This window comes from Cyclobacteriaceae bacterium, assembly GCA_025808415.1.
Lineage (GTDB): Bacteria > Bacteroidota > Bacteroidia > Cytophagales > Cyclobacteriaceae > UBA2336.
The window spans coordinates 2,649,672-2,880,357 of the sequence record CP075525.1 but is presented as its reverse complement, the minus strand read 5'-3'; the positions used below and the strand labels follow the sequence as shown (position 1 = coordinate 2,880,357).

Here is a 230,686-nt window from a genome sequence, read left to right as displayed (position 1 = left end):
TGTTGGTTCAACCGGCTGCTCATGGAATGAATTTCCGTTGGCGGTTGCTCCGATATTCTTTAATAATTTGCCAAGAAACGGACCCGCAATAATTACGATAGGGATTACCAGGATTAAGCCATAAACCAGTGTTAGACCTAAATCGGCATTAAAAGCATTAACTAAAACAACCGGGCCCGGGTGAGGAGGAAGAAAGCAATGTGTTGCGGAAAGCGAAGCGGCTGTTGGTATGGCAATATACAATAAGGGTAAGCCCGTTCTTCGCGCTACCGAAAAAACAAGAGGCACAAGAATGATAAAACCCGCATTGTAATAAAGCGGAAGACCTACCAGAAAACCTGTTAGCAATACAGCCCATTGCACATGACGTTCACCAAAATTTCTGATAAGGTTGGATGTGATTTGATTAATGGCTCCGCTGGCTTCCAGAATTTTTCCCAACACAGCACCAAGGCAAATGATCAGCGCCAATCCGCTAAGTGTACTCCCCACGCCCTTTTCAATAGAAACGACCAAGTCAGAAGGATGCATGCCTAACAGAAGGCCAACGACAATGGCAACAATCAGCAACGATAAAAACGGGCTGATTTTCTTATAAGTAAGATAAACTTGCAGGGCAACACCAAACGCAATAATGAGTAGCGGCATCAGCTGACAAAATTTATTAACGTACCTATACTACCGATTTTTATCCTGATTTCATCACCTGATTTTAACGTAAAGTCGTTTGGAGGAACAATACCGGTCCCCGTCATGATCAGGCATCCATAAGGAAAGGAACATTCGCGGTAAACGAATGATGCCAACTCTTCAAGAGACCGTTTCATTTGGTTAATGGCGATGGAATCCGTGTATACAGTGTCACCATTACGAAGAATATCCAGATGAATTACTGTTTCAGGCTTGATGGGTGTGTCGGTAACGTACACACACGGGCCAATGGCGGCACAGCCATCATACGTTTTGGCTTGTGGAAGATAGAGCGGATTTTCGCCTTCAATACTTCTGCTGCTCATATCATTGCCTATTGTATAGCCAATAATTTTTCCGGAGGAAGTAACCACCAGGGTCAGTTCAGGTTCAGGTACATCCCAGGTGGAGTCTTTTCTGATTCTTACCTTGCCTCCATGCCCGACAACACGGTGAGCAGTTGATTTGAAAAACACTTCAGGTCTTTCCGCTTCGTAAACCCGAGCGTAAAAGTCGCCACCACCAGAAGTTTTTGATTCTTCCTGTCTTCCAACTTTACTGCGCATGTAGGTTACACCGCATGCCCACAATTCCTGATTGGCAATGGGGGCAAGAACTGAATTCTTGATAAGCTCCGTTGCCTGATGTGTGGGGGAACTTACAGATATGATTTGCTGAAGTTTATCAAACAAATGATCATTGTTAATGAATTTATCCCAGTCTTCCTGGTATAGGAAAAAATTGTCTTTATTTTCAATCAATATACCCGAAATGGTTTTATAAACTCTCATAGCTATTTTCCATTTAATGTAAATCCCCTTTAACCACACTTCCTGATCCGCCCCGTAAAATATCTAAGTCACATCCTAAGTCAGCTTGCTGAACATGATCAAGGAAAAATTTAACATACCCTCGTTCGGTATGCGGAGGGGGAGGCGTCCAATTGGCTTTTCGTTTTTTTAGTTCTTCATCACTTACATCGAGGTGAAGTTTTCGGTTTTCAATGTCCAGTTCAATTATATCACCATTTTTAACGAGTGCAAGTGTACCACCAATGGCCGATTCTGGCGATACGTGCAGCACTACTGTTCCACCAGCCGTTCCGCTCATGCGCCCGTCAGAAATCCGGATCATATCGCGCACGCCTTTTTGAAGAAGCTTCTCGGGAAGATCAACATTTCCAACTTCAGGCATACCTGGATAACCGACCGGCCCAACGTTTTTCAGTACAATCACGCAGCTTTCATCAATATCAAGATCCGGGTCATCAATGCGCGCATGGTAATCGTCCATGGTTTCAAATACTACCGCGCGGCCACGGTGCTTCATTAATTCTTTTGAAGCAGCAGAGGGTTTGATTACCGCCCCGTTTTCACACAAGTTTCCTTTTAACACCACTATACCGGATTCTGGTTGCAGGGGTTGATCCAATGAAGCGATTACTTCGCGGTTGTAGCAAGGCGGATTGACATTGTTTTCACCGATTGTTTTTCCGTTAACGGTGATGGAACTGGTATGGAGATATCTTTTGAGCTCATTTATCACTACAGGAAGGCCCCCGGCATAGTAAAAATCTTCCATCAGGTATTTACCTGACGGTTTAAGGTTTACGAGCAACGGAATTTTGCTTCCAATCGTGTCAAAGTCTTCAAGCTTAAGGTCAACACCCATTCTTCCGGCAATAGCCAAAAGGTGGATAATGAAGTTGGTAGATCCGCCCACACCGGCATTTACCACAATGGCATTTTCAAAAGCTTGCCGTGTTAAGATTTTGGAAAGTTTTAAATCTTCTTTCACCATCTCCACAATCCTTCTTCCGGAAAGATGTGCCATTACTTTTTTACGGGCATCAACTGCAGGGATAGCGGCCGCTCCAGGTAGGGTTAAACCCAGGGCTTCTACCATACAGGCCATAGTTGATGCAGTGCCCATAGTCATACAATGTCCCTGGCTTCGGGCAGCACCAACTTCAGCTTCATGAATGTCTTCATCAGAATATTTTTCAACAGATCGTTTTTCCTTGATCATCCAGTTGAAGGATCCTGAGCCGATGCATTCTCCGCGGAAGCGGCCGTTTAACATCGGCCCACCGGGCACTACAATGGTGGGTAAGTCCACGCTGCAGGCACCCATTACGGTTGAGGGAGTTGTTTTGTCGCAACCCGTCAGTAAGACAACACCATCGATTGGGTTAGCACGAATGGATTCCTCCACATCCATGCTGGCAAGATTGCGGAAGAGCATGGTGGTGGGCCGCATGATGGTTTCGCCAAGCGAAGTGACAGGAAACTCCAGCGGAAATCCACCGGCTTCGCGCACGCCACGTTTTACAATTTCAGCAAAATCGCGCAGGTGGCCGTTACAAGGTGTAAGCTCCGACCAGGTGTTACAAATACCGATGACGGGTTTATCTTTGAAGTAATCATCCGGATAGCCTTGGTTGCGCAGCCACGAGCGATGAACAAATCCCATCTTATCAGATTTCCCAAACCAGTCGTAGCTTCTTAATTTTTTGTCCATGTTTGTTTACTGTTTTGCATATTTACCATTAACCAACCTCCAGAGTTGATCAGGGTTATCAGTTTTCAATTCGTTTGGCAGTAATACTTCCGGAAAGTTTTGGTAGCATACCGGCCGGGTAAAGCGGGTGATTGCCAGCGTGCCAACAGAAGTTGTACGGCTATCGGTAGTTGCGGGAAAAGGACCACCATGGACCATAGCATCACAAACCTCCACTCCGGTTGGGTAACCATTGATTATCAGCCTGCCTACTTTTTGTTCCAGTATTTGAATCAGGTCGGCATATTCTCGGAGGTCATCAGGTGTTCCGTGTATTGTTGCGGTAAGATGACCGTGTAGTTTTTGAGCAGCAAGAAGTATTTCGTTTCTGTCGTTAGCCGAGATCAGCAGGGTTGATGGGCCGAATATTTCTTCTTGCAGCGTTGGATTGGTTAGAAAACTTTTGACATCGCTTTCAAATACGTGAGCTGAGGCTGTAAAACCAGAATCAGAACTTTTACCAGCAGCAAGTACATCAACCCCGGTAATGGTTTGCAATAGATTTGTACCGTGCTGAAAGTTGGTGCGGATTTCCTCAGTGAGCATCGTGCCTGCAGGAGTATCAGCAATATGCTTTGATAGCGTGGCGGTTAGTTCGTTGGCATTTTCAGATTTCTCTATAAAAACCAATCCCGGGTTAGTGCAGAACTGGCCTACTCCAAGCGTTACGGAGGCGGCAAGATCGCGCGCAATGTCGTTTCTCTTTTCCTGTACTATACCCGGGAGAATAAACACCGGGTTTGTACTTCCCATTTCTGCATACACGGGTATGGGCTCAGGTCGCGCGCCAGCTTCATCGAACAACGCTTTTCCTCCACGGAACGAACCTGTGAAACCAATTGCTTTTATTAATGGGTGGCGGACAAGACCTAATCCAACCTCATGTGATTGACCCTGGAGCAGGGAGAAGGTTCCATGCGGCATATTGCATTTTTTTATAGCCTGAAGAATGGCATGGCCAACCAGTTCGCTTGTTCCGGGATGTGCAGGGTGTGCCTTAACGACAACCGTGCATCCGGCTGCCAGTGCGGAAGCGGTGTCACCACCGGCAACGGAAAATGCAAAGGGGAAATTGCTGGATCCGAAAATGCCCACAGGGCCTAATGCTTTTTGCATGCTTCGGATATCCGGTTTAGGTAGGGGCTTCCGTTCGGGGTCACCATAGTCTATTCGGGCATCAACCCATGAACCTTCTTTAATATGGGAAGCAAACATGTTAAGCTGATTGACCGTGCGTTGACGCTCATTCAACAACCGCGTCTCGGGCAGCCCGGTTTCTTCCATGCAACGTTCGATCAGCGCTTTGTCAAGCGCTATTATTTCTTCGGTAATGCGAACCAGAAATTCGGCTCGTTTCTTACCACTAATGTTTCGGTAAACCTGAAATGCTTCACTTGCTTTTTTTACCGCCCTGTCAATTTCATGGAAAGTGGCTTCGAAGAAGGGCGGTTCTATTTTTTTTGTTGTAGCCGGATTAACAGCATAAAACGAGGTGTGGCTCTCGCCTGAAATCAGATTGCCGATTATATTTTTTCCTTCAGGTTTCATGCAACAAAATTCATAGTTGTTCAATGCTTGTAAAATGCACCAAAAGGTAATACTTTCAATTCCATCTTTTGTTCAAAAGATTTCGGAGCAGAATTTTGTACTCTGCTGTATAATTATCGATTCGAGGGCTGATACTTTGCGGTTAGGTTTGACATGAAGAAGGTACCGGGAGGTAATTGAAATGAAGCTGAAATGGTCAGATCTTGAAACCAAATCCATTCTTAACCTTCTGCTGGTACTTCTGCTGATTAAATTTGTATAAAAACGATCCCTTCTTAGATGACTTTTTGTTTTTTTCTTTCAATTTTTCAAGAATATTGAATGAGTTGATCTTTTTTGTAAAGTTGCGCTTATCAAGTTTTTCATCCATTATCTCTTCGTAGAGTTTCTGCAGCTGCCGCATGGTAAATTTCGCGGGCAGTAATTCGAAGCCAATTGGTTGGGTGGTGGCCCGGTAACGCAGGCGTTCAATGGCATCGTTAACCATTTCGTTATGGTCGAAGATCAATTTTGGGCAATTCGACATTTTAAACCAGCGGGCAGAGTATTTCTTAATCAACTCCACATCATGTTGCTCAATATTAATAAGTGCATAATATGTAACGGAAATAGTACGTTCAACCGGGTCGCGATCAATTTCACTATAGGCCTTCAACTGTTCAAGGTATACATTGTGCAATCCCGTGAGGGAGTGTAGGATACGTGTAGCGGCATCCTTCAGTGTCTCATCAGCATGAAGAAAGCCGCCCATTAAAGACCACTTGCCCTTTTCAGGGGCAAAATTTCTTTTTATCAGCAGTATTTTTAATTCTTCATCTTGTTGATCAAACCCGAAGATGATACAGTCCACCGCAACAAGTACCTTCTCCTCATTTTTATACTTCTGGATCATAATTATTGACCGCCTTGGCAACAGTATGCCCGCCAAATTGTAAAAAGCTGTGGCGAAAATATAGGTTAATGGTCATATGTTGTTCATGCCGTTAAAATAAATTATGTGGATTTTAATAAATGTATTAAGTACATTTATTTTATATTTAATACCACGTTAACCGGTAAGGCTATGCTAAAGTATTTTATCCAACGAAGAATGAGGTTGCTAACTGTGACTATGATCTGGTTGTGCAACACAATTTTGCTTGCACAAACTGCTGAAGTAACGGCAATCATAAATGCCGATCAGGGCAAGCAACAAATCAGTAAACATATTTACGGCCATTTTTCCGAGCACCTGGGCCGATGTATTTATGGAGGCTTCTACGTAGGGCCGGATAACACAAAGATTCCAAATGTTGATGGTGTGCGAAAGGACGTCATTGCAGCGCTGAAACATATGAAGATACCCAACCTGCGATGGCCGGGTGGTTGTTTTGCTGACACCTATCATTGGAAGGACGGTATTGGACCTAAATCAGAAAGACCAACGCTTGTTAACCGATGGTGGGGTGGGGTTATAGAAGATAATAGCTTTGGTACGCACGATTTCTTAAACCTTTGCGAAGAGCTAAATACCGAACCCTATCTGGCAGCTAATGTGGCAACAGGTACGGTGCAAGAGTTTATCGATTGGATTCAGTATACCACCCATGAGAGCCAAAGTCCTATGGCCGAGTTGAGAAAAAAGAATGGCCGTGAAAAACCCTGGAAAGTAAAATACTGGGGTATTGGAAATGAAGCGTGGGGCTGTGGTGGTAATATGACACCCGAATACTACGCCAATATTTATAAGCAGTTTGCCACCTTTATGGATGGTAAAGAGTTTTACCGTATTGCGTCCGGTGCAAACGTGGCCGATTATCATTGGACGGAAGTGTTGATGCGTGATATCCCAAAAAACCTGGTTGAAGGCGTAGCCCTACATCACTATTCGGTAATTGATTGGAATAATAAAGGATCGGCTACCGAATTTTCGGAAGAAGAGTACATGACTACCATGCAACGGGCCCTTCGCATGGACGAACTGGTAACCCGCCACGCTACTATAATGGATAAATACGATCCGCAAAAGAAAGTTGGGTTAATAGTTGACGAGTGGGGTGGATGGTACAATGTAGAACCCGGAACAAACCCGGGCTTTCTGTACCAACAAAATACCATGCGTGACGCCATGATAGCAGGCGTTACGCTAAACATCTTTAACAATCATTCTGATCGAGTACGCATGGCCAACCTTGCACAAACAATTAATGTGCTGCAGGCTGTTATCCTTACAGACGAGGAGAAAATGCTCCTGACGCCAACATACCATGTGCTTACCATGTACAATGTCCATCAGGATGCCACCTGGTTACCGGTGAATTATAACAATGTTGACTATACCCACAAAGACAAAAAAGTGCCGGCTATTTCAATTTCAGCCTCAAAAGATGCAACTGGTGCAATACATGTTTCGCTGGTGAATATTGATTATGCTAAGAAACACTCGGTGAATGTTGACCTACGCGGCTACGACTTTAAAAAAGTTACAGGAACTATTCTAAGCTCAACCAAGGCACAGGATCACAATACCTTTGATAATCCGGAAAAAATTAAACAAAAGGAATTTAAAGGATTCAAGGCATCAAAATCCAGCGTGCTGGTTGATATGCCTCCGTTCTCTGTTGTCGTGTTGGAGATCAAGTAAGATCAGTTATGCGTGGGCTTTTTTTTTACCTCAAGTCAACAAACGATTGCGCTTTTTATAAAGTTGCTTTATGAAAACGAATTACGTAATAGGATTGGACTTTGGTACAGATTCGGTAAGGGCTGTTCTGGTAGACGCTGGCAATGGAACAACATTGGCCACGCACGTCCATTGGTACAAGCGTTGGCGTGAAGGAAAGTATTGCGATGCGGCTCAATCCATGTTTCGGCAACACATTCTGGATCACCTTGAAGGGATTGAATCAACCATTACGGCAGTGGTGAAGACTTCCGGTATTGATCGGAGTTCGATAAGGGGAATATGCATCGACACTACTGGTTCTTCTCCTGTGCCGGTTGATGAACATGGCGTTGCTTTGTGCCTGAAGCCGGAATTCGAACATAACCCCAATGCCATGATGGTGTTATGGAAAGATCACACCGCCATTAAGGAAGCAGAAGAAATAAATCAACTGGCAAGAAGTTGGGGTGGAATTGACTACACGAGATTTGAAGGTGGCATTTATTCATCGGAATGGTTCTGGGCGAAAATTCTTCACATTATCCGGGAAGATGAAAAGGTGAAAAATGCCGCAGTCTCCTGGATGGAGCATTGCGATTTGATGACCTACATCCTTACAGGAAGTACCGATTTGAAATCTTTTAAGCGAAGCAGGTGTGCAGCCGGACACAAAGCCATGTGGCATGAAAGCTGGATCGGCTTACCTGATGAAAAATTTCTGGAACAACTTGATCCAACATTTAAAGCGTTACGAAAAAATCTTTATGAAGATACCTATACTTCCGATCAGGTTGCAGGAAAACTTTCAGATGAGTGGGCGAAGAAACTTGGGCTTACAACGGATACAATTTTAGCTGTCGGAACATTTGATGCGCATGCCGGTGCGGTTGGTGCAGAAGTGGAAGAATATACCTTGGTACGTGTGATGGGTACTTCAACTTGCGACATTATTGTTTCACCCGAAGGAAAAGTGAGTGATACGGTAAAGGGAATCTGTGGCCAGGTAAATGGTTCAGTCATTCCTGGTATGATTGGTCTGGAAGCTGGGCAATCGGCCTTTGGCGATATGCTGGCGTGGTTCCGTGATATCGTTGCATGGCCAATTGACAATCTTTCTTCGGTGTCGGTTACCGACAGAGAAAAACTCAATGACGAAATCATTACTGCGCTATCACTTCAAGCTGAAAAGCTTCCGATCAGTGAATCAGCACCATTAGCACTGGATTGGATCAATGGCCGAAGAACGCCCGATGCCAACCAGGCATTGAAAACGGCAATCATCAATCTTAGTTTAGGTACGAACGCGCCTGCAATATTTCGTGCACTTATTGAAGCCATTTGTTTCGGTTCCAGGAAAATTGTAGACCGTTTTAAGGAAGAAGGTGTTGAAATAAAATCGGTAGTAGGAGTGGGGGGAGTTGCCAAAAAATCTCCCTTCATCATGCAGACGTTAGCCGATGTATTAAACATGCCCATTAAAGTAGCTTCTTCTGATCAAGCCCCTGCATTGGGTGCAGCCATGTATGCGGCAACAGCTGCCGGATTGTATGGTAGTGTTACACAAGCGAGCAAAGCCATGAGCAATGGTTTTGAAAAAATTTATCAGCCCAATGCTAAAAATGTTTCTGTATATACGAAGATGTACAAAACCTATTGCCAGCTTGGGGATTACATTGAGGGAAGTATTAACCATTGAATATGTCAGATTTTCGCGACCTTAAGGAAAAGTGCTATGAAGCAAACATGAAATTGCCGGAGTTGCAACTGGTAATCTATACGTTTGGTAACGTGAGCGCTACCGACCGTAGGAAAGGTGTGTTTGCCATTAAGCCGAGTGGCGTTGCATATGATGTACTTAAGGCGGATGATATGGTTATTGTTGATTTTGATAACAACATTATCGAAGGCTCTATGCGCCCATCATCCGATACCAAAACACATGCGTTTTTGTATAAGCATTGGAAAGAAATCGGTGGGATTTGTCATACACATTCAACGTATTCCGTTTCGTGGGCACAGGCTCAGCGCGATATCCCCATTATGGGTACAACCCATGCCGATTATCTTACTCATGATATTCCTTGTGCTGCCCCGATGAGTGATGAACTGATCAAAGGCGATTACGAGTACAACACCGGTCAGCAAATACTGGATTGCTTTGCTGAGAAGAAACTGGATTACAAGGAAGTGGAGATGATCTTGATCGGTAATCATGGTCCGTTTACCTGGGGCAAAGATGCCGAAAAGGCTGTATTCAATTCAAAGCTACTCGAAGAACTCGCGCGCATGGCATACATCACCTTATCCATTAACCCGGACGCCCCTCGTTTGAAGGACGCCCTGATCGAAAAACACTATCAACGAAAACACGGTAAAGACGCCTACTATGGGCAAAAGTAAAATGATATCTCTATTATATATATGAATACCTTGAAACACTATGAGGTTTGGTTTATCACCGGCAGCCAGCATTTGTATGGCGACCAGGTGCTGCGCAATGTTGCTACGCATGCTGAAGAGATCGCCAAATCGTTCGACTGCAATTCTACAGTTCCGGTAAGTATAAAGTACAAGGCTGTTGTTAAAACACCTGACGAAATTTTAAAGGTTTTCCGACAAGCGAACAACGAAGCGAAGTGCATCGGGCTTGTGCTTTGGATGCATACCTTCTCACCCGCCAAAATGTGGATCAACAGCTTGAAAATTTTAAACAAGCCGTTTGTTCACCTGCACACCCAATACAATGCTGAAATTCCGTGGAGTGAAATCGACATGGATTTTATGAATGAAAACCAATCCGCCCATGGCGACCGTGAATTTGGTTTTATGGTGAGCCGCATGCGCAAAAGAAGAAAGGTAATTGTTGGGCATTGGAAAGATCCGCAAACCATTTTACAACTTGCCAACTGGACACGCGTTGCTGCGGGCTGGCATGCCTTTCAACATACACGCGTGGCGCGCATTGGCGACAACATGCGCGAAGTTGCTGTTACAGAAGGCGATAAAGTAGAAGCACAGATCCAATGGGGTCTTTCGGTGAATGGTTATGGTGTGGGTGATCTTGTAAAATTTGTAGACGAAGTTTCTGATCAGGATACAGCAAAGCTTGTAAAAGAATACATCGATACCTATGAAGTTTCAGCATCGGTAAAATCAAGCCAGTCATTGAAAGATGCCGCGCGTATTGAGTTGGGGCTTCGTGCATTTATGAACAATGGAAACTTCCATGCCTTTACCGATACGTTCGAAAATCTTCACGGCCTTAAACAACTTCCGGGAATTTCATCACAACGTTTAATGCAGAATGGATTTGGTTTTGGCGCTGAGGGCGATTGGAAAACCGCTGCATTGTTGCGTGCTGTCAAAGTAATGGATCAGGGACTTGCAGGTGGAAGTTCGTTTATGGAGGACTACACTTATAATTTCCAAAACGGAAGCTCCACAGTTTTAGGTGCACACATGCTTGAAATTTGCCCTTCCATAGCAAATGGAAAACCGCGTTGCGAAGTTCATCCATTAAGTATTGGGGGAAAAGAAGATCCCGCAAGGTTAGTGTTCGATGTGGATTCAGGTCCGGCTATAAATGTGTCGCTCATTGATCTTGGCAACAGGTTCAGGTTATTGGTGAATGAGGTGGAGGCTGTGCGGCCCGAACATGATCTTCCTAAACTTCCTGTGGCAAGAGTATTGTGGAAACCCTATCCCGACCTTAATCGTGCGGCACAAGCGTGGATACTGGCAGGAGGTGCGCATCATACGGTATTCAGTAAAGCCATTACAACTCAATTTATTGAAGACTTCGCTGACATGGCTGGTATTGAGCTGGTGATTATTGATAAGGACACCAATATGCGCGAGTTCAATGAAAAGCTAAAGTGGAATGAAGTCTACTACCACATCTTTCAACATCACTGTTAAAATATTCTTGATATGAGAAAAAGTACAAAAAGTACACTGGTATTTGCTCTGCTTTTTGTTTTCGTGCTTGCCTGCGATACGAAAAAGAAATCAGCACAATCTGTTCAACGCGGTTCCTTTGGAGTAATGCCTGATGGCACGGCAATAGAGCAATACACGCTGACCAATGCCAATGGTATTGAAATGAAAGTGATTACCTATGGCGGAATTATCACCTCGCTGAAATTACCAGACCGTGATGGAAAGTTTGCTGATGTGGTATTGGGGTATGATAATCTCGAAGGTTACCTGGAGCAAAATCCATACTTCGGTGCGATCATTGGTCGCTATGGAAATCGTATCGCAAAGGGAACGTTCACGCTTGATTCCGTTCAATATGAATTGGCACAAAACAATATCGGCAACCACCTGCACGGAGGTAATGTTGGATATGATAAAGTAGTCTGGAATGCCGAATCAATTTCTACAGAAAATACAGTTGGATTAAAGCTAACGTACAGAAGCAAGGATATGGAGGAAGGCTATCCGGGAAACCTTGATATTACCGTTAACTACATATTGGGTGATGACAACACATTAACATTTGAATATTTTGCTACAACGGATAAGAAGACCATTGTAAACCTGACCAATCATGCTTACTATAACTTAACCGGAATGCCTGGGGATATACTAGGGCATGAGTTGGTTATCAATGCCAGTGAATACTTGCCCGTTGACAGTACGTTAATTCCCTTACAGCCGGAAAGTGTGCAAGGAACTCCTTTTGATTTTACTAAATCAAAAACTATTGGCAGGGACATTGAAGCAGACCATGTTCAATTAAAAAATGGTGGTGGCTATGATCATTGCTGGATTATTAATAAATCTGGTGATGCTCTAAACTTTGCTGCTTCATTGTTTGATCCGGGTAGTGGCCGCTTCATGGAAATATTCACTACCGAGCCGGGTATCCAGTTTTATTCAGGAAATTTTCTTGATGGAACAATAACCGGAAAAGGTGGTGTGGTTTACAATTACAGAACAGGGCTCTGCCTGGAAACGCAACATTATCCCGATTCACCGAATCGTCCTGACTTCCCTACCACTACACTGAATCCTGGCGAAGAATACAGAACTAAGACGGTCACGAAATTTTCCATTAAGTAACGCTGCTTTATGGTAGACTAAAATGAAAGCGTTGAAGCAAGTCATATTTTCAGGATTAATCTTTGTGTTGATTGCATGTTCATCACAAAAGAAAAAATCAGACGAAAGTATTGAGCTGTTCTCACTCGATAAAGTAAAATTGCTTGATGGTCCATTCAAGGAAGCTCAACAAACCGATCTCAAGTATATTCTTGAACTGGATGCCGACAAGTTATTGGCACCATTTCTAATTGATGCTGGGCTCGAACCTATAAAACCCGGCTATGGCAATTGGGAGGGTACAGGACTGAACGGACATATCGGAGGGCATTATCTGTCGGCATTGGCTATGATGTACAGTGCTACAAGAAATGATTCAATCAAAAAGCGACTTGACTACGCCATCGACTGGCTGGAGAAATGCCAGCAAGCCAATGGCAACGGTTATGTAGGTGGTATTCCAAATGGGAAAAGGATATGGGAAGAAATTTCTGCAGGAGAAATCCAGGCTGAATCCTTTTCGCTTAATGGCGGATGGGTTCCGTTGTATAACATTCATAAAATTTTTGCAGGACTCAAGGATGCTTATGTATACACAAGCAATGAGAAAGCGTTATTGATGTGGAAGAATCTTTCTGATTGGTGGATCAATACGACAAAACAGCTTACTGAAGAACAGTTTCAATTGATGCTTAAGAGTGAGCATGGTGGCATAAACGAAGTATTTGCCGACCTGTTCAGTATTGAAGGCGATTCCATCTACCTGGAAATGGCGAGGAAAATGTCGCATAGTCTTATTCTTGATCCATTACTTAACGAGCACGATTCCCTTACCGGCCTTCATGCCAATACACAAATTCCTAAAGTGGTTGGTTTTTTGAAAGCTGGTATGTTTTCCGGAGATACTTCATGGACGAGTGCATCTGATTTTTTCTGGAAGACCGTTGCACAAAACCGATCTATTGCCTTTGGTGGCAACAGTGTACGGGAGCATTTTAATCCCATTGATAATTTTTCATCCATGCTGGAATCGGAACAAGGCCCAGAAACCTGCAATACCTACAACATGCTTCGTCTTACAAAGGGACTCTGGGAAATTTCAGGCCTTTCATCCTACATCGATTTTTACGAACGGGCCCTGTACAATCATATTTTATCCTCACAACATCCAGGTGGGGGCTTTGTATACTTTACCCCAATCCGACCGAATCATTATCGTGTGTATTCACAGCCGCATCAGGGCATGTGGTGTTGTGTGGGGTCAGGAATGGAAAACCACGCCAAGTATGGTGAAATAATCTATGCCCATCGTGGTGATGATGTTTTGGTAAACCTTTTTATAGCTTCTGAACTCGACTGGAGTGAAAATGAAATTCATATTAAACAGTCAACCCGTTTTCCTTTTGAAGAAGAGAGCACGCTGTTGTTGAAAATCAGCAAACCGAAAAAGTTTAACGTATTGATCCGTGTACCGAATTGGATTGCTGGCGGTAAGTTGTTGGTAAGCATTAATGATGAGGAACCAACAGAGTTTCCTTCTGAGAATGGGTACGCTGTTGTTAACAGAACCTGGTATGATGGTGATAAGGTAGCTGTGAAACTTCCAATGAAGATTACTACAGAGCAGCTCCCTGACAAGTCATCGTGGGTATCATTTCTCTATGGTCCGGTTGTTCTCGTGGCTAAAACAGATACAACAGCGCTTGATGGCTTATTCGCTGACGATAGTCGGATGGGTCATGTGGCCGGTGGTAGAAAGTATCCTTTGGAGAATACACCAGTGTTGATTGGTTCACCGGAAAACCTTTCGCAAAAACTTACTGCACAGATTGGCGAAGAATCACTTGTTGTTTCAATGACAGGCTTGGCTTTACCTGAATCGTATCGAAACTTAAAACTTACTCCTTTTTATCAAATACATGGTGCCCGGTACATCATGTATTGGCCCTATTCGGATTCGACACAATAGACCAATAGTTGACAAAATGAAAATATTCGAAACCATTTCAAAAATGCAACCGTCCTTGCGAGCGGCAGCGAAGCAGTCCCCATTTCAAAGTAAAAAGCGGGATTGCTTCGGTCGTTCCCTGCCTGACCGGCAGGCAGGCTTCCTCGCAATGACGCACTTTCTTTTTTTGAGATGGCTTCTAGCCAGGTTTGTTTACAACACATTACTTGCCATCGCATTAGTATTTGGTTCAGGTGCAGTGATTGCTCAAAGGTTTCCTTTTCAGGATCCAGCATTAACTTCTGAGCAACGAGCAAAAGATTTGATCACTCGACTAACGTTGGAAGAAAAGGCAGCATTGATGTGTGATGTATCAGACGCCATTCCGCGCCTGGGAATTAAAAAATTCAACTGGTGGAGTGAAGCCCTGCATGGTCTTGCAAACAACAATGATGTTACTGTTTTTCCGGAGCCGATAGGCATGGCTGCTTCTTTTAACGATGAATTGGTCTACAAAATATTTAACGCCACATCCGATGAAGTCCGTGCGCGCTACCAGGAAGCGAGGCGCAAAGGCGAAGAGAACAGACGTTTTCTCAGCCTTTCGGTTTGGACACCTAATATTAACATTTTCAGAGACCCGCGATGGGGCAGAGGTCAGGAGACCTATGGTGAAGATCCATACCTGACTTCGCGCATGGGTGTTTCCGTGGTACGGGGCTTGCAAGGCCCTGAAGATTCGAAGTATAAAAAGTTGCTGGCCTGTGCGAAACACTATGCTGTACACTCGGGTCCGGAGTGGAGCCGTCATGAACTCAATCTTAACAATATTGATCCGAGGGACTTGTGGGAAACCTATCTTCCTGCTTTTAAGTCGCTGGTGCAAGAAGCTGATGTGCGCCAGGTGATGTGCGCTTATCAGCGGTTAGAGGATGAGCCGTGTTGTGGAAGCACGCGATTGTTGCAGAACATTCTCCGTGACCAATGGGGATTTAAGCATCTTGTTGTGTCTGATTGCGGAGCGATTGGGGATTTTTATTCCAGTCATCATGTTTCATCTACACCGGTTCATGCTGCGGCTAAAGGTGTGTTGGCAGGAACCGATGTTGAATGCCAATGGAATAACCATAATTATAAAGAGCTACCTGCGGCTGTTGAAAGAGGTTTAATCACCGAAGAGGAAATTGATATTCGCCTGATGCGTGTTTTAATCGGTCGGTTTGATTTGGGTGAAATGGATGATGACGAGCTGGTACCCTGGACCAAAATTCCCGCTTCCATTATTAATAATGACGAGCACCGAAAATTCGCCCTGGATATGGCACGGGAGTCCATGACACTTCTTCAAAATAAGAATGACATCCTGCCCTTAAAAAAATCCAATAAGCGAATTGCGGTAATCGGACCGAATGCAAATGATGCCCCTATGCTGTGGGGTAATTATAATGGACGCCCGGTGCGTACCATAACCATTCTGGATGGTATCGTTTCAAAATTATCGCCCGATAAAATAGTGTATGATAAGGCGTGCGACCTGGTAGAGGATAAAGTAACAGAGAGCTACTTTTCGAAATCATCGCTTGAGGGTAAGAAAGGAATCAAGGCTACTTACTGGAATAATGGTGATCGAACGGGTGATATCGTAGCCACTCAACAGATCACTGATCCGATTAAATTAACTACCGCAGGCCAGCATGAATTTGCATCAGGTGTTAAGCTACTTGGTTTTTCGGGAAAATATGAAACGGAGTTTGAAGCAACTCAGGATGAAGAGATCGTTTTCAAGTTTGGCGCCACCGGGTATTTCGCTTTGCTGGTTAATGGTGAAAAGCTGGTAGAGTATAGCAATTGGCGAACACTGCCATCACGCCATCCTTACAAAGTTGAGAAAGGAAAGAAATATAAGATAGAGGTTCACTATGCTCAGTTAAACAACTGGCAGGCTAACATTGAATTTAATTTTGGCAGAGAGGTAGATGTTGATTTCACCGATCTCATTAATAAACTGCAAGGTATTGATGTGGTTGTGTTTGTGGGGGGGCTATCAACCCAACTGGAGGGAGAAGAGATGCCGGTATCCTTTCCGGGATTTAAAGGTGGCGATCGCACCGATATAGAACTGCCACTTGTGCAACGCAATTGCCTGAATGAATTGAAGAAAGCAGGGAAGAAAGTGATTTTTGTAAACTGTTCCGGTTCGGCTATCGGGTTAGTGCCTGAAACGCAGAGTTCTGATGCAATACTTCAAGCATGGTACGGAGGTGAATCGGGAGGACAAGCTGTAGCCGATGTTTTGTTTGGTGACTATAATCCATCAGGAAAACTTCCTATAACATTTTATAGAGACACTACACAATTGGCAGATTTTGAAGACTATTCCATGAAGGGACGTACCTATCGCTTCATGTCCGATGCACTCTTTCCGTTCGGTTTTGGATTAAGCTATACAAAATTCAACATTGGTAAGGGTAGGCTTACATCGAATGTGATTCCAACGAACGGGTCTACACGATTGATTGTACCTGTATCGAATACAGGCAAAATGAACGGAACAGAAATCGTACAGGTGTATGTGCGTAAGGTAAACGATGTTGATGGTCCGCTAAAAACATTACGGGCATTTCAACGTGTTACGGTTGCTGCCGGCAAAACTGTAGAAGCCTCACTAGAACTTCCTGCTTCTTCCTTTGAGTTCTTTGACCGGGCAAGTGGTAAGATGAGGATAGTTCCTGGAGAGTACGAGGTGTTGTATGGGAACAGTTCAGATAAAATGGATCTGAAAGTTGAAAAGATTAAAATGCAATAGAGCGGTTTTGAATTAGATATATAGTATAACTATAGTTTAATGAAGTTAGTGTTACCATTTGCTTTGGTTTTTCTGGTTATGCTTGGCTGTTCGGAAAGCAGAAGCCCTTTAAAGCTATGGTACAATAAACCTGCTGGTGATGTATGGGAAAACGCGTTACCCATAGGTAATGGCCGATTGGGTGCTATGGTTTATGGAAACGTTGAGAAAGAAACAATCCAGTTGAATGAGCATACCGTGTGGAGCGGGAGTCCGAACCGGAATGATAATCCTGTGGCACTGGCTGCTCTTCCTGAAATCCGTAAACTAATTTTTGAAGGTCGCCAAAAGGAAGCTGAACAACTTGCCAACAAAGTAATCATCTCAAAAAAATCACATGGGCAGATGTTTCAGCCTGTGGGTAGCCTTCACCTTTCATTTCCTGATCACGAACAATACAAGAATTATTATCGAGAACTCGACATTGAGCAGGCAGTTGCAAAAACGGAATACACCGTAGGCGATATCACGTATAAGCGTGAAGCATTTGCTTCATTACCGGATCGTGTGGTAGTGCTACGCTTAACAGCAAGTAAACCAAAAAGTATTTCGTTCACTGCTTCATTCAGCACACCACAACCAAGAGCGACAACACAAACATCACCGGATAATGAATTAATCATATCCGGTACAACAACTGATCATGAAGGTGTGGAAGGCAAGGTCCGGTTTAAAGGATTATCACGCATCAAACCTGAAGGTGGAGCACTAACTGCCAATGATACGGCAATTATAGTTAACGAGGCAAATTCAGTAACTATTTACATTTCCATTGCTACGAACTTTAGTAACTATCAGGATATTAGTGGTGATGAGCATAGTCGTGCTAGTGAGCAGATGAATACTGCTTTCTTAAAATCTTTTGACAACCTTGCAAAGGCTCATATCAAAGCATACCAGCATTATTTCAATCGCGTAAAGCTTGATCTTGGTGTTACAGATGCGGCTAAACTACCTACTGATGAACGCCTGAAGAATTTTGCTTCAGCGAATGATCCACAGTTTGTTACACTTTACTTTCAATATGGCCGGTACTTATTGATCTCATCTTCACAACCCGGGGGACAACCTGCTAACCTGCAAGGCATCTGGAATAACAAAATGAAGCCCCCGTGGGACAGTAAGTACACCATCAACATCAATGCAGAGATGAATTACTGGCCAGCGGAGAAAACAAATCTTTCGGAATTGCATGAACCGTTTCTCCAGATGGTTAAAGATCTGTCTGAAACCGGAAAGGAAACCACGCGGGTGATGTACGGTGCACGTGGCTGGATGGCGCATCACAACACTGACCTTTGGCGTGCCACCGGTGCGGTTGACGCGGCCTTCTGGGGTGCATGGGTTTGTGGAGGTGCATGGTTGAGTCAACATTTGTGGGAACATTACCTGTACAATGGCGACAAGGAATATCTCGCATCGGCTTACCCAGCAATAAAGGGTGCGGCAACTTTCTTTGTCGATTTTTTGATTGAGCATCCAGCCTATGGTTGGCTGGTTGTTAATCCTGACATGTCACCCGAGAATGCACCCAAGGCTCACCAGGGTTCTTCATTAGATGTTGGCACTACCATGACCAATCAGCTTGTGTTCGATGTATTCAGTTCAACCATTCGTGCCGCAGAAATTTTGAAGAAAGATGAAGCCTTTGTTGATACACTGAAGCAAATGCGTAGCCGCTTGGCACCCATGCATATCGGCCAGCATGGGCAATTGCAGGAGTGGCTGGACGATATTGATGATCCTGATGATCACCATAGACATATTTCGCACTTATATGGATTGTATCCTTCCAACCAGATTTCGCCTTACACAACACCGGAGTTATGCAGCGCGGCAAAAACAACATTGCTTCATCGCGGAGATGTTTCTACCGGATGGAGCATGGGTTGGAAAGTAAACTGGTGGGCAAAATTGCTGGATGGTAACCATGCTTTCAAACTCATTCAAAATCAACTCACCCCTGCCGGCACTATGCCTGAAGGAGGTGGAACCTACAACAACTTGTTTGATGCTCACCCGCCTTTCCAGATTGATGGAAACTTTGGATGCACTTCCGGTATTGCTGAAATGCTGATGCAAAGTGCCAATGATGCGATTGACCTTATCCCGGCCCTTCCGGATGGCTGGCCAACGGGCAGCATTTTCGGTTTGCGTGCCCGCGGTGGTTTTGAGGTGGTGGAATTGCAATGGAAAGATGCAAAGGTGGTGAAGGTTGTTATCAAGTCAACGTTAGGCGGTAATCTTCGGCTGAGAGTTTCCAATGAAATGAAGTGGAATGGTGGAGTATTGGCGAAAGCTATTGGCAAAAATCCGAATGAATTTTTTCAAGCTGACGAAATAGCTGCACCTGTTGTATCACCGCGGGCGGCCCTAACGCCACCACAACCACGCAATACGTTTTTGTATGATTTACCAACGCAAAAAGGAAAACTATATACGCTAACAGCCAACTAACACCATAAGTAATGAATATCATAAATCAGCAGAATATGAATAGAAAGACCATCGCAGGCGTTTTGTTTATCTGGACGATGCTCTGCATTTCAGTTGTTTCATGGGCTCAGCCGCGAGGGCCTTTTGTCATATCTCCGCAAGTGAATACAGATAAAACCGTTACGTTCAGGTATCTGGCGCCTTTGGCGAAAGTCGTAAAGCTTAGCGGGCAGTTTCTGAAATCACCGGTAGAGATGACGCGTGACTCCCTTGGAATCTGGAGCACCACCGTTGGCCCAATTACTCCTGATATTTATCCATATTCTTTTCAGGTGGATGGCGTAACGGTGATGGATCCGGCTAACGTAGCCTACTTTCCGAATGAGCGCTTCAAGGCAAGTTTGGTAGATGTTCCGGGAGAAACTCCATTGATTCATGCCATGAGGAATGTTCCGCATGGCACTGTTTCGTATGAATATTATCCTTCTGTGGAAGGCAGCACAGGTTCAGTTGTGGTTTACACACCACCGGGATACAATAAAGCATCGTCAACCAAGTACCCGGTATTTTATTTAATCAGCGGCACAACCGATACCGAAGAAACATTTTTCAAAGTTGGTCGAACCAATTTGATTCTGGATAATCTCATTGCCGAAGGAAAAGCCAAACCCATGATTGTGGTGATGCCTTATGGAAATCCACTTGCCAGAATCGCTGAGCAACAAGGCAAACCTAAACCAGCCGACCAGATGGGCAGGGATAGTGAAGATGCAATTAAGCGTGCTAAACTTTTTGAGACAGATTTGGTCAATAATATTATCCCATATATCGAAAAAAACTATCGCGCTATTCCAAACAAAGACAGCCGTGCTATCGGGGGCTTTTCTCGTGGTGGTGGGCAAACGTTACGCACTGCTTTCGGCAACATGGATAAGTTCTCGTGGATCTGTTGTTACAGCGCTTACCTGTCAACACCTGAAATGGAGAACACATTTAAGCACATTGGTGAAAATTCAGACGTTACCAACAAACAGTTGAAATTGCTTTGGGTGAGCGTGGGCGATGAAGACTTTCTTTATAAACCAACTGTTGAATTTTTGGATTATCTGAAATTGAAAAACGTGAACCACAAAAGCCTGATAACACCTGGCGGGCACACGTGGATGAACGTGAAAACGTATGTGGCTGAAACAGCTCAGCTGCTTTTTAAGTAATTCCATCATAACTCAATCCAATGACATTAATTGTTAAACTATGAAATCAATACATATACTTACGTTAACCCTGCTTTCCTTAACCCTTGTAGCTCAACCCCCGAGGCCACCAGCCATCAGCTCACCAGAGGTGAATGCAGACAAGAGTATCACATTCAAATACTACAACCGCACTGCGCAGCGCGTGTACGTGAGTGGCGAGTTTTTGAAATCGCCAGTGGCGATGAAGAGAGATACTTCAGGTGTGTGGAGTGTAACCGTGTCGCCTGTAACGCCTGATATTTATCCCTATAGTTTCTGGGTGGATAGTGTACAGATGGCAGATCCGAACAATTCCTACATTTTTGCCAATGAGCGCTTCAAGCGCAGCATTGTGGATGTTCCGGGCGATAAACCACTCATCCATTCTTTGCAGAATGTTCCCCACGGCAAAGTCTCGTATTGCTATTATGATTCGAAGACATTAGGCACAACCCGACAGCTACTTGTTTATACACCACCCGGCTTTGATGCGAATGGTAAGAAAAAATATCCAGTTGCAATTCTCAGGTATTATTTTATAATTGTATAATTAACACTTAATCGAAGATGAGATCAAGCGTTATTTTAGGTTTTCTCTGGGTCGCTTTTCTTCTAAAAGCAAACCATTCCAATGGTCAGCAGGCTAAAAATCCCATCATCTTTTCCGATGTTCCCGATATGTCCATCGTGCGTGTGGGTGATTCCTATTACATGAGTAGCACCACCATGCACATGAATCCGGGTGTGCCCATTATGAAATCAAATGACTTGGTGAACTGGAACTTGATCAATTATGCTTATGATACACTAAGTAGTATTGATGCAGTGAATCTCGACAATGGCAAAAGCATGTATGGAAGAGGTTCATGGGCAAGTTGTATACGGTATCACAACAACACGTATTATGTAAGTACATTTTCCAGCACTACGGGCAAGACTTACATCTTCACAACAAAGGACATTGAAAAGGGTCCATGGAAAGTTTCATCTTTTAGTCCGTCTTATCATGATCACACCTTGTTCTTTGAAGATGGTCGTGTGTATTTGATTTATGGTGTTTCAAAACTTAAGATGGTGGAGCTCACGGCTGATGCATCAGCTGTAAAGCCAGGAACAGAAGAGCGGGTACTTATTGAAAATGCAAGTGCTCCTGCCGGGGACAATATTATGCTTGGCGCGGAAGGATCGCAGTTGTTTAAAGTGAATGGAAAATATTATCTATTTAACATCACTTGGCCGAGAGGTGGTATGCGTACGGTTATTATTCACCGGGCCGATAATATAACAGGTCCGTGGGAGGGCCGTTTGGCTTTGCAAGATCTCGGTGTAGCACAAGGTGGTTTGATTGATACACCTGACGGCACCTGGTATTCATACTTGTTTCGCGACTACGGAGCGGTTGGTCGCATACCTTACCTGGTACCTATGAAGTGGGAGGATGGCTGGCCAGTTCTCGGGATTGATGGAAAAGTTCCTGAAGAGCTTGATCTGCCTGCGAACAAGAGTATAATTCTTGGCATAGTTGCTTCGGATGAATTTACGCGCAAAAAAGGTGATCGTGAGTTGCCATTGGTATGGCAGTGGAACCACAACCCTGACAAAAAAAATTGGTCGCTGAGTGAAAGAAAAGGTTTCTTCCGACTTACAACTGGTCGAGTTGATACTTCATTTTACATGGTAAAAAATATGCTTACCCAACGCACCATCGGGCCTGAGTGCACAGCATATACTCGTGTTGATGTATCTAAAATGAAAGACGGAGATTTTGCAGGCTTGACACTGTTCCAAAAAAGATATGGCCAAGTAGGTGTCAGGTTCGAGAACGGTTTGAAATCTATCGTGATGATCAGTGCCGAATCGGAAAAACCGGTGGAGATGGAACGCGTTCCGCTTTCGCAGAATATAATTTACCTGAAAGCTGAATGCAATTTCAACGATAAAGCCGACACAGCAGAGTTCTTTTATAGTCTTGACGGGAAATCATGGAAGCACATCGGCCAACAACTTAAAATGTCCTACACCTTACCGCATTTTATGGGCTACCGTTTTGGATTGTTCAACTATGCAGCCAAAGAAGTGGGAGGATTTGTTGATTTTGACTACTTCCGGATTGAAGACCGAAGATCAAACCAAATGAAGTGATGAAAGCAATCAGTACACTTTTAAGGGAATACAAACTGGTGCTCATTCTTTTGGCAATGGTTGTGTTTGCATGTAACCGGAAAGTGGATGAACACTTGACAATTACCAGTCCAGACAAAAATATTGTGGTTACTGTCGATTCTGAAAAACTGGTTTACAGTATTGTGTATAAAGGTGAATCGGGTTTGCGGGAATCGAAGTTGGGTCTGATTCGAGATGACGAAGATTTTTCAACAAATCTGACAGTAACAAAGGCTTCTTCACCCGTGGTGGTGAGCGACAGTTACAGCATGCTTACCGCCAAGAAGAAAAGCATCACATACACGGCCACCGAAAGAATCATTGAAACAAAATCGTCATCCGGAAAGAAAATGAACATCACTTTTCGGGTATTCGATGATGGTGTTGCGTTTCGTTATGAATTTCCTGAGACATCGTCAGATGTACGAAAAATTATTTCTGAAGAAACAAGCTTTCGTTTCTTTGAAGGAACAAGAGCCTGGCTTCAACCAAAAGCCGAAGCACAAACCGGGTGGGAGCATACCAATCCATCCTATGAAGCACATTATATGATGGAGATAGAAACAGGCACACCATCTACCACAAAAAATGGCTGGGTGTATCCTGCTTTGTTTAAATACAATAACACGTGGATGCTGATTACGGAAGCTGCGTTAGACCGAACTTATTGCGGCACAGCGCTTCAACAATATTCACCTGATCATGAATACAAGATTAATTTTCCACAAGCGCCCGAAGTGTTTACCAATGGTGCGTTGAATCCTGAATCAACACTTCCGTGGAAAATGCCCTGGAGAATTATCGTAATCGGAGATTTGAAAACAATAGCAGAATCAACGCTGGGCACCGATCTGGCTTTGCCCGCTTTAAAGATGGATACAGATTTTATAAAGCCCGGAAAGGCATCATGGAGTTGGATATTGAAGAAAGACGATTCAACGGTATTTAAAGTTCAAAAAAAATATGTTGACTTCGCAGCTGATATGAACTGGCAATATTGTCTGCTGGATGCAACGTGGGATAAGTTAATGGGCTACGATTCAGTGAGGATACTTGCCGAATATGCCAAAAGTAAAAATGTTGGGTTACTGCTTTGGTATAATTCCGCTGGTGACTGGAACACAGTTAAGTTTACGCCCAAGGATAAATTGCTCACGCATGAAGACCGGATGAACGAATTTGGTCGTTTACGCGAAATGGGTATCAAGGGAGTTAAGATAGACTTCTTCTCAGGCGATGGACAATCTATGATCAACTATTATCAGGATATCCTCGAAGATGCTGCCGCGAATCATCTGCTCGTAAATTTTCACGGGGCCACATTACCCAGAGGCCTGCACCGTACCTATCCCAACTTGATGACGGTTGAAGCGGTGTTTGGCTATGAAATGATAACGTTTGGACAAAATTCTGCGGATAAAGCCCCTGAACATTCTGTAATGTCAGCGCTTGTCAGGAATGCTTTTGATCCGATGGATTTTACACCGATGAACCTGTATGAAATTCCCCGTATAAGGCGTATAACTACTGCGGCTTTTGAATTGGCTACTTCAGTAATCTTCCTATCGGGAATACAGCATTATGCTGAAAGTCCTGAAGGAATGGCGCATGTTCCAGATAACGTCAAAGACTTTTTGAGAGAACTACCCGACTACTGGGAGGATGTAAAATTTGTTGACGGTTATCCGGGAAAGTTATTTGTGGTTGCCAGAAAGGCGGGAGATAGCTGGTATGTAGCCGGAATTAACGGAGAAAATACAGAGAAGTCACTCACACTTGATTTGTCTTTTCTCAAGAACAGAACCGCACGACTAATAGCAAACGGAAGCAATAGTAGTGACGAACCATCATTTGCAGAAACATTCGTGAACCTGTCTGCTACAGGAGAACTGAATATTGTGTTAAAAGGAAATGATGGTTTTGTGGCAGTGGTCAATGATTAAAGCCTAATTGGAAATTATAGCATGAAAAAATAGATATTTTAATAAGTGTTTCTTGTCCGATCAATGTACTTAAACCCGTGTGTATGAAAGGAATAATTTTTCTCCTACTGCTTCTAATGTGTTGGTCTCCGCTTTGTGCCCAGGTAGCAAAACAAGCTCCGGAGGGTTTTGATATTTTCAGGGCTGATGTTCCTCACGGTAAGATTGATACCGTTTCTTATCCGTCTAAAACAGTTGGTGTAAATCGAAAAGCTTTGATGTACACACCACCCGGATATTCAAAGAAGAAAAAATACCCGGTTCTTTATCTGTTGCATGGTATTGGTGGAGATGAGAAGGAATGGTTGAAGCATGGCCAGCCGCAGGTGATCTTCGACAATCTTTATGCTGACAAAAAACTGGAGCCTATGATTGTGGTGTTGCCTAATGGCAGGGCTATGAAGGATGATCGTGCTGGAGGGAATGTGTTTGAGCCTGAGCGGGTACAGGCCTTTGCGACTTTCGAGAAGGACCTGCTCAATGATCTGATTCCCTTTATTGAAAAAAATTATCCGGTCCATAAAGATCGGGAACATCGTGCCATCGCTGGCTTGTCGATGGGTGGGGGACAGTCGCTAAATTTTGGTTTAGGTAACCTTGATAAGTTTGCCTGGGTTGGTGGTTTCTCATCTGCCCCAAATACAAAGTTACCTGAAGAGCTCGTTCCCAACCCCGCAGAGGCGAAGCCAAAATTAAAATTGCTGTGGATTTCGTGTGGTGATGCGGATGGATTGATTTCCTTTAGCAGCCGTACACATGATTACCTGTATGCGAAAGATGTTCCTCATATTTTTTATGTTGAGCCGGGTGGTCATGACTTTAAAGTATGGAAAAATGACCTTTATCTGTTTTCACAATTTCTATTCAAGCCTGTGGATCCTTCTGTATTTCCTTCGTTCACCGTGTTGGGTATGCCGGCATCTTCTAATGTACGGTCAGCACGGTACCCACAGATTTTACCCGACAATCGGGTGATGTTCAAGATCAAAGCACCCGATGCGCAGACGGTGCAAGTTGATCTTGGAAAGAAATATGATATGGTAAAAGATGCTGAAGGATTCTGGACAGTAACTACCGATACCATCAGCGAAGGATTTCATTACTATTCATTATTGATTGAAGGTGTAGCATTGGCTGATCCGGCCAGCGAAACATTTTACGGAATGGGAAGGATGGCTTCCGGTATCGAAATCCCTTCGAAAAATGGGGCATTTTATGCAGTGAAAGATGTGCCGCATGGTGAAGTAAGAATGAGAAGGTATTATTCAACCGTGTTCAATGCCTGGAAGCGATTTTACATTTACACACCGCCCGGTTATGATGATGATGCTAATACAAAATACCCTGTCCTGTATTTACTGCATGGCGGTGGTGAAGATGAGCGGGGTTGGTCAACACAGGGTAAAACGGATTTAATCCTCGATAATCTGATTGCCGAACAAAAGGCAAAACCAATGTTAGTGGTGATGATGGATGGCAATGTAGGTGGTGGTGGAATAGCAAATTTTGGTGAACGTACCTTGCAGCTTTTTGAAAATGAATTGAAGCAAGTGGTTATTCCTTTTGTTGAAAAGAATTATCGTGCCAAATCAGATCCTAAAAGCCGCGCCCTGGCCGGCTTGTCTATGGGTGGCTTACAAACCCTGCATGCCGGTGTACAGAACAATCAAATGTTTTCATATCTAGGTGTTTTTAGTTCGGGATGGTTTGCAAATAACCCTACATTGTCTGATCCCCAGTATGCTTTCATGAAGGAAAATGCCTCAGCCATCAATACTAACCTGGAACAATTTTGGATTGCCATGGGTGGAAAAGAAGATATAGCCTATAACAATTGCAAGGCTATGTTATCAAAATTTGATGAGATGAATATCAGGTATACTTACAATGAATATCCCGGAGGGCACACCTGGCCGGTATGGCGAAATAACCTGTACAGGTTTGCGCCCTTATTGTTTGTTGATTAACAGTGCAATCAACCAGTATGCAGTAACATTTACACATGCAACAAAACCAGTTTATACTTCGTCAAGGTACGTCAGATGTACTGGATTTGTTTCCACATGTAAGAGAGTTTTGCCTCCGAAAAAACAATACCATTCAGTTAGAATCATTTATTCCTGAAAAAACTACCACGCTGAATTTATATTTTATTGTAGAAGGAAGATTTGAATGGACAATTGACCAGGAGTACTACTCACTTTTTCCGGGCGATGTAGCGGTAGTACTTCCCGGACAAGAAGTGGGGGGTGCCAAAGGCCATCAGGATATAGGCACCTATTTTTTTCTGGAATTAATGGTGGAAAAAAAATCCCCGGATGGAAGAATGGCTATCGGAAGATGGAGCCACCTTTCTGATGCTGAAAAGCATACTATTGGAAAAATCTTACTGCTGAACAATCTACCCGTGCTAAAAATAAAAGAGGTAGGCGATTTACTGCAGGAGATACGGTCTGAGATTTTTGGCCAGGAAATTGGTTATGTTACACGGGTAAACCATCTGTTGGATTCTTTACTGATTATCATCGCGAGGCAATCTACCCGTCAATCAGGTTCGCGCAGGGATTTCCCTCAAACTTTTCTGAAACTTGAGCAAGCCTTGCGTCAGAACCTGGCCCGTCAATGGACGGTGGAGGAAATGGCAGCTTTGGTAGGGTTAGGCACAACAGCCTTTACAGAAAGAGTTAAGCGTTATACAGGGTTCACACCACTTCATTACCTGATCAACATAAGGATATCTGAGGCTATACGATTACTGAAACGACCAACAGTAAATTTTACCGACATCGCACTGGACACAGGTTTTTATTCATCACAACACTTTTCAACAACATTTAAAAAACTTACCGGCCATACCCCGGGTGAGTTCAGGAAAAGGAACTATTCAAATAATCAACAAAACAAATGAACAACAAGGAATGTGTTATTACGGTTGAGATAGGTACAAATGCTGTGCGTGTAATGGCATTTGATTTAGGCGGAAAGGTCATCGGTTCGATGAAAGGTTCCTATCCTACCTTTCATGCTGAACCTGACCACAGTGAACAAGATCCTGATCAGATGTTTATTACGATGTTGTATGTATTGAAAAACCTGCTTAACGAGGAAATTCATGCCCGAAATTACAAGGTAATATCCATTTGTTTTTGTGCGTCCATGCATAGTGTTTTACCCATTGATAAGCATGGTGCCCCGTTGGGTTATGCTATTACCTGGGCAGATAACCGGGGTAAAAGAGAAGCAGCTGAATTAAGGAAATCCCAGCTTGGAAATGAGATATACGATACAACTGGAACACCCATCCACCCCATGTCTCCACTTATCAAAATCACCTGGTTAAGCCGGCATGATAAAGAACGTTTTAAAAAAACCTATAAGTTTTTGTCAATTAAGAGTTATATACTCCAACAACTTACAAATGGCTATGTGCTTGATTATAGCCTGGCTTCAGCAACTGGCTTAATGAATATCCATAACCTTTCGTGGGAAAGCAAGTCACTTGATTTTGCCGGTATAACATCCGATAAGCTGCCCGACCTGGTGCCTGTTTTTCATTCTCCCGGAAAAATCAGAAGAGAGTATCAGAAATCCTTAGGGTTATCGGCCGATGTTAAAATAATAACAGGCTCAAGTGATGGATGCCTGGCAACCCTTGGTGGTGGCGTGTGGGAAGAAGGAAAAGCAACGATTACAGTAGAGGATAGTGGAGCTGTGCGCATCGTTGGGAAGAAAGTTTTGCAAGATGACAAACAGCGTTTTTTCAATTATTTATTGACTGAGAAGGATTATGTTTCCGGTGGCCCAACAAATAATGGCGGGGTAATATTTGAATGGTTTGCAAAACAATTTGGTGTATTCAAAGGGCCGTTTGATATTGAGTATACCATGGTAAACCTGATTCATGAAGCCATGGAAGTTGCTGCCGGATCTGAAGGGCTGCTTTTCCTACCTTATCTTTTAGGCGAGCGCGCTCCGATCTGGAATCCAAATGCCCGCGGTAGTTACTTCGGCATCAACATAAAGCATGAAAAACAACATTTTGTAAGGGCAACCATTGAAGGAATACTATACGAAATCTACAGCATTGGTAAAACCCTTGAAGAGCACCGGAATATAAACAGCCTGACGGCCAGCGGAAGTTTTGCCTCAATACCATTCTGTTCGCAAATGATTGCTGATATTTTTAATAAACCGGTATCGGTTGGTGAAAATCCGGACAATATTGCACGGGGAGCATTTTTGCTATACGCCACTGACATAGGGCTGTTTAAAAGCCTCGATGAAGCTGCGCGTTCAGTTGTATTAGCCAATGCATACACCCCCCACAAGCAAAATCATAAAGTTTACGAAAAGTACTTTTCGATTTTCGAACGCCTGAGCACAAAACTCTACGATGAGTTTGAGGCCATTTCAAACTACCAGAACGAACAATAATTAATCATTTACTTTTTTCACAACTGAACCGGTAACAAGCCGGAAAGTGCTTTAATCACCTTTCCGTAGCGCTTTTAGGTTAGTTGCGGTGCCATGTTCAAAATTCTTCAGCGGGTTTTATTGGAAGAAGTTAACGTTTGCAATTGAAATCTTTAACAAACGATTTAAATGTCTTTTTGACACTTAAAAATGAACTCCTCTAACCTAAACCCCTTAATTATGAAGCATTACTATCTACTGTGTGGAATGATTTTGCTGCTGCAGGGTGCTGCTATGGCTGGTGAGTACCGGCACAACCCATCACCTTCCCGCATCACAGATCCAAAATCAAACGAGGTTCTGGCGACCAATCACCTCGCTATCAATGTCAGTGGCCAGGTTACTGATGAAAACGGAATGCCTTTCCCGGGTGTCAACATCATTGTAAAGGGAACGGCCACCGGTACCAACACCGACACCAATGGCCGGTACACTATTGATGTTCCGGATGCAAACAGCATACTTGTTTTCACCTTTGTAGGTTACCAGGTGCAGGAAATTACGGTGGGTAGTCGTACCGTAATAAATGTAACCATGAACCCGGATGTGAGGCAGTTGGAAGAGGTTTTAGTAACAGCATTAGGTGTAAAGAAAGATGCAAAAAAACTGGGCTACTCAGCTTCATCGGTTAAAACCGATGAATTGATTACAAACAGGACTACCAACGTAATGGAATCGCTCGTTGGAAAAGTTGCAGGATTAAACATTACACCTCCTGCAGCCGGTGCTGGTTCCAGTATGCAAATACGGTTACGTGGACAATCTGGTTTTGCGGGAACGAATAACGCCCCACTCATTGTAGTAAATGGTTTACCCTTAGAGCAGGAAGCACGTGGCACGAATGGAAACGGACAAGTTAATCAACGAGACCGTGGCGATAATTTGCAGGTTATCAATCCGGATGACATTGAAAGTATGACCGTTCTCAAAGGGGCAACGGCCGCAGCTCTTTATGGTCAACGAGCAGCCAACGGTGCAATAATTATTACCACTAAATCAGGTCAAAAGGAGAGAGGAATGGGCGTTGATGTTACATCCAGTTTTACAACCTTTCATGCACTGAATTTTCTGGATGAGATCACACAGACAGAATACGGCCTTGGAACAGGAGGGGTAAGGCCCGCCACGCAGGGACAGGCCCAGGGAAATGGACAGTTTGGCTTTGGTGAAAGGCTTGATGGGGTTCCGACAATCAATTTTGATGGAGTAATGAGGCCTTACTCTGCATATCCTAACCGGCTATTCGACTTTTTGCGAACAGGAACAAACTGGACGAATACGGTTGCACTTTCTGGAGGTGGTTCGAATGGAAGTTTCAGGGTTTCGTTCTCTAATACTGACTCCAAGGGAATTGTTCCAAACAATGATTACATAAAGAGAATCTTCAATACAGGTATTAATCATAACATCACGGAGAAACTTAAACTGCAATTAAATATCAACTATAGTGAAGAGGAAAATATAAACCCTCCGCAGATTGGAACACAAGGTAATGGAGCGGTAAACTTCTTCACACGCGTAGCTATCTCAACCCCATTGGAGGCATTCAGGGAAAGTGCTGTTAACCCTGTTTCCGGTGCAGAATTTCAGACCAATGGATTTTTGGGCACAATCAATAACCCTTACTACCAGATACAAAAGGGACAGTACTTTAATGATAACAGAAACCGGTTAATGGGAACAACTACATTACGGTATGATTTCACTGACTGGTTGTATGTGCAGGGCAGGTATAACTTCAATCGTGGTTCGAGTTTTGTCGAGTGGAATGAATTGAATGGACAGGGTGCTACCACACTTTTTAATGGCGATGGTACTTACCGCGGTAATTATAATATTCGACAAGGTGAATCACTGGATGTAAATGCTGACTTTCTGGTTGGTGGCAGTAAAGAATTTGGAAAATTCTCGGTTGATGCAAGTTTTGGTGGAAATACCTGGAGGGTACAGGATCAGTCAAATGATCAAACCGTGAGCAACTTTACAGTGCCCAATCTTTACTCGGTTGCAAATGGTACAGTACGGGCTCCGGCCTTTGACTACCGCCAGTTTCGGGTTAATTCACTTTATGGTTGGGCTGAGTTTGGTTATAACGGAATGTTGTACCTGAATTTCACAGGCAGGAAAGACTGGTTCTCAACACTAAATCCATCCAATAACAATATTTTCTATCCTTCAGTATCCGGTAGTTTTATTTTCTCTGAGTTGTTGCCCGACCTTGGATGGTTAAACTATGGTAAACTTAGATCTTCCTGGGCCAAGGCAGGGCGCGATACAGGTGTTAGCCCTTATGAAGGCATATTGATGTATGCCATCAATGCAAATCAATTTAATGGTCAGACATTAGCGGGTGTTAATGGTAACAGAGCTCCTAACCCGCTAATTCAACCCTTTATTGTAACAGAAAAAGAGATTGGTTTGGAGATGCGTTTGTTTAACAAGGTGCACCTGGATATTGCAGCATACGATAAAGTTACAACAGACCAGATATTGGATGTTCTTGTTTCCAATGCTTCAGGATATAATGACACCAGGCGGAATGAAGGTTCACTAAAGAACAGCGGGTTGGAAACGTATATTGAAGTAACACCTTTTCAAACCGGTAATTTCAAGTGGACAACCTCCTGGAATAATGCCTTTCTAAAAACAAAAGTGCTTGATGTAGGTAATGAAAGCGGAACTATGGTTGTCGTTTACTTTAACCAAACCGGTAACGAGTTTTTAGGCCAATTAAGGTACACGGAAGGTATGGCCATGAACCAGATGTATGTACGGAGCTATAGAAGAAATGATCAAGGCCAGATTTTGGTTGCTCCGGATGGCCGATTGCTCGCAACCAACAACCAAACGCCCGGTGCAGAACTAACGGATGGTTTTCTTCCGGTAGGTAGCTCCATACCTAAACATACAGGTGGTTGGAACAACACGTTTACGTATAAGAACTTGACTGTGGGGGTGTTCATTGATTATAAAATCGGAGGTACAGTATTGTCTTCAACACACTTGAACATGTTAAGGCAAGGACACTCTGTAATGTCGCTGGAAGGCAGGCGTCAAGGTGAGACTGGGGTACTCGTACCTGGTGTGTATGCAAGTGGCCCCAATGCCGGGCAACCCAACACTACTCCTTTTCCTAATCTTCAGGCATTCTATGCCGATTACAGAAACCTTCAGATCGGAGATCCCTTTACATTCAAGTCTGATTTTGTTAAGCTGAGAAATATATCCGTGGCTTACAATTTCACCAGCGCCATACGCAGTGTGCCGGCACTTGATTTTGTGAAGGGCTTGACATTGTCAGCATCGTGCCGCAACGTGGCAATCCTTCATCGGAATTTCCCTGGCCTGGATCCTGAATCGATGCAGTCTTCCGGAGATTTCAGGGCGGGTTATGAGAACTCGGCACTTCCTACCACCCGTAACTACAACTTCACGTTAAATATTAAATTCTGATATTATGAAGTCGAAAAAGCATTACATACTTTTCATCGCGGTTCTCCTGTTTTCATGGGGATGCGATAAAGATTTTGTTGAAATAAATACAAATCGTTACGCCATCACAGCAATTGATCCGGCTCTTCTTTTTGCCGGTGCACAGCGCACCCATCTCGGAAATTGGGAAGGTGAACATACGATTGTTCAGCATTTTGTAAACCCCTACAACCAAGGTGCTACTTTAGGATTTAATTTTAATGCGCGGGTGGATCTTATGAACATTCCTAAATGGGATCAATCGTACACCGGAGAGGTCAGAAATTTGGTTCAGGCTTTATTGACGTTAGGCGAAACTACCGATCGCGTTAACTTACGGAGCATGATTCGGATATGGAAAGCCCAGGCTTTTATGGGTTTAGTTGATACCTATGGCCACGTGCCTTATTTTGAAGCCGGCAGGGCGGTTTCAAATGGTATCTTTTACCCGAAATATGACAATGATGCAGCCATCTATGATGACCTCTATAACGAAATCAAGGATGCACTGGGTGCCCTTAGCCCCACTGCCGATTATGTTTCTGCCGACCTTTTCTATGGAAGAAATGGCACCAATTCAACCACTACAGCCGCTGATCAGGTGGCGAAGTGGAAGAAATTAGGTAACTCATTATTGTTGCGTTTGGGAATGAGGTATTCTAAGGTTAATCCTACAAAAGCTCAATCCATCGTAGCCGAAGCTGTTGCGGGTGGAGTGATGACATCAAATGCTGATAATGCCTATGTTAAGTATAATGGCGCCTCATTTGTACACGCTCAAAATAATAACCTGCGAAACTTCTCCCATTTTTACTACGCAGCCGAGCCTTTTGTTGATCAAATGAAATCAACCAACGATCCCCGGGCCAAGTTTATCCTGGCAAATTTTGCTAATCCAGGTGCTGTGGACAGTGATCCTAATCCTGATACTGATTTGGCTAACATGTTTGGTGTGCCCATAGGAGTTCTCAATACCGATCTTGCAAATGTGGGCTTAGGTTACAGGGGCGTAAGAGGAACCGGGCTTAACTATTCTCAAATGAACATTTGGAAAATAGCATCTCCTGCTGCCCCTGATTTTTGGGTGACGTATGCACAAACTTCCTTGTTGTTGGCCGAAGCTGCACATAGAGGTTGGACAGCAGGTTCAGCCCAGACCTTTTACGAAAACGCAATCAGGGCTGATATGCAAGTGTATACTCTTTATCCGGGAACGACCGCCATTCCTACTTCGGATGTTGATGCCTACCTGGCTGAAACAGGGGTAGCATTCAACGCAACAGATGCGTTGAAGTTAATTAACACTCAATATTGGGTTGTAAACCTTAGAAATGGTACGGAGGCATTTGCTAACTTCAGGAGGTCCGGCTTTCCAACTTTAAGCCCTAATCTTTATAATAACGACCTTAACGGTGGATTTGTGAGAAGAATGGGATATCCTGAGCGCGAAGCTTCTACTAATCCCCAAAACTATCTGCAAGCATCAACTGCAATAGGTGGTGATAATTTGATTTCGCGGGTGTTTTGGGATATACCATAATTTCACTTTCGGTAAATGTTAAAAAAGTGGCCGTGTAAACAACGGCCACTTTTTTAAAGTATTCATCATGAATAGTGCTTTCTGGAAGTAAGCCGACCTGGTGTTAATGAGTATAAGTAAATCAATTCAGTATAGTTCAACTTACAATCGTTTTTATAATTCTTTGATCGGCTATATGGCATTTCGTGCGGGGTATTTTTCTTTACGCTATTCAATACCTTCAAGATAAATCAGCCAGACTAGAGAAAATTTTTGAATGGAGATAAATGCACCCGTAGATAGCCCATGAAGCCTAGTACTCTTTTCAAAATATTTACTGTATTGTCGGTTGCACTTTTACTTTGGTCAGCGATTATTACAGTTACTTCGGGCATATCATATGCCGGGCCATTTCTTATTCTCTCTTTGTTGTTGCTGGGGATTTCCTCACGAGGATATGAGCACTTCAAGGGTTTTACCTATTCAATTATGATTTTTACGGGTGTAGCCTGTGCGCTTTACTATCCTCAATATCTGGTTGAAGTAAATGGATTCAAGCTTTCCGCTTTAATAACTCCACTCATTCAAGTAATCATGTTTGGGATGGGTACACGAATGAGCGTTAATGATTTTGTTGGTGTAATTAAAATGCCGAAAGGCGTTGCCATAGGAATTGTTGCTCAATTTTCGATTATGCCCTTAGTAGGTTTTGCGCTGGCTGCGATCAGTTCTTTTCCAGCTGAAATCGCGGCCGGAATAATTTTGATTGGTTGTTCACCCAGTGGACTGGCTTCAAATGTGATGAGCTATTTGGCTAAAGCAAATCTTGCATTGTCCATAACGTTAACAACGGTAAGCACATTGCTTGCTCCGTTTGCCACCCCTATACTGATGAAATTGCTGGGCGGTACCTATGTTGAAATTGACATCGTTAAAATGATGTGGGATATCTTCAAAATGATTGTAATTCCAATCTGTGCCGGGCTGTTGTTCAACAAGCTTCTTCATGGTAAGTCAAAATGGCTTGACCTTGCTATGCCGCTTATCTCTATGATTGGCATAGGTGTAATCATCACCATCATTACAGCAGCGGGTAGGGATAGCCTGCTTGATATTGGGTTGATACTGATGGTCCTAGTCCTCATTCATAATATGGCTGGGTATTATATCGGCTATTGGTTTGCACGATTATTAAAAATGGATGAAAGAGACTCCAGAACAATTGCACTCGAAGTAGGTATGCAAAATGCAGGTATGGCTGCCGGTCTTGCCAGAGAAATGGGACGAATCGCCACCGTGGGTCTGGCACCTGCTGTGTTCGGCCCACTCATGAATATTACCGGAAGTATTCTCGCTACCTACTGGCACCGAAAACCTCCAAAAGAAAATTGATTAACACTAAACTTATTTGATATGAAATTAACACGCGCATTATTCTTTACGCTGCTGTCTGTTGCTTACAGTCAACTGGCAGCACAACAACTCTCAAAGGAGGAACTTATTTTCCTGACACCTGAGTGGAGAGGTGAACGCTTTCCGGATGGACGGCCAAAAGTTTCGGACGACATATTGAAGCGTATGAAATTGGTTACGCTTGAAGAAGCATGGGCTACTTGCCGCGGGGTAGGGTACAACTATCAGTATGAGGGGAATTGGATACAAATACATCCTGACGGAGTTTTAGTGGGCAGGGCGTTAACGGCAACTTTTTTCCCAGGAAGGCCGGACATTCATAAAGTTATTCAAGACAAAGGACATAAAGACGGACGTGTATTGGCCCCCAATGCATGGGCCATTGATATGTTGCAACCTGGAGACGTTTATGTGGTTGATCATCACGATGCATTGATAGATGGGCCAACCATTGGTGACAACCTTGGCAACTCGATTTTCGCACGATCAGGCAATGGAATAGTTTATGATGGCCCTGTGCGCGACATCAACGGTCTCAAGGAAATAAAAGGGTTTACATCTTATATCCGAACGTATCATCCATCACACCACTTTGGTTACATAGGAAGCGGAGATGGCTCCATGCGATTAAATACCACATTGGTCGGTATAAATACCATAACGCGTATTGGCAGCGCGACCGTAATGCCGGGCGATGTTGTATTGGGCAGAGATGGGGGTGTAATATTTATTCCGCCACACCTTGCGCAACGCGTGGTAGAAACATCCGAGATAGTTCGGTTGCGGGACATGTTTGGTCATCAGCGATTACGGGAGAAGAAATACACTGCCGGTCAGATAGACAGCCGCTGGACTGATGAAATTGAAAAGGATTTCTCACAATGGTTAAAAGACAATAAAACCAAACTTCCGGTACCCCCCGAGCGCGTAGAAGAACTGCTTAAAACGAGAACATGGTAATCGAAAATAGTAAATAAGTAACCCATAAAATCATGAGAAATTCACTATCAACAAGACGTTCATTCATGACCAAGAGTGCCTTGATTAGTGCCTTCGGGCTTTCTGGTTTAGCCAATACTTTTGGTAAAGGATATACCACAGCCATTGATAACGCCCCCAAACTGTCGGCCCCATCTGATTTGAAGATCACCGATATAAAAGTAGGTTTCTTACGGGGGGGCGGCAGGATGTTTGTTAAAATACTAACCAACCAGGACATCTACGGTTGTGGCGAAGGCGTGGATGCAGTAGGTGGTGCTTACCATTTGGCCAAGCGATTTGCATTTCCGCTGCGGGATCAAAGCCCATTGAACGTGCATCGGTTGTTTGAACAAATCAGAAAGGGGGGAGTTTTTGGCGGAGCCCAGGCAGGTGTTTATGTGGCCGTACTATCGGCTATTGAAACAGCCCTTTGGGACCTGGCCGGAAAAGCTTTAAATGTACCGGTTTATCAATTGCTTGGCGGAAAATTTCGCGACCGGGTAAGATTATATATGGATACAGCATTGTATCAAAATGACTTGCCGAAACCTGAAGATTTTGCAAAAGCTGCTAAAGAGGCGGTGGCCATGGGTTTTAATGCAGTAAAATTTGATCTTGATCAGGCGAATGATCCAAACCGATACGATCGGTGGAACTGGACTGCCAGCCCGGGCGAAATACAACGCATGTACGATCAAATGGCAGCAGCTCGACAGGCTGTTGGTCCTAAGATTGACATCTGTGCCGACATGCATGGACGATATGATTTCCCAACGGCAAAGCGGGCAGCAAAAATTCTTGAACCACTTAAACTAATGTGGTTGGAAGAGCCAATACCGGCTGAGAATGCTGATGCCTATGCTGAGATTACCAGGTCTACCAGTACCCCAATTTGTGCCGGAGAAAATCATTACCTGGCCTATGGCTTCAGGCCCCTGCTGGAAAAGGGTGCAGTCAATATCATAATGCCCGACCTGCAAAAAGCCGGTGGCCTGGGCGAAGGTCAGCGAATTGCTAACCTGGCTAATCTTTACTATGTGCCGTTTGCACCACATATGGTGGCTTCCTATTTAGGTGCCATGGCATCAGCCCACGTTTGTGCGTCTGTTCCTAATTTTATGATACTAGAGTGGCAGATTTACTATCACACCGATCCGATGTGGAAGGAGATTGTAAAATTTGATGGGACTGAATTTGTTGATAAGGGGTTTATCAAAGTTTCTGATAAACCTGGCATTGGTGTAGATATAAACGAAGAAGGCATGAAGAAATATGCCGCGCAAGGAATGCCATTCTTTGAGTAGTGAGCGAACCACAAAGCTGAGCGAAATGCTTAAAGATTTTATTTATGCAATCGGTTGCATAATAGAAGATATTTTCGTCTATTAATGACTTAAACGCCCTTAAAACCAACAATGATGATCAGAAATTATACTACGATAAGATTTCACCTGCTGAACAAGAAATGGATCATTTCCATGATCTTACTTCTATATTCTTTTGGGTTACATGCCCAACAAACAGCGCCATACCTTGATCCTAAACAACCCATGGAGGCCCGCATTCAAGACCTGATTGGCCGCCTGACACTTGAGGAAAAAGTTTCACAGATGATGCATGCCAGCCCGGCTATTGAGCGGTTAAAAATACCCGCGTATAACTGGTGGAATGAGGCCCTACACGGGGTAGGACGCGGTGGTATAGCCACAGTATTTCCCCAAGCTATCGGTATGGGAGCTACTTTTGATGAAGACCTAATATATAGAGTGTCATCGGCCATTTCAGATGAGGCGCGCGCCATGTATAACGCAGCTGTCGCTAAGGGATACCATCAGCAATATGGGGGCCTTACCTTCTGGACACCTAACATTAACATCTTCAGGGATCCACGATGGGGCCGCGGACAGGAAACGTATGGAGAAGATCCATTCTTAATGTCGCGTTTGGGTGTTTCATTTGTTCGTGGCCTTCAAGGAGATAATCCAAGTTACCTGAAAACCGCTGCCTGCGCAAAGCACTTTGCAGTGCACAGTGGCCCGGAAAAACTCAGGCATGAATTCAACGCTATCTCATCTCAAAAAGATTTGCGGGAGACTTATTTACCTGCCTTTAAGGCATTGGTAGAGGCTGGGGTTGAATCAGTAATGTGTGCTTACAACCGGACCAACGATGAACCTTGTTGTGCCAGTAACTTTTTACTAAATGATGTCCTCCGCAAGGAATGGAATTTCAAAGGTCATGTAGTAAGTGATTGTTGGGCTGTTGTCGATTTTTATCACAATGGACACAATGTTGTTAAAACTCAAGCAGAGGCTGCCGCCCTTGCTGTTAAACATGGAGTGAACTTGAATTGCGGAAACGAATACGGTGCATTGATTGAAGCCGTTGAAAAGAAACTGATCACAGAGAAGGAAATTGATGATGCACTTGCAGGTTTATTGCGCACTCGTTTTAAGCTTGGCTTATTCGATCCGAAAGAACAAAATCCGTATAATTCAATTTCCACTGATGTAATAAACAGCCCGAAGCATCGTGCCCTTGCACGGGAAACCGCCCAGAAGTCGGTTGTATTGCTAAAGAACAATGGCGTGCTGCCGTTGCGCAATGATTTGAATAAATATTTTATCACCGGGCCAAACGCAGCAAACGTTGAAGTGTTGCTGGGTAATTACTATGGTGTTAACCCAGAGATGGTAACGGTGGTAGAGGGTATTGCTGCTGCTATTAAACCCGGCAGCCAACTCCAATATCGTCAAGGCATAATGCTCGATCGGCCCAATGCCAATCCACAGGATTGGTCGACTGGTAATGCAAAAAATAGTAATGCAACATTTTTTGTAATGGGTATTAGTGGGCTGCTGGAAGGTGAAGAAGGTGAATCGATTGCATCGCCTACTTTTGGCGATCGGTTAGACTATAATATTCCAAAGCACCAGATTGAATTCCTAAAGAAATTAAAAGAAGGGCATACGAACCCTGTAATTGCTATTGTAACGGGGGGTAGTCCGATGAACCTCACGGAAGTTCATGAATTGGCAGATGCGGTTTTATTGATTTGGTATCCCGGGCAGGAGGGAGGAAATGCTGTGGCTGATATTATTTTCGGTAAGACTTCACCTTCCGGAAGATTACCAATTACATTCCCAAAATCGTTGGATCAATTACCAGCGTATGAAGACTATACGATGAAAGGAAGGACCTATCGGTTTATGGAGGCTGAACCCATGTACCCTTTTGGTTATGGGTTAAGCTATACCACATTTTCTTACAGTGATCTAAAACTGTCGTCAACAACGATAAAGAAAAATCAACTGGTTGAAGTTGAGGTTACCGTTACCAACACCGGCAAGGTTACAGGTGAGGAAGTTGTTCAACTCTACCTTACGCATGTTGATTCCAAAATTCCCGCACCGTTGTTTTCGCTGAACGGAATAAAGCGTGTTAAACTTGCCCCGGGAACCTCCGAAAGAGTAAAATTCACCGTAACCCCTCAAATGTACTCTGTTATTAACGACAAGGGTGTTTCCATTATTCAGCCCGGCAAAGTACGGGTTTCTATTGGTGGCTCTTTGCCCGGCAGCAGAAGTGAAGTACTTGGTTCAGCCAAAGCAGCCCAAACTATTTTTACTGTAAAATAAAGTCATATCCTTAACCGAAAAACCTGAACTCTACACATGGAAATGTTTTCTACAATTGACTGGATAGTCGTAATCGTATACTTCCTGGCCATTGCTGGCATAGCGGCCTGGTCCATGAGGAAAAAAAAGGATACCGCACAGGAGTATTTTCTTGCCGGCCGTAACGTTGGTTGGTTTGTTGTTGGTGCATCAATATTAGCCTCTAATGTTGGTAGTGAACATGTTGTTGGATTATCCGGAACAGCTGCAGAGAGCGGCTTGGTTATGGGGCATTATGAACTGCACTCGTGGATCGTATTATTGTTGGGTTGGGTGTTTATCCCATTTTATATAAGAAGCGGTGTGTTTACGATGCCGGAATTTCTGGAGCGCAGGTATAATTCTTCTGCACGCTGGTTTTTGTCGGTGGTGTCATTGCTAAGTTATGTACTTACAAAAGTTTCGGTAACGGTTTACGCAGGTGCTGTTGTTATTGCCACATTCATGGGTTTTGATTTCTGGACCAGTGCATTTGTATTGGTAATACTTACCGGGGTTTATACCGTGTTGGGGGGTATGCGCGCGGTTGTTTACACGGAAGCCCTTCAGGCAGTATTATTGATAATAGGATCTCTGATACTGACGTTGATTGGATTATCGGAATTAGGCGGTTGGGATGCCATGATCGCGTCAGCACCTAAAGAAAAGCTCAACATGTTTCCACCCCTCAGCCACCCCGATTTTCCCTGGGCTGGTATTTTGTTTGCCTCACCTATTGTAGGGGTGTGGTACTGGTGTACTGATCAGTATATTGTTCAGCGTTGCCTTACTGCAAAGAATGAAACCGAGGCAAGGCGCGGAACTATTTTCGCGGCCTACCTTAAATTGTTTCCATTTTTCATCTTCTTGATTCCGGGTTTGATCGCTACCGCCCTGGCAGCACAAGGAAAAATTGAACTAACCAGTGCTGATAGTGCATTTCCTACACTGGTTAAAACACTTTTGCCAACCGGATTGAAAGGTTTAATTGCCGGGGGGTTATTGGCCGCGTTGATGAGTTCGCTGGCATCTGTATTCAACTCTTGTTCTACATTATTTACTATGGACATCTACAAAAAAATTAAACCTGAAACTTCTGAAAAGAATCTTGTTTTAGTAGGCAGGGTTGCAACTGGTGTTGTGGTAGCACTTGGAATTTTGTGGATTCCGGTAATGAGTGGAATTTCAGGTGTGCTGTACCAGTATTTACAAAGTGTGCAATCGTACCTCGCTCCTCCAATTGCTTCGGTATTTATACTGGGCTTATTCTATAAACGCATTAACGCAAAGGGTGCAATGACTGTATTGGTTAGTGGTGCCATTATTGGGGCGCTGCGGATATTCCTTGAACTGAACAAGAGCTCGTTAACAGGATTTTTGTACGAATTTGCAAATCTTAATTTCCTGTATTTCTGCATCTCACTATTTGTCTTTTCTGTTGTGGTAATGGTGGGCGTAAGTTTGTTAACTGAAAAACCATCAGAAGAACAGATTAAAGGGTTAACTTTTGCCACAACCGTGGCTGAAGACCGTGCCATTTCAAAATCGAGCTACAACAAAACCGATATTTTACTGTCTTTTGTTGTTGTTGTGCTTATTATCATGATTTTCGTTTATTTCTCACCGCTTGGTGTAGCCGGATAATGTTTGTTTGATTAAAGTGTGGCTGTGGTCCGGCTTTAAAACTTAGCACACAGTTTTATTTTTCGGTTGAGAAGGGTGAAGCCGGTAGCCCTTCTTTATTGTAAAGGTTTACATCAGGATTATCAGCCCAGGCATAGTGTACGTATGCTGGATTTGAAATGGAGTCGCTCCAGATAATTATTTTGTCTCCGTCAATTTTTGCATTGGCCCAAACAAATTTTTTATCTGCACCGGCAATCGCAAACTCGCGGAGCGTTTCACCATCGTTTGTAATCAAACCACTTCCTATATGGTTAAAGGATATGGTGATTTGATTACCCTCAATAGTTGCTTCCTTATAAATGGGGCCTGAATGGACAATATTTTCGCGGTAAGCAATTTTTAATGCGGCAAGTGCCATTCGCTCGCCAACATCTTTCTTATTGTCGGGGTGAATATCATTCCACTCACCAAGGTCGATGTTTACCGTCATGGCTGTGTTGGGGACGGATAAAGCTTTACGTTGCGACTCTCGCAGTTTAGCCCAGTTGCTTTCTGATGGCAGGTAGTTGTATTCCATAAACCCAGGAAGTTGTGCATAGATAAAAGGTGTGTTGGGTTGTTTCCATTTGTCTCTCCAGTCAGTAATTAAAGCCGGTAACAGCTTTGCATATTCTTCCGGTCGTCCGGCATTGCTCTCGCCCTGGTACCAAAGTATACCTTTAACAGCATACTGGATAATTGGTGATACCATGGCATTGTATAGTGCTGTAGGTTGATTTTGTGCAGCAATGGAAGGAGGGCTAGGGGGGCGTGGTGCAAACACATCGCCCACTTTATATTGCCAGTATCCTTTTAAGTCAATGGTGTCCTTATCGGTAAACAGGCAATAAGGTTTATCGGGTACGAATCCACCTTTGCCGGCTTGATTGGTTACCCGAATGACAAAAATATTTTTACCCGGCTTCAATACATCGGCTGGTACCGTATACCGTCTTTGTGGATATTGATAAGTAGTATTACCAACCTGCTTGCCGTTGATGTACAGTACATCGGAATCAACAATTCTTCCCAGAAAAATTTTAGCCATTTTTCCTGTCATGGATACTGGTACGTCAATTTCCTTCCGGTACCACACTACGCCATTCAGGTCTTTTAGCCCCTGATCTTCCCAATACCCTGGTATATTAATATTACGCCAACTTTTTGGTTGGTAGGTAACATCGTACCATTTAGGATTGGCCAACAGTCCTAAATCTGTTTCTTGTTTTGGCCTGTTGGCAGCCGCGGCAGCAGTTCTGTTAACTGTATTCACATAAGCTGTGTCTTTGTTTTGCTGGATAGTCTTGATTATTTCCGTAAAATCTTTCAGTCCTTCTTCACTTGTCCATGCTTCAATGGGTGTACCACCAATACTGGCATTGATTAGCCCAATGGGCACTTTGTATTTCGCATAGATTTTTCGTGCAAAGAAAAATGCTACTGCTGAAAATGGTCGCACGTTTTCTCCAACAGCTTCTTGCCATGAACCACCGGGTAAATCCGTTTCAGGTCCTTGCAGGTTATTGCGTGCAGGAACAAGAAACTGTCTTATTTCAGGGTAGTTAGCTTCTGCAATATCTTTGGCGTAGGTCACATCATGGATGTTCATCTGGTGCACCATATTGCTCTGCCCGCTGCAGAACCAAACATCACCGAAGAGTATATTCTTTACGGTAATTTCGTTTTTGCCTTTGAAAGTCATATCAAAGGGGCCACCGGCAGGTTGTTTAGGAAGTTTGATAATCCAGTTCCCGGAGGCATCGGCTTGTGTTCTGAATTTTTTGGTACGGAAGGTCAACTCAATCTTTTCACCAGCAGAAGCCCAACCCCATATTTTTAGTTCGGTATCGCGTTGCAAAATTGCGCCATCGCTTATTATGCGTGGTAGTTTTACCTGTGCCGATAATACGAAGGAATGTAAAACAATAAATAAAACGAAATAAGTTGATCGGTTCATGTTACTTTAAGGTGTAGTGGTATGGAAAAATTTCCCGAATGGTCCCGTCATCATTATGATGCAATTCTGTAACCTTAATGCTGCGTAAGTGAGTAACGCCTTTCGATAGACTGGAGTCGTGATAGAACAGGTACCACTTATCGTTAAACTTTACAATGGAGTGGTGGGAGGTCCAGCCAACTACCGGATGAAGAATTCTGCCTGCATATTTGAAGGGGCCATAGGGGTTATCGCCAATGGCATAACATATAAAATGCGTATCGCCTGTGGAGTAGGAGAAATAATATTTTCCGTTGTGCTTGTGCATCCAGCTGGCTTCGAAAAACCTTCGGGCATTATCTCCTGATAAAAGGGGTTCACCATTTACATCGGTAATGACAACATATTTGGGTGTTTCGGCAAACTCCAATAAATCATCGGAAAGCCTGGCCACTTTTGCGCATAAGGCAGGCTCATTATCCTTGGGTAAGTGTGCCAATGGCCCTTCACCTTCGGCTTTAAAAGTCCCGGTTCGCCAACGTTGCAATTGCCCACCCCAGATGCCGCCAAAATACATGTAGTATTTACCATTATCGTCTTTAAATACAGCAGGGTCAATTGAAAAGCTATTTTTGATGGGTTGTGTTTGGGGGATGAACGGACCCACAGGTGATTTACTGGTTGCGACACCTATTCTAAAAATTCCTTCGTAGTCTTTTGCCGGAAAATATAAATAATAGGTGCCATCTTTTTCGGTTGCATCCGGTGCCCACATTTGTTTTTCGGCCCAGGGCACATCTTTTATATGTAATGCACATCCGTGATCGATTGCCTTACCATCAGGGGTGTCCATGGAAATAACATGGTAGTCTTCCATTGCGAAGTGACTACCCAGATCATCAAAGGGAATGTTTGACTCTATATCGTGCGAAGGATAAATGTAAATTCTCCCGCCAAATACATGGGCAGATGGATCGGCTGTATAGATGTGGGTTATCAAAGGTGGTGAAACAGCCTTGCGGTTCAGCTCGTTAAAATCCATATGGTCTATACTATCTTCGGGCATAGCGGTTAATGTTATGTTATTTTATTGATGACAAAATTTTTCTTCGCGCGTTAAGCTCACTTTCAATCTGCACTTCCATTTTTTTATTGATTTCATAGAAGAACAACAGTCCGGCACCAATTAAAAACGGAATGGAAGGAAAGATGCTTACCAGTAACTTTATTCCTTGTATGGCTGTTGCAGGCTGTACTGCATCGTCTCCGGCTACATAATTGAACACTCCTAATAGCCAGGCAAGTATTGCGCCACCTAAGGTCAATCCTATTTTTAAGCCCACCATCATGGCAGAAAAAATTATGGCTGTAGCCCTGCGGTTGTTTTTCCATTCGCTGTAGTCGGCAACATCGGCTATCATAGCCCACAGCAGCGGTATCGTTACCCCGTAAGCGAAACCGTGTAGTATTTGTGAAATAAACATAAGGCTTACGGATTGTGGAGGAAAAAAGTAAAAGAACATAATGAACAGCGTGGAGATCACCAGCCAGATACCGAATACGTTTCTTTTACCGTATTTGTCTGCCAGTGGCTTGGATAGCCCAATGCCAACGATCATAAAAATAATGCCCCCGGCATTGAATAAACCAAAGCCTGCTGCCACAGGGTCTTCACCAAAGAAGTTAACTCCAATTGCAGAAAGACTTATTAGTATAGGGTTGACAAAATCCGTTAGTGTCTGTTTGTCAACGTAATTATTGAAGTAGTAAACATAGGAGCCTCCTTTCATGGCGAGTGTTACAAATACAAGCGTTGTCAACACCAGCATAATCAACCAGGGTTTGTTTTTTGATAAATCGGCAAGGTCTTCTTTAAGGGTAGATTTTTGTTCTGGCTTGGGCACTATACGTTCTTTAGTGGTGAAAAACGTAATTAGCAACATGGCCATGCCGATAACGGCCAGCCACGTCATTACCTTTTCAATGCCGATGGCTTTATCGCCATCACCGGCTGAAATGATGATGGGCAGCATAAATACCTGTACAAAAAACTGTGCGAACATTACAGCAACAAACCGGTAAGCCGACATGCTGTTGCGTTCCTTCATATCACCTGTAATTACTCCGCTTAAGGCAGAGTAGGGTAGGTTGTTGGCAGCGTATAATAGTAAAAGCAACGTGTAAGTGATTGTTGCATAAATTACTTTTCCGGTATAGGAAAAATTGGGTGTGCTGAAGGCTAATAGGGCGGTTACGCCAAGTGGAATGGCCGTCCATAAAATCCACGGACGAAATTTTCCCCAGCGGGAATGAGTTCTGTCGGCCAAGGCACCTATAATTGGATTAAAAGCAAAGCCAGCTACTAAACCAACACCAAGCATTATGGCTGATGCATGTTGAGGCTCCAGTTTGTAAATATCGGTATAGAAGTAAGCGAGGTAGGTGATGAGCGTTTGAAATACCAGGTTAGCGGCCAGATCGCCCAGGCTGTAACCGACCTTTTCAAGAACTGATAATTTTTGTGGATTTGTGGTCATATAAATCTTCCTTGGTATTTTTTACTTGTTAAGTAACAGTTGGCACACTCATTAAAATTAGTGTTTTAGTGCTTTGTGTTGTGTTGGTTTTACCGCTAAAACCCTAAAGCACCTAATGCACACAAGTGACTAAGTACCGTTACTTAAGAGTTTCTTTGGTTCCTATCACTTTATAAAATGCTGGCTTCGGTTTAAATTCTCTATCGAACAGTAGGGGGTAGTTTGTTCTGCCAGGTGCGGGCCAGCCGTTAAGCCAACTTTGCCCATCGTTTACCCCCCAAAAGGTTATGCGTGTTATGCTGTCTTTGTGCTTGAGAAATAACTTAAACAAGGCTTCATAATCGTTGGCCAATTGCTGTTGAACACTATCGGGCAAGCCTGAAACATAAGGATTCAATGTGGGGTCATCTTTCATTTTCATGCGTTCGCTAATATCAGCACCTGTGAAATTCCTGGGCAATAACTCTACATCGAGTTCGGTAATCATAACTTTTAAACCGAGCGAAGCATATTCCACGATACTTTCTTCAATTTCCTGTAGTGGAATCCTGCGTGCGTGCCAGTGGCCTTGTATGCCAACCCCATCGATGCGAACACCTGCCTCTTGTATTTTTTTAATGAGTGAGATGGCTCCTGCACGTTTTTTGGGCTGTTCAATGTTATAATCATTGTAATATAATTCTGTATTGGGAGCAGCCTGCTGTGCTAGCCGAAAGGCTTCTGTAACATAATCTTCACCTAAGAGTTTATAGAAGATAGATCCGCGCATGGTTCCATCTTCATTCAGGGCCTCGTTTACAACATCCCATCCCAGTATTTTTCCATCGTAGCGTGAGGCAACTGTTGTGATGTGGTTGGTAAAGAAATCCTTTAATGAATCTTTGTCGGTAATGCGGTAAACATAGCGAGGTAACTGACTGTGCCAAATCAGTGTATGCCCCACTACAGCCATGTTATTTTTTTTACTGTATTCAACCAATTTATCGGCAAGTGTAAAATCAAACTTCCCCCAGGCTGGCTGAAGAAACATGCTTTTCATAATATTTTCTGCCGTAAGTACATTAAACTGTTCGCGGATAAGCGCATCGGCCACAGAATCTTTTTCTTCAATCTGGTTGGCGCTTAATGCTGTTCCTATGAGGAAGTCATTTGTAAAGACACTTTTTAATGATGGTCTGGTTATTATTGTTTTATTCTGGTTACAGAAAGTTAATAGTAGTCCTAATAAAATTGGGGCAAAAAAGTGATTTAATGTTTTCATTTTTTATTTAATTAGTTAACCATTATGGTTGTCTGTCAATAATATTTGATACTTGAAAAGAATTAGCGTAAGTAAGCTTTCAATTAAACTGTTGAACGTTTGCTTCATCGTTTTCACAAAATCTCTACCACAACGGTGGTTATGCTCTTAGGGCTTAGTGATAGCACCAGGTTTCCATCTTGGGGCTGAATAGTAGTTTTAATTATGTTTTGTGTAACTGAACTTAAATACTGCGTTGCTGATGCCGGAGTTTCTGCAGCAACTTTCAGACTGATGTTGGTAACGGGAGTGACACCCGGATTTATTAAGACTACAACAATTTTCCCATCACCTTTATAGGCAGAGATAAGTGCATTGGATTGTTGGAAATCCGTCTTTATACGGATATAGCCCGGGCGAACAAATTTTGAAAAATGTGAAAAGGCATAACCTCTTTTCAGGATATCACCGGAAATGGTTCCATTGGTACCATCGCCAATAAAAGAATAGTAGCGCTTTAAATACCACCAAATGTAAGCGTTCCAGTTATGCATCATGGACTGGTGAATTGTGTTAAGCATTTGGAGCGTCTCGTCCCAGATAGCTTCTTCGCTGTAAGAGTCCCATGCCGGGCCCCCGGCATTTCCGGTGTTCAGGTTCATCAAATATTCGGTCATCCAGATTTCCTTCCCCTTTGCTTCTGCGAGCGGGAAAGGGGCCATGCCCCCACCATAGATATGACCAGCCACAATATCGATATTTGCGGCAGCATCATCATCGTTTATAATGTCATTGGTAAACGATTGATTGAAGTTGAATGATTCAGGGGCGGCAAGCCTGGTATTTATAAGATGCCCGTAATTTTTAAGGAAGTTTCTTATTTGAGCAGAGGTCCAATCGCATGACTCGTAACTCACCTGAATGTCAGGTTCATTCTGAATCGAAATGACATCTATGCTAGCATTTTGAGAGGCCATGTAGGCAATAAATTCGTTAAGGTGATTGGCATACGCTTCATAATTTTGTTCACGAAGATACCCGCTAATGTCGCTGTTGTTACTTTTTAATGCAGCCGGGGGCGACCAGGGAGAAGCCTGAATTTTAGCACCATACTTTTTTGCTTCCTTAATTACATTTATAATCAAAGGCCATTCATTCGGGTTGGATGCAACACGCACCCGGAATATACTTAACCCAAGATCAGACTCATCTGTCCCGAAAGCTTTTTTGATATCGCTTGCTGTGGGGAATTGTGTGCCCCACATTTGATTGGCTCCGCCAAAACCGGCAATGGTTTGGTAGTTAGTGTTTGGATCAATCGAAAGTATTTTAAAGGGAATGGAAGGAGAGGGTTCAGGTTCTTTGGTATGGCTACAGGCTATCAGGCAGGCAAGAAATAAATAAATACCGACAATTATTTTGCTTGTATAATCAATTGAACTCATGGGTATTATATTTTCTAGGGCTGTACAATCAACTTTTTATATACTGTTTTTTTTCCATCAAAAACTTCCAACAGGTACAGGCCGGGTGTATCAGATATATATATGGTTGTTGCGTTATTGGTGGCTACAGTTTGTTGGGTAACAATTTTACCGTGCATATCACGTAAGGTTATCGATAATTCAAACCCGCTGCTGGATTCCAGGATAAATTTTCCGGTACTGGAGGGATTTGGAAAAACACTTAGATTATCAATTTCTTCGTCAAGACTTGTAGTTAAACAAAAGGAACCTCCCGGAACAGTTGGTACGTATGATTTAAGCCATGTTAAAGCCGGTCGTTCTGTTCCGTCATTTCGCAAAAGGTATGCAGTGGCTTGCCAGGTTTGCCCCTGAAGGTAACCCCATAGTGTAATTCCTTCAACAGCAGGGTGTGTCCACAGCACAGGAAAAACACGTTGATAAATTTCCAGTTGAACATTATCATCGGTAGTAGGGTTACCGGTACTGGTATTATTCAGGTTTCCAATATCAAATTCACTTATAAAAATCGGAAGACCAGAAGTAGCCAGTTTGTCGAGATTACTTTTAAGTTGGGTAACAGGCGCATTTTCGATCTCAAACCGATGGCATTGTATTCCAATGCCATCTATAAGGTTATATCCTTTCAGTATATTGATCAGGGCCAGGTAGTTGTTGGTGGCGCCATCGCTATTGAGGATGTTGTATTCATTTAAATGAAGTTTGGCATTCGGGCAATATTCACGGGCTTTTTGAAAGGCCCAGACCACCCAGTTCCAGCCCGTACCTAACGCAAGATCGTAAGAAGGAGTGGCATGAAAGGGTTCATTTACAACGTCAATGAAGTCTGTATCTGGGTATCGTTCGCAGTATAGCCGTATCCATTGTTCTACTTCGGCCCGTACTTCTGCGTAGCGCGCTTCCTGTGGTATAGCGGTATTGTTCATAAGTTGTGTGATCCATGCAGGTTGTTGCTGTCCCCATACCAAGGTATGTTGCTTAAAGGGGAAACCATTGGTTTTGGCATGGTTGTAGGCAAGATCAAGTGCACCCCAATTCATTACATTTCGTGTGCCCTCCACCGATCCCCACTTTCCCGAATTCTCCGGGGTTACCTGGTTCCAATACGTGTTAAAAGAAGACGGGATGTTGTTGCTGATAATGTTGCCAAGGAATTTACATTTGTTGTTGGCAATCTGACCATCGGAGTGAATACTAAAGAAAATCAACAAGGCCACACAACCAGACAAGATTAAAGTTGAATTCATTTGTATTGGTTTCTTCATTGGTTTGAAGTTAGAAATTAATATGCTTTTGTTATCGGTTTTAATTAACAGACCCCATATTTAAAAGCCAATCGCGCCCGTAAAGGCGCGATTGAGAGAAAACTTAACCTAACAGAAACTCTAATTCTTAATCACTTTTATGTCATCGATATAAAATGTGGTAACAGCCGTGTTGGTTCCGTTGAGGTCAAGTACAAAACGCGTGGAAGCATTTTGTATTCGTTCGCCAGGAACAACAAAACTGAATTGCTGCCATTGTGGAGTTACCGCTACATCGCTGGGATAAAATCCAGTATCCGGGTTAAGTGAAACTCTAAATCCGGCACCGGCAACGGCTGCGCGTGCCCATACATATACCGTGTACGATGATCCGATATCGGTAGCAACAGGATCGGAAACAAATTGAATGCGCCACTGACCACTTGCTAAGGATCCGTCACGAATTACCTTAAGGGCTCTTGATCCTCGGTAGTATTCACCTGGTACTGTAGTGGCAACCTGGAATGAACCTCCATTCCATTTACCCCAGTTGGTGAAGTCATCACCAGTGCCTAATTCTAGGCCACTGTTTAAGTTAAGTGGTGTGGCGCAATCAGGAGAATTCGGAGATCCGGAACATGCAACCAGGTTGTTAGCACTTCTGGAACTTCCCGCTTCGCCTACTAAGGTAATGCGGTTTGTTACCGCGCCAGCGGGCATCGTGAACTTTAACAGGGTAGGCGATTGAGATGTAATGGTTGCGCTCACATCACCTAGTTTTACCCCCGTCACTAAATTAAAATTTACGCCCATTATAGTTACGGTTTCACCGGGCGCAGCTGCGTAAGGAGTGAAGCTGCTGATGGCTTGCAAAGGCACTACTTCAATTTTAGTAAAGGCGCGTTCAGGGCCATTAAAAACCACTAGCACATCAGTTAGTGTACCATCGGTATGGGTTCCAACAGTAGTCGGAACATTGAATGTGATAGCTGATTCAGTTTGACTTACAAAGTCTTTTTTTAATATCCGCTCGGTTCCTATAAATATACGTTGCACCGTTTCAAGTTGCGATCCGGTAATCGTAAGTTCTGCTCCGGGTCCGGTTTTCGGATTGCTGAACCCGGTAACGCGAGCACTTACGTCTTTCATTGAAAAGGTAATCCCTTCATCATTGTTGCATCGGGTGGTAGAAAGCGCTGCCATGCAAACGAACAGGATAAAAATTATTTTTTTTGGTTTCATGGTGATTCGTTTAAATTATTAATACCCTGGGTTTTGATATTTCTGTTTATCAGTATCATTAATCGCATCTAATTGCGATTGTGGTATCGGCCGAAGCCGGTGTTTAGGCTGAACTTTTCCATTGGCATCCTGATTCAAATTAACGCGATTAATAAAAACGTCTGTTCCGCGCAAGGCCAGGTCAGTCCAGCGCATGCCTTCACCAGCCAGCTCACGTGCGCGTTCATCCAAAATAAAATCCAGGGTAACGTCACCAGCTGTAATTTCCATATTAGTTCTTCGGGTATTCAATTCTGCTGGTGATAATCCTGGCCTGTAGGCGGCACGTCTGCGAATAACATTAATCAGGTTGGCAGCTTCTGTAGTATTTCCTGTCTTGAATGCAGCCTCAGCTGCGATCAGGTAAGTTTCGGCCAGACGGAATATGGGCATAGGTCTACCTGAAGATCCATTGGGACTGGCACGTTGTACATCAACAAATTTTTTCAGTGAAGGATAAACTAAAATAGTGTTAGATGGAGCGGGGGGGCCCGGGTAAAGCTGGTTACTGTACCAGTTATCGGAAGAGTATACCCGGTAATACTTGGTGCCAAATGGATTAGTTCCGCTTACGCCCATAGCAGCGGCTTGTGCAGGTGTATCAGCAAGGTAAAATGCGGTATCACCAAGCGCAAACCCATTATTGGTTAGCATGGTAATAAAATTATTATAGGCAGTACTTCCGGATGCATTTTGCGTAGCGGCAGTCCACAACGTGCGGAAGGAGTTGTGGTAGCGGCTATCGTTTGTTTTATCAGCAAACGCCACGTTGGTTAGCCAGCGGGTAGGTGCCAGTTTTCTGAGCGGCCGCTGGAAAGCAAAAGGTCTTCCATCAATAATATCCAGCCCTGCAGGTGTTTGTAAAACAGGTTGTTCGTAGTTGCAGGTAAAGCAATTGGAGGCCATATTTTCTCCATCTCCTATTCCATCGGCATTTGCATTCAGGTATCCATTGTTTACATATTCCTGTGGAATGCGTTCTGCAGCAAACAATATTTCATTATTATAATCATTACCTTGTCTGAAAACTTCAGCAAAATCTGTTTGAAGCGCTACACCATATTTGCCAAGGTTAGTAATTACTTCATTGGCTGCCAGGTATGCATTTTGAGCATCATTAGTTTGCGCTATTGTAGAATAAGATCTTGCCAGATAAACTTTCGCCAGCAAATGAAAAGCAACAGCTTTATGTAGTCTGAATTCATTTGAATTTCTTTTGTCAGGGAGATTCAGAGTTGCGAAGGTCAAATCCTCGATCATTACCTGATAATTTTTGGCCAGTAACTGCTCGCGATCTTCTGCGCTTCCACGGTTAAAACCAAGGAACGGCAACGTATTCAAAGCCAATTCGCCACTACCTAAGTCTAAGGGAACAGCTCCAAACTGACCAACCAGCAAATAATAATAGTGTGCTCTCAGGTAGCGCGCCTGGGCAAGTGATTCATTACGTTGTAATTCTGTAAATGTTGGTACCTGTGAAGCAAATGCCACTAACCCGTTTAGCGTATTGATAACCGGAAAAGTACGATTGAACGTAATACCCAGATAGCCCGCTTGGGGGGTAACATCATATGTACCCAATAATTTGTGCGGCTGATTGTCTCCCGAGGGATTGTAGTTGGGTTCCGGACCAAAAGTAAACTCATCTGTACCGGTAATATTAAGGCCAAGTGCAGGGTTTGATCCGTATTGAAAACGTAGATATGAATATGCGGCATTAAGTCCATCCTGATAACCCTGGGCCGTTTTAAAATAATCGGTTGTAAAGGTTGTCTTAGGATTTTCATTGAGCAAATCATTACACCCCGGTGAAATTATCAGCAGGGTTACCATTACTAAAATATATAGGTTATGCTTTTTCATAACGATCATTGGTTATCAGTTAAAAAGTAAGGTTTAAGCCAACAATGAAAGATCTTGTTGGTGGCGTTGAAGCTGAAATAACCAGGGCTGGATTGTTTCCTCCTGTCCGGAAGTTACCACCAGTAGCTACAATTCCTGTAGCTCCCTGGCCGGTTGGTTCGGGGTCTACACCGTTGTGCTTGAACACATACGGACTCCATAGTAAGAAGGGGTTTTGTGCAGTGAGGTAGACCCTTGCATTTTGAGCCTTTATTCTTGATGCGAGGGACTTAGGAATATTATACCCCAGATTAATAGCTCTTACACGTGCAAAAGAAGCATCATAGTACGCCAAGGTTGTCCATCCTGTTGAAGCACCACCAGGCAGTGCTGCTCCAGGCGCTGGAAATTCATTGGTAGGATTATCTGGTGTCCAGTAATCAACCTTTAGGCCGCTTCGCTGACCGGTAAGATTAGTTAAGTATGCCCCGTTTGGCGCATGCAGGTAACTCAGTAGCGTTCCTCCTTGTCTGATATAGACCACAAAGGACAAATCAAACCCTTTCCAGGTAAAACGGTTTGTAATACCGCCTTGCCAGTCTGCCTGTTGGCTACCAATTATTTTTCTGTCTTCGGCATCTATTACCCCGTTGTTATCAACATCTCTAAACTTGATCTGCCCGGGTTGTTGACCGTACGCAGCAGCATCTTCCCCCAGTTGCCAGATGCCAATTTTTTCATAATCGTAAATGGCGGTAATCGGTTGGCCGACAAATAGACCATCACCAATATTTTGAGTTACTCCAGGAAGATACTTTAAAAGTTTGTTTCGGTTGAGATACCAATTCAGGTCGATGTCCCAGGTAAATCCATTTGTCAACTTCAGCGGTTTTCCACTAAGCACAATTTCAACGCCCTTGTTTTCCATTCCTCCAATATTGGTTTGGAACTCTTGCTCGTAACCTGATGAAATGGGTAATCTTAAATTAAATAGCAGATTTGTGGTTTGGGCATCATACCAATCTATACTACCGGTAAGTCTATTTTCAAACAAACCAAAATCAAGGCCAATATTAAGTGTGTTGGTATATTCCCAATCCAATGTTTTATCAGGAATGCGGGCAGCTATATAACCCGATACTTGGGTTGGTCCATAGTTGTAGCGCAAGGGTACCGTGCCTCCGGCAATTCCCACGGTATTAACAACGCCACCTAAGGTAGTATAGGGTGCAACAGACTGATTGGATGTTTGACCATAACCAACACGTACTTTCAGGTTGCTTAAAAAGTTTACATCCTGAATGAACGGTTCATTGATGGCATTCCATGCCACTGCAAAGGCCGGGTAATTATTCCATTTTGTTGCCAGTCTTGACGAACCATCTCTGCGGAAAGTTGCAGTAAAAAGATATCTATCCTTGAATGCATAATTTACACGCCCCATGTATGATAAAAGCCCCCAGGTTTGTTCCCCTCCTCCAAGTATCGGAGCTATTGCAGGGTTTGCTTGTGACATATCGTAGAATTCAATAAAGTTTGCAGTAATGGCATCTTTGGTTGCCTGTGTGGCAAAACTTCGGCTTTGCTGAGCACTGTAAAGCCCTGTAAAGGTTAAGCGATGATCTTCCGCAAACGTCTTTTCATAGGTTAGTATATTTTCGGCCGTCCATGAATAGTTTTCAGTATTCCGAACACTGGCCCGATTCTCTACAAGCTTTCTAAAATAGGTGCCTTTACCCTGGAATTGAGCTGAGTTTGTTTGTCCATATTCAAGTCCCAAGTTAAACCGGTAGGTTAGACCTTCCAATATTTTAACTTCAGCATATAAACTGTTGAATGTGCGAAGTCTTCTTACCCGATCTACCCAGTCGCTGTTATTTCTTTTAATATATAATGGACTGAGATTGGCAGAGGCATCATCAAGATTACCAAAAGGCTCGGGAAAGATTTCGCCATTATTTGAATAGGGAGGCATAAGCGGGCTGGTGGCCAGAATATTATACATAATACCACCACCAAACGCACCTGGATTGCCGGGTTGCGGATTAACAAATTGTGTTCCATTGGCATAGTTAACCGAGTTCAAACTGGTCACACCGATTTTTACGCGCTCACCAATTTTTGAATCAGTAGAAACACGCAACGTAAAGCGTTCGAAATCCTGTTCGGGTAGAATCGTAGTTTCTTTAAAATACCCACCACTTACCGAGTATGAACCTTTTTCTGTACCGCCTGTAACTGTCAGATTATGATTGGTAATGTATCCATTCTCATACATGAGTTCTTGCCAATCCACATCCCTTCCCAAAGCGATACCCTCAACTTCTTCGGGTCTGTAAGGCCACACCCCGGTATAATCGCGCATCGCCTGATACTCCTCTGCGTTGAACAGTGGATATTTTCGTGCAACAGTAGTTACGCCAATGTAACTGCTAAAGGATAAGCTGGTTTCTCCTGCCTGACCTCTTTTAGTTGTAATCAGCATAACACCATTGGCACCACGAGAGCCATAGATAGCAGTAGCTGAAGCGTCTTTCAATACGTTAATGGAGGCTATTTCATCTGGGTTTATATCATTAAGATTCCCTTCAAAAGGGATACCGTCTAAGACAATTAACGGATCATTTGAACCCAACACAGACCGCTCTCCTCTTACCCTGATTCTTGCAGTTGCTCCGGGTGCAGTTCCAATCCGTTGTACCTCAACACCGGCCATTCTTCCCTGAAGGGCCTGTTGCAGATTTGCTACCGGTACTTCCCGAAGGGCATCACTACTAAGTGAAACCAGTGAACCAGTTACGTCTGCTTTTCGTTGCGTACCATAACCAACAACTACAACTTCTCCTAGGGTAAACGCGCTCACCGCCATGTTTACATTGATAACAGAGCGTCCGTTAACGGCTTGCTCTTGAGTTTCATATCCGATAAAGGAGAAAATGAGAATTGCTTGCTGTGCATTTGAAGGAATTTCCACCACGTAATCACCATTAGCATCTGAGGTAGTTCCGGTGGTAGTTCCTTTAATCAGAATGTTTACTCCAGGTAGTCCTGAACCTGATTCGTCTGTCACCTTGCCTCTTACACTAACCTGGGCAAAAAGTCCGGAATAGATAACGAGGAACAAGAATAAGAACGGCATTGGCCTGATAAAATTTGGAAAGTTTCCAGTCTCGGGCAGCAATCGAAGTAGCTTTTGCTTCATAAGCATTTTTGTTTTTGGTGGATAGAATATTTCAGTGCGTTTAGGATTGTCCATTTCGGCTTCACCGAAGGGCTTCACTAAGGTCAAGGATTAAAACTAATTATGCAACCGATTGCATAAATATTTTTTGTATAAACGTTATTTATGCCAAATAATCGTTTGATTTATATGCAACCGATTTATAAAAATTGGCTTATTTTGGGCTTTTCAAATGTCCGCTTTTTCGGTGGGCTCGTGTATTTTAGAGGAATTTTAGTTTTCAATTCAATGTCAAAATATCTGTTGGGAATTGACTTGGGGAGTTCATCGGTAAAGGCATGCCTTATTGATGCCAATACGGGTTTGCTTAAGGCTTCGTCTACTTATCCCGAAACCGAAATGGCAATATCCAGCCCAAATTACGGATGGGCCGAACAACATCCTGACGAGTGGTGGGATAATGCTACCCATGCCGTTCGGTCTGCATTAAATTCATCAGGGTCGAAGGCAGAGGATGTACTTGCTGTGGGAATCGCCTACCAAATGCACGGTTTGGTAGTTGTGAACAAAAACCACACAGTATTGCGTCCTTCTATAATATGGTGCGATAGCCGTGCGGTATCGATAGGAGAGGATGCCTACAACCAATTGGGTGAGTTGTATTGTATGGACAGGTTGATGAATTCACCGGGAAACTTTACAGCTTCAAAACTAAAGTGGGTAAAAGATTTTGAACCGCATGTATATAAGGACATCCATAAGGCTATGTTGCCTGGGGATTACCTGGCTATGCGTCTTACCGGAGAGATATACACAACGGTTTCGGGGTTGTCAGAAGGGATTATGTGGGATTACCAGAAGAGCACCATACCTGAACGACTCTTTAATTATTATGGGTTGGATGCAGGACTTGTTGCGGATGTACTTCCCACATTTTCTGAACAAGGCAGGCTTACAGTTCAGGCTGCCAATTCACTTGGCCTTAAACCAGGCACACCAGTTACCTATCGCGCTGGCGATCAACCCAATAATGCATTTTCGTTGAATGCCTTAAATCCCGGTGAAATTGCTGCTACTGCCGGAACCTCAGGTGTAATTTATGGTATTGTAGATAAACCAACGGCTGATAAACTTTCGCGGGTTAACACTTTTGTTCATGTTAACCATACAGTTGGCAATCCAAGGTATGGTGTGCTGTTGTGCGTGAATGGAACAGGTATTATGAATAGTTGGCTTAGAAAGTTGCTATCCTCTAAGGCCACAGTTTCATATGAAAGATTAAATCAACTTGCCAGTGAAGCGCCAGTAGGGGCTGATAATTTGTTCGTTCTGCCTTTTGGTAATGGTGCTGAACGCGTGCTTCAAAATGAAAACCTCGGTGCCAGCATTCATGGGCTTGATTTAAACCGCCACAATGTTTCGCATATTTGCCGGGCATCGCAAGAAGGTATTGTTTATGCGTTAGGTTACGGCTTTGGAGTGATGAATGAATTGGGTATCCAATCAACTGTTATCAGGGCTGGCCATGCCAATATGTTTTTAAGCGACCTATTTTGCCAGACTTTTGTAAACACAACTGGTGCCAGGCTTGAATTGTACAATACTGATGGCGCACAGGGTGCTGCCCGTGGTGCGGGAGTTGGAATCGGTTACTATAAAAATTATAATGAAGCGTTTCGTACGCTCAGCTGCATAAAAAGTTTTGAACCGGATAAACAACTCACAATAGTCCAGGATACCTTTAGTCAGTGGAAGACAATTTTAAATAAACAATTAAACGCCCATCATTAAACGATATGAAAGACACAACAACGAAATTTTTTAAGGGAATACCCGTCATTAAATACGAAGGCCCCCAATCGAAAAACCCCTTTGCCTTCAGGTATTACGATGCCAAAAGAAAAGTAGGAAAGAAAACCATGGCCGAATACCTTCGGTTTGCTGTGGCTTATTGGCACACCTTCTGCGGAACAGGTGGTGACCCGTTTGGTGGAGGAACAAAAAAATTTCCATGGTCACAAAATCCTGATCCTATTCAGCGTGCAAAAGATAAAATGGACGCTGCATTTGAGTTTGCCACCAAAATGGGAATCAATTTTTATTGCTTTCACGATTATGATTTGGTTGATGAAGCACCAACCCTAAAGGAATCGGAAACCCGTTTGCAGACAATTGTAAAATATGCTAAGCAAAAACAAAAGGAGACCGGTATTAAGTTGCTTTGGGGAACGGCAAATTTATTTTCCAATCCACGTTATATGAATGGTGCCGCTACTAATCCGGACTATAAGGTTGTTACGTGGGCAGGGGCACAGGTTAAAAGCGCAATTGATGCTACCATTGAATTGGGCGGGAGCAATTATGTATTTTGGGGTGGCCGCGAAGGTTATATGTCGTTGTTGAACACGGACATGAAACGCGAGCAAGAGCACCTTGCACGTTTTCTGCACATGGCCCGCGATTATGGCAGGAAGAATGGATTCAAAGGTACATTCCTGATTGAACCGAAACCCATGGAGCCCTCCAAGCATCAATATGATTTCGATGCGGCTACCGTGATTTCTTTTCTTCGTCAGTATGATTTAATGGATGATTTTAAGCTTAACCTTGAAGTTAACCATGCAACATTGGCATTGCATACATTCCAGCATGAGTTGCAGGTAGCGGCTGATGCCGGGATGTTGGGCAGTATTGATGCGAACCGTGGTGATTACCAAAATGGCTGGGATACGGATCAGTTTCCGAATAACATCAATGAACTTACAGAGGCTATGCTCGTGATACTTGAAGCCGGTGGCTTCAAAAGCGGTGGTATAAACTTCGATGCAAAAACAAGGAGAAACTCAACCGACCTGGAAGATATCGTGTATGCACACATTGGTGGTATGGACACGTTTGCGCGTGCCTTGCTTACGGCACAAGCTATTCTCGATGATGGTGAATATAAAGCTATCCGTAAGCAGCGTTATTCGAGTTTTGATTCAGGTAAAGGAAAGCAGTTTGAACAAGGAAAACTTTCGTTGGAGAATCTTCATGCCGATGCATTGAAGAATGGTGAACCTGAAATCATCAGTGGTAAGCAGGAGTACCTGGAGAATCTGATTAACCGATTTATCTAATCAGCGATACGTTAAGTAGTTTAAAAAATTCCATGTTCACTCAGGCGTGGGATTTTTTTATTGCCTGATGATCCGCAAACATATCTGAAGTCATGCCGGCCCGCGAGCCGGCATCTCAATAATGGTTTTGGATCGCGGGACAATGCCCGCGATGACCATTTTTATTATGGATAAAATTAAAGTGAAATACCACGTTTCCACGGAATGAAATCATCCTGATGGAGTTGTTGTGCTTTGGTTTGTTGATTACCGCTGGCGACCTGAATGATAAACTCAAGTATCTCTTCGCCAACTTCTTCAATAGTTTTACTTCCTTCAATTACGGTGCCTGCATTAACATCAATGATGTCGCGCATTTTTTCAGATAGCTTGGTGTTGGAGGAAATTTTCACTACCGGGGCGACTGGATTACCGGTAGGGGTTCCCAAGCCTGTAGTAAACAATATTATAGAAGCACCTGCACCCGCCATAGCTGTTGTACTTTCCACATCATTGCCGGGTGTGCAAAGTAAATTCAATCCGGGTTTGGTTACGTATTCGCCATAGTCCAAAACATCGGCAACCGGTGATGTACCACCTTTCTTGGCCGCACCTGCCGATTTCATTGCATCGGTAATCAATCCATCTTTAATATTGCCAGGGGAGGGGTTCATATCAAAACCAGAACCCACGGCTTCAGCGGAACTCGAATACGCGCGCATCAGGTAAACAAACTTGTTGGCGATGGACTCATCAGCACAACGATTAATAAGTTCCTGTTCAACACCACAAAGCTCAGGAAATTCAGAAAGAATAGATGACCCTCCAAGGGCTGCCAGTAAATCTGAAACATGACCTACCGCAGGGTTAGCCGATATACCTGAAAAACCATCGGAGCCACCACACTCCAATCCAATTTTAAGTTTACTAAGCGGAGCAGGTTTTCGTTCCTGTTTATCAACTTCGATTAATTGGAGAAACGTTTTTTGAATGGCTTGCACCAACAACTCTTGTTCAGTTCCTTCCTTTTGTTGTTCAAGAATAATAAGTGGTTTTGAAAACGCGGAGTTAAGCTTGTGAAGTTTTTCTTTTAGGATATCAATCTGTGCATTTTGGCAGCCCAGACTAAGTACAGTTGCCCCGGCTACATTTGGATTATGGATATAGCCTGCAAGCAAGGCACACAACGCTTCCGAATCCTGACGAATGCCCCCGCAACCACCTTCATGCGTGAGAAATTTTATGCCGTCTACATTTTTGAAAATCTTAGATTTTCCATTGGCGGTACTTTGTTGAAAGGTAACGGAAGTAATGTCGGTATTGCCTTCTTTATAGCGTTGTACCAGCTCGTGTACATAATCTTTATACGCATCCCGCTTGGAGAACCCCAGCTCTTCTTCAAAGGCATGACGAATAACATTTACGTTTCGGTTTTCACAAAAGACCAAGGGTATAACCAACCAATAATTGGCAACACCTACTTGTCCATCTTCCCGATGATAACCATTGAATGTTTTAGTTTTCCATTTTGAAACATCTGGTGCAGACCACGACACATCAGTTGATTTGCCAGCAAAAGAGGAGGCCAGGTGTTTTACATTGTTGGTGGCGATAACACCGCCTGCGGGTATGAGCTTAAGCGCTTTACCAACAAGAATCCCATACATTTTCACCTCATCATTTACGCCAAGTTCCGTCAACGTAAATTTATGCTTCGCGGGAACGTCATTGGGCAATGTAATGGATGTTCTATTATAGGCGATGGTTTCACCCATTTTCAAATCAGACAGTGCTACCAACACATTATCTGAAGGATGTATTTTCAAGAACTTGTTTGACATTTCTATAAAACTATTAAATTGCGCAATCGATTGCACAAGGTAGGGAAAAACAATCATAAAAATCAACTGAAATCTATTAAAATAGCTTTAAAAGCCTAATTTCAGCAGATTTTAAGAAGGTGTAAGTATCGTGCCAATCAACAGACAGCAAAATTTCAGAAAATCAAATAACTAAAAATCCCATGAGTAGAGTAGTAACCTTTGGTGAGATCATGCTTAGGCTTGCCACGCCTGGCTATCTCCGGTTTTCACAAGCCACTGAATTTGAGGCCACCTATGGCGGAGGCGAAGCTAACGTTGCTGTTTCATTAGCCAATTATGGAATGGAAGCAAGCTTTGTGTCAAGCCTGCCGAATAATGACATCGGTGACGCAGCGATTGCTTCGTTGAGGGCACGTCAGGTAGACACATCCTTTGTCAATAGAAGTGGTGATCGCATTGGAATTTACTTTTTGGAATCTGGTGTGGTGAGCCGTGGTAGTAAAGTTATTTACGACAGGGCTAACAGTTCATTTGCTAAACTAAAGAAGGGAACAATTGATTGGGAGAAAGCTTTCAAGGGTGCTACCTGGTTTCACTGGACAGGCATTACACCGGCAGTATCTGAAGGCGCAGCAGAAGTTTGTATGGAAGCCTGTGAAGTTGCTTCAAAAATGGGAATCACTATTTCTACTGATCTTAACTACAGAAATAAATTGTGGAAGTGGGGTAAAAGTGCCAGTGAAGTAATGGAAGCGTTAGTTAGTCATTGTGATATTATCTTGGGTAATGAAGAAGATGCGGACATGGTTTTTGGAATTAAACCAGAAGGTGTAGATGTAACCTCAGGCCATGTGGAGGGTGCTGCTTATGAATCAGTAGGTAAGCAATTGATGAAAAAGTTTCCGAAAGCAAAGAAAGTAATTATTACCCTTCGCGGATCAATCAGTGCCAGCCATAATTCATGGTCGGGTGTGTTGTGGGATGGAAAGAAATTGTTTGAGGCGCCAACGTACCAGATTACCCATATTGTTGATCGTGTTGGTGGTGGTGATTCTTTTATGGGCGGACTTATTTACGGATTGATTAAGTACCCCACAGACGACCAAAAAGCCTTGAACTTTGCTGTGGCAGCATCATGCCTCAAGCATACCATTAAAGGTGATTTTAATTTAGTGACTGTGGAAGAGGTAGAGAAACTAATGAAAGGTGACGCTTCTGGAAGAGTATCACGTTAATTATTTAATATGTCAAGCTATACACCTGATTCTATTGTAACGGTTATGCGATCATCCGGTATGATTCCGGTTTTTTATCATGCCGATATTGAAGTTGCAAAAAATGTGTTGGATGCCTGTTATCGTGGCGGTGTTCGTGTTTTTGAATTCACAAACCGAGGCGGCAATGCGTTTGATGTATTTAAAGCATTACTCAAGCACGTTGAACAATATCCTGATTTATTGCTGGGTACCGGTACCATTATGGACGGAGCAACAGCAAAGAAATTTATCGATGTCGGGGCACACTTTATTGTGTCACCCATTCTTAAAGCGGAGATGGCATCGGTTTGCCAGTCGCACAACATGCTTTGGATTCCAGGGTGTGCTACACTAACTGAAATTGTTACGGCAAAGGATTTAGGTGCACAGGTAATAAAATTATTTCCCGGCTCTGTACTGGGGCCTGATTTTGTTTCCTCCGTACTGCCTGTAGTGCCCGGTTTGCAACTGATGCCTACCGGTGGCGTTGAACCTACTGAAGAAAGTTTATCGGCATGGTTTAAGGCAGGCGTAGTGTGTGTAGGCATGGGCTCAAAACTTATGGTTAAAAAGGCAGATGGAAGTTTTGATCTGGAAGGCATTGAAACGCAATCGCGTAACGCACTTAGTTTGATTTCGAAATTCAGGAAATAAGGAATAACAAATTCGTATTTTGTTGAGTCAATTTTGTAACGAATAGGTTTTTGATGAGATCCAAATGGTATCGGTACGTAATGTTAAGTCTTGCCATTTGGTTGTTGACTACCTGTGCCTCAAAAGAGCATACCGTATTAAAGCTTGCACATGGTCTTGATCCCAGTCACCCGGTTCATCGGGCCATGGTGTTTATGGCCGAACGTGTACATGAAAATTCGGGAGGCAAGCTGGAAGTAGAGATTTACCCGAGTGAACAACTTGGTTCTGAACAACAATGTGTTGAGTTGCTGCAAATCGGCAGCCTGGCCATGACCAAAGTTTCGGCTGCCATACTGGAAGGCTTTACCGATAACTATAAAGTTTTAGGCTTGCCTTATATTTTTAGATCAAAGGAACATTCCTTTAATGTTTTGGATGGTGAAATAGGGCAGGAGTTTTTGAACAGCACAGAAAAATTCTGGATTAAAGGATTGTGTTTTTACGATGCCGGAAGCAGAAGTTTTTATACGCTGAAAAAGCCGGTTGAAACGCCTGCTGATCTTTCAGGTTTGAAGATCCGGGTAATGAAAAGTCAAACGGCCATGCAACTGGTTTCTGCCATGGGTGGATCTCCCACACCGGTATCGTGGGGTGAGTTGTATACGGCATTACAGAGTGGTGTTGTAGATGGTGCAGAAAATAATCCTCCCAGTTTTTACACTTCACGACATTATGAAGTGTGTAAGTTTTATTCCATCAACGAACATACCATGGTTCCGGATGTATTGATCATCAGTACGAAAGTTTGGAATCGATTGACAAATGAAGAACAACAATGGCTTAGCGAGGCGATAAGAGAATCGGTTGAAGTGGAGCGGAGATACTGGGCCGAATCAGAAGCGGAGGCGCTTGAAAAAGTGATTGAAGCAGGGGTAGAAATTAACTATCCGGATAAGGGCCCCTTTGAAGAACGCGTGCAACAACTGTATGAATCGTACAAAACGCAACCGGAAATTTATTCCTTAATCCAACGGATAAAGGCCGTTCAATAAAAGCAAGCCTATGAGTTTCAGAGAACGATTAGATAAATATCTGGAATGGACACTTGTGGTCTTGATGAGTCTGCTGGTGGTGGACGTATTATGGCAGGTGATAAGTCGCTATGTACTTACAGCCCCCAGTTCTTTTACCGATGAACTTGCCGGATTTTTGTTGATCTGGGTTGGGTTATTGGGTTCGGCCTATGTTACCGGGAAGAATGAACACCTCGCTATCGATATGTTGCTACAGCGCTCTGGCGAAAAAAGACAACGAATCCTCCGGCTCATCATCCATATCCTGATTGCAGTATTTGCACTATTTGTTTTGATCATTGGTGGAGCCTGGCTGGTGTACACACGTTTTTATCTGAACGTGAATTCGGCAGCATTGCGCATACCGTTAGGGTATGTGTACCTGATCCTTCCTCTTTCAGGATTAATTGTTTTGTACTACACCCTTGATAATACGAAGAAGATTTTTCTAAACAGAAGTTTAGCCTGATTGCTATGGATTACACTGGTATACTTGTACTTGTAATAAGTTTCCTGATCTTACTGATCATTGGTGTACCCATCGCGTACAGCATTGGTATTTCTGGTATTCTAACGATGCTGGTTTCTATTGAATCGATTGCAGCGTTCACCACGTTTGCTCATCGTATGGCAACAGGCCTTGATAGTTTTACGCTGCTGGCTATTCCGTTTTTTATTCTCGCGGGTAACATCATGAATAGTGGTGGCATTGCCCGAAGGCTTATTGATTTTGCGCGGGTATTGGTCGGTGGATTGCCTGGCGGACTAGCCTTTGTTAATGTAGTAGCCAACATGTTGTTTGGAGCCATTTCAGGATCTGCAGCTGCTTCAGCATCTGCCATCGGCAGTATTATGGGGCCGGCCATGAAGAAGGAGGGTTATGATGAAAATTACAGTGCTGCGGTTAACATCACATCAGCTACAACCGGATTGAGTATTCCGCCCAGCAATATTCTTATTGTTTACAGTCTGGCCAGTGGGGGAGTTTCCATTACAGCATTGTTTCTGGCAGGTTATATTCCAGGTATACTCACTGGCTTTGGTATTATGCTCATGGCTGTTTCCATGCTGATCTATAAAACAAAAGGTATTATTGGGGTAAGCCGTATGTTGTTTGTGCTCATGCTGGTAGTACTGGGCTTAGGATTGATTGGAATGGGAGTGCGGTACGCTATGGTTACCTTCAATCCGGTAGTGAATTACAGCTTAGCAGGTTTACTGATTGCCGGTACTTTGTTTTATATGGGTAGTAAATTCCGTAATAAAGATTCGCGGGTACGAGCAGGTGTACTTACGTTTATGGATGCACTGCCCAGCCTGTTTATGCTCATTATTGTTATTGGCGGAATTGTAGTAGGTTTCTTCACCGCAACGGAAGCATCTGCCATAGCTGTTTTATATTCATTGATCCTGGCGTTTCTCTATCGGGAAATAAAAATTCACCATCTTCCATCCATCATTTTGAGCTCGGTTAAGACAACCGCTGTGGTGATGCTCCTCATCGCCACCAGTATTGCGTTGTCGTGGATTATGTCGTATGAAAATATTCCACAAAATGTAAGTGCAGGTTTAATGGATGTAAGCAATAATCCTTTTGTTATCCTGCTGATCATCAACCTTATTCTTTTATTTGTCGGCATTTTTATGGACATGACCCCAGCGGTGCTGATTTTTACACCCATATTTATGCCGGTAGTGACTACACAACTGGGCTTAAGTCCTATTCATTTTGGGATTATTATGGTGTTAAACCTGAGTATTGGCCTTTGTACGCCACCCGTTGGTTCAGTTCTTTTTATTGGTTGCAGCGTAGCAAAAATACCAATCGCCAATGTAATCAGACCATTGATTCCCTTGTTTATAGCGATGGTGATTGTTTTACTATTGGTAACTTATATCCCTCAATTAAGTTTATGGTTGCCAGGACTTTTTGATTACTAGACCGGCTCGACTTTTTAAACTTTAAGGGCGCAATGGTTGTTAATTAACCATGCTGCTAAAATTATTCGCCATCGCCCTCCCGGTACTCTTCGCTATCGACTTATCCTGGATTGGCTTCATTGCCCGTGATTTTTACAAAAACCAGATTGGCTTCTTAATGAAGCCTGATGTAAACTGGGTGGCCGCCATTATTTTCTATTTCTTGTTTCTTGTTGGCCTGGTAGTATTTGTCATCGAGCCTGCCGTTGAAAAGAAGGAATGGACGCGTGCACTTTGGATGGGTGCTTTTTTCGGATTGATTACGTACGCCACCTATGATCTCACCAACCTGGCTACCCTTAAAGACTGGCCGGTAAAAATGGTAGTGGTAGATATGCTGTGGGGCACCGTACTTTCAGCCAGTGTGGCAACCGCTACCTACTTTATTGCCGTTAAACTCGGACTATGAACCATTACCTGATTCTTGCGCTGGCATTGTTCAGCTACATGCTGGTGTGGTTTGTTGTTGCCATACTCATTAAACGTAATGATGTAGCCGATGTGGCTTGGGGCTTGGGCTTTGTAGTGGTGGCATGGTTCTCTTATTTTCTTTCTGAACCATCACAGAAAGCGTTTCTGGTTAACATAATGGTTACTGTTTGGGGACTTCGATTGTCGTGGCATATCTACCTTCGGAATAAGGGTAAGTCGGAAGATTTTCGCTACCATCAATGGCGCAGGGAGTGGAAGCACTTTTACCTGCGCAGTTTTCTTCAGGTATTCATGCTCCAGGGATTATTTCTTTTTATAACTGTGTTACCGGTAATCTATATTAATATTCATTCAGCTGTTAGCTTCCATTTTCTTGATGGCGTTGGTATTTTAATTTGGCTGACTGGTTTTTATTTTGAGAGCGTTGGGGATTATCAATTAAAGCAATTCAAATCCGTTCCTGAAAACAAAGGAAAAATTATCACTACCGGGTTGTGGCGTTACACACGTCACCCAAATTATTTTGGTGAAGTGGTACAGTGGTGGGGGATTTTTCTCATGGCTGTTACTTTCCCCGGAGGTTGGATGACCATGGTCGGGCCGTTAACCATTACTTACCTGGTGCGCTATGTTTCCGGGGTGCCGATGCTCGAGTGTAAGTATGCGGGGAATCCGGAGTTCGAAGCCTATCAGAAAGCCACGCCCGTATTTTTTCCCATGCCTGTAAAATAAAATTCCTGATATCCTATAGAAAAAAGTGAAGGCCTTTTGGTGTTGGACATTACTTATAAAAAACAATACGCAAAAAAATATAGTGAAATCTTTGATAAGAAATCGCAACCTCAATATTGTTTTTTGTGGTATTTTTGAAAATCAAAGTTTTATAACCTAAAGCACTTTAATGAGGTGGAGAATTTACTTTTTCCTTATCGGGATTTTTTTTTCATGCTCTAATGATCTAGAGATATTAAACGTCCAACGCGAGGGGGTGCTGGTTGCATCAATCGAAGGAGAAGCGATTACATGGAGAAGTCGTGAGTACCGGGTTTCCGCTGGCCCCTCTGTTATCAAAAACTTTAATGAACCCGAAGAGGTCTCTAAAAAATTCAGGCGATATTATTTTATGTTTAATGGTCTTGCGTCTGCTGAACGTACATTTGAATTGACAGTGGCGTTAGATATGGCAGACGTAACCGATTTTCGTCATAACTATACTGTACAATACGATTTGTTAAAGGGTGGACTTCACGAAATTAGTCTCATTCTTAAAAATCCGGGTACCCCTACAACGTATGACACATATGAATTATGTGCAATCTCTAATGCTGAGGCTTTTTTTGAAATCAAACGGCAAAATCAAGCTGAGCGATTGATAACGGGATCGCTTAAAGGCAGGCTTTGTTCTTCTGGTTCTTTATCAGGTTTAAATATTACAATTGCTGAGTTTAAGGATATTGCTTATTAAATCAAGAAGCCAATGGTAAATAAATATACATTACTTTTATTTGGTTTGATTGTTTTTGCTAATTCACAGTCGGTAGTTGCCCAGCATACCGATGTTCCTCCTGCCCAGTTTGATGTAATCGTAAAAAACAATGGCGAAATAATTACGGCTAAAGTTATGGAAGTCGGCCTTCAATCCATACGCTATAAACGAACCGACATTCCGGATGGGCCTGTTTATGAAATCAAACGTGAAGAAGTTTTTGCCATCAGTTACAGGAATCAATTGAAGGAATATATTTCACCAGTTGATTCAACAAGGTTTGCTGGCGCCTCCAAAAAGGATAATAAGCAAAAAGGTAATGCGGCAGAGGAAGGAGAGAGATGGCATTCAAATATTCGTTTTGGTGAATTTAGAATTGGGGCGGGGTTTATAAGAAATTTTTCCAAAATAAAAGATGCCGGTAAGCTAACCAATGAGCAAAGCGGGCCCGGGGTTTTCGTTGCTTATGTATTTCCGTTTCGTAAAAATGTGACTTTAGGTTTGCTTTCTGGTTTAGCTACCTATAAATACAGCGAGGTGTTATTCAGTGAATTCGATCAATTGCAGACAGAACGTGACATAAAGGAGAATTTATTCTCATTATCTATCATCGGAAAATATTCCACCGGTTGGAATTTCATCGATCCTTACATTTTGGGTGGTTTATCATTTACCACCTCCAATGTGCGGTCCGATGGCAGCCTGACATTCCTGGACGATGAACGTGTTATCAAAATACAAAATTCAGCGCGTGGCAGCAGCCTGGGCATACTTTTTAGGGTAGGGTTCCAGGTAAACCTGAGTAGTAAAATTGGTATTTATTCCGATATCGGTAATGGCCTTTCTTTGGTGCAAATTGGTGGAACATTAAAGCTTAATGAGCGATGAGAAAATTTGTTGTCCTCACCTTTCTATTTACTGGACTGGCTTTTTCCCATTCATTGTATGGTCAAAAGTCAGAAGGTAATTTAACGGCTAAGCGCGAACCATCAGCAGGGTTAGCACTTTTACTGGGTCCATCAGCATATTATTTCCAGGGATCTGCCTCTGATCAATTCACTGATTTTTCTACGTCCCGCATAAGCTATCAGTTGAATGGTTTTGTCGGGTACACATCCGGAAAAGGTGGAAATTCAATTGGTGTTTTCGGCACCTTGGGCTATACCAATGAATCTATTTTCAATGAAATGCTTGTGGTTCAGGGTTTGCAAACCGATGAATTGAACATCAATAAGTTTTTTACTTTTTATCAGGTAGAGGCTGGTATGATCATTGCCAATACACTCCGCTTTAGCACGGGTTTAGGAAAGCACGATTTTACTACCGTTAATGGAGATGACCATTTCCGTTACCTGTCCACCACAGTAGGTCTACTAATTAGCCTGGGACCTGTTTATTGGAATATTGATGCTAATTTTAATTACGGACGCGACTGGCCAAACACCGCCATGAAATTATCTACAGGATTGTTAGTGAAATTTTAATTCTCAGAGGCAATTACATTTTGACAGATTTAAAAATGCAACAACGGCTTCCCGTTTAGTGCAATCAAATGTAATGCAACGCAGAGTAATGAATACAAGGAGAATGTTATCAACGCAAAGGGTAGCTCAAATTTAGTCCGATCACGAAAAGCAAATATAATAAGCGGTACAAGTTGTAATCCGTGTAGGGTTATGAAGTGTGCTGCCCGGATGTCACCGGCCACCGTACTCCAGTTAACAAAGGGTAGGCCAGGCCCGCCATCAGGTGCACCAACAGTATGGGCAAGGTTGGTTACCATAAGCCCACCTGAAATACCACCAAGAAAAAATAAAAGTAAACCTGCACGCCAGGCAATAAGTGTTGTATGATCTTGGATTTCTACTGCTTTTGTAAAAAACAATATGACTGTGTAGAGTACTAAAAAAGTATTGATCCCTATAAAAGTTCCCATCGTGCTAAACATAATGGCGTTAGGAACAGAGGTTATGTTAAAGTGTGAAGGAACACCGCGCGCTGCCTGTACAGTTATAATAACCATTTCTACAATCATACAGCTAACTATTCCCCAACTGATGAATTTTACATTTTTGACAGATTTTACATACTGCAATAGCCACGCGAATGTCCACAGGTAGATAGTAATCGATAATGCAAACTTCATGGGTTTTATCCACGCATTAATGCCGGTTATTAACCTATCATCCAGTATGAAAAGAGGAATAAAAATGATGAAGAGTACCGCATGCCCCAGCCCGGTATAGTACAGCAGTGGGTTCAACTTTTTAATACCTGGAATGAATTCAGAAATTTTCATGCAGGATTTTTTTAGTGTGGATGGCCCGCACAATGAAGTATAATATCAACCCGATGGGTCCCAACATGAAGGTGAAAAACAGGCACGGAATAACCCACCAATGCTTAATGCCAAGCTTTTGACTATTGCTTACTATCCAGGTGCCAACAAACATATCGAACGCCAGGTAATGTACCCATCCGGCTAAAACGGCCTCACGATTTTCAAATAATTTCATCACACCATCCAGGGAACTAAAATTACCCTCGCCTTCACCGAAATAAAGCACAATCAAAGTCAGGTAAATGGCACTGAGCAAGAGTATTACTGCACCGGAAACAACGATGTTGAACGTCCATTTCCAGCGTGGTGCAACAACCATCAGAAGCCAGCCAACTAATGCCAGGTTGTTGCAGATGAGAAATAATTTGTCGGGGTTCATAGGCGATAAATTTATATCACAAAGCTTACAACTATATCAGAAGTTTACATTGATCATGATCAATAAAGAAAAGATAAAGAGTATCTAAGCACCTTGAGCTACCTGAAGTTTTCGGGCTAACCACAGCGATACCAGGCTAAAGAAAACGGCAATTAATCCTACATAACCATAATTCACCAGTGCTTTCGCATCCGGCCCAAATACAGAGGCTTTTTCGCTAATGATAGTTCCTGCAATAAAGGAAGCCAGACCTGAGGTTAGCTGTTGTACCGATGACCGGATACTCATGTAACTTCCACGACTTTCCGGGCTAATGATTGCCGTTTCCATAGTGGTGGAAGGAACCATGCGTCCGTTACTGAAAATAAAAAATATACCGGCTACAATCAGTGCAGCCCACAATGGGGTGGGTGGCATGTTGGTGATGATTACAATCGGAATGATCACCAGGCTGCCGAAGATGGTAAAGATTTTTAACCGTCCATGTTTATCGGCCATTTTACCAACCCAGGGTGAAAAGAAAATAGTGAGCGCTCCGCCAACGAGGTAGATGTAGGCGAGTTCATCGTTTGAGAAGCCCACATTGCCTACCATGTAGGCAGCGATAAAGGGAACAATAGTAAAGTGACCCAGGGTTAGAACTGAAGCGAAAGTCAATCCAAGCCGTGTGCTCCGCTGACCAAATATATTTTTCAGTATCTCCATTGGCTTCTTGATTCCGTTACCTATATCCAGATGTGCCCGAAGCGGAGGAATAAACCAAAACATTAATACAAAGATGAGGACAGCCAATATCCCTAAAAAGAGAAAGGGTGCATGCCAGCTAAATTTGCTGGCCAGAAATAACCCAAAGGGTACACCAAATACAGAAGCCACTGAAAATGAAGCCATCACAATGCCCAAGGCACTTGCTCTTCGCTCAAGCGGAATGGCATCGCTAACAATAGAGAGAATCAAGGCGCCCAGAACGCCACCAAAAGCTCCTGCCACTGAACGGGCCATGAGCAGGAAAAAGTAAGAAGGGGCAATTGCACAAGCCAATGTGCCTAAGGTGAATCCAAAATACATCACCAGCATCATGCTTTTTCGGTCATACCGGTCGATGCGAAAAGCAGCCAGAAAGCCGGTTACCCCAGCTGTTATGGTGTATGAAGACACGAGTAAACTGAACTCCTGTGCGTTGATATCAAAAATGCTCATCAACGAAGGACTCAAGGGCATCATGATCATAAAATCCATAATATGGGTGAACATGGCGGCAGCCAGAATGAGCAGGAGAAGTCTTTCATTTTTCATCAGGGGGCGAAAATAGGGGTATGGGGTGGTTTGATAATTATTTTTTTGGCCAAATAATTGATATTTTAACTGCGAATAAGGAGACAATGTTTACCATTATTTACACGTATGCAGGTTAAGCGTTTATTAATTTTTTGCGCTTTATTATGTTCTATGTCCTTATGGGGTCAGCGTAAAGGTGATACCGGACCTTACTTTAAAGTGCTTGATCTTCAGTATGCCAAACTGGCCAAAGATCCGCGACTTAATGCTTTGGATATTTATATGCCCAAGAAGGGAAGTAAATCCCCGGTTATTATTTGGGTGCATGGTGGCCTGTGGGCATTTGGAGATAAGAGTGACGTTGGCGTAAAACCCGAGTACTTCACATCCAAGGGCTATATTTTTGTTAGCATCAATCACCGGCTTTCGCCCGATGTGAAACATCCTGGTCATATGCAGGATGTTGCCAACGCCCTCGTATGGGTCTACAATAACATAGTTCATTACAGTGGCGATAAGGATAAGATTTTTTTGATGGGTTATGCTTCCGGTGCACAAATGTCGGTGATGATTACGGTGAACGAAGATTACATGAAACAAGCCGAAGGTTCGCTTGACATGATTAAAGGTGTTGTATCCATTGATGGCCTCGGGTTTGATGTCGCTAAGATTATTCCGGATAACAACAATAAAGTAAAGGATTGGTGCCTGGATACGTTCGGTCTAACCCAGAAAGAATGGGAGGAGGCGTCACCGGTAAGTCACATCCGGCCGGGTATGGTGGTGCCGCCCATTTTCGTAGCATACTCCGGCAGCAAAACGCCAACCGAAAACGATGCCATAAACCTGGCGAAGAAATTTAAAGAATCCGATATCAATATCCAGGTGAAGGGTTACCCAAAGAAGAACAGCCTGTCCATGCACCGTGAATTTGGACGAGACGATGACCCTGTGAGCATGGATGTGATCAACTTCTTGTTTGAATGCCAGAAGAAGCTATAGCAGGCTTTATGTAGCCAAATGCATGTCTCAAACTTATTTTTGAGAATTTCGTGCCTTAGTGCTTTTGTGGCAAATTTATCCAAGCCAATAAAACTCGAAAACACAAAAATTCACTAAAGTCCAGGTAGCGAATTATAGCAATGGGCCTATAAAGTTCACCAGGTTAGTTGCAATAATTTTATGCCCCTCTACATTCGGGTGAATACCATCTGGTAAATTAAGTTTTTCATTTCCGCCTACACCTTCCAGTAAAAAAGGGATTAGCGTTGCTTTATTTTTTTTGGCCAGTTCAGGGAACACGTCTTTAAATTGAGTGGTGTAATCTTTGCCCATATTAGGGGGTACCATCATACCGGCCACAACAATTTTAACAGCAGGGTTTTTGGCTTTCACTTTATCAATAATGGCCTGCAGGTTGGCCTTGGTTTGTTCAAGCGGCAGACCACGCAAACCATCATTGCCGCCTAATTCCAGCACAAAAATGTCAACCGGTTGACGTAACACCCAGTCGATACGGGATAATCCGCCAGCCGATGTCTCACCGCTCAACCCGGCATTAATCACCTTACATCGGGTCGATTGGGTATTCAGCTTTTTTTCAAGCAGGGCAGGAAAAGCTTCTTCTGTCGATAGGCCGTATCCGGCCGTAAGACTGTCGCCATAAAACATAATGGTTTTCACCGTAGTTGAACCTTGGAGAAATAGGAGAGATACAATAATCCAGCTAAACTTTCCGACCATGGAATTAGTTTAAGGGTTAAACGTTAAAGGGTTAAAGTTAGTTTATCTTGCAACATCGTCAATCGAATTCTGTACTCTGAAAATCATTCTATGTCCCAGCTTGTTCTCCTCGCAGAAGAATTAACCAAATCGTACCCCTCAGGAGCTACCCAGCTTACCGTATTGGATAAGGTGAGTTTTGCTGTCCATCAGGGCAATACACTAGCGATAATCGGGCCATCCGGTAGCGGTAAAACAACTTTGTTAGGGTTATGTGCCGGACTGGATGTGGCCAGCAGCGGATCTATTTCGCTAATGGGTTTTAAACTCAATGCCATGAGTGAGGACGACCGGGCTTATATCCGAAATCAATATGTAGGGTTTGTTTTTCAGAATTTCCAGTTGCTGGCTACACTCACAGCATTGGAAAATGTAATGGTGCCGTTGGAATTGCGTGGTGTGAAAAATGTCTCTGCGAAGGCAAAAGAATTATTATCACGGGTCGGGCTTGAAGGCAGGATGCACCATTACCCATCTCAACTATCAGGAGGGGAACAGCAACGTGTCGCCATGGCTCGCGCTTTTATCACTGACCCCAAGATTCTTTTTGCCGATGAACCAACCGGCAATCTGGACGAAGAAAATTCACATCACATTACCGATTTGCTGTTTACCCTGAATAAAGAACAAGGCACCACACTGGTATTGGTTACGCATAACCTGGAACTGGCCCGAAAAACCGAGCGTATTTTGCGCATGAAGGGTGGAAAATTGGTGGAAGAAGAAATCGTTGCTGCTTTATGATCGAGTATATCATAAAGCTTAAGCGTAAAACCCGCAATATTTTTCAGGACCGATGGGTGTGGACGATGGCATGGCGCGATGCCCGTCAAAATTTCTCACGGTTATTTCTATTTGCTGCTTCGTTGATTACCGGAATTGCCGCGGTAGTTTCATTGGATTCACTGAATGAATCATTGCAACAGGATATAGACCGTAATGCGAAGGAGTTACTGGGTGCCGATCTGGTTGTTAACGGAAATAAAAAATTTGAACCTGAGTTGCTCGCCCTCTTCGATTCCACCAAATTTCCGCAAGCACGTGAAGCCGACATGGCTTCGATGGTATTGTTTGTAAACTCCGGGCAATCACGCCTGATCAGGCTGGTATCACTGGAAGGTGATTTTCCTTTTTATGGAAGCATTGAAACGTTGCCACCGGATGCTTACCAAAAAATGCGGCATGAAGGTTTTGCCTTGCTGGATGAAACCCTGGCCAGTCAGTATGAAGTCAGCTCAGGCGATTCGATCCGTATTGGCAACTCATATTTTGAAGTAGCCGGAGTGGTTACAAAGATTCCTGGGGGTGGCGGTATTTTATCCACGTTTACACCTTCGGTTTACATTGCCATGGCACAACTGGATTCAACCGGGCTGGTTCAGTATGGCAGTCGCATAAATTATAGAAACTACTTTAAAACAGAGAGTGAGGCACAAACGGAGTTGTTGGTGACCACACTTAAAACAGAAGTACGAAAATATGGACATGGTTATGATACTGTTCAGGAGCGAAAGGAAGAGTTAGGGGAGGCGTTTCAATCGGTATACCGCTTCTTTTCCTTGCTGGCCTTTGTAGCGCTTATTCTGGGTTGCATTGGAGTGGCCAGTTCCGTACATATTTATGCGCGCGAAAAACGCGATGAAGTGGCCGTGCTTCGTTGTGTGGGATCGTCCGGATGGCAAGCGTTTAATATTTATTTCATTCAGATTTTTTTATTGGGCATTATCGGTAGTCTGATAGGTGCGTCTTTGGGGTTAACCATTCAACAGATTATTCCGGTTGCGTTTAAGGGATTGCTTCCGGTAGAAGTCACCTTCTCGGTATCATGGCTATCCTTCTGGAAGGGGATTATGGTGGGTACAGTTGTATCGCTTTTGTTTTCTATGCTTCCGCTGATGGCGGTGAGGTTTGTTCCACCATTAGCCGTTCTACGTGCAGACTTTGAACCCACTAAAATTTTTTCAAAGGCTCGTTTGTTCATTATCATACTCATCGCCTTATTCCCCTTAGTGTTCGCAGCGCTGCAGACACGCAACCTTCTTATAGGGCTTTCATTTTTTGCAGGACTTGCTGTGGCTTTAGGTGCGTTGACACTAATGGCCATTCTGTTGCTATACCTCGTCCGTAGATTTTTTCCGTCAAATTCTTCTTTTATCTGGCGACATGCATTGTCTAATCTTTACCGCCCCAATAATCAAACACGGGTTTTGATGGTGGCCATCGGGTTGGGTGCTTTTATTATCACCACCTTAAATATTGTAGAAAAGAGTTTATTAGGTCAGGTCGAGTTTAGCGGGCAAAAGAATCAATCCAACACCATACTATTTGACATTCAGCCATCACAGAAAGACGGTGTGGTAAAATTGATGGAAGAGAATAACCTTACCGTTAATCAGGTTGTGCCTATTGTAACCTGTCGCTTAAAGGAACTGAAGAATAAAACCGTGGAAGAAGTTCAGCAAGACACCACCGATCGGGTTCCGAATTGGGCGTTGACACGTGAGTATCGCGTAACGTATCGTGACAGCCTGCATCTTTCTGAAGAACTTATCAGAGGTGACCTTCAACATAAAACCCTTGGCCGTGATTCGGTGTGGGTTACCATATCCGAGGGATTACATGAAGAGCTGGGTGTTAGGGAGGGTGATTCATTGGTATTTGATGTTCAGGGAATACCGGTTAAAGTTTTTATCAGTGGTATACGTAAAGTAAACTGGCCAAAGGATCCGCCTAATTTTATTTTTGTATTTCCAACCGGTGTGTTGGAAGAGGCTCCACAGGTTTATGTTACCGCAACCCGCATTGACGACCAACAGGCGGCCAACCGTTTTCAACAGCAACTCATTATGCAGTACCCCAATGTGTCACTTATTGATTTGAGGTTGATACTGAGTACAGTAAATGATTTGTTTAACAAACTTGGTGCGGTAATCAGGTTTCTTGCGCTGTTCAGTATCGTTACGGGATTGGTGGTATTAACCGGTGCGGTCATCAATAGTAAATATGTTCGCATGAAGGAAAATGTGTTATTGCGAACCATAGGTGCACGCACTAAACAGATCATAAAAATTACACTTATCGAATATGCCTACCTGGGTTTATTTTCAGCGCTTACCGGCATGTTGCTTTCCCTTGGTGGTGGCTACCTGTTAACCACCTTTTTCTTTAAAATAACCTTTGCCTTTAACGGGCTGGAAGTGGTTACTATTACGGGCGGGGTAGTATTGCTAACCATGGTCATCGGGTGGTGGAATTCGCGCGAAGTGATCGCCACTCCGCCACTTCAGGTGCTTCGAAAAGAGGGGTAATCAATTAGAAGTCAACTCAAAATTTTTAAACCTGTCAGGTTGAACTTGTCGAAACCTCGTGATAACACTAAAATAGCCTTCGACAGGCTCAGGCTGCCAACTAAGACAATTTTTTTTGAGAAGGCTTCTTGTAAGTTTTAGTATTTTGCCCAGTTGTTAGGTAGTGATGAAACAGGTTTACTTCAGGTTAGTACTAGCATTTCTTTTCAGTGCTCCGTTGGCCGGATCAGCACAAACACCTGCTTTAAAATTTATCAAGAATAAAGGTCAGTGGCCTGAGTCAATAGATTTTGCAGCACGTACACCGGCTGGAAGATTGATGCTTTCACCGGGTCATTTCTCCCTGTATTTGTTTGATCAGCAAAAAGCTAATGAAGCGCATTTACGATTGCACGATCATATAAATGAATCAGATGGAACAGAGGAGATGGACGACAAGATGGATGGACATCATGTGCAAATACGGTTTTCTGGTGCGCTTGCCTTAAAGTCACCGGTAGCATCCCTGCCATCAAAGGAATATTATAATTTTTTTCTGGGCAATGATACATCCCAATGGGCTTCGCGGGCGAGTGCGTTTGGTGAAATTGTTTATCCTGATTTATATACTGGAATTGATCTTCGGATTAGTTCTGTCAATCAAAATCTCAAGTATGATTTTATCGTAAAGCCTGATGCCTATGCAGGGCAGGTGCAAATTGAAATAAATGGCGCAGATCAACTTTACCTTGATCATGGAAATGTTATCGTGGGTACTTCAGTTGGCTATCTGATCGAAAAGAAACCCTTTACGTACCAGGTCATCAACGGAGAGAAGTGTGAGGTAAAAAGTGAATACACTCTAACCAATAACACACTGAGCTTTCGTTTTCCGGAAGGATATGATGCCTGTTATGAATTGGTGATTGACCCGTTGCTTATTTTCTCTACCTTTTCTGGTTCAACGGCTGATAATTGGGGAAGTACCGCCACACCGGGTGAGCGTGGCACCTTATATTCATCGGGCATTGCCAACAATATTAATTTTGGAGGCACTTTTCCGGCAACGCCCGGTGCTTTTCAAACGACCTATGGTGGTAATTACGACATCGCCATCCTCAAATATGATTCCACCGGTAGCCAGTTATTGTATGCCAGTTACATTGGCGGATCGGGCAATGAAACACCGCATAGTCTGGTGATGGACGAAAAATCTCAGGATTTAATAGTATTGGGCACAACCAGTTCCTTTAACTTTCCCACCACCACATCTGCACTCAGCACTATGTTTAACGGGGGAATTCCTTTAGGGACAAATGTTATACCTTATCCCTTTGGGTCAGATATTGTTTTGTCGCGGATCAGTAAAGAGGGTGATCAATTAATAGCTTCAACTTATCTGGGCGGTTCCCAAAACGATGGACTGAACCAGCCCGGTAGTCCGCTGGTGCGAAACTATGGAGATGAAATGCGGGGCGATGTGATTACCGATACCCTGGGAAACATCTACATCAGCTCCGTTACAAACTCACCAGACTTTCCGGGTGTGAATAGTTTCAGTACAACCTATCGGGGTGGAGGAAGTGATGCGGTTGTGGTGAAAATGGATGCTATGCTTACGCAGATTATCTGGTCTGCTTTTGTAGGCGGAAATAATTTTGATGCATCACATACGATCAAGTTCGATAGTGCCTTCGCGATTTACCTGGGTGGCGGAACGTCTAGCGCTGATTTCCCGACCACGACTAATTCGTATCAATCATTAATAGCAGGAGGCGTGGATGGCTGGATCATGAAAATTTCTTCTGAGGGTGATTCCATTGCATATTCCACCTTCACGGGCACATCGGATTTTGACCAGGTTTATTTTATTGATCTTGACAGGAATGGTGATGTATATACATACGGACAAACCAACGGAAATTTTCCGGTAACGCCAGGTGTGTACAGCAATGCTAACAGTGGTCAGTTTGTGCAGAAGTTTAATGGCGAATTAAATACATTGATATTTTCTACAAGGTTCGGATCCGGTATAGGCATACCGAATATTTCACCTACAGCATTTTTGGTCAATGATTGTAACAACCTGTATATGTCGGGCTGGGGTGGTTTAATCAATAGCGGGTTGGGGTATTGGAATTCCAATACTTCAGGAATGCCGGTTACCAACGATGCCTTGCAAAAAACAACCAGCGGTTCTGATTTCTATTTTATAGTGCTTACGGCTGACGCCTCAGAACTTTTGTATGCCACGTACCTCGGAGGAAACATATCGCGTACCCATGTTGATGGTGGCACCAGCCGGTTTGATAAAAGCGGGATTGTTTACCATGCGGTGTGTTCCGGTTGCCGTTCGCTTAGTGCTACCGGGTTACCAAGTTCAGATTTTCCGACTACAGATGAAGCGTGGTCGCGTACCAATAACAGTGCGAACTGTAACAACGCTGCTTTTAAATTTGATCTTTCTTCATTGCGGGCACGCCTCCAAACCAACTCAGTAGCGTTTGATGCGCCCGGCCTGGATGTGTTGTGTTATCCGGATACGATCAGGTTTCAGAACTTCAGTACAGGCGGAGAATTTTATGAATGGGATTTGGGTGATGGTACTAAACTGGTAAAGACCGACACAACTTCATTTTTGCATCAGTACCAAAATGAAGGAACGTACCTGGTTAAGTTGCGTGCTGTTGATCTGAACACTTGCGTTGGGGTTGATTCAGCTTTTAAAACCGTACGCGTTTTCAGGAATTTATTAAAAGCCCAGGAGGATGATGTTATTTGCTACGGAACATCCTATCAGCTTACTGGGAATGGGGGCGTAGGTTACCAATGGAGCACAGAGGATGGGCCTTTAAATACTACGTTGGTTAAACCTGAAGAAAGTATACGATACTTTGTGGTCATAACTGATAGCAATGGTTGCTTTAATAAAGATACTGTTGATATAGAAGTTGTGCCCTTTATTGATGTTCAGTTCGATTATAAGCTTGTGCCTGATTGCATTAGCCGGTCCCAGGTTTACGTAGTAAATAAAACCGAACAAAAAGCTGATGAGAATTACCTGATTGATTTTGGTGATGGCAACACCACCGATTTACCGGAAGCTATCCATGCTTATAATCAGGATGGAGCTTACACCCTTAAGGTGACAGGCATAAAAGAGTTTTGTGTTTATGAAAAGCAAGTCACGCTTCCAATCTACACGATTTTGGCGCCCAATGTAATTACGCCCGAATCAACCCCCGGCCAAAACGATAGGTTTGTAATCCAATACGGGGCGGGAGGCAAAACGCCTGCTGATGCAGGGCTTACCGTAGGCCTTACCATTCACAATCGCTGGGGCGGCAAAGTATTTGAGTCAGCCAATTACCAGTATGATTGGTCGGCCAAGGATTTGGATGCCGGTATTTATTACTATACTGTTACCATTGGCGATCAGGCCTTATGCAAAAGCTGGCTGCATGTGGTGAAGTAGTAATTCTTTCCGATCCATGATTTTCATTGTTAATGTTCGGGGTAATCTTTATCATTGCACCTCTTTTCAAGGCGTTCTTAAAAATCGGGGCCCATAGCTCAGCTGGTTAGAGCACCTGACTCATAATCAGGGGGTCGCAGGATCGTGCCCTGCTGGGCCCACTTTATTTCACCCTCATCCAAGCCATTGATTCCCAGAAATCTGATTTTCGATCTCGGTGGTGTAATCATCGATTTATCCGTTGAGCGAACCATCCAGTCGATTTGTGATTTATCGGGCGTTAGACCCGACCAGGTTCGGCATGCTTACCGTACGCATACTGAGTTTTATGCCTATGAACGGGGCGAAATTACTGATGCGGAATTTCGACAGGTTTTACAGCGGATTTTCTCATTCTCGGCCCCTGATGAACAAATCGATAGCGCATGGAATGCCATGCTTGTTCAATTACCTGTTGCCAAACTTCAGTTGCTGGACAGGCTAAAAAAAAGGTTTTCAGTGGCCGTGCTGAGTAATACCAATAACATCCACCTCAGCTTTGTGAACCAATCAATGCTGCCGCAGGTTGACGCATTTTCCTCGCTTAACGATTACTTTCATGTTCACTATTACTCGCACCTGGTAGGCAAACGTAAACCTGAATCCCAAATATTTACGCAGGTGCTGGACGAAAATAATTATGTTCCGGAACAAACTTTATTCCTGGACGATAACAAAGAGAACATCGAAGCCGCTGCTGCGTTAGGCATACAAACATTTTTGGTGGAACATCCCGATCGCGTGTTGGATTATTTCAGGAATTATGAGTAAGGAAGCCAAACGTATTATCCTCCAGGTTTTTCTGTTTATTGCCACTTTTATAACCACTACAATAGCCGGTGCAGAATGGACATACGGGAAGTCTGTTTATGGCCCTTTTACCTGGGCCGATTTTTTCTCGGGCATGCATTTCTCTGTTCCGTTTTTGCTTATTCTTACCGTGCATGAGTTTGGCCATTACTTCACAGCCCGGTATTACCGGGTAAATTCAAGTTTGCCCTATTATATCCCCATGCCACCGTTTCCATTTTCTATAGGCACCATGGGCGCTGTTATCCGTTTACGTGAGCGCATAACATCAAAAAAGATAAACTTTGATATTGGAATTGCCGGGCCGTTGGCAGGATTCGTAATGGCTATGATTGTATTGATTTATGGATTTACAAATCTGCCTCCTGCCGAATACATTTTTCAGATTCATCCGGAGTATGAACAGTACGGATTAGAGTATGCCGATAAAGTTTATGGACAGCAAGAGGGTATTGTTGATGTGGTTATTGGTAAAAACTTGTTGTTTTTATTTTTTGAAAAATTTGTGGCAGATCCGGAACGTATGCCTAACCCGCATGAGATCATGCACTATCCCTATCTTTTTGCGGGTTTCCTTGCCTTGATCTTTACGGCTTTAAATCTTTTGCCCATAGGCCAGTTAGATGGTGGGCATGTACTTTATGGGCTGATCGGATTCCGGCTTCATAAACTGGTGGCTTCTATCATCTTCATCAGTTTTGTTTTTTATGCCGGGTTAGGGTTGGTCCATCCACTCATGCCGTTCGAAGATTTGATTATTTACATTCCGGCATACGTTATTTTTCTTACCCTCTGCTTTCGCGGACTGAAGTTACCGATGCGCGATACAGTAATGTACGCACTTCTTGTTTTTGCCGGGCAGTTTATGCTAAGTTGGTTCGATCCTTCTTTACAAGGTTATACGGGATGGTTGCTGTTTGCCTTTATCATTGGAAGATTAGCAGGTGTGGAACATCCGCCTTCAGAAATTGAAGAGCCTTTGGATAGCAATCGCCAGGTTTTAGGTTGGATCGCCCTGATCATTTTTGCAATTTGCTTTAGCCCAAACCCGATTGAGCTTACTTCGTACTGAAAGTATGCTGATTTGAAAACAGTTAGTCCTGGACAACGATCTTTTTTGTTTGCCAGGCAGTGCCGTTGAAATAACGAACCAGGTATAGGCCACGGATTGGATACGTAATCGTAATACGCATTCGGTTGTCGAGCTGTTCGGTTTCAAACACCACCGGATGCCCCCCGGCATTGAGTATAGTTAACCCCTGGGGTTCACCTTCCATAAAAAACTCCCCAAAATTGGGATTGGGGTAGATTGAGACTTCTGGTTGTTGCCGTCCTTCTGATGAGGTTACTACATTACCCTTTCCAAACCTGGGGCGTAACATCAGGCTTCCTTTTACATCGGTATTGGGTATCCAACTACCTGTTGTGTTTACAAAAATCTGGTTGCCGGTATCGTTGCCGGTATCAAGCCCAACCTGCACGCGTCCTGTTGCCGGTTGGCGCCAACCGATGTAAAATACACCTTGTACGCGGGCCGATTGGATGAACTCGCGAAGAATAAACTCGTTATTCGTTTTGCGCTCCACAGGAACCAACTCTTCCAACAAAAGAGGACCAGGTTCACCGTTGGTATCACCCCAGATGTAAAAGGTAGTGTTGGATGCCGAAACACCTGACGTAACGGGGTAGTGAACATACACGCCATTAATGGTATCTGGTTCGGAGGTTTGCATGGTAAAACGGTAGGCCACAATATTTCCGGGTTGTGTCAACCCTGCTGAATATTCAGCAACACCATCATCGTAAGCATAGTAATTGTGCAAGGTGTAATGCTGCCGTATGGTATCGTTAGCCCTGAAATCAATGGGTTCATAAATGGGTAAATAGCCGGGGGAAGGATTGCCGGTTTTCAGGTCAATAACATCACCGGTAAAAACCCTGATCTTTAACGAAACTTCAACACGTTTTGCCTGGGGATCGAAATGATCATGGTTGTCGGGATCAGGAATGTACTCCACATCAACCGGAATATTCACGAAAGGAGGAACACCAAACCCAAGGCTGATGGATGATGTATCGGTTCCGTTGAGGTTTTCTTCAAACACAGATTCGCTGTCATCATCAAAGTAATTTACGAATGTTCCATACGTTAAGTAAGACAGTGTTGTGAGGATGTTACTTAAATTGTAAACCGCATAGGCAGGAGGTGTAATTGTTTTTTCTTGTTTGAAATGTTTGTAAGGAACAGCATAGTATTTTTCAAATAAAGGTGAGAGTGTTTTGCGTATCGCCCTGTCCGGGTAGGTGAGATCGGTTTCCGTTCTTCCCCGGTTCAGGTAAACATAGTCGAGGTGCCAGGTATCAAAACGTCCGGACCTGCGGCCGAACGAACGAAACCGGAATTGAAAATCATCATGGTAAAAGCGATCTTCATTTATGCGAATGATCACACTGTAAAATTCATCGAACCGTTCGGTAGCCCGGTTAGGCCGTAGGGTCCGGATGATTTCCCATGCGCCTTGCTGGTTCCTGAATTCAAGTTGTAAATAATCATTGGCATCGGGTGTTTCGCCATGGCCACCCCACTGATAGTAAAAACTGAGAAAAACGGAGTTGCGCTGAAAAAGCCCAACCTCGGTCATTTTAATTCTTCTTGACTCTAGGCTATCGGTTAACCCTACCTCCAGTGTCTGGTCGGGGTTTGGGCTATAGGGTGTGCCATTTTCATTCAATCCATCGAAGGTGGCCACACCAATAGTAGGTGGGTCAATGGCCATGCTGGTATTAATCCATACGGTTGCTTTGTTGCTCCACAGGGTGTCGCTGCTGGCGGGTGCAGAAAAATCATCCCAAAAGGGAAGCGACATGGGTTCCAGGCTTTTGGTTTTTGCAAACGCTGCTTCCGGGTTAGCAGGTTGCTGAATGGGGTAGCGTTTCAGTTGCGCCAGGGCAACCAAAGGGAAAGAGCAGAGAATTAAAAAAAGAAATTGCTTTCCGATAGTCATTAAAAATTATCCTGGTCATCCGTTCCATCTTCCTCATCGTCAGGCACGGGTGTTCCTTTTTTGCCTACCCATAGCTCAACGACATCGCCCACCTTAATATTTTGGTTTGCCGGTGGCTTTTGTTTCAGCACCACAATGGCCTCGCGGCCAGTGGTATCGCCTACCACATGAATTTGGCCCAGGTTAAGGTTTGAGCCGAAGATGGGGATTTTGGCATCCTCCAACGTATAGCCGCGCACATCCGGTGCCGGCACCGTATTGCTGCCACCATCTTCCACCACCAGGTCAATTACTGAGCCTTTTGGTATACGCGTACCGGGCAATATTTTCTCGCCTTCATAGCGCATTTCTTTCACCAGGTTTAAAAAGGGGCCACGCACAAGCTGGATGCGTCCGCGTTTTAATTCATTGCCCCGTAAAACAGCCTCCGCATTGATCAATGAGCCATCCACCAAATTGGGCATGGGCACCGTGGGTGGGGTAACACGATTTACCGAAATATAGATCACCCGGTTTTCTTTTACCTTGGCGCCAGCTGCCGGAAACTGGCGAAGCACCGTAAGCGGTGGGTAATCATCGGTATATGACGAGTCGTTTACTTCGTAGCGCAGATTTCGTTTTACTAAAAAGTTTTCGAGCTCAGTAATATTCAAACCTTCCACGCTGGGTACGGTAATGGTTTCGCCATGGTTGGTAGAAGCCGGAAGGTACACATAAAAATAAAAGAGCAACAGGATTAACCCGATTGCCGAAGTTAAGCCAATGCTCAGCAGGACCCCGCCTAAGGTTGAAGAATGGTTTTTTATGATGTCTTTCATTTTCAGATGATCGCAGGTGGTGTGTTAAAATTTTAACGATGATTCATACCCGCGTTCAATGCGTTTGTTTTCATTGAAACGCTCTATGGCAAGGGTAATAAGTTTGCTGATAAGTTCTGTAAAACTGATGCCGCGTTCTTTCCACATCATGGGGAACATGCTTGAATTGGTAAACCCGGGAATGGTATTGATTTCGTTCACGTAAACCTTTCCTTTTTTTGTAAGGAATAAATCTACCCTGGCGAAGTCTTCGCACCGTAGTATTTCATAAGCTTTTAAAGAAACTTCCCGGATGGTTTTTATGGATGCCTTGTCCAACCTGGCAGGCACTTCAATTTTTACGGCATCCGGATCAACATATTTCGCATCAAATGTATAGAAGTCGTAATTTTTTTGGATAATAATTTCACCGGGGTTGGAGGCCACGGCCGGATTGTTGCCCATAATGGCGCACTCGATTTCGCGCCCGCTGATAAACTCCTCTAAAATAATTTCATGGTCATAACGAAAGGCTTCATCCAATGCTTTTTTGAACTCAGGCTTTTTTGAAACCTTCGAGACCCCAACGGATGAACCCAGGCTGGCCGATTTTACCATGAAAGGGAGTCTCAGTTTTTTTTCAATTTCCTCAAAGCTGATTTTCTTTTTGTCGCGGTAGCTAAAGGTTAAAAACTTTGTAACCGGAACCCCCGCCTCCTTCAGCATTTTCTTGGCGATGATTTTGTTCATGGAAATGGATGACCCTAATACCCCTGTGCCTACCATGGGCAAGTCAAGTGCCTTTATAAGGCCTTGTATGCTGCCATCTTCGCCATCGGTGCCGTGCAGTACAGGAAACACCAGGTCAACTTTTATCCGGTCGCCACTAGCCAGTAAAATCAGCCCGGCATTTTTAGGATCAAGGATTAACCCTAATGCTTTTCCCTGCTCCACCTCTTTGGTAACCCCTTGGGTTAAAAACCATTGCCCGGTTTGGCTTATGCCGATAGGAACGACTTCGAAGTGTTCCTTGTCGATATACTCGAAAATGTTTCGCCCTGAATTAACCGAAACACCATGCTCAACCGAGCGACCACCATACAATAAGGCAACTTTCTTTTTAACGGTCATTCACTGATTTTTAACAGTTTCAAAGATAATCAATTCCCGTGCAAGGCTTGGGATTGTTTATCGGGAAAGAAAAAACTTGGACGAGTAGAATTGGTTCCCTATCCTGATCTTCATTATGTAAATTCCGGCAGCGGCCTGGTTTAGGGTGATGGGAAATGTTTGGTTAAGTATGTCGGGTGCAACAACGTTTAGATACTCCCGCCCCATGGCATCAGTAACGTATACGCCTACCGGCATGCGTTCGGGCAAATCGAACGTGATAGTGGCCTCAAAATTATTTTTCCAGTAAATCGAATAAAGATCACTGCCAATATCCACCGGGTTAGGATTATCCGAAACAAAAAACTCGATGTTATCCAGGTAAATGTTATTGCCGGTGGCGTTGGTAAATACAAAAGCAATCCGCACGTGCTGTTGTCCGGCCAACTCATTCAAGTTAACATAGTGTCGCAATTGCCATTGCGATGGACTGGCAGGTACCCAAGGGGTTGATGCGAGTGTATTGGCAAGTGCCGAACCTTGCCGGTCGAAGGGAAGCGCCAGGTAGCTTACCCCGCAATCAGTAGAAGCCAATACCCGAAGCCTGTCGTTGTTGGTTTGGTTCCATGCATACGACAAGTCAAAAAACATACTTGCTTTAGTGGTTTTGCTAAAATCCAAAACAGGTGTGGCTAACCAGGCCTCTGTACCGATCGCAGTGCTGTTATGGGCTTGTACCGAAGCCGAGTTACCAAAGTTAGTAGCCGCTGCCTGCCAGGTAAGCCCTGCTTGTGGGCTAACAGTTGTCCAGTTTAAGGCAGTAAAATTTTCACGAAGCGGAATCCGGTCCTGCGAATGATCAATGGTAATAGTAAATGCCAGGGAGGAGTTAGCCGGGTCTTCATCGGGTTTATTGTCTGCTTCTGTTACTTGTAGTGCAATGGCATTATTGCCTTCGTTGAAAGCGACATTGGTTATGGTAATGATCCGTTGTTCGTTAATGGCCAAAGGTGTGCTTAACAGGATGGTATTGATAACCGGGGTGCCACCCTCAATAGTATGCGTTGTTTTTATCGAGGAAATGGTTGAGCAACTAACATTCCTGATGTTGATTTTAAATTCAGCCTGGGTGTTGCAATTGATTATTCCCGGACTTACCAGTGCCAGTATGGCCACATCGATTTTTGTGCAGGATGGATCGAGCAAGCCGGGCGATGTGAGCAGGCTCTTACGTCTGGGTACGGCATCATCGTTTAAAATAGTTTCCATCCGCCCAATCTGCCCTTGCGTAAAAATGTTCATGCAGGCATCGTTGGTGTAGTCCATGTAGTTTTGGAACATTTTTACTATAGAAACGCCACAGATGGTTGATTGAGGGTGACTTGGGCAGTTGTTGGTTTGTGTTCGTTGCGTAGGTGTATCTTCTACATAATCTGTTCCACAGGTGGCATCGCCCCAGATGTGACGAAGACCGAAAAAATGCCCGATTTCATGTGTGGCTGTTCTTCCTTTATTGAAGCGTGGGTCTAAATCATAAGGCCCAGCATCAACGGTTCCAAAGGCTGTGTAATCGATCACCACACCATCCGTTGCCGCCAAACCGTCACGATAATTTTCAAGCCCTTCAAGATCTGAAACCGGAAATTGTGCATAACCAACAGTGGCCCCTGAAAACTTCACTACCCATATATTCAGGTAGTCGTTGGCGTTCCAGTAACTCAACGATTTTAACATGGCATTGTCACCCATGGTCCATGATGTTTTGGTTCCCTGCACACGGTTTATGCCGGTAGTTGGCTGGCCGGCTGGATCGCGCCTCGCCAATATGAATTCAATATCCATACTTCCGGCCACGGGCTGAAATTCTGCCGGTGTGTTAGCCGCATCGGCATTTAACCGCTTAAAATCTTTATTGATTACTTCGATCTGTGATAAAACCTGTGCATCAGACAGGTTGGTGCCAATGCCTATAGGTTCGCCATTATGGATAATGTGTACGACAACCGGTATTTGGTAAGTATCTCCTTTGGTCCGTTGTGTCTCTTCTTGTCGTTTTTGCAGGTTGAGCATGCGCCTGCTCATCTCCCTTCGCGCTAACCATTGTTCAAACTGTTCATCGGTCTGGCGCAGTTTACCTTCGTTACGGAGTTGCTGCATGTAGGGAACGGTGCCGCATTTATCCTGTGCAGAAACATGCAAAAAGCATAGTTGCAGGATTAGGGCCAAATAAACCGAGGGATACCGCACGCTTTCAACAGTTGATTGCCAAACAACAAGGTTATATTAGCCAAATATACAATTCGTAACCCAATTGGGCTTGGTCACTGGTCAATAGAAATTGCTCAGGATTTTAGTTTATGACTAAACAGTGAGGTTTACCACCTCAATGCCCTTAATTTCAGGGACGGCTCTTTTAATAGCTTCTTCAACGCCAGCCTTAAACGTCATGGTTGACATGGGGCAGCTGCCGCAGGCACCCAAAAATTCAAGTTTAACAATGTTGGCGGATGTTATTTCCTGTATCCTCACGTTGCCACCATCGGCTTCCAGGTAGGGGCGTATGGAATCCAGTGATTCTTCAATGCGCTGGGTAAGATCAGTAAGCGTATTCATCACACATTCAGTTCAACTCGCTTTGTTTCGGCTAAGTTAGCATTTCTTATGGCAATCTGCCGGGCCAATGATTCAGCCAGGGTTTTAAATGCATCCGCTGTGAGGCCTTCCTTCATTACGGCAGGCAAACCAGAGTCGCCACTTTCGCGGATACCTTGCACCAGCGGTATCTGACCGAGAAAAGGAACATGGTATTTTTCCGATAAGTTCTTGCCGCCATCTTTTCCAAAAATGTAGTATTTGTTTTCGGGTAATTCTTCCGGGGTAAAATACGCCATGTTTTCAATGATGCCCAGTATGGGCACATTGATTTGAGGTTGACGGAACATGGCCAGCCCTTTGTTGGCATCAGCCAAGGCAACCTTTTGTGGTGTGGTAACAATTACTGCTCCCGTTACCGGAACGGTTTGTACCATGGTTAAATGGATATCGCTTGTTCCGGGAGGCAGGTCGATCAACAGGTAGTCAAGTTCACCCCAAAGTGTTTCACTGAAAAACTGTTTTAAGGCTGCGCTGGCCATTGGCCCACGCCAAACCACGGCACTGTCGGGTGGTGTAAGAAATCCAATCGACATCAGTTTAACACCATATTGTTCCAGCGGTAAAATCATCGACTTGCCGTTTATTTCCTGAACGGCTGGCTGCTCATGTTCGCAATTAAACATGGTAGGGATGGAGGGGCCGTAAATATCCGCATCGATCAACCCAACTTTTGCACCGCTTTGCGAAAGGGCCACGGCCAGGTTGCTGGTTACGGTTGATTTACCAACGCCACCTTTACCGGAAGCGATGGCCACAATATTTTTTACTTTTGGTAATAGCGGGGCAGCGTTGCGACTGGTAGTAACCGATGAGGTAATGTGAATATTTACCGGAAAATTTTCGCCTGCAATCGCTTCTATGGCATCCTGGCAATCCTGCCTTATTTTTTCTTTCAATGGGCAGGCCGGTGTGGTTAACACAACACTAAACGATATTTCTTTTTCGGAAACCATGATGTCACGGATCATCCCCAGGCTTACCAGGTCACGTTTCAGGTCGGGGTCTTCTACCGTGGAAAGGGCTTTTAAAATATCGGTTTCTGTTAGCTTCATGGCTTGAATTTGCGCGAATTTAGGGCTGTCGACTGCTAAAACAAAACTTATTAGCCGATGGTTTTCCCGCTGATTTCGGGGCGGAAAGAGTATCTTTGGAGCCCGATTTAAGCCGCGTGATCTCCCGCCAAACCATAGACGAAATCCGTAACCGCATCGATATAGTGGATGTGGTAAGCGACTTCGTTTCTCTTAAACGGTCAGGTCAGAATTACAAGGCCTTGAGCCCGTTTACCAATGAGAAAACACCTTCGTTTTACGTAGTTCCTTCAAAGGGTATTTTCAAGGATTTTAGTAGTGGAAAAGGTGGCGATGGCATAACCTTCGTGATGGAGCATGAGGGCATGAGCTACGTAGAAGCGTTAAAGTTCCTCGCTAAAAAATATGGTGTTGAAATCAAGGAAGATGCCCGTACACCCGAGGATGTTGCCGCCCAAAGCGAGCGGGACAGTCTGTATATCGTCATGAATTTTGCGAAGGATTATTATAAAAACCTGCTGCACAAACATGATGAAGGAAAGGGCATTGGGTTAAGCTATTTCCGCGAGCGCGGTTTTAACGATCGGATACTGGAAAAGTTTGAGTTGGGTTATAGCCTCAGGGACTGGAATCACCTGGAGCATGCAGCCTTAAAGGCCGGCTTCAGCGAAAGCATACTGGAGAAGGCCGGACTTATAGTAAAGAAGCCCGCCCATGACGGGAAAGATGGGGATGATAAAGTTTACGATCGCTTCCGCGGACGCGTAATTTTTCCCGTGCACAACTTGTCGGGCAAAGTAGTTGCCTTTGGCGCACGCATCCTCACCAAAGAAAAAGACCAGCCCAAATACATCAATTCACCCGAAACTGACATCTATCACAAAAGCCAGGTGCTGTATGGGCTGTACCAGGCCAAAAATGAAATACGTAAATACGATTTCTGTTATTTGGTTGAAGGATACACCGATGTCATCTCCCTTCATCTTTCAGGAATTGAAAATGTAGTGGCTTCTTCCGGCACGGCCTTAACAGAAGAACAAATCCGGCTGATGCGCAGGTTCACCGAAAATGTAACGGTTCTGTTTGATGGTGATGCAGCCGGTATTAAAGCTGCACTACGCGGGATAGACCTGGTTCTAAAAGGCGGCTTAAATGTGCGCGTGGTGTTGTTGCCCGATGGGGAAGACCCGGACAGCTACTCAAAAAAAATGGGCAGCACGGACTTTCAGCAATACCTGAAAAACCGAACGCGCGATTTCATTTCCTTTAAAATTGATTTGCTTTCCGGTGATGCTTCACGCGACCCGATTAAACGGGCAGAAGCCATCCGTGAAATCGTGACCAGCATCGCTTTAATACCTGACCCGATAAAACGTTCGGTTTACATTAAAGAAACCAGCGATTTACTGAAGATACAGGAATCCGTATTGCTTACGGAACTAAACAAGATCATCATCCAGGAGCGAAGGAAACGCGACCAGGAACGCGACCGCGAAGCAGGGCAGGAGCCTCTTCCGGACATCCTTGAAGAGGTTGCTCAAGCTTCAAAAACCGATCCGCTCGCCATGGTGCAGATGCAGGAACGCGAAACGATAAGGTTGTTGTTGAACTATGCCGAAAATGGTGTTGGCGATGACCAGAAGGTGATTGATTTTTTGTTGGGTGAGTTGGACGATATAGAATTTACCAACCCGGTGTACAAGGAAATTTTTGAGGCCTTCCGGAACGGTGCTGATGCAGCAACGCGTATCGACAATTTTTATTTTTTGGAAAATGGCTCCGATAGCGTAAAACGGGCTGTGGCAGACCTCATGACCTCACGTTATGAAACCTCACCACACTGGAGCGAGAAATTTCATATCTATTTTCCGCATGAAAAGGAAGTGATGCATGATGTGGCCATGTCGAATGTGTTGCGCTTGAAGTTTCGCCTGATCCAGAAAATGATGGAAGACAACCTGAAGGAAATGAAAGGGATAAAAGATGATGCTGTGCTGGATAAGCACCTGGCGGTGCATGCCCAATTGAAAGGTGCAGAGAAAGAGTTGGCCGGTATTTTAGGGATTGTGGTATCAAAAGGATAGGAACATAAGTGCTGTAATAGTTGTTTCAAATACTTGTTATAAAGTTTAACGCGAGAACGGATAATGGAAGCGCCAATTAAATTAGATTCGATAGAACAGGCCATTGACGATATTAAGAATGGCAAAGTTATCATAGTGGTAGATGACGAGGACCGTGAAAATGAAGGGGATTTTATTTGTGCGGCCGAATGTGTAACCCCCGAGATCGTAAATTTTATGGCCACGCATGGCCGTGGTTTAATATGCGCCTCGTTGATTGAAGACCGGTGCGATGAACTGCAGCTTGATTTGATGGTTGGAAAAAACACTGCCACTTACGAAACGCCCTTTACGGTTTCAGTTGATCTTATTGGCCACGGGTGCACCACCGGTATTTCAGCGCACGACCGTTTTAAAACCATACGTGCCTTGGTTGACCCTGAAACCCGACCCGAGGATTTGGGCAGACCGGGACATATTTTCCCGCTTCGCGCCAAGCGGGGCGGTGTGTTACGCAGGGCTGGGCATACCGAAGCTGCGATTGACTTTGCGCGGCTGGCCGGCTTTAAACCAGGCGGAGTGCTGGTGGAGATAATGAACGAAGACGGTTCCATGGCCCGTCTGCCTGATCTTAAAAAAGTTGCTGAACGCTTTAACTTAAAGTTGGTATCTATCAAAGACTTGATCGAATACAGGATACGGAAAGAATCACTGATCAGCCGCGAAGTTGAAGTGGATATGCCTACAGCTTATGGCGATTTCAAATTGATTGCCTTTCAGCAAACGAATACGCAAGAGACACACATGGCGTTGGTTAAAGGTACCTGGGCAACCGATGAGCCCGTATTAGTACGTGTGCACTCATCGTGTGTTACGGGTGATATTTTTGGGTCGTGCCGGTGCGATTGCGGCCCACAATTACACCATGCCATGCAAATGGTTGAGCGTGAAGGAAAGGGCGTTGTATTATACATGAAGCAGGAGGGCAGGGGAATAGGGCTGTTGAATAAACTAAAGGCCTACAAACTGCAGGAAGAAGGCATGGATACCGTGGAGGCCAATCTGCAATTGGGGTTTGACATGGACGAGCGCGATTACGGAGTAGGTGCACAGATTTTGCGCGATTTGGATGTAACCAAGATCAGGCTGATTACGAATAACCCTAAGAAGCGTGTTGGTTTGATGGGGTACGGGCTGGAGATTGTGGACAATGTCCCGATCGAGATTTCACCCAATCCGCACAATGCGAAGTACCTGGCTACCAAGCGCGATAAGTTGGGGCATTCTATCTTAAAGCAGTAATGAAACGATCAGTAAGCATACTTTTTTTTATTCTTTCATACCAATGGGTTGCCGCGCAGCAATGGCCTTTCGAGTTGTGGCACGAAGGAAAAATTGTGCTGGAAACTGGCGATACACTAAAGGGTTTAGTGAAATATGATCTGCAGCAGGACCTGGTCCAGTTTAACGACCAACGCACACAAGTTGAGGCATACACGGCACGCAAAGTTTTGTTTTTTGAAATTTTTGACAACACCGAAAAGCGTTACCGTAATTTTTTTGCATTGCCGTATGCCGCAACCGGAAATTATAAAACCCCGGTTTTTTTTGAGTTGCTGGAAGACGGTAAAATGACCCTGCTCGTGCGCGAGGCATTGGAGTACCGAACGTACAATTCGCCTTACTTTTACGGCTCGTATACACGGTTGGTGTTGGTGTACAAATATTTTTTGATGGATGAGCGGGGAAATATCAACGAGTTTCTGGGCAAACGTGGCGACCTGCTAAGGCTTATGGGCAACAAAGCCGACAATGTTGACCGCTACATGAAAGCAAACCGGTTGAAGATCGAAGACCGTTATGATTTTGCCAAAACTGTTTCGTATTACAACTCCCTATTCTGATTTCAGAATAACAAAGCAAGTATTAGCTTGCACCCTTCTTATTTAAGCTATTTTTAGTTTTACTTGCAGCTATGAAAAAGCCCCTTATTCTGGTTACGAATGATGATGGCATTACCTCCAAAGGAATCCGCACGCTGATTAACGTGATGAAAGATATAGGTGAGGTATTGGTGGTGGCTCCGGATGGCCCGCAATCAGGTATGGGCCATGCCATTACCGTGGGGGAAACTTTACGCCTCGAAAAGAACCGGATTTTTGAGGGCATCACAGCCTTTGAGTGTTCGGGCACGCCAGCGGATTGCGTGAAAATGGCCCGTCACTTTGTCCTTAAGGACAAACGCCAGCCCGATGTTGTGGTGAGTGGTATCAACCACGGCAGCAATACCTCCATTAGCGTTTTATATTCCGGTACAATGTCGGCTGCCATAGAAGGCGCCATAGAAGGAACGCCTTCCATTGGTTTTTCATTGTGCGATTACTCACACGATGCCGATTTTTCGCACACAGAAGCCTATGTAAAATCCATAACCCAACAAGTGTTGACCAAAGGCTTGCCAAAAGGTGTTGCGCTAAACGTTAATTTTCCTCCTAAGCGGAATGAATCCATTAAAGGTGTGCGCATCTGCCGCCAGGCAAATGCCAAATGGGTGGAGGAATTTTTGCAACGGCATGATCCGAACGGCAGGAGTTATTACTGGATGACCGGCAACTTTGTGAACTTTGACAAGGGTGAAGACAATGATGAATGGGCTATTGCGAACAACTACATCTCTGTTGTTCCTTGCCAGTTTGATTTAACGGCACATCAGGCCATTCCTGTACTTAATGAGGATTGGGATATACTCCAGTAATCATTATTTTAGTTTTCTAAACTTAAACACCATGATCAGGGCCCTCTTTATTATTGGTTTACTGCTATTGATTTTTTCATGCTCAACGAAAAATGAATCATCCCAAAATGACCTGAATTCCGCGTATGATAATGAGGTCATGTACAAAATCTCCAGTGATGGTATTGGAAATATAAGCCTGGGCGGCTCGCTCGATCTGGTGGAAGCCAACTTGCCGGTGGCCGAAATGCAAACGGTTTATGATGAAGAAGATGAGGGTGGTCAATACCTTATCCGTTTGGCCGAGTACAGTGAGTATAGCCTGGGTGTTCAGGTTGGCTATGGTAACATTATTGCCATTACCGTATTCACGCCTCCCTTTGCAACCGAAAAAGGGATCAGCCCGCAAACCAGCAACCTGGCCGACCTGAAGCGGTATTATACTGTTGAAGATATTTGGGTGCCTGATGCGGGCGTACTTCATATTGGTGTGAAAGAACTTCCCAACATAACTTTTGTTTTTGAAGAAAAGCACTTGTTAACACTTACCGAAGGCGCAGATATTGCACTGGCGGATTTGCCCGGTGGCCTTGTGCTGACCCGCATTGAGCTTTATAAACCTTTGGAATAGTTTTTTAAACAGGATCTACATCGATAATCACGCGTGTATTGCGGAAGGGTTTATCGTGAAGGGCATTACCGATGACAGAAGCCAGGAGTTGTTTGATTTGAGCGAGGTTTCCTGAGTCGCGTGGTATTTTAACCAACAGGTTCATCAGGTACTGATTCCTGATCCTTGAAATCATCGGTTCGCCTGGCCCCAGCACTTTTATTCCTTTAATATTTTGTGTGATCTGTTCCCACAATACACGGGCCGCTTCTACGGTAATTTTTTTATCGATGTGCTTGACTGTAATTTCGATTAGGCGGCTGAAAGGTGGGTATAGGTGGTTCTGTCTGTCGGTTAATTCCTGGGCATAAAATTCTCGCATGCGCTGGTTCAGTACATAGTTCAGTACAGGATGATCGGGTGAAGATGTTTGAATGACTACTTTGCCGGGCTTTTCCCGCCTGCCTGCCCGTCCACTCACCTGGGTAATGAGTTGGAATGCGCGTTCATACGATCGAAAATCCGGGAAGTGCATCATTCGATCGGCATTAAAAACACCAACTAAACTTACTTTATCAAAGTCAAGCCCCTTGGTTACCATTTGTGTACCTACTAAAATATCCGTATCACCCTTTTCAAATTGCTCAATAATAGTTTCGTAACTGGTTTTGGAACGCGTGGTATCCAAATCCATCCGTTGAATGTGTGCTTCCGGAAAATACAGTTTCAACTCTTCTTCCAACTTCTCAGTTCCATAGCCCATGGTTCGCAATCGTTTTGATGAACAGGAAGGGCAAGAAGAGGGGAGTGGCTCTTTATAACCACAATAATGACATATGAGCGAATGCTTGAATTGATGGTAGGTTAAGCTGACAGCACAGTTAATACACTTAGGCACCCAACCGCAATCCTCGCAATCGAGTATGGGGGAGTAGCCTCTGCGGTTCTGAAAAATAATCACTTGTTCTTTTTCTGCGAGCGAGGCACCAATGGCCCTAAGCACGGTGCCTGAAAAATCACCACGCGTTGTTTTTTGCTTTCGTTCGGCCATCATGTTTGCCAGGATCACCTCAGGAAGCCTGGCATCTCCATAGCGCTTATGCAATTCGACCAAGCCGTATTTACCGGTATGCGCCAGGTGGTAAGATTCCATGGAAGGAGTTGCCGATCCCAGGATAATTTTTGAATGGTGGTTGTGGGCCATCATCAACGCTGCATCGCGTGCATGGTAGCGAGGTGCAGGCTCCTGTTGTTTGTAGGAGGTATCGTGTTCTTCATCCACGATGATAAGCCCGAGATTATCGAACGGAAGAAAGATAGAAGAGCGAACGCCTACCACAAATTTAAACCGCCCGTTCAGCACACCGTTCCATACTTCAACGCGCTCGTTATCGGAAAAGCGCGAATGATAAACACCCATGGATTCACCGAACATTTTCCGAAGACGCTGAACGATTTGTGTGGTGAGTGCGATTTCAGGTAACAGGTACAGCACCTGTGAGCCGCTTTCGAGTGCACGTTTAATCAGGTTTATGTACACTTCGGTTTTTCCGCTGCCGGTAATACCATGAAACAATACCGTATTGTGCTTTTCAAATTGTTGAAAGATGGATTGTTGCGCAACAAGCTGTTCATCGCTCAGGTTTACATCAGGAAGTTCTTCCTCCGTACCCAGGTTAAACCTGGAAACGATAACTTCAAACTCTTCCAGTATGTTGTTTTTAATAAGGGTGTTTAAGGCCGATGCTGAGAACTCCGGCAACATCAACTGATTTTTACGGATGCCCTTTCTGTTTGTGACAGGGTCATGAAGCACGGGAATATCCTGCAAGTATTTCAGTAAAATAGCTTCTTGTTTCGGTTTACTGACAAGTTCTGAAAACACTTGCTCCAGGGCTTTGTGATCCAGCAGTCTGGTTGTTAGTCGTAGGTATTTTTCTTTTTTCGGTTTGAACTTTTCTTTAACCTCTTCGAACAGGATGATGGATTCCTTACCGGTTAAGGATTTCAGAATACTGTAAATGCTTTTTATGCCCAACAAAGAGGCTACTTCTGTATACGACATTGGTTTTGAAGCCAAATGCTTTAGCAGCATGGTTTCTTTTTCAGAAAATTCAAACAACGTTGTTTCCCAATCGAAGGCAGGATGAAGTTGTACCATCGACTCACTGGAGAGCTTTAGCCCCGATGGCAAGGCCGCATTCAATACTTCGCCCGTGGTGCACATGTAATAATCGGCCATCCATTCATAAAAGCGTAACTGATGGGCATGGATGATTGGTTCTTCATCAAGCAGGTCAAGCAGGTATTTGGCTTCGTATTCGGTTGGGGGCGTTTCATACAGGGAGGCAATAATACCGGTCAAAATTCTCCGGTCACCAAACTGTACAATGGTGCGTTGCCCTACCAGTACTTTATCATTCCAGTCGAAGGGTACGCGATAGGTAAACCGTTTTGCAATAGGTACCGGAAGCAGGACTTCTGCGAACAGGGTTGTGCGGGAGTCAGGAAAAAGCTCATCCATTGTATCATGAAAGTGCTTTACCCGGATTTGCAGGATTAATTATTTTAAGGCCTGCAATTTTTGAGAAGTCTGTGTGATTGCTTGTTAATAGTTTGCATCCATACGAAATTGCAGATGCCGCAATAATACTGTCAGGAAGTTTTATAGCATACTTTTTTCGTAATTCAATTGTTTTATTGGCTATAAGTTCATCCAGATGAATTATTGATGCAGAATCAACAATAACTTTAAATATTTTTTCTTCTTTAGGAGTTATATTCTTAAAGCCAAGTAGTTCTATTTTATTTATGATTGAAATGTAGAATTGCACATCCAGAACTTGATCAATAAAATTTAAGGACTCAACTGGAAGCTTAGCGGCCAGATAATCTATGAAAACATTAGTATCTATAAGGTATTTCTGTTCCATCCTGACCTCATTAATTCAAGCTGATTTCTTAATTCATTTGATTTTTTTATCGATATAGTGCCTCTTAAGGATTTCGATAGACTACTTTTCTTCCTAGTTTGATCAGAAACCAATTTTATAAGATCTGCATCTTCCAAATCCTTCAATATTTTTAATGCTTTGCTATGCCGTAATTGAATGGTGATAGTTTTCATACAGAAATATAAGTTGAAAAGGTATAAAAAAATCAGAGCAAATTTAAATTAATTTCAATGCCTCAGGAAGGGTAAAAACAGGTTGCTTACACGACTTATCCCGGCAAACGTAAAAGGTGGTTTGGTTTCCTATGGCCTTTTTATCTTTCACTAACGGAAGGTTGCTGTGGCCTACTGCGCCCATAAATAGGGCGAATGGTAAAAAATGTTTTTGGAGTTCATTTTTATGGATGATGGCATCTGGTCCTACGAGTACAACTTCTGCGTAGCCCGAAATACTTTCCATCAGGGCAATCCCCCAATGCGACATGTAGTTAGGTTCTTTCTGAATAAGTTCAGCAACGTTATTCACCATACGTTCCGCCAATTGCTTCCATTCCGTAGTGTCGAGAAAAGTACACAGTTGTAGAAGATTGATGGTCATCACGCTGTTGGACGAAGGGATTACATTATCGAAAATTTCTTTCTTTCGGGTGATCAGTTTTTCGGCTTTCAGACTGGAATAAAAGAATAGCCCATCGGTTTCGTCATAGAAATTTTTAATGACGTATTCCACTATGGCCGATGCCTTTTGTAGCCATTGTTCATTGAAATCGGCCTGATAAAGTTTGATGTATGCTTGTATGAGAAAAGCATAGTCTTCCAGAAACCCTTCCGTGGGTGCTCGTTTACCTTTAAAGGAGCGGTAACAAACAGAACCATCCATCAGGTTTCGTTCAAGGAAATCTATGTTGGTTTGGGCACTATGAAGAAAACGCTCCTCAGTAAAAGCATGATAAGCATCAATCAGCCCCGCAATCATCATCGCATTCCAACCCGTGAGAATTTTATCATCTAATCCAGGTCGTATACGCGATTCACGAGCTTGCAGTAACGTTACTTTTGCTTTGTAAAGTAAGTGATGCCAGTTTTCTTTGTCCAGATTATTCCTGCTCAAGAAATTTTCTTCTTCCACGCGTTGATGAAGAATGTTCATGCCATGCTCCCAATTACCCGATTCGGTTACACCATAAAATTCGCAGAGCAACGCTGCATCAACTCCCAGAAGCCCGGTAAGTTCTGATTTTGTAAAACAATAAAATTTCCCTTCAACCCCTTCACTGTCGGCATCTATGGCTGAATAAAATCCACCCTCCGGATGTCTCATTTCGCGTTGAAGCCAGTTGAAGGTTTCGTACGCAACACGTTTGTAAGCTTCATTTCGGGTAAGCTTAAAGGCCTCTGAATACAAACTCAATAGTTGTGCATTGTCGTAAAGCATCTTTTCGAAATGGGGGGCAAACCACTCATTATCTACAGAGTATCGCGCAAAGCCACCGCCTACCTGGTCGTAAATTCCACCCTGAATGATTTTGGTTAAGGTAAGATTGATGTGTGAGAGTGCCTGTTCGTGTTTAGTGACCTGATGGTAACGCAAAAGCCATAACCATAGGGAGGGCATAATGAACTTTGGCGCCTTCTCCATTCCGCCCCAGGCCGTGTCAAATCTGCTCTCAAAGTTTTGGTAAATGGTGGATAAGATTTTCTCAGAATTTGGTTTTGGGTTGGTTGTAATGAATTTGGTAATATCACTTTTTGAAATGTGTCTGGTTAAATCTTCAGAAGAAGCAATTATCTCCTCTTTTCGGTTACGCCATGCCTGGTGAATGTTTTGAAGTATTTGCGCCCAGGCTTTGGGCGGAAAATAGGTGCCGCCATAAAATGGTTTTTGGTCAGGCGTTAAAAAAACATTGAGTGGCCACCCGCCATTGATGCCCATGGCTTGTACCGCATCCATATAAATCTGATCAATGTCCGGACGTTCTTCGCGATCTACTTTTATGCAAATGAAATAGTCGTTCATCAGGGCAGCGAGGTCTTCGTTCTCGAAACATTCTCGCTCCATAACGTGGCACCAATGGCACGAGGAATAACCAATGCTCACCAAAATAGGCTTATCTTCCACTTTCGCCTTTTGCAAAGCCAGGTTTCCCCATTCGTGCCAGTCTACCGGGTTGTAGGCATGCTGGAGCAGATAAGGCGAGGTGGCATGAATAAGCTGGTTTGGGGGGTTGGGTTTAGAAGTACTGTCCATTACTTGGGGTATGAATAGTGCCCGATGATTTTGTAACTAAAAAGACAGTCGGAAATCTCCTGGCCATTTCCGATATTATGAACAATCAGATTGCGAAGGCCGTCATTAGATTTCTGATGGATAACAATTCCGATATGGGTTAGGTTTCCTCTCAGATTCCAGGCAACGATATCACCGGGTAAATAATCAGAGGGGTTCTTAGTAATGGGTTTTGTTATACCGTGCCGTGCAAAAAATACCATCAGGTTGGGCACTCTTCGGTGATCAATATTTTTATCAGGTTTGGTTAAACTCCAGTTTTTAGGATAATGGTTGAAATGAGCCGCCATGTCACGGTGAACTTCAACCTGAAGATCAATACCCAATTTGCGGTATGCGCGGATGATGACATCGGTACACACCCCGCGATCGGCCGGCACATCGCCTCCCGGATAATCAATTTTAAAATAGGAGGGATCGTAAATAACCCGGTCGTTTGTTAAAGCAACGGCAGCATTAGCCAATGTATGTTCTGTAGCTTGAGCATATGCGCCTACACCATACAATAGCAGCAAGGCTCTGAGCAGTTGGTTCATACAAGTTGGTTTTTTACCCAGGCAAGTTCTTCGTCAACGGATACTGTAGATTTGACTTCATTTAATTGGGACATCAGCTCTTTCAGGAATGCCTGGTGTGCCGGAGAAGTCACATGAAACGGTTTGTGCTTTAAACCGGATTGTATTTTTTTCCATTTTTCCAGGAAGGTGAGGGTTTCCGCATCGAAATAAGCCTGAGTGAATTTTTCCCAGATATACGCCTCAGCATCGGAAGAGGGGTGGATCATGTCGGATTTGTAAAAGCGGTAATCACGTAAGTCATCCAGCATAATTTCATAAGAAGGGAAGTAGTGCACGTCAGCATGCTGTTCGGTGAGTGTATTACACGCGATGCGCAAGGTGGATTTGCTTACGCTATTTAATTCCAGGGTGTCTTTTACATGCCGTACAGGGCTAACCGTGAGTATGATTTGAAGATTGGGGTTAACGGATTTCAGTTGTTCATACGTTTCTTCAAATGAATCGAGTATTCGTTTTTGCGTGATTAACTTTTTTTCGAAGAGGTGGGAAGGGAGCTTATGACAATTCGATACGGGTTCACCGGAATCTTTTCTTGTATAAATCCATGCGGTGCCGTAGGTAATCATTAACCATTTTGCAGATTTCAAAAAGTTGTGTGTTTGTACAATTCTTTCCTTAAGCATGTCTTTTAATTCGTGTTGAGATAAAGCCGACAAGCCTGAATGGAAATCGTAATTTAAAAAGATGCCATTGTTTTCAATGAATGAATTAGGTTCAGGTTGAGCATGGGTACTTGAAAAGTTGAGTAACTTATGTAGTGATATTGGGTTGTAAACAGTTCCAAATGGATTTTTCAAAACACGGAACTTTGAACTTATCAATTGCTCACCCATAGTATCGGCAAAGCAGGACCCAAGGGTTAGTACAGGATCATGAATCGATAGTTGTTTTTTCGATTTCTCAACCTCAACTTCTGTACGAAAATTTTGCATAACTATGGCGGTGATGCCTTCAAGATACATTTTCAATGAAGGATTTGCACATCAGCTACAAAAAATCTATAAAACAAAAAAGCCCCGTGGTGGCGGGGCTTTTTAAAAGATTGCATAGCTTATTCAGCTACTACATTTATTTTGAGTTCGTGCTTCACTTCTTTGTGTAGATCAAGTGTAGCGGTATAAGAACCCAGTTGCTTGGGCTGTTCCTTGAAATGAACTTTTTTACGGTCCACTTCAAAACCTTTGGCCTTTAAAATATCGGCAACCTGAACGGCTGTAACCGCTCCAAAAATTTTACCGCTTTCACCGGCTTTGGTTTTCAGTTCAATGGTTAAGTCACCAATTTTCGCGGCAAGTGCTTCAGCATCTTGCTTAAGTTTGGCAGCCTTATGGGCCATCTGGCGGATGTTCTCCGCTACCTGGCGCTTGTTGGAGTCGTTGGCAATTAATGCAAGTCCGTTAGGTATAAGGAAGTTACGACCGTAACCTGCTTTTACCTTAACAGTGTCATTCTTATAGCCAAGACCTTGTACATCTTGTTTTAATATTACTTCCATCTTCGGATCAGTTTATCAGTTCGACAATTACTTTAAAGAATCACCGGTGTACGGAAGAATAGCCATGTGGCGTGCGCGCTTTACAGCTTGCGAAACTTTCTTCTGGAATTTCCAGCTGGTACCGGTAAGCCTGCGGGGTAAAATTTTACCCTGCTCGTTAATAAACTTCAACAGGAAGTCAGGATCTTTATAGTCGATGTACTTGATGCCGTTTTTCTTAAAGCGGCAGTACTTGGGTTTTAATTCAACCCGCTTGATAGGTTCGTTCTGTAATGTCATTTGGCAAGCTCCTCCTCAGTTTTACGTACCGGTTTACGGTTGTTTTTGTTGAATTCTCCTTTGCGTCTTCTTTCGTTGTACGTAAGGGCATTTTTGTCAAGGGTGATGGTCAAAAAGCGCATCACCGATTCATCGCGTCTGTACTCCGTTTCGAGCGTGTTGATCAGTTCGGGAGATGCCGAAAATTCGATGAGGTTATAGAAGCCGGTCGACTTTTTCTGGATGGGATATGCCAGTTTGCGAAGACCCCAATGCTCGATGTTTAAAATCTGGGCATTGCCTTTCTTTAACACGTTCACGAACTTTTCGACAGTATCCTTCATCTGTTCTTCAGACAAAACGGGATTCAAAATGAATACTGTCTCGTAATTGTTCATAATTGTTTAGTTGTGTTTAAAATGAGGGTGCAAAGATAGAAAATGGCCCCGAAATGAAAAAATCGGGTTTTAAAGTTCTTTTGTCTTAAAATACTCTGTTTTTGGGCCATTTTGAGCTAAAACGGTGATCAACCATGGTGTTAAGGACGCTATTTTTTTCGGCATGCTTGTTTTCGGCTGTATGGGTATATGCGAATACCGAGGTAAAACATTTTTCAATAGAACTGGCGGGACTTAAAATAGGGGAACTGACGGCAACCCGAAAGACCATTGACACCCTAACTCATTACTACATTGAAAGCAAGGTGAGCTTTTGGTTATTTATGAAGGTCAATGTACATCATGTCCAAACAGCAGTTTACCACCGTAACAAGCTGCTGTCTTCCACCGTAAAAACCCGCTCCAATCGGGGCGATTTCAGTTCTTCGGTGATCTGGGATAACAGGCAATATGTTGTAAAGGTTGATATGTATAAGTATAAGCATGATGGTGTTATAGGATCGCCTATCAACTTTAATGTAATGCGTTTTTTCTTTGATGAACCCACTCATGTCAGCTCCGTTTTGGCCGATGGTAATGGTTTGATGGCACCTGTGGCCTTTGTAAAAAAATCGTATTACGAAGTAAATGTGCGTGGTGAGCGCAACAAGTATTTTTTTAAGGAAGGTAAATTGCAGCGTGCGGTTATGGATAACAGCATTAAGAACTACGAAATAGTTTTGCGCACGGATTAGTAAAATCGCTGGCTTCTGCAGAGAAGCCAATATTGAAAAAAAACAAACACGAGCTGATTTAAAAAAATTTTTATCTTGCCTCATGGATTATATTGTTAGTGGAATTCAACAGGTTGGAATTGGTGTTAAAGATGCTGAGGAGGCATGGGCCTGGTACCGTAAACATTTTGGGTTTGACGTGCCTATTTTCAAAGATTCGGCACAAGCATCACTGATGACACGTTATACCTCAGGCATTGCCGAGAGCCGTTATGCCATATTGGCTATGAACCTGCAGGGCGGGGGAGGTTTCGAGATATGGCAGTATACATCAAAAGAGCCCCAGGCGGCTTCTTTTATTCCACAACTGGGCGATACCGGTGTTTATGCCGTAAAACTTAAATCCAGTAATGTTGTAAAGGCTTATGATTTTTTAAAAAGCAAGAACGCAAACGTACTTACAGGGCCAGCACAATGCCCGGATGGCCGTATGCATTTTTATGTTGCCGATCCTTACAACAATATTTTTGAAATCATCGAGAGTGACAGTTGGTTTAAACGGAAGTCGTTTCCGAATGGAGGTGTGTCTGGCGTAACCATTGGGGTGTCGGACATTAATCAGTCGGTTGGGCTGTATAAAAATATTTTAGGCCACAACTCCGTTGCGTACGATGTTACCGGGAACTTTGCCGATTTAAAAGGTGTGGCTGGTGGCCAATCGTCATTCCGGAGGGTATTACTCAAAGCCCATGCACCATGTAAGGGAGCATTCGGAAACCTCCTGGGTTCAACCGAGATTGAATTGGTAGAAGTGAAAGACCGGAAGCCCAGTAAAATTTATGAAAGCCGCAACTGGGGCGACTTGGGCTTTATCCATGTGTGCTTTGATATACGGGGCATGAAAAACCTGGGGAAGCGTTGTACCGAAGTTGGCAATTCATTTACGGTTGATAGCAGCAACTCATTCGATATGGGTAAGGCTGCAGGACACTTTTCATACATTGAGGACCGTGACGGTACATTAATTGAGTTTGTTGAAACACATAAGATACCCATTGTTGAAAAGTTAGGCTGGTTTCTGGATATCAAAAACAGGCCCATGGAAAAACCCCTTCCGAATTGGATGCTGGGCATGTTGGCTGTTAACCGCGTTAAGGATTAATACCTGTTTTTTATTTTACTGAAAACTGCCCGCTCCCCATTTTATAATCATCGCAATACACTTCAAGCGTATAGGTGCCCGGTGCATAATCTGAACCCTTGTCATAGAGGTAGGTGAGTTTCTGGCGTGTATTGTCAAACAATATTTCCTGGGCGGCTGTGTAAAACTCTTCCTTGTTATTGTAGATGAAAGTGCCCGAACCGCGGGCCACATCAAATAGTACCTGCCCATTTTGGTCAACAATACGAATCATGATTTTCTTGCCTTCAATAGGGGCCACGTTATTTTCGGCCAGGTTAAATTCAATTTTAATATTCCCTACCTGACGGTTCCGGAAAGGTGATTCCCGTTCTTTGCCCCTGTCATTTACGGCTACAATTCGGATGTTCTCTGCCTTAAGCTGAGAAGCCAGGTTTACTTTGCCGGCCAGTTCTTCTTTGGTTTGTGTAAGGCGGTTAATAGAATCGCCCAGTATATTTTTTTGAACTTTTAAGGTAGTGTTTTCAGTGAGCAATTGCTTGTTTACGTTTTTAAGGCGTTCAATCTCCTCATCTTTATTTTTCAGCAGGAGTTCATAGCCTTCAACCTTATCTTTAAGTTCTTTTATTACCTGTCCGTTTGCCCTGCGTGTTCTTTTCAATTCATTCTCAATCTCTTCCTTGGCCTTGGTTAGTTCACTGATGTCGCCACCGAGGCGTTTTATCTCGGCTATACGTTGGTCTAATTCGGTGCTGATTTCATCCAGGCGCTGCATGGTGGTGGCTAGTTGTTCTTCGGTAGAAGATTTCTCTACGCGCAACTGGTCGCGTTCCTGCTTATTGAAATAGCTGCTTACAAACTGAACGACAATGATCACGGAAAGGATAGCGATGATAATCGCATACTTTTGATTTGATTTTTTTGAAGCTTCCGGTTGCTCGTTTTTTACAGGTTCAGCCATACGAAGGTTTTATAAGATGATGCAAAAATAAACCTATTTAAGGCTATTCCAACGCTTAAAACTGTAATACAACGTGTTGTTTGTTTAGTGAGGGGTCCAAAAATACTATTCCGCACCTGAACAGATCGGCACTGGTATATACGAGCGGATGCCTTTTTATTTCGTTCCAGGCCTTTTCCATTTCGGGTGTATCGTGAATGTCATCCAGGATGATAATGCTTTTGTGATGGGTACGGGTAAGTATCGATTCGAAATAATGCAGTGTAGGTTCATACCGGTGATTGGCATCCATAAAGGCCAGGTCGATTTTCGGGATACGTGAAAGGGTAGCGTATAAAGTGTTGTCGAGATTGCCGGTAATGAGTTCAATGTTCCGGGCTCCTCCAAATTCAAAACTTATGGAGGCAATCTCTGCAATGGTGGCCGATCCTTCGAAGGAGTAAACTTTTGATTGCGGCCGTGCGGCCAGGTAAAGTGTATTAATGCCTAGTGATGTTCCTAACTCCAAAATCGTTTTTGCGTGGCAATAACCTGCAATCCGGTTATAAAGTGTAGAAAATTTTGCATCACTAAGGCTTAACCTGGCTATATCACTGATTTTTCGTTTCGTGCCCGCTATGTGTTTTGAACCGGCACCAAAATCTTCTACGTCAATTTCACGGTGGTCGTTTGATAGTTGTTTCCGCAACGATTCAATAATGGTAATGGCGATAACTTCACGCTTGACAACCTTCGTGTAAAAATCGAACAGGAAGGGCGAGTGCAGGGAGTGCTCATCAACGGCATCAAGCCAATAGTTGAAAAATGTTTTTATCTTAAAAAAGGCAGACAATCAATTTAATCGGATTGGGGCAATCATCACAAATTCAGGGATGATTATATTCAATTGGGTTCCGTCAACTATACGTTCCATCAGGTATGTTCCGGTCATTTTACCAATGCCCGATTTTAAATTACAGCCTGAAACATATTGGTGCGACTGGCCCGGTTCTAGTATGGGTTGCTGTCCAACAACACCTTCGCCTTCTACTTCACGCGGGGCATAACCTGCATCAACAATATACCAGTGCCTGCGCAATAACTGAATGGTATTTTCACTTTGATTTTCGATGGTAATCTTGTAGGTAAAAACATAGTGGTACTGACTGGGACTGGAGTAGGCCGGTTGGTATTCCGTTTCCACGGTTACGCGTATTCCTTGGGTTATTTCAGTTACCATGCGTTTCAAAAATATTAATTTTTTGGAATTAAAAATGTTTAACGAAAATTCGGATTTATTTTCCACCAGAATACCACAATGGACGTCAAAATAGCACATTCCTGGAAGCTGAGATTAACCGGGGAATTTGATAAACCGTACTTTCAGCACCTGATTGCGTTTGTGAAGTCTGAGTACCAATCGGCTGTTGTTTATCCCCCCGGCCGTGAAATATTTAAAGCTTTTGATGCCTGTGATTTTGATGATGTAAAGGTGGTGATCATTGGCCAGGATCCCTATCACGGCCCCGGGCAGGCCAATGGATTATGTTTTTCGGTGCATGATGGTGTGCGTGTGCCGCCCTCGCTGGTGAACATCTTTAAAGAAATTCATGCTGATTTAGGTAAGCCCATTCCTTCCTCGGGTGATCTTGAACGTTGGGCGAGGCAAGGCGTGTTACTGCTTAATGCAACCCTTACCGTTCGGGCTTCTTCACCGGGTTCGCACCAGAATAAAGGGTGGGAAACATTTACTGATGCAGTGATAAAAAAAATATCCGATGAAAAATCCAATGTCGTTTTTCTTTTATGGGGCGCTTATGCGCAGAAGAAAGGAGAAATAATAGATCGATCCAGGCACCTTGTGCTCATGTCGGCACACCCTTCTCCCTTTTCAGCCGACAGGGGATTTTTTGGTTGTAGGCATTTCAGTAAGGCCAATGAATATTTAAAAAGTAAAGGATTGAAGGAAATAGATTGGTGAGAACGGGGTTTGCGGTTTCGGTTTCGCGTTATCATCGGTTAACCTGTAAACTTCAAACTCGTACCTCGTACTTTGTACCTTGCAACCCGTTCGGTTACTCGATCATCTTAAAGAATCTTTTCCACCGAATTTTATTCAGGAATTTCTGGTTAGGGTCAATTGACAACCAAATGAAAAACCCTTTCCCAACAATGTGATCTTCCGGAACAAAGCCCCAATAACGCGAGTCGAGTGAGTTGTGACGGTTATCACCCATCATGAAATAATAGTTTTGGTTAAATGTGTAAGAGGTTACCGCTTGTCCGTTAATCAGTAATTTTTTGTTCTCGATTTTAGCATCGCTTTGGTGGTCATAGGCGGTAATGATGTACCCATACAACGCTAATGTTGAGTCGTTAATGGAAATTGTTTCTCCACGTTTCGGGATCCACAGTGGGCCAAAGTTATCAAGGCTCCATTTCAATTTGTTCTCGAAGCCTGCTCCATAACCATAGTATTCGGAGAAAGGGAATATTCCAATTGTTGACTCATTCTCTTCCCTTATCACCGACTTGATGTACGACAGGCCTTTCATTTCTTCGGCTGTTGTTGGGTTAAGCCACATAATGTATTCAACGGTACTGTCATCGGGTCGTCCAAGCACCTGGTAGTCTTCAGCACCAATGCCCAATTTATCCAGGTTACGCTCGTTAATAATTCCGGTAGCTTTAACCTTGTAGCTCCACTGCACCAGGGGGTGGTCTTTGAATTCCTTACCGTTAACCAAAATCTTACTGTCAACAATCTGTAAGGTTTCACCGGCCGCGGCTACGCATCGTTTAATGTAGTTTGTTTTCAGGTCAACAGGGTAGTCCTTGTTTTCATTTAACCGTTTAGGCGGAATGTTGAACACTACCACATCTCCACTTTTAACTTCGCTTATACCGGGTAGCCGGTATTGGGGCAATTGGATCCAATCGACATAGGAAGGAAGTTCAGTAAACCAAATTTTTTGATGCGTTAGCGGAAGTTGCAACGGTGTTTTTGGGGTTCGGGTGCCATAATGGAATTTGCTAACGAACAAAAAGTCGCCAACCAATAATGAATTTTCCATGGAAGGTGTTGGTATGGTGTAGGCTTCCATGATCAACCACCGAATGAGGGTTGCGGCAATCACGGCAAAGGTTATGGCTTCAGTCCATTCGGTAAGTACCGATTTCTTTTCTTCAGGGGGCAATTGATCGAATTTGCCCAGGTATTTTGCCGAGGGGCTTAAGCCCAGGTAGATCAGGTAAAAGAATCCGGTGAAAATGATCAGGATCTGGCTCCATAGTGAATTTCGGCCATAGCACCGTAAAACTTCAAAAATCAGCACATAGTAGGCAAAGAAATTTACTACTGGTATAACCAGGTAGATAAACCACCAGGTGGGTTTGCCCACTACATCTTTCATTAGTACAAATTCAGAGTAAAAGGGGATAAGGGATTTCCAGCCTTCAAGGCCGGCTTTCTCAAATAGTTTCCAGTACCCAACAGTAACACCAAGCCTGATTATTAAAAAGGTAAGAAGTATTGTGTTCACGTTATCGTTAATTTAAAGCCTGCAAATAAAAGTATTATCCATCAGAATTGTAAAAAATCGTCCATCGACAACACGCCTTTTTTACCGGGCAGCCATTCCGCCACCAGCACGGCACCTTTTGCAAAGCCTTCACGCGAATGGGCCGTGTGGCGTATTTCAATGTCATCGATAGGGGATGAGTATTTAATAAGATGAGTGCCCGGTATGTCATCGATCCGGAAAGAACTTATGGGTAATTCACCCGGGCTGGTGGATTTTTCTTTCACCCATCTTTTTAATGCGGGTATGTGATTCATTATGCCTTCTGCCAACGTAATAGCCGTTCCGCTTGGGGCATCCATTTTTGCCGTATGGTGTATTTCGTCAATGTGCACAGCGTATTCTTTCTGATCGCGCATCATGGAAGCCAGGTATTGGTTGAGCCTGAAAAAGATATTGACCCCAACGCTGAAGTTAGACGCATAAAAAAAGCTGCCATTACATTGAAGGGTAAGTTTTTCGATCTCTTGTTTTCGGTCCATCCAACCTGTTGTGCCGCACGCTACCGGAATGTTGTTTTCGATACAGAATTTAACGTTTTCAAAGGCTGCTTCGGGTTGCGAAAATTCAATGGCCACATCTGCCGAAGCAGAATGCAGTTCATGGCGATTCGAGGAGGTTATCTTGCCTGCAATAACATGCCCGCGCTCCAACGCAATACGTTCAATAATTTTCCCCATTTTTCCATAACCCAACAACAGGATTTTCATAGGCTTACGTATAAAATTTTATCCGAGTAATTAATTACCAAACCAAAACTCAGGGATGCAAGTATACAGGTTATGAAGGAAAAGACGCGCCTAAAAACGTAGCTTTAAGGATATTCCGCCCATGCGGCCGGTAAGTAATTCATTGCTGAACGTTGGCTCTACGCGAACTTGCAAATTTGGATTGAGGTCAAATTCCTTAAGGTGGGCATCTACATGGGCATCCACCATTTGAAGCACATACACACCCATCATGATGATGATCATAAAATCACGTTCTCGCCTGAACCGATCCGTTATGGTACGTAATTGTGCAGTGGTGAAACGGACATTTGGGTTGATGGCACTGGGGCTTGAAAGGCCGTTTTCAAGATTGTAAAATAATTCCCCTCGGTATTTCCGGTACCCTTCCTGGTAAAAATTAATCGCGTATGCGGTAGCCCCTATGCCGCCATACACCAATGGAAGTTTCCAGTATTTTTTTGTATACACTTGCCCCAGGCCGGGCAGTACGGCAGCAAAAAGAATTGCTTTTCGAGGGTCGTACCGAGTGGCGTAAGAGGTAAGTTTAACCGTGTCGCGGCCTGCGGGCGAAAGCAAAACTGTATCACGTTGTGCGGTTGCGCTTACGCAATAGGTTATGAAGAGTACTGCAACTAGTTTTTTCATTCCGGTTTTTTCGCCTGTGCAAAGGTACCGGAATTAATGCATCCTCAGGATGTCCAATATCCGGTTTAAATCTTCTACCGACAGGAAAGGGATTTTTATCTCGCCCTTTTTGCCATCACTTTTCACAACAACACGGGTGCCAAAGTGTGATGAAAGTTGGGATTGGAGATTGGAAATTTCGCGGTTTGCTGTTGACGGGGCACCGGGCGTCTCTTTGGTTTGCGCTTGTGCACCAAGCGACCTTACCAATTCTTCAACTTTCCGTACAGATAAATCCTCGGCCAGTGTCTTTTTAAAGATAAATAACTGTTGGTCGGGGTTTTCAACATTAATGATGGCACGGGCATGCCCCATGGTGATTTTATTATCACGAACAGCAATCTGAACATCGGGCGGAAGCTTAAGCAGTCGAAGGTAATTGGTTACGGTAGCCCTGTTTTTGCCCACACGTTCCCCGAGTTGCTCCTGATTAAGGTTACACTCTGAAATCAGCCGCTGATAACTCAACGCAATTTCTATAGCGTTCAAGTTTTCACGTTGTATGTTTTCAATCAGGGCCATCTCCAGCATTTGCTGGTCATCGGCCGATCGCACATAGGCGGGAATGGTTTTTAAACCGGCCAGTTGAGAGGCCTGGAACCTGCGCTCACCAGAGATGAGTTGATACTGATCGCGGGCTAATCTCCGAACCGTAATCGGCTGGATGATGCCGTGCACTTTGATGGACTCGGCAAGTTCCTGCAACGACTCCTTATCGAAATGAGTACGCGGCTGAAACGGGTTTACTTCAATCTGACCAATTGGAATTTCGGAAATGCTTCCGGAAGGGGAGGGATGGACAACCGGAAGGTCTGATTCCAGGCGTTCTTCGTTTTCGCTGTCGCTAAGCAGGGCATTAAGCCCTCTTCCCAATGCTTTTTTCTTACTCATTTCGTAGAATTTTTATCAATTACTTCGTGCGCCAAATTCAGGTAGCTAATGGCACCCTTGCTTTCGGCATCATGCACAATGGCCGGCAAACCAAAACTTGGTGATTCACTAAGTTTTACATTGCGGGGAATGATAGTCTGAAAGGTCATTTTACTGAAGTGTGTACGCACTTCTTCCACCACCTGGTTACCCAGGCTGGTTCGCGAATCGTAAAGTGTCAATAAGATGCCTTCAATCTCCAACCTCGGGTTAAGCCGGGTTTGTATAATTTTTATGGTGTTGAGCAATTTGCCTAAACCTTCCAGCGCAAAGTACTCACATTGTACCGGTATTATCACCGAATCGGCTGCGGTAAGGGCGTTAATGGTAATGAGCCCCAGCGAGGGTGAACAATCGATGATAATGTAATCGTACTGGCCTTTTACTTTTTCAAGGGCATTGCGCATTTTTTCTTCCCGGCTTTCAATGCTAACCATTTCCACTTCGGCACCTACCAGGTCGATGTGGGAGGGAAGGATGTCAAGAAATTTGATCTGGTCGTTTTTGATAATGGCTTCTCGCGGATCAATGCCATCGATCATGCATTCGTACAAACCAGTCTCAACTTCTTTGGGATTAATACCCAGGCCTGAAGTTGAGTTGGCTTGCGGATCGGCATCAACCAGTAGTGTGCGTTTTTCCAAAACTGCTAAGCTGGCAGCCAGGTTTATGGCTGATGTGGTTTTACCTACGCCACCTTTTTGATTCGCAATCGCTATGATCTTTCCCATTCGTTGGTTCACTAGATGTTAATCGCTAAAAAAAATAAGTCCTGACGGGTTGGCGTCAGGACTGCAAATATAGATGAATGGATTAGGCGCGTGGAACCCTGTGGAACGTATTTGTCCACATTCCATTCACACCCAAATGTTGATTAGTTTTGAAAGCTGCCTAATTCTTTTTCTTCTTTTTCCGGGCTTCCTCCGATTGCTTGCGGGCTTCTTCACTGGCTTTCATGGCTTCTTCAAGTTTACTCATGAAGCGCGATTTCTTAACGGTACCGGAGGCCATCATCTTGCGATGGTTCTCCATCACTTCTTTGATTTTATCCTCGTTCACAAAGCGTTTAATAATCGCTTGTTGTCCGAAGGTTACCAGGTTGGTTATAAAGTAGTAAAAGCTTAAACCCGCTGGGAACGAATTAAGTACAAACAAAAAGATAATGGGCATCATGTACGACATGGACTTCATGGGGCCTTGCACCGATGAGATTTGATTGTTCTGCCAGGTATACACCAGCGTAGAAACGGTCATTAGCAAGGTAAACAAGCTCACATGGTCGCCATAAAATGGAATGGTAAACGGCAAGTTTAGTATGGAGTCATACGTGGAAAGATCCTCGGCCCACAAGAATGATTGCTGGCGCAGTTCAATACTGTTCGGGAACAAATAAAACATCGCAAACAGGATTGGCATCTGCAAGACCAACGGAATACATCCGCTTAACGGATTAACTCCTGCTTGCTGATAGAGCTTCATTTGCTCCTGCTGCACCTTGGTCATGTCTTCACCAAACTTCTCCTTGATTTCGTCAAGCTCAGGTTTCAACACCTTCATCTTCGCCATACTTAAATAAGAGCGGTAGGAGAGTGGCAATAGTATTATTCGAAGAATGATAACCAAAATGATAATGATCAATCCAAAATTACCAATGGTGTTGGTGAGGAAATAGAACACTGGGAAGATCACAAACTTATTGATCCAGTATACCGGAGGCCATCCCAGGTAAACGTTTTTCGCAAAACTTTCTGTTACCTTTCCCAGCTCTTTGTAATCGTTGGGTCCAAAATAGAGGGCGTAGTTGGCGTTGCCTTCCGTAACTTCTTTTGTTGGAATCTTAATTTTTACAGTGGCACGCTTGACCACCGTAGGGTCGGAAGTATTGACGGACGTTTCAATTTCTCCGCCTTGAAATCCTTTTTCAGAAATGATGGACGTCAGGAAAAATTTTTGTTTGATAGAAACCCAGTTCAGATTTCCTGAAAGTACCTCCCGCTCCGTATCTGTAGACCGCTGACTGAGTTCATCGAAGGAACCATTTTGATAGTAGGTGATGGTGGTGTTATTTCGGCTGTCATTAATATCTTTTTCAAGTGGACGAAGAATAGCATTCCAGTTCAGCTCCAACTCGTCAGAAAACTGTGTGGATGATCCGGATGACTTGATGGAGAAACCTATTTTAAATCCATTTTCAGGAATGGAATAGATAAGCTTCCAGAATGCTCCTTCGGATAAATTAGGTGTGAATGTCAAAAAGGTGGTATCGGCTTTTTTAGTTTCACTTACCGAATAGTACAGGCCATGCAAATCAATTGCTTTACCGTTGTATTGCGTAAGTAACTTAAAGGTATTGGAGGAAGGATCGACCAATACCAAAGGTTTCCCATGATACGTCTTATAGTTTTTCAACTCCAGGCCCCTGATTGTTCCGCCTTTCGTGGAGAAGGTGATTTTCAAGTCGTTGGTCTCCAGGTGTTTTAATTCTTCCTGACCGGTGAGAGAAGTTGCGAGTTCACCCATAGAAGCAACTACAGTACTATCAGGTGAAGATGGCGTTGCGGTAGAATCAAGACTCGGTAAAGATTGATCAGTTAACGGTTGGTTAGCAGGCTGAGGCAAATCTTCTGGCTTGGGAGCAAACCAGGTGAAGTAGGCCAGTAACAATGCGGCAATTAATGTGAGGCCTATGGCGGAATTTCTATCCATTGTAAACGATTAAAAAAGTAATTAAGCAGTTAACGATTTCTTATACTTCACCGAAGCTTCTACAAATCCAACAAAAAGCGGATGAGGGTTCATAACGGTGCTTCGTAATTCAGGGTGATACTGCACACCTATAAACCAGGGATGATCTTTCAGTTCAACAACTTCCACCAGGTTTGAGTCAGGATTAATACCAACAGCTTTAAGTCCCGCCTCCTCAACTCGTTCAAGGTAAGCGTTATTAAATTCATACCGGTGTCGGTGGCGTTCTTGAATGGTTGTTTCACCATAAGCTTGCGCAGCCTTACTTCCTTTTTTCAGTTTACAGGTATAGGCTCCCAATCGCATGGTGCCACCTTTGGCGGTAATTTTTTTCTGGGCCTCCATCAGGTCAATAACCGGGTGCTTGGTTTTGGGATTGAGTTCGGTTGAACTCGCATCGTTCAAACCAACGACATGCCGGGCGAATTCAATCACGGCACATTGCATACCCAGACAAATGCCAAAAAACGGAATTTTGTTTTCACGGATGTAACGAATGGCTTCAATCTTTCCCTCCATGCCCCGCTCACCAAAACCAGGGGCAACTAAAATTCCATCTAATCCTTTAAACAAAGTGGGCACAGTTTCGGTGTTTATTTCTTCGGAGGATATCCACTTCAGGTTTACGCGGCAATCGTTCCGGGCACCGGCATGTACAAACGCTTCTACAATGGATTTATAAGCATCGGGTAGCGTCACATATTTACCCACCAGGCCAATGGTTACTTCTTCGATGGGATTTTTGAGTTTGCCCAGGAAATCCTTCCAATGTTCAAGATCGGGTTCGGCTTTACTTTGCAGTTTTAGTTTGGCCAGTACCCGCTCATCGAGTTTTTCCTTACGCATCAGTATGGGTACGTCATAAATCGTATCTGCATCGATAGCCTCGATTACTGAATTAAGATGCACATTACAGAACAAGGCCAGCTTTTTACGAATGTCCTGGGGTAAGTGCATCTCGGTGCGGCATACCAATATATCTGGTTGCACCCCATAGGAGAGCAGTTCTTTTACCGAGTGTTGTGTGGGCTTTGTCTTAAGTTCTTTGGCAGCTTTCAGATAGGGGATAAGCGTAAGGTGGATGACGAGTGCATTATTGGCGCCCAGGTCCCACTTCACCTGACGGACAGCTTCTATAAAAGGCAGTGATTCAATATCACCCACCGATCCACCAATTTCGGTGATGATAAAATCGTATTCACCGCTCTCACCCAATAAATAGATATTACGTTTTATTTCATCAGTGATGTGTGGAATTACCTGAACAGTTTTTCCAAGGTATTCCCCTTGCCGCTCCTTGGTGATGACATTATTATAGATGCGTCCCGTGGTGATGTTGTTGGCCTGTGAAGTAGGCACATTCAAAAAACGTTCATAATGCCCCAGGTCCAGGTCGGTCTCGGCACCATCGTTAGTCACATAGCACTCACCGTGCTCATAAGGATTGAGCGTTCCAGGGTCTATATTTATATAAGGATCAAATTTCTGGATGGTTACCTTAAAACCCCGGGCTTGCAGGAGCATGCCCAAAGAGGCTGAAATGATGCCTTTTCCCAGGGATGAGGTCACCCCTCCCGTAACGAAAATGTATTTAGCTGCCGACATGGATGGTTGTTACGGGGTGCAAAGGTAGGGTTTTAGGGTTAATAAACTATGGTAAGGTTACTTCTTTATCACCGATAGCCGGAGGTTACAAACCTTTGTCGTAGTGTATGTAATTCCTGAATTACCTCTACTGTCTACACGTTTGGCTGAACGGAATAGTATTGTTATTTTGACAGAATTTAGAAACCTATTGAGATGACCGCGAAGGCCTATTTTCTACTCTTTACTCTCTCACTTTTACTATCTACAGCATCACTCGCACAAGTACCGCCTGTTGCCAGCGGGGTGGGTATGACGGGTGTGATGAAAAGAAATCACGTACTTACTGCAGTCTATACTTATTCAGGAACAAATCCTCAGTCAGGTACAATAATTCAGTGGATAAGATACGATGATAACTGCGGCACGAACCCTGTTAACATTGCAACAGGAGCAACTTATACACCTGCTGCAGCGGATGAGGGAAGACATATTGGAGTGCGAATAACACCAAGAGACAATTTAGGTAATTTAGGTGTGCCGGTATTATATCAGCCATGGTCTTGCGCAGGGCCTTCGCCTGCTCAGGATGTTGGACCAAACCCTGTTTTGATATTCAATGCGAATTGTAGCAATGCAAGTGGGGTAGGGGTGCCAACACCAGGTAACTTAATACTAAATGAAACCGCTTTGTGTTCCCCCCGTTCGTTGGATTGGCAGGTGGAGTATAGGGGTATAAATTACAGGTTTCCTGATTTTCCCCCCAGAGTTATTATTGACTGGGCTGATGGGAATACCGAAACGCTTGTACCAACTTTGCAGAACCCCAGCGAAACAAACATGTCCAAACAACTTTGGCGTGTTACCCGAAACCATGTTTATAATTATGCCGGGGGCAGTGCCGCATCAACTACACCTGGTGAACGCTGTACCTATACCATGCGGGCTACCTGGGGAATTGGAACTTATTCCGGTGCTGGGTTAGGTACCGTTACCAGTTGCGGGCCAAGCGGTTTTCAAACTCAACCGTTCACAGTTTGGGACAGGGAAGATAATGCGCAATTGGGATTTCATGATATTAACCACGATCCCACAAGTACGGGAGTTGAGGTAGGGGAAAATGTAAATGTTTGCCAAGGGGATACTAACCCTATCCGTTTACGGGATAATACTGATTTTAATTGTACACCACCACTTGAGAATCCGCAACCCAATAATCAGGCCCGTTGGGTTCAATTTGTTTATGGTACAGCCAATACGATCACGGCTCCTGGTGGCGTAGGCGGTAGCATAATTATCAACGGTGTTTCATACAGCGCTGCACAACTTCCTGTTTACGGACGAGTCATTTACCAGGCCGCGCCAACGCTTAATCCAGTTCATATTACCGACAACATCCAAATGCCCACAACTGCAGTTGCCGGCCAGGTAATGACCGTTACCATGCGCACATGGAATGTTTGTAATCCTTTTGATAGAAATACATTTGATGGCGGATTAAACCCAATTCAAACTGCACCGAATAACGTTTTCAATTTTCGGGGTTCAGCGAGTTTCCAACCACAGGCAGATTTCCCTAACGTCAATAATTACTTCGCCAATGCGGTACCGGTTTTGCGTAATTATACCATAACAATCATTACTAAACCTAATCCCCCGGTCGTACCTAATGTGGATATATGCTCTGCCCAAAGCCGTACGATCAGCGTTACTGCACCCGGTACACTTACCCACCGATGGTATGCAACATTGGCTAATGCTTTGGCAAATACAGGCGTGCTGGCAACAGCCAACACGTTTACCCCTTCAAATGCCCAGGCACCTATTGGTGAAAGAAGGCACTTCTTTGTAACGGCTACTGCAGCAAACGGATGTGTTAGTGACCCGACTGAAGTTACCATAACCCGAAGGCCTGATATAGCGCAACCACCCGTTATCACGGGTCCGGTAAACCTTTGCCCGGGTGGAACATTTGTATACAGTTTGCCTAGCGCACCCGCCCCAGTAACAATTACCGATGCTATAACGGGTAACTTTACCATCAATACTGAATTTCAATGGACTGTTCCTGTTGCAGTAGGTACCATTTCTTCAGGTCAGGGAACTGAATCACTAACCATTACAGCTGCTGGTGCAGTTGGCTCAGGAAATATTTCCGTAGTTAGGCGGTATGTTAGCCCCCCTGTAACCACAGTGGATGGCGACCGTTGTCCAAGTCCTTCACGAACCCTTGCGGTTAATGTTCGGGCACGGCCAACGGCAAATATTACCCCAAATCCTGCGAACATATGCGAGGCCACAGCTTTGCTATTGAATGGTAACCCGTCCTTGCCTGCGGCCGCTGCCGGGTTTACGCCAACCATTTCTGCACATACCTGGGGTGGAAGCACAGGTATACTGGACGCTGTTGATATTCAGCAACCAACAGTTCTGGCAACCGCTGCCCCAGGGGCTTATCCGTTGAACTATGTGGTTACTGCAGATTACGGTAGTGGTGTATTTTGTTCTTCAAATCCACCAGCTACCCGCACGGTTAACATATCAGCCAATCCAACACCAGCCTCTACCGGTGCAAATCAATTCCTCTGTCAAGCGTTGCTTACATCAAATCCATTAGGTGGGAGTAACCCCGCGCCTGGCACGGGCACCTGGACATTGATTACCAGGCCAACCGGATCATCGGCAACCAATGCGGGATTTTCGCCAAACCAAAATACGGCTAACGCTACTTTTACCGGTGATATTAACGGGCAATATATTTTGCGATGGACCGTAGTCAATGGATCGTGTACAAGTTCTGCCGACATTACAGTAGATTTTGGTACTGATCCAGGGGTACAAAATGCAGGCGCTAACACTGCTTTCTGTGGACTGACTGGCTCGTTGAATGCTACACCCCCAGCGATTGGTAACATTTCATGGGCACAAATTGCCGGGCCGGGAACAACAACATTCACCCCTGCAGTCCCTACCATACCAAATCCTGCATTAACAGTTTCAGCTTTTGGTACCTATACTTATCGCATGACGGTTGTTAGTGGTGCATGTCCTCCACGCACCGCTGATGTTCAGATAACATTCAATAACCCGGCTACGGCTACGGCCATGGCTGACTTTACCGTTTGTCTTGACCAAGGTGCATTATCACCTATTGCACTTACAGGCACGATAGGTGGCGGAGCAACACAAGGCCGGTGGGAGCGAGTAACGGGCAATGGAAATATCCAAAGTAGTGGTGGTGTAAATGGCAACACCTTGGCAGGGCCAAACATTAACGACTTTTATGTTCCTGTGGCTGCCGATTTTGCTGCGGGTAGTTTTACGGTTCGTTTGGTGGCGCTTGATCCCGATGGTGCAGGGCCTTGTGTGGCGGTTAACGATCCGGTAGTTATCACAAAGGATTTATTACCTTCTGCAGCTATAGCCGGACCGAATTTTTCAACTTGCGATGCGAATATAAACCTGGCTGCTACACCGGTTAACAATGGGGGTACAGGCACATGGAGCATAGGAAGTGCCTTGTATTATCAAACGTTTACTTATCCCAATGGCACCGGCCTTTCAGGCCCCAATCCACACCCGGTTTCGTTTACCCATCCAACCGATGGTTGGACAATTACAGCACCTAATGCTAACACGCTATTGGGTAATAGTGCGGTTACAGGTGATTATATGCGTGTGGAGTCGGGTGTTATGCAAGCGCATGATGTGAATGCCGAACTGATATGGCGCTCGCCTTCTATCAACATCACGGCTCAACCAAACGTCAGGATTTCCATTCAATTGGCGGAAACTGGCCCGATGTCAGCTTCCGAATATATCCGAGCATTTTACAGGATAAATGGTGGTGCTGAAGTTTTATTAGGGGAAATAGTTGGGAACAGCGGTGTTGACGGTGCATTCAATACCTTTACAGTATCGGGTTTAACAGGCGTCTCGCTTGAAATTGTTGTTCGGGTACTCAACGTTTTAGACAATCAAATCCACAGGTTCGATAACATCTTTGTTTCGAGTGCAGGTGCCTCACTACCTTTTATTGTTGATGTAAATAGTCCAACAACATCCGTAACTGGATTACCCGTTGGAAACACAACCTTTACCTGGACGGCTACCAGCGCGTTGGGTGTTTGTAGTTCAAGCAGTGCCCAGGTAATTGTTACACGCCACGCACTTCCGGACAATAATAATCCACTGCCTCAGCTTTGTGAGGATACACCGGGTTTAGGAAATGCAACGGTTACTTTGGCTTACCTTAATTCACTAAATGATGCGATTACAGGAATACCCGGTTCCGCAGGACGAACGATTCAATATTTTACCGATGCTGCCCGCACCATACCGTTTGTGGGACCTTCGTTGGTTTCAACGGGCACTCAGATTTTTACCCGGGTAACCAGAACCGATGTGGCTCCGGGTTGTACTCAAAATGGTTTAATAACCTTTACCATTAATCCCAGCCCTGTTGTTGTTAATCAAAATCCGGCTTTTTGTGAAGAAGTAATTGGCGGTAATGCTATCAATAATGTTGACCTTACTGCCTACAATGCAGCTGTTGCCGGAGGGATAGTGGCTAACCGTTCTGTAGCTTGGTTTTTAGATGCGGCTTTAACCACACCTGTACCAACACCTACTGATGTTGATGATGTCAATAATGGTGAAACTTTTTTTGCACGCGTAACCAATACCATAACTAATTGCCAGAATGTTGGATCGGTAGAATTCAGGATAAATCCCCGACCCGGTATTAACCCGATAGTAGGGGGAACCAATGTTTGCGTTGGACCAACGATTGTTCTTTATCAGATTCAGACGATAAATCCAGGTGCAACGTATTCATGGAATTTACCACCCGACAATCCGGGATTTTATGTTCGGTTTGCCGGAGGTGGCCCTGGTGATTTCTTTGTGCTGTTGCAATTCCCTGGCCTGACCAATGCACCCGCTGCGGATGTATATAACATTAGTGTAACTGAAATATCGGCTAATGGTTGTGTTGGCGCGCCTCAACCGATTACGATCACAGTAGAATCCAGCCCTGCGGCCAATGTTATACTTGGTCCCAATCCCGTTTGTAAGCAGCAAACGGGTGTCGTTTATCAAACGGCTTCGCTCAATCCATTATCAACATATTCATGGTCTGTCATAGCCGGTGACGCTGCCATTGTGGGTGCCGCCAGTGGTGTTGGGCTTAACCAGGTAATTGTAGATTTTGGTACAGCTAACTCTTCAACGTTACGTGTTCAGGAAGTTTCACCCACAGGCTGTTCTGGCGCTGCCGCCACGCTGGTCATCAATGCCAATAACCGTCCGGTAATGACTTCGTTGCCTACGCTTTCATTATGTAGCGGAACGGCAGTTCAGGATGGGATCACCTTAACAGCGAGTATCCCGCTTTCTACCTTTAATTGGGTAGTAACCAGTGTTACCGGTTTGGTTAGCGGGACTGCAGTCGGTAATAATGGAACAGGGCAAATCAATCAAACCCTTACCAATGTATCGGGTGCTGTTGGATCGGTAACTTACCGCGTCACGCCAACCTCACCGGATGGTTGTGCAGGGCCATCGCAAGATGTAGTGGTTACGGTTAACCCGTCACCGGTGATTGCCTCCGGACAAACCCGAACGATTTGTAGTGGCCAGCCGGTAAACAAAGAGATATTCTTGACACCGCTCAGCCTTCCGCCAGGAACCGTATTTAATTGGCCCGTACCGGTGATGTCGGATGCATCAGTGCAGGGTACTACGGGCAATAACGTTCTTGCCGGAGCACCAGGTACTTTCCATATCACGGATGTATTGGTGAACACATCCCTTGCACCGATAACGGCAACCTATACGATTACACCTACCAGCGGAGCTGGGTGTATAGGTGTTCCTGAAACTATTGTTGTCACTATAAATCCTGAACCGGTTTCTACTAATTCGGTTGCCCCGGTTTTCTGTTCGGGCGTTGGTTTCAGCATTAATCCCCAGGCAAACATTACCAACGCCTTGCCCAGTTCGTTTACGTGGACAGCTGTGTATCCCTTTGGGCTTACCGGTGGTGCTGCTAATGGTGTTGGCAACGTTTCAGGTACGCTAACCAATCTAACTACTGCACAGTTAAGTGCCGTTTATACTGTAACCCCAACTTCTGCTGGAGGTTGTGCCGGTGCTACTTTTACGATCACGGTTCCGGTTAATCCCCAACCTGTTGGCAATAACACAGTTGCCCCGGCCATCTGTTCGAACGTAGCTTTCAATATCAATCCTCAGGCAAGCATTACAAATGGGGTAGCTTCTACCTTTACCTGGACGGCTTCATATCCGGCAGGGTTAACCGGTGGTGCTGCCAATGGTGTGGGTAATGTTGCCGCAACCCTGGTAAACCTTACTAATATTCAGCTTAGTGCGGTCTTTACGGTAACACCAACATCAACACCTCAAGGATGCGTTGGGGCACCGTTTACCATAACGGTTCCGGTAAATCCGGAGCCCGTGGGACTCAGCACAGTTAAAGCTGTTGTATGTTCTGATAGCCCGTTTAGTTTCGATCCGCAAGCAGAGATTACCAATGGTGTTGCATCAACCTTTACCTGGACGGCTTCATATCCTCCGGGCTTAACCGGGGGTGCAGGTGCAGGTGCAGGCCAGATTGCCCAGACATTAACCAACCTTACCGGTGGTGTGCTTAATGCTGTGTTTACGGTCATCCCTACATCGGCAAGTTCATGCGCAGGTACACCTTTTACGATAACCGTTCCTGTTGATACCGAACCTGTCGGTGCAGACGTAACAAAGGCAGCACAATGTTCGAATGTTGCGTTTAACTTCAATCCGCAAGATGACATAACCAACGGTGTTTTAAGTACATTCACCTGGACGGCTGCCTATGGCCCCGGATTATCCGGTGGAGCAGGTAACGGAACCGGAAATATTACTGAAACACTGATCAATTTAACAGCCGCCCCCATCAATGCAGTGTATACGGTGGTGCCTACGGCACAAGGTGGAGGCTGCGTTGGTAATCCTCCGTTCATCATTACTGTGCCGGTTAACCCTCAACCTGTTGCTGTAAATCAAACTAAAGCAGTTGTCTGTTCTAATGTTCCTTTTAGTTTTGATCCGCAAACGCAAATTACAAATAGTGTAACCAGCACATTTTCATGGACAGCCGTATATCCTGCCGGTCTGACAGGTGGTGCCGGTAACGGAACGGGAATGGTGGCTGAGACGTTGGTGAATCTTACCAGTGGCCAACTTAGTGCCGTATATACCGTAACCCCAACTTCAGTTGGAGGTTGTTTAGGTGCTACGTTCACAATAACAGTACCCATCAATCCACAACCAGTAGGTGCCCCTGTAACCAAAGCAGCACAATGCTCCAATGTTGCGTTCAACTTTAACCCTCAGTTGGATATTACAAATGGTGTTGCTTCTAATTTTAGCTGGACAGCGGTTTATGCTGCCGGACTAACGGGCGGTGCTGGTAACGGTAACGGAGTTATACTTGAGACTTTACAGAACTTAACGGGTGGGGTATTGAATGCCGTGTATACGGTTACCCCAACCTCAGCTGCGGGTTGTGCGGGCAATCCTTTTGTAATTACCGTTCCGGTTAATCCTCAGCCGGTTGGTGCGAATTCCATAAAAGGAATTGTATGCTCTGATGTGGCATTTAATTTCAATCCTCAGTTGGATATTACGAATGGGGTAACGGCAACTTTCGCATGGACTGCTGTATATGGTGCTGGCCTCACCGGTGGGGCAGGTGCCGGAGTGGGCAATGTTGCTGAGACCTTAACCAACTTAACGGGAGCCACTTTAAATGCTACGTATACAATCACGCCAACGTCACTAAACGGTTGCACTGGAAATACATTTACAATCACAGTGCCGATCGACTCAGAACCCGTAGGTGCCAACAGTACAAAAGCAGCGGTGTGCTCAGGCATACCCTTTAGTTTTGATCCTCAGGCTGAAATCACCAATGGCACCATTGCAACCTTCACGTGGACAGCAGCCTATCCGGCTGGTTTGACGGGAGGTGCAGCCAATGGAACAGGTTTGATCAATCAAACGCTGATTAATCAAACCAGTGGACAGTTGAGCGCAGTTTACACCATCACACCAACAACGGCTGGCTCTTGTGTTGGAAGTAATTTCACTATTACTGTTCCGATAAATCCAGAACCGGTAGGTTCTAATGCAGTTCGACCTGCCGTTTGCTCTGATGTAGCTTTTAACTTCAACCCACAAAGTGATATTATCAATGGTGTTACCAGCACCTTTGCATGGACAACTGTTTACGATGCCGGCCTTACCGGTGGTAGTGGAGCCGGAACCGGATTGCTTTCAGAAACATTGACTAATTTAACCGGTGGCCCCCTTAATGCTGTATACACGATTACGCCAACGTCCATTAATGGTTGCGCAGGCTCAACCTATACCATTACAGTCCCTGTTAATCCCGAGCCTGTTGGAGCAAATGCATTGAAAGCCGCAGTTTGTTCGGATGTTGCCTTTAATTTCAATCCGCAACTGGAAATCACTAACGGTGTAACGTCAACCTTCACCTGGATAGCCAGCTACGCCCCTGGAATTACAGGTGGTGCCGGTAACGGAAATGGGGCTGTTGCTGAAACCCTGGTGAACGTTACATCCGGACAATTAAGTGCTGTGTATACGGTTACACCAACTTCTACAAATGGTTGTGCAGGAACACCGTTTACGATAACCGTACCCATTGAACCAAAACCGGTGGCGATCAATACGGTTAAAGCAGCAGTTTGTTCTGATGTGCCGTTCTCGTTCGATCCTCAGGACAATGTGCAGAACTCAATTACCGCTACCTACACATGGACAGCAGTTTATGATCCGGGCTTAACAGGTGGTGTAGCCAATGGTGTAGGAGCTGTTACCGGAACATTGACAAACCTGACAGGCGGTACATTAAATGCAGTGTTTACCGTTACACCAACATCGTCAGTAACCAATTGCGTTGGCCCGAATTTCACAATCACTGTCCCGGTACGTTCTGAGCCCGTAGGTGCCAATGCCACTAAGGCAGCAGTTTGCTCTGATGTTGCGTTTAATTTCAATCCTCAGTTAGACATTACCAATGGCATCGTAAGCACATTTACATGGACTGCTGTTTATGATCCCGGTTTATTGAATGGATCGGGTGCAGGCGCAGGACCTATTTCGGAAACTTTGAACAATATAACCGGTGGAGTATTGAACGCAGTTTATACGGTTACACCCACATCGAATAACGGTTGTGTTGGTTCACCGTTTATCATCACCATACCAGTAAGCTCTGAACCGCTTGGGGCAAATGCTACAAAAGCACCGGTATGTTCAAATACGGCTTTCTCATTCAATCCTCAATTGGACATAACGAATGGTATCATCAGCACATTTACGTGGACAGCCAATTATGATTTTGGCTTGACCGGAGGTGCTGCTAACGGAACAGGAAATGTTACTGGAACCTTGCAAAACTTAACCGGGAGTGTTCTTAATGCAGTATTTACCGTAACGCCATCATCGGGAAGTTCATGTGTTGGAAGTACCTTTACCATTACCGTTCCGATTAACCCTCAACCTGTTGGTGCAAATGTTACCCGTCCTGCAGTTTGTTCAGATGTGCCCTTCAGCCTTAACCCACAAGACAACATCACTAACCTTGTACCATCAACCTTTACCTGGACGGCTACGTATGCTCCGGGCATAACCGGTGGATCAGGTGCTGGCGTGGGGCCGTTGGCCGAAACGCTTCACAACGAAACCGGAGGCCCCTTGAATGCTATCTACACAGTTACACCTACATCGGCTGACGGCTGTGTGGGCAATCCATTTATTATAACACTGCCGGTTAATGCCGAACCGGTGATGAATCCCAATCTTGATGCTACGGTTTGTAGCGATGCAATAACCAACATAGTTCTTTCTACCAATGGATTGTCTATCCCGGCTGCGGCATTTAACATTACGAACATTACGGTTGCACCTGGATTGACCCCGGCTGCCGGAAATGCGATTGTGCAAAATGGAGTTAATGCAAATGCTATTCGTAACGACCGGTACAACAACGTAACCGCAGGGAGCTTGGTAGTTTCATACACCATTGTTCCGGTTAGTCCACAAGGTTGTGTTGGTGACCCTGAAGTGATTAACGTTACCATTGATCCCGAACCTGTAATTGATCCGGCCTTGAGCCCATTGCCTGCTTGTAGCGATGTAACAACTGGCGTGCTGTTGGGCGTGGCACCAGGTTCTGTTGCGGCCGCATCGTATAACATTACGCAAATCAATTGGGACCTTGGTTTACAGCCAGGCCCTGGTAATGCATCAATCGGTGCCGGACAGACTGCAACAGCAATTCAAAATGACTTCTTTACCAATACAACAAACAGCCCGTTGCAGGCACGTTATCGTGTAATTCCGGTTTCGGCTGCAGGTTGTGCCGGAGATGAAGGACTTGTAATCTTCACGGTGAACCCGGCACCGGCCATGGCCACCAACCTTAATACTACAGTGTGTAGCAATGAAGCCTCCAACATTATTTTAGGTACAAGCCCTACAAGCGCCCTGGCAGTCAGTTATGATATTATGTCAATTGTAGTGGATGCAGGGTTAACACCGGTAACGTTTAACCCGGCTGCTCCTCGAAATACAACTGACATAAATGAGATCAGGAACGATGTGTTCGCTAACAATACCAACGGAGTGCTTACCGTTACGTATAATCTTGTTCCGATTACGGCTGCAGGGTGTCGTGGCCCTATACTTCCCATCGTACTGCGTGTTGAACCTGCGCCCCTGGCTACACCAATCAACAACACAGCCGATATATGCAGCAACACGTTAACCAATATTGTATTGAATTCACCCACTGTACCATCTGCAGGTATCATAACCTTTAACTATCAGGCCACTGGTAGTTCGGGGCTTATTTCCGGATTTTTCCCGATCCAAAGCAACCTTCCGCAAGGGCATGTGATTGCCGATAACCTGGTAAACAATGATGATACTCCGCAAACTGTAACGTACCGGATTACACCGGTGGCCAACGGTGCAAAGAATGGAAATGGTTGTACCGGTAACTTTGTTGATGTGGTGGTGAATGTAGAACCTAAGCCAAAAGTGATTGTAACACCTACGCAGGTTACCGTGTGCGAGGGCATACCAACGGGTTTCAGCTTAACATCCAGCACAGTACCTTCCATAGGATCAGTTGAGTTCGAATTAGTGAATGTTGTGGCTACTGGTGGCGTTACCGGCTTTTCGCCTGTTGGCTCCATATTCACCAGCGGCAGCATGCTAAATGATATTTTGGATAACCCTACACCCGTTACCCAAACCGTAACCTACACCATCCGTCCGCAGACTCCTGCCGTAGGTTGTGTGGGTGATAATGTTCAATTGGTAGTTACGGTTAACCCGCGTCCTGTGGTTACACCAAGTTCTGTGTTCGAACGAATTTGCAGCGGTAGTAACATCAATATTTCATTTACCTACGATGTGGCAAACACCATAGGTTTGTGGACCCGTGTTGCCGATGCGAATGTTATAGGATCTTCACCAGGAGCAGGGAGTTTATTGTTCCAAACGCTTTTCAACAACAGTAATACTCCTGGCAATGTAGCCTATACCGTTACGCCTACCAGTCCGGCTGGATGCCAAGGTACTCCTGTGGTAATTAATGTCACGGTTGATCCGATACCAAGTGTCACAGGCCTGCCTCCTTCTATAACTATTTGCGATGATAACAGCATAAACGTGCCGTTGAACAGCCCAGTGGCGGGTACAGTATTTAACTGGACGGCAACACCTTCAAGTGTTAACATAACCGGATTTACTTCCCCAAATACCGGGAATGTAATCAATGAAACACTTAGCAATGCCGATTTCTTCCCGGGTACAATACTTTACCAGGTAACACCAACAGGGCCTGCACCAACAACTTGCGTGGGTAACCCCGCTACTATGGTGGTAACGGTGGCGCCTACTGTTGGTGGTCGCTGGTTAACTTCTGATCTGGCGCTTTGCGTGGGTCAGACTCAATTCCTCGTGCTGCAATTGGATGGACAGCCACCATTTACAGCCACTTATACCGCCACGGATGCTAATGGAACAACCTCGTTTCCGTTAACCGGTTTGGGTAACATACGGGTTATTCCGGTTTCGCCTTCACTAACAACCACCTACACCTTAACGGCAGTCAATGACATTAATGGATGTCCGTTTGTTCCCGTAGGAGAGAGTTTAACGGTCACCGTTGGGCAAACCGATGCAACATTTAGTATTGTGGGGCCGACTACCGGATGCTCACCCTACACAGCAACCTTCCAATACAATCAGGTAGCGGGTGTAACCTATACATGGCGCTGGTTTGACGGTACTGAAGATGTGTTTACTGCTGCGGTCACGCAGCCGAATGCAACCATCACACACACCTTTATAAACCCTTCGCCAACCGGTACGATCAATTACAAAGTAACCCTCCAGACTACCCTTGATCCACCGTTGGATATCTGCCAGGATGTGCACTTTGAAACAGTATCGGTGTTCCCGGAAATCTTTGTCAATATCTTCCCGGACAGAAATGAGATCTGTAGCGGGGAGACTATCAACTTCTTTAACAGCTCAATTGGTGCAGCCACACACCGGTGGTTCTATCGGGTACAAGGCAACATCGGGCAGGAAATTGACGTGCGCCCCACGCAACAGGTAAGCTATACCTTCACCAACAACAGCACGCAAAACCCGATTATCTATGAAGTGGTTTATGTGGCAAATAATGGTAATTGTCCGTCACCGGAGTTGATCATTCCGATTACCGTTTATCGTGCGGTAACGGCTGGATTTAATGAAGGCGTGATCCCACCCTTTACGGGAGGATCTTCCCTGGTTACATTCACCAATACATCTGTACCGGTTGACCCGGTTGACTTTGCCTACAATTGGGATTTTGGTATTGGTTCAGTTCCTACAACACAAAGTGGCGTTGGTCCTTTCACTGTAAACTACACCTCGCCCGGGTTACGTGATGTTCGTATAACTGCGATCAACCTTGCAGCACAAGCCAATGGTTTGGATTGCAGCAGTACATTTTCAAAGAGCATAAATATTATTTTGCCACCTTTGGTTGCTGCCTTTGATTATACACCTGATGCTGCTTGCTTCCCTGCTTCTATCGAGATAACGGTGAATAATGCAACGGGTGATATTTATGAATGGCAAGTGATTGATCAGAATGGAAGAGTTACGGCTGTTTCAACCGCTCCGTTGCCAATATTCTTCATCGCTAATCCAGGAGAATATACCATTTTCTTAAGAACGACCAATTCAATAACCGGTCAGGTTGCTTTTGCTGATAACTCCGGTACAGGACCTAATGCAATGCCCGGAAAAGTTCCTGTTCCGATTTACCCTAAGCCACAGGCAGCATTCCAGGCCCGACCAACGACATTGTTCGTTCCGGATACTGAACTGGTAACGTTTAATTTTTCTCAACCTTCCAATGTTCCGTCAGATGAAGTGTCGTTCTTATGGAACTTTGGGGATACGAATGATATCGTTAAGCGTTTATTAGGAGAATCAGATCCTACTTATTTCTATCCCGTGGAAGGACGCTACACCATTACTATGGTTATGCAGGAAATACGGGGCAACGTCACCTGTACCGATACTGCGCGGGCAGAAATTATTGCCCGTGAAGGTGGCCAGGTGCGCGTGCCAAATGCCTTTACACCCGATCCTTCCGGACCTAACGGTGGTATTTCCGGGCCGGGTGGCGTAAACGATGTGTTCCTGCCGTATGTTAGGGGTATCAATATCAACGAACCCAATTCATTTAACATGCAGATTTTCGATCGCTGGGGTAACCTGATTTTCGAAAGCAGGAATACACCCGGCCAACCGCTGCGAGGTTGGGATGGTTATGACCGCAACGGAAATCTGCTGCCTGCGGGTGTTTATGTATACAAACTCGTATTACGCCTGGTGGATGGACAGCGCACCACGCAAATTGGAGATGTAACCTTGATTCGATAACTTGAAAACGGAATGCATAGTATGCGATTAATTTTTTCGACTTTGGTTATTGGCTTGGTTAGCCTTGTATCGCTTCAGGCGCAAGACATTCAGTTTTCACAATACTACCAGGCACCGCTTTACCTTAATCCTGGTTTTGCCGGTATTACACCTCAGCAGCGTGTGGCCATTAACCACCGCGTACAATGGCCAAACCTGCCGCAAGCCTTCGCGACTTATGCCGTTTCGTATGATATTTTTGTGGATGAATTGCGCAGTGGTTTTGGTTTCTTAGCTACCACCGATAAGATGGGTTCGGCCGGTTGGCGAACAACCACTGCCGGTTTGCTTTATTCTTACAAGGTAAAACTGACAGATAACTGGGTGTTTTCACCCGGATTGTATTTTGGATACGGTACAAACGGAATAGATCGCAGCCGTCTTCGCTTAGGTGATGGACTTGAGTTTGAACGCGATGGTCAATATTATTCAATTGACCCTGATCAGGATCGGATCGGACGGCAAAGTTATTTTGATTTTGGTTCCGGTGCGTTGTTGTATAGCCGCTCATTTTGGATTGGTACAGCCTTTCACCATATGAACCAGCCTAATCTTTCGGTGCTCGGTGATGTAAGCCGGTTGCCTATGAAAGGAACAGTACATACGGGTTTACGCATTAATCTTTCAGATGGGACATTCCGTTCCAGTTCTTACCGCATTTCTTATTTAACTCCCTCGATCATGTACCGGTGGCAGGGCAAGTCCTTTTCCCAGCTTGATGCCGGTTTAAATTATCATATCGATCCGGTTTCTGTAGGTATTTGGTATCGCGGAAAACCCTGGGAGAAAAACGTGAGCAATAATATTTCCAGCGATGCCCTCATTATTCAATTGGGCCTTTACATGAAAAACCTGAACATTGGTTATAGTTACGATTTCACCGTTTCTGAACTCCAGACAACTTCGGGTGGGGCTCATGAGATTTCCCTGGTTTACCAATTCTCTACCAAACCTGTTCAACGCAGCGTGAAACAGAAATACAGGCTTATCCCTTGCCCCACATTCAACAGCAAAGAAGGTTTCTGGAACTAGCGGTGTTTTTCATCGTGGCATTACGGTAACTTGTTTGCTTATTTCTCCATTGGTCGATTTCAATAGCCCCTCAGCAATACTGAAGGGTTTCTTTTTGAAGATGTAGATCATTAATCGATGATTGTTTATGGCTTTGTGCTTTAATCGGTTTTTTTAATCGATTAGAGATGGTGTTGAGATCGGGTTTACTTTACTTCATTTTATTTGTTTGCATTTACGGTGTACAGGCTCAATGTGGCGGGCAGATTATGGAGCCTGGGTTTGCCTTTCTTACCAGTAGCCGGGGGTGTGCCCCGTTTACCGTTCGCATTGAAACACTTTATTTGTCATCTGTACCGGGTACTCAGTACTTCGTTAATTGGGGTGATGGTACACCCGAAGAAATATACACCCAAACCAATGCAACGGGTGTAATCATTCAACATACTTACCCTAACTCGCCAGTAAATTGCGGTTACGATGTTACCATAGATGCAGCAAATGGTTGTAACCCACGAGGAAGCGTGGTGCCCATTCAAACCCAGGTGGTTGTGTGGACAAATGATGTAATTTCCATTGACCCAACTGAGTTCAGGGTTTGCGCAGGCTTTGCTGCCGATGTGCGTTTTACGGATAACAGTGACTGGAATTGCTACCCACGTGCCACACGCGAAAACAACGAAGCACGCTGGATTCAATGGCTTTACGGAACGGGCCCCTTGGTAAACCAAATACCGGGCGTTAGGATAAACACTATTCTGCCTGGTGCTTTTCCCTATCTTAATCCGGCACCCAACACCAACCCCATTTATCCGGTGCTGGCGCCTGGCCTTCAAAGTTTAATGATCAATGTACCGGTAACGACTCCTGCTGATGTGGGTAGGGAATTTCAGGTCACGCTTAAGAATTGGAACCAATGCAACCCTTATGATCATGTGTTGACCGATGGAAACCCATTCAATCCGGTTAACGGTAACCTTGTAAATGGCGACAATATGCCACAGGTTGTTACCGGAAGGATTGTGATCGTTCCCGCACCTCAACCGGATTTCCTGACCCGTCTCGGCAATGCTTCTGGCTCTGTTCAAGCTGTCTTTTGCATAGGCGATGATATATACTTCGACAATGAGACACCTTTTATAAGTGGGGCAAACTTTGCTTACACCTGGCAGTTTTTTGATAACGATACAGGCACCGGTACCCCGTTAGCAACCCGCGCACATCGGAATCCCATGTTTAGCTATGGTACCGCAGGGCAAAAATTAATTCGCTTACGTGTGCGCGATACAAATGCAGCCGGAAACTGCGAGGCGGTTTTTGAACGCATTATCACTATATCACCATCCCTTATTGCGCGCATTGAAATACGGGATGTGAACAATAACCTGATTTCGCCAAACTTTTGTCAGGAATCCAATACTCCATTTACTTTATTCAACGCTCGTTTGGTAGATGCCTCCGTTGGTTTGATTACACCTACAACGCAATGGCGTTGGGAATTTTTTGATGAAAACAATGCATTGACCAGACGGGAGCCAGCCACCGGCTTTTCCTCAACCCAACTTGGGCCATTTGATGAAACGTATATCAATCCTGGTATTTATCGTGCACGATTGATTGTTCGTGATAATATGACTTCATGCGAAAGTATGGATGAGGTTTTTATTAGGGTATTGAATAAACCAGTTCCCGATTTTACAGCCACCCGTGTTTGTGCAGGCGAACAAACAATCTTTGTAAATACTTCATTACTTACACCTATAGCTGGTCAACAACTTGTGCAATGGGAGTGGGACATGGATTATGATGGTACAACTTTTTCAAAAGATCCAACGCTTGACAATCAACAAACCTTTGGTTTTACTTTTGGAGGGGCAGGAATATACCAGGTAGCGCTACGTGTTACGACTGATTTAGGTGGATGTTCTGCCGTAATAGCAAAGACAATACACGTTGATCCGTTACCAGTTTCATCGTTTACTCCTGATGTTACGTCAGGTTGTAGTGTTCTAAGGGTTACATTCACCAATACATCCATTGCCGGCCAACCGGATGGCATCGATCGGTTTATATGGGAGATTGACGAAGGCTCTGGCTTTCAGGTTGATGCTTTTCAACGGCCGACTGATCCAGGCTTTTCAAACATGTTCATACGCGATTTCAACAATTTTAATACGGTAAATAAAACTTATGCAGTCCGACTTAGAACTGTAACCATTAACGGTTGTGAGCAGGTTTCTGCACCGGTCACCATTATTGTTTTCCCGGGCCCTCAATCTGGGTTTATATCCACAAATTACTCTCCGTTTAATTCCAATTGCTCGCCCCAGTCGGTGAATTTCACAGTAGATAACCAAACTCAATCACTCAATCCAACGGAGTACCGTTGGCAGGTAAGTGATGCCAGTGGGGTGTTGGATGACATCAGCACTGGAACAGTTCCAGCATTTACGTACAACTTCGTTAACACCGGCCAGTTAATTCGTGATTACCAGGTTACCTTGCGAACAACATTGTCTACAGGGTGTTACCGCGACTCTACACGCATCATCCGTATAAACCCGGTGCCGGTATCTGATTTCGCCATTGATACGATTCAATTTGATTGCAATTCAATGCGGTTGCGTTTTGAAGCACAACAAAAGGGTTTGCCCGAATACACCTGGGCCGTGACCATCGATGGTTCTCTTGTATTCAGTGTAACATCAACACTGGCAATATTAAATTATGATTTTAACAGGATCGGTAGTGCACAAGCCGTTCATATAACGCTTCAAACCCGAAACTTTGCCGGGTGCTTAAGCCCTGCCACTACACAGTCGGTGGTGGTTCCTGCTTTTGATAATATTATTGTTGCTTTTACAGCGACACCACTCAATCAAACACTACCAAATGCAACAGTTGCTATAACAAACAACACCACACCGGGCCCTTGGGAATACCATTGGGATTTTGGTGACGGAACAACATCAACGAATGTTAATCCAGTATCACAAACCTATGCAACATTCGGAACATACACCATTACCCTAACGGTTAAAAATAATGTTTGTGTTCAACAACAGGCTGTAACGATTACGATTAATCCTATACCACCCATACTTGATTTTTCATTTAATCCTCCTGCCGGCTGTGTCCCATTAACGGTTGCGTTTACGAACCTTTCGCGTTTTGCCGATGCAGCTACATATTTTTGGCAATTTGGTACGGGTGAAGGTACATCGCGCGAGGTAAACCCTGTGTATACCTACCGAAGACCTGGGGTTTATTCGGTAACGCTTTCCGCTACCAATGTTTTGGGCGATACTGTTACCTTAATAAAAGCAGGCATTATTGAAGTGTTTGAAAGCCCGGTGGCCTCATTTGCCGTGGCACCCACAGTTTTGTACATACCGGGCGATAAATTATACACCAGCAACAGGAGTTTAGCCGCCAGCAGTTATGTGTGGGATTTTGGGGATGGAGGTACTTCAACGGAGCGGGAGCCGGTATATGTTTACAATGAAGAGGGTAATTATACCATTAAACTGGTAGCGTCAAATTCCAACGGTTGTTCTGACACGACAACGTTGGCTTCTGCCGTGCGCGTTCAGAGGGGTGCCCAACTTCTTATACCTAACGCATTCTCGCCCGGTTTAGGCGGGAGCGGTAGTGGTGATGGCCGCAATGATTATTTCCTTCCGATAATGCGGGGTGTTACCGAATTTCAAATGATGGTTTTTAACCGGTGGGGCGAACTTTTGTTTGAGACTAAAAATGCCGATGTGGGTTGGGATGGATACTACAAGGGCAAACTATGTCCGCAGGATGTTTACGTTTATAAGATCACGGCTAAATATGAGAACGGGAATGTAATTACCCGGGTAGGGGATATCCATTTAATACGGTGATGAGAAATATAGTAACGATACTTTTTTTTCTATTGATCAGCATGGTCTATGCGCAGGATCCGGAATTTTCACAATACTATGCAGCACCACTTTACCTAAACCCAGCCTTTAGTGGCACAAGCACCGATCACCGCTTTATTGCCAACCACCGTAACCAATGGCCTAACATTACACAAGGCTATGTTACATATGCATTTTCGTATGATTATAGTCTCGATCACCTGAACAGCGGTATTGGAATTTTAGCTACCGTAGATAAAGCAGGTACGGCAGGCTTACGCTCTACGCAGATCAACTTTCAATATGCTTACAAGGTGCAGATGTCCGATAAGTTTGTGCTGTCCTCCGGTCTGAACTTTGGCATTGGAAACAGGAATATCGACTTTAACAAACTGATTTTTGGAGACCAGTTGGAGTTTGACCGTGATGGCAACCTGCCACCCAGTGCCGATTATAGCAACATCCAAAGCTCAACCTATTTCGATTTTGGTGCCGGTGCGTTGATTTATAGCCGTATGCTTTGGTTAGGTTTTTCAGCGGCTCACCTTAACCGACCCAACCGTTCGCTAATTGATGAAGAAGCCACAATACCAATCAAAACAACGCTGCACGGTGGCATTCGCATACCCTTGTACGATGGCATGCTCAGGCGTGAGCGCTCGGCTGCCATCATGCCATCTTTTGTTTATAAAAAGCAGGGCATGTTCGACCAGTTGGATATAGGAACTTACTTTTTGTATGAGCCTGTCGTTTTAGGTTTTTGGTACAGGGGGATACCCATCCAGCAAAATGTTAAAGACAATATAAGTCAGGATGCCGTTGTGGTTGTACTTGGATTTCAAATGGAGAGAATTGAAGTCAGCTATAGTTATGACCTGACCATCTCTGAATTGGGCCCTATTGGTGGTGGCGCGCATGAACTGGCCTTGATTGTGCGGTTAGCGGCTAATCCGAATACAAAAACAAGGAAAAAGGAGAAGCTGATTCCATGCCCTACTTTTACTAAAAACTGAGTTTCGTTTTCAGTCATTTGCCCGGATATGCCTGTTCGTAGTGCTGCTCTGTATGAAGTCGGTTACTGCTGATTTTATCTGTAAATTTGAGTTTTCAAGTTTACATGAATTACGCTTCCTCGTTAACACATCCCATCTTTAAGCAAGTAGGTGAAACGGCTGATAGCCTTGAGCTTGAAACTTATGTGGTTGGGGGGTTTGTGCGTGATTTGATTTTGAACAGGCCAACCAACGATGTTGATTTTGTTTGTGTTGGCAGTGGTATTGAACTGGCCCAGGCTGTTGCAAAATCGCTCGGTCCTGATGTTGGGGTTCATGTTTATAAAAACTTTGGCACGGCTCACATTCCTTACCAGGATTTTAACCTTGAGTTTGTGGGTGCGCGTAAGGAGTCATACAGGGGCAATTCACGAAAACCCATTGTTGAGGATGGAACCCTTGAGGATGATCAGTTTCGCAGGGACTTTACCATTAATGCCCTGGCGATAAGTTTGAATGCCAAAACCTTCGGTAACCTGATCGATCCTTTTGAGGGTGTTGCCGATATGAAAAAGAAAATCATCCGTACACCGGTTGACCCGGTAATTACTTTTTCTGATGACCCATTGCGGATGATGCGTGCGGCCAGGTTTGCTTCGCAGTTGAACTACGACATTGAACCATACACTTTTGAGGCCATGATCAGCCAGGCTGAACGCCTGAAGATCGTTTCGCAGGAGCGGATTACCGATGAATTGAACAAGATAATCCTTAGCCCGGTGCCCTCGTATGGATTTAAAATGTTGTTCCACAGCGGTTTGTTGAAAATATTTTTCCCGGAGCTGATTTTACTGCACGGTGTGGAGTATGTGGGCAACCGGGCCCACAAGGATAATTTCTTTCATACGCTTCAGGTATTGGATAATGTGGCTAAAGTTTCGGATGATTTGTGGCTGCGTTGGGCGGCTATCCTTCACGACATTGCTAAACCCCAAACCAAACGGTATGACAAAGAACATGGCTGGACATTTCATGGTCATGAGGATAAGGGTGCACGTATGGTGCCCGGGTTATTCCGTAGGTTAAAATTGCCCATGAACGAAAAAATGCTGAAAGTGCAGAAGTTGGTGCGGTTACACTTGCGGCCTATCCCATTGGCAAAAGAAGTTACCGATTCGGCTATTCGTAGATTGCTGTTTGATGCCGGTGACGATATTGATGACCTGATGAAACTTTGCCGGGCTGACGTCACCTCGAAAAACATGGTGAAAGTAGATAAGTTTTTAAAGAACTTCGATTTGGTAGAACAGAAAATGAAGGAGGTGGAAGAAAAGGATCACCTCCGTAATTTCCAGCCACCCGTTACCGGTGATGAAATTATCAGGTTTTTTAACCTTGCTCCGGGACCGGTGGTTGGCGAAATTAAAGACCGGATCAAAGAGGCTATCCTTGAGGGGGAAATACCCAATAAACGTGAGGAAGCATTGGCATTAATGCGCAAAATAGCCCTGGAAAAGGGCTTAGTGGAAAATTAACCTCCGTGCAACCTTCCGGTAGCTGAATTGTCTATTTTCATGGGAAACCCATTACGTTGAGCCAGGACGTCCTGAATATTCATCACGATCTTATTGAGCGTTGCCAGATGGGCGACCAGCAAGCGCATTACAGGCTATATAAATTGTATTCAAGAGCAATGTACAACGTGGCCTATCGGATTGTTGGGGCAGAGGCTGCTGCTGAGGATGTGCTGCAAGAGGCATTTATCAGTGCATTCCGTAACCTGAAGCTATACCGTGGTGATGCCACTTTTGGCTCATGGTTGAAACGTATTGTGGTTAATAAGGCAATAAATGAAGTAAAGCGAAGGAAGTTGGAGCTGATGCCGGAAGACGATGATTTTGATGTTGAGGATGAGCAAGCAAATGAAATTTATCGTCCTGAATTGACGCTTGGTCGTGTGAAACAAGCCATTGAGTCGCTGCCCGATGGCTACCGCGCAGTGTTGTCGCTATATTTACTGGAAGGTTACGACCACCAGGAGATAGCTGAAATTATGGGGATATCTGAATCAACCTCCAAATCGCAACTGAACCGTTCTAAAAAGAAGTTGAGGGAGCTATTAATGTAAAAGTTATGAAAGAAAACCTTGAAGATTTTATTCGCGCCAACCGTGAAGCATTTGATGACCGCGAACCATCGGCAAAGGTATGGAATACTATTGAAAGCCGGTTGTTTGGTAAACAGGCGTCAACTGGTGCGTTGATATTCTGGCGTGCGGCTGCGGTTTTATTTATGGGGCTTTCTGCATTTCTTTTATATTCCAGGTACGGTGAATCGCGCGACAACCGTTTAGTGATGCGGGAGTTTAAAGATGTGGAGTCATTTTATGTTCGTGAAATTTCCGATAAAGTTGAAATGATCGAGGCTTCCCGCGGTACAGAAGCCGGGCTTAACGGATTCACGGAAGACTTTAAACAACTGGAAGCCATGTACGAGGTGCTTAAGGATGAAATGCGGGTAAGGCCAAGTAAAAAAGTTAAGGAAGCATTGGTGTTAAACTTATTGGTTCGCATTGACTTACTGAACCAACAACTGCACAAGATCGATCAGGAAACCGGTGGGGAGGATGAGCAAGTAGAGAAACGCAACGTTTCCATTTAATCAGTACTCCATGGTCAATTCAAATGGCTCCTTAGCGGAGTCAATAACCTTTCCATCTTCGCATTTCAGTATCCGGCAAGGAGCTTTTTTTATTAACCCGTAATCATGGGTAGCCATCAATATGGCCGTTCCGCTTTTATTGATTTCCTGAAATACTTTTAATATCCCATAAGATACCTCAGGGTCAAGGTTTCCGGTAGGCTCATCGGCAATGAGTATGGCGGGTTCGTTTATTAGTGCCCGGGCAATCACTACCCGTTGTTGCTCGCCCCCTGAAAGTTGGTGCGGCATTTTTTTTTCCACCGAACCAAGCCCTACTTTTATCAATACTTCCTGCAACCGTGTTTTGATTTTGCTGGAGTCGCGCCAGCCGGTGGCCCGCATTACAAAGGTTAGGTTTTCGGCTACTGTGCGATCAGGGAATAATTGAAAGTCCTGGAAGATGATGCCCAGTTTTCTGCGTAACAGCGGAATCTCAGCGGCCTTTATTCCACGGATATTGTAACCTGCAATCTCAATATCGCCTAATCGCAGCGGAAGGTCGGCATAAAATGTTTTAAGCAGGGATGATTTACCAGACCCGGTGCGTCCCACCACAAATACAAACTCACCTTTTTCGATTTCGAAATTGATGTTGCCCAACACAGTATTGTGCTCCTGAAAAATGCTGGCTTCTTTTACGCGTACTACTGGATCGGTGGAGAACATCACATCAGGGTAAAACCAACCATTAACCATTTACCTTTTTATGATCGGCTAAAAATTTGGCTAAACCACTATCGGTTAGCGGATGGTTAAGTAAACCGGTAATAACGTTAAGCGGACAGGTTGCCACATCGGCACCAATTTCAGCGCACTTGATAAGGTGCATGGTATGCCGGATGGAAGCCGCTAACACTTCGGTTTCGTAACCATAATTATCGTAGATATGCCTGATCTGGGCTATCAATTCAAGGCCATCTTGTGAGATGTCATCTAACCGGCCGATAAATGGGGATACATAGCTTGCCCCAGCCTTGGCGGCCAACAGGGCCTGCCCGGCAGAAAATACAAGGGTGCAGTTGGTTCGGATGCCTTCGTTATAAAAATACTTGATAGCCCTTACACCGTCTTTGATCATGGGCACCTTAACAACAATTTTATCATCAATCTTGGCCAATTCTTTTCCTTCTTTAATAATATTCTCATAGTCGGTGGCAATTACCTCAGCACTCACGTTGTTGTCCACTATTTCGCAAATAGCTTTATAATGGGCTTTGATATTTTCGTGACCTTTCACACCTTCTTTAGCCATGAGGGAAGGATTGGTGGTAACGCCATCCAGAACACCAAGGCCATGTGCTTCTTTAATTTCATTCAGGTTGGCCGTGTCAATAAAAAACTTCATAGATCAAATGTGGTTTAAGGGTAAAATTACGGAAATGGGGGTAGGTAAAAAATAAAAATGGCAAACCAACATCGCACCGCTACAACCGCCTACCCTTGCTACCTTCCGGTCCTGGGGGAGTTCAGCAGGAGCTGGTCGTGCCGGCTTGCCGGGGGCAAATATACTGGATTCGGGATTCAAGATTCAAGGATTAAAGATGATAATTGACTTCAAGCTAATCCTGACAGGTATAGATTGAATTCCAGGGGATTGCAATTTTCAAACCCATCGGCCTTCAGATCGTCAAAGATTTGCTCATCGAAAGTCAGGTTACGAACTTGCATATCACCTGATAATCCCAGGGTTATTTCTGTTCCGGTAAATTCTATCGGGTTAACCTTCACCAAAATTCTTAGGCCGTCAGCAAGCTGCTTTTTAAAATATTGATGGACTACGTTTTGTCCCTTTGCCATGGTATTACCTAAGTTTGGGTAATGCAACGATTAGCGATGCCAGAAGTGCTGGAAACCAGGCGCCTTACCCTGCAGCGCCTAAGGTACGAAGATGCTGAAGAAATTTTTTATACCTATGCCAGTAAAGGGGAGGCAACAAAATTTGTGTCGTGGCCTACACATCAGTCCATAACGGAAACCCGGGCTTATTTAAGGTATGCGTTGGCAGCATGGACAGCGGGAACAGATTACTCTTTCTCCATACGATTAAAGGATTCATTCCGGTTGATCGGGAGTTTTGGTGTTATTAATGAAAACGGCAAAATCCAGTTTGGCTATATTTTAAGCCCGACCCAATGGGGTAAAGGATATGCAACCGAGGCAAGCTTGAAAGTACTCTCTGTATTACGGGCTATGCCCGAAGTCTTTCGGGTTGGAACTTTTGTGGATGCCGAAAATACGGCATCGGTCCGTGTACTGAACAAGTGTGGGTTAATTGAAGAAGCCCGGTTGCCCAAATGGTTCAGGTTTATAAACCAGGGTAACCAGCCCAAGGATTGCATCCTTTTTAAGCTTCCACTTTAAGGGTTTCCTGAAGTTGCGGTAACTTTATTCTATTCAGAAGTTCCTGTTCCAACAGGTTAGCCCACGTCATCATGTAGGCAACAACATCCTTTTTCAGGTTATACTTTAGGTTGCGCTGTTCGGGCGGTAGTGAACGTAATATGATGGGATCCGATAATGTTTCCAGGTGCTTAAGGTCTTGGGCATCAAAGCCGAACGCTATCATATCGGAAATAACTTCATCCAGGGGTAGTCCGCTGGTGGGGCAGTAGTCATTGAGTTGTTCCGTCCAGTCGCCATAGCGTTCCATGGCCCTTCTATGTATTTCATCCTTTTTAAGTTTGGTTACCTGTTGGGCAAGAAAACCACAGTTGCAGGATCCCATATGTCCCCATTGGTATTCGTTGCTTTGTTCCAGAGCTTTTGCCGATTTGCGGATAGCATCGATTAGTGGGAGTGAAGCTTTAGCCATAGTAAGCGTTTTTCTTTCTAACAATTTTAACAACGTTAAGTTATGATATTATGGGATCAAAAGGATTTGTTCCAGTTGAATTTTGTAAATCAAAAGGCCTTTGTTATAATTGCCTCACAAATTTTACCTATGGGAAAAGGCGATAAGAAATCGAAAAAGGGAAAACGCTGGAAAGGCTCATATGGAGTTTCCAGGAACAAAAAAACCATTAAAACACGTTTGAAGCGTGCGGCATCCAAGAAAGTCGGAAAAGCAAAGGATGAATCAAAAGCTTCAAAACCAAAGAAAACCGCCCGTAAAAAGGCTGATTAGGATATGATAAAGTTTAACACAACAGCATGGTGGTGGCACAGGTTCAACTCGAATCGGTGCAGGATTATGCTTTAGTGTTAGTGAATAAATAATTAACAAGAGGCCCGCCCCGATTCATCGGAGCGGGCCTTTTCTTTTTATAGTGATTTAGATTAACCATGAAACATCAACTTAAGATTTATTCAAAAAAGCTATTGGCAGATACGCTGACACCGGTAAACATTTATCTGAAGTTGCGCGATGTTTTTGCCGGGAGCATACTATTGGAAAGTTCTGACTATCACGGTCATGAAAACAGCTTGTCGCTGATTTGCTGTGATCCGGTTTCGGGCTTTGTAGTAGAAGGTGATCGGATAAAGGTTCAATTTCCCAATGGTAAACTTCACGTTGATAAAATTACAAATCCATATCAGGTAATTATTGCGCTGGAAGATTTTCGTTCCTCGTTTCATATCGATCAGTCGGACGGGATGACTGTGCCTGGGATGGGTTTATTCGGCTACATGGCGTATGATGCTGTTCGCTTTTTTGAGAATGTTGAAATTTCCAGGAAGGAAGCTTTGGTGCCGGATATTATCTATAATCTTTACCGGTATGTAATTGTAGTCGATCATTTTTCCAACGAACTTACCTTGGTTGAGCATACCTTACGGGATACTGATCAGGCTTCAACGCTTGATCGTGTTGAAAAGCTGATCTTCAGCAATCGTTTTTCAACGTATCGGTTTAAGCTTGTTAATGGTGAAACATCGAACCTTGATGACGAGGCTTTTATGGATTCTGTTAAAAAGGGAATTGAACATTGTAACCGGGGGGATGTTTTCCAATTGGTGTTGTCGCGCAGGTTTACATCCACTTTCAAGGGTGATGAGTTTAATGTGTATCGTTCATTACGCTCGATCAATCCATCGCCTTACCTTTTCTATTTCGATTATGGAAATTTCAAGTTGTTTGGGTCTTCACCTGAAGCCCAGCTTAAGGTGAGTAAGCATGAGGCCAGTATTTTCCCGATAGCCGGTACTTTTCGCAGAACCGGTGATGATCAGAAAGACGCTGAACTGGCCAGTGAATTAGCGAAGGATGAAAAGGAAAATGCTGAACATATTATGCTGGTGGATCTGGCCCGTAATGACATGAGTCGCCATGCGCATGATGTAAAGGTTGCTGTATTTAAAGAGATACAATATTATTCGCACGTTATTCACCTGGTTTCAGAAGTAAAAGGAAAGCTTGACAACCAATCTGAAACAGTAAAAATGGCTGCTGCAACTTTTCCTGCCGGAACATTGTCAGGTGCGCCCAAACATAAGGCTATAACTTTAATTGATAAATATGAAAATGTGAATCGTGGCTTTTATGGCGGTGCCATTGGCTTCCTTGGTTTTAATGGTGACTTTAATCATGCTATTATGATCCGAACTTTTTTAAGCAAGGATAATCAATTGACCTATCAGGCAGGGGCAGGTATTGTTTCTAAGTCTGATCCGAAAAGTGAATTGCAGGAAGTAAACAACAAACTGGCCGCGCTGCGCAAAGCTGTAGTGATGGCCGAAACATTATAGTCTATGAAAGTTCTTATTCTCGATAATTACGATTCGTTTACCTACAACCTGGTGCACATTATCAGGGCATTGAAGTACGATTATGATGTGTTTCGTAATGATAAAATTGCCGTGGAAGAAGTTAAGCAGTACGATAAAATTTTACTTTCACCCGGTCCGGGTATTCCTAATGAAGCCGGAATAATGAAATCGGTTATTCTTGAATATGCATCTACGAAAAGTATTCTTGGAATTTGTTTAGGCCATCAGGGAATTGCCGAGGTGTTTGGGGCAACGCTATACAATATTCCTACTGTGTTGCACGGTGTAACCTCAACGGCTTTGGTGGTTGATGAACATGAAATCTTATTTAAAGAACTCCCGAAATCGTTCCAGGTTTGTCACTACCACAGTTGGGCGGTAAAACCTGAATCTGTGTCGACTGATCTGAAAGTTACAGCTACCAATAATGAGGGTATGGTAATGGGGCTTCGTCATGTAAGGTATGATGTTAAAGGACTGCAATTTCATCCGGAATCGATTATGACTCCTGAAGGACCGAAGATGATTGAGAATTGGTTGAGGGGTTAGTCATTGGTCATTAGTCATTAGTCAATGGGCATTAGTATATTATGTTTAGATAAGTAGAGAGTATGAAGCATGTTTTAAGTGAGTTGATCGATCATCAATCTTTAAGTAAGGAAGAAGCGCGGCAGGTGTTGATGGAGTTGGCCTCCGGCAAGTATAATCCGAGCCAAATGTCATCATTCATGACGGTATATATGATGCGGAACATAACCGTTCAGGAGTTGGAGGGTTTTCGGGATGCCATGTTGGAGTTGTGTATTCCGGTGAAGGTAGATGCCCCAGTGATGGACGTATGTGGTACCGGTGGTGATGGGAAAAATACGTTCAATATGTCAACACTTTCCGCGTTTGTCGTGGCTGCAGCAGGTCAGCCCGTAGCCAAGCACGGAAATTACGGTGTATCCTCTGCGTGTGGTTCATCCAATGTGCTGGAGTATTTCGGGTATTCGTTTACCAATAATATAGACGAGTTGAAACGAAGTCTGGATCGGGCCAACATCTGTTTTATGCATGCACCATTGTTTCATCCGGCCATGAAAAACGTGGCGCCCATCCGCAAAGAGCTTGGTGTAAAAACTTTTTTTAATATGCTTGGTCCGATGGTTAACCCTGCTTTTCCTAAACGCCAGTTGGTAGGTGTGTTTAGCCTGGAGTTGGCGCGTCAATATGGCTACCTTTATCAGGGTTCCGATAAGGATTTCATCATCCTTCATGCGTTGGACGGATATGATGAAGTTTCGCTTACCGGACCATTTAAGTTTTTCTCTAATGCTGGTGAGCGGGTTGCTTCACCGGATGATCTTGGATTGCCTCAACTTTCCTATGCGGACATACGGGGAGGGGAGACAGTGGAGGAATCAGCATCGATCTTCCTGAAGATACTGGAGGGCAATGGAACGGAGCAACAAAATGCTGCCGTTATTGCCAACGCGGCCATGGCGTTGTATTGTGTCAATCAATCGAAAGGTTTTTTACCGGCTGTGGCGTTGGCGCGTGAATCGTTGCTGTCAGGAAAGGCTTATGGGGTATTTAAAAGACTATTGAACAAATGAAGTCATGAATATTTTAGATAAGATACTGGCAGATAAATACAAAGAAGTTGAGCAGGCTAAAGAACAATATCCTGTTTCAGTTTTGGAAAAGTCGGTATACTTTTTGCAGACTTGTGTTTCATTAAAGGAGAGTCTATTAGGCAAAGATACTCGAGGCATAATAGCAGAAATTAAAAGAAAGTCGCCCTCTCAAGGCGTTATCCATCCGGATGTTGATGTTGTAAAGATTTCCACCGGGTATGTAAGCGCTGGTGCAACGGCACTATCCATATTAACAGACTACAAATATTTTGGTGGAACACAGGAAGATTTGTTGCGGGCACGTGAATTAAATGATTGTCCGGTCCTCCGAAAGGATTTTATGGTGGATGAATACCAGGTTGTGGAAGCAAAAGCTATGGGGGCAGATGTTATTCTTTTGATTGCTGCGGCTTTGAAACCTAATGATATTAAACACCTGACAAGCTTTGCCCATTCATTTGGTTTAGAAGTATTATTGGAGGTGCATGATGCGAACGAATTGGAAAATAATTTGGAAAGTGGAGCTGATATCATTGGTGTGAACAATCGTAACCTGAAGACCTTTGAGGTTTCATTGGATACTTCGTTGCGTTTGCTGCCGCTTATCCCGTCTTCGGTTGTTAAAATATCTGAAAGCGGTATCGATTCACCAGAAGCCCTGCTTATGTTGAAGAAGGCCGGCTTTCAGGGTTTTTTGATGGGACAAAATTTTATGAAGCATTCCTCTCCTGAGGAGGCTTGCCGTTTGTTTATAGAAAGTATTAAGGTGCATTCATGAAACTGAAACTCAAGGTATGCGGAATGAAGTATGCTGAAAATATTCAGCAAATAGCATCGCTTCTACCCGACTACATGGGCTTTATATTTTATGAACCATCCCCACGTTTTGTGGGTGAAGATTTTGTCTTGCCTTCAAACTTTCCGATACAAATCAATAAAGTTGGGGTTTTTGTTGATCAACCGGAAGAATACATCATTAGCAAGATTAAGCGCTACGGGTTGTCGCATGTGCAACTTCATGGTAATGAATCACCAGTTTTATGTGAATCATTGCGCAAACAGGTAAAGATTATTAAAGTAGTTTCGATAGGTACTGAGTTCGATTTCAATTTACTTAAACCATTTGCGGACGTTGTAGATTACTTTTTGTTTGACACGAAAGGACTGCAACCCGGTGGCAACGGGGTAGCATTCGATTGGAAGATATTAACGGGGTATAATTATGACATTCCATTTTTTTTAAGTGGCGGCCTAGACATGGAAAACATTTCTCGCCTTTCAGGATTAAACTTCAAGAGCTTGTACGGACTTGATATAAATAGTAGGGTTGAGATCCATCCTGGCCTGAAGGATAAAGATAAAGTCAGGGAGTTTATAACACATTTGCAAACAACTAACAACCAACAACCAACAACTATATGAGCTACACCATTGACGAACGCGGCTACTACGGAAACTTTGGCGGGGCCTATATTCCGGAGATGCTTTATCCTAACATTGAAGAACTTCATTCCCGATACCTTGACATTATTGGGAAAGCTGATTTTCAAGCTCAGTTCAATCACCTGTTGCGCAATTATGTTGGCCGACCAACACCGCTTTATTATGCCCATCGATTGTCGGAATTTTACCAGGCGAAGATTTATCTGAAGCGTGAGGATTTATGTCATACGGGTGCTCATAAAATCAATAATACTATTGGTCAGATTTTACTGGCGAAAAAGTTAGGCAAACAAAAGATCATTGCTGAAACCGGTGCGGGTCAGCACGGAGTCGCTACCGCCACAGTATGCGCACTGATGGGCATGGAGTGCATCGTCTATATGGGTCAACTCGACATGGAGCGCCAGCGGCCAAATGTTGAACGCATGCGTATACTGGGAACAACCGTGGTTCCGGCAACGTCAGGCAACATGACATTAAAAGATGCCACTAATGAGGCTATGCGTCACTGGATCAACAATCCAACAGATACACATTATATCATAGGTTCTGTGGTTGGGCCGCATCCGTATCCTGATATGGTAGCACGCTTTCAATCTGTAATCAGTGAAGAAATCAGAAAACAGCTAATTGAAAATGAAGGAAATCCTTATCCGGATTATGTGATTGCTTGTGTAGGTGGTGGCAGCAACGCAGCCGGAGCTTTTTATCATTTTGTAAATGATGAACATGTTCAGTTAATAGGTGTGGAAGCGGCAGGATTGGGCATTGATTCAGGTGAGTCGGCTGCGACTACTGTTTTAGGAAAACCCGGAGTACTGCACGGCAGTAAAACCTTGCTGATGCAAACGGAAGATGGTCAGGTGGTAGAACCTTATTCCATTTCAGCGGGGTTGGATTACCCGGGCATTGGCCCATGGCATGCGCATCTATTTGAAACCGGAAGGGTAAAGTTTTTAAATGCCACCGATGATGAAGCTATGAAAGCAGGTATTGAATTGAGCCGCACAGAAGGAATAATCCCAGCGATTGAAACAGCACATGCGGTTGCGGTTTTAAAGAAGATGGAATTCAGTGCGGATGATGTTGTGGTGATCAATGTTTCGGGCAGGGGAGATAAGGATTTGGAAACGTATATCCGGTGGGGGAAGTATTAATAAGGTACGAGGTACGAGGTACGAATTACGCGCTATGGGTTTATGACCTACGAGTTATGAGTGCTTTGTATTTCGGGGTCTTAGCGGTTTAATTAATTTCGAGTGATTGAATTATGAATACTAAAATCAATTTTCTTTTTCTCTTTACTGCACTGGTTGCAGGCTGCACATCTTCCGTTAGGCAGGATAAAAGTTTTGATACCGAAGCCTATCTGGAGGAAATTATCCAATGGCAGCAAAAGCGAAACGCTTACCAGGTAAGTGAGGAAGGATGGGTAAACCTGGCAGGGTTGTTTTGGTTGAAGGATGGCATTAACACCTTCGGTAGTGGCAAGTCGAATGACTTTGTTTTTCCCGAGGGTAAAATCCCTGAACGTGCTGGTTTCTTGCTATTAAAACAAGGCGTAGTAATGCTGGAAACAACAGACGGCCTTATGATTTCGGTAAATGGTAAGCCGACATCTTCCGGTGTTATATTTCATCCGGATTCGTCACGCAACATTATGGAATACGGTTCTCTCCGATGGTTTGTCATTAAGCGTGATGACAAGATTGGCATACGCTTGCGCGACCTGGATCATCCAAACCTGAAAGCCTTTTCGGGTATTGATTGTTTTGATATTGACCCCGCCTGGCGAGTGGAGGGGCGTGTGGAATGGGCTGATTCTTCGCGCACGATTGAAATCACCAATGTACTGGGACAAACCCTGCAACAACGATCAGTAGGAACGTTGGTATTTACCTGGCAGGGTAACGAATACCGCCTGGATGCACTTGATGAAGGAGGGGATGAGTTCTTCGTTATTTTCGGTGATGAAACCAACGCACGCGAAACCTACGGTGCCGGACGGTATATGTATGTACCGGTACCTGTGTCGGGCGATAATGTGATCATCGATTTCAATAAGTCCTATAATCCACCATGTGCCTTTACTGAATTTGCAACCTGTCCTTTACCACCGAAACAAAACATATTGCCCTTTGCTGTACCAGTAGGGGAGAAGAATTACAGAGACCATTAATTTTATGAATCGCATTGACGCACTTTTTCAGCAAAAGAAGGACAATATACTTTCAGTATTTTTTACAGCGGGCTTTCCCACCCTTCACGACACCGTTGAGATTGCAAAGCAACTTCAGTTGGCAGGGGTTGATATGATTGAAATCGGAATACCATTTTCTGATCCCATCGCTGATGGCCCGGTGATTCAGCAAAGCAGTAAGCAGGCTATTGATAATGGCATGACGGTAAAGTTGCTGTTGGAACAGGTAAAAGAAATACGTAAAACAGTTTCAATGCCCATTATCCTCATGGGGTATTTGAATCCTGTAATGCAATATGGTATGGATCGTTTCTTTGCAGATGCTGCTACGGCCGGTGTAGATGGATTAATCTTACCCGATATGCCATTTGATGAGTTTGAACGAAACTATAAGGACAAAATGGAGGAGTTGGATCTGCAAAATATTTTTCTCATTTCACCCACTACTTCCGATGAGCGCATTCAGCGCATTGATCAGGCCAGTCGTGGTTTTATTTATGCAGTTTCATCCTCCAGTACTACCGGTTCAAGGAATGAATTTTCAGCGGATCAATTGGATTATTTTCAACGCCTGCGCGATAAGCAATTAAACAATCCATTTCTTATCGGCTTTGGTATTTCCAATCGTCAGACTTTCTCAACCGCCTGTCAATATGGAGCTGGAGTTATTGTAGGTAGTGCATTTATAAAAGTGCTCTCCAAATCTACAGACCTTGTAACGGATATTTCCACTTTTATCCGTACGTTAAAATCATAAACGGCTATTCACCCTGACTGCTGTTTGGGACATTTAGAACCGGTCCAAAAAACAGTGCATTCAAAAACATTTTATTTGTCCCATACCACGTGCCCCTGAAGTTCGGATTATCAGAAAACATAATTACTCTTCCCTGGCCTTCACCACTGAGCAATACGGCAGCGGAGTTAGCAACCTTTGGTGCATTGGTTTTGTGCAGGTAGCCACCAATCAACGGCTTGGCAGTGTACTTTGCTGCGGTGGTATAAGGGTTTTTACCGGGCTGAAGAAACGTTGAGCCATTGCGGTACACTGAAATGGTGCGATCGGTATACCCAAACCCAATTGGATTGGTAATATCAAGGTCGACCTGAAAGATTGATCCTCCAATACTTCTTGCGCCTTCCGTATTGGCAGCATCTTCGTAGTTTGTTCGTGGTTTGGTTTTGGTGGTATCGGTTGGTACTAGTTTTTCTTTAGTCAGACCTTGTTTGATGGCCCACTCGCTTGCCGTTTTTAGTGTGATCAGTGTACCGCCCGATTGTATCCAGGCTTTTATTTTATCAATGGTAGCTTTATCAAGATTATAGTTGCCACTTACCATAATCAACACATTGTACTTCTCCCAGCTCACACGGCCGATGTTGGTTACATCAACTTTTGTGATGGGCATTCCAATCCGTTGATCAAGTAGGTGCCATACTTCGCCAGCTTCATACCCAGATACTCCATTGCCGATCAGCATCAAAGCTTTCGGTTGTTTCAGTGGAATAGCAAAGCCGGAACCAAGATCAATACCCTTAAGGTTGTACCCGGTTTCGACTGAATAAAAATCAGTTAAACAGGAAGTACTTACTTTTTTCAGGCTTTCAAATAGCTTGTCGCTATCAATCGTTTGCTGACTAACCGGTATGATGATCGTTCCGTGTCGGAAGTTCTTTTCTTTTCCATTTATTATTGCGCTGAAGGAGCGAAAGGCAATTTTTGCGATAATACCATCGGATTGCAGTTGGTGGATTGCTTTATGTGCAGCGTAGTCAGTAAGTTCCATCAGGTACGCGTAGTTACTTCGGGTAACCGGTACTACGGTTTTGACCAGATCTTTTGTAATACGATCACCTTTGCTTACTGGCCCGCGTATTTCGGCATGTGGCAAATTAAAGGCATGCACCAACGACCAGGTTGAGGCATCGTAGAAGATGCTATCTGTATAGGTTATCTCTTTTTCAAAAGCAGAACGCACCATGATGTAGTTCATCTGTTCTGTAGGCACAATGAAGGCTTTACCCTTCTCGTAGGTTTTTCCGCTTACTGCCATATCCCTGGCCAGATCATAAACTTCTATTTCGTGCATGCGCAGCAGGTTAACAAAAGCGTTTGTACGGTTTACATCATGAGTATCGCCAAAAACATATCCTTTCACCGGATTGGCTTTTGCCTGGTTGGCTGCCGTGCGGAAGAAATTCAACCGCAGGTTAAAGAGCATGTCGCGTTCGTTGTGTGATGCACGAAGTGTTGCCAGCGATGCGGTAAATTGGTTGCGAATGGTAAAGGCAAAGGTGAGGGGAATGGTGGTAGTTTCCTGGAAATGTCCGCGTGAACTTGCCTGCTCGAACAGAAAGCCGGCACCTCCGTAAAAATTACCATAGCTTGATCCATACCCCGGATACAACTTATCAAACGCTTCTTTGGTAAAATACTGCGAACCTATCCCATCCATAGCTTTGGCGAAATACTCCCCAAATTTAGGGTAGAGTACATCATACAATTGTGCGGGCACTACCGGGTTGTTGCTGCTGTATTTTCCCGGATCGAAATAAAAAGTTGAGTTGGTGCCCATTTCATGATGGTCGGTCATCACATACGGGCGCCATTCATGAAATAGCTTTACGCGGTTCCTGCTTTCAGGATGAACCCCCAAAAACCAGTCGCGGTTAAGGTCGAACCAATAATGGTTGGTACGTCCACCCGGCCATACTTCGTTGTGCTCGCGGTCTAACGGATCGCCTACCAAGGGTGAAGCTTTGTGCATATTTGCCCAATGGCTGTGGCGGTCTCGGCCATCGGGGTTATACACCGGGTCGAGCAGAATGACCATAGTTTTTAACCATGCCAATGTTTCTTCATCTTCATTGGCCACGAGGTAGTAGGCCGTGAGCATGGCAGCTTCGGTGCTGGAAGGTTCGTTGCCGTGAACGTTGTACCCCAAAAGGATTATGAGCGGTACGTTGTTGAATTGCGTTGAGGTATTACGCTGCAAATGCTTGCTGCGGATGTCGTCCAGGTTTTTATGGTTTTCAGGTGTAGTGATGATGGCTGTAATCTGAGGTCGGTGCTCATACGTTTTACCAATTTCCAACAGGATCATCCGGTCGGATAGGTTATCCAATGTTTTGAAGTACTCCACCACGCGGTCGTGGCGCGTATGGTGCATTCCGATGGGATACCCAAGAAACTCTTCGGGTGTGGGAATTGCGGTATTAAAGGTTGATGCTTTTGGATAGAAGTAATCGCGTTGGGCTAGTGTCGGCAGCGCAATGCTGGCGACAAGAAAAAGGGTAGCTATTTTTTTCATAGGTAGGTTTATTCTTCATGCTCAAAATAGCCAGATTTATGGAAGGTATGCCGGGTACAGTAAACTTTTATTTGTACGGTAATGGGTCATCTACATCCGGTTAATAGAAATCACTACTTTTAGTTTCCTAACAAACTACCTATGAAACGCTACCTGTTTTTTCTTTTGTTTTCTGTTTGGGCATGCCAACCTGCTGAAAAGGATAAGGCTCAGGCCGATGGTGAAAAGCTCGCTCAGCTATTTGATGATATAGAGAAGTTTTCCGGTTCCTCCGAGGATAGTTTGTACCGGGGTTTTCATCCGAAAGGAGCCTGGCGTTCGACTTTGCCGGAAGCTCGTGCACAGCGTACAGACAGCCTTCAAAAATTTTTGGATGCCATCCTTTCCCTCGATGATGTCAATCTTTCTGAGCAGGAAAAAATCAGCAAGCAGGTTATGATCATAAGCTTGCGCGACAGGATCGATCAGTTTCACTATAAAATGTATTACATCCCTTTTAATGCCGAGGGTGGTTTCTATAACAACATGGAGCGCACTTTACAGCGGTTACCGTTTACAACCGCACAACACTATTACGATTACCTTCACTGGCTTCCGAACTACATTACTGTGCTGAAGGAAAATAGAATACTGATGCAGAAGGGAATAGAGGAAGGGATTGTTGCGCCAAAAGTTATTGTTAGAAATACACTTGAGTTGCTGAAGCCGTGGGTTGTGCAGGATTATCACACTTCAATTTTCTATAAACCTTTTAGCACGTTGCCGGCTGATCTTCAAGAAACCGATCGCAAAGCCATTTTGGAACAAGCCGATCAACTAGTAGGTGAACTGGCGAGTGAATACCAATCATTAAAAACTTTTGTGGCGGATGAGTATATGGTTGCAGCGAAGGAAGCTCCAGGTATAAGTCTGGTACCCGGTGGTAAGGAATATTATGAGAATCGGGTGATGCATTATGCCACACTGCCCCTTACACCCGACTCGGTGCATAATTTGGGAATACAAGAAGTGGCGCGTATTCGGGCCGCCATGGAAGCGATAATCCAGGAAGTGAAGTTTAAAGGTTCATTTTCTGATTTCTTAAAATTCCTTCGAACCGATCCGCAGTTTTATGCCAAAACCCCGCAGGAGTTGTTGAACTATGCCGCCTGGCTGAGCAAGCGCGCGGAGGCGCAGCTTCCAAAACTATTCAGCAAGCTTTACACCTTACCCTTCACTGTTGAACCTGTACCCGATAACATTGCCCCAACCTATACAGGCGGTCGCTATGTTGGCGGATCGTGGGAAAGCAAACGTGCGGGTATCTATTGGGTGAATACCTATAATTTGAAGAGCCGCACATTGTATACGTTGCCTGCACTCACCTTGCACGAGGCGGTGCCGGGACACCACCTGCAAATTTCGTTGGCGGCCGAACTGAAAGATATACCCCGCTTCAGAAATCAGTATTACATCAGTGCCTTCGGTGAAGGCTGGGGATTGTACAGTGAGTTTCTGGGCGAAGAGATGGGCATGTACACCACGCCTTACGATTGGTTTGGCCGCTATACCTATGAAATGTGGCGGGCATGCCGGTTGGTTTTAGATACAGGAATCCATTATAAGGGCTGGACACGCGAACAGGCACTGGCATACTTGTCGGAAAACACAGCGTTGTCCATTCACGAAGTTACTACAGAAATAGATCGGTACATCGGTTGGCCGGGGCAGGCATTAAGTTATAAGATCGGTGAAATCAAAATCAAAGCCTTGCGGAAAAAAGCAGAGGAAGCCTTAGGGAATAAGTTTAATATCGGTGAATTTCATGAAGCCATCCTTCAAAATGGGTCCGTGCCGTTAACCGTTTTGGAAAAGCAGGTTGATGCCTATATTGACCAAGCGTTAAAATCTGAAATTTGAAATCTTAAATCCGCATGACTGTCTACGGAATAAAAATCTGCAACACGGTAAAATCAGCGCTCGACTGGCTGAAAAAGAACAAAATTGAATTCGACTTTCACGACTATAAATCGAAGGGCATTACCGAAGGCAAACTCAAAGCCTGGAGCAAACAGGTGGGGTGGGAGAGCCTGATAAACAAACGCGGCACTACCTGGCGGCAATTGGATGAGGCAACACAAAAGAAAATCACCAATGAAAAGGTTGCCATTGCTTTAATGCTGGAGAAGACCAGCGTAATCAAGCGACCGTTGATTGAAGAAGATGGTAAAGTGCTCGTGCTAGGGTTTGATGAGGAGGAATATAAGAATAAATTTTAAGTGAGTTTATTTACTAAATGATGCTCTGCCCTTGTCGATGTTTTTCACCAACAAGAAAAAACCTTTTATTGGTGAAGAATACCAGCTAAGTCAAGCCTTATTATATTATCCTGGTGTTTAGCAAACTCCTTTTTTGTATCTTTATAAACCATTTTTGTGAACCACTATGGCTTATAAACCCAATATCAGCGACCGCCTCTTATGGGAGTATGACCTGGAGACCTTTAATTACGACAAGTCGTATAAGATTGTGATTGAGCGAGTGCTGGAAAGGGGAACGTTGAATGAATGGCGTGCCGTACTTCAGTATTATGGACGGGAAAAAATCCTTGAAGTGATTGAATGGAGTGCACAGCTCACGCAACGGATGAAAGACTTTTCCAGGTTCTTTATTCAATCAGATTTTTTGAATGCTGCATAAAGATCCCTTTTTGATTAAACCTGAAACATTCGACCTGATTCAGCGTTTGCAATCGCTGGATTTTTTAGTAGACTTCTATTTGGTAGGAGGTACCGCACTTGCACTTCAAATAGGACATAGAAACTCAATTGATATTGATCTGTTCAGTAGAGAAACCTTCAACTCAAACCAATTTATTGGTCAACTGCAGGCAAAGTTTACGTTGGAAGTTACGTTTGAGGCGACCAATACCTTACTTACTTTCATCGAGCATATAAAAGTCGACTTTATTACTCATAATTACCCATTGATCAATCCTCCCAAAGAAGAGGAAGGTATTCGATTTCTATCGCTCCCGGATATTGCAGCCATGAAACTGAATGCCATCAGTAACTCGGGTAAGCGTTTGAAAGATTTTATCGACATCTACTTTCTTCTTGAACATTTTTCAATGAGCGAAATGATCGAATTTTACACGATAAAGTATCCAAATTTTAATCCTCTAATTGCCCTGCGTGCTGTAAGTTACTTCGATGACATTGATCCTTCCGTTGATCCACCAAAACTACCTGTAAAACTTTCGCTAGAAAAAATCAAAAAGCGCATTAGTCAAAGCGTACTTCACTCTAAAAGGAGGTTTGACTTCTGAACTTTTCTATGCGGTTATTGTGGCCGCTCGAATTATCCTTTTAACAATTGTCAATTCGCAAACCGCATCACCGTAACCCCATGGTGGGCTGAAGGGACGCTAAGCCTTCGAAATTCTGAGGTGTAAAACCAACTTTTACGTAACTAAAAATTAATGGTAGTCATTTCAACGGGATTCAAGTATTTATCTTTATTCGCCCGCTTTTAATGCGTCCAATATGAAAAAATTACTTTTTGTTTTAGGTCTGGGTCTTATATTGACTTCTGTTGAGGTTACCGCTCAACAAATGGAAAAACCAGTAACCCGCTAAATTTTTAATTGAAGGCGGCATAGAATATGGTGGTGACGAAATACTTAAAGTCTTCTTTACCAACGGTGAAGATCAAACCATGCGGGCTGGGCAGGGTGGGTACCTGGCATTTGGTGGAGAATTTCAATTTCCAAAAGCCAAAGGCCTTATGCTTCGTACTTCCATTGGAATAAAATTCAATACAACGGCAGCAGATAACGCTAATATTCGTTTAACAAGATTTCCTATCCAGCTAACGCCCTTCTGGAAAATTAATAATGATTTCCGATTGGGGGTGGGCGTTACGTCTCATCTTAATCCTAAATTAAAGGGTGATGGATTTTTTCCTGATGTTGCCTATACAAGCTCGATCGGCCCTCGATTTGAATTTGGCTACAAGTGGATTGCACTTACGTATACTGCCATCAGCTATGAGGATGAATTGGGGCAATCTTTTTCGGCCAGTTCAATCGGTGCATCCGTATCACTCACTTTTCCGAAATAATAATAATAGCTCGATTTGCACTATTAATTTTTCAGAAGTCAATGTTATCTGATACTAAATTCACCGTGCCGTGAGAAAGCTTTATTATATTTTATTCATACTGTTAATAAGTTGTATTTATGTACAGGCACAAAGCCAAAAAGCGACTATCTATTTATTAAGATCAGTTGGGCATGACCTTGATCAGTTTGTGCCTTATTATACCTATTTGGACAAAGTCCTTTTATGTAAGTTAGGAAAAGGAAAGTATTCAGTTCATGAGGTAGAGCCTGGTGAGCATATAATTCATGCGCAATACAAAGGTAAAATCAAATCAACCCCAGAAACAGAACTTTTAGTTAATCTGGAATCAGGTAAGACATATTACGTCTCAGTTAATATTAGGACAAAGGCCTTTGGAAAAGGTAGTTTTTATTGCGAGCAATTGACAGAAGAAGAAGGAATAAAGAGGGCTAAGGCATTTTTGCTCAAGAAGATATGCCTTCAACGCTTCATAATTTTATTTTCTTCAATCATGACAACTTTGCCCTTATTGGAGTTCTATCTCCAATAAGAATTGGTGCAATTCAATAATCATTATCAATTCGCAAATCGCATCACCGTAACCACATGGCAGGCCGTGCCGCCCAGCACAAACAAGTGCCAGATGAAGTGTGTATAGGGTATCTTTTTCATCAGGTAAAAGATAACGCCAACCGTATAGGAAATTCCACCTGCCAGTAGCCAATACAATCCTTCACACTCCATGTTCGCCATCAGGGGTTTGATCATTAACATTCCCATCCAACCCATGGCCACATATAAAATGGTGGACAGTATGTTCTTTCGTGTACCGGTAATGGATTTGAATACAATACCGGCAGCGGCTAACGTCCACATTACCGCTAACATTACCCAGCCCCAAAATCCATGCAAAATGCCCAAGGCAAAAGGCGTGTAAGTTCCGGCTATCAACACGTAAATAGCGCTGTGATCAAAAATCCGGAACAACTTTTTTGTACGGCTAACCGGAAAGGCATGGTATAGCGTAGAGCTCAGGTACATAATGATGATGGCTGCACCAAATACAGATGCTCCCACTATGGCTGCTGCACCAAACGGTATAGCATGGATGATCAGAAAGGGTGTGACAACAATGCCGCCAAAGGCCCCTAAGCCGTGACTGATGCTGTTGGCAATTTCTTCACCTACTGATTGGTCGACATATTCTTCCTTCATTCTTTACCAATGGGTGGCGGGCCATCAGGTACTAAACCGGAGTATACATGATTGCCTTTACGTTGTTTAAACTCGGCTTTTACAGCTTCAACCTTTTTAGGATCTTCAAACAAATCAACCATAGTAAGCGCCAGGGTTTTGGAAGCATGCAGCATACCTTTATGCCCGATAGACATACCCCCGCACGCCACCACGGCCCATGAGTGCCACGGTGTGCCAACGGGTGCAGTAGCGGCACTCAGGCGGATCACGGGTACCACCCAGCTTACATCGCCTACATCAGTTGAGCCGCCCCCCGCATTCTCCAGGGTTTCTTCCAGTGGTTCAACTTTGCTGTGTAAGCCAACCTGTGGTTTACCGGTAGCTTCCTGTATCTTTTTTGCAAAAGTTGTTTCTTCGGCCGTATAGGTAATTGGCCCCAGGTATTCCAGGTTTTTTTGAATGTACCCAGCCCCGGTACGGTTTACCAATACTTCATAAATGCCTGAAACCAGGGAGACTTTGTACTCCACATTGGCCATAATGGCGGCACCTTCGGCCATTTTCTTTACGCGTTCGTACACTTCGTTCATGCCTTCACGTTTCACATCGCGTACACGTACCCACAAGCGTGCGTAGTCGGGTACTACATTAACTACCTGGCCACCATCCTGTATGTGGTAATGGATGCGTACTGTGGGTTTAATATGTTCGCGGTAATAGTTGATACCGGTGGTATATAATTCCAGCGCATCTGCTGCACTTCTTCCATTCCAGGGATCAGCGGAAGCGTGCGCGGCTTGACCATGAAACTCTACAATGAAATCTACAAGTGCAAGTCCGGTTTGTACGGCTGCTTTTGTTTCTGCCCCTGGGTGCCAGTCCATAACTACATCTACATCCTTAAAGAGTCCTGCGCGTATCATCCACAGTTTACCGAAAAACTTTTCTTCAGCAGGGGTGCCGTAAAATTTGATGGTACCTTTCAGTTTTCCTTGCTCTATCAATTCTTTGATGGCAATAGCTGCACCGAGGCTGGCCGCACCAAATAGATTATGCCCGCAGCCGTGGCCGGGTTTTCCTTCGGTGAGTGGGTCTTTATGTGGAACAGCCTTTTGCGATAAACCAGGCAGGGCATCGAACTCTCCTAATATGCCTATTACCGGGTTGCCGCTTCCAAAGGTGGCTACAAATGCTGTGGGAATTTCGGCCACACCACGCTCCACTTTAAAACCATTGGCTTCTGCCAGGTCGGCCAATACTTTGTATGATTCATTTTCCTGGAAAGCAATTTCGGCATGTGCCCATATCTTATCACTGGTTTCAATCAGTTTAGCCGAATGGTTTTCAACCGATTGCAAAACGGATTTCTTGTTGGGTGAAATTTTTTGTGACTGTGCGAGCGAAAAGGATGCGCTTAGTAAAAGGAGAATGGTAAGGTGTCGAAGCATAGGTATTTTTTTTTACAACCTACCCATTTGTGCGTAAGCTTCAAAATTACATCGTGTTAATCGGATGCATCTTTTGATAAAGCTTCAATTTTTTGTACCGGAAATTGAACACTGCCGTAACATTATTTGTTTGCCAACGACATATGGCCGTATGAAAATCAGACCTAATAATTTTTATGTTCATCCTTTTGGCATGGGCTTCTTTTGCCCAGGATAAAGCCACATTAAGCGGATACCTTAAGGATGCTGCTGATGGTGAGGTACTTATTGGGGCTACCATCTATGTTCCCTCCTTGAAAACCGGTGCAACAACAAATGTGTACGGGTTTTATTCCATTACCCTGGCCAGGGGTACATATGAAGTTGAATTTTCCTACATCGGGTATGGTAAAGAAACCCGTACCATTTTGCTGGACCAGAATGTACGGTTGGATATGGAGCTAACCTCACAAAGCAGGCAGTTGCAGGAAGTGGTTATAACAGGCTCAACCGAAAAGTCGATGGTGCAATCAGTGGAGATGAGCGTGAACAAGATTGACATTAAAACCATCAGTAAGATTCCCGCTTTTTTGGGCGAAGTTGACGTAATCAAAAGCTTACAGCAATTGCCGGGAGTAACAACAGTAGGTGAAGGTGCTTCTGGCTTTAACGTGCGTGGTGGCAGTGTGGGGCAAAACCTGATACTGCTGGACGAAGCTTCGGTTTATAACTCATCGCACCTGCTGGGCTTCTTCTCTGTGTTTAATCCGGATGCTGTTAAAGACGTTAAACTTTACAAAGGCGCTATACCGGCACAATTCGGTGGACGGATTTCATCTTTGCTGGATGTGCGCATGAAGGAAGGCAACAATAAAGATTTTGAAGTAAATGGAGGAATCGGGACAATATTCAGCAGGTTAGCGGTTGAAGGTCCTGTTTTGAAAAACAAAGGATCGTTTATTGTGGCCGGCAGAAGATCGTACATTGATATTCTGGCCCGGCCTTTTGTTGATGTTTTACAGGATGGAGCACGCCTTAATTTTTATGACCTTACCGGAAAAGGAAACTATAATATCAACGAGCGCAACAGGCTTTACTTATCCGGGTATACGGGGCGTGACATATTTTTCTTCGATAAGAACCAGGGATTCTCGTGGGGAAACAACACGGCAACGTTGCGTTGGAACTCGATTATAAACGACAGGCTCTTTGCTAATTTTTCAGGCATATACAGTAAGTATGATTACTCCCTTCAGTTTGGCGAAGATGACCGCGACTATTTTAAATGGAAATCATCCATAACCAATTACACCTTTAAGCCGGCTTTCAGTTATTTTATCAACAGCGAAAATGAAGTGTCGTTCGGGGCAGAAGGTAACTACTATAGTTTTAATCCGGCCACGGCATCGGGGGCTTCTAGTGGTGATGTGGTGGACATTAGCCTGGCCAGAAAGTATAACCTGGAAGCGGCTGTTTACCTGAGCAATAACCAACGCATCAATGAAACCTTTTCGGTTGAATATGGACTGCGTTATTCTTACTTCTGGGGTTTTGGCCCGGGAAACCAGGTAACCTATAACGACACCACAGCGGGTGTTCGAAGAGTTCCTGTTAACATAGAATCGTTCAAAAGGGGTGAGGTAATGAGCGAATATGGAAACCTGGAGCCACGGCTTTCGGTAAAAGCGCAACTTTCTCCATCAAGCTCAATAAAAGCCAGCTACATACGCATGGCGCAGTACCTGCACCTGATCTCAAACACCACAGCATCAAATCCGTTGGATGTATGGACACCGAGTTCCCGAAACATTAAGCCCGAACTTGGCGATCAGTATACGTTGGGTTACTTCAGGGATTTTGGTAACGACAAGGACTATGAGTTTTCGGTTGAGGCTTACTACCGCAGCACCAAAAATCAAATTGATTACATCGATGGCGCTGACCTGTTGATCAATGAATTTCTGGAAGGTGATTTGTTAAACGGTATTGGAAGGGCTTACGGCCTTGAGTTTTACCTGCAAAAGAAAACAGGAAAATTTAACGGATGGATAGCCTATACCCTGGGTCGCACAGAACTTAAAATGGAAGGCATTAACCGTGGCCTTTGGTACCCCACACGTTTTGACCAAACCCACAACCTTAAGCTCACCGGTTTCTACGATGTTTCGCAACGGGTATCGCTTTCGGCAAATTTCACCTTGTTGTCGGGTACGCCAACAACTTTTCCAACGTCTCGCTACATCATGCAGGGTATTTTAATACCGTACAATGAAAGCGACTCGCGCAATAATGTACGGATACCGGCCTTTCACCGTTTGGATATTTCTGCAAGGCTTGAGGGGAAAACGGTCAGGAAGAATGGAAAGGTTAGAAAAAATACCGATTACTGGGTGTTTGGATTGTATAATGTGTACGGAAGAAAAAATCCGTTCTCTATTTACTTTTCTCAAGCCGATGAACGCGTACCTGCCGGTCAACCTATTGACAGCCAGGCTACGCAGCTATCCATCATAGGCACTATAGTGCCTGCCATTTCATACAATTTTCATTTTTAACATGATGAAGATGCAAAACAGGAATTTTATTTATGTAGCAATTATTGCGGCTTTATTAAGCGCTTGCGAAACCGTTATTGATCCTTCACTCAAGCCGGCCACACCCATACTGGTAGTGGATGCCTGGATTACAAACAGGCCTGAGCCGCAGGTGATCAAACTGACAAAAACTCAATCGTACTTTGATAATGCGCTTCCTCCGGGAGTGTTGGGTGCATCGGTTACGATTGAGGATAGCAATGGAGAGGTGTATACTTTTTTAGAGAGTGATACTGAGCCTGGTGCTTACGTCTGGACACCCGGTACAGGTGAAGTTTTTGGAGAGACCGGGCTCACCTACACCTTAAAAATTTTAGCCGAAGGTGAATCTTACACTTCGGCAACCCGAATGGGGCGCGTTCCGCCCATCGATAGCATAACCTTTCAATTGCAGGAAGGCAATCAATTTGTTACTGATTTGTACCTGGCCGAGTTTTGGGCTACCGACCCTGTAGAACCGGGCGATACCTATTGGATTAAAACGTATAAGAACTCAAAACTGTTGAATAAGCCCTCAGAAATCAGCCTCGCATACGATGCGGGTTTCTCACGGGGCAGTAATTTCTCAGGTATCGTATTTATTGCACCCATACGTACCTCCATTAATCCTTTTGATCAGGACGATAAGAATAATTTTCTCTCACCGTATGTTGTGGGCGATTCGTTGTTTGTCGAGCTCCATTCACTCACGGATGCGTCATTCGATTTTTTAACTCAGGTTGTTGTGCAAACGAATCGTCCCGGAGGTTTTTCTGAATTATTTTCAACACCGTTGGCGAATGTTTCTACTAACATCAAAAATGTAAATCCAAATGGGAAGAAGGCTGTTGGATTTTTTAATGTTGCGGCCGTCTCGGGGTTAGGAAGAAAATTTGCCAGCCTTGATGATGTAACAAAGAAAAATTAGGATTAATTAAAAACAGGTTTCCACAAACTCAACCTGACAGCAAGTCTTCCAGACAAAACAAAGCCCCGACATTGCTGCCGGGGCTTTTAAACGTTGCGCTTAACCTATCAAACCGTACCCCTTGTTGACTGGTTGGGATGCTTTGTGATCCCGTTAAACCGTGCGGTGGACGCGCATCGTTTTTTTCTTGATTCTAAACCTATTTCACTTCAATGGTTTTCATGGGTTTGTCAGGGGTCAATGCTTTTTTGGCAATCATAATCCTGAGCAACCCGTCTTCATACCTGGCTTCAATCCGGTCAGGATTAACATTTTCAGGCAGGTTAAAGGAGCGTGTGAAATTGGTGTAGTTAAATTCTTTACGGGTGTAGTTTTCCTCCTTCACCTCTTTTTCTTCTTTCTTTTCGGTGAAGATGTTCAACACACCGTTTTCAATGTTAATGTGGAAATCTTTTTTGGTCATTCCAGGAACGGCCATTTCGATTTCAAATCCTTTTTCCAGTTCTTTTACGTTAACTGCAGGAACGACCTGAATCCTTTTCATCCAGTCTGCATCAAAGAAGCGGTCGTTATCGAAGAAATCAGACAACCACTTGTCCGTGAACAAGTTGGGTAACACCGGTGACTTAAGGAGTGTCATAATTACCTCCTTTTTATTTTCTTTTTACCAAGAACTTTTGTTGCTACTAAGGTGATTTTCTGGATTGAGAAAAACCATGAGGGTTGTCATTCCTGCACATGACTTAAATCATCGAAAGCAGAATTTCAATCGTTTGAATTTTTCAAAATCCTTATCTTTCGGCCGTAACCAGCATCCCAAAAATATGGCTGAAACGGCAAGCGTGAAGGAAAAAAAGGAGTCGAAGAAATCAAGCATGGAGCGATCGGTTTTGCTAAAAGCTTACGAACTCATGTGTACTGCCAAACGCATGGCTGAAACATATGATGAGAACAGGGAAGTGTGCAGCAAATACGTACACAGTACATCGCGTGGGCATGAGGCCATACAATTGGCTTTAGGGCTTCAACTAAAACCCTGGGATTATGCATCACTTTACTACCGTGATGAATCTGTTTTACTGGCGATTGGAATGGAGCCTTACGAACTGATGCTTCAACTCATGGCCAAACGCGATGATCCGTTTTCGGGCGGTCGCTCGTATTATGGCCATCCATCATTGAAGCGCGAAGGTTTTCCGGTTATTCCTCACCAAAGTTCTGCAACCGGTATGCAGGCCATACCGGCTACCGGCATGGCACATGGCATTGCCTACCTTGAATCACAAAAACTGCTGGATGCACAAAATAAACCTATTGTAGTGTGTTCGTTGGGCGATGGATCAGTAACCGAAGGAGAGGTAGCTGAAGCTTTTCAAATGGCCGTGCTAAAGAAGATGCCCATCATCTACCTGGTGCAGGATAATGGTTGGGGTATTTCAGCAACCGGTGACGAGATGCGTGCTATGGATGCTTATGAGTATGCGGCCGGTTTTAAAGGTATGGAACGCATGCGCCTGGATGGTTCAGATTTTATTGATTCGTACAAGGGAATAAAGAAAGCAATAACTTACGTACGGAAAAACAGGGGACCTATTTTGGTCCATGTCAGGTGCCCGCTGTTGGGGCATCACACCTCAGGTGTGCGAAAGGAGTGGTATAGGGGTGAAGATCTTGATGGTCATCAACTTAATGACCCGATAGTAAAATTTGAAAAATGGCTTCGTGAATCCGGTGAAACGGAGAAAACGTTGAGCGACATCAGGAAGACTGCTTATGAAAAGGTAGCTCATGATTATCAGCAAGCTATTAAAGCCGCTGATCCTGATGTTGAAGATTTTGATTCGCACGAGTTTGCGCCAACACCCGTAACCAAGGAGTTGGGTGAGCGATCGCCAAAAGGAGCAGAGAAAGTTATCATGGTTGATGCTGCCCTTCATGCTGTTGATGAAATTATGCGCAAACATCCAGAGGCGTTGTTTTACGGACAGGATGTTGGCCGCAGGTTGGGAGGGGTATTTCGGGAGGCAGCAACACTGGCCGAAAAGTATGGTGATCACCGTGTTTTTAATACGCCTATTCAAGAAGCCTACATTGTTGGATCTACTGCAGGCATGTCGGCCGTAGGGGCAAAGCCCATTGTTGAAATCCAGTTTGCGGATTATATATGGCCTGGTATCAATCAATTGGTTGAAGAACTTTCCAAAAGTTGCTACCTGTCAAAAGGTAAATTTCCGATACAAGCTTTAATTCGGGTGCCCATTGGGGCCTATGGTGGGGGAGGTCCCTATCATTCGGGTAGTGTTGAGTCAACGTTACTGACCATACGCGGTATAAAAGTGGTGTACCCTTCCAATGCTGCCGACATGAAGGGACTGCTTAAGGCATCGTTTTATGATCCAAATCCTGTGGTATTGCTCGAACACAAGGGTTTATACTGGAGCAAAGTGCCCGGTACGTTGGATGCAAAAACAGTAGAGCCGGAGGAAGATTATATTATTCCGTTGGGTAAAGCCCGCATTGTTCAGGAAGCGTTGGATGAAAAAATAAGTGGCGGTGAATCGGCTGTTATTATTACTTACGGCATGGGTGTGTATTGGGCAAAAGAAGCTTCGCGAAATTTCCCGGGCCAAATCGAAATACTTGATTTGCGTACACTCAATCCAATTGATTGGGAAGCTATAGTTGGTTCCGTAAAAAAGCATAACCGTGCTTTTGTACTTACCGAGGAGCCGCTGTTAAATTCATTTGCTGAATCGTTGGCCGGCAGGATACAACGCGAATGCTTTAAGGATTTGGATGCACCGGTATGGTTGTTGGGGGCCGAGAACCTGCCTGCTGTTCCGCTTAATGTTGATTTGGAAAAGATGATGCTGCCGAATGCTAAAAAAGTGGGGAACGCACTTGAGCACTTGTTGAGGTATTAGATTAGAATGGAAAACCTACTCCAACATTGTAAATTACCGGTTCACGATTTACGCCAAATGGCCTGAAAAACTTTATTTTATCCAACACAAACCTGTCGCCCTCGGGTCTGCCCGGGTCATAAACTTTCATGCCGGCATCAAAACGCAGTATAAGAAAAGAGAAATTAAACCGTAGCCCTATTCCGGTGCCTACTCCGAATTCTTTATAAAACTGGTTTAATTTGAATTGCGAGTTACCATTTTCAATAACGTTTCCTTCGCTGTCGCGTACAATACGGGGCTGAAGCGTCCAGACATTTCCGGCATCCAAAAAGACAGCACCTTCAATAAAGCCAAATAGTTTCCTGCGCAATTCAATGCTGGCTTCCAGCAAGGCATCGCCCGGTTGCTCAAAGCGGTAGTCGTACAGGCCGTCCTTAACCGGGTCGGCACTTTGTCGTGGCCGGAAACTACCGGGCCCAAGCCTGCGCGGTCGCCAGGCGCGTACACTATTGCTACCGCCTGCGAAGAAATATTTTTCATACGGCAGTACACCGGTATCATCGTAAGAATAACCTACGCCACCATTAAAGCGATAAGCCAGGTTTGTATTTTTATCGATGATCCGAAGCCGTCTGAAGTCGGCACTTAATCGGATATACCGGAATGAGTTTAATCCGTTGCGTGCAATAATGGGGTAGTCAAAAATATTTTGAAGTGTGCCACCACTTTCCAACGACCAGCGGAAGAAAATCGAGTTCTCTTCCAGGTTTCCGTAGTTCCTGTGGTTCCAGGCCATACTGAAAATAACACTGCTTACAAAGGAGGGTTCGAACGTACGGAATAAGGTATTGCCTTCGTTCACAAAAAGATCGGTGAGCAATTGTTGAAAGGCCGGGTCGAGCCTGGAGTTAATGACGCTGAGGTTGGCCAGGGTAAGGTCGAACCTCCTGATGCGTTGGTTTTCCCAGCTATATACATAATTTACGGTGGTGGCTGAACGGATATATTCAGGCCGGTTGGTGTAGTTATACCCGATCAGGGCTTTTGTGCGTGGGTTGATGCGCCCGAGCTTATAACGGGTTTCTTCTTTTAGCGGAAAGAGGAATTGTGGAAAGGTGATCGATGCATTTACACCGGCCTCAACACTTTGGTACACATTAGCCGTTGCCGTTGCCGAAGCTACACCCTCATAACCAATGCGACCGTTCATTTCAAAATTTTCCAATCCCCTGAAAATATTACGCTTCTTGAAGTTGATGTTATAGAAAGGACCCGGAAATCCTTGTGTTACGTTAACGCCTACTTCATTCGACCATTGGTAGCGATCGAGTGCATTGGTAAAAATATTCGCAATGAATTTTCCACCGGTCGTATCGAAATTTATGTTTACAAACTTAAAATTATCGAGGTTGGCCAATTGGCGTTGGGTGTTAAAGGTTTGGGTGCGGCTGTAGTATTCGCCAGGGTGAAGAAAGATACGTTGACTTAAAATTTTGGGGCTGTAAAGTTTTTCATAGTATTCAAAATCTGTTCCGCGGTAATTCTGGCGCGTTCGGCTTACCCCCGGAATATTCATGCCCGCATCGGTAGTGAAATGAACTTCGTCAATGCTGAATTTTTTGTGATATCCTCGCTTGGCAGGATCGTTGATCAGAAGCCTTATGGCAACACGGTGTTTGTCGCGGTAGGCGGTATCTACATCAAATTCGATGTACTGCCTGCTAAAATCATAATACCCGTATTCTTTAAAGAGGAGATCTATCCGTTCACGTTCTTTCGAAAAATTATCCTGGTTGTACGCTTCACCTTTTTTTAAAAAGCTTACGGTTTTTGTTTCAAGGATCAGTTTGTGCAGGGCTGAATCAGGGATGCGGTACATAACTGAATCTAAAATGTAAAGCGGGCCTGTTAATACAGTATATTTAACATTTACCAGCTTAGCTGCTTTGGTGGTGGTGCTAAAGCTCACTTTGTTTTTAAAGTACCCGTGGTTAAACAGGTAGTCCTGGAATTTTTCAACAGTAAGCTGTATTTTCGCACTATCGAAAATACTTACCGGCTCGCCCCAACGCATCCAAAAATTTCCGTTTTCGAGCGTGTTTTTCAGTTCTTCGGTTTTACGTTGCTTTTTAAATTGGCGGTTAAGTACTTTTTTTTCGGTTTCAGCCTTTTTGATGCGAGCATCCATTTTCGCATTGAGGCGTGAAATCTTTTTTTCGATTTTGACCGGGTTAAAGCGCTTATAACCGAAGTAATATATAGCTACCAAAGAGTGTACCGGTGTGCCTAAAAATTTCTTATTGCTTTCCTGAACGTACAACCCTTTAAGGGCAGAAATGCTTACACCTTTTGGGGCATCAATTTTTTGTCGGTACAGCATTTTTTCATTCTCCTTCAGATGTTTTGTACCCAGGCAACTTTGCAACAGGGCCGCAGTGCTGAGGATAAGAAAATAATATCTAATTTTCGTGAAGTTCAATGGTCAAGTAAACATGCTTTCGAAAGCCCGCATTAAGTATATTAAATCTTTGCAAGTAAAGAAATACCGACAATTGGAACAACGGTTTGTGGTGGAAGGTGCAAAGAGTGTGCTGGAGTTGTTGGGTTCTGATTTTGTTCTCGATACCATCATTGGCACGCCATCGTTTATCAGTTCCAATCAATCGTTGCTTGACCGTTATAAAGGCGAGCTTGTGGAGGTGAAAGCGAGCCTGTTATCGGATTTGGGTGAATTCAAGACAAACGATACAGCGCTGGCCATAGCCCGCATAAAGCCTAACCTTGCTTTAAGAGTTGGAACGGATGAATTTGTTTTGATGCTGGATGATATACGCGATCCGGGAAACCTGGGTACCATCATTCGGGTTGCCGATTGGTACGGCATAACCAAAGTGATTGCATCAACAGATACAACTGATTTATATAATTCCAAGGTTCTTCACGCCAGTATGGGTTCCTTTACACGGGTAGGGATGTATTATACTAACCTGGTACATTTCCTTGATCAGGTGACGGTACCGGTGTGGGGTACTTTTTTAGGGGGTGAGAATGTTCATACCATGGCCATCGGTAAAAGCGCAATTATCGTTATTGGAAACGAAGCGCGGGGTATTTCAGAGGCTGTTGAGAAAAAAGTTACGCAAAGGGTAACGATACCTCGGTTTGGTGGGGCAGAGTCGTTAAATGCAGCGGTTGCCACCGCCATAATTTGCGATAATCTAAGGCGTCCCCGGTAAGTATTTCGTTAAAAAAATCCTTTACTCTTGTGTGCCGCTTCTTCCATAAGTTTGCTCGCATTTTCTTTCCCAAGGTATCGATCGATTAACGAATGTCCCAGGTAAATAAGCGGGGTAAGGGCTATGGCAATTACAAACTTGTAGATGTAATTGGTAATGCCAATAGCAATAATTTGCGTGTTTGAGAATACACCATAAAATGCGATAAACAACACTACAAAGCTGTCAACAAACTGCGAAACAAGGGTTGATCCGGTGGCCCTTAGCCATAGCATTTTCGATCCCGTTAATTTTCGCAGGCGTTGAAATACAAAAACATCTACCAATTGCCCCAGCAAAAAGGCTGTCAATGAGCCTGCGATAATCCTTAACCCTTGTCCGAAAATTTTTGAAAAGGCAAAATTGATGTTGAATGAATTGCCATCAGCATCTTTGCTGTTGGCATCTAGCCACCACTGTGCGGGCGGCAATTCTATGGTAAGAAAAATCACCAGGAAACTGTAAGCAATCAGCATAGCAGTGAGGTAACTGATGCGCTTTACACCGGGCTTGCCAAAATATTCGTTTATCAGATCAGTAGTAACAAAAACGATGGGCCAGATGATAACCCCGGCCGTAAGGTTAAAGTCCATTATAAAACCCATAATATTGATATGCGCGGGGTCAATTCCTACGGTGGCCTCGGCAGAAAAAATTTTAGTGCCGATCATTTCGGCCAGTAGTGCATTGGTGAGAAATATGCCACACAACACAACAAACAACCGGTTCTTTTTTTGCTCCAGGGTTATCATCATTCTTCCAGGGTAAACGTTAGCCCTTCTTCGGCCAGCACCGTGTTGGTAAAAATGTGCCGGGCTTCTTTTAAAAGTGGATCCAGGTCCTTATAGCGGGCGGAGAAGTGACCGATAAGCAATTTCCCAACTTTTGCCTTCAATGCTATTTCAGCAGCCTGGGCGGCTGTGCTGTGTTTGGTTTCTTCGGCTTTGTCTTTTTCCGACTCCATGAAAGTGGCTTCGTGGTAAAGAACATCAACCTGCTCAACTATGTTCACCAGGCGATCATCAAAAGCGGTATCCGAGCAATAGGCATAGCTTCGGGATTTACGTGGTGCAAGGGTTATATCGGCATTGCGATAACGTATAGTCCCGTCCACCTCTAACACATCGGCCCCCGTTTTTAAACTGGCCACTTGTTGCAGGCTTAGGCCTGCCGGTAGTCTGTCTTTGTCGATTCTTCTGGGTTTAATTTTTTCCCGAAAAAGAAAGCCTGAGCAATCAAGTTTATGTTTGAGCGGTATAGTGGATACTGAAAGTTGATTGTTTTCAAAAATAACGTGCTGCTTGCCTGGGGTTAATGTGTGCAGGATAATATTGAATCGTGGTGAAGAAAGGGAATACCTGAATTGTGTAGTGATTATCTCGCCCAGGCCCCGATGGCTGTACAGGTGTAGGTCATTTGTGCGGTGGTTCAGGTGCATGGTAAAGATCAGCCCAAGTAAGCCCAGGTAATGGTCGCCATGGAGGTGTGAAATAAAAATGTGGTTTATGCGATGAAGGTTTGCGTTGTACCGCATGAGTTGCATTTGTGTGCCCTCGCCACAGTCTACCAGAAAGTGCTGGTTTTGGATTTCGACAAGTTGTGCTGAAGGAAATCTTCCGAATGCCGGAAGTGCCCCACTTGATCCCAGTATGGTGATTTTAAAACTCAACGGGTATAAATAAAAAGACCAAAACCCGGAAGGTCTTGGTCTGCTTTAAAATTCGTTTACATGTTAATGGCCATCCGTATTTTTCAGGTCCTTTTCAATTTCGTGCATAAATACTGTATCAACCGCTTCTTCAACAGTTGGCAATATATTCAACACACTATCCAATTGTGAAATCTTTATCAGTTTGCTGGTGTGATCGGATAGTGAAGCCAGCACGAATATCCCGCCATCTTCCTGCAATATGCGGTTGCCCACCAGTAATGCACTAAGGCCTGAGGAGTCGGTATATTTTACCTCGCTTAAATCCAATACAATATTGCGGACGCCTTCGGCATGCAGGGTGATTAATTCTGACTTCAATCCAGGAGCAACGCTTGAATCCAGTTTTTCTTCATGCAGGCGCATCAGGCAGTACTTCTCTTGCTTATCAATGGTATACTTCATTTTTTAAGGATAATTAACCGTTTATGTTGATGATTAAGCGCCTAAATTAAGTGATTTTAGTGAATTAAGGATACTTTGCTCTATTCTTTGCCCAAGGGCACTATAATCAACCGGTTCCAACAATGAGCCGGTAACTTGTTGATATAATTCTTTGTAACGGGCTGAAATCGATTCCACCACCTGATCAGTCATTTCAGGTACGCGTTGGCCTTCTTTACCCTGAAATCCATTTTCAATGAGCCACTGCCGTACAAATTCTTTTGATAGTTGCTTTTGGGCTTCGCCCTTTTGTTGGCGTTCGGCATACCCGGAGGCATAAAAGTAGCGTGACGAATCGGGTGTATGCACTTCGTCAATCAGGTAAATCTTATCGTTGTGTTTTCCGAATTCATATTTGGTATCCACTAAAATAAGCCCACGTTCTGCAGCCAATGCCGAGCCTTTGGCAAACAATGTAAAAGTATATTCCTCCAATTGGGTGTAATCCTTTTCACTTACTATTCCCCGCTCTAAAATTTCTTTGCGCGAAATATCCTCATCGTGCCCTTCGTGTGCCTTGGTAGTTGGCGTTATAATGGGGTGAGGCAGTTTGTCATTTTCTTTAAGTCCATCCGGTAACGGAACGCCACACAGCATGCGTTTACCTGCGCGGTATTCCCGCCAGGCATGCCCCGCCAGGTAGCCCCGCACCACCATTTCTACCGGAAAGGTTTTACACGTGAAGCCAATGGTTACGTTTGGATCAGGCGTTTCAATAACCCAATTGGGCACGAGTTCTTTTGTGGCCAATAAATTTTTTGCTGCAATTTGATTGAGTACCCTTCCCTTGTCGGGGATGGCGCGCGGAAGTACCACATCGAATGCTGAAATGCGATCGGTTGCTACCATGGCCATAATGTTTCCGAAATAATAGACATCGCGAACTTTTCCGCGATAAAAGCCGGTTTGCCCGGGGAATTTATAGTGGGTTTCTTTTATGGCCTGCATATGCAATTCAAAGGCGCAAAGTAATTAAAACTTGGGGTAAGAAATGGAGCGGATTAAAAAATACAGGCTCAGAAATGCCCGATCGTTAACTATTGTTCAACCAAAATACCGGCTTTAAACACATACGTTTTAACAAGGTTGCCGGCTTCGTCAAATTCCTTCCATTCTTTGTGCTTTTTGTCGGCCACGTATTCGCCTTGCTCTTTCACTTTTCCATTGGCATGGTAGGCTGTAAATAGGCCATGCTTGCGCTGCGATTTGCACTCGCCTTGCGATTGGAGGGTACCATCTTCGTACCAGGTTTTAAACGGGCCATTGAGCAGGCTGAACTTATAGGTTTCTTCCAGTTTTGGTTTACCGTTTTGATAATATTCATACCGGCTACCCGAAAGCTTTCCGGCTTCGTAATTTTCTTTTATCCGTTCGGTGGTGCCATCGGTGTGATAGAATATCCACATACCGTGTGGGGCATTGTCGCGATAACGTTTAACCGAAAGTTTCTTTTCGTTATCTGAATACTCTTCTATAACCCAATCTTTTCCTGTCAATGATGGTTGTTCTTTTAACTTCAGTTTTCCGTTCGGGTGGTAAACCAAACCAGTACCGGTTTTCCGGCCTTCGGAATATTTAAAGCGGTGCTTTACGGTACCATCGGCATAGAAGCCGGTGTTATCGCCATGCAGCAGTCCATTCATGAAAGACCCTTCCAGGATAAGATGACCATCACGATCATAGTTTTTAAATGATCCGTTTTTGGTACCCTCCGCTATGGTGGAAACGGTTTCCAATTGCCCGTTAGTGTAGTAGGTTTTTAAAAAACCTGTGAGTATCCCATTCTTGTAGTTCGCTTCCTTTTCTATGGTTCCGGATTCATAAAAGTAACGGGTGATACCGTTGGGCTTTCCGTTGAGGTAATAGATTTCACTTTTTAAGTTTCCATTGTTATAGTATTCGCGTACCACGCCATCGGGTTTTCCTTTTTTAAAAACCGTTTCGCTTTTCATTGCCCCATTGTCGTAATACGATTGCACGCTATCAACCAATATGTCGTTTTGGTAATAGGCGCGTTGCACTTTTTTGCCAGCTTCGTCATACACTTCAACCGGCCCATGGCGCATGCCGTTTACGTATATCATTTTGCGTGCAGGATTGCCGGTGTCATGGTATTCCATAAACTCACCATTCTTTTTTCCGTTGTTAAAACTGCCTTCCACAGCAAGCTTTCCATCAGGGTAAAAGCGCTGGTACTTTCCTACAAGCTTTTCGGTGTCTTCGCGGGCTACTGCATAAATCTCCTGTATTTGCGTTCGGGAAGCATCGTAATAGGTACGCACTTCGCGTTGGGCAAAAGCGAATGAGGGTATAAAAAAAAGAATATTGAAAATAACGCGATTCATGAGTGAGGAAATTGAGGATGCACGTACAACGGAATTTCGGTTACATTTATTGTCACTCAAAAATGTTGTCAGCCAATCAGGCATTTTCGATCACCATGGCTGAAGCCCCACCGCCACCATTACAAATGCCAGCCACGCCTAATGTTTCGTTGTTTTGTTTCAGTACGTTAATCAGGGTGGTGATAATGCGTGCACCCGAAGCGCCCAGCGGGTGACCAATGGCCACGGCACCGCCATTAACATTTACTTTGTCAGGATTAAGGCCGAGCTTGATATTGTTGGCTATGGCCACGGCAGAAAAGGCCTCGTTGATTTCGTAATAGCTAACATCAGAAGCGCTTACCCCTGCATGCTTAATGGCTTTAGGGATGGCTAATGCCGGGGCAGTAGTAAACCACATGGGGTCCTGGGCGGCATCACCAAATCCTTTGATTTTAGCGATTGGCTTTAAGCCTAGTTCAACAGCTTTTTCTTTGCTCATCAGCACCAGGGCGGAGGCCCCATCGTTGATGGTGGAGGCGTTGGCAGCCGTTACTGTTCCGTCTTTTGTGAAGACTGCGCGAAGCCCGGGAATCTTATCGAAGTTTACGTTTTTATATTCTTCATCTTCGGCAAACAGTGTTGTATTCCCTTTTCTGTCGGTGATTTCTACCGGTACTATTTCGTTGTTGAATTTACCGGCAGTCCAGGCAGCAGCAGCCCGCTTGTAAGAATTGATGGCATAATTATCCTGGTCTTGGCGGGAGATGTTCATTTCCCTGGCGGTGTTATCGGCACAAACGCCCATGGCGCAATGGTTGTATACATCGGTTAGGCCATCGTAAGTCAGTCCATCCACTACATCACCGTTGCCATAGCGATAGCCGTAACGCGCCTTTAACAGATAATAGGGAATGTTTGACATGCTTTCCATGCCACCCGCAACCACCACATCGTTTTGACCGAGCATGATGGACTGTGCCCCCAGCATTACGGCTTTCATGCCCGAGGCGCACACTTTGTTGATTAATGTACAGGGAATTTCATACCCCAGTCCGGCAGCTACTGCAACTTGTGTGGCGGGTGCCTGTTGTAGGCCGGAAGAAATTACGTTTCCGATGAAAAGTTCCTGAATCAATTTAGGATCAACGCCTGCCTTTTGGATTGCGCCTTTAACCGCTGTTGCGCCTAGTTGAACGGCCGAAACAGTTGCGAGGCTTCCCCCAAAACTTCCGATGGGTGTACGTACCGCTGAGATGATGTATACTTCTTTCATTAGCTTTTGTATTTACTTCGTATTACTGCCTATGTCTTACTACTTATATCTTAAGTCTTATGTCTTTCGGTTACCAATCTGGTTTATTCTTATCCTTGGGTTGTGTTGCTTTTCGCTTATTTTGTTGCAGGTACTGAACTTCCTGGTTGCGCATGGCTTCCAGGATTTTATTGGCGGCCTCCGGACTGATTTTCATTTGCCGCAGTTTTTCAGATGAAGGTGGGTTGTCCTTTTTCTCTTCATTCTGACGGGCATCCTGTTCCTGCTGTTGCTGGTCTTTTTTGTCATTTTCCTTTTGCTCTTCAGGCTTGCCCGACTGATCCTTTTTCTCTTCTTTTTTATCTTGTTCTTTTTTGTCTTGGTTTTGTTTCTGTTCGTCTTTCTTCTGTTGCTCTTGTTTTTGTTTGTCGTTTTGCTGTTGGTCTTTGTTTTGGTCCTTCTGTTGCTGCTCCTGTTTTTTTTGTTCATCCAGTTTCCGTTTCAGCAATTCATAGTTATAGCGGGCATCGTTATTCGTGGGATCGGCCTTAATGGCTTCCTTAAAATGGTTGAGGGCTTCTTCAAATTTAGATTGCTTGTTTCGCGCAACGCCCAATTGCTGCTGGGCCACCGAGCGGATTTTGTTATTAAAACTTTGTGTTAAAGTTTGATATTGACTGATGGCAGCCGTGGTATCGTTAAGTTCAAAATAGGCGTTGGCCAGATTCAGTAGCACTTCTTCTTCCGTTACTGCCAACGAGTCTGTAAGGTATTTGTATTTCGCGGCAGCTGTAGCATAATCACCTGCCAGGTAAGCCTTTTTTGCTTCTTCCTTAACGCGGTTGATCTTTCCAATCCTGGCCGGATCGGTAACTAGTACTGCAAGTAGTATTAAAAAAAAGCCGGCTTTCATATGCGAATGGTCCGTATATGCACTAACACATCCAAGGCCAGTAAAATTACAGCCAATAGTAAAAAATAGAAATATTTATTAGCCGAAACATCAATTAAGCGGGCATCCATTAATTCACCTTCAATGCTGTTTATGGTGTTGATCAGGCGCGCCACATCGTTTCGGCTTTCATTGATTTCAAAATAACGACCACCGGTTTTACTGGCCAGCGATTGCAGGGCTTTTGCATTTAGTTTTGTGATCACTACATTACCTTGCCGATCGGTACGGAAGCCTGTTCCTGAGCGGATCCTTCCGCCTGATTCGGTCCCAATGCCAAGGGCAAAGAGCTTATATCCTTTCGATTCAATCTGTTGTGCAATAGCACTCGTTTCGTCACCAAAATCTTCACCATCGCTGATGAGGATAATCACTTTAGATGTGGTTTGGGTGATACGTACATTATCCTGCTCCAGTTTGTCCATGGCCATGCGCAGCGGAGGTGCGAAGTCGGTACCTGATGAAGGTACCAGGCTTGTATTCATGGTTTCGATAAAAAGGTTCAACGCATTTTGGTCATAAGTCAGTGGGCATTGTATGAAGGCTTCAGATGAAAAGATGATAATGCCAATGCGGTCGGAGTTGAAGGCTTGTACAATTTTCTTCATCTCGTACTTCACTTTTTCCAGCCGGGTAGGGGTAACATCAAAGGCATCCATCGAGTTGGACAAATCAACACAGATCATGATATCCTTACCCACGGATTGAACTTCGCGTTTCGCGGCCCCGAAGGAAGGCCCCAGAAGGGCGATGATTAAAAGGGTAAACGCAAGTGTGCGAAAGAGCAGTTTGATGAATACAGGCATGAAAGGTGTTCGGAGGGAGTTGGCTATACGAATGATACGGATAAGATAGGCAGAATAAAGCACTGCAAAAAGTGCTATAAAAATCAACTCTGTAATGCCCAAAGCGCGATACCAGCTCACGCTGCAAGTAACAACGAAGTGCGGTTTGGTGCAAGCTATGGACGTAACCATATATTGGCTTTTTGATTACTTTAGAATGATTTTTTAGGGAGTTTCTGCGCATCCTTTATATTTGCAATTCTTTTTTAGCCAGGAGAGGTGGGTGAGTGGCTGAAACCAGCAGTTTGCTAAACTGTCGTACATGTCAAAGTGTACCGGGGGTTCGAATCCCCCCCTCTCCGCAAAGCCCTGTTCGAAGCAGGGCTTTTGAATTAATGGTCCGATAGCTCAACTGGATAGAGCAGCTGCCTTCTAAGCAGCAGGTTCGGGGTTCGAGTCCCTGTCGGATCACTTGGTGCTTAAAAGATTAAGTATATCTTTGCGCCTCCATAAATAACGTTCGGGGTGTAGCGTAGCCCGGTATCGCGCTTGGTTTGGGACCAAGAGGTCGTCAGTTCGAATCTGGCCACCCCGACCTGAGTGGACGATGGAGAAAAATTTTTTCCTCGTCCACTTTTTTTTGGGTCTAAGTCATTGGGTGTCATCGACATCAGAACCACTGCTTCGTTTATCCTATTGGTTCGAAATTGATCTTTTTCGAAAATCAATTTTTCTGGAAACACCGAACCAATGATGAGCTGTTTCTCTGATAAGGTGGCGTTTTGATAGAATTCGTCAATGTTTCTCAGGATTGTTGCCCCTACCTTTAGGTGCTCACGAAAGTCTTCCTGGCTTGATAAAAGGTTAGCCTTTTTCCGAATCAGTTCGTCATTAGCTGTCGAAATCTTCGCTTTGATTTCCTTGTAATCGCTTGCACTGATTTCGGCATCAAGCATGAGATGTTGAGCATTTTGGAGCCTGTGATTGTTACGACTGATTTCGTCTTCAATCTTGGTTAACTCGCTCCGATCGCTTTTCATCTTTGCCTCAAACGTATCAAGCAAGACTTCATAATTCAAGTCAAGGGTCATTAAATTAGGTTTGATGGACTGGAGAAATTCAATAAAGCTTTTATTTGCTATCTCAGCCTTAAACCGTTCATTACATCCACAGGTACAATGATAATAGTAATACTTTCCACCATTGCCACGTGAAGCACTTCCGGAAATGTTCTTTCCACAAAGACGACACTCAAGGAATCCACGTAAAGGGAGTTGTTCCTTTAACGTATTTTTTGTCGGACGATTGGGAGCCCTGCCATCAAGGATGTCCTGAACCTGGAAAAACAATTCTTCGCTTATCAAGGGCTCATGAATTCCCTTTGCATAATATTCGGGCTCGTCCTTATATGCAGGCACCAATACCTTGCCTATGTAGGCTCTGTTTCGTAATAATTCCGGAAATCGTGAACGTTTGCATTTTAATCCTTTATCTACCAGTTTATGGCGCAGTTCTTCCATGCCATGCGCTCCGGATGCAAATTCCTGAAATGCCTCGCGCACAAGATCAGCATCCTTGCTCGGCACAATCATCGCCCTCCCGTCTTCTGACCGAATATTTCTGTAACCAACAGGTGCAAGTGTTGTCCACCGTCCTTCTTTCTTTGCCCTGTATATTCCTGATTTTACATTGATTGACCTCCGGTCGTTCTCTACTTCGGGTGAAGCCAGGTAGAACGCTAACATCATTTTGTTTTCAGGAACCTTTAAGTCTAAAGGTTGTTCTATTGCCTGAGGTTCAATTTCCAGCTTATTCAACTGTTTGATGACAGCATATGAGTCGCCTGCATTGCGGCCAAACCGACTCCAGTTGATGAACAATAACAAATCAACATCGCCCGGATTCTTCTTGCAAAAATTCATAAGCTTGTTGAACTCAGGCCGATCAAATGTTTTGGCTGAGTAATCTTCTCTGTAATGTGCTACAATGCTTATATCTCTATTCGTGCAATACTTACGCAATTGTTCCTCCTGATATTGAAGACTGTATCCTTTCTCAGCCTGCTCGTCCGATGATACTCTCGTGTAAATGATTGCTCTTTTCATTTTCATTCATTTTCCGTTGATAAACTTTGTATTCAATGGCAGCCAGTTGATAAAGAAAATCCCTAATCTTTAAAAGCTGTTCATCTGTATAATTGTAACCGTGCTTCCTTGCTAACGTTCTGCACCTCTCCAGCGACACCATTCTCTCTATTCAGGTTTGCAGAGCATGGTTTGTGTTAATTATTCAGTTCTACTTATCATAATATGTGCCAAGTAATCGACTGACCACACTAACCTCATGCTCCTTTAAATATATACTTCTTATTTCCAAAAACTATTTTTTCCTTTTCCCAACATTATAAAGAACAGGCCCAATATTTTCGCTGATCTTTTCCAACGATCTTCCTGCCACGTATCCGCCCACACCTAAATCCATCAGCGTCCAAATGTGGTCATCAAGGGTTGTTATTGGCAGATTGAAATACGGAACCAGAACATAGTTGTTGAAAACGATGAACATGCAGATGCACATTAACACAGGCCGCCAATTGCGTTGCAGCCAGCTTTCACCTTTAGCCTCTGTTTCAATGATCCGTGACTTGCTTTCCAGCAATTTGTTCTCATAGTTCAGGTAAGCACCTTCAACTTCTATGAGTAGCTGCTTGTACTTCAATTGCATTTCAAGTTTCTCATCCGACCTGTCAATCTTATCAATGGTATTACCGATTGATTCAATTGTTGCCCTGGCACCTGCGCCAAGAATTTTTGAAAGGAAACCCCCAACTCCGGGAGTCTTACCAACTTCACCTGCCTCCATGTTTGAATTGTGTTTAGTGTTTTGATTAAATTTTATTTCAATAATGTTGATTGTCCGTTGTTACCATATCGCCATTGATTGGATAGGGTTTTAGCTTTTGCTTGTCCATCGGTTCCTGCCATTGGATTCCAAATTGTCTGAAGAAGTCTAATGATGCTTTAGGAGCGTATCTATTTTTAGAGATAGTGACTACTCCTTTGTGCACTTCACCTGCTATCTCTGCAATATGCTCCCAATCCTTTCCCCCCCGGAAGTCTCCGGCTTTGGTATGCTGAAGAATAAAGATGAACGCGGTATCCGGATGCTCTTTGCGTATATCCTTGTATTCATTGATCTTCAGTCCTAAGTCATTCACGGAATCAAGGATGACAAACTGATATTGCGTTAAATCAGGGTCTTGCAGGTTTTCAGCAAAGTGCAACCTTGATGGTAAAGGATTCAAAAATTCATTCACCTTTTTAGTCATTGTAGGTGACGCAAATTCTTCCGATGACACATAGAGCACGTCACCAAAATTGTCGGCCAGGAGTTGCGCGAACTTTAACAGGAAGATTGTCTTGCCGTTATGCGGCTCTCCGTGTAACATCAGGGTAAAGTTTCGTGCGGGATTGCCAAACAATGAATACCAGAACGAAAAGAAGTTGAGCAAGTCAAGTTTCCGGTTGGCCATTTCCTCTGCTGTCAATACTCCGTTTAATCCCCGGTTATGTGAACAGGCTCCCCGTCTGGCATCGGAATATGTGCGTTTCCCGCACTGCCTTAATTTCTTTCCGCCCGTATCGTAAATCTTTCCAATGTCGTCCTTGCAGCCACAGGCCATAACAATTCCCGCAAGTCCGTTCAGCTCCGCCTTGCTAATAGCGATTTTACTGCTTGATCTTTGCCTGATAGCCTTATAGATCGCTTTCAGCTTGTCGGCATACGGATCATCCTTTGTTATTTTCTTTTTATCAGCCAGGTTCTCCAGGTATTTCAAGAAGCTGTTGATTTTCTTTTCATCATCTTTTCCCTGCAATCCGATGAATCGCTTGATGACTGCTATGGAGGGATACACTTTTTCCCCACCAGCGATGGCAACAAGACGGTTCAAATCCTTTTCATTGATAGCAAATGATTCTTCTCCTTTCATTTTATTGTACGCCTGAACAAGCTTGTTTTGTATCATCTCAACTTCATCAGCCAATGGCGAAGTCTTACGAATGAGTTTTTGCACAATTGACCGCTGAAGCGCCTTGATGAATGTCAGGATCGCATTAGGTGATTTTACCTTGTTGTGAAGACTGATATACCTCCTGATAAATTTTACTTCTTCACGAAGGTGCTCCACAAGCTTGACGTTTTGCTGTGGTTCTTCCTTCCGTTTTTTTGGTGGTGTTGGAGACTCTATTTTTGTCGTTTTCGGTTTCACTGGTTTGTGTGCCGATGATGCTTTAACCTTTGGCTCAGGAACATTAGGGGCACTTGCTGACCTTGCACTGGTAGAAGTAGAAACATATTCGTTCAACTTCTGGAGGTACAAGTCAATTACCTTACGAATACTTTCATTGTTCTGGTAATTCGACCAGTTTGTTCCACTGTTCGTACTCCTTACAACCAGGTCATGTCCTTTTCTTAATGTCTCCGGCAATGTTTCCACACCGATACGCTCCACCTCATTGAAATAATTATTAGCCGTTATCATTATGCTGCAAAGTTTAATAGTTCTAATTCGAGTTCCAGGGCAAGAGCTTCAAACTCCAGTTGCTCCATTTCTGATTGTGATTGTTTGGGGAGCATCACGATGGAAGGCTTTGACTTCGGTTCCTTTTTCGGAATCTCTCCCTTGATTAATTCATATTGCGGAGGACTAAGCGAAACGCTATCGTTAAACTTCTCCTGAAGCACTTGGACAAACTCATCTATTCTTCCTTCCCCCAATGATGCGGTCATCCGGTCGGAAATCTTCTCAAAATTGTTTCCATCAACAATCTTCAAGAGGTCAGGATCAAGGTATGTATCACCACCCCTTGACCGTGAGGAGGAAACTACAATCTTAAATTTGCCAGGTTGCCGGAAGATGGTTACCCCATTCTTTGTTGTGATACTTGATCCAATAGTTAAAGACCGAATAATCTTCATTGCCCTGGAAATGGGTACTACTGTTTTTTGTTGCACATCATTTCCTGGCTCCCAATATTCGGGCATGAGGATTCCTTTCCTGATTCCTCCATCAATCGTAGTATAACTCACAAGTTTCCCTTTGTAAGCACTGAAAGCCTGAAGCACATTTCCGGTAATGATGTGCCGTATCTTTCTGTCAACCGTACTTTCTTTAATGGAAGCTTCCCACTTTGCCAAAAGTGATTCCTTTTCAAGATGCGGTAATCCGACACTGGCACCAATGATTGCCCTTACGTCCTGTGCGTAGCTTGCGGGAATGGCGATGTACTTGTTGCTACTTGCCAGCGCGAAGCGAAGACGCATTGAACTTGGCGCATACGGATTCTTTTTTTCCTTATCAATGATGAAACCCAGAAAGACAGCAGGCACAAGTTCCTGACCTCCCTCATAGCTGCTTACAGGATAGTTCAGGTTTCGTCCTACATAGAAGGAAGTGAAGATGGATTCCAGGTATTGTCTTCTGTTGTTGAATGAGCGTTTTATCTTTTCCTCCGAATCACTCATTGCTTTGTGAAGCTCGTTGGTTCTGGCTTTAATCGCCTCCTGTGCTTCAACAGCATTACCTTTCTCAACAAGTTTTTGAATCTTCTTCTCTTGAGGAACCTTTTGCAGGAGGTCTTCATAGTACGCCACGTTATCCGCGATCTCCTTTTTAAGCTGGTCCTCCATGTAACCCTCATACTCCAGCTTCACTTCCTTTTGTAATTCCATTCCATCCTTTCCCTGGAGTGATTCTGCAAGGAGGTTGCTTAACTCTTGCATGGAGAATGGTTTTTTGAGAACATTAGCCATGACTGTTTCCAAAATGCTGTCATCCCCAAATTCGCTTGTTCCACCTTTGCCGACAATCACGGTTCTGGAGACCTGCGTCTCTGCCTGAAGATCCATCGCCTCCACTTCAAGGTCGTACTCACCTATTTGTTTGAGATATTCTACATACTCACTGTATCGGTTTGAGATTTCATTATAAAAGTCCTGTTGCATGAGTGTTGATAACACTGCCACTCTTCCGGAAACTCTGTGTGCGGCATCTTCTAATTCTGCTCCATCTACTTCCCGTGTTGATAGACCCAGAGGGTCATCCAATAACATATTGACCTCCGGATTTTCTTTCAAATATTCTGCAACGATTCTGTCTCCATACTTATTTAGAAAATCAGGGACATCCAGAATTTTTGTAGATGACTTTTGGTTAGAGGTCGTGTTTGCATCCAGGGATTTCAATTTCTTCTGGAGCATCATCATCAATCGCTTCTCAGCGGGGATAGCAGAGTTAACGTAATCATAGATGGGCTTGAAAATCTGTCCGGTGCGGTTTATCCGTCCACGTTTCTGAACCTCCGTGTTTATATCAAGCTCTGCTTGCAGTACAATCATCACCCGCTGCTTCACTTTGTCTTTAGAAACTTTAGGAGTCACAATGGCATGAGCGGAAGCTCCGGTACTTCCTGACTGATTGATTAAGAGAACATCGACTTCATTGTTATTGAATTGTCGAAAGGCATCGTTCGTGTTAATCCGTTTTCGCGTGAGGACAAGTGCCTTGTTGGACTTTGGATTTAGTTGTAATTCGTATTTGCGACCAGTAACCTCCGCCACTTTGAATCCGGCTTCTGTGATCTTTCGGACAATCACATCAATGGGGGAAATGGTTATTCCAGTGGATGCCTCTTTGATTCTCTCACTAATGCGGAAATATTCAGCTTGGGCTTCTAAAGGGAATTCAGAGATTTCAAACTTTTTGAAAACCTTTTGACCATCCGTGTCGGTTTCCGTGTAACGCAAAATCCCATCTAACCCTTTTTGAAGAACAACCGAAAAGTCCGCATTGATGGTATCACCATCGGTAATTGCCAGTCCGGCCTCGGACTCCATTTGTTCAATAAAGCTTCCCATCGTGCTGGCAAAAGCGATAACTGGTTTCTTGCCTTCCTTCAATCGGGCAATGGCTCGTTCTGCAACTTCTTCTGCCTTAATGCTGAAAAGCATTTGATTAATCACATTAAAGACTTTGGAGAAGTATGGCAGGTTATCTACTCCGGCCTGGGATGTTCCTTCACGAATTTCTACTTGCTTTCCTTCTGCCACTGCGATGTCATCAAGCTCATCCACAATCTTATCCACATAGGTAGTTTGAAACTTGATGATGTCCCGAATGATGGAAGTGATATTATCGGCTATGGCTTTATGCTCTTGCTCTTTATCTTCAAGGGTAATGTAGTTTACTTCCACACCTTCAAATGAACGTTCTCTTCTAATCATCTGACCTTCTGCCACAAGCTGACTGGCCAGGATTTCCTGCAAGGCTACTCCACCTTTAGTAATCGCTTCAATCAGGGCATCCCTTGTCATGCTCGCATCGCGGATAGAAGTTTTCATCGCATAGATAGGCATGTTATCCGGGCGCTTGGCGAATGTTGCTGACAGAAAGACTACTCCTCGCGATTTAGATAATGCAGACTGCATGAAGTTTCCGGTGTTGCCAGAGCCGGATGAATTGTGTGCTTCATCCATGATTACAATGTTATCCTCTGCAATAGCATTTAAGAATGCAGGTTTTGTTGGCTTCTTATCTGGTGAATTAAACTGTGAGTAAGTGGCTACCACAAAATGAAAGTTGCGGGGTATGCGCTTTCCCTCAAATATTCTGTTTTGGTCTGTGGCGGGAAGTGCCTGGTAAATGATGTTCCCATCTTCATCCTTAATGTCGGTCTTACTCTCACGACCATTGACAATGAAAGGAACAAGGTGAGAAGAACCAATCGCTGATAAATCACGGTAGATGTCAGAGAACAGATTTGCCTTTTCAGTAATGAAGACGGGCTGCACTCCTTGTTCAACGGCATAGCGGATAATAGATGCCGCGATTCGACCTTTACCAATTCCGGTTTGGTCTCCGATAATCATTCCAACACCTCGTTCCTCGATATTGTAGATTGACATCGCTACTGCATCAATTTGTTCGGCTGATAAAGCCTTGCAAAGTTCTACATTACTTCGATAGTTAAGTTTAATTCTTACATACTCATCTATATCACCACCTACTGCTTCCTTAATTCTCTGCAATGCACTGTGGGTTTCGAAGCCCATTGAATCAGGCACTACTGTATTGAGAACAAAGCAACTGCTTGATGCAGGAGTATATGGCATACCAAGTTCATCGAAGCTCATTAATTCAAGCTCCAGAGCAAGAGCCTGAGCTTCTAATTCAATTTTTGTCATTGTAAATTCTTGTCTTGGTTTATCTGCCGAAGCCTCAGCGTAGGCAGGTGTTGCCTGCCGACCGTAGTCTTGACGGAGGTGGGTTACGCTCATTACTCGCTCATACAACTCTTCAAAGGAATCAATTACTGCATCGCGTTCTTCATTTTTTAAAAGAGCAGCACCAGAGGGTTTTGATTTTCGTCCATCAATCAAGATCAACCGGACATCAAAGGAAGTCCCCTGACGGGAATAGAGTTTATGTCCATCAATGTTGATAAGGTCTACTACATTGTATCGACTATAGAGATAGTTAAAGAAGAAGCGATGTTTCCCTTTTTGAATTCTTCCTTTCTTATCATAGTGTGTATGGCCTCCGATAATGATTGCGGCCTTACCATTATTCTTCATACAGTCCAGCGCACGCAAGGCCATCAAGTGATCGAGCACTTCAATACTGAAGCTTTCGTATTTGACGTCTTTGTCTAATAATCCGAAGGGAGGGTTCGTTAGGACTGCATCAAACTTCTTTTCAAATCCTTTAAAAGGTTGAGTGGCATCTTGAGATAATACCTGCTTATATCCTTGATCCTGAAGATTTGATCGTCTTAATTTGTCAATCTCATTTACTACAACTCTGGATGGATTCGCAGAAATAATCAGAAGGCCATTTCCAGCAGATGGCTCAAACACTGTAACGTCTTGATCCGCATTGACGAAGACTCCGGCCAGGAACGAAATAGGTGCTGGTGTGCTGTATTGTTGTAATAAAATGCTCTGACTTGTTCGGTGGGAAATGTTTACCTGGCTTTGGTAAAGCTCAACGATGCTTTCATATTTCGCTTTAAGTGGTAGAGCAGAGAGTGCAATGCTCCTTGCTTTGAGAACAATTGCAAGCTCAGTGTACTCTTTTACTTCTGACTTGTCAGTGATTCCGTAAGATGCAGCAATACGCTCAATAGATTTCCTATTGTGCCTAGTCTTTGCATCCAACTCGCTTCGAACGTGTTGAAGAAATTGTGCCTTTATGATCGTTTTGTTCCTCACTCTGCCAAATGTAGAATGCGACTAAAGTGAAGGTTAAGGATTGTAAAAGGCTGTAAAGGATTGTGAAGATTTTTACACGATTATGAATGACTTTCAATAATTAGATTAATTGTGTCAGATGCGTCCGATTAACAATTCATCTTTTAAAAATGTTGGCTCCCTCAATGAATTCCATGATGTCCATGTCCCTGGTTTGGAGAAACGAAGAAGGCCAAAAGGTATAAATCGCTACATTTTATTTAGTTGAAGTCAATACTTTAAAATACCTCATGTTGTGCTCGAAAACTTCTCCTTCTATCATCGCCCTACGTTCATAAAAAAAACAATTGAATCATACTTGCACAACTCACAGTTGGTCACTTTGTATTCAAGGTTATAACCGTGATTACGTTGGTTTACGAATTCTGTCAACTTTCCTGTGAGACTTGTAATGATAAGTGCCATCAACGAGCATGATAATTTCCACGTTGACACAATTAGGTGAGAGCTTTATCAATGTCCATTCCATTCCGAGCCAACTCAGCAATAGTTCACTTGTTTCATTTGAAAGATCTATTTTGAAATCTACCATTCTTATCGGTTGTGCCAAGTAGGACTGTGTCCTTGTTCTGAATTCTTACCTCTGATATTGACGTCAAGTCGAACGCATCAATTACTTTTCCAGTGATTGTCCTCGTCTGACCGTAGGACAGAGCCGTTATTGAATAGAATGTTATAAGTAATACATATCTCAATGTGCCTGACCTTCTACTCATTACGTTTTTTCATAAAGTCCACACACATTTTTTGATTTGTTTTGTCGTCAAAGTAGTCCGTATTCTTAAAAGACTCGAAGCGCATTTCAAAGCCCGCTGGTATGTCCTTCAACCTTTCAATTACCTCTAATACGGTTCCGTGAGAGACCGGCAAATAAACTCCGAACCCGGTTGTCCTTGATTGCGTTTTTAAAAGAAATATTGCTTGAAAGCCTTCAAGTCCTAGAGTCTTTATTAGGTGAACGCCCGTATTTGTTTCATTGAAAGCTGCTTGTCGAGTCCAGAAACCGGTTGGATATATATCCTTTGTTGGATTCTTAAGCTGCGCTCTCACAATGTCAAACGCCTTACTAAGAATCAGTGGATAACCATAGTGTTCAAAAGCTAAAATGTATGCTGTTTTAAGTAACGCAACTTCGAATTTTTTAAAATCAACCCTACTAACCGGAAATTTAATGGTTGTAGTGTCACCCTTGCCTGTCGTTTTTACATACTTATTAAGTAGCCCAGGATTGTTAGTTTTTTCTAAATGGGTAACGGTAATATTCCCTTTATCATCAACATTGACAATTCCCTGAACTTTAACCCCATTGTGGGTAAATGAAGCCTTTGAACCTGACTTCGGTTGAAATGAGTAGACATCAAGCTCGTTCAATTTCTCAACCAAATGGAAATCAATCTCGTGTCCAAACCTGTTGTTGCATTTCTTGCAAGTCAGCGTGTTTGCCTTACCACCGAGTGATTTTGGAGGAGCGTCTTCTAATGTTAAAAAATTCTCTTTGCTCGTGTCCAGATCATCCACGCTGAATTGTTCGAGACATAAAGGGCAGATAAAAGCCTTTTCATATTTTAGATCGAATCCGAGAACACCCAACTCTTTCATGCTCTCCAGTTGAGCTGAATATCTATCAAATAGTAAACGCCTTTTATCTTGTCCTTTAACCATGTGAGTATCTTAGAAAGTATTACGCAGCTTTAAACATCTCCTCTACTTCCGACAAAGACACTTTAAACCGCTTAGGCATACCGAATATCTTGAAGATAATAAGTACCTGCTTAATACTGTAGAAGTGTCCCTGCTTCTTTCCGATTTCCTCATCATGTTTTTTCACCCATCGCTGAAACGTCAACCAACAAACCCCGTAGAAGTCGGCCAGTTGTTTGTGATTGTAGGGTCTCAAAACAAAAATTTCTGGTTTGTGTCCGGTTTCCTCGGTTTTTGTGATTTCGCGCTTCATATATGTTTGTCGTTATTATTTACGTGGTCGGTTTGCAATGTTAAGTAATACTCACTAATATTGTCAAGTTTTACTAAACAAATAAATTTATGCTGACAAAGAATGTCGTAGGAAACCAAATTAAAGCGCTAAGGCTTGAAAAAGGGCTTTCTCAGGAAGAATTCGGGGCTCCCGTGGATTTGAGCCGTTCAGCCGTATCACAGATAGAAAGTGGCCAAATGTACCCTTCTCTGGAGTCGATTGATAAGATAGTTAATCATTACTCAACAAGTTGGGATCGCCTCACAGGCAACGCAAAACCCACTAAAACAGGAGGTTTAAAGGAAGTCCGGACTGTTGTAACTACTGTGGACAGTTCCGGAAAAGACAACATTGTATTGGTGCCAATCAAAGCCCAAGCCGGATACTTGGTAGGTGCGCAGCAAGAAGAGTACATCGAGAGCCTTCCCGCTTTTTGGATTCCAGGCCTTGGTCATGGTTCCTTCCGAGCGTTTGAAGTTAGCGGTTACAGTATGCTTGCCGATAGAACTGGATTTTTTCCCGGAGATATTGTAGTTGGTGAATACGTAGAGAAACTCGAAGACATACGTGATGGTTTCGTTTACATCCTTGTGAACAATGCCCAGGAAGTTGATAATATCGTTTTGAAGCGTTGCCTTAATTACCTGGACAAAGGTGGAGTCATCATTTGCAAGTCTGATAACAAAGACCCTCAGTATCCAACTTTCCCGCTACCGGTTGAGAACATCAAAGAGGTTTGGAAATTCAAAATCAAACTCACTCGCCAGGCACCGGAACCTTCTGGATTGTACGAAAGGATCAATGCGCTGGAGGGAGATATGGTTTTACTGAAAGAGCGATTGAAAAAGTCCTTACCGAGTAAATGATCTAAGTCAATGACTTATTGATCTCGTCCATGTCGTTAGCTGTAAGATTAAGTTGCTTAGGTAATCCGAAGATTTGAAATATTTTTTTCACCTGATGAACGTGATAGAAGTGCCCTGTCTTTTTGCCAACCTCATGTTCCACTTTCTTGATCCAGTTCTGAAATGTTAACCAACTAACTCCGTACATCTGTGCGAGTTGTTTATGTGTAAGTGCCTTTAATAAGAAAACTTCCTCTTTCACTTGCTCCTCACCTTGCTTTCCCATCATAATTTGTTCTACGTTGAGAAGTAAATTTATAGGTTGAACAAAGTGTACTTAAATGGTTATGAACGATTATAAAACATTGTGAATGAATCTTAACGAATTTCTTCAAAAACAAATGAATGTGTAATCAATCAAATGGAGTTGAAAATAAGTTGAATTAGAGATGGAAAACGTTAAAGGGAGTTGAAAAAATTGTTTTTGTCTGAACCTTCCTGATCCGGATTTTACTATACAGTACCCCATCGTTAATATACCATAACTATTGAGTGTAGGCAAGGCCTACACTCAATGGAAAAACTTTAAGTCGCAAACTCTTTATACCTGGCTTTTTTTGCTTCATTTAACAGCCCGGTTTTTATCAAAACTCTGTCAACAAGCTGATATACTACAGGAACAACTACTAAAGTTAGAAACATGGAACTGGTTAAGCCGCCAATGATTGACCAGGCAAGGCCATTTTTCCAATCCGCTCCAGGTCCATTGGCCAATGCCACGGGCATCATCCCTGCCACCATTGCAATTGTTGTCATGAGGATTGGGCGAAGCCGCTCCTTTGTTGCTTCCAGCAACGCCTCTTCGGTGGTCATCCCTCTTTCTTTGAGGTGATTCGTAAAATCAACTACCAGGATCGCGTTTTTGGCCACCAACCCGATAAGCATAATAATACCAAGGAGAGTAAACAAGCTCAGGGTTTGGGCGGAGAGCGCCAATGCAACGAGGGCACCAATGATTGCCAATGGTATTGAGAATAATACAACAAATGGATAAACAAAGTTGTCATACAACGCAACCATTATGAGATACACTAATAAGATAGAAGTGATAAAGGCAAATCCTAACTGTCCAAAAGATTCCTCTTGTCTCTCCTGGTTTCCACCAAAAATCACGCTTACTCCAGCGGGTAAAGTCATACCATCAATGATTCCCTTTATTTCTGCCGCAACCGTTCCTGAAGGGCGTCCGAGTAATTGAGAATTAACATTGACAGAAGTTATCCGATTAAACCGTTCAAGTTTGGATGGCCCAAAACCTTCTTTTACTTCAGCAAACTGATCAAGCCTGACCTGTTTTCCGTATTTACTTAAAAATGTAAGTGCCCGCACATCCTCAATGCTTTTCCGGTTAAACTCGTCAAATAATATATTAATATCATACTCGTACTCGCCTTGTCTGAATTTTGCATCAGTATTGCCATTAAAAGCATATTGCATAGTAGCTCCTACGGTTTGAATATCCAATCCCAACTCGGCCATCTTTTGCCTGTCGGTGGTAACAACAACCTCAGGACTTCCCGACTCTACGGTAAGCTTTACTTCCTGTGTTCCCTCCACCTTCTTTACCTCCTGCATGAGTTTATCGGCAGTGAACATTACCGTGTCAAAAGTTGGGCCTGTAACGATAAGTTGAATAGGTGCCTGCTCGGCAGTACCCAGCATTGATATGGGTGTCGATTTTACTTTTACACCGGGAAATTTATCCATGATCTCGTTCTTTAAAAGAACGCCATATATATCTGAACTCTTTTCGCGTTGATCCTCCGGAACAAGTTTAACTGTAATTTCTGATTTGTAGGGTGTTCCAGTAGCGGATCCAAAGAAGCCACCTTCATTGGTCTGCCCGATAGTAGTGATAGTTGATACAACCTCTCTTTTGGAAGAAACAAACTCCTCAATTTTTCGCGACTGAATATTATTCTGATCAACCGATGTTCTCTTTGGATATTCTAGAACCAAGACGAATTCGCCACGATCTCCTTGGGCTATAAATTCTGTTCCGATAAAGCCTGCAACAATTAAACTAATCGATCCAAAAAAGAGCAGGCCAGCGATGCTAAGGGTGATAAATCTGTGTCTGAACGACCATCTCAATATGTTCTGCACCCAATGAATAAATCTGTCTAATGTTTCCTCAAATCGCAAAACAAATCTTCCGAAGAGTGTTTTATTGGTTAAGCGCTCTAATTTTCCAAATCTTGAATATAGAAAAGGAACCATTGTGAATGACACCAGTAATGACAGCAATGTTGAGATGACAATCACGATAGAAAACTGACGCATAATATTCGAAATGATACCGGTTGTCAGGGCAATGGGTAAAAACACCACAACAATTACCATTGTAATGGAGGTAACAGTGAAACCGATTTCCTTCACGCCATCATACGCGGCCTGAATTTTACTTTTACCCATCTCCATGTGGCGATAAATATTTTCGATTACCACAATGGCATCATCTACTAATATGCCAACCACCAACGAAAGACCAAGCAGTGACATCAGGTTAAGCGTAAATCCGAATAAAGACATACCGATAAAAGTGGCTATGAGGGAAAGAGGTATCGCTACCATAACAATGATTGAATTCCGGTAAGAATGGAGGAATAATAACATAATGCCTGCTACCAGGACGATGGCGAGAATAAGATCATGTATTACGGCATCGGCTGCTTCCAGTGTGTATTCGGTAGAGTCTCTGGCAACGGTAAACTTTAGATCAATATTAGAATACAAGTGTTCAAGTTTGGTCAGCTCCTTGTGTACCAATTCACTTACAGCTACTGCATTGGCATCCGTTTGCTTTTGAATGCTCAGCCCAATTGAGTTTAATAAATTGATGCGGTTGATGAGTTTGGCCTCCTTCTTAGTATCCTGAACTTCTGCTAGCTCCTTTAAGTAAACAGGCCCTCCCTGGGGTGTTGAAGCAACCACCAGATTTTTTATTTCTTCCAATCTTTGGTATTTGCCGGCCAGCCTTATCAGGATTTGTTCTTCCTCGGACTTTATTTTACCGGTGGGAAAGTCAACGTTGGAATTTTTAATAAGTTGAACAAGTTGGGGAAGGGAGAGTTTATATGCCTCTAATTTATTTCTGTTGACATTTATGCGAATCTCTCGTTCTTCGCCACCAATTATATTCGTCTGCGCGACCCCAGGAATTTTTGCCAGGTTCGGCTGAAGACGTTGCGTAACCAAATCGTACAATTCAGTTGCGTTCATTTTAGCCGAAATGCCAAGATTAATAATCGGCAAATCATCGAATGAGAACTTTCCTAATGAAGGTGTTTTTACATCATCAGGAAGATTGGATAAAGTAGCGTTCACTTTTCGCTGAGCATCTTGCAATGCCAAATCAACATTTGCCTCATTCCGAAGTTCAATTACAATCACTGATAGCCCTTCATAAGAACTGGCAGTGATTTTATTCACATTCTCCATTGATGATATAGCATTTTCAATTTCCTTTGTTACGGAATTTTCCACTTCATTTGGCGAAGCCCCCGGATAGATTGCTGAAATTGTTAGGATAGGTGCACTGAATTTAGGCATCAATTCATAACCCAGTTTTTGATAGCTGTTAAGGCCCAGAAATGTTAATGTTATAAAAAGCACCAATATAAAAGATGGCCTTTTTATCGAAACTTCAGTTATTTTCATATCAGTGTTGTGCTAATTGACGTAAATTAATTTTTATTAAGGACTGTTACTTTGGCACCTTCAGTCAAGTTGATTTGACCACTGGTAACTACCTTCTCACCTTCGTTCATACCGTTAACTACCTCGACATTATTGGAGAAAAGCTTCCCGATCGTAATCGCCCTTAACATAACGGAGTCCCCGGAAACGACATACACTTGAGCATTTTCAATGCTCCCCAGGAGTGCAGCCCGTGGAATCACCAGGGAAGTTTCATCAGCAGGCAATTCAAATGTGGCACGACCAAACATTCCACCGCGAAGTGGTTTGTCTTTTACATTTGTGATTTGAAGTTCCACCGGAAAGTTCAGGTTGACATCAGCAGTCGCACCAACAAACTTTACACGGGCTTCGTAATTAACATCAGGATAAACATCTGCCGACACTTTAATTTGCCGGGCTTGGTTTACTCGTAACACTTGATTTTCTGTTACGTTCACAACCATTTTCATCTTCGTCAGGTCGACAATTTCAAACGCTTCTTTGCCAGAAGCAATGTACTGGCCATTTTCTATAAAGCGCTTATTCACATAACCGGCAAAGGGTGCGGTCAGGTATGAATCTTTCAATCTTTCTTTGGCGTTTATCAACCTTGCTTCTGCATTAGTGTAGTTCAAGTTGACCTCATCAAGCTGAGCCTGCGTAACTCCCCCTGTCTTTACCAGGTTCTCATAGCGCTCTTTATCGGTTTCTAACTTCTTAAGGTTTGCAGTTGCTGATTTGACATCCGCTTCAAGTGTTTCATATTCCATTCTTGCCAGTAATTGTCCCTGATGAACAAATTTTCCCTCGTCAACAGATATGTTCACTATCTTACCAGCCGCTTCCGTGGAAACAATGACTTGTCTGGATGGCGAAAAACTACCAGTAGCTATAAAACTGCCACCCAAGGCTTCACGTTTTGTTACGGCTACCTCTACTGGAATTGTTGCATTAACAATCTTTGCCAGTTCTGTTTTTTCCTTCATCTTCTCTTTGTTGTTCTTAAGCACATAAGCACTAATCAATACAAGTGCAATGATGACAACTATGGCTATTATTGTTTTTTTCATAATGATAATTCCTGAATTAGAATAGTTAGAATTTAGTTTAATAAAGATTTGATGTCACCGTTGGCTTTAAGCAGTTCTATTTCCGATTGTTTTACTTTTAACAGTGCCTCGATTAGTTGGCTTTGTGCCTGGATTCTGGCAGTTTCTGCCTGCAATAAATCGGTTAATGGACTGACTCCCTCGTTATAATTTTGCTCGGTTGCATCGTAAATGCTGTTGGCAAGCTGAACATTTTGACGTTGAGCCTGGAAATTTTTGTAATTCACTTCAAGAGACCTCGTAGCATTTTCACTGATGGCTGAAGATTGTTGCTTGACGAAAGCCAAATCTTTCTCAGTTTTAATTTGCCGGATACGGGATTGTTGCATTTGCGCAGGCTTTCGTAAACCATCAAAGATTGGGATGTTTAACCGCAAACCAATTGATGCGACATCAAACCAAAGCGGATTTGAATCACCTGATAGAAAAAAAGAATTAGTTTGGCCTTGATAAGTGTAACTGGCAAATGCTGACAGGGTGGGATAATAACCCGCTGAATAATTTTTGCGCTCCAGTTGATACAAGGAACGTTGGGTGGTTAATTGCTTATACTCAATCTTGTCTTCCCAAATGAATTCTGTATCTAATGTGCCCGGTGTGTAATTTAAGAATGCAGAGTCTAAGTCAGTGGGCAACTGGAAATCAATGTCGAATGCAACATCCTTGTTAAGGCCGATTAATAATTTTAACTGGCTTATCAGCACATTGTAAGTGTCCTGCATAGTGGCCAATTGAGTTTCGATATTGGTGAGGCTAACCCGTAACCTGTCGGCATCAAGCTTCCGTGCTAAGCCATTGTTAAAACGATCATTGGTAATAGCAAGGCTCTTTTGCAGTTCTTCCTGATTAGTCTCTAAAACAATTTGCTGTGTCTTCAAAGCGGCAACTCGATAAAATAGGGATGCCACCTGGTAGATGGTCTCTTCTTCAATGCGTTCACGGTTAAGCCTGTAATAATCTTCGCTTACTTTTGCAGCCTTGATACCTGTAAACAGACTTTGGTTGAATATCTGTTGATTAGCCTGCACATTTATCGATGCTGTATATTGAAGGCCGCCACGTAGTACAATGTAATCATCGGGGCCTGCATTCGGATCGCCCAATGCTGCCGGAAAAACGAATGCTTGCCGCAGCACATTATCAATCAGTTCCCCGGTTGCATTAATCTGGGGATAAGCGGTGGCTTTCACTTCCTTTGTTTTTTGCTTCCCCTCATCCTCATCCAGTTGAGCTTTGAGAATGGAAACATTCTCGGTCATGGCTTGTTGAAGGCACTGCCTGAGAGAATAGCGTTGAGCCTCTTGCGCAAAGAGCATTACAGGGAAGAGATTTAAAAGGATAAATACTAACTTTAGATTCTTCATACTTATTGATAAACTATTATTTAGTTGATGATTTAATCCAGATTTTGAAGCGTGTTTAACTTCAGATTCTTACTAACACGTCTCCCTTTTTCGGATGCAATCCCATTGACCAGACAATCAATCAAATTGATTGCTACCTCCTGTTTTGAATATTTTGCCTGTGGAAAAAGTTTTTCATTGCCAGACAACTTAACCACTTCAATAAAAAGTAAAACATAAAAATTCACATCGAGTGTTGAGTTGAGGTATTGTTTCCTGATTCCCTCAGTTACAATGTCTTTAATCTTGCTGGCCAGAAAATCATCTCTGAACTCCTGTAGAATTTGCCATTCATTCTCGTGATATTTTTGTAAATCATAAATCAATGAAGTGTTGGTTTCCCTTATCATGGATGTGATGCAGATGAAAATGTTTATTAACCGCTCAACCGGGTTGGTAGGCCTGTCAAAAATGGCCTCAACTAATCCTTCAAGTTTTTTTCGAAAGGCGGTGATAATCAGATGTACGATTTCATCTTTATCTGCAAATGATTCATAAATGGTTTTCTTTGACATGCTCAGGTGATGCGCAATATCATCCATAGAAATGCTTCTGGTGCCGTATTTTCTGAAAAGATTCTCGGCACAGGTAAGTATTTTTTCTCTATTTTCAGAATTGTACATAGCTATTTGAGTATAGAAGCAAATGCCTTTGAAACCATTTTGAACTATTAATCCAAACGTCAACCATGTCTGGTATTACGAGGCATTGTTCCATAGACGTAATCCCACAAAGGAGTAGAAACGCCAAAGACTGATTCACCATCCTTGTAATGGTGAATGCTGTGATTTACCCAAAGAGCCTTAAAAAAATTTCGAGGCGGCGGAAAGGCGTGAACGCTGTAATGAATACCAAGATAGACCGAATACCCCACTAAAAATCCCGGCAAAAATGCAAATACATAGTCACCCAGAACCAATCTTAAAACCAAAAGCAGAATTGTGGCAATGGTTACGCTTAGTATCGGAGGCATTGCCAGTCTGTCTTTATCTCTTGGATATTCATGGTGGACACCATGTATTGTATATTGAATCTTTGCTCTCAGCTTCGAATAAGTAGCCATGTGAAAGATATACCTGTGCGCATTGTATTCAACCCAAGTAAATACTAACCATCCTGCAAAGAAAAGAAGGGTAGCGATACCCCATGTCAGCGCTGTGTGGGTGAGACTCCAGTAAAATAGGGCTACCGAATATAAAACAAGTATTGAAGTTGGGACAGCAATATGCGTACGCGTCAATCGCTCAAGCACCGGGCTGTCAAACAGTTTTCTTGTTCCCGCATTCTTTGGCTTTACCTCCATCATTCTTTAACATTTATTTTAGTGAGTTTCCCTTCTATACGGTATGACGATAACCGGCAAAGTCGCGTGCCTTATCAAGTACTCCGCATTACTCCCCATAACCCAATGGGATAGTCCTGTCTTACCGTGTGTTCCAATCACCAGGTAAGAAATGTCAAGCCTTGCTGCCTGCTCGATTATTTCCTTTCTTGGATCTCCAATTCTGACCACAATCTCTTTGTCAACGTTCCCATACTTTTGCGTTTCCCTGGTGAGAAATTCGATTGCATACTGTCCAATTTCTTCCCAGTTGCAAACCTTAGGCAGCCCCGGAGCATAATTGGAATACTGCGATGTATTGTCCACCACATGAATAATCCAAACAGCTCCATTGAGTTGTCGCGCAAGCTTGATTCCTTCCTCAATCATGAGCAAAGAATTTTCACTCAAATCACTTGCAATCATGATTTTCATAAGTGTTCTAAACTTGTCGTCTAAAATTTTGACGGTGTAAAGTTAAAAGAATAATTTTACTTTTAACAAGATTATTAAAACACTATGTTAAAATCAAAAAAACATTGAAATGAACACAGAAACAAGCATTTCTACGGAGGAAGCAATTTTGGTGGCCGCAAGAAAGGTGTTTGAATTGAAAGGATTCGATGGGGCCAGGATGCAGGAGATATCGGATCGTGCAGGGATCAACCGGGCATTGCTTCACTATTATTTCAGGTCGAAGGATAAAATGTTTGAGCGGATTTTCGTAACGAATTCAATGAGCATTCTTTACTTGATGGGTAATCGGTTAAGTGTTTTAGCTAACCCCAACCTTGTTAATCAAATAAGAGCTTGCGTTGGATTAACAGATTTGCGATTAGGTTCCGGCTCCAATGTAGATGGTGGGCAAAACAGTGCCGATGGATTTGGGAATAACCTGAACGTTGACACGCTTGTAAACCTGACAACGTTTGTTGCCGATTCTTGTAAGCTGACAGGCAAGGTCACGCTACCAAATGTAGCCAGGCTCACAACAATTCAGGGGCAATCCAATCCCGCATTGGAAGGATTCAATAACCTTGCAGCGCACGGTGCAACAATTGTTTCTATCAACATTGACCGTTGCGATATTATTCAACTCCCCGAACTTAATACAATGGCTAAGGTCAATTCCTTGTATGGTAGGTTTTCAGGATTAACCAGTGTTGACCTTTCAGGCCGAAATGATACTGTAACACCTATTGGTCAAATGCTCGTGAACGACTGCCCAAATCTTGTCTCAATAACATTCCCGTCAACTCTCGGTGCAGCTAAATGCTCTCTCGATCTTCATGGCTTTAACAATCCTACCCTGTCCGTAATCAATAACATGGAAAATGTTGAGTACACGCACGCCCAGGCAACATTCCGAAGATGGCATTTCAGTAATTGCCCCTTACTCAATGTCACATTTCCCTTTGGTGTCAATGGCTTCCTCCCTGGCTCAATACAAATCCAAAATAACAACATGAGTCAGGCCAATGTGGATGCTACTATCAATTCCGTTTACCAGAACAGGGGGAAGAATTGGGGTACAGGTGTGCAGTATCTGAACATAGCCGGAACGAATTCTGCTCCCTCCGGGATACTCCAGCCTCCGGCAGGGTTTGTTTTGGGTGCTAATGATGGGAACCCGGTAAGTGCGAAAGAGCAGGTGTATGTACTGGTAAATAATTATGGGTGGAATGTGGTGATGAATTGATGTGAATGACTTGAATGATAACTCAAGAAAGAGTAATAATGGCAACAATACCAGAAATCAAGAGCATTAGTAATTGAACCCAGAACGCCAGAACTTCGTGTGGCTCTTCTGGATGAATCTTCGTACAATGACCGGAAAGCCTTTTTATACCAACGCAAACAAGGTTACTTGAATAGTAATTCAGAGAAACAAAACACTTGAATAACAAGTTAATCAAAATTGAGACAGCACAAACTATTGTAAAAACAAGAAAAATAGCAGAGGTTAGTTTTATTATTACAAGTTTCGCCTCATCAGAAAGGCTTTCATAGGTCGGGCCAGTTATATCTCCCGGCTTCATATTGGGAAAAACGTATGCCCCTGTTCCAAAAACCAGAGTGGGCATAAACAATTTCCTGAAAATACCATTCGTTTTTTCATTGGCTGTCAGAAAGAATGACTGTGGTATTAAAAAGTAAAGGGCAACAATAAAGTACAAACATCCCACATTAAGATACCATGTTGTATTCTGACCAAAATACTCTCGCAGTATATTGTCGGTCATGATGTAATCAATTGAAAGCCAAACAAGAACATATCTCAAACGCTTTTTTAACTCCTCCACGTCTGAATAGTTAACGACATTAAACAATCGTCTTGACCAGGGATTGACAATTGATGTCTTCTGATAAACTTTCAAATATTTATCAATCAAGAAAATTACAGTGAATATAACTACAGTAATCATTGCTCTAAAATAGCAAAAATAGACCAAGTCTATATCCACTTAGCACAAACTGACTAAAGGGCTCACAACTTTGTAAAAAAAGATTATTGACGATTTCTACAAAAATTGAATAATCTGTGCAGTAACTTTAAATCTTGGTATATTTGGTTCGAAATTTTACCGGTCAGGCCGACAATAAAGCCTCACACTTGAGGGGCTTTTCTATTATAAATCAATGCCTTGTGTATGGTAATGAGCAACATATCGGTATATTCGCACCCGTTTTCCGGCTTAGTTTTTTAACCGGAAATAAACACTAACCATTACACCTAACTATTATTATGGCAAAGAAAACTACCAAAAAGGCTGCGAAGAAGGCTCCAAAAAAAGCGGCTAAAGCTCCAGCAAAAAAGAAGACTGCACCTAAAAAAGCTGCTCCAAAAAAAGTAGCCCCCAAAAAAGCTGCTCCAAAAAAAGTTGCGTCTAAAAAATCGGCAAGAAAACCTAACGCAGCTTTCATGGCTGCTCTAACGCCCAGCGATGCATTGGCTGCCGTTATTGGAAACAAACCCGCAGCGCGCACAGAAATCGTGAAAAAGATTTGGGATTACATTAAAGCCAACGGCCTGCAGGATACTGTTAATAAACGTATGATTAATGCTGATGCCAAGCTTAAAGTTGTGTTTGGCGGCAAGAATCAAATTTCCATGTTCGAACTGGCTAAGGTTGTTAACAGCAACGTAAAAAAGTAACCGAGTTAAACGTAATTTAAGCGGACCAGGCATTGCTTGGCCCGCTTTTTTTGTTTCAGTTTAATTACTTTTTAAAAGTGACCCCGTTAAGGCCCCAAACCCACCTGCTAATCCGCCAAGTGTGGCGGTGAGTACCAAAAGCAATATTTTACTGTTGACCAATAAAATTTTTGCAATCTTATCGGCAAGCGGTACGGCTGCATTAAGGTCGGTGATTACGGCTTTGATAAGCCACAACAAGGCAATGGCTATGAAACCAGCCAAAAAATTTGCTTTGGATTTATAGAGAAACCCAACCACTGCCGCAGCAATGACACTGCTCCACCAGGGAAAAAACGATTCGGCAATCCAGGCTAATGCGACAATAAGGATTATTTGAACCATGAATCTCATCTTAATTGGGATTTAAAGTGGTTTTAAAGTTTGCTTTGTTGCCGGCTCCTTCAGGTGCCTGTAAAAACAAAAGATTGAAGTACTTTCCGCTCGACCAATGGTCAAGCATGCTGGAGTAATGAATACTCCCCGGATTACCCGACTGCCCGCCCGGGTATGTTGCATAAGCTTTAGGGCCATTTTTTTCTACACTTACGATCATCCGCCAGGAGGGGCCATGCTTGCGCGAGGCTGCATTTACAGCATTGGCATGACCACCATGCTGCACATGAAAGCCAAGTGCCTCTGTCCGGGTAAGGTGTTCAATGTAGGTGTCTTTAAATTCTGCCCAGTTAACTTTACCGGAAACTCCCTTGTCTTTTTTCCACTGCTCAATTTCCAAAACGCCTTGGGTAAAGGATTGCCTTATTAAATCGGTTAGCGTTTCCTTTTCAGGCGTGTTCTTGATGTCATAAAATTCTAAATCAGGTTTTGTTTTCATCAGGTTAATGGTGTTCCAGGCGGTTGGGTAGGAGAGTGACAGTTCATCGTTCCGCATTTCGTCCCAGATCAGTGGAAAGAGATTTGTCCACCAGGCTTCAAAGTACGAGGCGCTTTCTGAATCAACATGATAAAAGTAATCCCATGCTTTGAGTGTCTCGTAACCATACTTTTCATCATCATTAAATCCAGAGGCGTCTAACCGTTCCAATAGAAAGGGAAGAACTTCTTCAGCTTTAATACTGTAGTTGTCGTTTTGCAGGTTCATCATATCCTTTACGGTAACTGAAGTTGATTGCCTGAGGATGTTGTTGATCCTGCGGTTGCGATAAGCTTCATAGCTTACCGCGTTAATGTAATAAGGGTAGGTAGCATCAGCCGGGTATTGGTTAGCCGAACTAACAAAACCCCGTTCGGGATTTTTATCCATCACATTTTGATCAAAAGGGATATAGGCTTGCGGCCCACTGGCGGATTTGCTTCCGTCCAGCACAAACTTGCCTTCACCTTTCCTGCGGACCGGAAACTTACCTTGTATGCGCATGGCAATATCACCGGTAACGGAAGCGAATACAAAGTTTTGTGCAGGAGAAGAGTAATAATCCAAAGCGCGCATGTAATCATCATGATTTTTGGCCCGGTTTAGTTTATAGAAGGTCATCAGTTCTTCCGATTCATCATGGGCAATCCACCGAAATGCGTAGTGCCTGCGGTTGTTTTCTGCACGGTAATTTTCATCGTATGGTACAGGGCCCCAATGGGTATAGATCACGGTATCAAAATATGTTTCGCGATCGCGCACGGTAATTTTTTCAACTACCTTTTTGGTTTCTTTCCACTCGCCATCCAGTTCGTACTTTTCTTTTCGACTGTTTTCAAAGTTTACTTTGTACCAATCCACTAAGTCGCGTTGTGCATTGGTTACCCCCCAAGCAATGGAATCGTTAAAGCCGATGATTACACCTGGTGCGCCTGGTAGGGAAACCCCCATTACATTAGCGGAAGGTGAATGGAGTTGTATGGCATACCATATGGAAGGGAGTGTAATGTTAAGGTGAGGGTCGTTACAAAGAATGGGGGCACCTGTTTTTGTTTTACTTCCGCTAACGGCCCAGTTATTACTGCCAATGGATGGATCGGGCGTAGTTAAACCGCTAATGGCAATCAATTCAGCCGGTAAAGCGGGTGGTGTAGCTTCAATTTTCACAGGGTCAAAGCCCCAGCGGTTGGTACGGTCCACAATCGGGTCGCCCATGGGCTCTAAATCCGGATAAAGGAGATCAACCATTTCTTTGCCGAACAGGGCCAGGGCATTGGTCATTTGCATGTCTTTATCACCTATGTTTAAGGTTTGTGCCATGCTACGCAACAGCAGAGCAGATTTTATGGGTGTCCATTCCTCGGGCGCATAGTCCATGAGTTTATATTCTAAAGGAAAGTCTTTGTAGGCTAAGGATTGTATGTAAGCATTAATCCCCTCAGCATATTTAAAAGCTACCATTTTTGCCAACGGGTCAGCCTCCATTCTTCTAAAAGCATTCTCGGCTGCGAACACCATTCCCAACCTGCGTTGCCCTCTGTCGTAATTTAAAACAGCATCGTCCTTTCCTGCACCGATTAATTCTGAAATCCTTCCGGCTGCTGCATGGGTTTGAAATTCCATTTGCCACAAGCGGTGAAGGGCGGTTATATAGCCTTGCGCCAGGTAAAGGTCTTCATCGTTTTGTGCAAATACATGGGGGATCATGAGGCTATCGAACACGATGGTCACGGGCTCTTTCAAGCCGGGAATGTCAAGCTTCCCGGCCAGCGTATGTTTTTTTGATTCAATGTTTTGCCAGAATCCATGAAACGGATCAAGAAACTTGCCCAACGGAGGGATGCGACTACCGCCCACCACCCAACTTTCACTGAGTGACCAAACAAGCAAAATGGTAATGGTGAGGCTAATGAGGAACTTAACGATTTTCATAGACTGAAGATTTGAGGTGGTTAGTTGCCCGGCAAACCGTAACAATTTTCCAACTTAAAAAGCTTTTCCTAATTTTCGCACTTCTTAACGAGAAAACTTACTCCGACCCGTTGAAAAAGCTTCTTGATCAGTACACGAAAGAACAGGTAAAAAAGGCTTCGTTTATTAAGGCCATTTTTTTTGATGTGGATGGCGTGCTCACCGATGGAAAAATCATATATGATGATTCCGGAAGAGAGATAAAAGCATTTAATGTTAAAGATGGTTTTATTGTTAGTTACCTGAAAAAAGCAGGCATTATAACAGGAGCCATTACAGGCCGCGAATCGGCAGTTGTAACCAAGCGGTGTGCCGAGCTTAAAGTTGATTTCTGCCACCAAGGCATAATGGATAAAGCCGAGGTTTGCAAAAAGCTTATGCAGCATTACAAGCTTAAAACAAAAGAGGTAGCTTATATCGGGGATGACATTAATGACCTTGGTGTTTTTGGCCTGGTTGGTTTAAGCGCCTGCCCGGCTGATGCCATGAGTTATGTTCAGGACAAAGCCGATCTGGTTACCAACAGAAAAGGCGGCAAGGGGGTGTTTAGGGAAGTTGCAGATTTGATTCTCGCAGCCAGCGGCAGGTTGGATAAAATTGTGAACAACTGATTATGGAGAAATTCAGAGATACTGTATCGATAACGGAAAAAATCAAATTAGGTAGTAACCGCATGGTGCTGTTTGCCGGCCCATGTGCAGCGGAGAGCTTTGATATTTGCATGGAGGTTGGCACCCACATGAAAACATTATGTGAAAAACTTGGTATCGATTATGTTTTTAAGGCCTCTTTCGATAAGGCCAACCGAACTTCATCCGGGTCGTACCGGGGTCCCTCCATGGATATGGGCCTTGAAATACTGGACATGGTGAAGCAAAATTTAAAAGTGCCTATCGTTACGGATGTGCACGAATCGTATCAATGTGCTGAAGTGGCGCAGGTGGTTGATGTACTGCAAATACCTGCCTTCCTTTGTCGCCAGACTGATTTGCTGAAAGCGGCAGCCCGAACAGGTAAAGCTGTGAAAGTAAAGAAGGGGCAGTTTATGGCGCCTGCGGATATGAAGTATGCTGTTGACAAAGTACGGGGAGAAGGCAACAACAATGTGTTCCTCACGGAGCGCGGTGCCAGCTTTGGCTATCATACCCTGGTGGTGGATATGCGTTCACTTCCCATCATGCGCCAGTTTACGCCCGTTATTTTTGATGTTACACACTCGGTTCAGCAACCTGGTGGTTTGGGCGGCACATCGGGTGGCCAACGTGAGTTTGCTCCCTTTCTGGCACGTGCAGCAGCAGCAACCGGTGTTGATGGCTTTTTCATTGAAACACACCCCAATCCCGACAAGGCGTTAAGCGATGGCCCAAACATGATTCCCTTGCAACAAATGGAGATGTTTGTTACGAACCTTAAAAAGTTCTGGGACCTCCAGAAGTCGCTTGACTGAATCCTAAACCCCTAACCCGGCAGAGAAGGCACTTGTCGATTATCCCTTTTTTCTATATTTGCCTTTAAAATCTACCGAATTAGTGGAGTTTACAATCATTCAAGGACTTGTTTTAGGGATTGTGGTCCTGTTGGTGATTTCACTTTACCGCGAGTGGTTTAATCCTGCGCTTTCATTTTTTATAGCAGTGTTGGCACTGCTGCTTGCGGGTGTTATTAACCCTACCGAACTTCTTAAGGGATTAAGTAATCAGCAAATTATTGTCATCTTTCTATTGATTTTGGTTACGGCAGGTATTCGTTCTGTTTTCGGTACCGATTTTTTTTCCAGGTTGTTCAATACATCCCTGAAGCCCAAAGCATTTTTACTCCGGATGATGGTGGTGTCATCCTCTATCTCTGCTTTTCTCAACAACACACCAATCGTAGCTTTTCTTATACCTTATGTTAAAGATTGGGCCGATCGTACCAACACCCCAGCCTCCAAACTTTTAATACCCTTATCATACGCCACTATTTTAGGTGGCATGATCACGATAATCGGTACATCAACAAACCTTGTATTGGTTGGGTTAATGACGGAATACAACCTGCCCTTACTAGGTTTTAAGGATTTTCTTTTCCTGGGTTTAATGGTAACCGTGGCCGGATGGCTTTACCTTTATTTTGTGGGTTATAAGTTGCTTCCTGAAAATGTAAATAAAATTGAAGATGTACGCTTAAACCTAAAAGAATACATCGTTGAAACAGAAATTTTTGAAGGTTCGTCTTTAACCGGTAAAACTGTTAAGGAAGCTGGCTTACGCAACCTGCAAGATCTTTTTTTGGTGGAGATAATTCGGCATGATGAAGTGATTTCGCCTGTGTCGCCTGATGAAAAGCTGGAAGCAGGCGATACCCTGTTCTTTTCGGGAAACACACAGTCGATCTATAATTTAATTCACCAGGATAACGGCCTTCGTATTCCCAAACAGGAAAGTCTTGAGACGCAAAACCAATTTAACTTTATCGAAGCCGTAATACCGGCCAACTCTGAATTGATTGGCAGGCGCATAAAAGATTCAGACTTTCGCAGAAAGTACAACGCCTCTATTGTAGCTATGCACCGAAACGGCAAGCGCATTTCCGGGAAAGTGGGTGAAATGCAACTGGCCGGTGGCGACTTTTTATTGTTATTATCGGGCGATGATATTGATCCTGTGCAGCATGAGAAGGATTTGTTTTACTTTTCTGTTCCGCAAAAAGTAGAGTACAAAAAGCCAGCCTGGAAATATTGGGTAGGTATAGGAAGCTTTTTGATGCTGCTGGCAGGGATTGTTGGTGTGTTGCCGCTTTTCACGGCAACACTTATAATCCTCACGGCCCTTATCTTTTTGGGAATCCTTAACCTTACTGAAATCAAACGACATTTGGATTTCAACCTGCTTATGGTGTTGGTTTGCTCCCTGGCCATAGGTGTAGCTTTGGAAAAATCGGGTACTGCAGCGCTTGTTGCGACAGCCCTCATAAAAACAGGTCAAGCAGTAGGTGCGGTTGGGGTGTTAAGTGCCTTGTTTGTTGTTACGATATTTCTTACAGCGTTGGTAACCAATCCGGCAGCGGTATCAATCATGTTCCCGATTGCCATGTCGTTATCGCAGCAATTGGAAATTCCATCAACCCCGTTTTTTGTTGCCATAGCCTTTGCCGCTTCAGGCGACTTCATGACACCCATCGGCTACCAGACTAACCTGATGGTTTATGGCCCCGGTGGATATACTTTCAAGGATTTTGTAAAAGTTGGCACACCGCTAACGGTGGTTTATTCAGTAATTTGCATAGGCTTTATTGCGTGGTACTACCAACTATAATTATGAGGTACGAAGTACGCGTTATGATTTACGAATAACCATCAATGATCAACGAACAACCAAATATCGAATGAACCTCTATCCCATACAAACCCAGGTAACCAAACAACAACGTGAGCAGTTACTGCAACAACGTTCACGGCTTATCTGGTTCACCGGACTTTCAGGTTCAGGTAAATCGACCTTGGCGGTTCAGTTGGAGGCGCAACTTCATGCCAAAGGCTTTAAAACCTATTTGTTGGATGGTGATAACATCCGCACGGGTTTAAACAAGGACTTATCGTTTGCCAATGAAGGCCGTGTTGAGAATATCCGCAGGATAGGGGAGGTTGCCAAGTTGATGTTGGATGCGGGTATTATTGTTTTGTCGGCTTTTATTTCACCCTTCAAAGCCGACCGTGATCAAGTGAAAGCGATTGTAGGCAGCGAAAATTATATTGAAGTGTTTGTTGATGCACCGTTGGAGGTGTGCGAGCAACGCGATGTAAAAGGTTTATACAAAAAAGCACGGGCGGGCGAAGTAAAAAATTTTACAGGAATTGATTCGCCCTATGAGTTGCCGGAACGCCCGGATATTGTTTTGCAAACGCATAAGTTTTCTGTTGAAGAATCGCTTCAGGTACTGAACCAGGGCATACTTCCGAAAATAAAGTACGCATCTGTTTAAAATCTTAAATCATCAATCCACACTCGTATGAGTCAATATTATTTAAGCCATTTGCAGGAACTTGAATCGGAGGCAATCTATGTTATCCGTGAAGTGGTAGCGCAATTTGAAAAACCGGCATTGCTGTTTTCGGGCGGAAAGGATTCTATCGTACTGGCGTACTTATCGCGCAAAGCATTTTACCCGGCACGCATTCCTTTTCCCTTGGTGCATATCGACACCGGTCACAATTTTCCCGAAACCATGGAATACCGCGATTGGCTCATCAACGAATTAGGTGTTCAATTGGTGGTGGGGTCTGTTCAGGAAAGTATTGATAAAGGTAGGGCTAAGGAGGAAACAGGTTATAACGCCAGCCGCAATGCCTTGCAAACGGTAACCTTATTGGATACCATCGAGCAACATAAATTCGATGCCGCTATGGGCGGGGCGCGCAGGGATGAAGAAAAAGCAAGGGCCAAAGAGCGCTTCTTTTCCCATCGCGATGAGTTTGGCCAGTGGGATCCGAAAAACCAGCGACCGGAACTGTGGAATATTTTCAATGGCAGGAAAAACCAGGGCGAGCATTTCCGGGTGTTCCCTATTTCAAACTGGACGGAGATGGATGTGTGGCAATATTTATATACCGAAAATATCCCCATACCCAAATTGTATTATGCACATGATCGTGAAGTAATCCTTCGGGATGGGGCCATTTTATCAACATCGCCCTGGCTAAAACTTAAGCCCGATGAAAAGCCAATAATAAAGCGTGTGCGTTTTAGAACCTGTGGCGATATGCCGATTACCGGGGCGGTGGAATCGGAGGCTGATACGATGGAGAAAATTATTGCCGAAGTAGCTGCTTCACGCAAAACTGAACGCGGTACACGTGCGGATGATAAGCGTGGAGAAACAGCTATGGAAGACAGAAAAAGGCAAGGATATTTTTAATGGTCCGGTTACTTTTAATTGGTTGGATATTAACCTGCATAGGCAGTGGAGCCCATGCGCAGGAGTATGGGCATGAAGTATGGTCACGGTTTACTTTTGGCGTGATGCATTCCAATACGTTTAAACAAGATTTCGAAGTACAATACAGGGATCAGCAATCGAATGCCTTTGTCGAGAGCCGGTTTAAATTATATACATTTCGATGGTACCTGGTATTTAGTAAACACAATACGTTTATTCAATTATCCCCATTTACTTTTTTTTATCGCGATCCGGAAGATGGCGAAGAGGTTAAGGAATTCAGGTTCGCTCAATTTGTAGGCAGAAACTTTTTCAGCAAGCGCTTTCAAATCCGAACAGGTTTAGAAGAGCGTTTCTTTACAGTTAGTGATCAGCAATTTGAAGAGCTACGGTGGCGTACACGATTGGGATTTATGATGGAGGTCTTCGCAAATATCCACATGAATATTTCAAACGAGTTTTTTGTGCGCGATCGATTGACAGGTGTGGAAGTAAACTGGTTTGATCAAAACAGGATCAATGTTTCTTTTCCGTGGAAAATTGCTGCATGGACTCTTGAGCCGGGCTATTCTTTTCAAACACGACAGATCTCTAAATCGGATATCGATAACTTCAACGTTGTTTACTTAAACATTAATTACCAACATAAAAAGCGAACTGAAACCTAATCAAATGAATCCTTACCAAAATCAATTATTACGTTTTACAACAGCAGGCAGTGTCGATGATGGCAAGAGTACATTAATTGGCCGCTTGTTGTATGACAGCAAATCAATTTTTGAAGATCAGCTCGAAGCCGTTCAAACCTCCAGTGCAAAAAAGGGTTTTGATTATGTTGATCTTTCCTTGCTTACGGATGGGTTAAAGTCCGAGCGGGAACAGGGCATTACCATTGATGTGGCCTACCGCTACTTTGCCACCCCCAAGCGCAAATTTATAATTGCCGATACGCCCGGACACATTCAATACACCCGCAATATGGTAACCGGTGCTTCCACTGCAAACCTGGCACTGATATTAATAGACGCACGTAAGGGGTTGATAGAACAAACGTATCGCCATTCATTCATAGCGTCATTGCTGAAGATACCGCACATTGTCGTGTGTATTAATAAAATGGATTTGGTAAATTATGCAGAGACTGTGTTTGATAAAGTCGTTCAAGATTACAAGGCATTCTCTTCGAAGTTGGAGGTTTCTGATATTCAATTTGTTCCGATCAGTGCATTGAATGGCGATAACGTGGTGAACCGTTCGGAGAATATGGGTTGGTACCAGGGCGCTACATTGTTGCACATGTTGGAGTCTGTTCATATTGAAAGTGACTACAACCATATTGACAGCAGGTTTCCGGTACAATATGTTGTTCGTCCTCAAACCAACGAGCATCAGGATTTTAGGGGCTATGCCGGCAGGGTGGCAGGTGGGATATTCCGCCCGGGTGATGATGTGTTGATCCTCCCATCAGGCTTTAGTTCAAAAATCAAAACCATTGAAGTGAATGGCGAAAAGCTAAATGAAGCTTTTGCACCCATGTCAGTAATCATGACCCTTGAAGACGAGATTGACATTAGCCGTGGCGATATTATTTCCAAGCCAAACAACCAACCCGAAGTGGCACAGGATATTGACGTCATGTTGTGCTGGATGAACCAACGTCCCGTAAACCTGAATTCCAAATTTTATGTTCGTCACACCACGCACGAAACGCGTGGCGTCTTAAAGGAAATACAATACAAGTTGGATATTAATTCTTTGCAACGCGTTGAAGGAGTAGAGCAATTGGTGATGAACGATATTGCACGGGTGAAACTCCGCACGGCAAAACCCTTGTCATTTGATAGCTACCGCAAAAATCGCATTACCGGAAGCCTGATTTTTGTAGATGAAGGGACAAATGAAACGGTGGCTGCGGGGATGATCGTTTAATTTGATGAAATGGTTGTTAGTTTTTTGTTATTAGTTGTTCGTTAGTTGTTATTGCTACTATGAAAATATCCGAAGTACTGGTTTCTGCTATTGAAGCGGCTGAAATTGCCTGTAATGAAATACTGGAAGTTTATCAATCGAGCGATTTTCAAACCGAATCGAAAGATGATAAATCACCGTTAACCCTTGCGGATAAGCGCGCACATGCTGCCATTGTTTCTGTTCTAAAGGAAACGGGCTTGCCCATTCTTAGTGAAGAAGGAAAGATGATCCCCTACGAAGAGCGAAAGCTATGGGAATACTTCTGGATGGTTGATCCGCTTGATGGTACCAAGGAATTTTTGAAACGCAATGGTGAGTTTACGGTAAACATCGCACTTATTTACCATGAAAAACCAATACTTGGTGTAGTTGCCGTTCCTGCAAGTGGTGATGTATTCTATGCTGCTGAAGGAAAAGCCTGCCTTAAACGAAATAGACAAACCATTTCTTTACCAAAGCGCTCACCTGTTTCGTTAACGCAAAATGGTTTGCGTGTGGTGGCTTCACGTTCACACATGAGCCCGGAGACTCAGGATTTTATAAATGCATTAACAGCGCCTTCATTGGTATCGAAGGGCAGTAGTTTAAAATTCATGTTGCTGGCCGAGGGCCAGGCTGACGTTTATCCACGTTTTGCACCAACCATGGAATGGGATACAGCTGCCGCTCATGCTATTGTAAATGCGGTGGGAATCTCAGTGAAACAGAGGGATAGGGATGAGGAGTTGAGGTATAACAAAGAGGATTTGTTGAATCCCTATTTTCTATGCTTATAGTTTAAAAAGGGTAATCCTGGCAGTGTTTATTTGGTAATTTAACTTTACGTATACGATAGTCCGGAATCTTACCAATTATGGTTCGCTGGCTGAACATGCGGGGCCATGCGGCCCAGAAGCACAGTTACTTGCATCTTTTTTTCAATACCCCTTTAAGTGTGTTTCCGGATTATCAGGTATACGTATTGTCAAAAATTGTAAAATGTCACATTCTGCAAAAATTCCCATATTTTAGCGCTCTTAATTTTTGGTATGGCTGCAAAAAAACGTGTTCTTATTACCGGTGGAGCCGGGTTTCTGGGATCCCATTTATGCGATCGGTTTATTAAAGAAGGTTTTCATGTTGTCGCCATGGATAACCTCATCACTGGCGATTTGCGTAACATTGAGCACCTGTTCAAGCTGCCTGATTTTGAATTTTATCACCACGATGTTTCTTCGTTTGTGCACGTGCCCGGTGAATTGCATTACATCCTGCATTTTGCTTCACCTGCCAGCCCTATCGATTACCTGAAAATCCCCATTCAAACCTTGAAGGTGGGCTCATTGGGTATTCACAATCTGCTTGGCCTGGCACGGGTGAAGAAGGCACGCATCCTTATCGCTTCAACATCGGAAGTGTATGGCGACCCTTTGGTGCATCCGCAACCTGAAGAATATTACGGTAACGTAAACCCTGTTGGGCCACGCGGGGTATATGACGAAGCCAAACGCTTTCAGGAAGCCATGACCATGGCTTATCATACCTTTCACGGTTTGGATACCCGTATTGTGCGCATCTTCAATACCTATGGCCCGCGTATGCGCTTGAATGACGGGCGTGTGTTGCCGGCCTTTATCGGTCAGGCATTACGGGGCGAAGACCTTACCGTGTTTGGTGATGGGTCGCAAACACGTTCTTTCTGTTATGTAGATGACCAGGTTGAAGGTATTTACAGGCTGTTGATGTCGGATTACCATTTGCCAGTGAACATCGGTAACCCGGATGAAATTACCATCATGCAGTTTGCCGAAGAGATTATTAAGCTTACCGGCACCACGCAGAAAATAATAACCCACCCATTGCCTAAGGATGATCCCAAGCAACGCCAACCCGACATCCGAAAAGCAAAGGCGATACTGGGTTGGGAACCTAAGGTTTCACGTGCGGAAGGATTGAAGATTACTTATGAGTACTTCAAAAGCCTGCCCCGGGAAATTTTGTTCGAGCGGGACAATAAGAACTTTGAGAAGTATATCCGCTAACTCTTTCCGGCTAACAAAGCATATATTTGCGGTTTAATATCTAATTGTGAGTACTATTAAATTTGCTGTAGTAGGGTTTGGCCATATTGGTAAACGTCATGCTACTATCATCAATGAATTTCCCGGTGCTGAGTTGGTGGCCATTGTTGATATTGATACAAAACAACAACAGCATCAATTATATCCTTCACAAGTCCCCTTCTTTGCCAGTGTCCAATCGATGTTCGATGCGTTAAAGAATATTGATGTGGTATGTGTTTGCACACCCAATGGGTTACACGTTGAGCATGCGTTGTTGGCATTGGACAATCGTTGCCATGTAGTAATTGAAAAACCAATGGGACTATCGCGGGCATCGTGTGAGCGGGTAGTAGAAAAATCGTTGCAGGTAGCGCGTCATGTTTTTGTGGTTAAGCAAAACCGGTATAGTCCGCCCAGTAAGTGGTTAAAACAAATTGTGTCAGACGGAACCCTTGGTGACGTGCTGATGGTGCAGGTAAATTGCTATTGGAACCGCGATAACCGCTATTATAAGAAAGGATCGTGGAAAGGTTCACTTGCCTTGGATGGAGGTACCTTGTTTACACAATTCAGCCATTTTATTGATATTATGTTTTGGGTATTTGGTGATGTAAAAAATATCCATGCTGCGCTGAAAGATTTTAACCACCAGGATTCTACTGAGTTTGAGGACTCAGGTATTGTTCATTTTGAATTTGTGAACGGAGGCTTGGGCTGTATTAACTTCTCCACTTCCGTTTGGGACACCAATATGGAAAGCTCCATCGCGGTCGTGGGCACAAAAGGTTCGGTAAAAGTGGGTGGTCAGTATATGAATGAGATTGAGTATTGCCACATTCAGGATTATGTGATGCCGGACCTTCCGGAAACCAATCCGCCCAATGATTATGGCCCCTTCAAAGGGAGTGCTGCGAACCATCACTATGTTTTTGAAAATGTGATTAACACATTGAAAGGAAACGACACCATAACAGCTAACGCATTAGAAGGAATGAAGGTGGTGGATATTATTGAACGTATTTATCAATTCCGAAGAAAAAATGAGTGACACTTATTTTGTGCATCCCAGCTCAATTGTTGATGATGGATGTGTGATTGGCAAGGATACTAAAATCTGGCACTTTTCACACATCATGCCCAACTGTCGCATTGGTGAAAATTGTAATCTTGGTCAAAATGTAGTGGTTTCTCCGGATGTGGTTTTGGGAAACAATGTGAAAGTGCAGAATAATGTTTCTATCTATACCGGGGTAATCTGCGAGGATGATGTTTTTCTTGGACCGTCCATGGTTTTTACCAATGTCATTAATCCGCGCAGTGCTGTTAACCGTAAATCAGAATACAAAAAGACATTTGTTCGCAAGGGCGCTTCCATTGGTGCAAATGCCACTATTATTTGCGGTATTGAAATTGGATCGTTTGCCTTTATTGCTGCCGGTGCAGTAGTAACAAAAGATGTTCCCGCATATGCATTGGTAGTAGGTAACCCGGCTCGACAACGCGGATGGATGAGCGAATACGGACAGAAACTGCAGTTTGATGCCGCGGGTTTTGCAGTTTGCCCGGAGAGCAAAGAAAAGTACCAGTTGCAAAATGGAGTAGTGAGCAAAGTAAGTCATGGATAAGATTCACATGGTTGATTTGCTGGGACAGTACCGGCATATTGAAACGGAAGTAAACGAAGCCATACAGCAAGTAATTGAAAGCACGGCATTCATTAACGGCCCGGCAGTAAGGTTATTTGAACAGGAATTGGGCGCTTACCTGGATGTTGGACACGTTATTGGATGTGCAAACGGAACCGATGCCCTGCAAATAGCCTTGATGGCGCTTAACTTACCCGATGACGCTGAGGTAATCGTGCCCGCTTTCAATTATGTGGCCGCTGCCGAAGTAGTAGCCTTATTGAAGTACAAACTTGTTTTTTGTGATGTTGATGAACGTTTTTTTACGCTTGATGTAGAAGATGTGAAAAGAAAGATCACCTCAAAGACTAAAGTGATAATTGCTGTACACCTGTTTGGACAAGCCGCTCCCATGGAACAACTGATGACGCTTGCATCTGAGCATAATCTGTTTGTAATTGAAGACAATGCGCAAGCCATTGGAGCCGATTATATCTTTCGTGACGGATCACGGAAAAAACTGGGCACGATCGGGCATGTTGGTACTACATCATTTTTTCCTAGCAAAAATTTAGGATGTTATGGTGATGGTGGAGCAATTACTACGAATGATGAAAACCTGGCGAAGGTTATGCGCAGCATTGCCGGCCATGGTCAATCAAAAAAATATTTTTATGAACGGGTAGGGGTGAATTCGCGCCTTGATACATTGCAGGCGGCTATACTGAATGTCAAGCTAAAGCATCTTGATCAGTACATAGCCAATCGGCAGCGCGCGGCAAATTTTTACAGTAAACATCTAGAGGAGATTCATTGGCTTTCACTTCCTGCGCGTGCTGATTACAGTACCCATGTGTTTCATCAGTATACGATCTTGATAAAAAGTAAAAATCGGGATGATATTAACAGGTTGCTGGCAGATAAGGGAATACCAAGCATGATATACTATCCGGTTTCACTTCATCAAACTGCTGCCTATGGATTTGTTGAAACCACCAAATTGCCCGTTGCAGAGTCTCTTGCCTCCCTGGTGCTTTCCCTGCCTATGCACACCGAATTGACGGAAGATCAGTTGCAGTACATTTGTGATGCGCTGGCACGTTTTTGATTTTTCGGCCCCGCTGCTATGAATGAAGAAAAAAAGTGGTTTGTTTTTTACACCAAAAGCCGTCAAGAGAAGAAAGTTACCGAAATCCTTGCGCGAAGGGGCTTTGATGTGTTCTTGCCGTTAGTTAAAGTGCTTCGACAGTGGAGTGACCGGAAGAAGAAAGTGGAGGTTCCCCTGTTCAATTCCTATCTTTTTGTTAATACAGTTGAGCATAGACTGCAGGAGGTGCTTTCTGTTCCGGGGATAGCGTGGACCATTCGCCATAATGGTAAGCCTGCCATCCTCAGGGAAAAGGAGTATCAGCTAATCAAGCGGCTATTGGATACAGGGTTAACAATCGATGTAGTTCCCTTAGCTGATGTGGCCCCGGGTGACTGGGTAGAGGTAATGGATGGCCCTTTGAAAAGGGCAGTGGGGCAGGTACTTGCCAAAAACCCGGGCAGGTTTATGGTGTTGCTGGAGGCCATCGGGCAGGTAATGCGCGTTGAAATTGATCCTGGGCTGCTTAAAAAGATCTGATTTACTCTGATTTATCGAGTAAAAAAATTACTCGTAATTTGTTGGTTTATTATCTTTACCCCGTGCTGGATACGCTTATTACATCCAAAACAAGGCTAAAGATGCTGCTCAAGTTCTTCCTGAACAGTAATTCTTCGGCCTACCTGCGCGAGCTTGCCAAAGAGTTTGGCGAATCCACCAACTCCATCCGGCATGAATTAAATAACCTTACCGGAGCAGGTTACCTGGTGGCCCGTGAAGAGGGGCGATCAATTTATTATAGTGCCAACACCCGTCATCCACTCTATCCTGAAATAAAGACCTTGGTTCACAAATACCTGGGCATTGATAAATTACTTGACAATGTTATTCATAAAGTATTGGCGCGTTTAGGTACGCTTCACCTGGCCTTTATTACTGGCGATTATGCCGAGGGGCGCGACAGCGGCATAATTGATTTAGTGATGGTGGGTGATATTGATAGAACCTATTTACAAGCCTGTGTTATCAAGGCCGAGAAACTGATCAACCGCAAGGTTCGCACACTGGTGCTCACTGCCCAGGAATTTGAAGAGAACAGAAAGCGGTTAAACCCTGATAAAGCCCTGGTGCTTTGGCAGGCTGAATAAGGGCGGGAGTACCGCACAAAATTAATCAGTTGAAACACCTGCTCTTCCCCAATGGGACTGAGGAGGCGAAGCTCTAAGAAATTGGCGATAAGGTGTGGTTTTAGTAGGTTTGTCGCTTTGCACGATCTTGTCATGACTATCCGACATAGTATTTTGTTTTTAACCCTGGCAGCATTGAGTGTTTCTTGCGTAACGAACAATAAATTCGTGCTGCTTCAGAAAGATGATTTGCATGTTAAAAACCTGCCGGTCGATTCGGTTGTAAGGCAATACCAACCCGTTAATTTTGAGTACAAGCTTCAGCCAGAAGACATCGTGTATGTGCGTTTTGAAAGCCTTACCCCTAACGATTATGATTTTTTGAATCAAAACCCGTTGATGCAGGGGGGTAACATTAACCTTCAGGCAGGTAATGCACTGATTATTGGTGAACTCTTGGATCATCGAGGGGAAATACCTTTTCCTTTTTTGGGTAAAGTGAAGATAGGAGGGTTAACTGTTTTTGAAGCACAGGATAAACTTCAGGCCATAGCCGAGCAATACCTGGATAAGCCCGTTGTAAAGGTTCGCCTGATTAACTTCCGGTTTACCATATTGGGGGAAGTAAACCGGGAAGGCACAATTACCCTAAACAATAATCGCATTACCATGCTGGAGGCCCTTGGCTTAGCCGGAGGATTGACTGATTTGGCCGATCGTTCGAACGTAAAGTTAATAAGGCAGATTAATGGCAAAACAGAAATACAATACCTTAATTTATTGGACGAAAATTTTATTAATTCTCCGTATTACTATGTTTATCAGAATGATGTACTGATGGTTTCATCGTTAAGGCAACGGCCTTATAGGAAGTATTTTGGGCAAAATTTATCTCTTGTAATTTCTTCACTTTCCCTACTGCTAGTTACACTAACACTTATTAATACGTATTGAAACCTGTGGAGAATTCATTATTTAATTCAGAGCAACAAAATCAATCAGGCTTTACACTGGATTTCAAACGTGTAATAGCCCGGGCACTTCGGTTCTGGTACGTTGTAATCCTTTCTTTAAGTGTATCCCTCATCATTTCTTTTTATAAAACCCGATACAGTGAGCGGGTATATCCCGTTTCTGCATCTATATTGATTCGCGAAATGCAGGAGACAGGTGGAGCTGAACTACTTTATAAGAACGCTTTAATTGACCCCTATCGGAATTATTTAAATGAGCCTTATATTATCAGGTCTTATCCCTTGATTGAGAAGGTAGTTAAAAGCCTGAATTTTCATGTCTCCTTTTACCGTGAGGGATATTTCATGACAACGGAAGCATATAGTTATATTCCAGTTAAAGCAGAGTGGTGTAATCCTGATGAGTTTAAGAGTGGACGCTTTATTTTCAAGTTAATTGATGAGAATCACTACTCACTCAGGCTGTTTGATGACAGAAGTGAATCAGACAGTAATACAGTATTCACACTTGGCGACTCCATACAATTTGGTGACTATAACTTGTGTATCCGAACAATCCCCGCACGGCAAATTAAGCCCCATATTGGTGTTCCATTTCTGCTATCCATTCAAAACCCTACATCTGTTGCGGGTTCCTATATTGGTCGATTAAAAGTAGAGTGGGCCGCGGTAGGTGCGGGTATCATAAACCTCAGTTTGACAGGTACTAACCCTGAAAAGGAAATTGATTTTTTAGACGCCTTAATTAAGATTTACCGGAATGAGGATTTGGATAAGAAAAATGAAGCGGCATCGCGCACCATTGTATTTATCAAAGATCAATTGATTGGGATTAAGGACTCTCTTAAAAAGGTTGAGTATCAACTGGAACGCTTTGGCAATACTGGTCGGGTAAAGGATATGAGTGCAGAGGCACAGCGACTGTTCACTAAGCTTGAGGTCTTCGAGGTTCAAAAAGCTGAACTGATGATCCGAAACAATTATTACCAATACCTTGAAGAATATTTGCAAAAAGGCGAGGGTAGACTTGATCAGATTATTCTTCCTTCCTCAATGGGCATTTCAGATCCGGTATTATCTTCTTTGCTTGGTCGTATGATTGAGATACAGCAGGAACTAAAATTATATACCGATCCTGAACGGGGAAGGAATAATCCACTGATTCAGTCAAAATTGGAGCGCATTACTTCAATAAAGAAAGATGTGGAGGAAGCAATTCGAACTTTACGGTCAACAGATAAAATAAAGACGACCTATTTAATAAAGCAACTAGAAGATACCGAAAGGCAAATCGGTTTATTGCCTGCATCCGAGCGACAGTTGATATCGGTTCAACGTAACTACTCTCTGTTGGAGAATTTATATGTTTTTCTGATGCAGAAACTTTCTGAAGCAGAAATTTCAAGGGCATCCAATACTTCAGATATTATTCCTGTTAATCCCCCAATGCAAGGAGGCGCCATATCCCCTAAACCTACACAAAGCCATACCATAGCTTTTATTTTAGGACTGGCAATCCCCTTTGGATTGTTTGTGCTCTTTGAAATTATTAACAATAAGGTTCAGTCAAAAGAGGATATCGAAAAAATGACAACTATTCCATTCCTCGGTGGAGTAGGACACAATTCATCTGGAAATAACCTCACTGTTCTTGAAAAGCCGAAATCAGGGGTTGCAGAATCTTTTCGCGCCATGAGGAGTAACCTTAATTATTTTACAGGCAACAAGGTCAAGCAAGTATTTATGGTAAGCAGTTCCATAAGTGGTGAAGGAAAAACCTTTACAACTATTAACCTGGCAACGGTTTTTGCTCTCTCAGGTAAACGGACCCTGATCGTTGGAGCTGATATGAGACGGCCTAAAATCTTTGAAGATTTTGATTGTCGAAATGAAGTTGGCTTGAGTACTTATCTTTCAGGATTAAATGAGTTTGATCAAGTTGTTCAGCCAACCAAGGTTGATAATTTGTATTTGGTTAGCGGTGGCCCTGTTCCCCCCAATCCTTCTGAATTGCTTCTGGCTGACCGGTTTGGACAGTTTATCAAGTCCGCTCTCGAGAAATTTGAGTACGTGATTATTGATACCCCGCCCCTGGCACTTGTTACCGATGCTTTTGTTATTTCCAAGCATGTTGATCATACCGTTTTTGTATTGCGCCAGAATTACTCCCCGAAACAATTTATCAGTAGTATAAATGAATATTACCTATCGGGAAAAATCAAAAGTATAAGTATTTTATTAAACGATATTTATAAATCCGGCCTGGGTTATGGGTATGGCCAGGGGTATGCATATAATTATGGTTACTCGTATGGGTATGGGTATGGCAAAAGAAAAAACGGTGACGGCTACTATTCCGACTAAAATTTAATGTCGATAGGGCAAAAAGCTTTTGCAGGAGCCGCCCTGTTGCTTCTTAGGAAAATCTGGGCAAATCTCGTTAATCTACTGGTCATGGCATACCTCGCCAGGGTCTTATCGAAAGAAGACTTTGGAATGTTGGCCATTAGTTCAGTATTGATAAGTCTGATCAACACGTTGGGCACTTCTGGTATAGCTGAATACATCATTTATTACGATGAGGAGGATAAGTCGGATGTCATAAATGCAGCTTTTTGGCTTAATCTTCTACTAACAATATTGATAGTATTTGTTGTGATTTTGGTAGGGCCGTATTGGTCTTCACTCTATAATGATTCCAAAATATTTGCGCTGTTAGTATTACTACTTGTTTCATTTTTTTTTGAAATGAGTTCCACTATACCCAAAGGGTTACTCAGAAAAGAGCTAAATTATTCAACGCTTGTTTTTTACGGAAGTGTATCACAAACTACAATTGCCGTTGGTAAGGTGGTTTGTGCTTACGGTGGTTTTGGGGTATTCAGCCTGGCACTTCCCCAGGCAATAGTGTCTCCATTTTTGATGGTAGCCTTTTATTTAAAAACACAATGGAGACCCGAGCTTAGTTTGGGCTTTAAGTACTTTAAACCGATCATGAATTACAGCAAGCACCTTATCGGGGGAAGATTGCTTACAAAATTGGTTAATGAGGGCGATAATCTGATTGTTGGTAAGTTGGTAGGATTGGAGGGCTTAGGTGTTTATACCTTAGCTTTTCAGTTGGCTAACCTGGTGACCACAAACGTTGTCTTCTTGGTTAACGATTTGGTTTTGCCGGTATTAAGTAAAGTGAAGCGCGATGTTGTCAGGCTTCGTGAGGTTTATTTGAAAATGATCCAGTTGTTAAGTCTTATTTCATTCCCTTTAATCATTGGGTTAGCTCTGGCCGCTGAACCAATTGTAATGATTATTTATGGCAGTAAATGGAGTGAGGCAATTGTACCATTCCAGGTTTTAAGTTTTTTTGCATTAGGGCGTAGCCTGAGCAGTCCTTCAAGTTCCTTGTTCAGTGCTGTGGGAAAGCCAAAGCTTGGATTTTTGTTTACGCTTATTGTAGCTCCGGTATTTTTACTAAGTGTTTGGTTAGGTAGTTATTATGGTGTTATTGGCGTAGCCACTTCAACAACGATTGTGCGTTCACTCGCTTCTGTCGCTGCATTATTAGTAGCTGCACACCTCATCGATTTACCGGGTGGTCAGTTGTTCGAGCGGTTTAAGAAAACATTCGCATTGGCAATAGCCCTTGCAGTAGTTTTTTATTGTGCGCTATACCTGCTGCCTTCTATAAACTACAATAATTTGTTTTCTAGCATTGCAGCATTGGTTGTAATTCCATTATTCATCTATACATTTTTTATTTGTCTTCGGTTTTGGAATAGTGAAGCATTAAAGCCGCTTACAGAATCGCTTATTACTGCAAAATGGGGTCGACCTTTAGTATTTGTGTATAAAAAAGTATTATTCCTTTAAAGCGCTGATCGTTGTCTGAGTTTTCAATCAAGTTATTGACAACAGAAGAACACACCTACTGGAATACGTTAGTTACGGAATGCCACCAACCCACTATCTTTCACACAACAGGTTTTTTTGAAGCCTTTGAAAAACCTGTTGAGATATTCCTTGTAAAAAAAGGTGCAACGCCAATTTTGGGCTTTATCTGTTCTGAAGGTAAGCGGATTACACTCCGACCTGATTTTGTCCCGTATTTCGGTATTGCAATTTTTGTTGACCCAGTAAAGGCAACACAATATTATGCCGACACCCAAAAGGCTTACAGTATTTTAATTGAGCAGCTAAAGAACAGGTATAAAAAAATCAGTGTGCGGTTGGCTCCTTCCGTATCAGATATCCAATCGTTTGTTTGGTCAGGTTTTGAAATAAAGCTTCGCTACACCTATCTCGTCAATATTGAAGATATAGAAAAGGCTTACATGAATTTGGATACCAATTTAAAAAGACAAATAAGGAGAGGTTATAAGCAAGAGGTTACAATCCATCACAATCAGGATGTAGTTCAATATCTCGATTTATTCAGAGCCACGCGTTCAAAGAAAGATAATTTTAGTGCCTTGTTAACCCGATATCAACAATACCTTCAATCGGTTAATAGTTGCAGTACAATGGCTATTAAGAATCAAAATGGTGATGCACTCGCAGCTATATTTTTTGTATGGGATAACCAACGGGCCTATTACCTGTTGGGTGGATACCGTAGTAGCCATGAAGACGATAACCAGTCCTACACAGCCCTTGCACTTTGGGAGGCTATGAAATTTACACGCCAGCAACTGGGTCTTTACGAGTTTGATCTGGAGGGCTCGATGATCCCTGGTGTTGAAAACTTCTTTCGGAAATTTGGAGGAAAGAAAGTGCCTTATTACCAATTGTGGTATGAACAAAGGGGAGTATGGGCACAAAGAATTAGTTCAATACTAAAGCGATTCTAAACTATGGAGCAGAAAAATAAGGAATGGTGGGACAACCGGGCTTCACAAACCGATAATCCGCGTGAGGTAGTAGGCGCTGGAACGCATGAATTGCAAAGTGAAACACGCTCATTCATTGAATCCAGTATTGCTAAACTAATTATGCAAGCAAATGACGATAGTGTTTGCCTGGATGCTGGCTGTGGAACCGGTTTGTATATTCCGGTACTATTGCGGTATTTTAAGCATGTATGGGGTATGGATTTCTCCCAGGCAGTGTTGAATAAAGTTGATGAGCCTATCCGGTTAAATGACCGGGTAAAGCTATTTGAAGGGTCCATTACCAATATTCCCTTAGAAGCGAATACGCTTCCTTTTGTGTTTTGCAGAAGTACCTATCAATGTATCGATCAGGATGATATTATGAAGGCAAATCATGAGTTCTACAGAGTGGTAAAACCCGGTGGCTTTGTTCTCATACATTTTAAAAATGCTTCAACAGTTGGGTATAGGTTGTCTTCATGGAAAGCATTGATGACTTTTCGTTTCTCTCATTTCAGAAAGTTTAGGCAACTTCTTGATCAGGATACCGTGGATGAGCAATTTGTTCCCGGGGAAGTGTACTTCAGACCCTATAAGTATTATCTAAAAGGGTTTGAAGCGGTAGGTTTTGCCATCAAAGACTACTTTTCATTTCAACTTTTTACCTGGCGGTACCTGGAAAAACGCGGCAACGTTAGTCGCTTTGAAAAGCTTGAACGTATCCTACGAAAAACACCTTTGATAGGCAGAATACTTAAAACTGATGGAATTGATTTTTATGTACTACTGGAAAAGAAATTGCAGTGAGACTTCTGGCCCATATTGATCCAGTATACCGAAAAGAGCCGGTTGAATACGTGCTTCATTTCATTTCTTCTTGCCTGGGAATAAAAATTACGCGAGTAGTTGATGAAGAATCGTATGCAGATGATGATGTTATACTTGTTTATTCCGCAACTATTCCTGGTAAACTTTCATCGTGTAAACTCGTCATTCATATTCATCCGTCCGATTTTTTCACAGAAGAGCTTTACCTGAAACGCAAATCTATGCCGGTAGGACTAAAGTATTCAAATGGCCTGCCCTGGTTTTTGTTTCATGGGCAGCAATCTGTTTCTGCTGAAGGATTTCCGGATGTGTTTGCTACTATATTTTTTCTGCTTACAGCTTACGAAGAGTTGATTGAGTGCGGCACACGCGATAAGCGGCAACGTAGGAACTTTACATCATCAATTTTAAGTCAGTACCCCATTTTAAATTCTCCGGTTATCGATCAGTGGTTAGCGTTGTTGCAACGGTTCATAACGGAGCGTTCAGGGGTAAAGTTTGAATCACTAAACTGGCAGAGAAGTGAGTTTGCTTTTGTGGTTACACGTGATATTGATACATTATCAAAATTTCGGGATTTTCGGTGGGGTGCTTTCTTGAAGTCTATAACTCAAGGTAAGCCGTTGCAATACCTGTCTTCTGTTAATACAAGGTTGTACAAAAGGCAGGACTCCCATAATAATCTGGAAGAGATTATTAATTGGGAGAGACAGCATAATATTCGCTCCTCCAATTATTTTATTGCCAGTGAGGAGACTGGTGATGCTAACTATGCCATTGAGCAAGTAGCGAAACGTGAAGTGATATCAGTCATGAAAGCGGAAGGCTGGGAAATAGGCTTTCACCCTGGTGCTACTGCGTTTCAGGATCACCAACGATTTGCCTTGGAAAAATCCAGGTTAGAAAAGGCTTTTGATATTCGTGTTCAGGGTGGTCGCCAGCATGGCCTTCGGTTTAATAACCCACATACCTGGCGTTTATGGGAAGAAAATGATTTAGCCTATGACTCAACGGTAGGGTTTGCCGAATATGAGGGATTTAAAGCAGGTACCTGTCGTCCCTTTTTTATTTTCGATTTGATCGAGAACCAGCCGCTTAACGTGTTGGAGATCCCTATAACACTCATGGATTGTACCCTTGACAAATACCGTCATTTGACGCATGAACAAATGGAAGAGGTTTGTCAACAGTTGCTCAACAGTGTTGTTCAGTATCAAGGTGTATTCATGCTCCTCTGGCACAATTCTTATTTCGGACGAGATAACATCGGTAAATATCATGATATTCTGGAGCGGCTGGTGAAAACTGCGCAACAAAAAGATGCACTTGTTACAACGGCCGTCCATATTAATAGGCTGTGGAGGGAAAGGGTAGAACGATTGGGTTTATTATAATTTAATTTTATGGGAAGTATTTTTGTTAAAAACGTAAATCATGTGTTGGATAAATTATTTTCAGTTAATGTAATCCGAACGCGTGTTAAAGCACCCCTGCCTTATCAATTAAACGATTGGACTGGCAAGCGCCTGTTGTATTTCTATGACTTACTGAATCGTACTAATTCCCTTAAGGGTGATATTGTGGAATGTGGGGTTGGTTGGGGAAACAGCCTGGTATGCATTACCATTTCGCATCAGGTTATTCAGTCAACGAAGAAAATTTGGGCATTTGATTCCTTCTCAGGTTTGCCCGAACCTTCAAAAGAAGATGAGCCTATGCGACCTGAGGTGAAAATTGAAAAGGGTGATCTTGCTTACACCGAGGCGTATGTAAAAGCACGGTTAAAGAAGGCTTCTGTTCCTGCCGAATTAATTTCCGACATAGAATTTATTCCTGGTTATTTTGACAAAACGCTCACTCAATTTCCTGCTGACAGAAAGGTTGCTTTTTTGCATCTGGATGTGGATTTATATGATTCGTATATCACTACGCTTGAATTTTTTTATTCACGTTTAGTGCCCGGAGGCATTATTGCATTAGATGAATACAATGATAAGAAATGGGTGGGATGTACGAAGGCTGTGGATCACTTTTTAACCGATAAACCCGAACGCGTTGAGAAAAGTCCTTTCCTGAATAAGTACTTTATTGTTAAACAATAGATGGTACAATCCGGAACATTCGGGTTTTATAACGTTCTGCGCTACAGTCGATGAGGATTTTAACCGTTGGTAATAGCTTTCCTACAGCCAAGCAGAATTTTGTTCATTATAAAATTGAAGGCCTAGCTGCCAGGGGACATACAGTAATTAATCTTGCTTTCGGCCTTATCGATCGAAAAGCCCTTCAAGCGTGGAAGAAGGATCATCCGGGTTATAAACTATCGTGTTATTCTACGGCAAGCTTTGCGCTTTTTAAGTTTGCCTTTTTTTTAGCAGTACAGTTTTTCCGTAATCCTGTTCGAGTCATTAGGCTTTGGCGGGTAATTCAAAAAGCGGGTTATCCGCTCTATGTCCGGTACATCAACTTTCGAAATAACCTGGTCATGCTAAGCCTGGCTGATAAGGTTGAGGTGGTTCACTTTGAATGGAATAACCAGGCAGTTTCGTTTTGTGAGTCTTTTTCACTATTGAAAATACCTTTTGTGGTAAGTGTTCGCGGTAGGGGTGTCACCTCGCAGCCACTGGTTGATCATAAGCTTGCATCGCGGTTGCCCCAGGTATTTGAGAAAGCTACGATAATCCATTCCTTGGGTAATGACCTTGTACCATATATAAAACGATATGCACCAGGTACCGAGAAAATCCGCATTGTTACACCTGCTGTTAATCTTTCAGGAATACCCTGCAAAACCAATTATGAAAGCGGGACAATTCGAATACTAACGGTAGCCGATTTGGTTTGGAAGAAGAATTTGATCACGGCATTAATTTCATTTCATCAGCTCCATCGGCAATTTACTAATCTGGAATACTGGATTATTGGTGATGGTCCACTGAAGGAAGCTTTATTGTTTATGCGCAGTGAATTAAAACTTGACGACAAGGTTAAGTTAACGGGTATTTTGCCGCACGCACAGGTTATGCAACACATGGCATTCTGCGATATTTTTCTGATGCCCAGTTTACAGGAAGGTTTTTGTAATGCTGTTATTGAAGCACAAGCGGCAGGGTTACCGGTAGTGGTAACCGATGCAGATGGCTTGGGAGAGAATATTGCACCCGGTGAAACCGGTTTGCTTGTCAGCCGGTGGGATCAGCCGGCACTGGTTGAAGCGTTGCGACTACTAATTATGGATAACGAACTCAGGCAACGGATGGGTAAACAAGGCGTAAAGCGTGCGGCCACACTGTACGATATCCAAAACCAATTAGAAAAATTTGAGGCGATTTATGGAGAAGCCATCCGGTTCAAACGTTAAGCGCGTGCTTTTTGCCGGCCACGAAATTGGTGGCCAAATGCAATTACTGGCCGAAACAATTCGTAACCGTTGGATACAGGCATCAGCCGTTGCTTATAACGATGATTTCCGCGGCTACCAAAATGATATTATGCTGGCGGGTAAGGGATGGAGGGCAGGCTTTGATCGTTTCCTGTTTTTTCTTTGGGCCCTGAAGCATTACGATGTGTTTCATTTCTTCTGGGGTGTAAGCCTTTGGAACTGGTGGCGGTTCCATTTACTTGATCTACCACTATTGAAATTTTTCAAAAAGAGGGTAGTAGTTCATTTTCGTGGGTTGGATATTATTGACATTAAACATTTTGATTATTTGCGTGAGAAAAACCGTGGCGTTGATGTACCGAAGCCACCGTTAAGCCGGCCGGATCAAATCCGTAAAGTGAAGAAGTGGCTGAAGTATGCTGATGTGGTACTGGTATCGGAGCCTGACTTGTTTGAAGTTGTCCCTAATGCAATTTTATCACCCCAGGTTATTGATACCACCTACTGGACATCCGCCCGAAGGCCACAGTCGGAAGTTGATGGCATCATACGCATTGTTCATGCGCCTTCCAGCAGGCGGAAAAAGGGAACTGATTTTATTGAGAAGGCAATTGATGAGTTAAAGCAAAAGGGTTATGCTGTTGAACTGGTAATGGCGGAAAAGTTGCCCCATCATAAAATAAGGGAACTGTACGAAATCAGTGACATTGGTATTGACCAGGTGCTGTATGGCTGGCATGGAAAGGTTTCTGTAGAGTTGATGGCGCTGGGCAAACCTGTACTCTGTTACATTGAGCCGCAGTTGCTGAAGTACCGCCCCGATTTGCCCATTGTAAATGTGACGCCCGCAACCCTAACTGACGAATTGGAAAAATTGGTAAAGGATAAATCTTTACGCCAACAAATAGGCGAAAAATCAAAACAATATGCATTGACAAATCATGATGTTGAACGTATTGTGGACGACTTACTTATGCGTTACGGATTTGTTGAGCATACCCAGGTTAAGGAGTATATCGAGAATGCCAGCATGTGGTAATCCTTGCTGTCTGTAGTAAATGAAAAAATTAGGTTATCCGGTTTTTGTTGCACTTATAACTTTTGGGCTGGCGGAAGCAACGTTACGTTTGTTAACTGAACGGAAACAACACATCGATTTCCTGTTCGGTAAGAAAAGCTATTTTCTTCCTCCATTTCAGGTGCCCGAAAAAATTGCTGAAGCGGATACTTCGGTTTGGTATAAGTACAATGTTTACGATTCGAATTTGGGATGGAGTATTGGTAAGCTGGGGGCTCAACCTCCGTATTATTCCGACCGTTACGGTTTTCGTTGTTCGCATCAACAATACGAGACACTTATCAGGGGTGATTTAACGAATAACAACGATGATGAAGAATATGATATCGTTTGTCTGGGCAACTCATTTACGCATGGTGACGAGGTTTCTTTTGAAGATACATGGCCTTACAGATTGCAACAATTAACAGGTTTACGAACACTTAACCTGGGCGTTGGCGGATACGGTATTGATCAGGCATTTTTAAGATATGAACAGGTTAAGCCAAAATCAAAGCTTGTAATTCTGGGCATGGTGGCGGGAGATCTCGATCGGGCTTGCACGCAGGTTTATAACTTGACTGCTGGCGGCCTTAAAACAAAGCCCTTGTTTGCGTTCAAAGACGCAATGATAGAAGTAATGAATCGACCAACACTTCATGGTGAATTACTCCGTAATGAATTTGAAAACCCGGCAACGAGCGAATTCTTAATGCGTGAACGGCTCTGGCCAGGCTTATTTGTACACGATGTTTTTGATAATCTCTATGTGGTACGTACGCTCCGTGCTTTTCCCATCTGGTCAAAGCACCGTAAGAGTGTTTACCGGCAAAATGATGGTGATATGCAATATTGTATTTCCATTTTAAAATATATTCAGCAGCAAGTGTCACAACAAGATAGCCGTTTTGTGGTGCTGTTACTGGATAACCTGAATACATTTTTGGATTGGGACAGAGACGGCAACCCCTGGTTGTTGTTTAGATCCGAACTCGAAAAGCAAGGTATCGAGTATTGGCATTACGATGACCTTTTATACAAGCAATTTAAATCAAATCGCGAAGAAGTGATTAATAAAGGACTTGTTCATTATACCCCCGAAGCAAACTCCCAAGTTGCTGAATTTATCAAAGATATTTTGATACAAGAAGATGATATTTGAAGAATATATAATTAGTCCATTAAATCAGACTGACTTAATGCGAATTGAAAACGAACATTATGTATTTGTTGGTGGTGACAGATACCCTATTGTTCAAGAGGTACCAATACTAGTTGCTGCAAATAATTCTATGTTTGAACTAGAAGGGATAATTCAACAAAAACCGTTAACTCAGAATAAAAGTTACTCAAACAAGCGGAATCTTAAGAATTTCATTAGGACATCTCTTCTTCCAAAATTAAATAAGGATTGGGCACTGAAAGAGCGATACAAGAATTTGGCTACACGAGTAACAGGAGGGAAAGTTTTAATAATTGGGGCAGGAAGTAAAATTGATTTTTATAAATCAATTTTTCAACAATCGAGTATTGTAATTACTTCTGATATACATCTTCAGTACAATCCTGATATAGTTTTTGATGTGCACCAAATCCCATTTAAATCTGAGGCTTTCGATTTGGTACTTGCCGCGCAAGTAATGGAGCATACTATTCGGCCTTGGATAGCTGCCAGTGAGTTAGAAAGAGTAGTTAAGCCCAATGGTTTAATTCAAGTTGAAGTACCGTTTGCTTTTCCATACCACGGGGCTCCTTATGACTTTTTTAGGTTTACCTTTACAGGGATGAGATCGCTTTTTAGGTACTGCAGACTAGAAGCTTTCATGGCGTCAGAAGGAACATTCACAGCTGCTGCGGTTACTAATGCTCAAGCATTAGTAGAAATATCACGTTCCAAAATTTTTCGTTACCCAATGCTTGTACTGGGTAGATTTCTGTTCTTTTGGTTAAAATATTTGGATTTTTTTAAGAGTGGTCGTAAGCTAAACGATATGATTTGGCCAAAAGGTATGGTATTTACATTTGTGAAAGATGGTAAGGAGAGGAGTGATTTTGATTGCCTGGCTGATTATCAATCGCTTAAATGAAACATAAAGTTCTTGAACAGGTATGTTAGATGTAAATAAAAATTTTGAACATATTGATTGTTTGATCTGTAATAGTGCTGAAGTAATGGAGTTTTTTTCAGGTACTATGAATCTTAATTTAGTTTCTCCGCTAAAAGTAATGAGGTGTTGTCGATGCGGATTACTGTTCCTTAATCCCAGACCCTCAGCTGAAGCCCGACAACAAATTTTTGAGGGCCTGAAGCCTGCAGGACTAGAACTTTATTTAGCTAAGCTGGCCAACTACGGAGCGGTTACGAAATCCAGGAGCAAACTTTTTAAGGCTCGTGTGGTAAGTATTTCAAAAAAGCTTTTAGATAGGTCACCAATAAATGCTTTGGATCTTGGTTCCTCATCAGGAGAATTCATGGAGTTAGCTGCAGATAGTGGATGGAGAGTAATTGGTGTAGAACCATCAATTGAAGGTGTAAAGGCTGCAAAAGCCAAAGGCTTGCACGTAGTGCAGTCACCTGCCGAGCAACTCCCTTTTCCTGACCAATCATTTGACCTGGTACACTCCAATCATGTATTTGAACATCTGGCTGATCCGATGGCAGCCGCCAAAGAAGCTTACCGTGTGTTAAAGCCCGGGGGTGTAGTGTTTATTGAAGTGCCCAACCAGTTCGATAACATTCAGTTTTTTCGCTATCGGTTAATGGGTAGTGTGCCAGTGCGCGAACGGAACATTCGTTCCATCCATCACCTGGTATTTTTCTCCAGAAAATCCCTTCGTGAGTTATTGCACCGGGCAGGTTTCGAAAATATTGTCATTAAAAATAAATATGGAGAAGGCAGGCGAGGGTTAGCGTACCTGGGCTCTTTATTGATCCGGTTTATCGGCTTGTTCTATTTAGGCGCTCCTGTTATTCAGGCTATTGCCATGAAACGAAAATGAAAGTTGTATTTTTTGTAGGAACCCTGCAGGCCGGTGGGTTAGAACGTTTTGTTACCCGTGTTTCACTTAAAGCAAAACAGGAAAAGCAGTTTATCCCGGTTGTGGTTTGTTTGACTAAGCAAACAGGAATTTTTTTACATGAACTGCAGACCGCAAACGTAGAGGTGTATGAGGCGCCAAAAAGATGGTTTCGCTCACCTTACCGTTGGTGGCAACTCATTCGCCTGATCAAAAAGATAAAGCCTGATATCATTCACTCGCAGGTGAATTTCTCTATGCTTCAACAGTTTTTGGTTGCATGGTTCGGCAGGGCCAGGTTTACTGTTACCGAGCGTAATTGTTACAAGCGCAGTGGTCTGGCACTCGTACGAAGGAGGGTGCAATATCGTTTGTTGAAAATTTTCGGGGTAGTTTATAGCGCTAATTCTAAACGTGTAGCCAGCCACCTGTCGGTTATGTTTAATGAACAAGTGGACACTTTTCCAATCTTGCATAATGGCATTGATGTTCCTGAAGTAACACCGGTTATTAACTTTGTTACTCCTGTGCGGATCGGCTACGTTGCCCGGATGTCACTGCATAAAGGACATCTTTTCTTTCTGGAGGTGCTGGAAAAATTAATCCATACACGACACTTGAAATGCGAGGCTATTTTTTTTGGAGATGGACCCGATCGGATGGTAATTGAGAAATCGATAAAGGAGAAAAAGCTTGAGAAGTTTGTAACCCTTACTGGTGTGGTTCCGGATTTGGATAAACAATTAGTAACATGTGATATAGTAACATTATTAAGCGATTTTGAAGGAATGCCTAACGTGATTTTAGAAGCCATGGCCTTGGGTAAGCCCGTTGTGGCTACAGATGTGGGCAATGCCCGCGAGTTATTGGCGAATGATGCCGGTTTTATACTTGAAAAAAAAAATATTGACGATGCAGTTGCTGTTTTTGAGCAACTTATTCAACAGCCAGAATTACGGTTGAGCATGGGGCAAATTGGGAGAACCCGCATAAAAA

General features: G+C 43.6%; 181 protein-coding genes, 4 tRNA genes, 1 other RNA gene and 1 pseudogene (2 of these 187 only partly in view). 109 read left to right on the top strand and 78 right to left on the bottom strand.

The window, feature by feature from the left end; genetic code table 11:
• From KIT51_12905 to KIT51_12885, 5 genes are all read right to left on the bottom strand, one after another.
• Positions 1–648, bottom strand: partial view of a gluconate:H+ symporter gene (locus KIT51_12905; protein UYN85766.1) — the beginning only. 666 nt of this gene lie to the left of the window's left edge; 648 of the gene's 1,314 nt are visible here — the first part of the coding sequence; the start codon lies at positions 646–648; its stop codon lies beyond the left edge, outside the window.
• Positions 648–1,481 (bottom strand): fumarylacetoacetate hydrolase family protein, encoded by an 834-nt coding sequence (locus KIT51_12900; GenBank protein ID UYN85765.1) that lies wholly within the window; start codon positions 1,479–1,481, stop codon positions 648–650. Before KIT51_12900 ends, KIT51_12905 begins: the two co-directional genes overlap by 1 nt.
• A 13-nt stretch (positions 1,482–1,494) precedes the next feature.
• Positions 1,495–3,210: a dihydroxy-acid dehydratase gene (locus KIT51_12895; GenBank protein ID UYN85764.1), complete on the bottom strand. Its 1,716-nt coding sequence runs from the start codon at positions 3,208–3,210 to the stop codon at positions 1,495–1,497.
• A gap of 6 nt (positions 3,211–3,216) precedes the next feature.
• Positions 3,217–4,797 (bottom strand): aldehyde dehydrogenase (NADP(+)), encoded by a 1,581-nt coding sequence (locus KIT51_12890; protein UYN85763.1) that lies wholly within the window; start codon positions 4,795–4,797, stop codon positions 3,217–3,219.
• Positions 4,798–4,993: 196 nt separating this feature from the next.
• On the bottom strand, positions 4,994–5,689 hold the full coding sequence (locus tag KIT51_12885) for an NUDIX hydrolase (GenBank protein ID UYN85762.1): 696 nt from the start codon (positions 5,687–5,689) through the stop codon (positions 4,994–4,996).
• 198 nt (positions 5,690–5,887) lie between these two features.
• On the opposite strand from KIT51_12885, the gene KIT51_12880 reads away from it, so the two are divergent.
• From KIT51_12880 to KIT51_12775, 22 genes are all read left to right on the top strand, one after another.
• Entirely contained in the window at positions 5,888–7,420 is a 1,533-nt protein-coding gene (locus KIT51_12880) for an alpha-N-arabinofuranosidase (protein UYN88586.1), read from the top strand.
• A 70-nt stretch (positions 7,421–7,490) separates the two neighbouring features.
• The gene (locus KIT51_12875; protein UYN85761.1) at positions 7,491–9,137 is read left to right on the top strand and encodes a ribulokinase; all 1,647 of its coding nucleotides are present in this window, start codon (positions 7,491–7,493) and stop codon (positions 9,135–9,137) included.
• A 2-nt stretch (positions 9,138–9,139) separates the two neighbouring features.
• Positions 9,140–9,841 carry an L-ribulose-5-phosphate 4-epimerase gene (locus KIT51_12870; protein UYN85760.1) on the top strand — a complete coding sequence of 234 codons (702 nt, stop codon included), beginning with the start codon at positions 9,140–9,142 and terminating at the stop codon, positions 9,839–9,841.
• A gap of 21 nt (positions 9,842–9,862) precedes the next feature.
• A complete protein-coding gene (araA, locus tag KIT51_12865) occupies positions 9,863–11,359 on the top strand; it encodes an L-arabinose isomerase (protein UYN85759.1) in 1,497 nt (498 codons plus the stop codon).
• Between the two features lie 12 nt (positions 11,360–11,371).
• Positions 11,372–12,508 carry a galactose mutarotase gene (locus KIT51_12860; protein UYN85758.1) on the top strand — a complete coding sequence of 379 codons (1,137 nt, stop codon included), beginning with the start codon at positions 11,372–11,374 and terminating at the stop codon, positions 12,506–12,508.
• Positions 12,509–12,539: 31 nt separating this feature from the next.
• Positions 12,540–14,456 (top strand): glycoside hydrolase family 127 protein, encoded by a 1,917-nt coding sequence (locus tag KIT51_12855; GenBank protein ID UYN85757.1) that lies wholly within the window; start codon positions 12,540–12,542, stop codon positions 14,454–14,456.
• 166 nt (positions 14,457–14,622) lie between these two features.
• Positions 14,623–17,241 carry a glycoside hydrolase family 3 C-terminal domain-containing protein gene (locus KIT51_12850; protein ID UYN85756.1) on the top strand — a complete coding sequence of 873 codons (2,619 nt, stop codon included), beginning with the start codon at positions 14,623–14,625 and terminating at the stop codon, positions 17,239–17,241.
• Between the two features lie 39 nt (positions 17,242–17,280).
• Positions 17,281–19,737, top strand: coding sequence for a glycoside hydrolase family 95 protein (locus KIT51_12845; GenBank protein UYN85755.1), 2,457 nt, complete (start codon positions 17,281–17,283; stop codon positions 19,735–19,737).
• A 35-nt stretch (positions 19,738–19,772) separates the two neighbouring features.
• Positions 19,773–20,930: an esterase gene (locus KIT51_12840; protein UYN85754.1), complete on the top strand. Its 1,158-nt coding sequence runs from the start codon at positions 19,773–19,775 to the stop codon at positions 20,928–20,930.
• A gap of 40 nt (positions 20,931–20,970) precedes the next feature.
• Positions 20,971–21,501 (top strand): hypothetical protein, encoded by a 531-nt coding sequence (locus KIT51_12835; protein ID UYN85753.1) that lies wholly within the window; start codon positions 20,971–20,973, stop codon positions 21,499–21,501.
• Between the two features lie 17 nt (positions 21,502–21,518).
• A complete protein-coding gene (locus KIT51_12830; GenBank protein UYN85752.1) occupies positions 21,519–23,093 on the top strand; it encodes a glycoside hydrolase 43 family protein in 1,575 nt (524 codons plus the stop codon).
• A complete protein-coding gene (locus KIT51_12825) occupies positions 23,093–25,057 on the top strand; it encodes a glycoside hydrolase family 97 catalytic domain-containing protein (protein UYN85751.1) in 1,965 nt (654 codons plus the stop codon). The genes KIT51_12830 and KIT51_12825 overlap by 1 nt, the downstream gene beginning before the upstream one ends.
• A gap of 83 nt (positions 25,058–25,140) precedes the next feature.
• Positions 25,141–27,063, top strand: a complete 1,923-nt coding sequence (locus KIT51_12820) for an esterase (GenBank protein UYN85750.1) — start codon at positions 25,141–25,143, stop codon at positions 27,061–27,063.
• Between the two features lie 35 nt (positions 27,064–27,098).
• Entirely contained in the window at positions 27,099–28,004 is a 906-nt protein-coding gene (locus KIT51_12815; protein UYN85749.1) for a helix-turn-helix transcriptional regulator, read from the top strand.
• Complete coding sequence (locus KIT51_12810; protein UYN85748.1) at positions 28,001–29,530, top strand: gluconokinase; 1,530 nt, start codon at positions 28,001–28,003, stop codon at positions 29,528–29,530. The genes KIT51_12815 and KIT51_12810 overlap by 4 nt, the downstream gene beginning before the upstream one ends.
• 219 nt (positions 29,531–29,749) lie before the next feature.
• A complete protein-coding gene (locus KIT51_12805; GenBank protein ID UYN85747.1) occupies positions 29,750–33,022 on the top strand; it encodes a SusC/RagA family TonB-linked outer membrane protein in 3,273 nt (1,090 codons plus the stop codon).
• A gap of 4 nt (positions 33,023–33,026) precedes the next feature.
• Entirely contained in the window at positions 33,027–34,580 is a 1,554-nt protein-coding gene (locus KIT51_12800; protein UYN85746.1) for a SusD/RagB family nutrient-binding outer membrane lipoprotein, read from the top strand.
• A gap of 285 nt (positions 34,581–34,865) precedes the next feature.
• Positions 34,866–35,951, top strand: a complete 1,086-nt coding sequence (locus KIT51_12795) for a bile acid:sodium symporter family protein (protein UYN85745.1) — start codon at positions 34,866–34,868, stop codon at positions 35,949–35,951.
• 21 nt (positions 35,952–35,972) lie between these two features.
• Positions 35,973–36,932 (top strand): RraA family protein, encoded by a 960-nt coding sequence (locus KIT51_12790; protein ID UYN85744.1) that lies wholly within the window; start codon positions 35,973–35,975, stop codon positions 36,930–36,932.
• A 32-nt stretch (positions 36,933–36,964) separates the two neighbouring features.
• Positions 36,965–38,257, top strand: coding sequence for a mandelate racemase/muconate lactonizing enzyme family protein (locus KIT51_12785; GenBank protein ID UYN85743.1), 1,293 nt, complete (start codon positions 36,965–36,967; stop codon positions 38,255–38,257).
• A 150-nt stretch (positions 38,258–38,407) separates the two neighbouring features.
• A complete protein-coding gene (locus KIT51_12780; GenBank protein ID UYN88585.1) occupies positions 38,408–40,591 on the top strand; it encodes a glycoside hydrolase family 3 C-terminal domain-containing protein in 2,184 nt (727 codons plus the stop codon).
• Between the two features lie 36 nt (positions 40,592–40,627).
• Positions 40,628–42,253 carry a sodium:solute symporter gene (locus KIT51_12775; GenBank protein ID UYN85742.1) on the top strand — a complete coding sequence of 542 codons (1,626 nt, stop codon included), beginning with the start codon at positions 40,628–40,630 and terminating at the stop codon, positions 42,251–42,253.
• A 55-nt stretch (positions 42,254–42,308) separates the two neighbouring features.
• Here the strand turns inward: KIT51_12775 and KIT51_12770 are convergent, their stop codons facing one another.
• The 9 genes from KIT51_12770 to KIT51_12730 all read right to left on the bottom strand — a co-directional run bounded on the left by KIT51_12770 (position 42,309) and on the right by KIT51_12730 (position 57,127).
• Positions 42,309–44,231: a sialate O-acetylesterase gene (locus KIT51_12770; GenBank protein ID UYN85741.1), complete on the bottom strand. Its 1,923-nt coding sequence runs from the start codon at positions 44,229–44,231 to the stop codon at positions 42,309–42,311.
• Between the two features lies 1 nt (position 44,232).
• A complete protein-coding gene (locus KIT51_12765; GenBank protein ID UYN85740.1) occupies positions 44,233–45,276 on the bottom strand; it encodes a glycoside hydrolase family 43 protein in 1,044 nt (347 codons plus the stop codon).
• Positions 45,277–45,292: 16 nt separating this feature from the next.
• Positions 45,293–46,747, bottom strand: coding sequence for a glycoside-pentoside-hexuronide (GPH):cation symporter (locus KIT51_12760; protein ID UYN85739.1), 1,455 nt, complete (start codon positions 46,745–46,747; stop codon positions 45,293–45,295).
• A gap of 139 nt (positions 46,748–46,886) precedes the next feature.
• On the bottom strand, positions 46,887–48,008 hold the full coding sequence (locus KIT51_12755) for an endo-1,4-beta-xylanase (GenBank protein ID UYN85738.1): 1,122 nt from the start codon (positions 48,006–48,008) through the stop codon (positions 46,887–46,889).
• A gap of 113 nt (positions 48,009–48,121) precedes the next feature.
• Positions 48,122–49,432, bottom strand: a complete 1,311-nt coding sequence (locus tag KIT51_12750; protein ID UYN85737.1) for a hypothetical protein — start codon at positions 49,430–49,432, stop codon at positions 48,122–48,124.
• A gap of 14 nt (positions 49,433–49,446) precedes the next feature.
• Complete coding sequence (locus tag KIT51_12745; GenBank protein ID UYN85736.1) at positions 49,447–50,736, bottom strand: endo-1,4-beta-xylanase; 1,290 nt, start codon at positions 50,734–50,736, stop codon at positions 49,447–49,449.
• 120 nt (positions 50,737–50,856) lie between these two features.
• On the bottom strand, positions 50,857–51,957 hold the full coding sequence (locus KIT51_12740) for an IPT/TIG domain-containing protein (protein UYN85735.1): 1,101 nt from the start codon (positions 51,955–51,957) through the stop codon (positions 50,857–50,859).
• Between the two features lie 18 nt (positions 51,958–51,975).
• Positions 51,976–53,859 carry a RagB/SusD family nutrient uptake outer membrane protein gene (locus KIT51_12735; GenBank protein UYN85734.1) on the bottom strand — a complete coding sequence of 628 codons (1,884 nt, stop codon included), beginning with the start codon at positions 53,857–53,859 and terminating at the stop codon, positions 51,976–51,978.
• Positions 53,860–53,878: 19 nt separating this feature from the next.
• The gene (locus KIT51_12730) at positions 53,879–57,127 is read right to left on the bottom strand and encodes a TonB-dependent receptor (protein UYN85733.1); all 3,249 of its coding nucleotides are present in this window, start codon (positions 57,125–57,127) and stop codon (positions 53,879–53,881) included.
• Between the two features lie 180 nt (positions 57,128–57,307).
• Here KIT51_12730 and KIT51_12725 point away from each other — a divergent pair, with 180 nt between their 5' ends.
• Complete coding sequence (locus KIT51_12725) at positions 57,308–58,810, top strand: carbohydrate kinase (protein UYN85732.1); 1,503 nt, start codon at positions 57,308–57,310, stop codon at positions 58,808–58,810.
• Between the two features lie 5 nt (positions 58,811–58,815).
• Positions 58,816–60,138 (top strand): xylose isomerase, encoded by a 1,323-nt coding sequence (gene xylA, locus KIT51_12720; GenBank protein UYN85731.1) that lies wholly within the window; start codon positions 58,816–58,818, stop codon positions 60,136–60,138.
• A 176-nt stretch (positions 60,139–60,314) separates the two neighbouring features.
• Here xylA and KIT51_12715 read toward each other — a convergent pair whose 3' ends face one another.
• Positions 60,315–61,958, bottom strand: coding sequence for an altronate dehydratase (locus KIT51_12715; GenBank protein UYN85730.1), 1,644 nt, complete (start codon positions 61,956–61,958; stop codon positions 60,315–60,317).
• A gap of 182 nt (positions 61,959–62,140) precedes the next feature.
• Between KIT51_12715 and KIT51_12710 the strand changes: the two genes are divergently transcribed.
• The 10 genes from KIT51_12710 to KIT51_12665 all read left to right on the top strand — a co-directional run bounded on the left by KIT51_12710 (position 62,141) and on the right by KIT51_12665 (position 70,287).
• Entirely contained in the window at positions 62,141–63,175 is a 1,035-nt protein-coding gene (locus KIT51_12710) for a sugar kinase (protein UYN85729.1), read from the top strand.
• A gap of 9 nt (positions 63,176–63,184) precedes the next feature.
• Entirely contained in the window at positions 63,185–63,850 is a 666-nt protein-coding gene (locus KIT51_12705; protein UYN85728.1) for a bifunctional 4-hydroxy-2-oxoglutarate aldolase/2-dehydro-3-deoxy-phosphogluconate aldolase, read from the top strand.
• A 53-nt stretch (positions 63,851–63,903) separates the two neighbouring features.
• Entirely contained in the window at positions 63,904–64,884 is a 981-nt protein-coding gene (locus KIT51_12700; GenBank protein ID UYN85727.1) for a TRAP transporter substrate-binding protein, read from the top strand.
• A 10-nt stretch (positions 64,885–64,894) separates the two neighbouring features.
• Positions 64,895–65,374, top strand: coding sequence for a TRAP transporter small permease (locus tag KIT51_12695; protein ID UYN85726.1), 480 nt, complete (start codon positions 64,895–64,897; stop codon positions 65,372–65,374).
• 5 nt (positions 65,375–65,379) lie between these two features.
• A complete protein-coding gene (locus tag KIT51_12690) occupies positions 65,380–66,846 on the top strand; it encodes a TRAP transporter large permease (protein ID UYN85725.1) in 1,467 nt (488 codons plus the stop codon).
• Between the two features lie 49 nt (positions 66,847–66,895).
• Positions 66,896–67,294, top strand: coding sequence for a DUF2177 family protein (locus KIT51_12685; protein ID UYN85724.1), 399 nt, complete (start codon positions 66,896–66,898; stop codon positions 67,292–67,294).
• Entirely contained in the window at positions 67,291–68,049 is a 759-nt protein-coding gene (locus tag KIT51_12680) for a DUF1295 domain-containing protein (protein ID UYN85723.1), read from the top strand. The genes KIT51_12685 and KIT51_12680 overlap by 4 nt, the downstream gene beginning before the upstream one ends.
• Before the next feature lie 169 nt (positions 68,050–68,218).
• Positions 68,219–68,782, top strand: coding sequence for a hypothetical protein (locus KIT51_12675; GenBank protein ID UYN85722.1), 564 nt, complete (start codon positions 68,219–68,221; stop codon positions 68,780–68,782).
• Between the two features lie 12 nt (positions 68,783–68,794).
• Positions 68,795–69,691 carry a hypothetical protein gene (locus tag KIT51_12670; protein UYN85721.1) on the top strand — a complete coding sequence of 299 codons (897 nt, stop codon included), beginning with the start codon at positions 68,795–68,797 and terminating at the stop codon, positions 69,689–69,691.
• Entirely contained in the window at positions 69,688–70,287 is a 600-nt protein-coding gene (locus tag KIT51_12665) for a hypothetical protein (protein UYN85720.1), read from the top strand. Before KIT51_12670 ends, KIT51_12665 begins: the two co-directional genes overlap by 4 nt.
• Positions 70,288–70,316: 29 nt before the next feature.
• Here KIT51_12665 and KIT51_12660 read toward each other — a convergent pair whose 3' ends face one another.
• The 3 genes from KIT51_12660 to KIT51_12650 all read right to left on the bottom strand — a co-directional run bounded on the left by KIT51_12660 (position 70,317) and on the right by KIT51_12650 (position 72,819).
• Entirely contained in the window at positions 70,317–71,102 is a 786-nt protein-coding gene (locus tag KIT51_12660) for a hypothetical protein (protein UYN85719.1), read from the bottom strand.
• The gene (locus tag KIT51_12655) at positions 71,089–71,523 is read right to left on the bottom strand and encodes a DUF4281 domain-containing protein (GenBank protein UYN85718.1); all 435 of its coding nucleotides are present in this window, start codon (positions 71,521–71,523) and stop codon (positions 71,089–71,091) included. Before KIT51_12655 ends, KIT51_12660 begins: the two co-directional genes overlap by 14 nt.
• Positions 71,524–71,607: 84 nt before the next feature.
• Positions 71,608–72,819: an MFS transporter gene (locus KIT51_12650; protein UYN85717.1), complete on the bottom strand. Its 1,212-nt coding sequence runs from the start codon at positions 72,817–72,819 to the stop codon at positions 71,608–71,610.
• Between the two features lie 153 nt (positions 72,820–72,972).
• On the opposite strand from KIT51_12650, the gene KIT51_12645 reads away from it, so the two are divergent.
• Positions 72,973–73,803 carry an alpha/beta hydrolase gene (locus tag KIT51_12645; GenBank protein ID UYN85716.1) on the top strand — a complete coding sequence of 277 codons (831 nt, stop codon included), beginning with the start codon at positions 72,973–72,975 and terminating at the stop codon, positions 73,801–73,803.
• A gap of 132 nt (positions 73,804–73,935) precedes the next feature.
• Here the strand turns inward: KIT51_12645 and KIT51_12640 are convergent, their stop codons facing one another.
• Positions 73,936–74,544: an arylesterase gene (locus tag KIT51_12640; GenBank protein ID UYN85715.1), complete on the bottom strand. Its 609-nt coding sequence runs from the start codon at positions 74,542–74,544 to the stop codon at positions 73,936–73,938.
• 90 nt (positions 74,545–74,634) lie between these two features.
• Between KIT51_12640 and KIT51_12635 the strand changes: the two genes are divergently transcribed.
• From KIT51_12635 to KIT51_12610, 6 genes are all read left to right on the top strand, one after another.
• Positions 74,635–75,327 carry an ABC transporter ATP-binding protein gene (locus tag KIT51_12635; GenBank protein UYN85714.1) on the top strand — a complete coding sequence of 231 codons (693 nt, stop codon included), beginning with the start codon at positions 74,635–74,637 and terminating at the stop codon, positions 75,325–75,327.
• On the top strand, positions 75,324–77,891 hold the full coding sequence (locus KIT51_12630) for an FtsX-like permease family protein (protein ID UYN85713.1): 2,568 nt from the start codon (positions 75,324–75,326) through the stop codon (positions 77,889–77,891). Before KIT51_12635 ends, KIT51_12630 begins: the two co-directional genes overlap by 4 nt.
• Before the next feature lie 166 nt (positions 77,892–78,057).
• Positions 78,058–81,345 carry a gliding motility-associated C-terminal domain-containing protein gene (locus KIT51_12625; GenBank protein UYN85712.1) on the top strand — a complete coding sequence of 1,096 codons (3,288 nt, stop codon included), beginning with the start codon at positions 78,058–78,060 and terminating at the stop codon, positions 81,343–81,345.
• Between the two features lie 87 nt (positions 81,346–81,432).
• Positions 81,433–81,506 (top strand) — tRNA-Ile (locus tag KIT51_12620).
• A gap of 25 nt (positions 81,507–81,531) precedes the next feature.
• Positions 81,532–82,155, top strand: coding sequence for an HAD family phosphatase (locus KIT51_12615; GenBank protein ID UYN85711.1), 624 nt, complete (start codon positions 81,532–81,534; stop codon positions 82,153–82,155).
• Complete coding sequence (locus KIT51_12610) at positions 82,148–83,266, top strand: site-2 protease family protein (GenBank protein ID UYN85710.1); 1,119 nt, start codon at positions 82,148–82,150, stop codon at positions 83,264–83,266. The genes KIT51_12615 and KIT51_12610 overlap by 8 nt, the downstream gene beginning before the upstream one ends.
• 22 nt (positions 83,267–83,288) lie before the next feature.
• Here KIT51_12610 and KIT51_12605 read toward each other — a convergent pair whose 3' ends face one another.
• The 6 genes from KIT51_12605 to KIT51_12580 form a co-directional block, all read right to left on the bottom strand.
• Positions 83,289–85,199, bottom strand: a complete 1,911-nt coding sequence (locus KIT51_12605) for a T9SS type A sorting domain-containing protein (protein ID UYN85709.1) — start codon at positions 85,197–85,199, stop codon at positions 83,289–83,291.
• The gene (locus tag KIT51_12600; protein UYN85708.1) at positions 85,199–86,017 is read right to left on the bottom strand and encodes a PASTA domain-containing protein; all 819 of its coding nucleotides are present in this window, start codon (positions 86,015–86,017) and stop codon (positions 85,199–85,201) included. Before KIT51_12600 ends, KIT51_12605 begins: the two co-directional genes overlap by 1 nt.
• A gap of 24 nt (positions 86,018–86,041) precedes the next feature.
• The gene (locus tag KIT51_12595; GenBank protein UYN85707.1) at positions 86,042–87,127 is read right to left on the bottom strand and encodes a D-alanine--D-alanine ligase; all 1,086 of its coding nucleotides are present in this window, start codon (positions 87,125–87,127) and stop codon (positions 86,042–86,044) included.
• A gap of 57 nt (positions 87,128–87,184) precedes the next feature.
• The gene (locus KIT51_12590; protein ID UYN85706.1) at positions 87,185–89,332 is read right to left on the bottom strand and encodes a choice-of-anchor J domain-containing protein; all 2,148 of its coding nucleotides are present in this window, start codon (positions 89,330–89,332) and stop codon (positions 87,185–87,187) included.
• Between the two features lie 135 nt (positions 89,333–89,467).
• Positions 89,468–89,719, bottom strand: coding sequence for a NifU family protein (locus tag KIT51_12585; protein ID UYN85705.1), 252 nt, complete (start codon positions 89,717–89,719; stop codon positions 89,468–89,470).
• A complete protein-coding gene (locus KIT51_12580) occupies positions 89,719–90,813 on the bottom strand; it encodes an Mrp/NBP35 family ATP-binding protein (protein UYN85704.1) in 1,095 nt (364 codons plus the stop codon). Before KIT51_12580 ends, KIT51_12585 begins: the two co-directional genes overlap by 1 nt.
• 116 nt (positions 90,814–90,929) lie before the next feature.
• Here KIT51_12580 and dnaG point away from each other — a divergent pair, with 116 nt between their 5' ends.
• From dnaG to KIT51_12555, 5 genes are all read left to right on the top strand, one after another.
• Complete coding sequence (dnaG, locus tag KIT51_12575; GenBank protein ID UYN85703.1) at positions 90,930–92,876, top strand: DNA primase; 1,947 nt, start codon at positions 90,930–90,932, stop codon at positions 92,874–92,876.
• 63 nt (positions 92,877–92,939) lie between these two features.
• Positions 92,940–94,157: a bifunctional 3,4-dihydroxy-2-butanone-4-phosphate synthase/GTP cyclohydrolase II gene (locus KIT51_12570; GenBank protein UYN85702.1), complete on the top strand. Its 1,218-nt coding sequence runs from the start codon at positions 92,940–92,942 to the stop codon at positions 94,155–94,157.
• Complete coding sequence (locus KIT51_12565) at positions 94,157–94,759, top strand: hypothetical protein (protein UYN85701.1); 603 nt, start codon at positions 94,157–94,159, stop codon at positions 94,757–94,759. The genes KIT51_12570 and KIT51_12565 overlap by 1 nt, the downstream gene beginning before the upstream one ends.
• Before the next feature lie 71 nt (positions 94,760–94,830).
• Positions 94,831–95,610 carry a 5'/3'-nucleotidase SurE gene (gene surE / locus KIT51_12560; protein UYN85700.1) on the top strand — a complete coding sequence of 260 codons (780 nt, stop codon included), beginning with the start codon at positions 94,831–94,833 and terminating at the stop codon, positions 95,608–95,610.
• Positions 95,611–95,641: 31 nt separating this feature from the next.
• Positions 95,642–96,220 carry a hypothetical protein gene (locus KIT51_12555; GenBank protein ID UYN85699.1) on the top strand — a complete coding sequence of 193 codons (579 nt, stop codon included), beginning with the start codon at positions 95,642–95,644 and terminating at the stop codon, positions 96,218–96,220.
• A gap of 4 nt (positions 96,221–96,224) precedes the next feature.
• Here KIT51_12555 and priA read toward each other — a convergent pair whose 3' ends face one another.
• From priA to KIT51_12515, 8 genes are all read right to left on the bottom strand, one after another.
• Complete coding sequence (gene priA / locus KIT51_12550) at positions 96,225–98,723, bottom strand: primosomal protein N' (protein UYN85698.1); 2,499 nt, start codon at positions 98,721–98,723, stop codon at positions 96,225–96,227.
• A 4-nt stretch (positions 98,724–98,727) separates the two neighbouring features.
• Positions 98,728–99,132 carry a type II toxin-antitoxin system VapC family toxin gene (locus KIT51_12545; protein UYN85697.1) on the bottom strand — a complete coding sequence of 135 codons (405 nt, stop codon included), beginning with the start codon at positions 99,130–99,132 and terminating at the stop codon, positions 98,728–98,730.
• Positions 99,133–99,369: 237 nt separating this feature from the next.
• Positions 99,370–101,400: a thioredoxin domain-containing protein gene (locus KIT51_12540; GenBank protein ID UYN85696.1), complete on the bottom strand. Its 2,031-nt coding sequence runs from the start codon at positions 101,398–101,400 to the stop codon at positions 99,370–99,372.
• Positions 101,400–101,975, bottom strand: coding sequence for a DUF1287 domain-containing protein (locus tag KIT51_12535; GenBank protein ID UYN85695.1), 576 nt, complete (start codon positions 101,973–101,975; stop codon positions 101,400–101,402). The genes KIT51_12540 and KIT51_12535 overlap by 1 nt, the downstream gene beginning before the upstream one ends.
• The gene (locus KIT51_12530) at positions 101,972–102,979 is read right to left on the bottom strand and encodes a GSCFA domain-containing protein (protein UYN85694.1); all 1,008 of its coding nucleotides are present in this window, start codon (positions 102,977–102,979) and stop codon (positions 101,972–101,974) included. The genes KIT51_12535 and KIT51_12530 overlap by 4 nt, the downstream gene beginning before the upstream one ends.
• An 89-nt stretch (positions 102,980–103,068) precedes the next feature.
• Positions 103,069–103,512 (bottom strand): 50S ribosomal protein L9, encoded by a 444-nt coding sequence (rplI, locus tag KIT51_12525; protein ID UYN85693.1) that lies wholly within the window; start codon positions 103,510–103,512, stop codon positions 103,069–103,071.
• Positions 103,513–103,539: 27 nt separating this feature from the next.
• Positions 103,540–103,791: a 30S ribosomal protein S18 gene (rpsR, locus tag KIT51_12520; GenBank protein ID UYN85692.1), complete on the bottom strand. Its 252-nt coding sequence runs from the start codon at positions 103,789–103,791 to the stop codon at positions 103,540–103,542.
• Positions 103,788–104,168, bottom strand: a complete 381-nt coding sequence (locus KIT51_12515; GenBank protein ID UYN85691.1) for a 30S ribosomal protein S6 — start codon at positions 104,166–104,168, stop codon at positions 103,788–103,790. Before KIT51_12515 ends, rpsR begins: the two co-directional genes overlap by 4 nt.
• Before the next feature lie 134 nt (positions 104,169–104,302).
• Here KIT51_12515 and KIT51_12510 point away from each other — a divergent pair, with 134 nt between their 5' ends.
• Positions 104,303–104,902, top strand: a complete 600-nt coding sequence (locus KIT51_12510; protein UYN85690.1) for a hypothetical protein — start codon at positions 104,303–104,305, stop codon at positions 104,900–104,902.
• Between the two features lie 82 nt (positions 104,903–104,984).
• A complete protein-coding gene (locus KIT51_12505) occupies positions 104,985–106,043 on the top strand; it encodes a VOC family protein (GenBank protein ID UYN85689.1) in 1,059 nt (352 codons plus the stop codon).
• Positions 106,044–106,053: 10 nt separating this feature from the next.
• Here KIT51_12505 and KIT51_12500 read toward each other — a convergent pair whose 3' ends face one another.
• The 3 genes from KIT51_12500 to apaG are packed head-to-tail and all read right to left on the bottom strand — an operon-like array spanning position 106,054 to position 108,202.
• Positions 106,054–106,983, bottom strand: coding sequence for a chromosome segregation protein SMC (locus KIT51_12500; protein UYN85688.1), 930 nt, complete (start codon positions 106,981–106,983; stop codon positions 106,054–106,056).
• A 55-nt stretch (positions 106,984–107,038) separates the two neighbouring features.
• Entirely contained in the window at positions 107,039–107,815 is a 777-nt protein-coding gene (locus KIT51_12495; GenBank protein ID UYN85687.1) for a class I SAM-dependent methyltransferase, read from the bottom strand.
• Entirely contained in the window at positions 107,816–108,202 is a 387-nt protein-coding gene (gene apaG / locus KIT51_12490) for a Co2+/Mg2+ efflux protein ApaG (GenBank protein ID UYN85686.1), read from the bottom strand. It abuts the gene before it with no gap.
• Between the two features lie 78 nt (positions 108,203–108,280).
• Between apaG and ung the strand changes: the two genes are divergently transcribed.
• On the top strand, positions 108,281–108,943 hold the full coding sequence (ung, locus tag KIT51_12485) for a uracil-DNA glycosylase (GenBank protein UYN85685.1): 663 nt from the start codon (positions 108,281–108,283) through the stop codon (positions 108,941–108,943).
• 94 nt (positions 108,944–109,037) lie between these two features.
• Here the strand turns inward: ung and lepB are convergent, their stop codons facing one another.
• The 7 genes from lepB to KIT51_12450 form a co-directional block, all read right to left on the bottom strand.
• Complete coding sequence (lepB, locus tag KIT51_12480; GenBank protein ID UYN88584.1) at positions 109,038–110,375, bottom strand: signal peptidase I; 1,338 nt, start codon at positions 110,373–110,375, stop codon at positions 109,038–109,040.
• 170 nt (positions 110,376–110,545) lie between these two features.
• Complete coding sequence (dapB, locus tag KIT51_12475) at positions 110,546–111,253, bottom strand: 4-hydroxy-tetrahydrodipicolinate reductase (protein ID UYN85684.1); 708 nt, start codon at positions 111,251–111,253, stop codon at positions 110,546–110,548.
• Positions 111,254–111,343: 90 nt separating this feature from the next.
• Positions 111,344–111,919 carry a hypothetical protein gene (locus KIT51_12470; protein ID UYN85683.1) on the bottom strand — a complete coding sequence of 192 codons (576 nt, stop codon included), beginning with the start codon at positions 111,917–111,919 and terminating at the stop codon, positions 111,344–111,346.
• 33 nt (positions 111,920–111,952) lie between these two features.
• Positions 111,953–112,849, bottom strand: a complete 897-nt coding sequence (locus KIT51_12465) for a ParB/RepB/Spo0J family partition protein (protein ID UYN85682.1) — start codon at positions 112,847–112,849, stop codon at positions 111,953–111,955.
• Positions 112,846–113,619: a ParA family protein gene (locus KIT51_12460; GenBank protein ID UYN85681.1), complete on the bottom strand. Its 774-nt coding sequence runs from the start codon at positions 113,617–113,619 to the stop codon at positions 112,846–112,848. Before KIT51_12460 ends, KIT51_12465 begins: the two co-directional genes overlap by 4 nt.
• A gap of 160 nt (positions 113,620–113,779) precedes the next feature.
• Positions 113,780–115,594 (bottom strand): membrane protein insertase YidC, encoded by a 1,815-nt coding sequence (gene yidC, locus KIT51_12455; protein UYN85680.1) that lies wholly within the window; start codon positions 115,592–115,594, stop codon positions 113,780–113,782.
• Between the two features lie 21 nt (positions 115,595–115,615).
• Positions 115,616–117,238, bottom strand: coding sequence for a CTP synthase (locus KIT51_12450; protein ID UYN85679.1), 1,623 nt, complete (start codon positions 117,236–117,238; stop codon positions 115,616–115,618).
• A 195-nt stretch (positions 117,239–117,433) separates the two neighbouring features.
• Between KIT51_12450 and KIT51_12445 the strand changes: the two genes are divergently transcribed.
• The 7 genes from KIT51_12445 to KIT51_12415 all read left to right on the top strand — a co-directional run bounded on the left by KIT51_12445 (position 117,434) and on the right by KIT51_12415 (position 139,850).
• Entirely contained in the window at positions 117,434–131,257 is a 13,824-nt protein-coding gene (locus KIT51_12445; protein UYN85678.1) for a gliding motility-associated C-terminal domain-containing protein, read from the top strand.
• Between the two features lie 21 nt (positions 131,258–131,278).
• Positions 131,279–132,328 carry a type IX secretion system membrane protein PorP/SprF gene (locus KIT51_12440; GenBank protein ID UYN85677.1) on the top strand — a complete coding sequence of 350 codons (1,050 nt, stop codon included), beginning with the start codon at positions 131,279–131,281 and terminating at the stop codon, positions 132,326–132,328.
• A 167-nt stretch (positions 132,329–132,495) separates the two neighbouring features.
• Positions 132,496–136,197, top strand: a complete 3,702-nt coding sequence (locus tag KIT51_12435; protein ID UYN85676.1) for a PKD domain-containing protein — start codon at positions 132,496–132,498, stop codon at positions 136,195–136,197.
• Positions 136,194–137,210: a type IX secretion system membrane protein PorP/SprF gene (locus KIT51_12430; GenBank protein ID UYN85675.1), complete on the top strand. Its 1,017-nt coding sequence runs from the start codon at positions 136,194–136,196 to the stop codon at positions 137,208–137,210. Before KIT51_12435 ends, KIT51_12430 begins: the two co-directional genes overlap by 4 nt.
• 104 nt (positions 137,211–137,314) lie before the next feature.
• On the top strand, positions 137,315–138,724 hold the full coding sequence (locus KIT51_12425; GenBank protein ID UYN85674.1) for an HD domain-containing protein: 1,410 nt from the start codon (positions 137,315–137,317) through the stop codon (positions 138,722–138,724).
• A 107-nt stretch (positions 138,725–138,831) separates the two neighbouring features.
• Positions 138,832–139,317: an RNA polymerase sigma factor gene (locus KIT51_12420; protein UYN88583.1), complete on the top strand. Its 486-nt coding sequence runs from the start codon at positions 138,832–138,834 to the stop codon at positions 139,315–139,317.
• 5 nt (positions 139,318–139,322) lie between these two features.
• Positions 139,323–139,850 carry a hypothetical protein gene (locus KIT51_12415; GenBank protein ID UYN85673.1) on the top strand — a complete coding sequence of 176 codons (528 nt, stop codon included), beginning with the start codon at positions 139,323–139,325 and terminating at the stop codon, positions 139,848–139,850.
• On the opposite strand, the gene KIT51_12410 is transcribed toward KIT51_12415, so the two are convergent.
• The 4 genes from KIT51_12410 to KIT51_12395 all read right to left on the bottom strand — a co-directional run bounded on the left by KIT51_12410 (position 139,851) and on the right by KIT51_12395 (position 141,689).
• Positions 139,851–140,561: an ATP-binding cassette domain-containing protein gene (locus tag KIT51_12410; protein ID UYN88582.1), complete on the bottom strand. Its 711-nt coding sequence runs from the start codon at positions 140,559–140,561 to the stop codon at positions 139,851–139,853.
• 19 nt (positions 140,562–140,580) lie between these two features.
• Positions 140,581–141,237 (bottom strand): fructose-6-phosphate aldolase, encoded by a 657-nt coding sequence (gene fsa, locus KIT51_12405; GenBank protein ID UYN85672.1) that lies wholly within the window; start codon positions 141,235–141,237, stop codon positions 140,581–140,583.
• Positions 141,238–141,291: 54 nt separating this feature from the next.
• Positions 141,292–141,389: signal recognition particle sRNA small type (ffs, locus tag KIT51_12400), an RNA gene on the bottom strand.
• A 57-nt stretch (positions 141,390–141,446) separates the two neighbouring features.
• The gene (locus KIT51_12395; protein ID UYN85671.1) at positions 141,447–141,689 is read right to left on the bottom strand and encodes a hypothetical protein; all 243 of its coding nucleotides are present in this window, start codon (positions 141,687–141,689) and stop codon (positions 141,447–141,449) included.
• Between the two features lie 21 nt (positions 141,690–141,710).
• On the opposite strand from KIT51_12395, the gene KIT51_12390 reads away from it, so the two are divergent.
• Entirely contained in the window at positions 141,711–142,253 is a 543-nt protein-coding gene (locus KIT51_12390; GenBank protein ID UYN85670.1) for a GNAT family N-acetyltransferase, read from the top strand.
• Here KIT51_12390 and KIT51_12385 read toward each other — a convergent pair.
• On the bottom strand, positions 142,237–142,704 hold the full coding sequence (locus KIT51_12385) for a hypothetical protein (protein UYN85669.1): 468 nt from the start codon (positions 142,702–142,704) through the stop codon (positions 142,237–142,239). The genes KIT51_12390 and KIT51_12385 overlap by 17 nt on opposite strands.
• A 129-nt stretch (positions 142,705–142,833) precedes the next feature.
• Between KIT51_12385 and KIT51_12380 the strand changes: the two genes are divergently transcribed.
• From KIT51_12380 to KIT51_12340, 9 genes are all read left to right on the top strand, one after another.
• Positions 142,834–143,016, top strand: coding sequence for a 30S ribosomal protein THX (locus tag KIT51_12380; protein UYN88581.1), 183 nt, complete (start codon positions 142,834–142,836; stop codon positions 143,014–143,016).
• Positions 143,017–143,174: 158 nt separating this feature from the next.
• A complete protein-coding gene (locus tag KIT51_12375; protein UYN85668.1) occupies positions 143,175–144,578 on the top strand; it encodes an anthranilate synthase component I family protein in 1,404 nt (467 codons plus the stop codon).
• A gap of 3 nt (positions 144,579–144,581) precedes the next feature.
• Positions 144,582–145,148, top strand: coding sequence for an aminodeoxychorismate/anthranilate synthase component II (locus KIT51_12370; GenBank protein ID UYN85667.1), 567 nt, complete (start codon positions 144,582–144,584; stop codon positions 145,146–145,148).
• A 62-nt stretch (positions 145,149–145,210) separates the two neighbouring features.
• Positions 145,211–146,197 (top strand): anthranilate phosphoribosyltransferase, encoded by a 987-nt coding sequence (gene trpD / locus KIT51_12365; protein ID UYN85666.1) that lies wholly within the window; start codon positions 145,211–145,213, stop codon positions 146,195–146,197.
• A 4-nt stretch (positions 146,198–146,201) separates the two neighbouring features.
• Positions 146,202–146,996: an indole-3-glycerol phosphate synthase TrpC gene (trpC, locus tag KIT51_12360; protein ID UYN85665.1), complete on the top strand. Its 795-nt coding sequence runs from the start codon at positions 146,202–146,204 to the stop codon at positions 146,994–146,996.
• Positions 146,993–147,640 (top strand): phosphoribosylanthranilate isomerase, encoded by a 648-nt coding sequence (locus tag KIT51_12355; protein UYN85664.1) that lies wholly within the window; start codon positions 146,993–146,995, stop codon positions 147,638–147,640. The genes trpC and KIT51_12355 overlap by 4 nt, the downstream gene beginning before the upstream one ends.
• Entirely contained in the window at positions 147,637–148,818 is a 1,182-nt protein-coding gene (trpB, locus tag KIT51_12350; GenBank protein UYN85663.1) for a tryptophan synthase subunit beta, read from the top strand. Before KIT51_12355 ends, trpB begins: the two co-directional genes overlap by 4 nt.
• A 113-nt stretch (positions 148,819–148,931) precedes the next feature.
• Entirely contained in the window at positions 148,932–149,840 is a 909-nt protein-coding gene (locus tag KIT51_12345; protein UYN85662.1) for a DUF1684 domain-containing protein, read from the top strand.
• A 4-nt stretch (positions 149,841–149,844) separates the two neighbouring features.
• Positions 149,845–150,618: a tryptophan synthase subunit alpha gene (locus KIT51_12340; GenBank protein ID UYN85661.1), complete on the top strand. Its 774-nt coding sequence runs from the start codon at positions 149,845–149,847 to the stop codon at positions 150,616–150,618.
• A 4-nt stretch (positions 150,619–150,622) separates the two neighbouring features.
• On the opposite strand, the gene KIT51_12335 is transcribed toward KIT51_12340, so the two are convergent.
• Positions 150,623–153,172, bottom strand: a complete 2,550-nt coding sequence (locus KIT51_12335) for a zinc carboxypeptidase (GenBank protein UYN85660.1) — start codon at positions 153,170–153,172, stop codon at positions 150,623–150,625.
• A gap of 141 nt (positions 153,173–153,313) precedes the next feature.
• Between KIT51_12335 and KIT51_12330 the strand changes: the two genes are divergently transcribed.
• The 6 genes from KIT51_12330 to KIT51_12305 all read left to right on the top strand — a co-directional run bounded on the left by KIT51_12330 (position 153,314) and on the right by KIT51_12305 (position 157,826).
• Positions 153,314–155,071, top strand: a complete 1,758-nt coding sequence (locus KIT51_12330) for a DUF885 domain-containing protein (protein UYN85659.1) — start codon at positions 153,314–153,316, stop codon at positions 155,069–155,071.
• Between the two features lie 14 nt (positions 155,072–155,085).
• Positions 155,086–155,430 carry an ArsC family reductase gene (locus tag KIT51_12325; GenBank protein UYN85658.1) on the top strand — a complete coding sequence of 115 codons (345 nt, stop codon included), beginning with the start codon at positions 155,086–155,088 and terminating at the stop codon, positions 155,428–155,430.
• Positions 155,431–155,596: 166 nt separating this feature from the next.
• The gene (locus KIT51_12320) at positions 155,597–155,851 is read left to right on the top strand and encodes a hypothetical protein (GenBank protein UYN85657.1); all 255 of its coding nucleotides are present in this window, start codon (positions 155,597–155,599) and stop codon (positions 155,849–155,851) included.
• On the top strand, positions 155,841–156,479 hold the full coding sequence (locus tag KIT51_12315; GenBank protein ID UYN85656.1) for a nucleotidyl transferase AbiEii/AbiGii toxin family protein: 639 nt from the start codon (positions 155,841–155,843) through the stop codon (positions 156,477–156,479). The genes KIT51_12320 and KIT51_12315 overlap by 11 nt, the downstream gene beginning before the upstream one ends.
• A 389-nt stretch (positions 156,480–156,868) precedes the next feature.
• Positions 156,869–157,273, top strand: a complete 405-nt coding sequence (locus KIT51_12310; protein UYN85655.1) for a hypothetical protein — start codon at positions 156,869–156,871, stop codon at positions 157,271–157,273.
• A 70-nt stretch (positions 157,274–157,343) separates the two neighbouring features.
• A complete protein-coding gene (locus KIT51_12305; GenBank protein ID UYN85654.1) occupies positions 157,344–157,826 on the top strand; it encodes a DUF2846 domain-containing protein in 483 nt (160 codons plus the stop codon).
• A 26-nt stretch (positions 157,827–157,852) separates the two neighbouring features.
• On the opposite strand, the gene KIT51_12300 is transcribed toward KIT51_12305, so the two are convergent.
• Positions 157,853–158,491 (bottom strand): hemolysin III family protein, encoded by a 639-nt coding sequence (locus KIT51_12300; protein ID UYN85653.1) that lies wholly within the window; start codon positions 158,489–158,491, stop codon positions 157,853–157,855.
• A complete protein-coding gene (locus tag KIT51_12295) occupies positions 158,488–159,921 on the bottom strand; it encodes an amidohydrolase (GenBank protein ID UYN85652.1) in 1,434 nt (477 codons plus the stop codon). Before KIT51_12295 ends, KIT51_12300 begins: the two co-directional genes overlap by 4 nt.
• A 176-nt stretch (positions 159,922–160,097) precedes the next feature.
• On the opposite strand from KIT51_12295, the gene KIT51_12290 reads away from it, so the two are divergent.
• Complete coding sequence (locus tag KIT51_12290) at positions 160,098–162,455, top strand: TonB-dependent receptor (protein UYN85651.1); 2,358 nt, start codon at positions 160,098–160,100, stop codon at positions 162,453–162,455.
• 1 nt (position 162,456) lies between these two features.
• Entirely contained in the window at positions 162,457–163,401 is a 945-nt protein-coding gene (locus KIT51_12285; protein ID UYN85650.1) for a DUF4249 domain-containing protein, read from the top strand.
• Positions 163,402–163,600: 199 nt separating this feature from the next.
• Here KIT51_12285 and KIT51_12280 read toward each other — a convergent pair whose 3' ends face one another.
• A complete protein-coding gene (locus KIT51_12280; protein UYN85649.1) occupies positions 163,601–164,041 on the bottom strand; it encodes an Hsp20/alpha crystallin family protein in 441 nt (146 codons plus the stop codon).
• A 184-nt stretch (positions 164,042–164,225) separates the two neighbouring features.
• Between KIT51_12280 and KIT51_12275 the strand changes: the two genes are divergently transcribed.
• Complete coding sequence (locus KIT51_12275; GenBank protein UYN88580.1) at positions 164,226–166,325, top strand: tungsten formylmethanofuran dehydrogenase; 2,100 nt, start codon at positions 164,226–164,228, stop codon at positions 166,323–166,325.
• Between the two features lies 1 nt (position 166,326).
• On the opposite strand, the gene KIT51_12270 is transcribed toward KIT51_12275, so the two are convergent.
• Positions 166,327–168,687, bottom strand: a complete 2,361-nt coding sequence (locus tag KIT51_12270; GenBank protein UYN85648.1) for a BamA/TamA family outer membrane protein — start codon at positions 168,685–168,687, stop codon at positions 166,327–166,329.
• A 112-nt stretch (positions 168,688–168,799) separates the two neighbouring features.
• Here KIT51_12270 and KIT51_12265 point away from each other — a divergent pair, with 112 nt between their 5' ends.
• Positions 168,800–169,543 (top strand): RNA methyltransferase, encoded by a 744-nt coding sequence (locus KIT51_12265; GenBank protein ID UYN85647.1) that lies wholly within the window; start codon positions 168,800–168,802, stop codon positions 169,541–169,543.
• 8 nt (positions 169,544–169,551) lie between these two features.
• Here the strand turns inward: KIT51_12265 and KIT51_12260 are convergent, their stop codons facing one another.
• From KIT51_12260 to KIT51_12225, 8 genes are all read right to left on the bottom strand, one after another.
• Positions 169,552–170,337, bottom strand: coding sequence for a queuosine precursor transporter (locus tag KIT51_12260; GenBank protein ID UYN85646.1), 786 nt, complete (start codon positions 170,335–170,337; stop codon positions 169,552–169,554).
• A complete protein-coding gene (locus KIT51_12255; GenBank protein ID UYN85645.1) occupies positions 170,334–171,251 on the bottom strand; it encodes a ribonuclease Z in 918 nt (305 codons plus the stop codon). Before KIT51_12255 ends, KIT51_12260 begins: the two co-directional genes overlap by 4 nt.
• A 63-nt stretch (positions 171,252–171,314) precedes the next feature.
• Positions 171,315–171,695: an STAS domain-containing protein gene (locus KIT51_12250; protein ID UYN85644.1), complete on the bottom strand. Its 381-nt coding sequence runs from the start codon at positions 171,693–171,695 to the stop codon at positions 171,315–171,317.
• A gap of 33 nt (positions 171,696–171,728) precedes the next feature.
• Complete coding sequence (locus tag KIT51_12245; protein UYN85643.1) at positions 171,729–172,682, bottom strand: phosphoribosylaminoimidazolesuccinocarboxamide synthase; 954 nt, start codon at positions 172,680–172,682, stop codon at positions 171,729–171,731.
• An 89-nt stretch (positions 172,683–172,771) separates the two neighbouring features.
• Positions 172,772–174,079, bottom strand: a complete 1,308-nt coding sequence (locus KIT51_12240) for a toxin-antitoxin system YwqK family antitoxin (GenBank protein ID UYN85642.1) — start codon at positions 174,077–174,079, stop codon at positions 172,772–172,774.
• Between the two features lie 76 nt (positions 174,080–174,155).
• Positions 174,156–175,334, bottom strand: coding sequence for an acetyl-CoA C-acyltransferase (locus KIT51_12235; protein ID UYN85641.1), 1,179 nt, complete (start codon positions 175,332–175,334; stop codon positions 174,156–174,158).
• 70 nt (positions 175,335–175,404) lie between these two features.
• Positions 175,405–176,226 (bottom strand): tetratricopeptide repeat protein, encoded by an 822-nt coding sequence (locus KIT51_12230; protein ID UYN85640.1) that lies wholly within the window; start codon positions 176,224–176,226, stop codon positions 175,405–175,407.
• The gene (locus tag KIT51_12225) at positions 176,223–177,242 is read right to left on the bottom strand and encodes a VWA domain-containing protein (protein UYN85639.1); all 1,020 of its coding nucleotides are present in this window, start codon (positions 177,240–177,242) and stop codon (positions 176,223–176,225) included. Before KIT51_12225 ends, KIT51_12230 begins: the two co-directional genes overlap by 4 nt.
• An 81-nt stretch (positions 177,243–177,323) precedes the next feature.
• Here KIT51_12225 and KIT51_12220 point away from each other — a divergent pair.
• From KIT51_12220 to KIT51_12210, 3 genes are all read left to right on the top strand, one after another.
• A tRNA-Ser gene (locus tag KIT51_12220) sits at positions 177,324–177,412 on the top strand.
• 35 nt (positions 177,413–177,447) lie between these two features.
• A tRNA-Arg gene (locus tag KIT51_12215) sits at positions 177,448–177,521 on the top strand.
• Positions 177,522–177,571: 50 nt separating this feature from the next.
• Positions 177,572–177,645: transfer RNA gene (locus KIT51_12210), tRNA-Pro, on the top strand.
• Between the two features lie 1,051 nt (positions 177,646–178,696).
• Here the strand turns inward: KIT51_12210 and KIT51_12205 are convergent.
• The 6 genes and pseudogenes from KIT51_12205 to KIT51_12180 all read right to left on the bottom strand — a co-directional run bounded on the left by KIT51_12205 (position 178,697) and on the right by KIT51_12180 (position 188,313).
• Positions 178,697–179,161 (bottom strand): annotated as a pseudogene (locus KIT51_12205) (recombinase family protein).
• Positions 179,162–179,429: 268 nt separating this feature from the next.
• The gene (locus KIT51_12200) at positions 179,430–179,912 is read right to left on the bottom strand and encodes a hypothetical protein (protein UYN85638.1); all 483 of its coding nucleotides are present in this window, start codon (positions 179,910–179,912) and stop codon (positions 179,430–179,432) included.
• A gap of 37 nt (positions 179,913–179,949) precedes the next feature.
• Positions 179,950–181,593: a hypothetical protein gene (locus KIT51_12195; GenBank protein ID UYN85637.1), complete on the bottom strand. Its 1,644-nt coding sequence runs from the start codon at positions 181,591–181,593 to the stop codon at positions 179,950–179,952.
• Complete coding sequence (locus KIT51_12190) at positions 181,593–186,266, bottom strand: strawberry notch family protein (protein ID UYN85636.1); 4,674 nt, start codon at positions 186,264–186,266, stop codon at positions 181,593–181,595. The genes KIT51_12195 and KIT51_12190 overlap by 1 nt, the downstream gene beginning before the upstream one ends.
• A gap of 801 nt (positions 186,267–187,067) precedes the next feature.
• Positions 187,068–188,021: a hypothetical protein gene (locus tag KIT51_12185; GenBank protein ID UYN85635.1), complete on the bottom strand. Its 954-nt coding sequence runs from the start codon at positions 188,019–188,021 to the stop codon at positions 187,068–187,070.
• Positions 188,022–188,040: 19 nt separating this feature from the next.
• Positions 188,041–188,313: a hypothetical protein gene (locus tag KIT51_12180; protein ID UYN85634.1), complete on the bottom strand. Its 273-nt coding sequence runs from the start codon at positions 188,311–188,313 to the stop codon at positions 188,041–188,043.
• A gap of 89 nt (positions 188,314–188,402) precedes the next feature.
• Between KIT51_12180 and KIT51_12175 the strand changes: the two genes are divergently transcribed.
• Positions 188,403–189,200, top strand: coding sequence for a LexA family transcriptional regulator (locus KIT51_12175; GenBank protein UYN85633.1), 798 nt, complete (start codon positions 188,403–188,405; stop codon positions 189,198–189,200).
• Between the two features lies 1 nt (position 189,201).
• Here KIT51_12175 and KIT51_12170 read toward each other — a convergent pair whose 3' ends face one another.
• The 7 genes from KIT51_12170 to KIT51_12140 form a co-directional block, all read right to left on the bottom strand.
• A complete protein-coding gene (locus KIT51_12170; GenBank protein ID UYN85632.1) occupies positions 189,202–189,468 on the bottom strand; it encodes a hypothetical protein in 267 nt (88 codons plus the stop codon).
• Between the two features lie 296 nt (positions 189,469–189,764).
• Positions 189,765–192,899: an efflux RND transporter permease subunit gene (locus tag KIT51_12165; GenBank protein UYN85631.1), complete on the bottom strand. Its 3,135-nt coding sequence runs from the start codon at positions 192,897–192,899 to the stop codon at positions 189,765–189,767.
• Between the two features lie 26 nt (positions 192,900–192,925).
• On the bottom strand, positions 192,926–193,990 hold the full coding sequence (locus KIT51_12160) for an efflux RND transporter periplasmic adaptor subunit (GenBank protein UYN85630.1): 1,065 nt from the start codon (positions 193,988–193,990) through the stop codon (positions 192,926–192,928).
• A 32-nt stretch (positions 193,991–194,022) separates the two neighbouring features.
• On the bottom strand, positions 194,023–195,393 hold the full coding sequence (locus KIT51_12155; GenBank protein ID UYN85629.1) for a TolC family protein: 1,371 nt from the start codon (positions 195,391–195,393) through the stop codon (positions 194,023–194,025).
• A 32-nt stretch (positions 195,394–195,425) separates the two neighbouring features.
• Positions 195,426–196,055, bottom strand: a complete 630-nt coding sequence (locus tag KIT51_12150; protein ID UYN85628.1) for a TetR/AcrR family transcriptional regulator — start codon at positions 196,053–196,055, stop codon at positions 195,426–195,428.
• Between the two features lie 59 nt (positions 196,056–196,114).
• Positions 196,115–196,738 (bottom strand): sterol desaturase family protein, encoded by a 624-nt coding sequence (locus tag KIT51_12145; protein ID UYN85627.1) that lies wholly within the window; start codon positions 196,736–196,738, stop codon positions 196,115–196,117.
• Between the two features lie 15 nt (positions 196,739–196,753).
• A complete protein-coding gene (locus KIT51_12140; GenBank protein UYN85626.1) occupies positions 196,754–197,164 on the bottom strand; it encodes a universal stress protein in 411 nt (136 codons plus the stop codon).
• Between the two features lie 133 nt (positions 197,165–197,297).
• On the opposite strand from KIT51_12140, the gene KIT51_12135 reads away from it, so the two are divergent.
• On the top strand, positions 197,298–198,452 hold the full coding sequence (locus KIT51_12135) for a TetR family transcriptional regulator (protein UYN85625.1): 1,155 nt from the start codon (positions 197,298–197,300) through the stop codon (positions 198,450–198,452).
• A gap of 22 nt (positions 198,453–198,474) precedes the next feature.
• On the opposite strand, the gene KIT51_12130 is transcribed toward KIT51_12135, so the two are convergent.
• Both KIT51_12130 and KIT51_12125 read right to left on the bottom strand, forming a co-directional pair.
• On the bottom strand, positions 198,475–199,056 hold the full coding sequence (locus KIT51_12130; protein ID UYN85624.1) for a hypothetical protein: 582 nt from the start codon (positions 199,054–199,056) through the stop codon (positions 198,475–198,477).
• Positions 199,057–199,474: 418 nt separating this feature from the next.
• Positions 199,475–199,678, bottom strand: coding sequence for a hypothetical protein (locus KIT51_12125; protein UYN85623.1), 204 nt, complete (start codon positions 199,676–199,678; stop codon positions 199,475–199,477).
• On the opposite strand from KIT51_12125, the gene KIT51_12120 reads away from it, so the two are divergent.
• Positions 199,677–199,910 (top strand): hypothetical protein, encoded by a 234-nt coding sequence (locus KIT51_12120; protein UYN85622.1) that lies wholly within the window; start codon positions 199,677–199,679, stop codon positions 199,908–199,910. The two genes, KIT51_12125 and KIT51_12120, sit on opposite strands and share 2 nt — an antisense overlap.
• Positions 199,911–199,970: 60 nt before the next feature.
• Here KIT51_12120 and KIT51_12115 read toward each other — a convergent pair whose 3' ends face one another.
• Positions 199,971–200,303 (bottom strand): hypothetical protein, encoded by a 333-nt coding sequence (locus tag KIT51_12115; protein UYN85621.1) that lies wholly within the window; start codon positions 200,301–200,303, stop codon positions 199,971–199,973.
• A gap of 1 nt (position 200,304) precedes the next feature.
• A complete protein-coding gene (locus tag KIT51_12110) occupies positions 200,305–202,755 on the bottom strand; it encodes a penicillin acylase family protein (protein UYN85620.1) in 2,451 nt (816 codons plus the stop codon).
• A 110-nt stretch (positions 202,756–202,865) separates the two neighbouring features.
• On the opposite strand from KIT51_12110, the gene KIT51_12105 reads away from it, so the two are divergent.
• The 27 genes from KIT51_12105 to KIT51_11975 all read left to right on the top strand — a co-directional run.
• Positions 202,866–203,405 (top strand): HAD-IIIA family hydrolase, encoded by a 540-nt coding sequence (locus tag KIT51_12105; protein UYN85619.1) that lies wholly within the window; start codon positions 202,866–202,868, stop codon positions 203,403–203,405.
• 2 nt (positions 203,406–203,407) lie between these two features.
• Positions 203,408–204,241: a 3-deoxy-8-phosphooctulonate synthase gene (kdsA, locus tag KIT51_12100; GenBank protein ID UYN85618.1), complete on the top strand. Its 834-nt coding sequence runs from the start codon at positions 203,408–203,410 to the stop codon at positions 204,239–204,241.
• A gap of 82 nt (positions 204,242–204,323) precedes the next feature.
• The gene (locus KIT51_12095) at positions 204,324–206,090 is read left to right on the top strand and encodes an SLC13 family permease (protein UYN85617.1); all 1,767 of its coding nucleotides are present in this window, start codon (positions 204,324–204,326) and stop codon (positions 206,088–206,090) included.
• Between the two features lie 70 nt (positions 206,091–206,160).
• Positions 206,161–206,757 (top strand): adenylyl-sulfate kinase, encoded by a 597-nt coding sequence (cysC, locus tag KIT51_12090; protein ID UYN85616.1) that lies wholly within the window; start codon positions 206,161–206,163, stop codon positions 206,755–206,757.
• 27 nt (positions 206,758–206,784) lie between these two features.
• Positions 206,785–207,690: a sulfate adenylyltransferase subunit CysD gene (gene cysD, locus KIT51_12085; protein ID UYN85615.1), complete on the top strand. Its 906-nt coding sequence runs from the start codon at positions 206,785–206,787 to the stop codon at positions 207,688–207,690.
• Entirely contained in the window at positions 207,690–208,379 is a 690-nt protein-coding gene (locus tag KIT51_12080) for a hypothetical protein (GenBank protein ID UYN85614.1), read from the top strand. The genes cysD and KIT51_12080 overlap by 1 nt, the downstream gene beginning before the upstream one ends.
• Before the next feature lie 4 nt (positions 208,380–208,383).
• Positions 208,384–209,640: a sulfate adenylyltransferase subunit CysN gene (gene cysN, locus KIT51_12075; GenBank protein UYN85613.1), complete on the top strand. Its 1,257-nt coding sequence runs from the start codon at positions 208,384–208,386 to the stop codon at positions 209,638–209,640.
• Between the two features lie 59 nt (positions 209,641–209,699).
• Positions 209,700–210,458, top strand: a complete 759-nt coding sequence (gene cysQ, locus KIT51_12070; protein ID UYN85612.1) for a 3'(2'),5'-bisphosphate nucleotidase CysQ — start codon at positions 209,700–209,702, stop codon at positions 210,456–210,458.
• A gap of 252 nt (positions 210,459–210,710) precedes the next feature.
• Positions 210,711–211,703 carry an SDR family oxidoreductase gene (locus KIT51_12065; protein UYN85611.1) on the top strand — a complete coding sequence of 331 codons (993 nt, stop codon included), beginning with the start codon at positions 210,711–210,713 and terminating at the stop codon, positions 211,701–211,703.
• 43 nt (positions 211,704–211,746) lie between these two features.
• Entirely contained in the window at positions 211,747–212,772 is a 1,026-nt protein-coding gene (locus tag KIT51_12060) for a Gfo/Idh/MocA family oxidoreductase (GenBank protein UYN88579.1), read from the top strand.
• On the top strand, positions 212,765–213,349 hold the full coding sequence (locus KIT51_12055) for an N-acetyltransferase (protein ID UYN85610.1): 585 nt from the start codon (positions 212,765–212,767) through the stop codon (positions 213,347–213,349). The genes KIT51_12060 and KIT51_12055 overlap by 8 nt, the downstream gene beginning before the upstream one ends.
• Positions 213,342–214,457 carry a DegT/DnrJ/EryC1/StrS family aminotransferase gene (locus KIT51_12050; protein UYN85609.1) on the top strand — a complete coding sequence of 372 codons (1,116 nt, stop codon included), beginning with the start codon at positions 213,342–213,344 and terminating at the stop codon, positions 214,455–214,457. Before KIT51_12055 ends, KIT51_12050 begins: the two co-directional genes overlap by 8 nt.
• Before the next feature lie 18 nt (positions 214,458–214,475).
• Entirely contained in the window at positions 214,476–214,976 is a 501-nt protein-coding gene (locus KIT51_12045; protein ID UYN85608.1) for a UpxY family transcription antiterminator, read from the top strand.
• A 62-nt stretch (positions 214,977–215,038) separates the two neighbouring features.
• Positions 215,039–215,584: a winged helix-turn-helix transcriptional regulator gene (locus KIT51_12040; GenBank protein UYN88578.1), complete on the top strand. Its 546-nt coding sequence runs from the start codon at positions 215,039–215,041 to the stop codon at positions 215,582–215,584.
• A 132-nt stretch (positions 215,585–215,716) separates the two neighbouring features.
• A complete protein-coding gene (locus tag KIT51_12035) occupies positions 215,717–216,517 on the top strand; it encodes a polysaccharide biosynthesis/export family protein (GenBank protein ID UYN85607.1) in 801 nt (266 codons plus the stop codon).
• A gap of 5 nt (positions 216,518–216,522) precedes the next feature.
• Positions 216,523–218,901: a polysaccharide biosynthesis tyrosine autokinase gene (locus KIT51_12030; protein UYN85606.1), complete on the top strand. Its 2,379-nt coding sequence runs from the start codon at positions 216,523–216,525 to the stop codon at positions 218,899–218,901.
• A gap of 90 nt (positions 218,902–218,991) precedes the next feature.
• Positions 218,992–220,407, top strand: a complete 1,416-nt coding sequence (locus KIT51_12025; GenBank protein ID UYN85605.1) for a lipopolysaccharide biosynthesis protein — start codon at positions 218,992–218,994, stop codon at positions 220,405–220,407.
• An 11-nt stretch (positions 220,408–220,418) separates the two neighbouring features.
• Positions 220,419–221,384: a GNAT family N-acetyltransferase gene (locus tag KIT51_12020; protein ID UYN85604.1), complete on the top strand. Its 966-nt coding sequence runs from the start codon at positions 220,419–220,421 to the stop codon at positions 221,382–221,384.
• Between the two features lie 3 nt (positions 221,385–221,387).
• The gene (locus KIT51_12015) at positions 221,388–222,212 is read left to right on the top strand and encodes a class I SAM-dependent methyltransferase (protein UYN85603.1); all 825 of its coding nucleotides are present in this window, start codon (positions 221,388–221,390) and stop codon (positions 222,210–222,212) included.
• A complete protein-coding gene (locus KIT51_12010) occupies positions 222,209–223,627 on the top strand; it encodes a polysaccharide deacetylase family protein (protein UYN85602.1) in 1,419 nt (472 codons plus the stop codon). Before KIT51_12015 ends, KIT51_12010 begins: the two co-directional genes overlap by 4 nt.
• Positions 223,628–223,636: 9 nt before the next feature.
• The gene (locus KIT51_12005) at positions 223,637–224,335 is read left to right on the top strand and encodes a class I SAM-dependent methyltransferase (GenBank protein UYN85601.1); all 699 of its coding nucleotides are present in this window, start codon (positions 223,637–223,639) and stop codon (positions 224,333–224,335) included.
• Positions 224,336–224,385: 50 nt separating this feature from the next.
• Complete coding sequence (locus KIT51_12000; protein ID UYN85600.1) at positions 224,386–225,594, top strand: glycosyltransferase family 4 protein; 1,209 nt, start codon at positions 224,386–224,388, stop codon at positions 225,592–225,594.
• A complete protein-coding gene (locus KIT51_11995; protein UYN85599.1) occupies positions 225,566–226,654 on the top strand; it encodes a glycosyltransferase family 4 protein in 1,089 nt (362 codons plus the stop codon). Before KIT51_12000 ends, KIT51_11995 begins: the two co-directional genes overlap by 29 nt.
• Positions 226,655–226,673: 19 nt before the next feature.
• Positions 226,674–227,834, top strand: coding sequence for a hypothetical protein (locus tag KIT51_11990; GenBank protein ID UYN85598.1), 1,161 nt, complete (start codon positions 226,674–226,676; stop codon positions 227,832–227,834).
• Positions 227,824–228,759, top strand: a complete 936-nt coding sequence (locus KIT51_11985) for a class I SAM-dependent methyltransferase (protein UYN85597.1) — start codon at positions 227,824–227,826, stop codon at positions 228,757–228,759. The genes KIT51_11990 and KIT51_11985 overlap by 11 nt, the downstream gene beginning before the upstream one ends.
• A gap of 355 nt (positions 228,760–229,114) precedes the next feature.
• The gene (locus tag KIT51_11980; protein ID UYN85596.1) at positions 229,115–229,672 is read left to right on the top strand and encodes a class I SAM-dependent methyltransferase; all 558 of its coding nucleotides are present in this window, start codon (positions 229,115–229,117) and stop codon (positions 229,670–229,672) included.
• On the top strand, positions 229,669–230,686 hold the 5' portion of the coding sequence (locus KIT51_11975; GenBank protein ID UYN85595.1) for a glycosyltransferase. The gene runs 71 nt beyond the window's last position; only the first 1,018 of its 1,089 coding nucleotides appear in the window; its start codon is at positions 229,669–229,671; its stop codon lies beyond the right edge, outside the window. Before KIT51_11980 ends, KIT51_11975 begins: the two co-directional genes overlap by 4 nt.

What these genes read in the sequence shown, in the direction of transcription:
- KIT51_12900 (UYN85765.1), bottom strand. Translation starts at nt 1,481, where the DNA reads ATGAGAGTTTATAAAACCATTTCGGGTATATTGATTGAAAATAAAGAC.
- KIT51_12895 (UYN85764.1), bottom strand. Translation starts at nt 3,210, where the DNA reads ATGGACAAAAAATTAAGAAGCTACGACTGGTTTGGGAAATCTGATAAG.
- KIT51_12890 (UYN85763.1), bottom strand. Translation starts at nt 4,797, where the DNA reads ATGAAACCTGAAGGAAAAAATATAATCGGCAATCTGATTTCAGGCGAG.
- KIT51_12885 (UYN85762.1), bottom strand. Translation starts at nt 5,689, where the DNA reads ATGATCCAGAAGTATAAAAATGAGGAGAAGGTACTTGTTGCGGTGGAC.
- KIT51_12880 (UYN88586.1), top strand. Translation starts at nt 5,888, where the DNA reads ATGAGGTTGCTAACTGTGACTATGATCTGGTTGTGCAACACAATTTTG.
- KIT51_12875 (UYN85761.1), top strand. Translation starts at nt 7,491, where the DNA reads ATGAAAACGAATTACGTAATAGGATTGGACTTTGGTACAGATTCGGTA.
- KIT51_12870 (UYN85760.1), top strand. Translation starts at nt 9,140, where the DNA reads ATGTCAGATTTTCGCGACCTTAAGGAAAAGTGCTATGAAGCAAACATG.
- araA (UYN85759.1), top strand. Translation starts at nt 9,863, where the DNA reads ATGAATACCTTGAAACACTATGAGGTTTGGTTTATCACCGGCAGCCAG.
- KIT51_12860 (UYN85758.1), top strand. Translation starts at nt 11,372, where the DNA reads ATGAGAAAAAGTACAAAAAGTACACTGGTATTTGCTCTGCTTTTTGTT.
- KIT51_12845 (UYN85755.1), top strand. Translation starts at nt 17,281, where the DNA reads ATGAAGTTAGTGTTACCATTTGCTTTGGTTTTTCTGGTTATGCTTGGC.
- KIT51_12840 (UYN85754.1), top strand. Translation starts at nt 19,773, where the DNA reads ATGAATAGAAAGACCATCGCAGGCGTTTTGTTTATCTGGACGATGCTC.
- KIT51_12835 (UYN85753.1), top strand. Translation starts at nt 20,971, where the DNA reads ATGAAATCAATACATATACTTACGTTAACCCTGCTTTCCTTAACCCTT.
- KIT51_12830 (UYN85752.1), top strand. Translation starts at nt 21,519, where the DNA reads ATGAGATCAAGCGTTATTTTAGGTTTTCTCTGGGTCGCTTTTCTTCTA.
- KIT51_12825 (UYN85751.1), top strand. Translation starts at nt 23,093, where the DNA reads ATGAAAGCAATCAGTACACTTTTAAGGGAATACAAACTGGTGCTCATT.
- KIT51_12820 (UYN85750.1), top strand. Translation starts at nt 25,141, where the DNA reads ATGAAAGGAATAATTTTTCTCCTACTGCTTCTAATGTGTTGGTCTCCG.
- KIT51_12815 (UYN85749.1), top strand. Translation starts at nt 27,099, where the DNA reads ATGCAACAAAACCAGTTTATACTTCGTCAAGGTACGTCAGATGTACTG.
- KIT51_12810 (UYN85748.1), top strand. Translation starts at nt 28,001, where the DNA reads ATGAACAACAAGGAATGTGTTATTACGGTTGAGATAGGTACAAATGCT.
- KIT51_12805 (UYN85747.1), top strand. Translation starts at nt 29,750, where the DNA reads ATGAAGCATTACTATCTACTGTGTGGAATGATTTTGCTGCTGCAGGGT.
- KIT51_12800 (UYN85746.1), top strand. Translation starts at nt 33,027, where the DNA reads ATGAAGTCGAAAAAGCATTACATACTTTTCATCGCGGTTCTCCTGTTT.
- KIT51_12795 (UYN85745.1), top strand. Translation starts at nt 34,866, where the DNA reads ATGAAGCCTAGTACTCTTTTCAAAATATTTACTGTATTGTCGGTTGCA.
- KIT51_12790 (UYN85744.1), top strand. Translation starts at nt 35,973, where the DNA reads ATGAAATTAACACGCGCATTATTCTTTACGCTGCTGTCTGTTGCTTAC.
- KIT51_12785 (UYN85743.1), top strand. Translation starts at nt 36,965, where the DNA reads ATGAGAAATTCACTATCAACAAGACGTTCATTCATGACCAAGAGTGCC.
- KIT51_12775 (UYN85742.1), top strand. Translation starts at nt 40,628, where the DNA reads ATGGAAATGTTTTCTACAATTGACTGGATAGTCGTAATCGTATACTTC.
- KIT51_12770 (UYN85741.1), bottom strand. Translation starts at nt 44,231, where the DNA reads ATGAACCGATCAACTTATTTCGTTTTATTTATTGTTTTACATTCCTTC.
- KIT51_12765 (UYN85740.1), bottom strand. Translation starts at nt 45,276, where the DNA reads ATGCCCGAAGATAGTATAGACCATATGGATTTTAACGAGCTGAACCGC.
- KIT51_12760 (UYN85739.1), bottom strand. Translation starts at nt 46,747, where the DNA reads ATGACCACAAATCCACAAAAATTATCAGTTCTTGAAAAGGTCGGTTAC.
- KIT51_12755 (UYN85738.1), bottom strand. Translation starts at nt 48,008, where the DNA reads ATGAAAACATTAAATCACTTTTTTGCCCCAATTTTATTAGGACTACTA.
- KIT51_12750 (UYN85737.1), bottom strand. Translation starts at nt 49,432, where the DNA reads ATGAGTTCAATTGATTATACAAGCAAAATAATTGTCGGTATTTATTTA.
- KIT51_12745 (UYN85736.1), bottom strand. Translation starts at nt 50,736, where the DNA reads ATGAAGAAACCAATACAAATGAATTCAACTTTAATCTTGTCTGGTTGT.
- KIT51_12740 (UYN85735.1), bottom strand. Translation starts at nt 51,957, where the DNA reads ATGAAACCAAAAAAAATAATTTTTATCCTGTTCGTTTGCATGGCAGCG.
- KIT51_12735 (UYN85734.1), bottom strand. Translation starts at nt 53,859, where the DNA reads ATGAAAAAGCATAACCTATATATTTTAGTAATGGTAACCCTGCTGATA.
- KIT51_12725 (UYN85732.1), top strand. Translation starts at nt 57,308, where the DNA reads ATGTCAAAATATCTGTTGGGAATTGACTTGGGGAGTTCATCGGTAAAG.
- xylA (UYN85731.1), top strand. Translation starts at nt 58,816, where the DNA reads ATGAAAGACACAACAACGAAATTTTTTAAGGGAATACCCGTCATTAAA.
- KIT51_12715 (UYN85730.1), bottom strand. Translation starts at nt 61,958, where the DNA reads ATGTCAAACAAGTTCTTGAAAATACATCCTTCAGATAATGTGTTGGTA.
- KIT51_12710 (UYN85729.1), top strand. Translation starts at nt 62,141, where the DNA reads ATGAGTAGAGTAGTAACCTTTGGTGAGATCATGCTTAGGCTTGCCACG.
- KIT51_12705 (UYN85728.1), top strand. Translation starts at nt 63,185, where the DNA reads ATGTCAAGCTATACACCTGATTCTATTGTAACGGTTATGCGATCATCC.
- KIT51_12700 (UYN85727.1), top strand. Translation starts at nt 63,904, where the DNA reads ATGAGATCCAAATGGTATCGGTACGTAATGTTAAGTCTTGCCATTTGG.
- KIT51_12695 (UYN85726.1), top strand. Translation starts at nt 64,895, where the DNA reads ATGAGTTTCAGAGAACGATTAGATAAATATCTGGAATGGACACTTGTG.
- KIT51_12690 (UYN85725.1), top strand. Translation starts at nt 65,380, where the DNA reads ATGGATTACACTGGTATACTTGTACTTGTAATAAGTTTCCTGATCTTA.
- KIT51_12685 (UYN85724.1), top strand. Translation starts at nt 66,896, where the DNA reads ATGCTGCTAAAATTATTCGCCATCGCCCTCCCGGTACTCTTCGCTATC.
- KIT51_12680 (UYN85723.1), top strand. Translation starts at nt 67,291, where the DNA reads ATGAACCATTACCTGATTCTTGCGCTGGCATTGTTCAGCTACATGCTG.
- KIT51_12675 (UYN85722.1), top strand. Translation starts at nt 68,219, where the DNA reads ATGAGGTGGAGAATTTACTTTTTCCTTATCGGGATTTTTTTTTCATGC.
- KIT51_12670 (UYN85721.1), top strand. Translation starts at nt 68,795, where the DNA reads ATGGTAAATAAATATACATTACTTTTATTTGGTTTGATTGTTTTTGCT.
- KIT51_12665 (UYN85720.1), top strand. Translation starts at nt 69,688, where the DNA reads ATGAGAAAATTTGTTGTCCTCACCTTTCTATTTACTGGACTGGCTTTT.
- KIT51_12660 (UYN85719.1), bottom strand. Translation starts at nt 71,102, where the DNA reads ATGAAAATTTCTGAATTCATTCCAGGTATTAAAAAGTTGAACCCACTG.
- KIT51_12655 (UYN85718.1), bottom strand. Translation starts at nt 71,523, where the DNA reads ATGAACCCCGACAAATTATTTCTCATCTGCAACAACCTGGCATTAGTT.
- KIT51_12650 (UYN85717.1), bottom strand. Translation starts at nt 72,819, where the DNA reads ATGAAAAATGAAAGACTTCTCCTGCTCATTCTGGCTGCCGCCATGTTC.
- KIT51_12645 (UYN85716.1), top strand. Translation starts at nt 72,973, where the DNA reads ATGTCCTTATGGGGTCAGCGTAAAGGTGATACCGGACCTTACTTTAAA.
- KIT51_12640 (UYN85715.1), bottom strand. Translation starts at nt 74,544, where the DNA reads ATGGTCGGAAAGTTTAGCTGGATTATTGTATCTCTCCTATTTCTCCAA.
- KIT51_12635 (UYN85714.1), top strand. Translation starts at nt 74,635, where the DNA reads ATGTCCCAGCTTGTTCTCCTCGCAGAAGAATTAACCAAATCGTACCCC.
- KIT51_12630 (UYN85713.1), top strand. Translation starts at nt 75,324, where the DNA reads ATGATCGAGTATATCATAAAGCTTAAGCGTAAAACCCGCAATATTTTT.
- KIT51_12625 (UYN85712.1), top strand. Translation starts at nt 78,058, where the DNA reads ATGAAACAGGTTTACTTCAGGTTAGTACTAGCATTTCTTTTCAGTGCT.
- KIT51_12610 (UYN85710.1), top strand. Translation starts at nt 82,148, where the DNA reads ATGAGTAAGGAAGCCAAACGTATTATCCTCCAGGTTTTTCTGTTTATT.
- KIT51_12605 (UYN85709.1), bottom strand. Translation starts at nt 85,199, where the DNA reads ATGACTATCGGAAAGCAATTTCTTTTTTTAATTCTCTGCTCTTTCCCT.
- KIT51_12600 (UYN85708.1), bottom strand. Translation starts at nt 86,017, where the DNA reads ATGAAAGACATCATAAAAAACCATTCTTCAACCTTAGGCGGGGTCCTG.
- KIT51_12595 (UYN85707.1), bottom strand. Translation starts at nt 87,127, where the DNA reads ATGACCGTTAAAAAGAAAGTTGCCTTATTGTATGGTGGTCGCTCGGTT.
- KIT51_12585 (UYN85705.1), bottom strand. Translation starts at nt 89,719, where the DNA reads ATGAATACGCTTACTGATCTTACCCAGCGCATTGAAGAATCACTGGAT.
- KIT51_12580 (UYN85704.1), bottom strand. Translation starts at nt 90,813, where the DNA reads ATGAAGCTAACAGAAACCGATATTTTAAAAGCCCTTTCCACGGTAGAA.
- KIT51_12570 (UYN85702.1), top strand. Translation starts at nt 92,940, where the DNA reads ATGGAAGCGCCAATTAAATTAGATTCGATAGAACAGGCCATTGACGAT.
- KIT51_12565 (UYN85701.1), top strand. Translation starts at nt 94,157, where the DNA reads ATGAAACGATCAGTAAGCATACTTTTTTTTATTCTTTCATACCAATGG.
- surE (UYN85700.1), top strand. Translation starts at nt 94,831, where the DNA reads ATGAAAAAGCCCCTTATTCTGGTTACGAATGATGATGGCATTACCTCC.
- KIT51_12555 (UYN85699.1), top strand. Translation starts at nt 95,642, where the DNA reads ATGATCAGGGCCCTCTTTATTATTGGTTTACTGCTATTGATTTTTTCA.
- priA (UYN85698.1), bottom strand. Translation starts at nt 98,723, where the DNA reads ATGGATGAGCTTTTTCCTGACTCCCGCACAACCCTGTTCGCAGAAGTC.
- KIT51_12545 (UYN85697.1), bottom strand. Translation starts at nt 99,132, where the DNA reads ATGGAACAGAAATACCTTATAGATACTAATGTTTTCATAGATTATCTG.
- KIT51_12540 (UYN85696.1), bottom strand. Translation starts at nt 101,400, where the DNA reads ATGGACAGTACTTCTAAACCCAACCCCCCAAACCAGCTTATTCATGCC.
- KIT51_12535 (UYN85695.1), bottom strand. Translation starts at nt 101,975, where the DNA reads ATGAACCAACTGCTCAGAGCCTTGCTGCTATTGTATGGTGTAGGCGCA.
- KIT51_12530 (UYN85694.1), bottom strand. Translation starts at nt 102,979, where the DNA reads ATGTATCTTGAAGGCATCACCGCCATAGTTATGCAAAATTTTCGTACA.
- rplI (UYN85693.1), bottom strand. Translation starts at nt 103,512, where the DNA reads ATGGAAGTAATATTAAAACAAGATGTACAAGGTCTTGGCTATAAGAAT.
- rpsR (UYN85692.1), bottom strand. Translation starts at nt 103,791, where the DNA reads ATGACATTACAGAACGAACCTATCAAGCGGGTTGAATTAAAACCCAAG.
- KIT51_12515 (UYN85691.1), bottom strand. Translation starts at nt 104,168, where the DNA reads ATGAACAATTACGAGACAGTATTCATTTTGAATCCCGTTTTGTCTGAA.
- KIT51_12510 (UYN85690.1), top strand. Translation starts at nt 104,303, where the DNA reads ATGGTGTTAAGGACGCTATTTTTTTCGGCATGCTTGTTTTCGGCTGTA.
- KIT51_12505 (UYN85689.1), top strand. Translation starts at nt 104,985, where the DNA reads ATGGATTATATTGTTAGTGGAATTCAACAGGTTGGAATTGGTGTTAAA.
- KIT51_12500 (UYN85688.1), bottom strand. Translation starts at nt 106,983, where the DNA reads ATGGCTGAACCTGTAAAAAACGAGCAACCGGAAGCTTCAAAAAAATCA.
- apaG (UYN85686.1), bottom strand. Translation starts at nt 108,202, where the DNA reads ATGGTAACTGAAATAACCCAAGGAATACGCGTAACCGTGGAAACGGAA.
- ung (UYN85685.1), top strand. Translation starts at nt 108,281, where the DNA reads ATGGACGTCAAAATAGCACATTCCTGGAAGCTGAGATTAACCGGGGAA.
- lepB (UYN88584.1), bottom strand. Translation starts at nt 110,375, where the DNA reads ATGAAAGATGTAGTGGGCAAACCCACCTGGTGGTTTATCTACCTGGTT.
- dapB (UYN85684.1), bottom strand. Translation starts at nt 111,253, where the DNA reads ATGAAAATCCTGTTGTTGGGTTATGGAAAAATGGGGAAAATTATTGAA.
- KIT51_12470 (UYN85683.1), bottom strand. Translation starts at nt 111,919, where the DNA reads ATGAAAAAACTAGTTGCAGTACTCTTCATAACCTATTGCGTAAGCGCA.
- KIT51_12465 (UYN85682.1), bottom strand. Translation starts at nt 112,849, where the DNA reads ATGAGTAAGAAAAAAGCATTGGGAAGAGGGCTTAATGCCCTGCTTAGC.
- KIT51_12460 (UYN85681.1), bottom strand. Translation starts at nt 113,619, where the DNA reads ATGGGAAAGATCATAGCGATTGCGAATCAAAAAGGTGGCGTAGGTAAA.
- yidC (UYN85680.1), bottom strand. Translation starts at nt 115,594, where the DNA reads ATGGATAGAAATTCCGCCATAGGCCTCACATTAATTGCCGCATTGTTA.
- KIT51_12450 (UYN85679.1), bottom strand. Translation starts at nt 117,238, where the DNA reads ATGTCGGCAGCTAAATACATTTTCGTTACGGGAGGGGTGACCTCATCC.
- KIT51_12445 (UYN85678.1), top strand. Translation starts at nt 117,434, where the DNA reads ATGACCGCGAAGGCCTATTTTCTACTCTTTACTCTCTCACTTTTACTA.
- KIT51_12440 (UYN85677.1), top strand. Translation starts at nt 131,279, where the DNA reads ATGCGATTAATTTTTTCGACTTTGGTTATTGGCTTGGTTAGCCTTGTA.
- KIT51_12435 (UYN85676.1), top strand. Translation starts at nt 132,496, where the DNA reads ATGGTGTTGAGATCGGGTTTACTTTACTTCATTTTATTTGTTTGCATT.
- KIT51_12425 (UYN85674.1), top strand. Translation starts at nt 137,315, where the DNA reads ATGAATTACGCTTCCTCGTTAACACATCCCATCTTTAAGCAAGTAGGT.
- KIT51_12420 (UYN88583.1), top strand. Translation starts at nt 138,832, where the DNA reads ATGGGCGACCAGCAAGCGCATTACAGGCTATATAAATTGTATTCAAGA.
- KIT51_12415 (UYN85673.1), top strand. Translation starts at nt 139,323, where the DNA reads ATGAAAGAAAACCTTGAAGATTTTATTCGCGCCAACCGTGAAGCATTT.
- fsa (UYN85672.1), bottom strand. Translation starts at nt 141,237, where the DNA reads ATGAAGTTTTTTATTGACACGGCCAACCTGAATGAAATTAAAGAAGCA.
- KIT51_12395 (UYN85671.1), bottom strand. Translation starts at nt 141,689, where the DNA reads ATGGCAAAGGGACAAAACGTAGTCCATCAATATTTTAAAAAGCAGCTT.
- KIT51_12390 (UYN85670.1), top strand. Translation starts at nt 141,711, where the DNA reads ATGCAACGATTAGCGATGCCAGAAGTGCTGGAAACCAGGCGCCTTACC.
- KIT51_12385 (UYN85669.1), bottom strand. Translation starts at nt 142,704, where the DNA reads ATGGCTAAAGCTTCACTCCCACTAATCGATGCTATCCGCAAATCGGCA.
- KIT51_12380 (UYN88581.1), top strand. Translation starts at nt 142,834, where the DNA reads ATGGGAAAAGGCGATAAGAAATCGAAAAAGGGAAAACGCTGGAAAGGC.
- KIT51_12375 (UYN85668.1), top strand. Translation starts at nt 143,175, where the DNA reads ATGAAACATCAACTTAAGATTTATTCAAAAAAGCTATTGGCAGATACG.
- KIT51_12370 (UYN85667.1), top strand. Translation starts at nt 144,582, where the DNA reads ATGAAAGTTCTTATTCTCGATAATTACGATTCGTTTACCTACAACCTG.
- trpD (UYN85666.1), top strand. Translation starts at nt 145,211, where the DNA reads ATGAAGCATGTTTTAAGTGAGTTGATCGATCATCAATCTTTAAGTAAG.
- trpC (UYN85665.1), top strand. Translation starts at nt 146,202, where the DNA reads ATGAATATTTTAGATAAGATACTGGCAGATAAATACAAAGAAGTTGAG.
- KIT51_12355 (UYN85664.1), top strand. Translation starts at nt 146,993, where the DNA reads ATGAAACTGAAACTCAAGGTATGCGGAATGAAGTATGCTGAAAATATT.
- trpB (UYN85663.1), top strand. Translation starts at nt 147,637, where the DNA reads ATGAGCTACACCATTGACGAACGCGGCTACTACGGAAACTTTGGCGGG.
- KIT51_12345 (UYN85662.1), top strand. Translation starts at nt 148,932, where the DNA reads ATGAATACTAAAATCAATTTTCTTTTTCTCTTTACTGCACTGGTTGCA.
- KIT51_12340 (UYN85661.1), top strand. Translation starts at nt 149,845, where the DNA reads ATGAATCGCATTGACGCACTTTTTCAGCAAAAGAAGGACAATATACTT.
- KIT51_12335 (UYN85660.1), bottom strand. Translation starts at nt 153,172, where the DNA reads ATGAAAAAAATAGCTACCCTTTTTCTTGTCGCCAGCATTGCGCTGCCG.
- KIT51_12330 (UYN85659.1), top strand. Translation starts at nt 153,314, where the DNA reads ATGAAACGCTACCTGTTTTTTCTTTTGTTTTCTGTTTGGGCATGCCAA.
- KIT51_12325 (UYN85658.1), top strand. Translation starts at nt 155,086, where the DNA reads ATGACTGTCTACGGAATAAAAATCTGCAACACGGTAAAATCAGCGCTC.
- KIT51_12320 (UYN85657.1), top strand. Translation starts at nt 155,597, where the DNA reads ATGGCTTATAAACCCAATATCAGCGACCGCCTCTTATGGGAGTATGAC.
- KIT51_12315 (UYN85656.1), top strand. Translation starts at nt 155,841, where the DNA reads ATGCTGCATAAAGATCCCTTTTTGATTAAACCTGAAACATTCGACCTG.
- KIT51_12310 (UYN85655.1), top strand. Translation starts at nt 156,869, where the DNA reads ATGCGGGCTGGGCAGGGTGGGTACCTGGCATTTGGTGGAGAATTTCAA.
- KIT51_12300 (UYN85653.1), bottom strand. Translation starts at nt 158,491, where the DNA reads ATGAAGGAAGAATATGTCGACCAATCAGTAGGTGAAGAAATTGCCAAC.
- KIT51_12295 (UYN85652.1), bottom strand. Translation starts at nt 159,921, where the DNA reads ATGCTTCGACACCTTACCATTCTCCTTTTACTAAGCGCATCCTTTTCG.
- KIT51_12290 (UYN85651.1), top strand. Translation starts at nt 160,098, where the DNA reads ATGTTCATCCTTTTGGCATGGGCTTCTTTTGCCCAGGATAAAGCCACA.
- KIT51_12285 (UYN85650.1), top strand. Translation starts at nt 162,457, where the DNA reads ATGATGAAGATGCAAAACAGGAATTTTATTTATGTAGCAATTATTGCG.
- KIT51_12280 (UYN85649.1), bottom strand. Translation starts at nt 164,041, where the DNA reads ATGACACTCCTTAAGTCACCGGTGTTACCCAACTTGTTCACGGACAAG.
- KIT51_12275 (UYN88580.1), top strand. Translation starts at nt 164,226, where the DNA reads ATGGCTGAAACGGCAAGCGTGAAGGAAAAAAAGGAGTCGAAGAAATCA.
- KIT51_12270 (UYN85648.1), bottom strand. Translation starts at nt 168,687, where the DNA reads ATGCTGTACCGACAAAAAATTGATGCCCCAAAAGGTGTAAGCATTTCT.
- KIT51_12265 (UYN85647.1), top strand. Translation starts at nt 168,800, where the DNA reads ATGCTTTCGAAAGCCCGCATTAAGTATATTAAATCTTTGCAAGTAAAG.
- KIT51_12260 (UYN85646.1), bottom strand. Translation starts at nt 170,337, where the DNA reads ATGATGATAACCCTGGAGCAAAAAAAGAACCGGTTGTTTGTTGTGTTG.
- KIT51_12250 (UYN85644.1), bottom strand. Translation starts at nt 171,695, where the DNA reads ATGAAGTATACCATTGATAAGCAAGAGAAGTACTGCCTGATGCGCCTG.
- KIT51_12245 (UYN85643.1), bottom strand. Translation starts at nt 172,682, where the DNA reads ATGCAGGCCATAAAAGAAACCCACTATAAATTCCCCGGGCAAACCGGC.
- KIT51_12240 (UYN85642.1), bottom strand. Translation starts at nt 174,079, where the DNA reads ATGAATCGCGTTATTTTCAATATTCTTTTTTTTATACCCTCATTCGCT.
- KIT51_12235 (UYN85641.1), bottom strand. Translation starts at nt 175,334, where the DNA reads ATGAAAGAAGTATACATCATCTCAGCGGTACGTACACCCATCGGAAGT.
- KIT51_12230 (UYN85640.1), bottom strand. Translation starts at nt 176,226, where the DNA reads ATGAAAGCCGGCTTTTTTTTAATACTACTTGCAGTACTAGTTACCGAT.
- KIT51_12225 (UYN85639.1), bottom strand. Translation starts at nt 177,242, where the DNA reads ATGGTTACGTCCATAGCTTGCACCAAACCGCACTTCGTTGTTACTTGC.
- KIT51_12200 (UYN85638.1), bottom strand. Translation starts at nt 179,912, where the DNA reads ATGGAGGCAGGTGAAGTTGGTAAGACTCCCGGAGTTGGGGGTTTCCTT.
- KIT51_12195 (UYN85637.1), bottom strand. Translation starts at nt 181,593, where the DNA reads ATGATAACGGCTAATAATTATTTCAATGAGGTGGAGCGTATCGGTGTG.
- KIT51_12185 (UYN85635.1), bottom strand. Translation starts at nt 188,021, where the DNA reads ATGGTTAAAGGACAAGATAAAAGGCGTTTACTATTTGATAGATATTCA.
- KIT51_12180 (UYN85634.1), bottom strand. Translation starts at nt 188,313, where the DNA reads ATGAAGCGCGAAATCACAAAAACCGAGGAAACCGGACACAAACCAGAA.
- KIT51_12175 (UYN85633.1), top strand. Translation starts at nt 188,403, where the DNA reads ATGCTGACAAAGAATGTCGTAGGAAACCAAATTAAAGCGCTAAGGCTT.
- KIT51_12170 (UYN85632.1), bottom strand. Translation starts at nt 189,468, where the DNA reads ATGATGGGAAAGCAAGGTGAGGAGCAAGTGAAAGAGGAAGTTTTCTTA.
- KIT51_12165 (UYN85631.1), bottom strand. Translation starts at nt 192,899, where the DNA reads ATGAAAATAACTGAAGTTTCGATAAAAAGGCCATCTTTTATATTGGTG.
- KIT51_12160 (UYN85630.1), bottom strand. Translation starts at nt 193,990, where the DNA reads ATGAAAAAAACAATAATAGCCATAGTTGTCATCATTGCACTTGTATTG.
- KIT51_12155 (UYN85629.1), bottom strand. Translation starts at nt 195,393, where the DNA reads ATGAAGAATCTAAAGTTAGTATTTATCCTTTTAAATCTCTTCCCTGTA.
- KIT51_12150 (UYN85628.1), bottom strand. Translation starts at nt 196,055, where the DNA reads ATGTACAATTCTGAAAATAGAGAAAAAATACTTACCTGTGCCGAGAAT.
- KIT51_12145 (UYN85627.1), bottom strand. Translation starts at nt 196,738, where the DNA reads ATGATGGAGGTAAAGCCAAAGAATGCGGGAACAAGAAAACTGTTTGAC.
- KIT51_12135 (UYN85625.1), top strand. Translation starts at nt 197,298, where the DNA reads ATGAACACAGAAACAAGCATTTCTACGGAGGAAGCAATTTTGGTGGCC.
- KIT51_12120 (UYN85622.1), top strand. Translation starts at nt 199,677, where the DNA reads ATGGCTGCTCTAACGCCCAGCGATGCATTGGCTGCCGTTATTGGAAAC.
- KIT51_12125 (UYN85623.1), bottom strand. Translation starts at nt 199,678, where the DNA reads ATGAAAGCTGCGTTAGGTTTTCTTGCCGATTTTTTAGACGCAACTTTT.
- KIT51_12115 (UYN85621.1), bottom strand. Translation starts at nt 200,303, where the DNA reads ATGAGATTCATGGTTCAAATAATCCTTATTGTCGCATTAGCCTGGATT.
- KIT51_12110 (UYN85620.1), bottom strand. Translation starts at nt 202,755, where the DNA reads ATGAAAATCGTTAAGTTCCTCATTAGCCTCACCATTACCATTTTGCTT.
- kdsA (UYN85618.1), top strand. Translation starts at nt 203,408, where the DNA reads ATGGAGAAATTCAGAGATACTGTATCGATAACGGAAAAAATCAAATTA.
- cysC (UYN85616.1), top strand. Translation starts at nt 206,161, where the DNA reads ATGAACCTCTATCCCATACAAACCCAGGTAACCAAACAACAACGTGAG.
- cysD (UYN85615.1), top strand. Translation starts at nt 206,785, where the DNA reads ATGAGTCAATATTATTTAAGCCATTTGCAGGAACTTGAATCGGAGGCA.
- KIT51_12080 (UYN85614.1), top strand. Translation starts at nt 207,690, where the DNA reads ATGGTCCGGTTACTTTTAATTGGTTGGATATTAACCTGCATAGGCAGT.
- cysN (UYN85613.1), top strand. Translation starts at nt 208,384, where the DNA reads ATGAATCCTTACCAAAATCAATTATTACGTTTTACAACAGCAGGCAGT.
- cysQ (UYN85612.1), top strand. Translation starts at nt 209,700, where the DNA reads ATGAAAATATCCGAAGTACTGGTTTCTGCTATTGAAGCGGCTGAAATT.
- KIT51_12065 (UYN85611.1), top strand. Translation starts at nt 210,711, where the DNA reads ATGGCTGCAAAAAAACGTGTTCTTATTACCGGTGGAGCCGGGTTTCTG.
- KIT51_12055 (UYN85610.1), top strand. Translation starts at nt 212,765, where the DNA reads ATGAGTGACACTTATTTTGTGCATCCCAGCTCAATTGTTGATGATGGA.
- KIT51_12050 (UYN85609.1), top strand. Translation starts at nt 213,342, where the DNA reads ATGGATAAGATTCACATGGTTGATTTGCTGGGACAGTACCGGCATATT.
- KIT51_12045 (UYN85608.1), top strand. Translation starts at nt 214,476, where the DNA reads ATGAATGAAGAAAAAAAGTGGTTTGTTTTTTACACCAAAAGCCGTCAA.
- KIT51_12035 (UYN85607.1), top strand. Translation starts at nt 215,717, where the DNA reads ATGACTATCCGACATAGTATTTTGTTTTTAACCCTGGCAGCATTGAGT.
- KIT51_12025 (UYN85605.1), top strand. Translation starts at nt 218,992, where the DNA reads ATGGCATACCTCGCCAGGGTCTTATCGAAAGAAGACTTTGGAATGTTG.
- KIT51_12015 (UYN85603.1), top strand. Translation starts at nt 221,388, where the DNA reads ATGGAGCAGAAAAATAAGGAATGGTGGGACAACCGGGCTTCACAAACC.
- KIT51_12005 (UYN85601.1), top strand. Translation starts at nt 223,637, where the DNA reads ATGGGAAGTATTTTTGTTAAAAACGTAAATCATGTGTTGGATAAATTA.
- KIT51_12000 (UYN85600.1), top strand. Translation starts at nt 224,386, where the DNA reads ATGAGGATTTTAACCGTTGGTAATAGCTTTCCTACAGCCAAGCAGAAT.
- KIT51_11995 (UYN85599.1), top strand. Translation starts at nt 225,566, where the DNA reads ATGGAGAAGCCATCCGGTTCAAACGTTAAGCGCGTGCTTTTTGCCGGC.
- KIT51_11990 (UYN85598.1), top strand. Translation starts at nt 226,674, where the DNA reads ATGAAAAAATTAGGTTATCCGGTTTTTGTTGCACTTATAACTTTTGGG.
- KIT51_11985 (UYN85597.1), top strand. Translation starts at nt 227,824, where the DNA reads ATGATATTTGAAGAATATATAATTAGTCCATTAAATCAGACTGACTTA.